This window comes from Amycolatopsis sp. WAC 04182 (genome assembly GCF_003947465.1).
Lineage (GTDB): Bacteria > Actinomycetota > Actinomycetes > Mycobacteriales > Pseudonocardiaceae > Amycolatopsis.
On the sequence record NZ_QHJJ01000003.1, the window covers coordinates 1,083,098 to 1,313,783 of the forward strand.

Here is a 230,686-nt window from a genome sequence, read left to right on the forward strand (position 1 = left end):
AAGCCGAAGTCCTGGATCGGGCCGCATTCCACGCCGCGACCCGCGAGGTCGCCGACGGTCTCGTCGATGTCCTCGACGACGAGGACCACGGTGCTCTTACCCGCGGCTTCCGGGGCGTGGGCCACCTGGATACCGGCGTTCCCGGTTATCCGCCATTCCGCGACGCCTTCCATGGGTTCGGTGTCGGGTCGCCGCCCGATCCACTGCTCGTACCAGGCGACGGCGGCGGCATGGTCGGAGACCGGCAGGACCGCGTAGACATCCTTGAATCTCGGCAAGGGGTTGTCCTTCCACTCGGATCGCCGACCACTGTAGGCCGGTTTGTCCGAGTTCGCCCCGGCTTCACAAGGTCACCTCTATCCTGCACCGCGTGACCGGCGGACGGACAGTGAGGATGACAGCGCGGCTTTTCGCCGTGCTGGCCGTGCTCACCGCTGTCGCCCTCCTGCAGGGCGCCTTGTGCAGTGACGGAGCGGCGGCGGCCGGCTCGCCCTGTGCTCCCCTGTTCGCCGCCGAAGCCACCCACCCCACGATCCCGGCCGGCGAATGCGAGCCGGCGGCGCCCCGGCTGAGCCCGGTGGATCAGCCTCTTCCGGACAACCACCTCGACGACGTCGCGGGCATCGGCGTGGCACTGCTGGCCGCGTTCGTCCTGCTCGTCCGGCATCACCGCCCCGGCGGGACGGGAGTACCGCCGTCCTCGCCGGCAAAACGCTCGACAACCACTCCACCGCTCGTCCAGCTCTGCGTTTCCCGTACCTGATCCGGCCCGCCCCTGCCGCTTTCAGTTGCCGGAACCGAGCCAAGGACACAACAGAATGACCAAGAACACCAAGGTTTCCCTGACGGTCGTGGCCGTCGTCGTCGCGGTCGTGGCCGCGTTGCTCGTGGTCACCAATCTGGGTGAGGACGCCCCGAGCGGGCAGGCGATCGACGCGCCCCCGGTGGTGCCCGCGTCGATCCTCGTCCGGCCGGACAGCCATCGGCTCTCCGACCCGGCGGGCAGCAAGGTGACCGTCGTGGAGTTCCTCGACCTCGAATGCGAGGCGTGCGGCGCCGCGTTTCCCGGCGTCGAACGCCTCCGCGCCGAGTACGGCGACCGGGTCACCTTCGTGCTGCGCTACTTCCCCATCCCGAGCCATCAGAACGCCGAACTCGCCGCGCGGGCCGTGGAGGCGGCGGGTAAGCAGGGCAAACTCGAACCGATGTACCGCCTGATGTTCGAGAAGCAGCCGGAGTGGGGCGATCAGCAGGTCTCCCACCGCGGGACCTTCCTCGGGTTCGCCCGCGAACTGGGCCTCGACCTGCAGGCCTTCGAAACGGCGCTGGACGACCCGGTCACACTCGGCCGGGTGCTGGCCGACCGCACCGACGGCGCGAACATCGGCGTCGAGGGCACGCCGACGTTCTTCGTCAACGGCGTCAAGTTCCCGGGCTCACCGTCCTATCAGGGTCTCAAGGCCGTCATCGACCGGGAGCTGACGAAATGACGCCGTTCGCCGTCCGGGTGACGCCGTGGGTGCTGCTGTCCGGCGGAGCGATCGGCCTGGTGGCTTCGTTCGTGCTCACCGTCGAGAAGATCGCGCTGCTCAAGGACTTCTCCTACATCCCGACCTGCAGTGTCAACCCGGTGCTCAGCTGCGGGTCGATCATGAAGACGCCGCAGGCCGAACTGCTCGGATTCCCCAATCCGTTGCTGGGGATCGCCGGGTTCGGCGTGGTCGTGACGACCGGGGTCGCGTTGCTCGGTGGCGCGAAGCTCCCTCGCTGGTACTGGCTGGGCCTGCAAGCCGGCGCGGCGTTCGGTGTCGTCTTCGTGCACTGGCTGATGCTGCAGAGCCTGTACGTCATCGGCGCGCTGTGCCCGTACTGCATGGTCGTCTGGGCGGTCACCATCGCCGTCTTCTGGTACACGACCCTGCACAACCTCCACAAAGGACCGGAGGTGAAGGCGGCGATCCGGTACCACAGCGTGGTCCTCGTGGTCTGGTACGCCGCCATCACCGTCGCGGTCCTTCAGGCTTTCTGGAGTTACTGGACGACGCTCGTCTGAAGCCGGCTCCGGTCGAGACCACGCAATCCCCAAGCACAGGCGGCGCCGATCAGCGTCAGGGCCAGCCACGGGAATTCCGGGAAGCCCGCCCGGCGCGCGAGGTCGAAGACGGTGCCGGTGAAGAGGTTGCCGAGGAGGATGCCCACGCCGACGATCGTGTTGTAGAAGCCGTAGTGCGTGGCGACCAGCCGGTCGCCGGAAAGCCGCACGACGGTGTCCATTTCGAACGGGAAGACGACGACCGTGCCGACGGCCAGCAACGCGGCGGAGAGCAGCAGTCCGGCGCCGGCCGCGGCCGGTCCCGCCCGGGCGACCGTCAGCGGCGCGACGAAGGCCGCGGCCATGAACACCATGCCCACGGCCAGGCAGGTGCCGGGCGGCCACCGGTCCTTGAACCAGGCCGTGATCTTGAGCTGCCCGGCGATCGCGAGGCCGCCCGAAATCACGAACAGCCCGGCGATGAGCACGGTCGCCGACGTCTCCGAGCCGGTGATCCGGCGGGCCTCCATCGGGAGGGCGAGGTAGGTCTGGAAGGACAGCACGTACGTGCCGATCATGACCAGCGCGAAGAGCAGGAAGGACCGGTTCGCCGCGACGATCCGCCAGTCCGACCAGATCGACGAGGTGCCGCCTTCGCTTTCGTGCGCGGGCAGCGCCCGTATCTGCACCACGGTCAGTACTCCGAAGACCGCGGCGGCGACCAGGCAGGTCAGCCGGAAGTCGACGGCCGTCAGCGCCAGCCCGACCACCGGCCCGGCGAGGATCCCGCCCTGGTAGAACACGTTGAACACCGAGAACGCCTCCAGCCGCCGCTCCCCCGCGTCCGCCGCCAGGTAGGCGCGGACCGCCGGGTTGAACAGCGCCCCGGCGAATCCCGTGGCCGCGGACGCGACGATGAGCGACGGCAACGACGACGTCACGCTCAACAGGGCGAATCCCGCCGTCCGCAGCACACATCCGGCGACGATGAGCGGTTTGTAGCCGAACCGGTCGGCCAGCGTGCCACCGACCAGGAACATGCCCTGCTGCGAGAAGTTGCGGATCCCCAGCACCAGGCCCACCGCCCAGCCCGCCAGCCCCAGCGGGCCCGAAAGGTAGCCTGCGAGATACGGCATCAGCATGTAGAAGCCGACGTTGATGGTGAACTGGTTGACCATCAACACCTTGCTGGGCCGGTCGAAGGAGCGGAACCGCTCGGCGAACCCGGTCACAGCGCGGGGTCCACGATCGTGCGGCACCGGGTCCAGCGTTCCACCACGCGCTCACCGGGATGCGCGATGACGTCCGGTTCCCGTGCCGGGACGACGTCGAGCAGGCCGTGTCCCGCGCAGTACTCGTCGTTGTAGACGGTGTCGAAGTAACGCTGGGGGCCGTCCGGGAAGATCGCCGCGATCCGGACGTCCGGATCGTGCGTGCGGGCCAGCCAGGCGGCCACGAGCGCGACCGCGCCGACACTCCAGCCGCCTGTCGCGTACTGGGCGGCGGCGAGACGGCGGCAGGTCCACACCGCTTCGGCGGGCGCGACCCAGTGCACCTCCTCGAACGCGGCGTAGTCGACGTTGCGCGGATGGATACTCGACCCGAGCCCGCGCATCAGCCGCGAGGTGGCGGGCTGCCCGAAGATCGTCGACCCGACCGTGTCCACGCCGATCAGGCGCAGATGCGGGAAGTACCGCCGCAGCGCGCGGAAGGTCCCGGCCGAATGCCCGCCGGTGCCGACCGAGCACACCAGCACGTCGATCCGGCCGAGCTGTGCGGCCAGTTCGTCGGCCAGACTCGTGTACGCGGCCACGTTGTCCGGGTTGTGGTACTGGTCAGGGCACCAGGAGCCGGGCTGCTCCTCCAGCACCCGCTGGACCCTGTCCCGGCGCGCCTGCTGCCAGCCGCCCACCGGATGCGGCTCGGTGACGAGGTCGACGCGGGTGCCGTGCGCGATGAGCATCCGCCGGACGATGGGCTCCATACCGGGATCGGTGACCAGCGTGACCGGATGCCCGTGGACGATCCCCGCCAGCGCGAGCCCGAGCCCGAGCGTCCCGCTGGTCGATTCGACGATCGTCGCGCCGTCGGCGAGGTCGCCGCGGGCTTTGGCCGCTTCCACCATGTGCAGCGCCGGGCGATCCTTCATGCCGCCGGGGTTGAAGCCCTCCAGTTTGGCCCAGAAACCCCGGCCGGAACCAGTGAGCTGCTCGTCGATCCAGAGCACGGGCGTGTTGCCGACGGCAAGCGCCGTGTGCCGAGGCAGGACTGCGTTCATAGGATTCGTCTTTCTGTGCTTCGTGCGGACAGGACCGGGACGACACAGGACCGGTCAGGTCCGCGACACGCACAGCTCGACGAGTATCCGGGTACCACTTCTGTCGACCGGAAGCAGCCGAGTGTTCCCTTGCACCACAGGCGAATCGACGGGTGCCGACCGGGGCGGGAGATCCGGCACGGGCGAAGATTCGTCACCTCGGACCACGACGGCGGTGAGCGGGCGGGCGTGCACGTGTCCCTCGCGCGGCGGACATGACGAGTCATGCGAGACCGACGTGACGGCGAGGGCATCGCCGTGCCCGTCCAGGCAGCCACCGGCCCCGGAGCCCGCCACGACCAGCAACAACAAGACCGCGACCAGTCGACGAAGAGTAGCCGGGAAGACACTCACGGTTCCCACCGTAGCAAAGATCGGCTTTCTCTCCCATGAGGCCTAGTACTAGCCGTCTTAGTAGGATTTCACCGCGCACTCACATCCGTCCCCGTACTACTAACCTCGATAGTTGACCCTGTGCGACAGGAGATTCGGCACCCGTGACCCCACACCGGCGCTCACCGCGGCACCCCCTCGCCGCCACCGCCGCCCTCATGATCCTCGGCTTCGGCACGCTCCCCGCCAGCGCGCAACCGGCGCCGGACGGCCAGGATCCGATGCGGCGTTACCAGGAACTCGGCGCCCAAGCGGCCAAGGCCGACGAGGATCTGCAGGAATCCCAGAACCGGCTGAAGACCCGCGAGAGCGAACGCGACCAGGCCACGGCCGCCGTCGGCCGGGCCGACGGCGACCTCACGCAGGCGCGGTCGGCGATCGATCGCTTCCGGCCGCAGGTCGAGGCGATCGCGCGGTCCGCGATGAGCGGCGAGCGACTCGGCAACGCCGTCCTGCTGCTCGACAGCGGCAGCAGGCAGGAGTTCCTCGACCGCTCCTCCGCGCTGTCGGTCCTGGCCGAAGAGAAGGCCAAGGCGTTGAACGGGCTGCGCGACGCGCTCGCGAAGGCACAGACCGCGCGCACGACGGCGGAGGACGCGCGGGAAACGGCCCAGCTCGCCGCGAACGACGCGACCTTGGCGCTGGACCAGGTCCGCACCCGCAAGGCGGACCTCGACGATCAGATTGCCAAGGTGCGGCAGGCACTCGGGCAACTGCCCGCCGCCGACAAGGCGAAACTCGGCAAGGTCCAGGACAAGGGCTCGTACCTCGGCCCGCCCGGCGCCGCGAACGACGCGCTGCAGGCGGCGTTGTCCAAACGGGGCTCGCAGTACGAATGGGGCGCCACCGGGCCGAGCGAATTCGACTGCTCGGGCCTGACGTCGTGGGCGTACAAGCAGGCGGGGATCTCGCTTCCGCGCACCAGCCGCCAGCAGTACACCGTGGGGAAGGCCGTCCCGTTGGACGCGCTCGTCCCCGGCGATCTCGTCTTCTACGACGACGGCACCGGCAACCCCGGAGCCATCCACCACGTCGGCATGTACGTCGGCGGCGGCAAGATGGTCGACGCGCCCACCGAAGGCCAGCTGGTCGACGTCCGCTCGGTCAAGGGCGACGGGCATCTGATGGGCGCGCGGCGCATCGTCGGCTGAGCGGGAACGGCACAGTATCCTTCCCGGCGGAGGTGTCATGCAACGGCTGGGCGAGCTCGAAGCGTCGGTGATGGACGTGCTCTGGGACGCGGCGGAACCCTTGCGGGTGCGCCAGGTGCTCGAGGCGATCAACCGGGATCGCGACCTCGCCTACACCACGGTGATGACGGTGCTGGACAACCTGCACCGCAAGGAATGGGTCGAGCGCGAAATGGAGAATCGCGCGTACCGCTATCGCGCCGTGGCGACCCGTGAGGAGGCCACCGCGCAAAGCCTGCGCGAACTTCTCGACGCCTCGGAGGACCGGGAATCGGTGCTGCTGCATTTCGCGCGCTCGGTCACCGAAGAGGAGTCGGACATCCTGCGGCGGGCCCTGCGACGGAAGCCCGGCAAGCGATGATCCTGGCGGCGGTGCTCCTGTTCGGTGTGGTGGTGATCGGCTGGTGGTCACCCCGGCTGCTCGGCAGGCTGACCGCCGGCGGGATCAGCCCCGGCACGGCGCTCGCGTGGTGGCTGCTGACCGCGCTCGGCGTCCTCGTCGGCACCCTCGGCGCCGTCCTGCTCCTCGTCCTGCCGGACCACGGGCCCGCCGGGGCCATCACCCGGCTCCTTCACGAGTGCTGGGCGGCCGTCGGCCACAGCGGTCTTCCCGGTCTCGATCCGCTCGCCGGCACTTTCGCGGGCACCGCCGTCGCGATCGCGTCTGCCCGGCTCGCCGTGTCCATCGCCCGGCGCCGGAAACGCAGCTCGCTGCTGCACCGGCGCCATCTCGACGTACTCCGGTTGTCCGGCGCCCGCCCGGGGCCGACGCTGTGGCTGCCCGACGACCGTCCGATCGCCTACAGCCTCGGCGGCCGCGACGGCCTCATCGTCGCGAGCCACGGCCTGGCAGGCAGGCTCTCGCCCCGCGAACTCGACGCGGTGCTGGCCCACGAACGTGCCCATCTGCGCGGCAGGCACCACCTTCTGGCCGGATGCGCCGAAACCCTCGGCCGCGTACTGCGGTTCGTCCCGCTCATGCGCGAACTCCCCGGCGCGGTCCGGCTGCTCGTCGAACTGGCCGCCGACCGGGCGGCCGCGACCGGGCACGGGCCGGAGACCGTGCGCTCGGCTCTGCTGTCGATCCAGACGGCCGGCGGTGACGACACCGCGCTCCGGTTGCGCTGGCTGGCCCGGCACGCGAGCGAGCCGGCGCGATTCCCGGAACGGGTGCGCGCAGTCGCGGGCGGAGCGCTGGCGCTGTTCGCCGCGCCCGTGCTCACCGTCGGCCTGATGTTCACGGCGGGCCTCGTTTCCTGCTGGTGAAAGAAACGCGTTCGTCACCGATGCGGGCGAACGGGTTCAGCGCGGACACCATCAGGTGATCTACCGTTTCAGGGCACGGAAGCCCGTTTCCCGAACGGGCGTACGAACGTCGCTAAGCGTCGTTCGCCGGTCGACGGATCAGGGACGGTAAATCGTGCAATCCCCACTCACACGAGTGAGAGGCCGCCATTCCACTGAGCCGTAAAGGCGAATTCCCGGCGCTACTCAAATGGCGGCATTCGGCGGCTGTCGCCCTGTCGTAACGTCGATCAAGGAGCGCTTCTCCCGCAACGATTTCCGTGAACCCTTGGAGGTTTTCGTGATCCGACGTCCTCTGCGCACCTTGACCGTCCTGATCGGCGCCGCCGCAGCCGTAACCGCTTTCGCGGCACCCGCTTCCGCCGCGCCATCGGTGCTGAACGAAGCGGCGGGCCCGGCCACGGTGGCCGCCGCCCAGCAGAAACTCGGCACTTCGCTCGGCGCCGCGTTCGCCGGTTCCTGGCTGGACGCCACGACCGGCGAACTGATCGTCGGCACCACCGACGCGAGCCGGTCTTCCCGAATCCGCGCCGCGGGCGCGATCCCGAAAGTGCTCAGGCACAGCGCCGCCGATCTGAAGCAGATCCAGTCCACTTTGGACAACAGAACCGCGGGCCTGCCCGGCTCGGTCGCCGGCTGGTACGTGGACGTGCCGTCGAACGACGTCGTGGTCAGTGTGGTGGGCGGCGATCCCGCCGGTCTGGCGTGGGCCACCTCCGCCGGGGTCCCGGTCCGGGTGGAACACGTGAAGAGCGCGCCGCGGCCGTTGTGGAGCGTGATCGGCGGGCAAGGCCTGTACTTCAGCGGCGGTGCCTGTTCGGTCGGGTTCAACGCCTATGACGACGACGATCATTACGTGATCACCGCCGGCCACTGCACCGAACTCGGCGGCACCGTGCGCGGCACCGGCGGCACGATCGGCAAGGTCGCGAGATCTTCCTTCCCCGGCAACGACTACGGGACGGTCAAGGTGACGCACTCCGACGTCTCGACCCCGCCCCGCGTCGACCGGTACGAGGACGGCTCCGACGTGCGGATCGAGGGTGCCGACGTGGTCGGCGTCGGCGGCCGGATCTGCCGTTCCGGGATCACCACCCACTGGCACTGCGGGCGGGTCGAGGCACTGGACCAGACGGTGAACTACGGCAACGGGAACATCGTGCGGGGCCTCACCCAGACCGACGCCTGCGCCGAACCCGGCGACTCCGGTGGCTCGTTCGTCAGCCGGCCCTCGTCGGGCTCCGGCACGAAACTCGTGCAGGCACAGGGCATGACCTCGGGCGGTTCCGGTGACTGCGACGAAGGTGGCACCACGTTCTTCCAGCCGGTCAAGGAGGTGCTCGACCGCTACGACCTGACGCTCGAAAAGGACTGATCTCCCGCGGCGAGGGGCGGCCGGCCCACCGGCCGCCCCTGGATCAGGACGGCGAGTTCGCCCGCCTCGGCGGCCAGGGTCTCGACCTCGGCCCAGCGGCGGCGGACCCGCTCGTGATCGGGTACCAGCGTGCCGGAAACCATGCCCAGCAACAGATTCGCGTCCGTCCCGACCTCCGCCAGCCGTAGGAAGGGACGGCGGTCTTCTTCGGTTCCCGCGCCGTGCTCCGCGGCCCATTCCCGGGCTCGCATCCCGGCGTCGTGGCAGGCGTCGACGAGGAGGGTCCGGATCTCCTCCGGCCGGTTCCCCGGACGGGCGGGAGGTTTCCCCATCAGCGGAAAGATGTTCCAGGCCACCGACAGCAGGCAGTCGGCCACTTCGTCCATCGTCTCCACGTCCACCGGGCGAGTGTTGCGGCCCGTGCGTCCTGCCAGGCGCAATGACGCGCGGGACGGGCAGGGTCGACCCGATCGGGTGGGACCGGGCGTCGCGAGTGGCTCGGTACATGAAGGACCCCTTCCTGTACCCAGGCGCAAGGAAGGGGTCCTTCATGTACTCGGTGTCCTGCTGGGTGCGATGCCTGGCCGAACGGGTTGCGAAAGTGGCTTTCGCAACCCAGCCCCCTCCCAACCTCAGCCCGTCGCGCGCGTGAAGGTCCCCTTGAGGGACTCTGGGTCCCCCAAGGAGGCCTTCACGGAATCGAGCCGGGGATCTAGCCGTCCACGAGGGTCGGTTCGGCCGAGTCGTCGAGTTCGCGCACGTCGGCCATCCGCAGACCGGCGATCAGCCCGGACAGTCCCTGGTGACCTTCGGGCCGGAAGGCGAGGATCCCGCTGGCGAAGAACAACAGGTTCGCCAGCGGCTCGAACCCGCCGTTGGCCACCGACGCCAAGGTGAGCAGCGTGAAATAGCCGCCGGAACCGGCCAGGAACCGCACGGCCATCCGCCACAGCGCGGGCTTCCCGCCGTCCGGACCGGCGGGGCGCAGCAACACGACCCGCTGGCCGAAGCTGGCGCCGTTTCCCGCGACGGGAACGACGAACAACAGGAGCAGCGCCGGCAGGAAAGTGCCGATCAGCGCGGTCACCACGGTGTTCGGTTCGCCGGCGAGCAGGGTCGTCACGATGCCGACGGTGGTGCCGAGCAGGACGACCGACACGACGTCGACGGCCATCCCGAGCAGGCGGCGGCGCGCGGTGACCGGCCGCGGCGTTCCCGGCGGCGCGGACGGCTCGTTCCCCGGCAGCAGCCGCAACAACGGGGCGAGGCCGAAACCGAGGGCGGCACCGAGGGTGTTCGTCAGCAGGTCGTCGACGTCTGCCAGCCGGTACGGGCACTCGAACAGGAACCAGACCCCGGTCAGCTGCGTGCACTCGATGAACAGCGAGACCGCGAAGCCGATCGCGACGGTGGCCGCGAAACCACGCCGGAAGAGGTGCCGCGCGAACATCCCCAGTGGCACGAACAAGGCGACGTTGAACACCGCCTGCTGGACGGCGGGATTGCGCAGGAACGCCCGCAACCCCGACCCTGCCTGCTCGCGGCGGATGTCGGCGACGAACTGGAACGGGCGCAGCTGCAAGTGACCGGCGGCGTGCCCGGCGCACGTGGTCGTCTCCGGGATGGGGAGCAACGTGTACGTCCACAGCGACATGGCGTAGACCAGGAACCCGAACACCAGCAGGACCCGCCAGAGCCCGAGCTCCCCGCGGCGCCGGTAACTCGCGGCGATGTACGGGACGGCCAGGAGGCCCGCGAGCACGAAACCCGCGAACACCGCGATGACCGCGGAGATGGTCGGATCAGTCACTCGCGGAAGTTAACAACGCGCGCTCCGGCGCACCCGTCACGCCACCTGGGCGGGTGATGGAGTCGGCCGGAGCAAGGGTCCGCTGATGCGCGAGCGCGGCGATGGCGAAGGTCAGATGGACGACGACCCAGTTGCGGTCTTCGCGATGAACGCGCTGCAGCAGGTCGAGAGAAGCGTCGCCCGGCGTACGTCCCTGACGGCAGGCGTCGATGAACGCCTGGGTCAGTTCGTCGACGTTCCTCCGGAACTCCGCGAAGGTGTCGGAGGGCTGGGCGTTGGTGCAGAAATCCACGGTCACGTCACAGAGCGTTTCATAGCGCGACACAAAGTTACGAATTGGCGGAGCCCGAATCACTCACGTGAGGTAGGCCCGGCGCGAATCTGTGCTCTGCGTCACGCCGAAGCGAGTCCGGCGGGCATCCGGCGTTCCCGTTCGGCCACCTTCGCCCGGCGGGTGACCGGGAACCGCTGATCGAGTTCGACCAGCAGCGGCGTCGCCGCCATCAGCGCCAGCAGGGCGAGCCCGGCGTATGCGCCCAGAGTCGCGATGATCGTCATTTCGGCCTCCTCGGTCCCCGTGCCACCTGGTCCGGCGGCCTGGAACCAGGATCGCCTCCCGGCAGGGGGCGGCGGATCGGTCATCCGGCGGAGACGCCTCGACCGGTCGGCCTTTTCGGCACTGTCCGATCGGCCGATCCCGGGCGGCGGTGCAGCAGGTCGAACCGCGACCACATGGCCTCGGCCGCCTCGATGGACTCGCCGGTGCGGACGGGATCGACTGCGGCGAGTTGCGCGACGATCGCCTGCACCAGGCTCATCCCCGCGGTCAGCGACGGGAAGAAGGTCACGCCCTCGGCGGGCACCATCAGCACCTGTTCGACCGCGGCCGCCAGCGCGGGGCTGGCCGCGTCGGTGATGGCGAAGGCACGCGCTCCCCTGGCCTTGGCCTCGTTCGCGGCGAGCACCGTGCTTTCGTACAGGCGCCAGAAACTGATCGCGATGAGCACGTCTTCGGACGTCAGTTTCGCCGTGGCGTTGGCGAGTTCGGCGTCGCCCGCCGTGATCGCGTGGACGTCGTACCCGGCGAGCCGGGCGTTGTGCGCGAACGCGATCCCGACCGCGGCGTAGCTGCCGTCGGCGATCACGACCGTGCGGCGCGCCCCGGCGACGGCCTCCGCGACGTTGCGGATCTCGTCCTCGGCGACGCGCCGGTTGAGCAGAGCAAGGCTGTCGAGGTCTCGGCGCAGCGACGCCGAACCCGGCGAGTCGACGTCCCGGTGTTCCTCGGCCACCTGCGGCGCGCTCAGCGACGACATGTACCGCGCCCGCAACTCCTGTTGCAGCGCCGGCCATCCGGCGAAACCCAGCGCCTGCGCCGTCCGGGTGACGGTGGCGACGTTGACCCCGGCGAGCTGGGCGAGCTCGGCCGTCGAGCCGAACGACGCCCGGCGCGGTTGCGAGACCAGCACTTCGAGCACGGCGGCCGCCTTCGGCCGCAGGCCGCGCTCCGGTGTGCGATCCCGAAGCCACGCCTCGAAACCGTCGTCGGTTCCCGTCCCTGTCACGCGCACCCTCCCTCGACGGCGTCACGGTAACGCATCGTGCCCGGCGAACCACTTGCAACAACCATTGCAGTTGTGCCGAAACGCAGTATACGTTGTCCGCACTCTCGTCTCTCCTCGTCGCCCGAACCACGGAAGGCGTTCCCCATGACGCTTCTGGCACGACTGGACCGGCTCCCGCTGAGCCGTCCCCATTACAAACTCCTGCTCATCGGCGGGCTCGGTTACACCTTCGACGGGATGGACTCCGCCGTCGTCGCCTTCCTCCTGCCGAGCGCGAAAGCCGCCTGGGGCCTGGACAACGGCCAGCTCGGGCTGATCGGTTCGGCGACGCCGTTCGGCTTCCTCTTCGGCGCGATCGCCGCCGGACTGCTGGGCGACCGCATCGGCCGCAAGAAGGTCATGATGTACGCGCTGGCCTTCTACGCGGTGTTCTCGGTGGTCGCCGCCTTCTCCCCCAACTACGAGGTCTTCTTGGGCGCGCGGGTGCTGGCCGGGGCCGGCGCGGGAGCCGAAAGCGCCATCATCGCGCCGTTCCTGTCGGAGTTCGTCCCCGCCAAGCGGCGCGGCTGGTTCGTCGGCGCGCTGGCCGGATTCTTCTCGTTCGGGTTCGTCATGGCCGCGCTTATCGGGCGGTTCGTCGTCCCGACGGTGCCGGAGGGCTGGCGGGTGGCGCAGCTGATCACCGCGCTGCCGATCGTCATGCTGCTGTGGTGGCGCCGCTCGCTGCCGGAATCACCGAGGTTCCTGGTCGCGAACGGGCGTCATGCCGAGGCGGAGAAGATCGTCACGAAACTGGAGCGGGACGTCGAAAAGGCGACGGGGCAAGCACTTCCCGCCGTCCCGGAGGCCGAGGCCCAGCCCGCGACGGAGACCCCCAAGGTCAATCTCCTCAGCGCGCTGAGATTCTTGTGGAGCCCGGCGATGGCGCGCCGCACGGCGGTGATCTGGACCGTGTGGTTCGTGATCACGTTCTCCTACTACGGCTTCTTCTCCTGGATCCCGACGCTGCTCGTCGAGCGCGGCATCACGGTGACCAAGAGCTTCGAGTTCTCCATCATCATCTACCTGGCGCAGATCCCCGGATACTTCTCCGCCGCGTGGCTGTCGGAACGGCTCGACCGCAAGCACACCATCGCGTTGTACCTCGCGGGCTCGGCGGTGAGCGCGTTCTGGCTGAGCCAGATGGACGCGCCGTGGTCGATCACCCTCGCCGGGGCGGTCCTGTCGTTCTTCCTCAACGGCACCTACGCCGGCGTGTACTCCTACACCCCCGAGGTGTTCCCGACCTGGATCCGCGCCAGCGGGACCGGGCTGTCCAGCGCGTTCGGGCGGGTCGGCAGCATCCTCGCCCCGACGATCATCGGCCTGTCCGCGGCGAGCCTCGGCTTCGCCGGCGTCTTCGGCCTCACCACCGCCGTCCTGGCGGCCGGGGTGGTGTGCGTGGTCATGTTCGGCCTGTCCACCGCCGGCCGTTCCCTGGAAGAACTGACCGAACACGGCGCGCCCGTGAAGACCGCGAAGGAGATGACCAAGTGACCGTGTCGCTGTCCACTGTGGAGGACAAGACCCGTGCCACGATCGGCGTCCGGCTGTTCACCGTGCTGGCCTGGGTGCCCGAACGGCGGGCACTGCGACGGGTGCACAGCAGCCACCCCGTCGAGTATCCGGTCGGCGGTGAGAAGACCGTCGAGGTGGCCGCCGGGTGGCTGGAGCGGTGCATCACGGGACAGGAGCCCTTCTTCGGGCCGGACAGCGCGGCGGTGCGGGAGATCTTCGCCGACCACGACCTCATCGACCGGCTCGGCTGCGGAGCGGTGATCAACGTGCCGGTGGTGGACGACGGCCGCACGCTCGGCGTCCTCAACCTCCTCGACGCCGAAGGCAGCTACGACGACGATTCCGTCACCGCGGCCCGTTCACTGGCACCGTTGGCGGTCCCGGCCCTGCGCGAACTCCTGGAGGAGAACCGATGAACGGATCGCTGCTGCTGCGTAATGCCCGTCTCCTCGACCCGGTCAAGGGCGAGTACACCGAGGGAGACCTCCGATGCGCCGACGGCCGGATCGTCGAGATCGGCGACGGGCTCACCGCGGCTGACGCGCGAACCGAGGACCTGCGCGGCGCGTTCGTGCTGCCCGGACTGATCGACGCCCACGTGCACGTCACCGCGTCGACCGCGGATCTGGGGTCACTGCCCGCGTCGTCACCGTCCTACGTGGCCGCGCACAGTGCCCGCACCATGAGCCGCATGCTGGACCGGGGCTTCACGACGGTCCGCGACGCTTCCGGTGCCGACTACGGTCTCGCCGACGCGCAGGCCGAGGGCCTGTTTAGCGGCCCGCGGCTGCTGTTCTGCGGACGCGCGCTGAGCCAGACCGGCGGGCACGGCGACAGCCGGACACGCGGCGCCAACGCCAGCGACGATCACCCGTGCTGCGCCGGCCTCGGCCGCGTCGCCGACGGGGTCGACGCGGTCCGCGCCGCGGCGCGCGACGAACTGCGCAAGGGAGCGCACCACATCAAGGTGATGGCCTCCGGCGGCGTCGCCTCCCCCACCGACCGGATCGACTCGACGCAGTACTCCGCCGAGGAGCTGCGCGCCATCGTCGAGGAGGCTGAAGCGGCCAACCGCTACGTCGTCGCGCACGCCTACACCGCCCGCGCGGTGAACCGGGCGCTGGAACTGGGCGTGCGGTCGATCGAGCACGGCAACCTGATCGACGATCTCAGTGTCGAGCTGTTCCTCCGGCACGACGCGTATCTCGTGCCCACCCTGGTCACGTACTGGGCGCTGAAGGAGGAAGGGCGCGAGCACGGGCTGCCGGAATCCAGCTGGCGCAAGGTCGACGAGGTGCTCGGGGCGGGGATGGCCGCCCTCGAGAAGGCCGCCAGGGGCGGCGTGAAACTCGTGTACGGCAGCGATCTGCTCGGCGGGATGCACCGGCACCAGAACCACGAGTTCCGGCTGCGCGGCGAGGTCCAGTCCGCGCTGGAGGTGATCCGCTCGGCGACGTCGACGGCGGCCGACCTGCTGAACCTGACCGGCGAGATCGGCACGCTCGCGCCCGGCGCGCACGCGGACCTGGTGATCGTCGACCGGGATCCGCTGGAGGACATCGGCGTCCTGGCCGAGCCGGAGAAGTTCCGGCACATCGTGCAGGGCGGGGCCGTGGTCTCCCCCTGACGCGTTTCGTCCTCTGCCTGCGGTAACGACGGCATCGCAAGTGGGTGCCGACCGGTTCCCGTCAGGGTTGATGGGAGATGGCAGGTTGCGAAAGCCACTTTCGCAACGTTGAAGGTTGCGAAAGTGGCTTTCGCAACCTCAGCCGAGGCGGGAAGTGCGAGTGGCCGGTCGCGGATCAGGAGATGCGCTGCGGGACGTCCCACGGGTTGTCGTCCCGCAGCGGTTCCGGCAGCAGGTGCGACGGCCAGTCCTGATAGGACACCGGCCGCAGGAAACGGTCCACCGCCGCGGTCCCGACCGAGGTCGACGCCGGTGACGTCGTCGCCGGGAACGGTCCACCGTGCTGCATCGCGGCGGTCACCGCGACCCCGGTCGGCCAGCCTCCCCACAGGATCCGCCCGCTGCGGTCGGCCAGTACCGGGCGCAGCGCCTCGACGTCGGGGGCCTCTTCGGGGAGGGCGTGCACGGTCGTCGTGAGCTGACCGGGCAGGGCCGCCAGCACTGGCAGGACGTCGGAAACGCGCGTGTACCGCACCACCACGCCCAGCGGGCCGAAGCACTCTTCAGCCGCTTCCGGCACGAAGTCCTCCAGGGTGACTTCGAGGAGTTGGGCGCCGGCTCCCCGGACGACCTCGCGCATGCCGGGGATCGCGGCCAGCCGTGCCGCGCCGGTCTGGAAACCTGACGCGATGCGGTCGTTCAGGAACGGCGCGGCCGGGACCTCGCGTAACCGGTCGGCCACGAGATCCACGAACGGGCTTTCCGACGGCACGAACACCAGACCGGGATTCGTGCAGAACTGGCCGTTGCCCAGCGTCAGCGAACCGGCGTAGCCCGCCGCCAGTTCCTCCGCCTGCGTCCGTGCCGCGCCGGGCAGGACGATCACCGGGTTGACGCTGCCGAGCTCTCCGTGGAATGGGATCGGGACCGGCCGCTCGGCCGCGATCCGCGCCAGCGCGAGCCCACCCGGCACCGATCCGGTGAACGCGGCGGCCGCGATCGCCGGATGACGCAGTGCCTCCACGCCTGCGGCTTCCCCTTCGACGAGGCCCAGGAGCGCGCCCCAGCGGCCGAGGGCTTCCACGACGACCGATGCCGTTCTGCGGGACAACTCCGGATGTCCGGGATGGGCCTTGACCACCACCGGGCATCCGGCCACCCACGCCGACGCGGTGTCCCCGCCCGCCACGCTGAACGCGAACGGGAAGTTGCTCGCGGCGAACACCAGGACCGGGCCGACCGCGGTGCGGTACCGGCGCAGCTCCGGCCGGGGGCCGGGCGGCCACGACGGATCGGGCCGGTCGATCCGGACGTCGTAGTACGAGCCGCTTTCGACCGCGAGCAGCCGCAGCTGGAACGTTGTGCGGGCCAGCTCGCCGGTCAGCCGCTTCGTCCCCAGCCGGGTCTCGGCGTCGGCGATCTCGATCAGGGACGGACCGGCCGCGTCGAGCGCGTCGGCCACGCCGGTGATCACCTCCGCGCGCGTCCGCGGCGAGACGGCGGCCCATGCACCGGCGATCTCCGCCGCACTCTCGATCTGCTTCATGCTTCCTTCCTCTCCGGGTTCTCCACCGAGTTCCGGAATCCGAACAGCGCGTACACCACCAAGCCGAGCACCATCCGGGCAGCGCCGGGCTGAAGGGGACTTTCCCCGCATGCCACGCGGTGAAGGGCGCTTTACCTGCGTCCTATGCGGGGAAAGCGTCCTTCAGCCTCGTCAGAGGACGAAGCCCGCGGGGAACGGATCGTCCGGGTCGAGCAGGTAGGTGGCGTTGCCGGTGATCCAGGCACGCCCGGAGAACTCCGGCACCACGGCGGGAACGCCTCCGACGGTGGTCTCGGCGACGAGTTCGCCGGTGAACGTGGTGCCGATGAACGAGCTGTTCTCGAACGGCGTGTGCAGCGGCAGCTCGCCGCGGGCGTGGAGCTGGGCCATCCGCGCCGAAGTACCGGTGCCGCAGGGCGACCGGTCGAACCAGCCCGGATGGATCGCCATCGCGTTCTGCGAAGCACGGGCATCCGACCCCGGAGCGAGGAACTGGACGTGCTTGCAGCCGCCGATCAGCGGATCGGCGGGATGCTTCGGCGGCCGCTGGTCGTTGATCGCCGCCATGATGTCCAGCCCCGCGGCGAGGATCCGGTCCTTCTCCGCCCGGTCGAACGGGATGTCCACTCGGGACAGTTCGAGGATGGCGTAGAAGTTTCCCCCGTACGCCAGGTCGTAACGCACCTCGCCGAGGCCGGGCACTTCGACGACGGCGTCCCGCTCGGCGAGGAAGGACGCGACGTTGCGGAGCTTGACGCGGACCGCGCGGCCGTCCCGGACCTCGACCTCGGCGTGCACGAGCCCGGCCGGGGTGTCCAGGCGTACGACGGTCTTCGGTTCGATCACCTCGACCATGCCGGTCTCCACCAGCACGGTCGCCACGCCGATCGTGCCGTGCCCGCACATCGGCAGGCAGCCGGACACCTCGATGTACACCACGCCCCAGTCTGCGTCCGGCCGGGCGGGCGGCTGCAGGATCGCGCCGCTCATCGCCGAGTGGCCGCGCGGCTCGTTCATCAGGAACTGCCGCAGGTGGTCCATGTGCTCCATGAAGTACCGGCGGCGTTCGGCCATCGTGTCGCCGGGGATGACGCCGATCCCACCGGTCACCACCCGGGTCGGCATGCCCTCGGTATGCGAGTCGACGGCGGTGATCGACCGGATCGACCGCACCTACTCCACCCCCAGCGAGGCGAGCGCGCGGCGCATGTCGGCGGTGACCTGCTCGCGGTGTTCCCCGGTCAGCTGCCCCCGCGGCGGACGGCACGGCCCGCCGTAGCGGCCGACGAGGTCCATCCCGAGCTTGATCGCCTGGACGAACTCGGTGCGCGAGTCCCAGCGGAACGCGGCCACCAGCGGTTCGTAGAGCGCCCTGGCTTCTTCGAGTTTGCCGGACCGCGCCAGGTCGAACAGGCGCACCGACTCGGCGGGGAACACGTTGGGGAAGCCCGCGAACCACCCTGTCGCGCCCATCAGCAGGCTTTCCAGCACGACGTCGTCGGCGCCGCTGATCACGTCCAGGCCCGGTGCCTGCTCGCGGATCTCCAGCACCCGCCGGACGTCGCCGGAGAACTCCTTGACCGCGACCACGTTGTCGATCCGCGCGATCTCGGCGAGCAGGGCGGGCGTGAGGTCGACCTTGGTGTCGATGGGGTTGTTGTAGACCATCACCGGCAGCCCGACCGACGCCACCGCTTCGAAATGCGCGAGCACCTCGCCGCGGTTCGCCCGGTACATAGTGGGTGGCAGGCACAGCAGGCCGTCGGCGCCGTCCTCGGCGGCGACCTCGGCCCAGTACTTGGCCTGGTGCGATCCGGGGCCGTGCACGCCGACGACCACGATCCCGTCGTCACCGACGGTTTCGATCGCGGTACGGGCGACGCGACGGCGTTCCTCGTCGGTCAGCGACGAGTATTCGCCGAGCGAACCGTTCGGGCCGACGCCCCGGCAGCCGTTGTCGACCAGCCACCGGCAGTGCGCGGCGTAGGCGTCGTAGTCCACGGCCAGCCCGGCGGGGGCCGTCGCGTCCGCCCGGTACGGGAGGGCGGTCGCGACGACGACGCCACCGAGGTCGGGGGTGCTCATTCAGGGTCTCCTTCGGTTCGGGCGGCGAGTTCGCCCAGCCGGATCGGCTGGACGATCGGGCGGTGGTGCCGTTCGGCGCCACCGCAGAGTTCGGACACGGTCGGACCGCAGATGCGGCCCTGGCACGGGCCGAGGCCGGCCCGGGTGCCGAGTTTCAGTGCGTGCGGGCCGGGACAGACCGTGTCCTCGGCCGCGCGCGTCAGTTCGCCGTACGTGGTTTCCTCGCAGCGGCAGACGATGGTGTCTTCGCGCAGCCAGCTTCGCCAGGCCGCGCCGATCGGGTGGGCCGTGGCGAGACGTTCGGCGAAAGTAAGCGCGCGATCTCGCGCACGGATCAGCGCCGGGGCGGGCTTTCCGCCCGCGGCGACGCATCCCGCCACCGCGCCCTCGGCCGCGGCGGTGACCGCGCCGCCGATCCCGGTGATCTCTCCCGCGGCGAAGACACCGTCCACTGTGGTCCGTTGCGCGGCGTCGACCCGCACGAAACCGCCGTCCAGGACGCAGCCCGCGGCGACGGCCAGCTCCGGCTGCGGGACGAAGCCGTGCCCGACACAGACCGCGTCGACCTCGTAGGTCCGCTCGGTGCCGGGGACGATCGACCAGTCGGCGCGGACCCGCGCGGTCACGACCTCGCGGACGCGGTCCGCCCCGCGTGCCTCGATCACGGCCTGTCCCAGCCGATACGGGACCCGGTGCCGGGCCAGCGTCGCGGCATATCGAGCCAACTCGCCGGCCTTCCCGGCGTGGGCGGCCAGGCGCCACGGACGCGACGACCATCCTTTCCGGACGGTCGATATGGGATTGGCCTCCAGGACCGCGACCACCTCGGCTCCGACGCCCAGCAACGATTCCGCGACCGGCAACAGGAACAGCCCGGCCCCGGCGACGAGGACCCGCTCGCCGATCGCGACCCGCTCCCCCTTCGCCAGCGCCTGTGCCGCGCCCGCGGTGTACACGCCGGGCAGTTCCCAGCCGGGGAACGGCAGGGTGCGGTCGTACGCGCCGGTCGCCAGGATCAGCGCGTCCGGGACGAGGGTCAGCCGTCGCCGTCCGGCTCCGTCGGCCTGTCCTCTCAGGACATGCACCGTCTTCTCCGCGCAGTCGAACGCCCACACGGTGGAGCCGGGCCACCACCGGCACCGCGGATGAGCGAGCACCCGGCGCCGCCGGTCGAACTCCGCCCGGCCGTGCTGGACCCGCTCCGGGCGCCGCGCCGCGTATGCCTCGGGAAGCATTCGGTGGTACTGGCCCCCGGGAGTGTCCGCCTGGTCCAGCACCGTGACCCGCGCACCGCCCCGCAGCGCGTGTTCGGCCGCCGCGAGCCCGGCGGGCCCGGCGCCGACGATCACCACGTTCACGCCGTCTCCTCCCGTGACTGGGTGCGGATTTCGTCCCCGTCGGCGGCCGGACGGCGGCACGCGCGGACGTCGGGCACGTCGTTCACCGTGAGCAGGCAGTCGAAACACGCGCCGATACCGCAGAACACGCCACGCGGCGCGCCGGACCGCGTGGTACGCCAGGAGGTCCGGCCTGCGGCGAGCAGGATTCCCGCCACGCTCTGCCCGGCGATCCCGGTCAGGGTCTCGCCGTCGACGGTGATCCGGATCGGCCGGTCGGTGCGGCCTGCCGGATCGCGATCGCGCGGCAGCAGCCATCCGCTCATGCGGCCACCTCCGCCAGGACGGCCGGACGGTCCACAGTGAACTCTTCGACCGGCATCGCGGGCTCCGTCCCGGTGAGCAGTTCGCGCAGCAACCGCGCGGTGCCGACGCTCAGCCCGATCCCGGCGCCCTCGTGCCCGGTGGCGTGCCAGAGATTCCGCAGCCGCGGATCCTCGCCGAGCACCGGGAGGTGATCATCGACGTACGGTCGGAAGCCGCCGTACGCTCGCATGATCGCGACGTCGGCGAGCGCCGGGAACAGCCGCAGTGCCTTGACCGCGATGGCGCTCAGCACGTCCGGGCGGATCGCGTCGTCGAAATCCACCCGGCGGCGTGACGAGCCGATCAGCACGGTGCCGCCCCAGGTCGACTCGACGACGGCGGAGGTCTGCAAGGCACTCGAATCGGCGCCGACCGCGCCGACGTAATCGGCGTCGTAGACCTTGTGCCGCACGACACCGGGCATCGGGGTGGTCACCAGTACCTCACCCCGGCGGGGGCGGACCGCGATCGGGGAGCCGAGACGCGCCGACACCTGACCGGCCCAAGGACCCGCGGCGTTCACGACGACGTCGGCCTCGATGACCTCACCGGGCACGCGGACGCCGGTGATCCGTCCGTTGTGGACGGTCGCGCCGACGACCTCGGCGTCGGAGCGCAATCGCGCACCGTGGCGCAGCGCGGAGCCCAGCAGGGCCAGCGCCGCGCCCGCGGGCTGGACTTGTGCGTCCTCCGGGTAGTGGAACGCCGCGGTCACCTCGCGGGTCAGCGCGGGTTCCGCTTCGGCGAGTTCCTTGGGGGACAACGGTTCCGCGCGGACACCGGTCTGCGACGCGGCGAACGTGGCGAGAGCGCGCGCTCCGTCGTCCGTGGTGGCGACGACGATGCCGCCCTTGGGGTCGTATTCGATCGCCGAAGCGGCACGGGCGTCCTCGTCGGCGATCTCGGCGACGACTTGGGGCCACAACGCGGTCGAAAGCTTCGCGAGTTCGAGTTCCGCGCCGGGCCCCTTGTCGGAAACGAGGATGTTGCCCTCGCCGTGCGACGTGGTTCCCCCAGCGGGACGGCCGCGATCCACGACCACGACGTCGAAGCCCGCCCGGCTCAGCTCACGGGCGCACGCGGCGCCGACGATGCCCGCGCCGAGAACGACCACGCGTGTTCGGTTCATCGACCCTCCAGCGTTCGGTAAAGCGAACGATCGGAGAGTAGGTTCCTCCCCGGAGAGGTGTCAATACCTCGGGCTCGGTCAGCCCTTCAGCACCGGATGCGGCCTGCCGTCGAGGCGTTCGTCGGCGCGGTACTGCAGCAGCAGGACCGAGTGCACCGGCCCCTCCGACGCGGTGTAGCAATGCGGCTCCCGAGCGTCGAAGGCGACGTAATCGCCCGGGCCGACCTCGACGCTGCGGCCCGCCACCTCGACCAGCAGCGATCCGGTCTGCACGATGGTGTGCTCGACCCCGACGTGCCCCTGCGAACGCTGTGGCGCGTCGCCGCGCACCACCTGGTCGTACACCTCGAAGACGCCGTCACCGGTCTCGATCCGCCGCAACGGGCGAAGATCCACTCCCTCGCCGCTGAGCACCTCGACGTCGGCGCCGCGCACCACGGTGAGCGCACCGCCCGCCCGATGATCGAGCAGGTCCGAGATCGCCACTTCCAGCACCCTGGACAGGCTGAAGACGGTCTCGATGGTCGGATTTCCGCCGCCGGACTCCAGTTGCGACAGCGTCGCCTTGCCGATGCCCGACCGCCGCGAGAGCTCCGACAGCGAGATACCCCTCGCCGCCCTGGCCGCGCGCAGGTTGACCGCCAGCATGTCCCGGATCGAGGGCGTCTCGTCCTCCACCGCTTCTCCCCTGTCGTTCGTCAAACCGTACGACCGGATGGGCGAATCGTTCGCTTTGCCGATCGAGTTCGCGGACATCATGACACGCCCCGCGACGGGGAGGGCATAGCCGCGACCGATGGGGCGGCGCGATGGTGGGCCGCGCGGACCGCGATGAAACTCCATCACCAACCGGTGTGTCACCGTCGACACAGGGTCACGGGCGCACCGTCGTTTCCTTCCAGCGAGGAGATTCCCGTGCAGCTGATCCGCAGATCCGCAGGCCGACGACTTCGGGCGTTCGGCGCGGTGCTCATCACGACCCTCGGGCTGACCGCGGCCGTGGCCACCACGCCGGCGACGGCGGCCGCGAACGCCTGTCTCACCGGCACACTCGTCTTCGACCACCTCGACGCCGAGGCCGGGACGAGCAAACCGCTGCGCACACAGGTGGCCCGGAACGCGAACTGGGAACTGTGGGGCCGAACCGGTTCCGGCGCGACGACCCGGCTCGCGGCGGGTATCACCGGCGCGTCCGACGGCCGGTTCGCCGCCTGCCACACCGTGTCACTCGCCGAGGCGTACGTGCGGTTCCGGTCGAGCAGCACCGCGATGTGGCGCGTCGTCAAGGCCGCGAACAACACCACCGACTACACGTTCGACTCGGCACGCCGCACCAACGTGTCCGGCACTCTCGACCTCGGCACGGTGAAGGTGCCGTCGACGCTGCAGCGGGCGTGGAAGGTCGTGGACACGCTCAACGTCCTCTACTGGAAGCGCGCCAACCCGGCTTCGTCGTGCTGGACGGCCAGGCAGACCGACGGGCGCTGCGACCAGATCACCTTCGTCTGGGATCCGAAGGTCGCCGACGGCGGCTACTGGGACTACCCGAACACGAACTACGTCTTCCTCGGCGCGACGATGCCCGACTCGAAGCACCTCATCCTCCACGAGGCCGGGCACTGGCTGCAGTGGCAGCTCTACGGCCGCGGGTTCCCCGTGGTCGACGGCTGCAACCCGCACTACATCGAGAAGCACAGCTCGAAATCGTGCGCGTGGACCGAAGGCTTCGCCGACGCCGTCGCCGCCTACGCACTCGGTGACTACCGCTACGTCTACGACAACGGCAGCTCGTACAGCTTCGAGAACGACGCTTCGACGCCCGGCTGGGACAAGGGCGACACCGTGCAGGGGCGGGTCGGCTCGTCGCTGCTGGACCTGTGGGCGCCGGACGGCCCGGACGGCGGGAACTGGAACCGCACGATCGCGCTGATGACCCGGCACTTCAGCCAGGACTTCCGCGAGTACTTCACCGTGGACCGGCCCGCCGCGGGCCTGTCCACGACCGGTGCCGCCGAGCGGATCCTCGACGGGCACACCATCTGGTACTGACGGGGCTGAAGGGGCCACCCAAGGTCCGTGAAGGCCTCCTTCACTACCTTGAGGGTAGGCAAAGAGGCCTTCACTACCTTCGGGGGGCCACGTTCGCCCCACATGCACCATCAGTCACAGCGATTGCGCGTGAAGGGCCCCTTTTATGGACCGGGTGAGCAAGGGGGCACCGGGTACCGAGCCCGGCACAGCGGGTCGTGAGTGGCGATGAGGGTTATCGAGGGGTAGCTCAAAGGTGGCGTGTTGCGAAAGCCACTTTCGCAACCTCTAGCGTTGCGAAAGTGGCTTTCGCAACGTCGGTGGCGTGAACGGTCGGGGGGCGATCGTGGCGGGAGGTGCCGGTGCTCTCGGGTGTGTCGCGAAAGCCACTTTCGCGACGTCTGACGTCCCGAAAGTGGCTTTCGCGACGCGAGCACCGGGGCACCGGCTTCGAGGGAGGTGCCGACCACGACACGTTTACCTTGCCCCTCAATAGAACGCGCTACCACACACGACCCCCGCGCAAAGTCCCCGAAATGGACACTACCGCCCGACGCGCGTCCCTTGTGGACGGTCAAGAGCGTACTTGGCGACCTACTCCACCACTGACAAGTCTCACGCCTGCCTTACCCCTCTCCGTCCTTCAGCCCCTGGCTGCCTGGACCCAGGCGGTGATCTCGTCGGCGGTCGAGGGAAAACCGCCGGAGAGCAGGTCGTACCCCGATCCGGTGACCACGACGTCGTCCTCGATCCGGACGCCGAGGCCGCGCAGCTCCGGCGGCACGGTGCGGTCGCCGGCGTGGAAGTACAGGCCCGGCTCCACCGCCAGCGCCATCCCCTCGGCGAGCGTGCCCTCGCGGTACGTGGACGGGTGGGCGGCGGCGCAGTCGTGGACGTCCAGCCCGAGAAAATGGCCGGTACCGCAGACGATGTACCGCCGATGCTGCTGCCCGTCCGGCGACAGCGCTTCGTCCACCGACACCGGGAGCAGGCCCCAATCGTGCAGCCCCTCCGCGAGCACACGCAGCGCCGTCGCCTGGAACGCGCCGTAGTCCTGGCCGGGACGGACTTCGCCCAGCGCCGCGACGTGCGCCTTGTGCACGAGATCGTAGACGTCGCGCTGCGCCTTCGTGAACTCCCCGCCGACCGGGAAGGTGCGGGTGATGTCCGCCGTGTACAAGGAATCCACCTCGACGCCGGCGTCCAGCAGCAGGAGGCTGTCCTCGGTCACCTGCCCGTCGCAGCGCGTCCAGTGCAGGATCGGCGCGTGCGGCCCGGCCGCCACGATCGAGGTGTAGCCGGGGCCGGTGCCCTCGGTGCGGGCACGGCGGTCGAAGGTGCCCTGAAGCCAGCGTTCCCCGCCACCGCGGACCGCCTCCGGAAGCGCGGCCAGCACGTCGGCGAACCCGAGGGCCGTGGCGTCGACGGCGTCACGCAACTGGCCGATCTCCCAGTCGTCCTTGATCCGGCGGAGCTCCGCGAGGACGGTCCGGAGCCGTTCGCTGTGGCCGAAGCCGTACGCGTCGAGCGCGGGATCGACCCCGGCACCGACCAGGAAGCTCGGATTCCGTCCGCGCAAGCCGTGCGGGAGGTCCTCCAGCGGACGGCACTCGATGCCGAGCGTGCGCTCGTACGCGGCCGGTCCGGCGGCGGAGCCGACCCACAGCGGGCTGGTGTCGGCGTCGCCCACGAAGTCGGGCTCGTGCGCCTCGGCCGGTCGCGGGACGTACAGCGTGGCGTGGTGACTGTCCCCCGTCGGGGTCATCACGAGGATCGCGCCCTCACGTTGGCACCCGGTGAGCCAGACGAAATCGCTGTCGGCGCGGAAGCCGTGGAAGGTGTCGTTGGACCGCACCACGGCGCGGCCCGCCGCGAGCGCGATCCGCTGGCCGGGCAGTTCCGCCGACAGCCTGCCTCGATGGGCGGCGGCCGCCTCGGCGGTGCCCGGCGGTACGTCGACGGTGTCGTCGGCGGGCTCCCAGCCGTCGCTGATCCAGTTCCGGAACCCTTTGGCGGCCAGCAGCGCGCGCAGATCCGGCCGGGTTCGGTCGCCGGTCATCGGCTCCCCTTTCAGGTAGTCACGGTTCTGGCCGCACCTTCGCACCGCGAAGGGCCGGACCGTAATGACCGGCGGCGATAGACTCCGCCTATGGCCCTGGAGATCCGGCACCTGCGGGCGATCTGCGCCATCGCCGAAGCGGGCAGCCTCTCGCAGGCGGCCGCCGCGCTGGGCATGTCCCAGCCGTCGCTGACCTCGCTGCTCCAGCGGCTCGAACGGCAGATCGGCGCGCCGCTGTTCGTCCGCAGCCACACCGGCGTGACCCCGACCCCGGTCGGCGAGCAGACGTTGCGCCGGGCGCTGACCCTGCTCGTGGAGTTCGACCGGTTCGAAAGCGATCTCCTCGGCGCGCTCGGCGACGGCCCGATCCGGCTCGGATCGTCCCAAATGGACTGTCTGCCCACCTTCGTCGAACGGCTGGACGACGCGCTGCCGGGACTGGACGTGACCGTCCACGTGGAACCCTCCAGCGCGGTGCTGGCGCAGGCGCTGGCCCGCGCGACCCTCGACATCGCCGTCATCGCCATGTCGGACGACCAGGAAGTGCCGCTGGCGAAGCACCTCGGGCACCGGGTGCTGTTCTCCTGGGTGCCCGTGTTCATCGGCCTCCCCGCCAAGCACCGGCTCGCCGGCGGGTTCGAGGTCGACCTCGCCGACCTCGCCGACGAAGCGTGGATCGGGCCGCCCGGCCCCGAGGACGGCTCGCTGACGTCTCTGCGCGCGGCGACGCACCGCGCCGGGTTCACGCCGCGGATCCGGTTCGAATGCCCCAACGGCGGCGGGCGGCACCTGATCGCCGCCGGTCAGGCGGTGCAGCTCGTCGAACCCACCGCACCCGAACTGCCCGGGATGGTCGTCCGGCCGCTGAAGGGCGACCCCATGCGGATGCGGCTCGTGCTGGCCTGGCGCAAGGAACGGCTGACGTGGGACCAGGCGGAAAACGTGTACCGCGCGGTGATGACGTCGTACACGCGGCACGCGATGGCGTCGACCCCGTTCCGGACCTGGTGGGAGCGGCGGCGGAGTTCCCAGTCGTGGGACGGGCTGGTGGACTTCTTCCGCGGTCCGTGAGTGCGTCTCTGTAACCCGATCCCGTCTCGCCGCGATTGACCCCGTACCGAGCGAACGGAGACGGGGGATGATGCCGCAACGCCTGTGGCTGGGTCTGGCGGTCGTCTACACGTGCACGGCCGTGGTCCAGCTCTACCTTCTCGCCAGCACCGGCGCCGTCTGGGCCGGGACACTCACCGCGGCCGGCTTCGCGGCGGCACTCCTGTGCCTTCTCGCCGCCTGGAGGTCATCGAAACGAGAACGGTGCGGCACAAAGGAAATCGACTCACACCGACCCTAACGGCCGGGGTAAGGGACGGCCCACGGCTCCTCATCGAGGGCGACGCCGTTGGCGACGGTGGCGATCGTCCGGTACCAGCCCGCCAGCACAAGGAACTCCAAGAGCTCCGGCGCCGGAAAGTGCTCAGCGAGCGCGGCCCACGTCACACCGGAAACCGTTGCGGTGTCGTGGAGTTCGTCGACGGCCCGGATCAGCGCGCGGTGCCGGTCGGACCAGACGGGATGCCGGGAGTCGCCGGACACGGTCGCTTCGAGCTGTTCCGGTGTCAGGCCGACCACCGGTGCGAAAACCGCGGCGTGGACACCCCATTCGTAGCGGCATCCGCAGCGAGCGGTCACCCGCGCGATCACGATTTCCCGGTCCAGTGCGGGCAGTTCGCCGTGCGCGAGCAGGCCGGCGCCCAGTACGCGCATCCGCGAAGCCAGCTCGGGATGAAGCTGCAGCAAGCGGAACAGCGCCAGCGGCTCGTGCGCCACACCCGGCGGCATCCATTTGCCAAGAGCCTTTTCGACGTCGGCCTCGTACGGCGGGGCGAGCGGCGCGATCCGTGCCATGACCATCTCCAGTGTGCTTCGATTTCAGAACCACTATGCTGCTTCGAAAGTCGAAGCACAAGGGGGTGGCATGCCGGACGATCCGATCCCGCGGCCGGGACGGCCGGTCCGCGGCTCCGAAACCGGGCGTCCGCTCATGGCCGCGCTCGATCTGCTGGGCCGCCGGTGGACCCTGCGGGTGATCTGGGAACTGCGCCAGGGCGACGTCGGCTTCCGCGAACTGCGGCGCCGCTGCGAACACATGTCGTCGAGCGTGCTCGCCACCCGCCTCGGCGAGCTCACCGAGGCCCGCATCGTCGAGACCGGCGGGGAAGGTTACCGCCTGACACCTTTGGGCGAACGACTCCTCGACGCCTTGCACCCGCTCGAAAAATGGGGCCTCGCCTGGGAAAAGGCGCTACGTGAGTGACCATTCACGATCAGGTATCCCACCGTTCACCGCATCCGGCCTTGCCAGCTGCGGTGAGCGGCGTACGGTGAGAAGTACGTGAGGTTGAGTCCACCAGCCCGCGCGAACGACCCGCATGTCCGCGGCCCCAGCACTTGTCACAGGGCGACGCGGCGGCGAGTTGACTTGCGCAGCCGTTGTGCAGGCTTACCCGTTGTCCGTCTCGTCCCGGCTATCCGGGAGACAGCACCATGACCGAACGTATTCCTTTCACGCGGAGCAGCCGCGACGGCCCCGTCTTCCGCGCCGTCGCCAGGCCCGCCGTTCCGCGGCAACGTCCCTCGGCCGAGAACCTGTTGCGGGTGAAGCGGATCCGGTGGCACGAAGACCTGCTCGTCGTCGCCGCGGCCGGGGAGATCGATCTCGCCACCGCGGGACGGCTGGAACGCGCGCTGCGAGGCAGGCTCCCGGCCGCGACGGTGCTCGACCTCACCGAGGTCGGCTTCCTCGGCGTCGCCGGGTTACGGGTCATCGAATCCGCCGCGGCCCGCGCCCGCTCGGAACGCCGCACGACCGGGGTGGTCGCGGACGCCCGGCCGGTACTGCGCCTGCTGCACCTGTTCGGTGTCGACAGCCATATCCCCGTGTACCGGCACCTCGACCACGCGATCCTCGAAGTGCCGAACCGCTGAGCCGCCGGCCGCTCAGGATCCGGCGAGCGGCAGGAGCGTGGACAGGCCCGTCTTCGAGGCCAGCCGCCGGATCGTGGGCGACGGCAGGAAACTCAGGTCGACCCCCTGGGTGCTGCACCGGTCGTTGATCCTGACCAGGGTCGCCAAACCGGTGGAATCGCAGAACTCCACGCCTTCGAGGTCGACGACGAGCCTGCCCGGCGCGGGCTCCAGCGCGTCCTCGAAGGACTCCTTGAGATCTTCGGAGGTCGTCAGATCGATCTCCCCCGCCACCGCGATGACGACCTCGGCGCCATCGGGTCTGGCGACGGTCACCGAGAACGGAACCTCCCGGTCTTCGCCGTCTCCGCTCGTCACCGTCATCCACCCCTCACGCTCGGTTCCCGACTGTCTCCGAACATATCGGATGACGGCGCCCGCTCGCCCGGTCCTCGTGTCCCGATCCCCGCGGTGCCTTAACCTTGTCGATGGATCCGGCGGTCGTGGACCGCGGCGGACGACGAGGAGACGCTTCGTGATGCCGATCGACGAGCCGGTGCGCGACGGCACCGACGAGCTGGTCCTCGAGGTCGCCGCCGTCGCCGCCCAGGCGGCCGCGTTGCGGGACGTCCTGGCGAAATGGGCCCTCCAACGGGGTCTTCCCCGTGAACTGGCCGAGGATCTCAAGCTCACCGCCTACGAAGCGATGACGAACGTCGTCAAGCACGCTTACCCGGACGGCACCGACGACAACGTCATGAAGGTGACCGCCGCCCACGACGACGGTCACGTCAGGATCAGCGTCGCCGACGAGGGCCGCTGGCGCGACGGACCCCGTCCGGACGGCGGACGCGGCTTGCCGATCATCCGCGCCTTCGCCCCGGAGGCCTCGGTGACGAGCACGCTGACCGGGACCGTCGTCCGGCTCGCCTGGCCCTGCCCGTCCGCCTGACGGCGAAGTCGCGCCCCCGGAGCAGTACCAGGCGTCTTTACGGCCGTCGCACCGCGTGCGCGGCCCAGCGCCCGTTGATGCGGTGGACCTCGACGTCCCGTTCGTAACAGGCGGAGAGCCCTTCGCCGGTGAGGACCTCGTCGATCGGCCCCGCTCCGGTGACCCTGCCGCGGCGCACCATCAGGGCGTGTGTGGCCGTCGCCGGGATCTCCTCCAGGTGGTGCGTCACGGTGACCGTCGCCAGCTCCGGCTGGGCCAACGTCAGGTTCTCCAGCGCCATCAGGAGATCCTCGCGGCCGGGCAGGTCGAGACCGGCGAACGGCTCGTCCAGCAGGAGCAGCAGCGGGTCGGCCATGAGCGCCCTGGCGAGCCGGACCCGGGCGCGCTCGCCCTGGGAGCAGACGCGCACCGGCCGGTCGCGCAGTTCGGCGCAGCCGACCAGTTCGAGCAGTTTCGACGCCCTGTCCCGGATCGCGTCGTCGTAGCGGTCCCACAGCGGCAGCACGCTTCCGCTGAACCCGGTGAGCACCACGGTGTGCGCGTCGTGGTTCTCCGCGTCCGGCAGCCGCTGGTTCGCCCCGACGAAACCGATGTGCGTCCGCACGTCACGCAGGTCGACCGCGCCCATGCGGTGACCGAGCACGACGGCCGTCCCCGCGCTGGGGAACCGCTGGGTCGAGGCCACCGAAAGGATGGTCGACTTCCCGGCCCCGTTGCGGCCGAGGACGACCCACCGCTGGCCGTAATCCACTCGCCAGCCGACGTCCGACACCAGCGGCACGCGACCGACGTGGACCTCGACCCCGGAAAGCTCCACCGCCGGTCCGTCGAGGTTCGGCTGCACGAAGACGGGCTTGTTCACGCGGTTCATGATCGCAGGACGCACGGCCCGGGCACGTCCGGGGTCCGATCATCGGATGACGTCGTAGACCAGCTTCTGGACACCGTTGCCGTAGGCCTCGCTCTCGACGAGCTTGAGGTTCTGCTTGTCCTTGTCGGTGTCGCCGAACAGCTTCTTGCCCGCGCCGAGCAGCACCGGGAACAGCAGCAGGTGGTAGCGATCGATCAGGCCGGCGTCGGCGAGGTTCCGGTTCAATTCCGCGCTGCCGTGGACGATGATCGGCCCGCCCTCGGTCTCCTTGAGCTTCGCGACGTCGTCGAGCGAACGCAGGATCGTGGTCTCGCCCCAGTTGCCGGCGAGGTCCTCGTCCCGCAGCGTGGTCGAGACGACGTACTTCGGCATCGCGTTGTACCCGGCGAATTCCTCGGTCATCCCGGGCCACACCGGCGCGAACGCCTGGTAGCTGACCCGGCCCATCAGCATCGCGGTCGCCTCGCCCTGCTCACGCCCCTTGAGCTCGTAGGCCGCTTCGTCGAACTCGATACCGTCGAAGGTCCAGCCGGAGTTGCGGTAGCCCGGTTCCCCGCCGGGCCCTTCGACGACGCCGTCGAGCGAGACGAACGCGGTGGTGATCAGGGTGCGCATCTGGTTTCTCCTTGGGTTGTTCGAACCGCTTTCGACACTGCGTCGACCGGGGGACGACGGATTCGACACCGCGCCGGAAAAAAGTTTCAGCCTTCCGCGTCGCGCACGAGCAAGGCGATCTGCACCCGGTTCTCGACGCCGAGTTTCGCGAGCATGCTGCTGGTGTGCGCCTTCACCGTGGCGACGGTGATGTCCAGCCTCCGCGCGACATCGGTGTTGGACAGTCCTTCGGCGATGGCGTTCGCGGTCTCGCGCTCGCGGTCGGTCAGCGTCGCCAGCAACCCGCGAGCGGTTTCCCGGGACTCCCGGCGCGCGTCGGACGAGTGCGGCCCGGTGGCCGCGGCGATCAGCCGGGACGTCGCGGCGGGCGAGAGCGCGGGTTCCCCGGTCGCGACCGTCCGGATCGCCGCGAGGATCCGGGGAGGCGGCGTGTCCTTGAGGAGGAACCCGAGCGCGCCGACGCGCAGCGCGCCCAGCACCATCTCGTCGGAGTCGAACGTCGTGAGCACCAGGACGCTGGGCGGTTCCGGGAGCCGGAGGATCTCCTCGGTCGCGCTGAGGCCGTCGCGCCCGGGCATCCGGACGTCCATCAGGACGACGTCGGGCCGCTGCTGCCCCACCACCTTCACCGCCGCGTCGCCGTCGGCGGCCTCCCCGACCACCACGAGGTCGGGTTCGCCGTCGACGATGAGCCGCAGCGCCATCCGCACCAGGTGCTCGTCGTCGACGAGGACGACCCGCACGTTGCCCATTCACTCGCTCCCTTCGCGGACCGGCCACGGCAGCCGCGCGGCGAGGACGAACCCGCCGCCCGGTTCCGCGTGGTGGTCCAGCTCGCCGCCTGCCAAGCCGACCCGCTCGGAGAGGCCGAGCAGCCCGAAACCCGAGGCGGGCGGCCCCGCGACCGCCCGCGCCGCACCGGAATCCCGGATCGTCGCCCGCACGCCGTCCCCCGCTTCCCCCTCGACGGTGACGGCCACTTTCGCACCCGGGGCGTGTTTGCCCGCGTTGGTCAGGCCTTCCTGAACGACCCGGTAGACGGTCCTCGCGATCGCGTCGGGCGGCTCGCCCGAGATCGTGGTCGTCAAGGTGACGTCCAGCCCCAGCGCCCGCGCGTCCGCGACCAGCGCCGGCAGGTCGGCGAGCGAAGGTTGCGGTGGTTCCAGCCCCTCCGGGCTCGCCCGCAGCACACCGAGGACGTCCCGTAACTCCTCAAGCGCCTGGTGGGAGCCGTCGGCGATCCCGCGGGCCAGCTCCGCGACCTGGTCGGCGGGCAGATCCGGACGATGCCCCAGCACCCCGGCCTGCATCGCGACCAGCGAGACCCGGTGCGCGAGGACGTCGTGCATCTCGCGGGCGATCCGGTGCCGCTCCATGATCCGCGCCTCGGCCGCCCGCGCGGCCTGCTCCCGCTCCGCGCTCTCCACCCGTTCCCGCAGGGAGCGGACCTCCTCCCGGCGCGCTCCGATCGCGGCGCCCACGGCCACCACGATGCCCACCATCAAGGTGGGGAGGCTGATCAGCAGCCAAAGCGGTCCGGGCGCCTCGCGCTGCGGGTAGAGGTCGGCGATCAGCACCGCCGTGACCACCGACAACACCGCCGCGACCGCCGTTTCGACCGGCCGCCGCCTGGTGGCCAGCGAACAGAGCGCCAGCAACGACGCACCGGCCGCCAGTACCGACGCCGTCGAGGCCAGGATCACCGCGATCGTGATCACGACCGGGAAGCGACGGCGCCACAGCAGGGCGATCAGACAGGCGAGCGCGAGCAGCGGATCGCCGGTGATCAGCCAGTCGGCCCTGGCGCCCACCGGCAGTTGCGCCGCCGTGACGAGCCAGAGCAGCACGCCCATTCCGGCCGCGGCGAGCAGGCGCCAGGCCTCACCCCACACGCGAAGGGGCGGCTGGGCGCCGGCGTCGGTGATCACCGGCCCATCATGGTCGACCCGCGCGCGGCGGCGCAGCCGGACACAGGACGACCCGGGGCTCGACTTTGGTCGGACGCGAAGCGCGACGCGCTGCCGATGTGCGCCCGGCCCGGCGGCGGCGATGCTGGGACCCGACCGTTGACCAGGAGGTAGGAAGCATGACCAAGGGCGGCTATCTGGGGCTGCAGATCGTCGGGATGGTGGCCGTCGCCGTCTTCGCGCAGGCCGCCATCCGCAGCCTCTTCGATCATTCCGCGACCCAGTTGTGGGGCGCGTTCGACTGGGTACCCGGCGACTGGGGCGGCAGGTTGCTCGTGTTCCTGCTGCTCGCGGCCACCGGAACGGTGCTGGCGGGCTGGGCGCATGATCGCGGGAAGCGAGTGTCCCGCTAGCAGGACGCCGGTCCGCTAGGATCCGCAGCCGGGCGATTTCCGTCTACATCGGACGGAACTCGCGGGTCTGGTCGATGGCGGGAGAATGCATGGCGGACGGAGTTGGCTCACTCGCGGGGTGGTCTGCCGATCCCACCGAAGTGACCAGCTACGTGGGCCGCGACGCCGAGACCGGAGAAGCGCGGCGCCTGCTGGAAGCGTCGTCGCTGGTCACGCTGACCGGGCCGGGCGGCGTGGGCAAGACGCGGCTGGCGTGGCGGGTCGCCGCGGCCCACCGTGAAGCCACCGCCGACGAGGTCGTGTTCGTGTCGCTGGCCGAGCTGCGTGAACCGGCGTTGCTCGTGCCGACCGTGGCGAACGTCCTCGGTTTCGGCGACCGCTCGGCGAAACCGGCCATCGAGGTGGTCGTCGAGGCGCTTCAGGCGAGCCGGTTGCTGCTGGTGCTGGACAACTGTGAGCATCTGGTCGACAGCTGTGCCTGGTTCGCCGACACCGTCGTCCGGGCCTGCCCCCAGGTGACCGTGCTGGCCACGAGCAGGCAGTCGCTCGGGGTGGCGGGCGAACGTGTCCTGCCGGTGCCGCCGCTGGCGATCCCGGACCAGGGCGACTCCTTCGAACGCGTGATGAACGACGAGTCCGTGCGGCTGTTCGTGGACCGGGCGACCGCGGTAGCGCCGTCGTTCCGGCTCACCGACGAGGACATCGAACCGCTGATCCGGCTGTGCCGCAGGCTGGACGGGCTGCCGCTGGCCATCGAACTGGCGGCCGTCCGCGCGCGGGCGTTGTCCCTGCGCCAGCTGGCCGACCGCCTCGACCGGCAGTTCTCCGTGCTCACGAAGGACCGGCGCGGACGGCCGGAACGGCACGAGACCATGCGGGCCCTGATCGACTGGAGCCACGATCTGTGCACCGGGCCCGAACGGCTGCTGTGGGCACGCGCGTCGGTGTTCTCCGGCAGCTTCGACCTCGACGCCGCCGAACAGGTCTGTTCCGGCGGCGAACTGCCGCGCGAACGGGTCCTCGAAGTCGTCGACGGACTGCTCGACAAGTCCATCCTGCTGCGCGAGGAATACCCCGGCGGTGTGCGGTACCGGATGCTGGAGTCGGTGCGCGAGTACGGCGTCGACCGGCTCACCGAGACGGGCGGGACGGCGGAGTTCCGGAAACGGCATCGGGACTGGTTCGCCGAACTCGCCGGCCGGTACGCCACCGAATGGCTGGAGACCGATCAGCTCGCCTGGATCGGACGGCTCCGTCGCGAACACCCGAACCTTCGTGTCGCCCTCGACTACTGCACCGGTGATCCCGAAGACGCGAGCATCGGGCTGCGGATGGTGCGCGACGTCAAGGAGTTCTGGATCGTCCGCGGGCTGAACACCGAAGCCCGGATGTGGGTCCGCCGTCTCGACGAAGCCGCGGCGCCCGGGGTACCGGAACGGGCACACGTGCTGTGGCTCTCCGGTTTCCTGGCGCTGGTGCAGGGGGACCTGCCCGCGCACCGCTGCATGCTGGAGAAGGCCGCCGCCGAAGCCGAGACCGGCGGCGACGAACTCGCCGCCGCGTACGTGCTCCACGTCCGCGCCTACGCCGCGCTGATCGGCAACGACATGGCCGAGGCGTCACGCCTGTTCGGCACGGCCATCGACCTGTTCCGCGCCCACGGCGACGACGGCGCGGACCTCTGGGCGAGCTACAACCACGGGCTGGCCATCTGGCTGAACGGCGACATCGACCGCGGCCGGGCGGTGCTCGCGGAAGCCGTCGAACGGTGTGAGCGGCAGGGCGAGGTCTTCTGGCGGGGCTGGGCGCTGTGGTCGCGTGCCGCCGCCGAGTACCTCCAAGGTGATCTCGCGGTGGCGAGCCGCTGCTGCGAGCAGGTCCTGCGCCTGCACGCCAGGGTGGACGACCGCGTGGTCGTCGGGTTCACGCTCACCGTGCTGGCGGGCTGCGCCGCCCGCACCGGACGGCCCAACCGGGCGGCGATCCTGCAGGGCGCCGCGATGAACGTCTGGCGCACGGTGGGCGCGTGGCCGACGCGGTACGAGGCGTTCACCGAGCCGTTGCAGGCCGACACCGAGGCCGTGACGGCCGCGCTGGGCTGGGAGGTCGCGATCAAGGAGTTCACCGACGGCGCCGCGATGCCCATCGCCGACGCCATCGCGTACGCCCTCGAAGAACGGTCCCCCGAGCCGCGGAAGCAGACCGCGGGGGTGCTCACGAAACGCGAGACCGAGATCGCGCACGTGATCGCCGAAGGGCTGACGAACCAGGAGATCGCCGACCGGCTCGGCATCGCCCGGCGGACGGTGGACACCCATATCGACCACATCCTCACCAAACTCGGCTACTCCAACCGCGTCCAGGTCGCCACGTGGGTGACCCGGACCGCGGAATCCGCCTGACGCTCAAGCCACCCTCATCGGGGTCGCCTGCCGTCCCGGTTCGGGCGTGAGGAGCTCCGCGCGCAGGGCGATCCTCAGGTCCAGCCGCGCCTCCGGGTCGTCGAGCCGGGCGCCGAACAGGACCCGGAGACGGCGCAGGCGGTTGCGGACCGTCTGCGGGTGGACGCCGAGATTGTCCGCGATCTCGGGTGCCCCGCCGCGGGCCGACAGCATGGCGTCGAGGGTTTCGGCGAGTTTGGCGCGCTCGTTCGCGGGCAGGCCGTCGATCGGGGCGAGGCTGCGCGTGACGAGCGCGGTGGTCAGCACCTCGTCGGCGAAAAGCCAGTGCGTGGTCAGGTGGTCCGACCAGCGCACGAGCGGGCCGTCCTCGATCACCTCACGCCGGACCAGCTCGAGGGTCCGGCGCGCCCACCGCAGGGACACCGCGGCTTCGGCCGGTGCCACCGCGGGCCCGACCGCCGCCCGCGTCCCCGCCAGTACGCCGCCGATCTCGACGTCGTCCGGCACGAGCAGGTGCGGGTACTCGCCGGTGAGGTCGGCCAGCACCTCCGGGCCGAACGAGGCGCGGACCGCGCCGGGCTCCGCGGCGACCGCGACCACCCTGGCGGGCGGTACCCAGCCCGCCTCCGCCGCGAGGCCCGCCCATTTCGACGGCGGGCGGCCGCTCAAGATCTCCTTCAGCAGGTCTTGCCGCACTTCGGCGATCGAAGGCGTGTGCGCCGCGCGGTAGGCGGTGGTGGACAGCCGGATCAGGACGTCCGCGCAGCGGAGCAGGGCCTCCACCCCGGTGTCCATCAGGGCCGACCCGGCCCCGGGCTGCCGCGACAGCGAGGCCAACGCGGGCAGGGCACAACGGCCCGCCGAGTGGTAGGCGCGCGAGAGCCGCTCCAGGTCCTTGCCCGCCGCGTACTCCGCGACGCCGACCTGGCGGAAGGCGTCCGCACCGGCCGCGATGCCCAGATTCATCCCGTCGTGTTCCAGTACCGAGGCGACGAACTCCGTGGCGCGCGCGTCGAACAGCGGCGCGTGCTCGGGCAAGGCGTGCCGGATCCCGTCGACGACCACGCGGGCGATCACGAGGGCGGCGGTGCGGGCTGGGGCGTGGGACGCGGTCAGGGTCATCATCGACCTCCGGAGCAGCGGGAATCGTCGGGGTCGCCGAGTCTGCTACTCCGGAGTAGCGGGGCACATCGGGTGAATTACGTACTCGCGCTTCTCCGGCCTACGCATCACCCGTTCGTGGTGGCTGAAGGGGACTTTCACCGCATGCGATGCGACGAAGGGGCCCTTCACCGCGTTGCATGCGGTGAAGGGCCCCTTCAGCCCCCGGGCAGGTGCCGGGCCTTACTCGCAAACGGCGCCGTGCGCGGCACTGCGGACGACCTTGGCGTACTTGCCGAGCACTCCGCGCGTGTACGCCGGCGGCTTGGGGGCCCAGCCCTCCTTGCGTGCCTCGATGTCGTCGATCTCGACTTCGAGGGTCCGGTTCGCGACGTCGAGGGTGATCGGGTCGCCGTCCCGCACGAACGCGATCGGCCCGGCGTCGACGGCTTCCGGGGCGATGTGCCCGACGCAGAGCCCGGTCGTGCCGCCGCTGAACCGGCCGTCGGTGATGAGCAGGACGTCCTTTCCGAGCCCGGCGCCCTTGATCGCGCCGGTGATGGCGAGCATCTCCCGCATCCCCGGCCCGCCCTTGGGGCCTTCGTACCGGATGACGACGACGTCGCCGGCGACGATCCGGCCTTCCGCGAGCGCGTCGAGGGCGGCTCGCTCGCCGTCGAACACCCGCGCGGTGCCGGTGAAGGTCGATTCGTCGAAGCCAGCCGACTTCACGACCGCGCCTTCGGGTGCCAGCGATCCTTTGAGGATGGTCAGCCCGCCGGTCTTGTGGATCGGGCGGTCGAGCGGGCGGATGATCTCGCCGTCGACCCCGGCGGGGGCGATGCCTTCGAGGTTCTCCGCCATGGTCTTGCCGGTCACCGTGAGCACGTCGCCGTGCATGAGCCCGGCGTCGAGCAGCGCCTTCATCACCACGGGGATGCCGCCGACCTTGTCGACGTCGTTCATCACGTACTTCCCGAACGGCTTGAGGTCGCCGAGGTGCGGGACCTTGTCCCCGATCCGGTTGAAGTCGTCGATGCGCAGGTCGACCTCCGCCTCGCGCGCGATCGCGAGCAGGTGGAGGACGGCGTTGGTCGAACCGCCCAGCGCCATCACGACGGCGATGGCGTTCTCGAACGCCTCCATGGTCATGATCTGGCGCGCGGTGATGCCCTGGCGGAGCATCCCGACGACGGCCTCCCCCGACCGGTGGGCGAACCCGTCACGGCGCCGGTCGACGGCGGGCGGAGCGGCCGACCCGGGCAGCGACATGCCGAGCGCCTCGGCGACCGACGCCATCGTGTTGGCGGTGTACATCCCGCCGCAGGCGCCTTCGCCGGGACAGATCGCGCGTTCGATCCTGTCCACTTCGGCGCGGGTGATCTTCCCCGCCAGGCAAGCGCCGACGGCCTCGAACGCGTCGATGATGGTGACGTCCTGGCCGTCCACCTGACCGGGCATGATCGAGCCCGCGTAAAGGAAAACGGAGGCGAGGTCGAGCCGCGCCGCCGCCATCAGCATGCCCGGCAGGGATTTGTCGCAGCCCGCCAGCAGCACGGAGCCGTCCAGCCGCTCGGCCATCATCACCGTTTCGACCGAATCGGCGATCACCTCGCGGGACACCAATGAGAAGTGCATTCCCTCGTGGCCCATGGAAATGCCGTCGGACACCGAGATCGTGCCGAACTCCAGCGGGTAGCCGCCGCCCGCGTGCACGCCGTTCTTGACCGCCTTGGCCAGCCGGTCGAGCGACAGGTTGCACGGCGTGATCTCGTTCCACGAGGACGCCACGCCGATCTGCGGTTTGGCGAAGTCGTCGTCGCCCATCCCGACCGCGCGGAGCATGCCGCGGGCCGCCGCACGCTCCAGGCCGTCGGTCACGTCGCGTGAACGAGGTTTCAAATCCGGCTGGTCTTGCGGCATCGGAACACCTTTCTTCGTGGCGGGACACCGCGCACGCTGCCAACCCGGCGCGCCCGGCGCAACTCACCGCTCCGCGTGCGGTCCACGGTGCAGCGCCACCCTCGTGATCGCGTGATGCTCCACGCCGAGCACTTCGATGGTCCACCCGGACACCGTCACCCGGTCGCCCGGCTTTTCCGGGATCCGGCCGAGGATCACGAGGATCAGTCCCGCGATCGTCGCGTACTCCCCCGGCGGCGCGTCGCGCAGTTCGACCCCGACGTCGACGAGGTCGTGCACCGGGAACGTGCCGTGCAGGACCAGGGAACCGTCCGTACCGTCGCGGACGGCCAGCACGTCGCGGTCCGTCTCGTCGTAGATCTCGCCGACGATCTCCTCCAGCAGGTCTTCCAGCGTGATCATGCCCGCGACGGCACCGTGTTCGTCGACGACGAGCGCCATCTGCTCCCGCTCGGCCTTGAAGCTCCGCAGCGCGTCCGACACCCGCAGCGAATCGGGGAACACGACCGCCGGCCGGACGGCCTCGGCCAGGTCTTCGTGGTCGCCGAGCAGATCACGCAGCTGCACGACACCGACGACGTCGTCCAGATGGCCGCCGCGGGCCACCGGCGCCCGGGAATGGCCGGACTCGGCCAGCTGCCGCCGCGCCGACTCGATGTCCTGCTCGGCCGCGAGCGTCAGCACCGCCCGGCGAGGGACGAGCACCTCCCGCAGCCGTCGCTCGTGGATCTCCAAGGCGCCGTTGATGATCATGCGCTGCTCGGCGTTCAGGCCGCGTTGCGCCGAGACCAGTTCCCGCAGTTCCTCGGGCGACATCTGATCCGGATCGGCTTCCGCCCGGCCGCCCAGCACCCGCGCGACGAAGTTCGTCGACACGCTCAGCGCCCACACCACGGGCCTCGAGATCGCCGACAACAGATTCAGCGGGCGCGCCACCAGCAACGCCCACCGCAACGCGTTCTGCATGGCGAGCCGTTTCGGCGCGAGTTCCCCGAGCACCAGGGTCAGGAAGGTGAGGACCACGGTCACCAGCGCGACGGCCACCGCCCCGGCCGCGTCGCCGAGGAAATCCAGCAACGGCACCAGGGGCTGCGCGAGCGACACCGCCGCCGTCGCCGAAGCGAGGAAACCGGCGAGCGTGATGCCGATCTGGATCGTCGCCAGGAAGCGATTGGGGTCGCGCGCCAGCCGCACCAGCGTGCGGGCGGCCGCGCGGCCGTCGCGCTCCAATGCCCGCAACTGCCCTTCGCGCAACGAGATCAGCGCCATCTCACTGCCCGCGAACACCGCGTTGAGCACCACCAGCACCGCGACCAGCGCGATGTCGAACCCGTAGCCGCCCACAAGCACTCCCCGGCCCGCCCGAAGTGCAGAACATTACCGAGCGGACAACGTGTCCGCAGAAATCGGAGCCGCTGGCTACTGACACGTCGTTCCGATACCTTCGAAGGGGAACCCGCACGGACGGAGCCCTGATGTTCGCACTCAAGACCGCTCCCGCACGGACCTTCCGGCACAAGGCGGAGGCGATCGCCAAACCGGTCACCCGCTGGAGCATCGGCCACGCCCTCCCCCGGGTCGCCCTCCGGGCCGCGGCACGCCAGGGCGACCTCCAGGGCAGGCTGTCCGTCGAGGCGAGCGGCGGAGCGGATCTGAGCGGGCTGTTCGACGAGATCCGCGCGCACGGCGCCATCGCCACCACCCGGGTCGGCCATGTCAGCACCCGGCATTCGGCGTGCAAGGAGGTGCTGACCAGCGACGCCTTCAAAACCGTGCGGTTCGTCCCGGACAACCCGCTGCTCAACAAGCTGGTCGCGTGGTCGTCGTCCGGCCTCATCCATCCGATCGAGCCGCCGTCGCTGCTCGCCAGCGAACCGCCCGACCACACGCGCTACCGGAAGCTGGTCACCCGCGTCTTCACCGCCCGCGCGGTCGAGCAGCTGCGCGAGCGCACCCAGGCGATCACCGACGAACTGCTCGACGGCCTCGACCCGGCGAACCCCGTCGACCTCATCGAGCAGTACTGCGGGCTCTTGCCGGTCACCGTGATCAGCCAGATCCTCGGCGTCCCGCCGGAGGAACGCGACAAGGTGCTCGCGCTGGGCGGCGCGGCGGCCCCGAGTCTCGACCTCGGCCTGCCGTGGCGGACCTTCCGCACGGTGGAGGCGACGCTGGCCGAGTTCGACTCCTGGCTCACGCTGCACCTGGAGAAACTGCGGAAGAACCCCGGCGACAACCTGCTCAGCAAGCTGATCGCCGCCCGCGAGGACGGGGTCGGCCTGACCGAGCGGGAACTCAAGGCCACCGCCGGACTGGTACTGGCGGCCGGCTTCGAAACGACCGTCAACCTCCTCGGCAACGGCATCGCCCTGCTCACCCGGCATCCGGGCGAACTCGCGAAACTGCGGGCGAATCCGGAGCTGTGGAGCAACGCCGTCGACGAGATCCTCCGCTACGACCCGCCGGTCCTGCTCACCGGCAGGCTGTCCGCGCGGGACACCGAGATCGGCGGAACCCGGATCGAGCGCGGCGCGATCGTCACCACCGTGCTCGCGGGGGCCAACCGGGACCCGGAGATCTTCGACGACCCCGCCACCTTCGACGTCGAGCGGGCGAACGCGCGGGATCACGTGTCGTTCGGCGCGGGGCGGCACTACTGTCTCGGCGCCTCGCTGGCGCGGATGGAAGGTGAGATCGGGCTGCGGTCGATCTTCGAGCGCTTCCCGGACCTGCGGCTGCTCGACGGGGCGCGACGACGGGAGACCCGGATCCTGCGCGGCTTCGAAACGCTCCCCGCGTCACTCGCCTGAGCACACTTTCGCGGGGCGTCGAACCCGGCACCGCCGGATTCGACGCCCCGTTCCGGTCAAATCATGCGTTGGAGTTGTAGTACGCGTTGCAGGTGTCGTTCCTGGAACCGATCACTTCGGCCTTGGCCCACTGCCCACGACTCACGACCTTCTTGTCTTGCCTGGAGCCAAGAATGGCGGTCGCGCTGTGGCGCCTGCTCGGGTGCAGATAGTGCGAGTAGCATTTCTTCTGGCCACTGCCCGCCGATTCGGTCCCGTAACACCACGTGCCGCCGCTGATGTTCTGGCAAGCGAACGGCACCGAGCCGCTCAGCACCACACCCTGGGCGCCAGAGGACGCCACTACCACGGAGACACCCTCCGCCGAGTCCGCGGAGGCCATCGGCGCCGCCGCGAACAGACTTGCCACCATCAAGCTCGATCCCAGTACCGCTCCCGTCAGAATTCTCATAATCATCCTCCACCATCGACATCAATTACCTGAGACAACAAATCCGGTAAGGCGATTTACCCCCAACCACGGGATTCGAAGCCGATACTATGACAGCCCGGCAAGAATGGGACAGTATCTTCATCCTGACGCAAACACACTGATCAGCGGCCGATTCCCGAAGTATCAAGCGCCGTCTTACCGAACTTCGGCACACCCCGCGACATGATCGATCACCGGCACGTTCCTGGCGATCGCGGTGGCAACGATCATGTTTTCCGCAGTAGCGTCGAAGGCGGGGGAGGAAGAGGGAATGCTGCGAATTCATTTCACACTCGCGGATCTGGCCCGTATCCGGATAGCGCGACACCCGGATCCGTTGTGGGAGGTCCTGATGAGTGTGTATCTACTGCGCAAACCCCGGACCGAGATCGCGCTGGGCGGATGGCGAAACCAAACCAGGCGGCGGTTGACGCCGTCCACGCGGCCATTGCTGGATCTGGTTCCCGCGTCAGGATCCTCGCCCGACTTCCTGACCCCGCCCGGCGGAGGCACCCTGGCCGAGGGCATCGACGCGATGTTGAGCACGCCACGTTCCCGGTTGGCGGCCGACTTCGCGCACCTGGCGCAGGAGCGGCCGCTCCCAGCCTGGACCGTCGATCTCGCGGAAGGACGGGCACCCGCGTTGCGCATGGTCACACACGCCCTGCGGGAATACTTCCACACCTGCCTCGCCCCGCACTGGGATGCGATCACCACCACCGTGCGACACGATCACACGCGCCGCGCCCAGCTCATGGCCGACCAAGGTATCGACGCCGTCTTGAGCACCCTGAGCCCCGCGGCGACGTGGCGCTTTCCCGTGCTGAGCATCGACTATCTCTTCGACCACGACGTCCGCCTCGACGGGCGAGGCCTGCTGCTGCAGCCTGTGGTCTTCGGCCGCGGCCCCAACCCCACCACCCTCATCGACCCGGCGCTTCCGCCCGTCCTGGTCTATTCGTTGCCGCTCGCCCCCGGCGTCATCACCCCGGCGGAACCGGCCCGTCGTCGCGCCGGTGATCCGATCGTCCCCCTGCTCGGGACCACCCGCACCCGCATCCTGCGCGCTCTCGACAACACCGACGCCACCACCACCGAACTGGCCCGCCGGGCCGCCACACCGTTACCGACCGCCAGCCGCCACGCCACCGCGCTCCGCGACGCCAACCTGATCACCAGCCGCCGCCACAAGAACATGATGATCCACGCGATCACCCCGCTCGGCACCGCGCTACTCCACGGACGACAACCGCGCCTGAACTGACGCGCCGGTCTCCGGGCATCCTTCACTCGCCGGCCGGACGTCTCATCGCGTGTTCGAACAGGTCGGCCAGCTCGCGCGCGTAGGCCGCCACATCGGTGTCCGGCCGGGACATCAGCTCGGCGGGGGCGGCCTCCATCGCGGCGATCACCGACACGGCCATGACCCGCGGCGAGAACCGCCGCAGCTCCCCCACCTGCTGCCCTCCCCGGAACATGTCCTCCAGCTCGGCCAGCGTCTTCGCGTTCTGCTCTTCGAACCAGCTCCGCGCGGCCTCGGCGTCCCTTGACGCCGCAGCTATCTGGCCGATCGCGATGATCTCCTTCGGCCGCTCGGCGTAGTAGAAGACGAAGCCTTCGATGAGGGCACGCAGCGCGGCGGTGTAGCTCTCGGCGCCCGCGGCCCGCGCGCTCAGCGCCCGGTCCATCGAGGTGTGCACGGTCAGCATGACCTGTTTCATCAGCTCTTCGCGTTTGGCGAAGTGATATGTGATCAGCCCGGGGCTGATCCCCGCCCGCCGCGCGATCTGCACGAACGACGCCTTCGCGTAACCGATCTCGGCGATGGTCTCGATGGTCGCCGAGACGATCTGTGCGCGCCGCGCCTCCTCGATGAACGAACGCCGCTCCTGGTCGCTCGGCTCGTTTTCTGGTTGCATGAACAGTAGCCTAGTTGAGCAACTAGCGAGGGGAAAGTCATGATCAGTCGCAAGACGTTCTTGAAATCCGTCGCGGGAGCGGTGGCGGTCACGAGTCTCGGCGGGGGTATGACCGAGGCGGCGGGCAGGCCTCGACCGCTGCGAGGCGGGGTCGCCTACGACACCGGCGTCCTGCACGCCGCGGGCGATCCGCTGAGCCGGGTGCGCTGGAGCAGAGGACAGCTCGAGCGCGAGATACGGGTGATCGCCGACGAGTTGCGCTGCCCGTCGATCACCGCGTTCGGCACCGAGATCGGCAGGCTCGCCGAGACGACGTCCGCCGCCCTGCGACAAGGAATGGAGGTGTACGTCCAGCCCCGGCTCTACGACCACCCCCAAGATCAGGTTCTCGAGCACCTGGCCGAATCCGCCCGGCTGGCCGAGCGCCTTCGCCACGGTGACGACGTCAAATTCGTCGCCGGCTGCGAACACTTCCTCTTCACTCCGGGAATCGTGCCGGGAGCGACGTTCCAGGAGCGGCTCGCGAACATGGCCACCATCCCACCGGAGGAATGGCCGAAGATCATGGGCCGGCTGGCCGATTTCCTCGCGCGGGCGGCCGACGTCGCGCGCCGGAACTTCCGCGGCCGGATCACCTACGCCTCGATCGGCGGAATGGAGCCGGTCGACTGGAACCTCTTCGACATCGTCGGAATCGACTACTACCCGTACTTCGCCACCGATGCCGAGTACACAAAGGACCTCGCACAGTACCGGCGCTGGAACAAACCGGTGATGGTGCTGGAGTTCGGCTCGTGCACGTTCACCGGCGCCGCGCGGGCAGGCGGGATGGGCTGGGACATCGTCGACTACGAACAGGTCCCGCCCAGGATCAAACCGGGTCACGTGCGGGACGAACGCGAACAGGCCGACCATCTCGCCCGCCTGCTGCGGGTGTTCGAGGCCGCGGACCTGCGGGGCGCGCACGTCTACACGTTCATCGCGCCGAACCTGCCGCATCATCCGGCCAGGCCGGAGTTCGATCTCGACATGGCGTCGTACAGCCTGGTGAAAACCCTGCGCGCACGGCAAGACGACGAGAATTCACCGTACCGGTTCGAGCGGAAACGATCCTTCGACGCGCTCGCCAGGCACAACCGCGGGCAAGCGGGCATTTTTACCGGACCACCGACCGAAACCGGTCAGTAACCTCACGCCCGTGAAGACGGACCGCGAAGGCAAGGAAGCTCCGGAACTGCCTGCCTTCACCGTCATCGGATGCCTTTTGGGCGTCTTCATGACCATCCTGGTCCTGATCGGCCCGGCGCTGCTCTGGATCAGCACCTGCTTCGAACCCGGCGACGACGACCGCCTGGTCGTCATCGCCATGGGCGCCGTCTTCACGATCGGCGGCCTGGGCACCGTCGGCTCGCACCTCCGGCAGAACGCCAAGGCCCGCGAGGCCCACCGTGGACTGGACCGGTCCGGGGTCCGTGCGAACGCCGAAGTCGTTTCCAGGAAACGGATCTGGGTCGGCGAAGTGAGCACACCCGCGGATGACGTCGATCTCGTCGTCACCGGCCCGGGGGGTGACTCCGTTCAGTGCACGCGTCCTCACCGAAGACGTCGGCCGTTACGAAACGGGCACGGTGGTACCCGTCGACGTGGACCCGAGGACCCTCCTGTTCCGCCTCGCCGACTGACCTCGCCGCGATCATTGCCCGGCAGCATCGTATCGCTTATCGTATATGAAATTCACCCCCCGATGCTGCGAGGTGACCCCCGTGACCACCGCCACCGCCGACCCGACCACCACCACGGTCGCGCGAGATTTCACCGATTTCCGCACGGTGGTGTCGCAATCCTTCGTGCCGCTGCACGTGACGAGCGAGCACCGGGACCACTTCCGCGGCCGCATCCGCTCATGCGGCGCGGACGACGTCCAGCTGACCGAGGTGACCGCGTCCGCGCACGTGGTCGAGCGGACGCCCGAGCTCATCGCCAGGGCGGACCGGCACTACTACAAGCTGAGCCTCATCCTGTCCGGGACCGGGCTCTTGGTGCAGGACAACCGCGAGGCGATGCTGCGTCCCGGAGACGTGGCGTTGTACGACACGCACCGGCCGTACACGTTGGCGTTCGAAGAGGATTTCCGCACGCTCGTGGTGATGTTCCCGCAGCGGCTCATCGATCTCCCCCGTGACCTGGTCGGCCAGCTGACCGCGGTGCCGATGTCGGGCAAGCGGGGCATGGGCAACGTGGTGGTGCCCTTCCTCGCGCAACTCGGCAGCAACCTCGACCAGCTCGGCGGGCCGGCGGGCGTCCGGCTCGCGCATACGGCGGTCGATCTGCTCGCCACGCTGTTCGCCAGCGAACTGGACCTCGCCCGTGCGACGGCCGGGCCGCACCACGAGCTGATGCGCCGCGTGCTCGCCTACATCGACTCCAACCTCTCCTCCACCGACCTCGGCCCGGCACAGATCGCCGCCGAGCACTACATCTCCACCCGGCATCTGCACGGCCTCTTCCACGAACAGGGCACGACCGTCTCGGGCTGGATCCGCACCCGGCGGCTCGAACACTGCCGCCGCGAATTGCTCGACCCCGTGCACCAATCGCGGCCCGTCGCGGCCATCGCGGCGAAGTGGGGTTTCGTCGACGCGCCGCATTTCAGCCGGGTGTTCAAGACGGAATTCGGCTGCTCGCCCAGCGAACTGCGCCGCGGCTTGACCGTGAGCGACCGGTTGTTGCCGCCCAGCGCGTGACAGCTGGCCCCGCCGGTGCGGTCGCCTCGACGATGACCGCATGCCCGAAGCACCCGAGGAACAGTGGCGCACCTATGACGAGTTCGCCGCCGGAATAGCCACCTACCGCCTGCCGAACGCGGACCTGTCGGGACGCGAGCTCACCGTCACGCTCGACGACGGAAAGACGCTCGCGCTGCGGTTCGAAGACGCTGAAACCGTCTCCTGCAACGGCATCAAGGATCCGTACGACGCGGTCGCCGTCCGGGAAGACGTTTTCTTCGTCAATCTCCCACACACCAGCGTGGAAGGTGAAGCGCTCACCGTCGTCTTCTCCACGACGACGCATCGCGCGCTCGCCGTGCGCTCGGTCATCGGCGCCGAGGACGTCGAAGGCGTTCCCCGTGTCTCGCAGACGTTCTGGTCCGGCACGACCGACGCGGGCACGCCGACCGGCGAGGTACCGGGTCCGTCGCGCGACCTGATCGGCAAGCGCAACATCTACCGCTACAGCCCCGAACACCTCTACGAGCACGTGTACGTGTCCTCGCAACGCTATGCCTGGCAATGCCTCGAAGGTGTGCAACGCGGCCACGGGGACATGGACCTGTCGACGGTGTGGAAGTTCCAGGACGGGCTCTACCTGTTCTGTTTCCGCGAATTCCGCATCGCCGTGGCCAGTGTGTGGTTGCACGACCTCGGCTACGCGCTGAAGACCACCGGCGTCTTCCTCGGCCTGACCGGCGACGGCCGGTCGGAACACTCCCGCGCGGGCGGGCACATCTACCCACTCGGCGCGGTCGCCTATCCCGACGCGCAACCGGTTTAAGGAGCTTCAGTGTCCAATTCAGACATCATCGCCGCGCACTACGCCGCGAGCGACCGGGGCGACCTGGCGGGCATGCTGGCCCCGCTCGGTCCCGAGACCACGTGGACGGAGGCAGCCGGTTTCCCTTACGCCGGCACCTACACCGGCCCGGAAGAAGTCCGGGACAACGTCTTCGGCGCGATCGCGAAGGACTGGGACGGCTACACCTTCACCCTCGGCGACCTTCTCGACGCCGGTGACACGGTGATCGGCATCGGGACCTACCAAGGCAAGCACCGCGAGACCGGTCGCTCGTTCACCGCCCGCGTCGCGCACGTGTGGAAGTTCGCCGACGGCAAGGTCACCTCGTTCGAGCAGATCGTCGACTCGGTCCCCGTGGTCGACGCCATGAACGCTGCGGAGAACCGGTGAAACCCGCGCGGCGCCTCGTCGCCCTCGCCGCCGCCGTCCTGCTCGCGACCGCGGGCTGCGCAGGCTCCGAAAGCGGTTCGAGCGGGCCGATCGTGGTCGGTTCGGTCAACGCGCTGAGCGGCGCGGCCACGTTCCCCGAGGCCTCCCAGGCGGCCAAGGCGGTCTTCGACGCGGCGAACGCGAGCGGCGGCGTGAACGGCAGACAGATCCAGTACAAGGCCCTCGACGACAAGGGCGACCCGGCGGCCGCGGCCGCCGCGGCCCGCGAGGTCGTCGGCCGTGACGAGGCGGTGGCGCTCGTCGGCTCGTCCAGCCTCATCGAGTGCGAGATCAACAACAAGTACTACGAACAGCAGAAGATCCTGTCCATGCAGGGCATCGGCGTCGACCCGGCCTGTTTCTCCAGCCCGAACATCGCCCCGGTCAACGTCGGCCCATACCACGACATGACGCTGACCCTGCTCTACGGCTCGGAAACGCTGAAGCTGAACGACATCTGCGCGCTGCTGGAGATCGCGGGCAACACGCTGCCGTCGTACCAGGCCGCGATCGACGAGTGGTCGGCCATCACCGGCAAGAAGCTCAAGTACCTCGACGCGACCGTGCCCTACGGCGGTTCGGACTACACCTCCTACATCGTCAAGGCCCGCAACGCCGGGTGCAAGGCGATCACGGTGAACCCGGTCGAACCGGACTCCATCGGGCAGCTCAAGGCCGCCGCGGCGCAGGGCTGGAACGACGTCACGTGGCTGCTGCTCACCAGCGTCTACAGCGAGAACTACGCCAAGGCCATCACCAACGCCGGCGCCGGGGTGTACGTGCCCGCCGAGTTCTACCCCTTCACCGACGCGACCAGCCCGCAGAACAAGGACTGGCGCGAGCTGATGACCAAGAACAACATCCCGCTGACCTCGTTCAGCCAGGGCGGTTACCTGGCGGCGAAGTACTTCCTCGACGTCATCCGCGGGATCCAAGGGGACATCACCCGCGAATCGGTGACCAAGGCACTGCGCGAGATGAAGCCGGTCACCGATCCGATGGTCGGTACGCCGTACGTCTTCGGCCCCGGCCAGGCGCACCACGACAACACCGCGGGCTGGCCGATCAAGCTCGCCTCCGGCACCAACAAATGGGAGCTCGTCGCCGACGACTGGCTGCGGATTCCCAAGAAGTAACGGGAGGATTCGATGCTGCAGGGAGCGCTGGCAGGCTTGGCCGCCGGCGGACTGTACGCGGTGTTGGCGGTGTGCCTGACGCTGATGTCGCGCCTGGTGCGGGTGGTGAACTTCGCCCAGTCGGCCACCGGGATGTTCGGCTGCTACGTGGCGGTGTTCCTGTCCGTCGATCTGGGACTGCCGATGTGGCTCGCCACCGTCGCCGGGATCCTGCTCGGCGGGCTGCTCAGCGCGTTGCTCGGCTGGATCGTGTCCACCTGGCTCGCCGAGGCGGACACCGGCACCCGATCGGCGGTCACCGTGGCGGTGCTGCTCCTGCTGATCTCGTTGTCGTTCATCCTGTTCGGCAACAAACCACAGCCGTTCCACCCGATCCTGGACGGGCCGGCGGTCACCGTCGGCGGCGTGGTGATCAGCCAGGTCACCGTGGTCACGGTCGCGCTGGCCGTCGTCGTGGCGGTGGCCAGCCGGATCGTGCTGAGCCGGACCCCGGCGGGCGTCCAGCTCAGGGCGCTGTCGGAACGTCCGACGACGGCGGAGCTGCTGGGCATCCCGGCGAAACGGCTCAGTGTCGCGGTCTGGGCGGTCACCGGGGTGGTCAGCACGCTGGTGATCTCGATCGTCGCGCCGTCGCAGTCCAACGACGCGACGTCGCTGGCGATGCTGGTGGTCCCCGCGGCCGCCGCCGCGCTGCTCGGCGGATTCCGCCGTCTCGACCTCGCGGTCGCGGGCGGACTGGGCCTCGGCCTGATCCAGGGCGCGGCCGCGCAGGTCGACGGCCTTTCGGTCGTGCGGTACTTCCTGCCGTTCGCAGTCATCGTCGCGCTGCTGCTCTGGTCGCAGCGCAAGGAGGTGTGGGATGCGGCTCGCTGAACGCGGGATTCCGTTCGCGGTCGCCATCGTGGCGATCGCCGTGGGTTACGGCCTGAGCGTCGGGCTCGACGGGTACTTCGTCTACCTCGGCATGAGCGCCGTCGTCGCCGGCATCTCCCTGCTCGGGCTCGGCGTGGTCACCGGCAGCGCGGGAATGATCTCCCTGTGCCAGCTGACCTTCGGCGCCGTCGGCGCCTGGACGGTGTCGGCCTTGAACGAGGCACAGGCGCCCGGCGGGTTCCTCACCTGGCTGGTGCTCGGCGGCCTCGCCGCCGGGGTGGTCGGAGTGCTCGTCGGGCTGCCGGCGCTGCGGCTGCGCGGGATCAACCTCGCCGTCGTCACGCTGGGGCTCGCCGCGGCGGCCGACCTCGCGCTGGTCCAGCTCCAGTTCCCCGGCGTCTCCGGCGGGATCTCGGTCGAACGGCCCGACGCCTTCTCCGACGACCGGGCCTATTTCCAGCTCGCCGTCGTGGTGCTGGTGCTGTGCTGCCTCGCCGTGTACTTCCTGCGCCGCGGGCGCTGGGGCAGCGCCTGGCAGGCGGTGGCGTTCTCCGAACGCGGCACGGCGGCCGCAGGCACGAGCGTGCGGACGTCGAAGCTGACCGCGTTCGCGGTGAGCGCCACCCTCGGCGGGATCAGCGGCGGCCTGCTCACCGGGCAGGTCGGGCTCGCCTTCCCGGCGAGTTTCACCGCGATCCAGTCGCTGGCGCTGTACGTGCTGGCGATCATGTCGGGCGCGCACCTGATCGACATGGCCGTGTTCGGCGCGGTGCTGTGGGTCGGCGTGCCGGAACTGCTGAAACGCTGGGGAATCCCGCAGGACTGGGCTTTCGTGGTGTTCGGCGTGCTCGGCGTCCAGGCGCTGACCAGCGGCGGGAACCTGGGCACCACGGTGCGCCAGGTGTGGTACCGGCGATCGAAGAAGGAACCCGCGAAACTCGACCTCGTGGCTGGGACGGGCACTGTCGAACCGGTCTCGCCTGGTCCACCGGTGCTCACCGTACGCGGGCTGAGCGTGAACTTCGGCCATGTGGCCGCACTGTCCTCAGTGGACATATCGGTCCCGGAACACGGAGTGCTCGGCGTCATCGGGCCGAACGGCGCGGGGAAGTCGACGCTGGTCGACGCGATCAGCGGCTTCCTCCCGAACGCCGAGGGCGAGGTGGAGCTCGGCGGCAGCCCGCTGACCGGGTCACCGTCGAACCGGGCCCGCGCCGGATTACGCCGGACGTTCCAGCAGGACCGCGTCCCGCCGGGGCTGACGGTCGGGGCGTACCTCAAATTCCTCGCCAGGCGGCGGCTCACCGCCGACGAGATCGGGGACGCCCTGGACTTCTTCGGCTGCCCCGCCGCCCGCACTCCACTGTCTCAAGTGGACGTCGGCGCGCGCAGGCTGGTCGAGGTCGTCGGACATCTGCTGGCGCGGCCGCGAGTCCTGCTGCTCGACGAACCGGCCGCGGGACTTCCGCACGAAGAACACGTCGCGTTCGGGGAACGGCTACGGCAGGTGCCCGCGCGGTTCGGGGTGTCGGTGCTGCTCATCGAGCACGACCTCGACCTGGTGCGCTCGGTCTGCGACACGATCACCGTCCTGGACTTCGGCCGCGTGCTGGCCTCCGGTCCGCAGGCCGAAGTGCTCGCCGACCCCGCCGTGCTCAAGGCGTACATGGGTGAAACGGAGCTGTTGTGAACGCTTTGCGGATAGCGGGACTGACGGTCACCCGCGGGGCCGGGCCGGTGATCTCCGGCGTCGACCTGACCCTGGAACCGGGCCGGATCACCGCGCTCGTCGGCCCGAACGGTGCCGGGAAGACCAGCCTGCTGGAGGCCGTCTCCGGCGTGGTGCCCGCCTCGGCCGGGACCGTCCACATCGGATCCGACGAGATCACGAAGCAGTCGCGGGTCTCCCGCGCGCGGCGGGGTCTGGCGCATATCGAGCAGGGCCGCGCGGTCTTCGGCGGCCTGACCGTGCTGGAGAACCTGATGCTGACCGCGCGCACCCGCGCGCGGGCCGACGAACTGTTCGAGTTGTTCCCGGAACTGGAGAAACGCCGCGACTCGCCGGCCGCGTTGCTCAGCGGCGGCGAACAGCAGATGGTGGTGCTGGCCCGCGCGTTCGCCGCGCGGCCGTCGTTCCTGCTGATCGACGAGATGTCGCTGGGGCTGGCGCCCGTGGTATTCACGCGGCTGCTGCCGATGGTCACCCGGTTCGCCGAGGAGGGCGCGGCGATCCTGCTGGTCGAGCAGTTCACGCACCTCGCCCTCGGCGTGGCGAGCGACGCGCTGGTGGTCTCGTCGGGGCGGGTCACCTATGCGGGTTCGGCGCAGGGGCTGCTGGACTCCCCCGGCACCCTGCACGCGGCCTACCTCGGCGAATCCTGACCGTTCGGAATTCCGTGAAGGCCTCCTTGAGGGACTCTGGGTCCCTCAAGGAGGCCTTCACGGACCGGCAGGCGCCCGTCGGGACGTCGGGCGTCTCAAAGGAGACCTTGGGGACACGCGGCTGAGCGACCTCGTAGCGAGGTGTCCGAAGTCCGGTGTGACGCCCCGGACCATGTCGCGAAAGCCACTTTGGGGACATCAGACGTCGCGAAAGTGGCTTTCGCGACGTCTGATGTCCTGGGCGGTGGTCGTTGAAGGTTGCGAAAGCCACTTTCGCAACCTTCAACGTTGCGAAAGTGGCTTTCGCGTCACCGCCCTAAGAACCCATCCCCGCCCGTTCGAAGGCCAAAGTCGGCAGATCGACGGCGTGCGCGCCGCCATCCGCCACGATCACCGCACCGGTGATGTACGAAGACTCCGAAGACCCCAGGAACCGCACGATCGACGCGATCTCCTCCGGTTCGGCGGGACGACGCAGCGGGACCTCGGCGGTGACGCGCCGATAGCCCTCGTCGTGTCCGCCGTCGAAGCCCGCCGCCTCGGCGAACTGGTCCATCTCGCCGTCCGCCATCGGCGTGCGCACCCAGCCGGGGCAGACCGCGTTGGCGCGCACACCCTTCGGCCCGTAATCACGGGCGATCGAGCGCGTCAGCCCGATCAGCGCGTGCTTCGCGACGGTGTAGCCGGCGACGTTCGGGCCGGCGAACAGCCCCGCCAGCGACGACACGATGACCACCTGACCGCCGGTTTCGACCAGCGTGGGCAGCGTGGCCCGGCAGAACACGAAGGCACTGGACAGGTTCGAACGCAGCGCCAGTTCCCATTCCTCGTCGCCGGTGTCGACCACCGAGGACAGACCGTGCCCGCCGGCGTTGGCCACCACGACGTCCAGCCTGCCGAACTTGCCGACGATCTCCGCCGTGGCGTTCTCGGCCGCTTCGCGGTCGCTGGCGTCGCAGGCGACGACGTGCGCGCCGGTTTCGGCGGCCACCTTCTCCAGCGGTTCGAGCCGCCGTCCGAGCACCACCACCTGGGCGCCCTCATCGGCATATCGGCGGGCCACCGCGGCACCGATACCGGTACCGCCACCCGTGATCGCGACAACCTTCTTCACTTGCGGAGTCCTTTCTAAGCGGGAAAACCGGAGCGGGCCGAGACGCCGAAGTCGGCGAGCACGGCCTGGCCGTTGACCGCCCGCGAACGCGCGGACGCGAGGTGGAGCACCTGCCAGGCGACCTCTTCGGGAGCCTGCACCGGGAAAGCGGGATCGTCGAGCACGTCGCCGAGATCGCCGCGCGCCATCGGGGTGTCGACCACCGACGGGCAGACGCAGTTCACCCGGACGCCGGGGAGATCGACCGCGAGGGCCCTGGTCATCGCGACCACGGCGCCCTTCGAAGCGCAGTACGGGACCATGCCGGGCGCGCTGGTGAACGCCGAGTCGCTGGCCAGCAGCACGACCGAGCCACCCGACGCGGTGAGCCACGGCGCGGCGTGTTTGACCAGCAGGAACTGGCCGGTGACGTTGACGGCCATGAGCGCGGCGAAGTCCGCCGCCGAGGTTTCGGTGACCGGTGTTCCCACCGGCCCGGAGACCCCGGCGCAGCCGACCACGACGTCGAGCCCACCGAAGCGGCTTGCCACGGCGTCGACCGCGTCGGCCACCGACCGCTCGTCGGTCACGTCGGCGTGCAGCGCCAGGAGTCCGTCGGCCAGCGTGGGCACGGGCGCCCGATCCAGGGCACCGACCCGCGCGCCCTCGGCGAGGAAGGCCTGGACGCAGGCAAGGCCGATACCGGACGCCGCGCCGGTCACCAGCACGGCCTTGCCCGCGAGATCCAGTCCCATGGCGTCATCCTCCGGTCCGGACCTTTCACGGAGGTTGGCCGTCAGTGCACCCTTCTTGTCGGCAGCCGCATGACGCCCTTTTCACCCGGGGATGGACCGGCAAGACTGCGAACCATGACCAGGCCGCATCCACTCGACCCGCTGACCGCCGACGAACTCACCGCAGGCCGCGAGATCCTGGCCGCCGAAGGCCTGCTCGCCGCGACCACGCGGTTCCCGGCCGTGCTGCCGGTGGAGCCCGAGAAAGGCGACGCCGCCCCCGACCGCCGTGTCCGGTACACGCTGCTGGACACCGCGACCGGCGAGGCACGCGACGCGGTCGTCTCGCTGGCGAAACGCGAAGTGGTCTCCAACGAGGACTGTGGCCCAGGCCAGCCCGCGTACCTGTTCGAGGAATACGACCTCGCCGCGTCGATCACCAAGGCCTCGCCGGAGTGGCAGGCCGCGATGGAGCGGCGCGGGCTCGGCGACCGGATCGAGCACGCCTTCTGCGCTCCCCTGGCCCCCGGCTTCTTCGGCAGGCCCGACGAGACCGGCCGGGTCATCCGCTCGCTGACGTTCCTGCGCGACGACGCGTCCGACAGCCCATGGGCGCATCCGGTCGAGGGCCTGATCGTGCACATCGATCTCACCGGGCAGCGTGTCATCCGGGTGGAGGACGAGGGCGACGTGCCCGTGCCGCCGGAGCACGGCCGCTACGGCGACGTCCCGGCCCGCACCACTCTCAAACCGATCGAGATCACCCAGCCGGAGGGTCCGAGCTTCCTCGTCGACGGCAACGAGGTCACGTGGGAGGGCTGGAAACTCCGGGTCGGCTTCAATGCCCGCGAGGGCCTGACATTGCATCAGATCAGCTTCCAGGACCGGTCGGTGCTGCACCGCGCGTCGGTACCGGAGATGGTGGTGCCCTACGGCGACACCGCGCCCGGCCGGTTCTGGATCAGCTACTTCGACGCGGGCGAGTACCTGCTCGGCAAGAACGGCAACGACCTGCGGCTGGGCTGCGACTGCCTCGGCGTCATCCACTACTTCCCCGCGTTCGTCGCCGACGACCACGGCCACCCGGTCGAGATCCCGCGCGCGATCTGCATGCACGAAGAGGACTACGGGATCCTCTGGAAGCACACGGATCTCGACGGCCGCGCCGAGGTCCGCCGGTCGCGGCGGCTGGTGATCTCGTCGATCTCCACCATCGGCAACTACGACTACGGCTTCTTCTGGTACCTCTACCTCGACGGCACCGTGGAGCTGGAGGCGAAGGCCACCGGCATTGTGTTCGCCGGCGCCGCGCATCCCGGCACGGACCACCCGCACGCCAACGAGATCGCGCCCGGCCTGTTCGCGCCGGTGCACCAGCACCTGTTCTGCGCGCGGCTGGACGTCGCGATCGACGGCGAACGCAACTCACTCGTCGAGGTCGACGTCGAACGGGTGCCGATGGGCGAACAGAACCCGTACGGGAACGCGTTCACCTGGAAGGAAACCCCGCTGCGGACCGAACAGGAGGCGCGGCGGTTCGCGGATCCGGCCAAGGCACGGGTCTGGGAGATCCGCAGTGCGGAGCGGACGAACCGGCTCGGCAGGCCCACGGCGTATCAGCTCGTGCCGCGGCCGTCCGCGACCCTGATGGCGCAGCCGGAGTCGACCGTCCACCAGCGGGCGACGTTCGCCACCCGTCACCTGTGGGCGACGCCGTACCGCGCGGACGAACGGTTCCCGGCGGGCGATCGCCCGAACGCCCATCCGGGCGGCGCGGGTCTGCCCGCCTGGACCGCCGCCGACCGCGACCTCACCGACACCGATCTCGTGCTGTGGCACGTGTTCGGCCCGACCCATATCCCGCGTCCGGAGGACTGGCCGGTCATGCCGGTCGACTACTCCGGTTTCTCCATGCGCCCCTATGGCTTCCTGGACCGAAACCCGGCCCTCGACCTGCCTTCCGGCGCCGCCGCTGATCACTGTTCCGCCCACGAGCACTAGGACTCATCGATGCCCGAACTGACCCTGTCCGACACGTCCACCTGGCTGCCGCTGGACGGTCTGGCCCCCGGTTTCGACGCGAACAAGGCCCCCACGGTCGGCGACCTGCACGGCCGCACCTTCGAACTCGCCTGTGAAGACGGAACCACGTTCACCGCGGCCTTCTCCGGCACCCGGATCGAATGGACCTACCACGGCACGGGCACCGACCGTTGTGAGACGTTCCTGGTCGACGACGACCTGTACTACGTCCAGTTCCACCCGCAGGCCCGGCAGGACGAGGCGTTCACCCTGCTGCTCGACCTGCGCCGCGGCCGCGCCCTCCTGGTGCTGAGCAAGATCGGCGACACCTCGCCCCGCGTCACGCAATCCTTCCTGGCCGCCACGATCGGCGGTATCGAGCCGACCGGCGAATCGCTCGCCCCGACCACGTCGCTGGTCGGGCGCCGGGTGCTGTGGGTGTACAGCACCGAGCACGCCTACGAGCACGTGTACCTCAGCCCGCACTGGTACACGTGGCAGTGCCTTGCCGGTCCGGAGCGGGGGCTCGCGGACACCGACGAGAACTCGGTCTACGAGCTGCGGCCGGGTATCTACGTCTTCGCTTGGCGGGAGAAGGTGATCCCGTGCGCCTCGGTGACCGTCGCCGACCACCGTGACGCGAAACGGCTGCGCTCGCACGGTGTCCTTTTCGGACTGGACGCCACCGGGAGCACTCCCACCCACTTCACCTTCGGCGCGCACGGCAAGCTGCTGAGCACCACCGTGCACCCCGAGGCCTACGATCCCGCCGGGAGCTGAGCCTTGACCGCCGATCTCATCCTCACCAACGCCACGGTGTACACAGTGGACGGTGGCAGACCCTGGGCATCGTCGCTGGCGATCAAGGACGGCAAGGTGCTGTCCCTGGAGGACATCGAACGCGGACCGAGCACCGAGGTCGTCGATCTCGAAGGCGCGTTCGTGATGCCCGGCCTGGTCGACGTGCACAACCACCACGCCCTCGCCGGGCGCTCGGCACTGTTCGAGCTGAACTTCGGTCTCGACGCCGGACTGGACGACATCCTGGCTGCCGTCCGCTCCCGGGCCGCCGGGCTCGGGCCGGACGAGTGGGTGGTCGGCGGTGCCTGGGCGTCCACATTGGTCAGTACCCTGTCGCGGACGTCGGCCCGGCACGCGCTCGACGAGGCCGCCGGCGGACGTCCGGTCATGCTGTCGGACGACAGCAGGCACAACCGCTGGGTGAGCAGCCGGGCGCTGGAACTGGCGGGCGTCACCGCCTCGACGCCCGATCCGGCCGGCGGGGAGATCGTCCGCGACCCTTCGACCGGGGAGCCGGTCGGCGTCCTGCTCGAAGCGGCGGGCGTCGCGGTCGAGCGGGCGCTCAGCGAGACCCGGACGCTCACGGTGGACCAGCACGTGGCGGCGTCGCGGCACGGGATCGGCACGCTGCACTCGTACGGCGTCACCGCGTTCCAGGACGCCGGTGTCTCCGCCGACATCCTGCGGGCGCTGAAGTCGCTCGACGACGCGGGCGAACTGCACGCCTGGGTCGTTTCGTCGCTGCTGATCAACGACCCGATCTTCGGTTTCGACCCGATCGGGGCACCGTTGCTGGAGGTCGCCGGGCAGTACCGGAGCGAGCACCACCGGCCGGACTTCGTGAAGATCTTCCTCGACGGTGTCCCGCCGACGCGGACCGCCGCGTTCCTGGAGCCGTACCTGCCGGACGCCGCGCACGGAGCCTGCCATCACGGCGCCACGACCATGCCGGGTGAAGAACTCGTCGGCTGGCTGCGCACGGCGGCAGCGGCGGGGCTCTCGGCCAAGGTCCATTGCACCGGGGACGCGTCGGTGCGCGCGACGCTGGACGCCGTCGAGAAGGTGCGCGCCGAGGGCTTCACCGAGGCGCGGTTCCAGATCGCGCACGGCCAATTCGTGCACCCCGACGACCTCCCCCGCTTCGCCGCACTGGGCGTCGCCGCGGACATCTCGCCGTTCCTGTGGGTCCCGGGTGTCATCCCGGCGGCCATCGCCGAGGTCCTGCCCGGCGAGCGGGCCGGGCGGATGCAGCCGAACCGTTCGCTGCTGGACGAGGGCGCGCTGGTAGCGGGCGGTTCGGACTGGCCGGTCAGCGAGTCCCCGAACGCGTGGGAGGGCATCCACGGCCTCGTCACCCGCCAGGATCCGACCGGCACGTTCCCCGGCGCGCTGTGGCCAGAACAGGCGATCACCCTGGACGAGGCGATCGAGGTCTTCACCCTGGCCGCCGCCCGCGCGATGGGGCTGGGTGACGTCACCGGCTCACTGGTCCCCGGGAAGTCGGCGGATTTCGTCGTCCTGGACCGCGATCCGTTCCGAACCGATCCGGCCGCGCTCGTCAAGACAAAGGTGACGCAAACGTGGTTCGCCGGGCACCGCGTGTATCACCGCGTCTGATCTCCTACACTGGTAGAAGAACCAGTGCGGGAGGTCTGCCGATGCCGAAGATCATCGATCACGACGAGCGGCGTAGCCATATCGTCGACGTCACCTGGGATTTGATCACCCAGGGCGGGATCGAGGCCGCCACCATGCGCGAGATCGCGGCGGCCGCCGGCTTCGCCAACGGCGCGCTCAAGCTGTACTTCCCGAGCAAGGAAGACATCATCCAGGCCACCTACGAGCGCGCGCTCGGCATGATGCGCGAGTACGTGGAGCTGGACGAGTTGCGCGGGCTGACCGCGCTCCGCGAGCTGTGCGTCTCGTCGATGCCCATCGACGAGGACCGCATCGCCGCGGGGCGCGTCCTGCTCACCTTCTGGCAGCTGTCGCTGACCAACCCGAAGCTGCAGGACAAGTACCTCGAGCACATCCGCTCGTGGCGGGGCCTGCTGCACCGATATCTCACCGAGGGCCGGGAAGACGGCGACATCGTCACCGAAACGCCCGACGAGCAGCTGGTCGACGAGGTCGTGCTGATCAACGCCGGGGCGAACGTGATGAGCCTGGTCGCCGGGGAGTTCTCGACGATCGCCCTGCAGCGGCAGCACCTAGAGTCGTTCTTCGAGCGCCTCACCCGCCCCTGACGCCACGTACTACCGCGTTCAGTCCTCTGAATGCGGTAGTACGTGGCGCCAACTACCGCATTCAGAGGACTGAACGCGGGGGGTCGAAGACCCGGGTCAGGAAGCTCGCCACGTGCCGGTGCGAGCGCGGCGAGGCCGGGAGATCCGTGTGGAGCCCATAGAACCCGTGGATCTGCCCCGAGTACCGCGTCATCTCGACCTGGGTCCCCGCGTCGGTCAGCCGCCGCGCGAACTCCTCCCCTTCGTCCCGCAGGACGTCGTACTCGGCCGTGAGCACCAGCGCCGGCGGGAGCCCGGTCAGGTCGTCGGCGCGCAGCGGCAGCAGGTACGGATCGTTCAGCTGCGCCGGATCCGACACGTACTGCTCGAAGAAGAACCGCATCGCCCCGGCGGTCATGCCGAAGCCCTCGGCGAAGTCCACATAGGACCGGAAGCCGTCGTCGGGGTGGCCGTACACCGGGCAGATCAGCACCTGCGCGGCCACCGGCGGGCCACCGCGGTCACGGGACATCATCGAGACCACCGTCGACAGGTTGCCGCCGGCGCTTTCCCCGCCGACCGCGATCCGCGACGCGTCGACCGCAGGTCCGGCGCCTCCCGCGGCGAGCCATTCGACGACGGCGTAGCAGTCGTCCGGGGCCGCCGGGTACGGATGCTCGGGCGCGAGCCGGTAGTCGACCGCGACGACGGCGACCTTCGCCGCGTTGCACACCGCCCGCGACGCGACCTCGTTCTCGTCGATCGAGCCGATCGTCCACCCGCCGCCGTGGATCCAGACGAACGCGGGCACCGGAGTCGCGACTTCGGGCAGGTAGACCCGCACCCGCACACCCGACGGCAGGACGTGGTCGGCCACCGAGCCGACCTCTTCGACCGAATCGGGGCGCCGCCACGAAGCGGCGAAAGCGGCACGCAACTCGGGAGCCGTCAACGGCCCGGCCGGCGCCTCCGAGGGAACGCTGCGGGCGAGCAGTTCTTTGACCGCGGGATCGAGGGTCACGGTCACACCGCTTCCGCGACCAGCACCCGAGGGCTGCCCGGCAGTGCGAGCCGGTCGGTGACCCGCCAGCCCGCCCCGCTCAGCCACTCGCGGACCTCGGCCTCCGGATAGACGACCGTCCCGTCGATCACCAGGTATTCCCCCGCATGCAGCGCGTCGATCGGCCGCTGGACCGCGTCGTCGTCGAGGAAGAAGTCGAGCAGCAGCAGCGTCGCTCCCGGCGCGGCGGCGGCGCGGGCGTTGCGCAGGATCTCCGCGTTCTGCTTCGCGTCGAACCGGTGGACGACGTGGTTGACCATCACCAGGTCGAACTCGCCTTCCGGCCGCGCGGTGGGCGTCTCCGCCCCGACGACGGTCGCGCGGTCCGCCAGGCCCGCCTCGGCCGCCGCGGTGGTGACCGACTCGGTGAAGCCCGGATCGAAGACGAACGTGGTGCGCAGTTCGTCGTTGGCCTTCATGGCTTCGACGGCGAACGCGCTGGAGAGCCCGCCGAGGTCCAGGGCGTTTCGATGCGAGCCGAAATCGTAAGCGCCGGCCAGCATCTTGGCGTGCAGGGCGTTATACGTCATGACGCCCGCCATGAACGTGCCCCAGCGCGCGTCGTCCATCTCCAGCTTCCCGGGCTCGCCGCTGTCGGCCGTGTGACCGAACTGAAGCCAGTGCGGGTAACTGATCGAGTCGAGGAACGTCAGGAACGGCGCCAGATCGAGGCCTCCACCGCCGAGGTACTCCGCCGCGTCGGCGGCGAGCTCGTACCGTCCGTCCACACGGGACAGCAGACCGAGTGATGACATGGCGTCACCGAGGATGCGGGTGATCTTCTCCGGTTTACCGGTCTTCTCCGCCAGTTCCGCGGCCGTCAGCGGCCCGTCGGCGAGCGCGGTGAACAGGCCGATCCGGCTCGCCGCGAAGAGTTGCTTTGCCGCCATGTAGCCCACGGCGATGTCCACGATCCGCTCGGGACCGGCAGTCTTGGTCGACCCGCTCACGGGTGCCCTCCTTAGCTCGTTTCCGCCGAGAGTCTACAGACGTAGACAAAAGAATCCAGTGCAAGTTTTCGCCCACTGCCAGGGAAAACTTGCCGGATATCAACTTCCTACATTCGTAGAATATACCCATTGACAGCGCACCCGCCCAGTGTCAACATGCGTAGAACTACCCCCGCCGGAGGCCCGTTCCCCGGCTGTGCGGTCCGCTTCGGGCGGGCTCGGGAAAGGGGATTCATGACCCTGCTCGAATTACGAGAACTCACCGTCGGCGTCATCGCCGACGAAACCGAACGCGAACTGGTGCGCGAACTCTCGTTCGACCTCGACCAAGGCCGGACACTCTGCGTGGTCGGCGAATCCGGCAGCGGTAAAACGGTGACGGCCTTGTCGATCATCCGGTTGCTGGAATTCGTCGCGCCGGTGTTCACCCGCGGCGGGATCGCCGTCGACGGCGTGGACGTCACGCGGCTTTCCGCCGACGAGATGCGCGCGTACCGCGGCCCGCGGATCGGCATGATCTTCCAGGAGGCCTTGGATTCACTCAACCCGAGTCAACGGGTCGGCAAGCAGCTGATCGAGGCCTACCGGAAGCCCGGCTCCCTGCCACGCCAGGCCGCGCGCAAGGGCACGCCGTTGCACCGCGAGGCCGAGGCGAAGGCTCGCGGCCTGCTGAAGGAGGTCGGCCTCACCGACACCGACCGCGTGCTTTCCCTGTACCCGCACCAGATGTCGGGCGGGATGCAGCAACGCGTGATGATCGCGCTGGCACTGATGGCCGATCCGAGCCTGCTGATCGCCGACGAGCCGACCACGGCCTTGGACGTGACCACGCAGGCGGAGATCCTCACCCTGTTCGACCGGGTCCGCCGCGACCACGGCACGGCGTGCGTCTTCATCACGCACGACATGGGCGTGGCCGCGCAGGTGGCGGACCGGATCGCGGTGATGTACCGCGGCGAACTCGTCGAGCTCGGGTCCACAGAGGACATTCTGCACGCGCCGAAGCATCCCTACACCAAGGCGTTGCTCGACTGCGTTCCGCAACTCGGGGTCAGCAGGCGCGACGGCTTCCCCACCATCTCCGAAGCGCTGCTCGCGGCCGCGATGAACGGCGATTCGGCGGTCGCGACCGAAACCAGGTCCTTGAGCCGCGCGAAGTCCGAGGACGCCGGCGAGGGCACCGCGCTCCGCATCGACTCCGTGTCCAAAGTGTACGGACGACGCGGCAGGTTCTCCCTGAGCCGCGAACCCGAGGTGCACGCGGTCAAGGACGTCTCGCTGGAGATCGCGCCCGGCGAGTTCTTCGGCCTGGTCGGGGAATCCGGTTCGGGCAAGACCACACTCGGCCGTCTGGTGAGCGCGCTGGAGCCGCCGACCTCGGGCACCATCGCCTTCGGTGAGCACCGGTGCACGCCGTCCGGCCTCGACGGCGACGAGCGCGCGTTCCGCCGCCGCGCGCAGCTCATCTTCCAGGACCCGCAGAGCTCGCTCGATCCCCGGCACACCGCCGCCCGGATCATCGCCGAACCGCTGCGAGAGCTCACCGGCCTCCGCGGCGCCGAACTCGACCGCCGCGTCATCGAACTGATCGACGAGGTCGGCCTCCCCTCGGACACCGCGAAGAAGCTGCCCTCGCAGCTCTCCGGCGGGCAGCGGCAGCGCGTCTCGATCGCCCGCGCGATCGCGGCCGAACCCGACCTCATCGTCGCCGACGAGCCCACCTCCGCGCTCGACGTCTCGGTGCAGGGCCAGGTGATGAACCTGCTGCTGGAACTGCGGCGCACCCGCGCGCTCAGCTTCCTGTTCATCACGCACAACCTCAGCCTGGTGCTCTCCGTCGCCGACCGCGTCGGCGTGATGTACCGGGGCGAACTGATCGAAATCGGCGAGCCGGACGAGATCCGGCTCCGCGCCCGGCACGAGTACACCCGCCGTCTCCTCGCGGCGAACCCCGAACTGCCCGCCCACCCCCACACTGGAGTGCGGAACCCATGAGACGAACCCTGACCAAGGCCGCGCTCGGCCTGGCGACCGTCCTGCTGCTCAGCTCGTGCATGGGAGGGCAGGCCGGCGGTGGGGCCGCCGACGGGCCGCCGAAGCCCGGCGGCAACCTGAACGTCGCCGTGCCCACCGATCCGCAGTCCCTCGACATGGTCGCGAACCCCGGCCAGGTGACCGCGCATATCGGCAACATGATGTACGAGAAGCTGTTCGAGGTGGACAAGGGCTTCACCGCCCGGCCCATGCTGGTCGAGGACTACACCACCAGCCCGGACCGGCTCACCTACACCTTCAAACTGCGCCAGGGCGTCACCTTCCACGACGGCAATCCGCTGACTTCCGAGGACGTCGTGGCGAGCCTGAAGCGATGGCAGCAGGTGCACCGCACCGGCCAGTTGGTCACCCCGGACATCGAGGCGATCACGCCTGCCGATCCGGCGACGGTGACCATCAAACTCAAGCAACCGCGCTATCCGCTGATCAACGAACTCGCCGGCGCGGGCACGGAGATCTACGAGGCGAAGAACCTCACCGGTGTCGCGCCGACCGGGTTCGCCCAGGACAAGGCGATCGGGACCGGCCCGTACAAGCTCAAGAGCTGGGACATCGGCCGTGAACTGGTGCTGGAGCGGTACTCCGGCTACAAGTCCCGGTCCGAAGAGGACTGGGGCGGCCAGGCGGGCGCCAAGCACGCGTACCTGGACACCGTGACCTACAAGGTGGTCTCCGACCAGGACGCGCTGATCAATGGCCTCCAGACCGGCCAGTGGGACCACATCATGCCCACGAACGACCAGTACGAGTCGCTGCGCAACAATCCGGCCGTGGTCGTGCACAACCTGCCGGGCGGCAACGACAACGTGGTGATCCCGAACTTCAACACCGGTTCGAAGTTCGCCGACCCCCGCGCCCGCGAGGCGCTGAACCTGCTGCTGGACAAGCCCGCGATCAACGCGGCCACCGGCGGCAGCAAGGACCTCACCCTCGAGACCGGCGCCTTCGCCTCGCCGGACAACAAGCAGTTCTATTCGACCGCGGGCGAAGAGGTCTACAAGGCGCACGATCCGGAGAAGGCCAAGCGGCTGCTGGCCGAGGTCGGGATCACGGCCGGCGCCACGATCCGGATCGTCACCACGAACTCGTACCCGGAGTTCGGCAAGTGGGCGGTGCTCATCCAGGACAGCCTGTCGAAGATCGGCATCAACACCAAGATCGACACGTTCGACTTCGCCACCATGCTCGGCACGCTGACCAAGGAACCGGGCGGCTGGGACATCACCACGCTGTTCTTCGACTCGGCGCTGACCTCGCCCGCGCAGATGCCCGCGCTCACCCTGGGCACGCTGAACGGTTCGTCCTCGCCCGAACTGGACGGCCTCATGGCCGAGTTCAACGCCTCGACGACACCTGAGCAGGCGAAGGCGGTGGTGGACAAGCTGCAGGCGTTCACCTGGAAGCAGTTGTCGGTGATCACCCTGAGCCAGTCGAAGCTGTACGCGGCCTACTCCCCCAAGCTCAAGGGTTACGGCGACTTCTACCGCGTCTTCTGGAACACCTGGCTGGCGTCATGACCGGTCTCCTGCTGCGCAGGCTGCGCGATCTGGTGATCATCCTGGTGATCGTCGGGACGATGATGTTCTTCGTCATCCGGCTGATCCCCGGCGACCCGGCACAGGCCATCCTCGGCCCGACCGCGCGACCGTCCGATGTGGACGCGTTGCGGGAGAGCATGGGACTGAACGGGACACTCTGGGAGCAGTACTTCAGCTGGGCCGGGAACGTGCTGCAGGGCGACTTCGGCACGTCGATCACCTATCACGCGCCGGTGCTCGGCGTGGTCGCCGACCACATCCTGCCGACGCTGACCCTGGCCGTGCTGTCGACGGTGATCAGCTTCTTCCTCTCGGTCGCGATCACCTCGTGGCAGGCGGTTTCGCCGCGCAATCCGGTGGCGCGGGCGCTGGACCGGCTCTCCGCGCTCGGGATGGCGATGCCGGACTTCTGGATCTCGCTGATGCTCGTGCTGGTGTTCTCGGTGACGCTGCGCTGGTTCCCCTCCAGCGGCTACGAGAACCTGTTCACCGACCCGGCGACGGCGGTGCCCGCGCTGGTGCTGCCGCTGACCGTGCTGGTCATCGGGCAGACCGCGTTGTTCGTGCTCACCCTGCGGGAAAGCCTCCTCGGTGAGCTGCCGCTGGCCTATCTGCGCACCGCGCGGGTCAAGGGCCTGTCCGAGCGGCAGGTGATGACCAAACATGTCCTCCCGAACGCGCTGATGCCGCTGATCACCCAGCTGGGCAGCAACTTCGCCATGCTCGTCGGCGGGATCGTGATCATCGAGTCCATCTTCGTCGTGCCGGGGTTGGGCCATCTGCTGATGGGCGCGGTGTCGACCCGCGACTTCCCGCTGATCCAGGGTGTGACGCTGTTCGTCGCGGTGCTGTTCGTGCTGGTCAACCTGCTGGTGGACCTCTCGTACGCGCTGCTCGACCCGAAGGTGCGTGTCTCGTGAGCGTGGCTCTCGTGGAAAAGACGTCGCCGGTACGCGAAACGCCGCCGTCCGGCCGGGCCGCCAGGGTGTTCCGGCGCAACCGGATGCTGGTGATCACCACCGCGGTGCTGGCGGTGATCGTGCTGACCGTGATCGTGCTGCCGTTCTTCCTGCCGAGCGTCAGCGCGACCGACCCGGTCAACCGGCTCCTGCCGCCGTCGGCCGCGCATCCCCTCGGCACGGACTCGTTCGGCCGTGACGTGCTCGCCCGGCTGGTCTCCGGCGGACGGGCGTCGCTCGGGCTGTCCGCGCTGATCACCCTTTGCGCGGCCTTCACCGGCCTGGTGATCGGCCTGATCAGCGGATTCTTCCGCGCCGCCGACGCGGTGCTGATGCGGGTGATGGACGCCTGGATGTCGTTCCCGGCGATCATCCTCGCGATGGCGCTGGCGATCTCGCTCGGCGCGAGCATCTGGACCGAGCTGATCGCACTGACCGTGATCTTCACGCCGTTCACCGCCCGAGTCATCCGCAGCCGGGTGCTCGGCATCGCCGGTCGCGCCTACATCGGCGCCGCCCGGGTCTCGGGCATGAGCCGGTGGAAGATCCTCGTCGTGCACGTGTTCCCGAACGTGCTGCCGCTCGCGCTGGTGCAGGTGGTGATCCTGTCCGCGGCGGCGATGCTCGTGGACGGGGCGATGAGCTTCCTCGGTCTCGGTATCGCTCCCCCGACCCCGACCTGGGGCAACATGATCGCCGAAGGCCGGTCATACCTGGTGCAGGCGCCCTGGCTGGTGATCGTGCCCGGCGTGACGATCATGGTCTGCGTGTTCCTCCTGAACCTCATCGGCTCGTCGCTGCGGATCGCCGTCGACGCCCGCGCGCGGACGTTGAGCGAAATGCAGCGCCTGCGCACCCGCCGCCCCTCCGGCAGCTGAGAAAGGATCCCGTTGTCCGCCACTACTTCCCTGGCCGTGCGCCGCTTCGCTCCCGAAACCGTCTCGGGACCGCCTGTACTGCTGGTGCACGGATTCGCCTCCGACGGCCACACCGACTGGATCACCACCGGGTGGCCGGCCGCGCTCACCGCCGCGGGCCGCGAGGTGCTCGTACCCGACCTGCCCGCGCACGGTTCCAGCCCGGCTCCCTCGGGATCGCTGGGCGCTGTCGCGATCACTTCGGAACTGACCCGGCTGGTCTCGGCTCTGTCCGAAGTGGACGTTGTCGGCTACTCGCTGGGCGCGCGGCTGGCCTGGGAACTGCCCGCCCAGGCTCCCGTCCGGCGGCTCGTGCTCGCCGGCGTGAGTCCCTTCGAACCGTTCGGCGCCGTTGACGTCGCGGCCGCGCTGGCTTTCGCCGGTGGCGGCAAGACGCCGTCGGATCCGCTGACCGGGATGATCGCGCAGATGATCACCGCGCCGGGGCGGAATCCGGTCGCGCTCGCTCGGTGCATCGAAGACCTCCGGGCGGAGCCTTTCGCGCCGGTTTACGGTGCGGTCTCGGTGCCTACCCGCTTTGTGGCGGGCGTGGAGGATCCGGTGAGCCAGGGCATCGAGACGTTGGTGGAGCTGGTGCCGGGAGCCTCGCTGGTGCGGGTGCCCGGGGACCACGGTGGGGCGCTGCGGAGCCCGGAGTTCAAGGCGGCCGTGCTGGAGTTCCTGGGCTGAGGTCTCTTCGGCTTCCATGACCTCCGGACGGCGACAGGCGGGCCCGCAGGCGCTGCGAAAGTGGCTTTCGCAACGTTTCCCGAGACACGGCCGATGCCATGAAAGGTCCTTTCATGGCGCTCTCGCCCGGCTCATACCGCCCAGATGCGGGTCCGGTGCTCTCACTGCTGCGATGAAGGACGCTTTCATAGCAAATTTTGCTATGAAAGCGTCCTTCATCGCAGTCGCGACGGGGGCTCAGAAAGTTCCGTCCGCGGCCACGTCCCGGTCCAGCCAGAGATCCTCGAGCGCGTCCCGCACCTCCGCACCCCGAGAAGCCGCCAACGCGACAGCGCCCAGGTTGTCCTCCAGTTGCGCAAGACGGCTCACGCCGAACAACAGGTTCGCCACCGGCGCGTAGGCGAGGCAGAACGCGATCGCCAGCTGCGAAGGACTCACCCCGAAGTCCCCGGCCACGGCAGCGACCCGCGCAGCGGCGGCACGGATCGACTCCCGGATCCCGCCTGGATCGGCGCCGATCTTCCGCGACGGCGTCTTGCCGAGCAGAACGCCACCCTCGAACACGTCGGAAGCCTGCAGCGTCAGCCGCCCCGCCTCGAAATGCGCGCCGTAGAAAGGACCTTCCGCCATCGAACGCCGCGCGACGCTGTACTTCAGCTGGGCGAAAGCAGGTGCCGGAAGCCCTTCGAGGGAAGCGAAGTCCAGTGCCCGGTCGAGGTCCGCGGCCTGCCAGTTGTTCACTCCCCAGACGTCGAACCGGCCGAGACGGATCTGTTCGGCCACCTCGGTGACGATCCGCGGGATGTCCGGGCGCTCGAAGTAATCGCCGACCACGACGGCTTCCGCACGCTCGACGCCGACCCGGTCGAACGAGGTCGCGAGCTGCTCGGCGAAACCGGTGTTCGGGTAGTCCCAGAGCCAGAGTTTCCCGCACAGCTGGTACTCGTCGCGCTTGACCCCGGCGGCGCGGACGGCCTCGCCGAAGAGGAGGTCCGTGCGCGACTGTTCGGAATGCGGCCCCATGTTGTAGTGGGCCACGTCGAAGAGCGTGATCCCGGAGTCGATCGCGTACCGGAGCAGACGCACCGCGTCGTCGAAGTCCATGCGGTCCCAGGTGTTCCACGATCCCAGGCTCAGCGCCGAAGTGGCGAAGCCCAGCCCGTTCTGCTTCTCGTCCACGAGATTTCCTTTCGCTGGCAACGGAAACAAGTTTTAGTCTACGATCGTAGAATGAACAAGAGACTAGTTGTGGTGACCGGCGGTGCCAGCGGCATCGGCCGCGGAGTCGCCGAAGCCTTCCAGTCCGCGGGCGACCGTGTGGTCATCGCCGACGTCGACGTCCGCGCGGCGCACGACCTGGCCGGCGAACTCGGCGCGGAGCACGTCGAACTCGACATCTCCGACCCCGGATCGGTCGACGCGGCGCTGGCGCTGGTCACCGATCGGTTCGGCCCGGTGGAGGTCCTCGTCAACAACGCGGGCCTGGCCGGGGGCGGCGGACCGTTGGTGGGCTTGGACATCGGCGTCTTCGACCTGTGCATGCGGGTGAACTTCCGCGGCACCTTCCTGATGACGCGCGCGGTCGGCGCGCACATGCTGGAAGCGGGCACCCGGGGCGCCATCGTGAACATCACCTCCATCGGCGCCAGGCAGCCGACCCCGGGACTCGGCCACTACGAGGCCACCAAGGCCGCGGTCGAGGCGCTCACCCGCTCGGCCGCGCTCGAACTGGCACCGCACGGCATCCGCGTCAACGCCGTCGCGCCGGGGCCGGTGCTCACCCCGATGACCGCCGGTTTCGCCTCGGACACCGCCGCCCGCGCGGCGTGGGAAGCGAGGATCCCGCTGGGAACCATCGCTTCCGTCGCCGACGTGGTGCCGTCAGTCCTGTTCCTCGCCTCCGCCGACGCCGGCCATCTCACCGGGGTGAGCCTCCAGGTCGACGGCGGGCAGCTGCTCACCTGAGTACACGACGCGGCCGCCGGACACGGTGAGTTCGACACCGACGTCCGGCAGGTCCGCGAACCCGACCTCGAGCGGATTCGCGGCCAGCACACAGAAGTCGGCGACGCGGCCCACGGTCAGCGAACCCTTCCAGTCCGCCGCACCGTCCTGCTCGGCGGCCGCAACCGTGTAGCAGCGCAGCAATCTGGCCATCAGCCCGGCGTCCACTTCGGACGCTTCCAGCATCCGCGCGGCCGCCGCGATGTGCACCCGCCAATCGGGGGTCACCACCGGCGCGTCACTGCTCAAGGTCAGCGGGACACCCGAGGCCAGCATCTCCGTCAGTGGCCAGGCACGGGCACCGACCTCGGCACCGAGCGCGTCCGTCAGCATTCCGCGCATGGCCACCGCGATCGCGGGCTGTGTGGTCAGGCCGACGCCCGCCGAAGCCATTCGCGCGAGCTGATCCGCCGTCACCAGATCACCGTGCACCAGGTGGTCACCACGGCGAAGCGAGCCGAGCGCGGCTTCGATACTGCGATCCCCCGTCGCGTGCACGGCCACCGTCATCCCGGCATCGTGGGCGAGACGGATCATCGCGGCCAGATTGCCCGCGCGCCCCGGATCGTCGTCGCCTTCGACGAGCAGCGCGCCGTGCGAACCGTCGGCGTAGCAGTGATGCGTCCACGCGGACCGCATCGGCGGAATGCCGTCGGCGAAGATCTTCACGCCGGGCACGGTGAGCCACAGCGGATTCGCGGCCGGCGCCGGAACCGCCAGCCCGCGCCGGAAGTCCGCCAGCGAACTGGCGCCGTCGAGCAGTCCGAACAACCTCAGCGCGGTCACCCTCGCGCGCAGGAGCCCGTCCTCGGCCAGCCTCGCGTACTCCTCCAGCACCTCGGCGCCGAAACACCCGGTCTCGCCGGGTCCCAGACCCGGTTCGGTGTAGCTCGTGATCCCCAGCGACGCGCACAGGTCACCCGCACGCAGGATGGCGGCTCGCCGTTCGGCCGCAGTGCGCACCGTTTTCTCCTCTCCCCCGGTGAATCCCGCACCGCCGATGAGCGTGTCCGGCCACCGCGCGCCGAGCCAGGTCGCGTGGAGGTGCGAATCGTTGATACCGGGGAGAACGGTTCTCCCCGCCAGGTCGATCACCTCGGTCCCGGGGCCGATGTGGTCCAGCGCGACATCGCCGAGGGCGACGATCCGGTCGTCACGCACCGCCATCGCCCGCACGACGGTGTCCGCCGGGTCGAAGGTGAGCACAGGACCGCCGCGAACCACGAGTGAAGCGGGGCGAATACGTTGCGACGGCATGGTTTCCTCCAGGATCTGGACTTTTTCTCCTACGACTGTAGACTAAAAAGATGGTCAAAAGAACCGAAGCGGCGGTGCTCACTGAACACGGCTCCGCGCTCACCTTGCGGGAACTACCGCTGCCCGAGGAGCCGGAACCGGGCGCCGCGCTGGTCCGGATCACCTGCACCACCCTGTGCGGCACCGACGTGCACCTCTGGTCCGGCCAGATGACCTTCCCCGGCATGCTCCCGATGGTGCTGGGGCACGAAATGGTCGGCGAAGTGGTGGCCGTCGGACCGGGCACGACCGACACGCTCGGCCGCGAGATCGCCGAGGGCGACCGTATCGGCTGGTCCGAGTCGACCTGCGGAAAGTGTTACGGATGCACGATCTTGCGCGAACCGGTCGCGTGCGAGAAGCGCGGATACGGTTTCCTTCAGCGCTCCGATGTCTTCCCGTACGCCACCGGCGGGCTCGTGCGCTACTGCTACGTGACTCCTGGCGCGGCGAAGCTTCTCCTGCCCGACGACGTCAAGGACACCTGGGCCTCGATGTCGGGCTGCGCGGGCAAAACCGTGCTGCGGGCCGTCTCGCGTTCGGGCGGGATCCGTCCCGGGGCGACCGTCGTGGTGCAGGGCGCGGGTGCGCTGGGCGTGTTCGCCACCGCGGTCGCGCGGATCTCCGGCGCGGGCGCCGTGATCACCATCGGCGGGCCCGCCGATCGGCTGAAGGTCGCCGAGCGTTTCGGGGCCACAGCGACGATCCCGGTCGACGGCACGGTCGAAGACCGCGTCGAACGGGTCAAGGAACTCACCGGCGGCCGGGGCGCCGACCACGTCTTCGACTTCGCCGGCGGTCCGACCATCGGTGAAGAGGCCGTCGCTTTCGCCGCCCAGCGCGGGACGATCGCGATCGTCGGCTCCACCGGCCCCGCGCCCTCCCCCGTGGCACTGGGCACCGTGATGGGCAAGGAACTCACGGTCGTCGGCTCGCTCAACGGTGACATCGCCGACTACCACCGTTCGGTGGACTTCTTCCGCACGTTCGCCGACCGGCTGCCGTGGGACGGGTTGTTCAGCGCGCCCGTCGGTCTTTCCCAAGCGTCCCAAAGCGTCGAGTCGATGTCGCGGCTCGGTGAACTCAAGGCCGTCATCGATCCCCGCCTCCCCTAGGAGACCCTCATGACCGTCATCCCCCAGCGCCGGATCGGCCGCGACGGCCCGCTCACCGGCGTGCTCTCGCTCGGTTCGTGGCACACCTACGACCGGATGGACTTCCGTGAGGCGGTGAACCTGGTCCGCACCGCCGTCGATTCCGGGATCACGCTCTTCGACGTCGGCGTCTACGGTTTCCCCGGCAGCACACCGGTCTTCACCGACGTCCTGTTCTCCGCGATGGTCCGCGCGGCCGGGCTCAAGCGCGAGGACTACCTGCTCTCGGCCAAGCTCTGGCTGGAGGGCTACCCGGAGCACAACCTCCGCGACCAGCTGGACAACGCGCTGTTCCGCGCGGGCGTCGAGCACGCCGACCTGGTGGTGCTGGGCGATCTCCGCCGCGACGACACCGATCTGCACCGGCTGGTGCTGGATCTGAACGAGCTGCGCGAAGCCGGGCTCATCCGGCAGTGGGGCGTCAACAACTGGTCCGCCACGACGATCCAGGCCCTGCACGATTTCGCCGCCGCCGAGAACGTGCCCGGTCCCGCGATCGCCCAGCTGAAGTACAGCGTCGCGCGAAGGTCCATTCCGGACGGTGAACCCTTCAAGAAGGTCTTCGGCGAACTCGGGGTCACGCTCCAGTCATCGGACATCTTCGAAGGCGGGATCCTGCTCGGCAAGAACAGCGGCGCGCGCCAGGTCGGCCGCGACCCCGGCGACATCCGCGAACGCATCGCCGCCTCCGCCCCGGAACTGGCGAAGATCGCGGCCGGTTTGGACGCGACACCCGCTCAGCTGTGTCTCGCGTTCACCCTCACGCATCCGGCCAACACGACCACGCTCTTCGGTGCGACGAGCACCCAGCAGCTCGAGGACAACCTCGGTGCCGTCGACCTCGTCGAGCGCGTGGGCGCGGAACAGCTCCGCGAACTCGTCGAGCCGTACTGGGCCGACCGGGGCGTCGTCGATCCGGAGGGACCGTGACGGCCTTCGACCCCGAACTCGCCGAAGCCCTGGCCGGGCTGCCCGCCGGACCACCTTTGGGTGCCGAATCGCTGGCGGAGGTCCGGCGGGCGATGGCCGACGGGAACCTCAGTTGTGCCGAGGCGATCGGCGACCGGGATCTTGTCTGGGAGGACCGGGAGGTACCCGGCACCGACGTGGTCGTCACGGTCGTCAAGCCGAGGGACACCAGGAACGCGCCGGGGTTCTACAACATCCACGGCGGCGGCATGGTGCTGGACGACCGGTTCGCCGACCTGCCCAGAATGGTCGCCCTCGTCGAGGAGTTCGGCTTCGTCGCGGTGACCGTGGACTACCGGCTCGCCCCCGAGCATCCGCATCCCGCGCCCATCGAGGACTGCTACGCGGGCCTGACCTGGATGGTCGAGCACGCGGAAGAACTCGGCCTCGACCCGGGTCGACTGATCGTGGGCGGCGGCAGCGCCGGAGGCGGGCTCACCGCGGGCATCGCCTTACTGGCCAGGGATCGCGGTGGACCGGCGCTGGCCGGTCAGCTCCTGTTGTGCCCGATGATCGACAGCCGCAACGACTCTGCGTCCACAGTGGAATTCGCGGAACGCGGAGTGTGGGGCCGGGCGGCGAACGAGTTCGGCTGGCGATCGCTCCTGAATGGACAGACCTCGCCGTACGCCGTTCCGGCCACCGCGACCGAGCTCGCCGGACTCCCGCCCGCCTTCATCGAGGTCGGCGCGGCCGAGATCTTCCGCGACGAGGACGTCGAGTACGCGCGACGGCTCTGGCAGGCGGGCGTGCCCACCGAACTGCACGTCTGGGCGGGCGCGTACCACGGCTTCGACCGGATCGCCCCGGACAGCGAGGTGACCCGGGCCGCGCTCGCCGCCCGGGCCTCCTGGCTGCGCCGCACTATCGGCCGAGGATGAACCGGGCGGCCTGCTCGCCGACCAGCACCGCCGGCGCGTTGGTGTTGCCCGTGGTCACCCGCGGCAGCACCGACGCGTCGGCGATCCGGAGCCCGCTGATCCCGTGCACGGCGAGCTCCGGGTCGACCACGGAGTCCGCGTCCGTGCCCATCCGGCAGGTGCCGACCTGATGGTGGTAGGTGATCGCGGTCCGCCGGACGTACTCGCGGACGTCGGCCTCCGGCCCCGGATACAGCTCACGGGCACCCCAGTCGTCGGCCAGCGCCGACGCGCGGCCGATCTCCCGGCACTGTTCCACCGACGCGACCAGGCTCTCGAAGTCGGCCGGATCCTCCAGCGCGGCGAGATCGATCAGCGGTTCGTCGAGCGGGCTCGGCCCCGAAAGCCGGAGACTGCCCCGGCTGCGCGGCGTGACCATGCCCGCCATCAGCGAGAACCCGGTCTCCGGACCGGTCATCCACGACTCGTACATCGGCACGCTGAAATGGATCGGCTGGGTGTCGGGCACTTCCAAGCCAGGGCGGCTGCGCCAGAACAGATGGGTCTGCGTGACCGAGCGGCCGGGCGCGGGCGGATCGACCTGACGGCGATCGGTCGCGAAGATGACCGGCGACAACAGGTGATCGTGCAGGTTCTTCCCGACGCCCGGCAGCTCCGCGACGACGTCGATACCGTGCACTTCCAGCTCGTCGACCGGCCCGACCCCGCTGCGCAACAGGATCGCCGGGGACGCCAGCGCGCCGGCGGCGAGCACGACCTCGTCGGCGAAGACCTTGCGCAGTTCGCCGTCGACCTCGGCCAGCACGCCGGTCACCTTGTCGCCCTCGATGAGCAGCCGGTGGACCAGAGCTCCCGTGTGGACGGTCATCCGCTCGACTGCGGGTTGCCCATAGGCGAGCCAGGTGTTGAGCCGTTTGCCGTCGCGCGTGGTGACACGCTGCACCGACATGCCGTCGAGCTCGTCGCCGTTGTAGTCCGGATTGAACGGCAGCCCGATCTGCACGGCCGCGTCCACAATGGACTGTTGGATCGGGTGCAACGGCTCGTTCGGCACGACGTCGAGCAGGTCCTTCTCGATCCGCTCGAACACCGGACGCACGTCGTCCCACCGCCATCCGGGCAGGTCCCAGCCGTCGTAGTCGGCCGGGGCGCCGCGCACCCAGATCATCGCGTTGAGCGAATGCGACCCGCCGAGCACCTTGCCGCGCGGCAGGTGCAGCCGCCGGTTCGCCGCGTGCGGCTGCGGCACGGTGTAGTAGTCCCAGTCCTCCGGGCCGTGCCACAGCTCTCCGGCCCGTGAAGGGTCGTGAATGGCCGGATTGGTGTCCGGCCCGCCCGCTTCGAGCAGGGTGACCCACGCCCCGGAATCGGCCAGTCTCCTGGCGACCACCGAACCGGCCGAACCCGCTCCCACCACGATGACGTCCATGTCCCCCACCCTCGCAAGGCGCGACGGCGTCCGGCGGATTCGGTTCGCTGGCCGACAATCGGCGTGCCCTGGCGGGCAAGACCGGAGACCGCGTGGCGCCCGATACTCGATCACACACCGGTCGAGGGGAGCTAGCCATGGCCACACGCCTGTTCATCGACGGACAGTGGACCGCCGCGGGAGGCGGGTCGCTGCCGACGTACGATCCGGCCACCGGCCAGGTGATCGAGGAGGTCGGCACCGCGTCGGCCGCCGACGTCGACGCCGCCGTCGGTGCCGCGCGGAAGGCACTGAACGACCCCGCCTGGGCGGGCTTGCTGCCGGTCCAACGCGCGGCACTGCTGTTCAAGCTGGCGTCCCTGGTCGACGAGCACCACGAGGAACTGGCCGCGCTCGAAACGCGCGACCAGGGCCAGCCGATCGGTATCTCGCGCCAGGTCAGCGTCACCGGCGCGGCCGAGCACCTCCGCTACTTCGCGGGCTGGGTGACCAAGATCCAGGGCACCACCAACCCGGTGTCCTTCCCGGACACGCTGCACTACACCCGCCGCGAGCCGGTCGGGGTGAACGCGCTGATCACGCCGTGGAACTTCCCGCTGATGATCCTGGTGTGGAAGCTCGCGCCCGCGTTGGCCACCGGCAACACCGTGGTGATCAAGCCCAGCGAGGTCACCCCGCTGACCAGCATCCGGCTGGTGGAGCTCGTGCACGAGGCCGGGTTCCCGCCGGGGGTGGTCAACCTGGTCACCGGTGACGGCGCCGTGGGCGCGCTCCTGAGCAGGCACGACGACGTCGACCACCTGTCCTACACCGGGTCCACAGCGGTCGGGAAACTGATCACGGCGGCCAGCGCGGAGTCGAACCTCAAGCGCCTCACGCTCGAACTCGGCGGCAAGGCGCCCAGCATCATTTCCGGCGACGCGGACATCGACGCCGCCGTCGCGGGCAACCTCGCGGGCGCGACGCTGAACAGCGGGCAGGTCTGTGCCGCGTACACCCGGTTCTTCGTGGACCGGAAGCGCGAGCAGGAGTTCGTCGCGAAACTCGCCGCCGGGTTGGAGGGCCTCAAGCTCGGTCCGGGCCTGGACGAGTCCACCCAGCTCGGCCCTCTCGTGTCCGCGAAGCACCGCGAGCACGTGGACTTCCTCGTCTCGACCGGGAACGAGCAGGGCGCGGAACTGGTCACCGGCGGCAAGCCCGTCGACCGCGACGGCTACTTCTACTCCCCGACGTTGTTCGCCGGCGTCGCCGACGACATGACGATCATGCGCGAGGAGATCTTCGGCCCGGTCCTCGCCGTCACTGCCTACGACGATCCGGACGAACTGCTCGCACGGGCGAACGACACCGAATACGGTCTCGCGGCCACCGTGTGGACCCGCGATCTGGGCGTCGCGCAGCGGTTCGCCAACGGCATCCGGGCGGGCGCGGTGTTCGTCAACATGCCGCCGATCCCCGACATGGCCGCGCCTTGGGGCGGCTACAAGGCCTCCGGCTGGGGCCGCGAAATGGGACCATGGGCGATCGACGCGTACACCGAGATCAAATCCGTCTGGCTGCACTACTCGTGACCGCGGGCGACGCGGTCAACTCGGCCGCGATGAGCAAGTCGCAGATCGCCTACCACTGGATCAAGGCGAGGATCGACGACGGCACCTTCTCCCCCGGCTACCGTCTCGTGTTCGGGCAGATCGCCCAGGAACTCGGGGTCAGCACCGTGCCCGTGCGCGAGGCGGTCCGGCGGCTGGAGGCCGAGGGCCTGGTGACCTACGAGCACAACATCGGCGCGCAGGTCGCCATGGCCGACGAGAGCGACTACCAGCACACCATGCAGACGCTCGCGCTGGTCGAGGGCTACGCCGCCGCGCTGGCGGCGCCGTCCCTGCCCGGCGAGGCGCTCGACCAGGCCAAGGCACTCAACGCGGAACTGACCGCCTGCCTGGACAACTTCGAGCCGTCGCGGTTCACCGCGCTGAACCGCGACTTCCACCGCGTCCTGTTCGGCACCTGCCCCAATCCGCAGGTACTCGACCTGGTCAACCGCGGCTGGAACCGGCTGGCCGGGCTGCGCACGTCGACGTTCAGTTTCGTCCCCGGCCGCGCGCACGAATCCGTGCAGGAGCACCAGAAGATCCTCGACCTGTTCGATCGGAACGCGCCTGCCGGGGAGATCGAACTGGCGGTGCGCGAACACCGGTTGACCACTTTGGAGACGTTCCTGGCTTGGCGGCACCCGTAGGGCGCACAGTTCGCGTGGAGGCGTCGTGAGTGGCGATTCAAGTCACAGCCAGGAGACACTTTCGGGCGACGAAATGTCTGCTTAGTGCCCAAATGCGCGATTTTCGACGGGGGTCGTGAGTGGTAATGACGGTTAGAACGCTCATTACCACTCACGACCCCCGCGCAAAGTACCCAAAAGGGACACCGTTGCCTGCTTGATGTTCCTTGTGGACGGTCAGGAGTACGCCGGCTTCCCCACCCAGAGGCTCGATCACGCCATCTTTGACTTACCCCTCAAGAGAACCCGAATCGCCAGTCACGACCACGATCATCGGTAGCCCAAGCCCCTAGGCCGGGGCGGTCTCCGGCGGAGGGAAGGCGTAGAAGCGCACGGAAAGTTCCTTTTCACCCGCCACCGGACGACGACGGCGCCGGCAGTACCGCGTGATCAGCTCGCGGTACTCCGCGTCCAGCTCACGGAACTCCTCCTCGGTCAGCCGCGCCGAGGTCCGCTGGGCCGTCGCCCACGGTCCGAACTCGTCGCGGTGCGCCGCGGCCCAGGACAGCAAGGCGACCTCGTCCGCGTACTTCGCGTCAAGGAACGCCGCGACCCGCTCCCGGTCCGCGCCGTCGTAGTCCTCCGGCCTCGGCTCACGCAGATCTTGCGGGATCGCGATCCAGTTCCCTTTCCGGTCACGGCGGACGAAGCCGTTCTCCCGCAACGTGTTCAGGCATTCGACGACTTCGGCCCGCTCCAGTCCAGTCCGGCGCGCGACCGCCTCCGTGTCGCCGGGAAGCTCGCGCGTCACCCATTGGTATCGCGGATCCTCCCGCATCTCGATATCCCTCAAGGTGACCGATCGCCGCGGCAGCGCGTCACTCAACAGCCTCCGCGCGGCGAAAGCCAGCACCACGGCGACCGGGATCTCGACGAAGACGGCGAGCGCGACACCGGTCCACCGCTCGGACGACGTCCAGCCGAGCATGACGTCGAACCACGCGTCGCAGCACAACATCGCGGCCGTGGCCGAAAGCAGTGGTACGGCAGCCCGGCGACGACGCATCCCCAGCCACGCACCGGCCGCGAAGCAGAGCAGGAGAGCGACGTCGAATCCGACCCAGGCCGCGCGCCACTGCCCGGTGTCGTACCGGTCGGGCAAGGTGTGCGCGAGGTAGACGGTCCAGGGCACGAGCAGGACCGCCGCGCCGGCGAGCACCGTCAGGAGTATCCGTCGGGTCATGATCACGACGCTAGAAGCGGGCGGCGGCCCGGGCATCCGGGATTCTCCCTGGTCCGGGCTCAGGGTCGTCACGCTAACGCGGAAGCGACGTGCCCCAGACAAGGAACCAGAAGGCCACGAACACCAAGAGCAACCAGGGCGGCGCGGCGCGGCTTCCCGCGAGTTTGGGCAGCCCGCGATCGGTGACCTCCTGTATCCGGTCGACGATCCTCATGACCACACCGCCGTAGTCGTAGACGACCTGCGGAGGGATATGGCCCGCCCGCCGGAAGGCGCGGCTGAGTGCCCAGTCGGGCACGAGCAGCACGAACCGCAAGCCTTCGGCGACCTTCCTGACGGGCCGGCGCAGGGCGTTGCCCGCCCAAGGCACGACGTACGTGACGACCAGCCACGCGACGAGGTAGCCGAAGGCGGCCGCGTAGACGAAGCCGAGGAGGATCCTGAACCACAGCGCGAACCCCAGCCGGTCCGCGGCCTCGTCGAGCAGACCGAAGAGATCGCCGATCAGCGGCAGGCCTGAAATCGGGTTCACGGGAACGTCACTAGGCATCGTCGTCTTCGTCGTCCTCGTCATCGTCGTCGTCCACGCGGCGGCTCGTGACGCGGGTCGGCGGCGGCTTTTCGTCCACCGCGGCCGGCTTGCGCGCGGCGAGCGGATTGACGTCGGCGATGTGGCCCGAGACCGACTCGACCGCGTCGTTCATGATCACCTTGACGTCGTGCCGGTTGACCAGCTTCTCCTTGATCAACATGTCCAGGACGTCGCGCGCCTTCTCCGAGTTCCTGTCCTTCTCCCGCAACACCAGTTCGATCACGGCCTTGGCGTCCTCGCCGTGTCCGGCGAGCACCAGGGCGAGCATGCTCATGTTGTCGGCGCGCAGCGCCTCGATGTACATGTCCATGCGCTGCTTCCTCAGCGCGAGATCGTTCTCTTCCCTGAGCATGGACAGTTGCCGATCGTGCGCGGTGACCCGCAGTTCCTCCACATGCCTGCGCTGCCCGGCTTCGGGATCGATCAGCACGGAGCAGCGGTCGATCACCAGCGCCGAAGACACGACGATCGGCTTGCCGTGGTAGATCGCGTTGATCTCGGCCTCCGCCATGGCGTTCTCGGTCAGCGAGAACTTGCGGGTCACCGGGCGCAACTGCCCCTCGAGTGCACGCTGCACCTGCCCGACCGGGTCGTTCAACCCGGTCCGCACCGCGATGATCGGGTCGGAAACCCGCCAGCTGACGTTCACGGTGGCGGGGAAGCGAAACGCTTCCTCCTTGGACGGCAGTTCGAGCGGGATCACGTCGTCGTGTGTGGTGAGGTCGACGGAGTACATCTCGCTCGGCGTGCCCAGCCAGACCTCGCCCATCGTCATCCTGTTGACCGCGAGTTCGTACGTACCGCGCCTGGTGAGGTAGACGATGGCCGTATGCCCCGACGAGACCGGATTGACCTTGCGCAAGCTCGCCCGGTTGACGTCCAGGGTGCGCACGATCTTGCCGTCGTCGGCGGGCTCCTCGGTCATTTCACGATCCTTTCGTCGAAGTGCAGCAACAACGTTCGTACGGTCCCGGCCAGGCTCCGCTTCATGGAAGCCAGGTATTCGAGGTGTTCGCGGATGCTTTCGAGCTCACCGGATTCCCTGCCCACGTCGTAGAGGAACCGGGCGAGCGGCGCACGAAGTGTCTGATCACGCCGCGCCCGCCGGACCCAGTTGTTGATCCGGGCATAGCCTCCGTGCATGAATCCCGCCGCGATCAGTACCCGGCCGAACAAAGTGAGAACCTGCTGCCGTTGGTCGGCGTCCTGATCGGCCACCCACAGGAAGATCGGCCACTCTTCGGCGCTCTCCACCACTTCCACGTCGTCCATGAAGCGCGAGATGTAGATCAAGGCCCTCAGACCGGTCTCGCGTCGTTGCGGGAACTTCTCGTCCGCCGTCCAGTTCAGCAACGCCCGCAGCACGGCCGGTCGCTGTTCCGGTTGCCGGAAGAGCCGGCAGATGCTCTCCGCGATCATGAAGGAGAGGACCAAATCGTCTTGCCTCGCCGCGTATTTCAGCAAGGACAGAACTTTCTCCGGGCTCATCGCCTCGGTGGTGCCCAGAGCCTGTGCCGCGGTTCTCCGCAATACCATCGGCATGGTCGGCTTCTTTATCCAGTCGGTGAGCAGCCGGCCGATCAACCGGCTGAGCGCCGGGTCCCTGCTGGGCAACTGCAAGGCCGCCGCGGCCGCCCAGCGCGGATCGTAGCTGTCGGTCGTCGCCCAGGCGCTGATGATCTTGCTGTAGATCGACGGGAAGTCGTAAACGCTCAGCAGGCCGACGGCCACCGCCGCGCGCATGCTCAATCGATCGTTGTTCTGCTCGCCGAGTTCGGTGAGCCATTCCCTGACGATCTCGAATTCCTCGCTGTACTGGGCGCAGATGTGATCCAGCAGCCACCGCGGGAATCGGTCGTCGTTGAAGCGGACCTTCCGGACCGCCACGTCGCCGTACTTCAGTTTCAGGGTGTCTTGGACCAGTTCGGCCTTGGCTGCCTCGAGTCGCTGCGTCAGCGAGGTTGTGAACAGCGGCTTGGCCCGGTCGAAGCGACGTGGGACCTCCACCGCCTTGATCCGCTTGGCGAGGATGGCCGCCGCGTCGGACACCAAGGTCACCGTCTCGTTGTTGAGCACCGCCAACGCGATCACGAACGCTCGCTGCTCCGGGTCGGACTGCTCGTCGAACCACTCCAGGAAACCGGTCTGGGTCACCCGGGAGTACCGCTCGCGGACCCGTTCGAGGTCGATGCGGTCGTGTGCCACCTCCACCAGCAGGGCGCCGAGTTCGGCGAGTTCACGCGGCGGAACGTCCTCAGTGATCTCGGCGATGATCTCCTTCACATCGGGGCGGGAGAGCAAAGCACCGGCCGTGCTCTCGATGGACGATCCACGGAGACCCCATTCGACATGCCTGGTCAGCAGGGTCCGCGGCTCGATGGTGCCGAGCTCGTCTATGACGAAGTCGTCCACCTCCCGCGGGGGAAGCGGCACGGTCTCGCCGACGATGACGATCATCATGCAGCCCTTGTCACGCATCAGCTGACTGAGCTTTTCCGCGTGGAACAGCCGGAGCCCGGCCGCTTGATCCGGGTCGAGTGACTCCAGCAGGTAGCCGTGGGAGTCCTCGAAATCGTCTGCTCCGAGCGCCTTCAGCCTGGTGTCCGGATCGAGTTTGCGTACCCCGGTACGGCAGGTCTGATCGAGCAGGCGCAGCGCGGTCGTCGTGCGCCCGGAGCCACTACGCGCCCTGACGAAGACGAGCTGCCGGGACTCCAGGGCGTCCTTCAGCCGTTGGTAGCCCGCAGGTTCCACAAAGGACGCGCGAATCCGGTCGAGCAGCGTGGACGAGACAGGTCCACTGCGTAAAGTCGCCTCGAAGCGGCCAGGGGCACCGGACGCGTGATTGTCCCCGAGAGTGGCGACCGAGGTGGTCCCGAAGAAGATGTTGTTCGTGCCGGGCCCGCCGAGTCGCAGCCCACCGTCGCCGAGCAACGCCCGCAGGGCCTCGTCGAAGTTCTGGTTCACCTCCCTCCACGTCGCCGGGTCGGTGTCCTGCTTTTCCTCTTCCGGCGCACTTTCCTTGGTATCGCCCGGAGGTGTCGGCTCCGTCGCCGGTGCCGGTTCCGGCGGAGCGTCCGGCTCTTGCGGCTCGGCGCCCGTCTCTTCGGGCTCGTCCGCCCCCTCCTCCGGGGTGACGTCTTCGTCGTCAGCCATTCGAAACCCCGTAGTTGTCGCCCAGGTGACCGACCGAGGTCTGACCGAAGAAGGTGTTGGTCGTCGTCTTGCCCTGGCTCTCGCGTTTCGGTTCCCCCGGAACCGGAGGCTTCGGGTAGCCGGGCACCCGCAGGAAGAGCGCGCTGCCGTCCGGCTGGGTCACCTGCCGGTAGCTCGCCGCGCCGGCGCGGCCCGTCCGGAGCACGTGGTCGTGGACGCGTTGTGAGGCGACGACCACGCAGTCCGCCTTGGGCGCGGCCGCCAGCGTCTCGTCCACGACGGCCGCGGTGACCGACGCTTCCGTCGCGGTGACGTCGAGGCACCGCAGGCCGTTGCCGGCGGGCACCTCGCCTTCGTGCACGCCGATCCTCAAGGTGGTGCCCGGCAAGCGGGCGAGCCGTTCCTCGGCGACCGATTCGAGTGCGGGAACCAGTTCGGCCATCACCTCGGACACCGTCCGCTCCGACAACGGGATCATCGTCGTGCTGCGGGTGGCCGTCGCCGACCGCAAGTCCGGCGGTACCTCGGCCCGGCACCGGGTGAGGGCGAGTTCGAGTATCCGGTCGAGGCCCAGGTCCGGGTTCTCGGTGGCCAGGACGAGAATGGTCCCTTTGACGGTCTTCAGGCCCGGTGTGCGTCCCATTTTCGCGACGAGCTTCCGCACGAGTTCAGCGGGCGAGGTGTCCCTCGCGTCGACGTAGCCGATGGTTTCCCGGAGTCCTGGGATCTTCGTGTCGTCGAACCTGACCGGCAGGATGTACGCCTCCGCGCTGCGAATGGCGCGTGCTTGCGCGGAAACGCGTTCGTGGTTCGGCCAGACCTTGCGCGCGAAATCGGCGGAGGCGAACAGCAGGCAGAACCGGGACTGGTAGTTGTACACCTCGTCGAGATGCGTGTAGGTGTCCTCGCCCCACATGTCCACGGTCTTGTACTCGTCGAAGAAGACCTTGACGCCGTCCGCCTCGAGCAGCTCGGCGACTTCCCTCGCGTAGTCGCGTTGCTGACCGGCGAAGGACAGGCAGACGTCGTACCGCTGCTCGGCGGATCGATGGTGGTCGGTCATGCACATGCTCCTTGGTGTCCGGATCAGCCGACGTCGCCGACGATCTCGGTGACGGGCGATTCCTCGGCGAGTGGCTCGCGGGCGAACAGGGCCAGGTCGGACCAGACGATCGGCGGGGTCGCGTCGAGTCGCGCGGAATGCGCGGTGACGGGCTCCTCGGCCAGATCCGGTGAGCCGATCGGCGTGGAGATGTCCGTGTGGTCCGGGCCCAGCGCTTCCGGCAACCAGACCCGCGTCGCGTTCGTGACGGCGCGGTAGCCGGACCCCGCGTTCCAGTACCGGCTGTTGAACGTCCCTTCGCCCGTCGCCCGAAGACCGGTGAAGAAGGCGACGGCCGACGTCGGTTCGCCGCCGACCGGCGAGACGGTCGGGAACAGCTCTTCGAGCCGTTGGCCGGGAAGCTCTTCGACGACGTGTGCGCGGATCTCCTCGACGAGGGTCTCCTCCGCCACGCCCTTGCGCAGGTCCGCCCACAGTGCCCGGCGGGCGGCGGGCTCGGTGTCCGGATCCGGCCGGGGATCCGCTTTCGCGAGGCCCCGGTCGAATTTGAGCGCGGACATCGATTTCGCGACGGTTTCGGCGTGCAGGCCGGAGAGCCAGCCGCCGGTGAACACCCGGCCGCCGACGATCGCCGTGAGCCGTGCCAGCGTCGGCGGGGCGATCTCGGCCGTCGCCACCCCGAACGCCCACGGCCGGGGCAGCGCCGCGAGGTCGACGGGCGCCCCCGTGGGTGCCGCCGCACCGTCGCAGCCGGAGTGCGTGAACATCGCGATGGTCATGGCCACCTCCTGGTATTCACCACAGGCGGTCGTGAGCCGGATCAGTTCCGCGGCCTCGTGTTCGGCCGCGCGGTGAGCTTCCTCGTATTCGGTCGTGAGCCGGATGAACCCGCGCGCGTCGGACAGCCACAGACGGAGCCCGTAGGTCATGACGAATACCGAACAAACGACGAAGCCCCCAACGGAGCAGCCGGCGAGTAGCGCGGCGTCAGACCAGTCGAGCCTTTCGGCGAAGCCTGCGATCAGGCCGCCGACGGACCCGGTCAAGGCCAGCACGCAGATCACGAGCCAGGCCCACCACAGCCGCGTCGTCAGCGTGAAACTCGCGGACAACGCGGGCGGTGCCGCACGCAAGCGCTTCAACGCGGCCAAGAAGGCGTTCTTCGCGGCGTTCGCGTCGTCGAGCAGACGGACGCCGATCCCGGACAGCAGCGAACCGGGCCGCTCGGCCTGCCATTCACGTAGCGCCTTCTCCGAGGCAGGCGGCGCCGGGCTGATCGATGCCGGGCCGAGAACCTCGCGCCGTGCGCCGGACAGCGGTTCCGCGCAGCCGTCGGGGAGTCGTCCCGCGTCGGCCAGGCCGAAGGCGAGCTGCCGCAAGCGCGTCCACTCGTCGATGAATCCGCCTGGCCTGGCATGCCTCGCGACGTCGGCGAGCAACGCCCGCGCCAGATCCACGGTGCCCTTGGTGATCTCCAGATCGGGCAGCTTCCCCGTGTCCAGGTCCCGGTCGTCGAGTCCCACCACCGCACCGGTCTCCGGTTCCACCCGGAGCCGCTGAGCGAACCGCTCGACCCGGTCATGGGCCCCGTCGGTGACCACCGAGCCGAGTTCTTCGCGCAGTTCGGGGAACCGGCCGAGGACGAACAGCCCCAGCAGCCGAAGCACCTGGCCCGGCGTGATCCGCAGAAGCCGCCGGCTTCGGCCGGCATACGGCGCACGGCGTACCCGGACACCCGGTCCGGCCAGGAACTCGACAGTGGCACGCTCGACGATTCCGTCCGGATCCGCGGCGGGCACGGCGTTCGCGCGGAGCGCCACCCATTCCGGATCACGGCGATGGGACAGAATCGCACGCACGAGTTCCGCGGCGATACCGTCGCCGCGTAGTGCCCGTGCGTGGGTGCGCACCAGCCGAACCCGTGGTTCCTGGTGCCCCGCACCCGCCACGTCGTCGTCGAACGGGGCACCGTCCATACCCGGCCAGATGCCCCCGATCGTGGCGACGGCGAGGGCGGCGTGGGCCGCCAGATCCTCGGCGGCATGGATTTCGCGGCTGGTGTGAAGAGGATCCACACCGTCCTGGTCCACCACGACCGCGGTGGTGTCCCATCGGTTGGAAAGCACCGATCTGGGCACCTTCGCCGCGCCTGTCGTCGGCACCAGAACGCCCACTGTGGACAGTCGCTGGCCGTGGCCGAGATGGCGCTCGATGAGTCCCTTGATCCGCAAGGAAAGCGCGACCGATGTGGAGTCGCTTTCGTTTCCGGTCAAGGTCTGCAGGCAGAGCAAGCGCACCCGGTCGTATTTGACCGCCGCCAGCGCGTCGAGCAGCGGGACCGGTTCGGTGTCCTGGTCACTGCGGCGCACCCAATGCCTGCCCTCCTTTTCCTCTTCCCACCACAGAAACGGCCGGACGAGACCTGCCGCTGCCCAGCTCAGCAGCACATCCCTGGCTTCCTCCGCTCCGATGACGACGGCGATGGTCCGCACCGGCTCACCCCACATCGGACGGATCGATGGTTTCACCGTTGACCACGGCATCGTGGAAGGTCGTGAGCGCACTCCAGATGTCTTCCCGGATCTCCCACGCGCGCGAGACCCCGAGGGCCGACGCGGCGTTCAGCGGGAGTTCGCGGAACTCGTCGTAGTGGTCCTGGTACTTCTGCACGTACTGGAGCGCGAACTTCACCCGATCCTCCGGTGAGTCGTGCCTGGTTCCCGCGACCTCCGGTTCGGGTGTGGGCGCGCCCGCGCCGGTGAGCCCGTCCGCCAGCCAGCGCGCGAGCTCACCCCGGTCACTGAGTTCGTCCTGGCGCTCCAGCGACTCGCCGAGCTGGATCAACCGTTCGTACGGCGCGGAATCGGCGACCCCCACGACGGTGAGCGCCACGGATTCGAGCACCGCGGGCAGCCACTCGTTCAACTTGCGGATCTTCTTGCCCAGCAACGGGAAGGGGAAGTTCGCGTAGCCGTCCGAGGTCCACACCGCGGTGGGTACGGTGCGCAGGTCTCCGCCCTCGCACTTGATCTGGTTCAGGAAACGCGCCAGGAACCAGCCCCGCACGATGGCGCGGCGGACGGCGGGAGGACACGGCACGAACCACGGCAGCCCCCTCGCCCGGCGCCAGGTCCAGAAGCCCCCCATGTTCGGCTGGTTCTTCTCCTGCTGCCACTGCGCGGCTATCGGTCGCGTGAGCGAGGAGATCACCGCGGGCTGGACCGGCGCGTCGAGGAAGGTGAAGATGTCGATCCGCTCGGTGTCCCGCGTCCCGAGCAGCTGCCCGAAGTCGGCGTCACTGTGCGAGGCGAAGACCTTTCGTGCGGCCTCCTGCCCCGGATGGCCGTTCGGGAACGGCAGCGGTGTCATCACCTCGCGGTAGCCGACGGACCGCTGGTGCACCCGCATCAGGGCAGGCGCGTCGATCGCGATCAGCGGACGCGACAGTTTCACCGCCTGTGCCAGCAGATTCCGGAAGTGCTCGAGCCGGAGCTCGTGCTCCTGGCGACGGTCGCTCCGCTCGGCCAGATACGTGCCGAGGGTCTGGCCGAGATACCGGGCCATCGGGGTGTCCGGACGCCGGATCCAGTCGCGTGCCCGGTCCCGCAGCGCGGGCAGGCCCAGCCCGGTCTTGAACTTGGCGGCGGACGGGCTCTGCGCCTGCCGCAACCGCGCGTCGCGAGGCACCCAGCGCTTCGTCGTTTCGATGGCTCGTTGATCCTGCCCGGCGATCACCGCACCGCGCGCCCGGACGAGCGCGTTGCCGTCGTTCTCCTCGTTCGACTGCGCACGCAACAGCCGGGTGAATTCCTCGGGGTACGAACCCACCCGCTCCAGCACGAGCTCGTTGCCCGCCGGGTAGTACGAGCCGGGGACCGGCGCGTCCTCGACCGGCCAGCCCGGCACGGGCGACGGCTGGACCGACGAACCCGCGCGATCCGCCTGCAACCCGTCGAGGCCGCCGACGAGCGCCGTCCGGAGCGGATCGAGCAGGTTGTCCCCGATGTCGCGGATGAGCTCGATCGCCAGTTCGTGCACCAGCACTTCGGTCCAGTTGTGGAAGCAGTCGATCGCCGCGTCGACCGCCAGTGTCACCTTGGGGTGGTCGGCGGGCAGTGTCGTCGTGCCGGCGAGCGCCGCGCTGACCCGGCTGTTCATCTCGGAGACCATGCGTTTCTGGCTGTTCAACTCGTCGACCAGCTCTTTGACGACGACTTCGGTGAGCTCGGTCTTGACCTGCCTGAGCACGTCGACCACCACCGGACCGCCTTCGGCCGCGAGCAGTTCCGCGGTCCGCGCTTGGACGATCTTCTGCAGATCGCGGATCCAGGCGGTCGTCGCCTCGAAGTAGCGCGCTTCGCAAGCGGCGAACTCCGCCGTCCACTGTTCGGTCATACGCTCGGTGACCCGCTTGGCCACCAGCCGCGCGTCGGCCTTCGGCGGCCATTGCGCGCGCACCTTGTCGAGCAGCTTCGGCCTGATCCGCGCGCGGACGTCGTCGCGGGCCTGGTCACTGCTCAGGCCGCCCCGGATCGCGTCGAGGATGTCGTTGCGGTGCGGTCCTTGTTCATCGAGGCCGCAACCGGAAAGGAAGCCCCGGACCGACACCTCCACCCGGTCTTGCCGGGCTTTCTCCTCATTGATCACCTTTTCGTCGGTGACACGCCAATGACCGGAGAGCACGTGTTCGATGGCCTCCCTGGTCAGCCGATCGGTGCTGTACCCGGCGAAGCGGTCCAGCCCGATGCCGACCGACGCGCAGCCGAAGGAGCTGAGCGGGATTTCGGTTTTGTCCCCGGTCAGTCCCGTCCGATCCGGCCCGTTGGCGCGCGACGCCCAGTTCCCGATCTCGTAGCTGGAGAACCTCGACTGGATCTCGGGGCTGGTGGCCCACACGGTCATCCCGCGGGCCACCGCCTCGTACACCTCGCCCTGGTCGGAGTAGTTCACCTGGCCGTTGGTACGGCCGATCAGGTAAGGGATCCGCGGTCCGCGCGTGGTGATCCGGTCGACCGCGGCCGCGCCCGCCGCGCGCAGGAACGAGAACTCGTCCTGCGACGACGCCTCCCCGTTCCACCGGCCGTTGAGCAGTTCGCAGACGGTCGCCAGCGCGTTGGGGTTGATCCCGGCGCGGTCCGCGGGCGACAGTTCGTCGAAGACCTCCGGCGTGTACATCACCGAGACCAGGCGGCCCCGCACACTCGGTTCGAGCTGCCCCAGCATGTCGCAGACGTCGAGGAACAGGCCGGAGCCCGAGCCGCCCGCGAGGGACGTGACCACCACGACCTGCGTCGGGTTCTGACTGGGCACACCGTCGCCGGTCAGCCGACGGCACACCTCGCTGAACTCTTCGTTCGCCTGTTCACTGTGGAGGGCGTTGACCGCGGTGCGAAGCCGTTCGTGTGCCGCGGCCATCCGCGCGCCGAGGATGACGCGCCCCACCGCGCGGAACCGGCCCCCGCCGGACTCCGGCGCGACGTTGCACTCGTCGGGATCCGGCCGCCAGCCCGCGGTGTGCCGGACCACGGAATCGCCGCGCGCACACAGCATTTCGTCGACGTCCCGGTAGGTCAGTCCCTCGACCGCCAGCCCGACGTAGTCGCTGGGCGGCAGCAACGGGATCCGTTCCGGCCTGCGGTCCTGTTCGAGCGGCACGTCGATGTGGACGAGCTGCCACGCGGCGGGCATACCTCCGTCGTGACCGCGTTCCGCGAGATACTCGAGCAGTCTGGCTCGCAGCATCCGCAGCGTCACCCCGCCCGATCCGCCGACGCCGACGACGAGGAACTTCTGCAACATCAGGTTCTCCTAGAAATCACTGGGGCGGGATGAACGGTTCGGGCTCCGGCGCCGAGGCCGGCACCGGACCGGTCTCCGTTGGCTTGATCCGGTCGGCCGAATTACGGACCTCGGCGGGCACTTCCGTTTCGACGGCTTCCAGCAACCGCGCGAGCTTCGCCCCGATGTGGAAATCGGTCACGAAAAGGTGCAAGGTCGCGCGGAGCGGGCCTTGGGTCTCGGGAGGCACCTGGTCGACGACGAGCACCCAGGTCTGACCGAGGTCGAAACCGACCCGGCCCCAGTCGGCCTTCTTCCGCCGTCCGCCCGCGGCGGTGAGGACGGCGGCACCGCCGGCGCGGACGGTTCCGTAGGGCAGGGTCCACGGCAGCACCGGGATCCGGCGTCCGAAACTCAGGACGCCGGAAGCGAAGCCTTTGCATTTCTCGCTGGGAGCACCGTCGAGGTAGCTGAACGACTCCACGTCCAGCACCTCGCGGAGTGGTCTCGCCGTCGCGGCGTCACGGACGTCGATGCTGGTGACCTCCACCTCGCATTCGGCGTGGCGGATCTGCCCCGGATCGAGGTACCGCGCGGCCCACCGATTCAGCAGCCAGAGCAGCACGAAGGGCAGGAGCACCCCACCCACGACGATCAGGAGGAACAACGCCCACTGCGTGACGGCGTCCGGCGCACGGTCCATCTGGAACCGCACCGGGACGGTCTGTTCGCGGGGGGATTCGCCGTCCGCGGTGAGCGTCGCGGTGAACTCACCCTGCGCTACCCCACTGCGCACGTTTTCCGGCGAGACCTCGACGGAGATCTGCGCGTTCTGCCCCGGTCCGACGCGCACACAGCGCTGCGGATCGGTGGCGTCGGGAGTGAACGTGGTGGTCATCGCCCCGCTGTTCGGCGGGGTCCGCGTGAACCTCGGCGTGAACCAGACACAGCCGTTGCCGCCACGTCCGCCGGTGATGGTCAGTGAGCCGGTCGTCGTACCGCTGTCGAGGATCGGCGGCAGCTCCAGTGCGCCGGTGACGGTGGGATAGGCCGACGGAGGTTTCACCGTCACCTGCCGCGTCACCGCGCGCGGTTGCAACCGCAGACCGGACGCAGTCACCACGTCGAGGGTCACCTTCAACGTGGCGACCGAGGAGACCGTGGTGTCGGGCATCGCGAACCCCGCGGTGTACGCACCCGCGGCTCCGGGGGTCACCGGAATGTCCGCCGACTTGCCCTGCGGATCGGTCAACGTCGCGGAGATCTTGGCGGAGCGCACGAAATCGGCCGGAGTGCGCGGCGATCCCGCCGTGTCGGTCACCCGGATCCGGAAATCGGTGCGCTTCCCCGCCTGGAACTCGGGCGCCTCCGGTTCGATCACGGGGACCAGGCCGCCGAACACGGTGAGCTGTGACTGCGCGATCGCCGCCGGATTGGTTCCGCCGGTGTCGACGAACCGGACGGTCCAGGTGCCCGCCCAGGCCGGTGCCGCCGCGGGCAGCCGCCCGTCGACGACCAGATCCGCCGCCGTCAGCGCGGATACGGTGAGTTCGGCGCCTCCGATGGTGAGCGGGCTTCGCTGATCGGCGGTCAGCCGGACGGTGTTCCCGGCGGGCGGGGTCAGATCCACCGCGATCCCGGGGCCGCCGAGTTTGAGCAGCAGGTGGAATTCGCGTAGGGACTGATCGAGGGTGAAGCGCTGAGCACAGCGTTCGTCCGCGGGGGACGCGAGCGCGCACACGGTGACCGGATGTGGCGGCGGGACCGGAGTGCCTCCGAGCGCCTGTGCGATCGCCGAGTCGAACGCGCTGCGCAACTCCTCGAGGCCGCCGACGGCCACGTAGTCGCCGGGCGGGCTGTTCGACTCCCCGCAGCGGGTTCCCGGCGCGTCCCGTTCGGCGATGGACTGCAGGAACCCTTGCTCGCGGGTCGCCAGCCCGAGCGCGACGATGGCCGTGCCCGCCGCACGAAGCTGATCGGTCAGCTGACCAGGCCCACAGAGGAAGTCCTTGCCACGAGCGATGATCGTGTCGAGGTCGGTGCGGCTCGCGCCGCGACTGTAGGGCCGATCGAGGTTTTTCGTGGTCAGCTCGTACATCCCGTCGGTGAACAACAGGAGAAGACGGCAGGGCGGCTGTGCCCCGCTCGCGGCGTCCTTGCGGACGAACTCGTTCTGCGCGCCGAGCAGCGCCGTGGCGAAGTCGGTGTCGTTGGCTTTGTCGCGTTCGGCGAACCCTTTGGCCTGGCCCTCGAGCTCACCGATCGTCGAAGGGTTCAGCTCACGCCACGGACCGGCCGCGAACGAGGTGCCGAATCCCGCGAGCTGCACTTCTATCGATTTCTTCGGCGTCGCTTCACCGGTCGAGCCGTACCTCGAAAGCGTCCGCAGCATGCTCACCAGCGCGTCGACCCGATTCGCGTCGGCGTCCGTGCTCTTGAGGCTTTTGGATTCGTCGACCAAGGCCAGTACGGCGAGTTTTCCCCGTGCGGTGAAACACGAGGCGACCTCGCTGTACGCGGTCGCCGGACCGTTCTGCGCGGAGGCACCGCCCACCGGTGAGAAGCTCGTCAGGACGACGACCAGCACCACCGTGATCAGCCGGGTGAACCGGGACATCAGCGCACCGCCAGTTCCGTGGCGATCGACCAGGCGTGTGCCCCGGAAGCGCCAATTCCGCCCAGCAGCACCGTTGACCAGCCGAACCTGGCCGAAGTGGACGCCAGGTACACCACATCCGGTGCGGTACGCCGATTCATGTCGACCTTCATGAATATCGCGATCAGTCCGGCGCAGACCACCGATCCCAGCAGGTAACCCGAGAGGTGGCTGCCGAAATCGCCGAAGAGGAGCAAGATGTACGAGCCTGCCACCGAAAGCACGGCCAGCAGCAGAATCGCCATGGGCGGCTTCTTCTCCTGCCATGAGTCGGCGTATTCATCGTTCATCGCGGACAACCATCCGTTTCCAGTCACCGGGCCGGGCCACCACATAGTCGATTACTCCGAACGCCACATCACGGTTTGGTCAGCCTTTGTCCAGAAGTTGTCCGATGTGACGCGGCGGCCCGATTTCTGGACGCCGCGCCGCGCGTTTGGTCAGAACTTGGACAAATATCCGTGCTTCTGGTGAATCCGATGGCCGAACAGGGCAGGGTGGGAATTCGTTCTCGATGGCTGCCACCGGCAGCGCCGAGCGCGGCACCAGTCGACGAGCAGGCACAAGCAGAGGAATCGAGCGCTGATGCACGAACACCGTCCCGGTGCGCCGATCGACGCCGACCTGCCCGCGAGGGTGCGGTGGTCCCCCGGTTTCGTCGGCAGGCGTCCGCAACTGCGGGCGATCCACGACATCCTGTGCGGCGACACGTCTCCCGCGGTGCTCGTGATCACGGGCGCGCCGTGGATCGGCAAGAGCAGCCTCGTCGCGGAGTACGCCCGCTTCCGCCGGAACACCTACCCGGGCGGGATTTTCTGGCTGGGCCCCTTCGGACAGCATCCCCCCGAGGATTTCCTCTCGCGGTTCCACCTCGACCTGGCACGCGTCGTGACGGAGAAGTTCGGCCTCGATGTTCGAGGAGTTCCGTTCACGAGGCTCCGGCAAGTCGCCGCGGACCGGTTGTCGGTGACGAGGGCGCTGGTGGTCATCGACGACCTGCCGGTGGACCTGCCGCCGAGCGTGCTCGACCAGTTGCCGATCCCCTCGGGACAGGTGGCGACCTTGTTGACCAGCCGGGCCGAGAAGCGGGCCTGGTGGGCACCGTCCATGGAACTCGAAGGGCTCACGCCACACGACAGCCTGGAGTTGTTCTCGGCGGCGAAGGCACCGGTGGACCGGGAGGACAGGGAAACCGTGCTCCGGTTCGCCGAACGCTGTTCCGGCCGCCCCGGCGTTCTCCACAGCGCGGCGAGGGCGATCGCCGACGGGCTCGAAGTGAAAGCGCTGGACGGTCGCCCGCACGATGTCGCGACGACCGTCCGGGACGAACTCGACCGGCTCGATCCGGCCGCGCTCGCCGTCCTTCACGTCGCCGCGGCACTCGCACCGGTGCCGGTGCCGACGCGGTTGATCTCCGAAGTGCTCGGCTCGGCGACCGAACCACCCATGCCGCCCTTCACCGATGTGGCCGACGGAGGCTGGCAAGTACACGACATCGCGCTCGCCGTACTTCGCGAGGATCCCGCACGGCTCGCGACATTCGCGTTCCGGGCGGAACCGTTCGTGCTCGACTGGCTGAAGCACGATCATGGTGATCGCCGGGACTTCCTGATCCAACACGCCGAAGCGGTGGCCGAATGGCCCGTGTCGCACCGGGTCCGGTTACTCAGGCCGACCGCGGACGCCCACGAGCGTCTGGGTGATCTTCCGGCGGCGGGCGAAATCCGCGCGAGGATACTGGCTATCCGGCCGGACAGCCCGGAGGACTTGGCAGCGGCGGCACGGGTGGAGCTCGGCTGCGGACTGCAGATCGAAGCGGTGAACCATGCCGGCAGGGCGGCCGCGCTCGCCGAAGCCGATGAACGAGTCCGTCTCCGGGCGAAACTGATCGCCGCACAGGCGTTGGACGAACTGGGGAGATACTCCGAAGCGGAACAAGGTTTCTGGAATGAACACGCTCCCTCGGCCGGTGAAGTCGTCGCCGACGAGGAAGGCTTTCGCTTGGTGCTGGCGACGGCCGTCGCGTATCGGCTGCGCGGCGAACCGGCTGACGCCGCCGCCTTGATCGAGACGGCACTGGGTGGCCCGTGCCGCGATTTCACGGAAGCCACGGTGAAAGCGAAGCTGGAATGGGCGCGGGCTTTGCACCTGGCCGGGCGACCGTCGAAAGCCAGAGCCGTCGCGGGCGAGGTCGTCGACGCCTACCGGACGACGGGGCGTGAGTGGCATCCGGAGTGCCGGGAAGCGCAAGCCGTCCACGCGGAAGCAGTACTCGAACTCGACTTGTCCGAGCTGAGACCCGCCGCGCAGTCCTGGGAGTGGTCCGCGAGCAGACTTCGCGAGGTCAAGGCCGGCTACGAAAAAGACCACGGTCGCGACCATCCGCTGACGCTGGCGGCGGCCGTCCGTGCGGACCGCGCGCTGCTCTCGCACGGACAACCGAGACGCGCGCTCGCCGCACTGACCGTCACCGAACGGAAGATCGCCCGTGTGCTGGAGAACGACCATCCGCTTCGCTGCCGGGCCCGGCACGGGATGGCGCTGGCGCACGGCGCGCTCCGAGAATTCGGGCGACAGGCGGACATCCTGGACTCGATACTGGAACCCCAGATCCGGCTGCTCGGGGTCGGTCATCCCGAAACCATCGAGACTCACCTCGACCTGGCCATCGCCTTGGCGTTGTCCGGCCGGGTGACCGGGGACCGTGAGGTCGCGCTGGTCGAGGCCGCCCAACGCGGCCTCGACGGCACGGCGAGATCGGTGGCGAAACTTTCGGCGAAGGCGATGACGGCGAACTGGGTCACCCGGCTGCCCAAACCGGTACTGTCGCACATCACCACCGTCGACCGGCTCCCCTGAAATCAGGAGAGCAACGGCTCCGGCCAATTCCATTTGACGCCATAGGCGAACCCCGGATCGAGGTTTTCGAAACGGACATGGACCTCGCCCGCTTCGTTCACCGGAATGCTCGTGCCTTCGGCGATCGGATCCCGGGCGTCGTCCTGGAGGGCCTTGTTCAACAGGACGACCTCGCGAGGTGCCCGCTCGCTGCCGAGCCGCACGTGGAGGTCGAAAAGATCGCAGGGATGCCGAGGGACGCACACGTAGTGCGGCTCGATCCTGGCGCGGAATCGCAAGGCGATCTCATGCCGGTCGCCATGGTTCAGCACGTTGGGCAGTTTGAGCGCCAGCCCGAATCGGTCGGAAGACTCCATCCTCCGGCCGGTGAGGATCCCGCCGTGGAAGACCTCGACGTCGAGATCTTCCTTGTGCGCCTTCGCCCTGGCCGAATCCGGTGCCGTCACGGTCAGCGCGAGATCGAGTTCGGTGAGGGCGTCGGTATCGGACACCACCCGGCGGAATTCGAAGGCTTCCGGCACCGGCCTGTCGACCGCGAGCGCGACCCGCAGTTCCTCGGTGTGCCATTGGTACGCGACACGTTTCGCCTCGGAAACCGGCCGCAGCATGCCGATCGCGAATTCCGCGAGCTGCGCTATTCCTTCATCGATCCGCCGACGCGCCGTACGGTCGTCACGCTCGATTCTGGTGGCCGCCCAATGCACCCGGTCCTGATAGAACGGCATCCGCGCGTCCGGAGCGAGCCCGAACGCCGCGAGCACGACCGTCCGCAGATCGTCGGGCAAGTGGGCACTCAGTGCCGTCAGCCGTGCGGAGATCTTTTGCCGGACTTCGGTGACTGCGTCCCCGCTTCCGAGCTCGCACACCATACGGAGAGCGGGGCCAACCCGCTCGGCCAGCTGTGGCATTGCCACTCCGCGACCTTTGCGCAATATCTTCAGCTCACTGATCAGGTCGCCTTTGCTGACGTCCACAGAACCTCCCCTGTCTGTCACGTGGCTGCACATCCTGGCGAGTCGAGGAGGCGGTTGTCCAGTCGATCTTGGCGGAGGTCCGGGAGCCGAGCCTCGCCGGCCGGTTTCCTGTTGACAGGCAACAGGAAACGCTTGTCGCGAACCCGCGGTGAGTGAAACCATTCAAGAGCGGCAACGGAAAAGGCGACCGATCGGTAAGGAGTCGGAATACTCGATTCACCTGATCGTACCGCCGTGAATTCCGGTGACCGCGGCCGGTTGGCGTGGGACAAGAGGGGGGCACGCCAACCGGCTCCGGTCGTCGACCCTCACCGGAATCCGCTACGCAATCCGATGCCCTCCGGGGTCGTCCGGCTCGGAATTCGTGGATCGCGACTTGAGTCTCCACCCACTGGAGCCTTTACCGTCGCTTTCATGACGATCACCGTTCTCGACACCTACCCCGCGATGCGAGCGATCCTGCGCGCGCCGCGCGCGGACCGCGCCGCGATGCTGAAGGCGATGGTCGAACCCGCCGCCGGGATGTACCGCTACTTCCCCGGCGAGGTGGACCTCGTCGCGATGCACGCGATGAGTTCCGGATTCCCGCTCGACCGCGACGAGGAACGCTGTCTGGAGGCGCTCGAAGCCCTGCACGAAGCGGACGCCTGGAACCGGATCCAGCGGGCGCTCGACGACGCCGTAGCCACACAGCTCGCGGCGACGCCCGGGCTGACGGTCCCGGACATCACCGTCCTCACCGTGCTGGGTGACCCCGGCGACCAGCACTACCTGGGCCCGAATCTGGGGATGACGGCGAACGGGAGCGTCTCCGGCTACATCCTCCTCAACTTCTGGCCGTATCCGGAGAATCTGGCGCGGCTCGAAGCCACAGCGGTCCACGAGCTGAACCACAACCTGCGCTACAGCCCCGGCGGGGTGATCTGGGATCCGGCGACGGTCACCGTCGGCGAGCAGATCGTGTCCGAGGGCCTGGCCGACGCGTTCGCCCGCCAGTTGTACGGCGACGAGCTCGGCTACGCCCGCATCGGTGTGCCGCATCTGCACGACGACGCCGTGTTCGCGAAGGTCGTCTCCGGACTGGAGATCACCGGCATGCGGAACTTCACGGCGTGGGTGCACGGCGACGAGACCGCCGCCCGCTACGGCGCCACCCCCGTCGGCCTGCCGACCGGCGCCGGGTACGCGGTCGGCAACCGGCTCGTCGACGCCTATCTGGCCGCGACGGGCCGGACCGCCGCGGAGGCCCTGCTGGCGGACCGCCGCGACGTCATCGACGCCGCCCTCGGCTAGGCCGCGTCCTGTTGGCGGGTCTCCGCACCCCGGTGTCGCGAAAGCCACTTTCGGGACATCAGGCGTCGCGAAAGTGGCTTTCGCGACACACTCCGGCGGCACGACCACGTGCGGGACGCCACCGCTGACCCCACTGTCCACCAAGGGCTCGACCCGAGAGGAAACCGTGAAGGCCTCCTTGCCTACCCTGACGGTAGGGAAGGAGGCCTTCACGGCCTGCCACCCCACATGACACGTTTGCCTTACCTCACGCCCTCAGTCGCCAAGAAGCGTCCTTTGTGGACTTTGAGAAAGGGCGCAAACTTACCGGACAGCGTCTAGGACTCGCGGCGCCGCGACCGGATCGTGAGTGCCACCAGCACGCCACCGGCGAGCAGCAGGAACAGACCGGCGACCAGCAGGCCCCTGACCTCACTGCCGGTCGAGGCCAGGGGGCCGCTGTCGGACGGCCCGCCGCCCGGCGCGGTCCCGCCCGGCTGCCCAGGCGTGGTGGTCACCGTGACCCCGGGTCCCGGGGTCGTGGTCGTGGTCGTGGTCGAAGTCCTGCTGCTGGTCGGCACGGTGCTGCTCGAGCTCGACGACGGCGTGGAGCTGCTGCTCGTCGGACTCGATGACGTCGCGCTGCTGGAGGAACTGCTCGACGTCGAGCTGGTGCTCGTCCGACTCGACGACGTGGTCGACGTCGGCGTCGTCGAGGTGGGCGCCGTCGACGTCGACGTGACCGACGTGGAAGTGGCCGAAGTCGGACTGGTCGACGTGGCGCTGGTCGTGGTCGAGCTGCTGGTCGTGGTGCTGCTCGTGGTGGTCGAGCTGCTGCTCGTCGGAGAACTGCTCGTCGTGGTGGAGCTGGACGAAGACGTGGAGCTGCTCGGCGTCGTGGTCGGCGTGCCGAGACATTCGGGCAGGTCGCCGTTGAACGGATAGGCGTGGAACTCCTGCCCGCCACCGCCGGTCGCCTCGGAGGTGTGCACCAGCGAGCCCGTGGTGAAGAAGCGGCCGTTCATCCCGGAGGCGGTGACGGTCGCGGTGCTCCCCGGCTCACCGATCAGCACACTCCCCTGGAACTGGGCGCCTCCGGCGATCTTCACCGCACTGGCGTCCGGGAAGTTCCACAGCAGCCGCTCGCGCAGCTTGTTCAGCGGGTCCTGGTCGTTGAGGTCGCCGGTGTAGGTGTTGATCGTCCGGGCGCCTCCCACCATGTTGACCAGGATCGTCGCCCCCGCCGGGATGCCTTCGAATTCGATCCCCTGCATGCCGCCGGTGGGGCCGGTCAGGTCGAAGTCCACGGTGAACACCTGCAGCGCGGATTTCCCGTCCCCGGTGAACAGGGTGCGGTATCCCTGGTTGACCGCCGTGCCCGTGGCCGGGCGCGGCGTGGTGCCTTCCCGTGCGTAGCACTTGCTCGCCACCCGAAGATCGTCGCGCAGGCCCAGATAGGGTTTCGCCGCGTCGGGGTCCTTTTCGAGCGTGCCGATCACCGTCCCGGTGACGGTTCCCGCGTGCCGGACGACGCCGCCTTCGGCGAGCAGCCGCTGGTCCGCCGCGACACTGACGTTCCCGCCGGTGGTCAGGAAGTCGGCGCCGTCCGGTGGTGGGACGCGCGATCCGACACCGGCGACGCCGACGTTGTAGATGGAGGACGCGCCCGCTCGTTTCGCCATGTCGAAATCACCGAGGACGACGACCCGCCCTTCGGCTTCCGCGGCGGCTTCCCGTACCTGGAACTCGCCGCCGACGTAGACGTTGATGCCGTTGTCCCGGCCCGCGTAGTCCTTGTTGTTCACCGGTGGGTACACATCGGGACAGGCCGGCCCGACGCACGGTCCCAGGCCGCCCGGCAGAGGGGCGGCGACCGCGCCGTCGGTGACCACGAGCGCCGCGACGCACACCGCGGCCGCTGCACCGGCAGAAAGAGAGGCGAACCGCCTTGCACGCATGCGGCGATTCTTGTGCCCGGAGACCGTCCGAACACAATCGGAATGCGGAAATACCCCCGACCGGGCGAGGCGGGTCACCCACCCCATTCGTGGCCGTCCAGCGTTGTCCAGACAAGGGAATTCCAGGTGGAACACGAAGTACCTGCCCCGGTGCGTGCCTCCGGCCTCGCGATCGTCCATACAGGACGAGCGGTCGCCCCGATGGCCGACCTGACGGCGGGGTTCGGCACCGTCCTTTCGCGAGGGTCGTTCGTCTGGTGGTCGGAGGGCGGGAACGAATCCCTGACCTGGCGGGTACTGGACCTGCGCACGATTGAAGCATCTGCTTGACTGCTGCCGTGCCGTCCGATCGTGAGACCTCCGTCGAAGCGGAGTTCTCACGGGTGGTCGGCCGGTTCGCCGGCCCGGCCAGGGGCGCCGGACTGCTGGTGATCAGCGTTTTCGGAGTGCTCGCGACGCCGTCCGGGGCACTCCCGCTCGCCTTCGGCCTGCTCGCGCTGGCCTTGGTCACCGCCGTGGCCGAGCATCTCATCGGAAAGACGGGCCGGGGCAGGCCGGTGGCCTTCGCGCTGACGCTGGTGCGCGCGGCGGCGATCTGCGGCACCCAGTTCCTGACCGCGCCCGAAGCCGCCGAGCTGAACCAGTGGGCGCTCAACGTCCTCACCATCACCGCGATCACCCTCCAATGGGAATGGCCGCCGAAGGTCACCGTGCCCGCCATCGCCTGCCTGCTGGCGATCGAAGTGGTGCCGCTCGGCTTCGAGGACGGTTTGTCGGTGGTCGTGCGAGTGCTGATCGAGGCCACCCTCGCCAGGGTCGCCTTCCTCCTGCTGTCGCACACGACGCGCCGGATCGACGATCTGCGAGAGCGCCAGGCCCGGCTGACCCGGGAGGAATCCCTTGCCGTGCAACGACGGCTGCGGGAACGCGAGTATCTGGCCGTCCTGCACGACACGGCCGCGGCCACCTTTCTCACGGTCGCCCAGCGCGGCGAAACGACGGAGCCGTCCGAAGTCGCCGGATACGCCCGCCGCGATCTCGCGATCCTCACCGGCGAATCCGGCCCCGGCAGCGTCGTCGACCTCGAGACCTCGTTGCGCGGCGTGCTCGCGCAAAGCCCGGTGAAGGTCGAGGCGCGCTGGTCGCCGATCGCGCCGATCCCGGCGTCGGCGGCGCTCGCGATGGTCCGTGCCGTACGCGAGGCGCTGGTGAACGTCGACCGCCACGCCGGCGTCGGCGAGGCCCGACTCACGGTGGAAGACGGGGTGCGCGTGACCATCCGGGACGAAGGCCGCGGTTTCGACCCGGCGAAGACCCCGGCCCAGCGGCGTGGTGTCCGGGGCTCGCTCGTCGAACGCATGGCCGCGGCGGGCGGCCGGGCCGAGGTGACCTCCGCACCCGGCGCGGGGACCACGGTGGACCTGGTGTGGCCGCATGAATGAGACCGCGGACCGGGTGCTCGGCGGCTGCCGGATCGCGGTACTGCTCGCGACGGCGGCGATCCAGCTCGGGCTCAGCCTGACCCGGCTGGACGGCACCCCTGGCCGGATCGCGTTCGCCGCGCTCGCCGTCGTGCTCGTCGTCGCGGCGTGGTGGGTGCTGCGCTGGAAGCCGGTCCCCTGGCCGGTCGCGCTCGCGGGAGCGATCGTGGTCCTCGCCGCCTCCGCGGTCGCCATCTGGAGCCTGCCCGCGGACCGGCTCCTCGGCGACGAGGACTGGGCGTCCGGCCTCGCGGGGTGGCATCTGCTGGTGCTGCTGCTGGACCGCCCCGCGGTCGCGATGGCCGCGCTCGTCCTCCAGATGACGCTCACCTTCGTCCGGCAGATCGGCGCCGCGCCCACCGATCGCGGCGAGATCGGCAGCGTGGTGATCGCCGGGCTCAGCGTGCTCACCTTCCAGGCCGCGACGCTGGCGCTGATCAGGGTCGTCAACCGGCGGGCGGGCGAAGCCGCGGAGGCTTCGGCCGAACGCGACCGGCAGGCCCACCGCAAAGCGCTCGCGGAGGAACGGGAGGCCGACCAGCGGAGCCGGTTCGCCGGGCAGCTCGGCGCCACCCTGCCGCTGCTGGCCGGGCTGGCCGACCACACCCTGGACCCGCGTGACGACGCGGTCCGGCAGCGCTGCGCGCTCGCCGCCACGCAACTGCGGCGGCTGTTCGCGGAGAACGACGACGTCCCCGACCCGCTGCTGCACGAGGTCTCGGCCTGCGTCGATCTCGCCGAGCGGCGGGGCTTGACCGTGACACTGGCGGTCAGCGGCGAAGCGGCGCCCGTCCCCACCGCCGTCCGCCGCGAACTGACCGGTCCGCTGATGACCGCGCTGGCCGCCGCCCGGACCCAGGCCAGGGTCAGTGTCCTGCGCGCCGACGACGAGATCCGCGTCGCGGCGATCACGGACGGTGAACCCGGGCGGACGGCGAACGGATCGGGCGTCGTCGACGTCGAATGGCACGCACTGGGAGAACGATCGTGGATGGAGGCGAAATGGCGTTCGCGACCGAACTGACCGCGGTGGTCGTCGACGATCATCCGGCCGTACGGGCCGGGGTCGTGCACTGGCTGTCGTCGGGCACACCGCCGGTCACCGTCGTGGCCGAGGGCGAAGACGTGCGGGCCGCGTGGATCGGCGAGGGCGCCCGGGCCGACGTCGTCATCCTCGACCTGCACCTGAACAGCACCACCCCGGCGATGGGCGATCTGCGGCGGCTCACCGAGGCGGGCCGCCGTGTCGTCGTCTACTCGATGCGGTCCGACGACGAGACGGTCCTGCAGTGTCTCGAACTCGGCGCGCTCAGCTACATCACCAAGTCCGAAGGCGCGGAACACATCCTGGAAGCCGTGCGCGCGGCGGCGGCCGACCGGTCGTACACGCCGCCGTCGCTGGCGGGCGCGATGGCCGGGGACCGTTCGGAGCGGCGTCCCGCCCTTTCCGCGCGCGAGACGGAAGTGCTCATCGAGTGGTTCCAGTCCGAGTCGAAGGACTTCGTCGCCCATCGGCTGGGGATCTCGCCGAACACGGTCAACTCGCATCTCGAGCGGATCAGGGTCAAGTACGCCCAGATCGGCAGGGAGGCCCCGACCAAGGCCGCGCTCGTCGCGCGGGCGATCCAAGACGGGCTGATCGGCGTAAGCGATTTGTGATCAGGTGTGGTGTGAACGGCCCACAGTCGCGGCCTCCGGTTGCGGCTACGGTGCGTGACGAGCACGCCGGTACAGGTTCGGCGGAAGTCCGAGGAGATCCATGAAGTCCGCCCGTACCGCCTTGATCGCCACCGGCTGCGCCGCCGCCCTGCTGCTTTCCGCCTGTGGCGGGGAAGCGGCAGGGAAGACCGTCCGAGCCGACGGCACCATGGCCCCCGGCAGTGAACTCAAGGTCGGCGAACGCGCCGTCGTCCCGTTCAGCGACGCGGGCAAGTCGGGCACGATCGCGATCACCGTCAAGTCGGTCGAGATCGGCCCCAAGGAGGATCTCGCCAAGTTCAAGGACAAGGGCGAAGGGTCGCTCCCGGTCTACGTCCGGATGGTGATCGAGAACGTCGGCGGCACGGACCTCGCCGACACTTCGGTGTCCGTGCGCGCGGTGGACCCGAACGGCAAGGGCACCAAGGTGATCATGGCCGGCGGCACCCCGGCCTGTAAGGGGGAGACGGCGCCGGAGACGTTCACCACGCCGGGCGCGACCTACGAGACCTGCGACACCGAGGGCGTCAAGGACGGCAGCGAGGTCGGCGGCGTGTCGTTCGTCGACGGCGACGGCTACCGGGACGACCCCGTCACCTGGAAGAAGTGAACACCTCCCCATTAGGCCGAACAGCGTAACCGTTTTGTGACCATTCGTGGTGCGAATGGCCCACACCGACTTGCTCCCTCATCGACTACGGTGCGTGGCGAGAACGCCGGAGCAGGATTCGGCGGGGAGTCCGAGGAGATCCATGAAGTTCGACCGCATCGCCCTGTCCGCCACCGGCTGCGCCGCCGCGCTGCTGCTTTCCGCCTGCGGCGGCAAAGAGGACGGGGGCAGCCCCGCTCCCGCCCCGTCGCCCGCGCCGACGTCGGCCGCGGCGTCCTCGCCCGCGACCAGCGGTACGGTCCCGGTCTCGAACGCGGACGCCACGGCGCCCGGCACCGAACTGAAGGTCGGCGAGCGCGCCGTCGTCCCGTTCAAGTACGGCAACGACAAGTCCGGCACCATCGCGATCACCGTCAAGGCGATCGAGCTCGGCCCGAAGGAAGACCTCGCCTCTTACGGCGAGAAGGCCAAGGGCATGACCCCGGTGTACATCCGGATGACGGTGGAGAACGTCGGCGGCACGGACCTCACCTACAGCACGGTGCGCCTGCGCGCGGTCGGCCCGAACAACAAGAGCACCGGCGTGATCATCACCGGCGAGACCACGAACTGCCAGTCCGAGTCCGCGAAGAAGGACTTCAAGACCGCCGGCGCGACCTTCGAGACCTGTGAACTCCAGGCCATCCGGGACGGTGGCGAGGTCGGCGGCGCGACGTTCAACGACGGTGACGGGTACAAGGACGACCCGATCATCTGGAAGAAGTAAGCCTCATCAGCGCGTGAAGGCCCCCTTCCCTCGGCTGAGCCGAGGGAAGGGGGCCTTCACGCGCTTCAAGCAATCTCTTGAGGGATGAGCCCGAAGGCGTAACTCGCGTGATTGAAGGCGTAACTCACGTGCTTGGAGGCGCGACTCGGGTGTGCGGCGCCTGACCACGCGGGTTGCTCAGCCGCCGCACCGCGTTCGCACAGGCGAGGGATTCCAGCAGCGGAAGGGTCCGCTCCCAGCCCAGGCACGCGTCGGTGATGCTCAGGTCGGGCCGGGGCGGAGCGGAACTGACGTCCTGCCTGCCGTCGGACAGGTACGACTCGATCATCACCCCGGCCAGCGCGTCGTTGCCCGCCGAGATCTGGTCCGCCAGGTCGGCGACGACCACGGGCTGCCGGTTGTGGTCCTTCCCGCTGTTGCCGTGCGAGGCGTCGACGACGAGCCGGTGCGGCAAGCCCGCGGCGGTCAGCGCGTCGAGAGCGTCCGCGACGGCGTGGGCGTGGTGGTTGGGTTTCGGGCCACCGCGCAGGACGAGGTGCGCGTCCGGATTCCCGGCGCTGCGCTGGATCCGCGGGCGCCCGTCGGCCGCGGCTCCCGGGAACACGTGGGGCAGCGCGGCCGCCCGGACCGCGGCGACGGCCGTGTCCAGCCGTCCCGACACGCAGTTCTTCATGCCGATCGGCATCGGCAGCCAGGACGCCAGATGCCGGTGCGGCTGGCTGGCGACGGTCCGCGCGCCGATCGCGCCCCAGCTGATGGTGTCCGCGAAATAGGGCGCGAGGAACGGGTCGACGAACTCGTACGCGAGCGGCAGCCCGGTCGCGGCGGCGTCGTCGAGGAACTTCCGTCCGATGCGGACACCGGACGCGAGATCGCCCTTGCCGTCCAGGGTGGGATCGGGCACCAGCCCGGTCCAGCCCGCGATCGTCCGCGGTTTCTCCAGGTAGGCGCGCAGGACCACGACGAGGTCGTCGGCGAACCGGCGGGACGCCTCGGCGAGCCGGTGCGCGTACTCGAGCGCGCCGTCGGTGTCGTGCACGGAACACGGGCCCACGACGACGAGCAGCCGGGAGTCTCGGCGGGCGAGGACGTTCGCGACGGTTTCGCGGTGCCGGACGATCTCGTCCGGCACGACGCCGCTCGTGGCCACATCGGCCGGGCTGGGCAGCGTGTCCTGGTCAAGCATCCGCATGACCTCTCTTCTTGTCGGGGGCGGCCGCCCCGGCCCGGGGCAGCCGCGTCGCACCGGCCACCGCCACGACGGCGAGGCCGAGAACACACCAGAAGGCGTCGGCGAAGGCCGCGGCGACGTCCGGGCCGCGGGCGGCCAGCCGGGCCTGCAGCACCACGGCCAGCACCGCGGTGCCGATCGAGCCGCCGAGCGTGTTGAGCAGGTTCAGCGCCCCGGCGGCGCGGGGCAGCCGGGCGGGTTCGACCCGGCGGTAGACGATCGCCATCACCGGCGCGCCGATCATCGCCGCGCCGAAACCGCGCAGCAGCAACGAAAGCACGATCACCCAGTCCGGAAGGCCGGGACCGAGCTGAGTGAAGGGCGCGGTGCCGAGGGCGACCAGGCCGATCCCACTCAGCACCAGGGTGCGTGGCGAGATCCGGTCGACGAGGCGGTTCACCAGTACGGAACCGGCCGCCGCGCCGATGCCCTGGGGCACCAGCAGCAGCCCGGTGTCCCAAGCGGACAGTCCGGGGCCGCGTTGAAGGTAGAGCGGGAGCAGGAACATCGTGCCGAACACCGACGCGCCGAGCAGGACCAGCGCCAGCGCGGCGACCCCGAACGGTGGCCGGGTGAACAAACGTGGATCCAGCAAGGGCGCTTCGGCGCGAAGACCGTGCCGCACGAACGCCGCGAGCATCACGACACCGAGCGCGACGGCGATCCCGGCGACCACCGGCGTCCCCTGATCGAACCAGGTGAGCCCGAAGACCAGGACGGCGAGCCCCGGCGAAAGCAGCAGCGCGCCCCGGAAATCGAACCGTGCGCCCTTGCCGCCGGGTTCACTCTCCGGAACCCAGCGCCGCGCCAGGATCACCGCCACCACACCGACCGGGAGGTTGACGTAGAACAGCCACGGCCAGTCCGCGACCGCGAGGATCGAGCCGCTCGCCATCGGGCCGAGCACCGGCGACAACAGCGGTACGAGCCCGACGACGCTGATCACGCGCCCGATCCGGTCCGGTCCGGCCGCGCGGGCCAGGAGCGCTTGGCCGGTCGGCGGCAGCAGGCCGCCCGCGAGCCCTTGCAGGACACGGAAGGCGATGAGCGCGGGCAACGTCGGCGCCAGCGCGCACAGCAGCGACGCCAGCAGGAACACGACGACGGCGGTGAGCCAGACCCGCCTGCCGCCGAACCGGTCGGCGAGCCAGCCCGACGCCGGTACCGCCGTGACCACGGCCAGCAGGTACGCCGTCGTCACCCATTGGACGCCGGTGACCGGCGCGCCGAACTCGTCGGCGAGGGTGTCGACGCCGACCGAGACGATCGTGCTGTCCAAGGTCGCCATGAACGTGCCGAGCACCAGCACCGCGGCCGTGCGCCACAGCGCGGCGTCGATCGGGCGCGCGGTCACCGCTCCCCCACGAAGCCCGCGGCGTCGCCGTCGAGCCAGGACGGCAGTTTCCGCAGGAACCCGACCAGATCGTCGGCGAGCGACCTGGCGTCCGCCTCCCTCGCGTACAGAACGCCTTCCCAGCCGCGCTCGCCGGGGACGACGGTGACGCTCACCGGGTGGTGCGTGCGTTCCCGGAACCTCGTCCCGGTGACGGTCAGGCCGGGCGCGGGTTCGCGCAGCTTCGCCGGGTCCACCGGGTAGTTCTCGAACACGAGCAGGCTGTCGAACAGCCGCTCGCGGCCGGCCAGCGACGCGAGCTCCGGCAGGCCGATCCGGTGGTGCCCGGACATCGCCTGCTGCCGTGCCTGCAAGTCGGCGAGCGCCTCGGCGACCGTCCCGGTGAACCGGGCGCGGACCGGGACGCTGTTCGCCAGCAGGCCGATGATGTCCTCGACACCGTCCACATCGGACATCCGGTTCGAGGTCATCACCCCGAAGCTGACGTCCCGGCGCCCGGCGTGGTTCGCCAGGACGGCCGCCCACGCACCCTGCAACAGGGTGTTGACGGTCAGCCCGCGTGCCGCCCCCAGCCTGGTCAGCTCCGCGACCAGCTGACTGTCCACAGTGAACAGAGCGGGCTCGGCGGACCCACCGGTACGCGGCAGGTGGTCGCCTTCGGGCAGACCGGCGAGTTCCGCCCGCCAGGCCCGGACGTCGGCCGAGTGATCGGCCGCGGCGAGCAGGCGGGTGTACCGGGTCGGCGGCACCGGATCCGGCAACGGCTTCCCCGCGTACAGGGCGAACAGCTCGCCGAGGATCCGTGGCGCGGACCAGCCGTCCGACAGCAGATGGTGACTGGTCAGCACGAGGGTCTGACGGCCGGGCCCGTGGCGCAGCACGGTGACCCGCCACAACGGACCCTGGGCCAGGTCGAACGGTTCCGCCAGCTCCTCGTCCAGCGCGCTGTCCACATCGGACACTTCGTGGACACGGAACCCGGCCCGTGGCTCGGCAGGGATCACCTGGACCTCGTGCGACGCCGGGAACACCGCGCCCAGGTTCGGCTGCCGTCGCACCAGCGCCGCCGCCGCGGCCCGCAGCGCATCGACGTCGAGGTCGCCGGAGAGCGTGAACGCGGCCTGCACCGGATATGGATCCTCCTCCGCCGCCCGGGATTCGCGCAGGATCACCTCCTGCAACGGGGTCAGCGGCATGATCTCGCCGGGCCCCGGCACGTCGGCGGCGAGCGCGTCCAGCTCACGGCGGAAATGCTCGCCCAGCACGACGATCTCGTCTTCGGTGAACAACGCGGACGGCCACGTGAAGCGGACTCCGAGCGTGCCGCCGTCGGGGACCATCGCGTTCACCGTCAACGCGTACGGCAGCGGCATCTCCGCGCCACCGCCGGAACCGAGCGGATCGGCGTCCGGCGGACGCTGCCACAGGGTCTCCTCGACCGGCGCCTCGGGGAACCGGCCGAGATAGTTCCAGGCGATCTCGGGCCGCGGCCCGTCGACGCCGAGGATTCCGTGCCCGAGGCCGTCCCCCGCCGCGCGCAGATGGTCACGTACCGCCCGCAGCGCGTCCGGCAACGGTCCGTCCGGTGGGGTGATCCGCGCCGGATGCACGGCGGTGAACCAGCCGGCGGTCTGCGCCAGGTCGACCGTGCCCGCGAAATCCGGGGTGTGTCCCGGCCTTCCGTGGCTTTCGACGGCGACGACCAGATCGGCGGCGGTCCCGCGCCAGGCGGCGACAGCACGGGCGAGCGCGGTCAGCAGCACGGTGTCCGGCCCGGTGCGGTACGCCGTGGGCAACGCGGTGAGCACGGCGTGGGTCGTGCCCTCGCCGACGTCGAGCCGGTGGTGCCGCGCGGTCGCCACGGTGTCGCGCGCCGGATCGAGCCGGGTGCGGCCGAGCGTGGCCTCCGGCGCGGCGGCGATCCCTCGCCAGTACGGCACTTCGTCCTCTCGATGCGGGGCGGCCGCGCGCAGCGACCGCGCCCAGCCCAGGAACGACTGCCCGCGCCGGTGCAGCGTGTTGCCGTGGAAGGCCTGTTCGACGTCGTCGAGCAGGACACGCCAGGTCACCGCGTCGGCGACCAGATGGTGCGCGACCAGCAGCAATCGTCCCGGTCGCTCCTCGCCCGCGTCCGCCAGGACCGCCCGCACCAGCGGGCCGGTGCGCGGGTCCATCCGCGCCACGATCTGCTCGACCTGCGTGTCCAGCGCCGCACGCGGATCACCGGTCACGCGGACGGCGGTGAGCACGTCGGCACCGGTCACGGCGCCGACGTCCGGGACGCGGAGCGCGTCCTCGACCAGATGCGCACGCAGGACATCGTGACGGGCGAGAACGGCGTCGAGCACCGAGCGCCAGCGAGGAATGTCGTCCGCCGAAGGCACGCAGATCTCGACCCACTGGCAGAACCCGTCGGCCGCCTTTCCCGCGCGCCGCAGCAGATCACGCATGATCGGCGTGAGCGGGGCATCGCCGACGGCGTGGGCTTCCTCAGCCTGCTCGGGTTCTCCACAGCGCGCGGCGATCCCCGCGACCGTGCCGCCTTCGAGGACGTCGCGCGCGGTCAGGTGCAGCCCTTCACGCCGGGCACGGGAGACGACCCGCAGCGAGGCGATGCTGTCGCCGCCCGCGTCCAGGAAGCCGTCGTCCAGTCCGACGTCGGGCCCGAGCAGCTCGCGGACCACCCGCAGCAGCACGGCTTCCGCGGGAGTGGCGGGTTCGCGCCCGCCGTCGGAGCGGGCTTCCGGAGCGGGCAGCGCGGCGCGGTCCAGCTTGCCGCTCGGTCCGAGCGGAAGCCGCTCCAGCGCGACGAACGCGGTCGGCACCATGTACGCGGGCAGTTCCGCGGCGAGGTACTCGCGCAACGCGGCCGGGTCGGGTTCGGCGCCGTCCACGGGGACGACGTAGGCGACCAACCGGTCCTCGCGGACGATCACCGCGGCGGCGCGCACGTCGTCGTGCGCGGTCAGCGCGGTCTCGATCTCGCCGAGTTCGATCCGGAACCCGCGCAGTTTGACCTGGTGGTCGGCGCGGCCGAGGAAGACGATCTGCCCGTCCGGCCGCCAGCGGACCAGGTCACCGGTGCGGTACATGCGCTCCCCCGGCGGACCGAACGGGTCGGCGACGAAGCGTTCGGCGGTCAGCGCCGCCCGGCCGACGTAACCCTGCGCGAGCTTCGGCCCGGCCAGGTACAGCTCGCCGGTGACGTTCGTCCCGACCGGGAGCAGCCCGCCGTCGAGCACGTACGCGCGGACCTCCGGGTCCGGGCGGCCGATCGGGAGCGGGCCGGGGTCGGCCGGGTCGTAGTGCCAGGTGACCGAGTTGATGGTGACCTCGGTCGGCCCGTAGGCGTTGAACAGCGCGCGCCGGTTCCCCCAGCGCCGCGCCAGTTCCGGGTCGAGCCGTTCGGCGCCGACGACGAAGAACACGTCCGGGTCGACGGTCGCGTCGTCGGGCATCGCGGAAAGGAACGAGGGCAGCAGGTTGAGGCCGGTGACGCGGTGTTCGGCGGCGTAGGCCAGCAGATCGTCGCCGGAGACCCGCACCTCCTCGGGCGCGATCACCGACGTGCCGCCGGACAGCAGCGGAAGCATGAACTGCCAGAAGGCGACGTCGAAACTCGTCGAGGCGAAATGCAGGTACCGCTCGGCGGTTCCGATCCCGACGACGTCCTCCTGCAGCGCGATCAGGCTCGGGACGCCGCGATGCGGCACCGCCACACCCTTCGGTTTCCCGGTGGTGCCGGAGGTGTAGATGACGTAGGCGATCGCGTCCTCGCTGAGCCGGATCCCCGGGTCGGTGTCCTCAGTGGACAGTTCGGCCGGGTCGATCACCGGAAGGCCGTCGACGTCCGAAGTGGACACGACAGCGGCGGGCTCGATGTCACCGAGCATGTACGCCAGCCGGTCGGCCGGATAGTCCGGGTCCATCGGCACGTGCACCGCACCCGCCTTGATCACGCCGAACAGCGCGACCACGAGGTCGACGTCGCGGCGCAACAGGACCGCGACCGGGTCCTGCGGTTTCACCCCGGCGTCGATCAGGGTGTTCGCGAGCCGGTTGGCGCGACGGTCCAGTTCGGCGTAGGTCAGGCTCCGGTCCCGGCACACGACGGCTTCCGCGTCCGGGGTCTCCCGGACCCAGCGGCCGAACTCCTCCAGCATGCCGCCGCGTTCGCGCTTCGGTTCCGGTCCTTCGCCGAGGCGCAGCATCGCGCGTTCTTCCTCGGCGTCGAGCGCGCGCAGCCGGGAGACCGGCTGCACCGGGTCGGCCACGATCTCGTGCAGAACCGCCCGGAGCCAGCGGCCGTAGGACTCGGCCTCCTCGCGGGTGAACGCCTGCGGCTGGTACCCGAGGCCGACGGTGAACTCGTCGCCGGGCAGCACGATCACTGTGAGCGGATAGTGCGTGGCGTCGGTGATGTCGACGCCGACGAGGTCGAGGCCGGGCGCCAGCGTGGTGCGGGCGCGGCTGGAGAGCGGGAAGTTCTCCATCACCAGCATCGTGTCGAACAGGTCGCCGACACCGGCCGCGCGCTGGATGTCCGGCAGCCCGGCGTGATGGTGGTCGGTGAGCCGGACACTTTCGGTGTGCACGCGCTCCAGCACGGTGACCGCGGTGTCGGCGGCGTCGAACCGCACGCGTACCGGGATCGTGCTGCCGAGCTGGCCGATCATGCGCTCGACGCCGGGGACGTCGGCCGGGCGGCCGGAGACCGGGCAGCCGAAGACCACGTCGCGGCGGCCGGTCAGCCTGGCGAGCAGCACTCCCCAGGCGGTCTGGAACACCGTCGTCGGGGTGATCCCGCGTTCGCGGGCGAAGGCGCGCAGCCGTTCGCTGAACTCGCCGCCCAGTTCCACGATGACGCGTTCCGGACGATCCACAGTGGACTCGACGCTCGCCGGAGCGAGCCGGGTTCCTTCGTCGAGTCCGGCCAACGCCTCGCGCCACGCTTCGAGCGCCGCGTCCGGGTCGCGTTCGCCGAGCACCCGGTGGTACTCCGAAAGCGGCGGGGCGACCGGGGCCGCCGGGCCGCCGCCGAGTTCGGCGTAGGTGGCCAGCAGGGTGCGGCCGACCAGCGGCATCGACCAGCCGTCGAGCAGCGCGTGATGATTCGTGAGCACCAGGCGGTGCTCGTCCGGGGCGAGGGTCAGCAGCAGGAACCGGATCAGCGGCGGGGTCGCCGGATCGAAGGGGCGGGCGAGTTCGGTGCGGCACTCGGCCTCGACCTGATCCGGCGAGACCTGCGCGAACCGCCAGTCCAGCGTGACCTCGGCGGGCACGACCTGGACGACCTCGCCCGCGTCGGTGGTGTGCAGGTGGACGCGCAGCGCGGGATGCCGCAGCAGCACCTCCGCCGCGGCCTCACGCATACGGTCGGCGTCGAGCGCGCCGCTGAGCAGGGTGACGGCCTGCACCACGTAGACGTCGGTGTCCTCGGTGCCGCGCGCGAGGGTGTGGAACGAAAGCCCCGTCTGCAACGGGGTCGCGGGCAGCACGTCTTCGAGCCGACCGCGGCGTTCGAGAGCGTCGATGTCGGCCTGGTCGAGGCCGACCAGCGGCAGATCCGACGGCGTGAGCCCGCCACCGTCCGGGCCGATCCGGGTGGCGTGCGCGGTCAGGGCGTCCAGCGCCCGCGACCACGCTTCCTGAAGTGCCGCGACGCTTTCCTCCGGCAGGACCTTGCCCGCCGCGGTCCATTCGACGGCAAGCCGGGGGCCGCCGTCCTCGCGGACGAAGCAGTTCAGCGCCAGCACCTGTTCCAGCGACTTGGCGTCCGGTTCGGTGACCGCGAACGGATCCTCTTCAGGCAACCGCCAGCCGGTGCCGGGCAGAGCGGCGAATCGGCCGAGGTAGTTCAGGACGACGTCCGGCGGCGGGACGGCGGCGAGTTCGTCCCGGGTCAGCGGATCGAGATACCGCAGCACGCCGAAGCCGACGCCGTTGTCCGGAACGGCGCGTTTGGCCTCCTTGGCGGCCCGCAGCAGCTGCCCGGCCGCGTCGCCGCCGGACAGCGCGCTTTCGAAGTCCGTGGTCGCCGCCACCGCGGTGGCGGGCACCCGCAGCGGATGTTCGGCGGTGAACCAGCCGACGGTACGCGAGAGGTCCAGGCCGTCTTGGTCCCGGCCGTGTCCTTCGAGGGACACGGTTTCGGCCTCGACCGGAGCACCGCGCCACGTCCGGAGGGCGAGCACGAGCGCGGCGAGCAGGACGTCGTCGGGGCCGGCGCGGTAGGCCGCGGGCAGCGCGGTGAGCACGACGTCGGTCTGCTCCGGGGTGGCGAGGGTGACCGAACGCCGCGCGGTCGCGACCGTGTCGATGGCCCGGTCGAGCGGCCGGTGGCCGAGGCGCGGACCTTCGAGCGCGTCACGCCAGTGTTCGAGTTCGCCGCGCCGGGCACCCGAAGTCCCCTGCTCGGCAAGGAGAAGCGCGTGTCGCCGCCAAGAAGTCCCGACCGGTTCGAGCTGCTCACCGGCGCAGGCGGCGCGCAGGTCCGGCAGGAGGACCCGCCAAGAGACCCCGTCGACCGCCAGGTGGTGAAGCACGATGACGAGGTGATCCGGCAGCAGCGCGACCTTGAGCACTCCGGCCCGGAGATCAAGGGACTCCGCGAGTTCCGCCGCGACCTCGGCCGGGTCCCCGGTCGTCTCGATGACGACGTCGGACGCCTTCACCGCGCCGCGTTCCCGAACCCGCATTTCGTCCTCTAAATGCAGCCGGAGGACGTCGTGGTGGTCCAGGAGTGTTTGGACGCCTTCGGTCAGCTGGGCGGGAGGAAGATCCTCGTCGAGCCGGAGCGCGGTCCATTGCGTGTACCCGGCGATCGTCGCGACGTCCGGATGCGGGTCGAGCAGGGCGCGGACGATCGGCGGGGCGGGTACTACTCCGATGGGCTCGTCCGGCGGTGCGGCCGGGCCGCCGATCTCCGCGCTCGCCGCGGCCAGCGCCTCGAAGCTGCGGCGGGCGAGCAGATCGCGCGGCCGCAGGTCGAGGCCGTGCGCGCGCAGCCTGCTGCTGACGCTGATCGCGGTGATGCTGTCGCCGCCCAGTGCGAAGAAGTCGTCGTCGACGGCGACTTCCGCGACGCCGATCACCTCGGCGATGGTGGCGCACAGCAGCCGTTCGCGCTCGGTGGCGGCCGTCCTTCCGGCCGCAGCGCGCGGGGCGGGCAGCGCGGCCCGGTCGATCTTCCCGTTGGGAGTCAACGGAAGCGTGTCGAGGACGACGACCGCGGCGGGCACGAGGTGCTCGGGCACCCGCCCGGCGAGGTCCGCGCGGACCTCTTCCGGGACGACCTCGCCGACGACGTAACCGATGAGCCGGGGTCCGCGCACCGCCGCGGCGGCCGCCCGCACTCCGGGAACGGCGGCCAACGCGGCCTCGACCTCGCCGAGTTCGACACGGTGGCCGCGCACCTTCACCTGGCCGTCGCGGCGGCCCAGGTACTCCAGACCACGGCCGGGCACCCAGCGGGCGAGGTCCCCGGTGCGGTACATCCGGTCGCCGGGCGCGCCGAACGGGTCGGCGACGAACCGTTCGGCGGTCGCGCCGGGGCGCCCGAGATAGCCGCGCGCCAGATGCGGTCCCGCGAGGTACAGCTCGCCCGGCGTTCCCGCGGGCGCCGGGCGCAGCGCGGCGTCGAGCACCCGGACCGCCGTACCGGGCACCGCGGTGCCGATCGTCGGTTCCCCGTCGTCCAGCCAGGATCCGGCACCGTCCACAGTGGCCTCGGTCGGGCCGTACATGTTGCGGGCGCGGACACCCGACTCCGCGACCTTGCGCCACAGCGCGGGCGGAGTCGCCTCGCCGCCGAGGACGAGGAGCGCGGGCGGGTTCGGGCCGTCGAGCAGCCCGGCGTCGACGAGCGGCGCGGCCATCGACGGCGTGGTGTCGACGACGTCGATCCGGTCGCGGGCGAACGCGGCCAGCAGTTCGTCGGCGTCCCGGGCGACGTCGGTGCCGTAGACGTGCAGTTCGTGCCCGAACAGCAGCCACATCAGCTGATCGAGCGCGGAGTCGAAGGCGAACGAGTAGGTGTGCGCGACACGCAGCCGCCTGCCCGCGGCACGTTCGGTCTCGGCGACCGTGGTCGCGCGGTGATGGCGCAGCAGCGTCGCGAGTCCACCGGCCCGGCCCAGGACACCCTTGGGCCGCCCGGTCGAGCCGGAGGTGAAGATGACGTACGCGAGATGTTCCGGATGACGCGGCACATCCAACGGCGAGGAGTCCAGAGTGGACAGATCAGTCTCGCCGAGCAGCAGCTGTGGTCCCGGCACGATTCCCGGGTCGTGAGCGACAGTGAGCACCGCGCCCGCTTCGGCGGCGAGCTCCCGCAGCCGCTCGACGGGATGGGCGAGATCCAGCGGCAGGAAGGCGGCTCCCGCGTCGAGCACCGCCAGCAGGGCGACGACGAGATCCGCGGACCGCGGCAGCGCCAGCGCGACGACGTCGTCGGTCCCGACACCTCGGGCCCGCAAGGCTCGGGCGAGACGGTGCACCCGCGTGACGAGTTCGCCGGCGCTCAGCCGTTCTTCACCGAAGACCAAGGCGGTCTGTTCGGGATCGAGTCGGGCGAGAAGTTCAGGTACGCCAAGGAGTTCGCCGTCCGGGGCGGGCGTGGACCACGCCGCCAGCAGGGTGTCCCGCTCCCCCGCCGGAACCAGATCCGCACCGGCGACCGCCGGTCCGTCCGGTTCGGTCAGTGCGGTGATCAGGCACCGCAGCGCGGTCAGTTTGGCGTCGACGGCGGCCTGGTCGTGGGTCCGCGCGTCGACCTCGAAACCGAGTAGCAGCCCGCCCTCGGCGGTCGGGAGCACGGACAGGCCCATGTCTTCCGGCGGTCCACCGGCGACGTTACGCATCGTGCCGTGCGAGCCCGCGAAGTCGAGCTTCAGGTCGAACGCCTTGAGGTTGATGCCGCGGCCGTGCAGCAGCGCCCCGGCACCGGGCACCGCCAGGTCCTGGGGCAGATCCTCGCCGCGATACCGCTGGTGCGTGCGCATCTCCTTCAGCGCGCCCGCGACCCGCGCGGTCAGCTCGGCCGCGGAATCCTCCGGCAGCACCGTGACCCGCAGCGGCAGCACGTTGACCGCCATCGCCGGGGTCCGCAGCGCGGCCCCTTCACGGCACATCAACGGCATCGCGAACACGACGTCCGTCCAGCCGAGGACGCGATGCAGGAAGGCGGCGTAGCAGGCGATCAGCGCGTCGCCCCAGGTCGTCCCGGCACGTTTGCCCAGTTCACGCAGCCGGGCCACGTCCGAAGCGGGCAGGACCGCCCGCGCGGTCACGGTGTGCTCGGGCGGACCCGACGCGCTGCCTCCGTCGTCGAGGTCCGGCAACGGCGTGAACCGCTCGCGCCAGTACTCGCGGTCTTGGGTGAACCGTTCGCTCTCGCGGTAAGCCTGGTCAGCCTCGACGAGATCGGCGAACCGCGCGAACGTCGACGGTGGCACATCCTTGCCCAGGACCGAAGCGGTGTAGCGAGCGGCCGTCCGGCGGGCGAGCATCGCCGCGGTGTAGCCGTCGAACACGAGGTGGTGCCCGAGCTGGGTGAACCACACATGCGAGCCGGAAAGCCGCAGCACGAGATGGGCGAACAGCGGCCGGTCCACCATGCCGCGGCAAGCCTCGGCGACGCGGCGGCGTTCGGCGTCCACCCGAGCGTGCGCAGCGGCCACCGGATCGGCCTCGCCGCGCAAATCCACCACCTCGGGCGACGGCACCGCGTCGCCCGAAACCACCTGCCGTGGCCCTTCCTCCGTCTCGAAGACACGCAGCCGCAGGCTGTCGGCCTCCTCCGCGGTCGCGCGGATCGCCTCGGTCAGCGCGTCGAGGTCGACCGGCTTTTCACCGACGATTTCGATGACGTCACCGACGACGTAGTAAGGCGAGTCGGGCTCCAGCCGCTGCGCGGTCCAGATGCCCAGCTGGGCACCAGTCAGGTTCAGCATGTGGGCACCACCATCGGGGTTCCGGTCACCGGGTCGGGCACGACGACGCTGGGGAGATCGAAGACCTCCTTCATCAGCTCGGCGTCGACGATGTCCGAGGGCGCGCCCTCGGCGACGATCCGGCCGTCCCGCAGCGCGACGAGGTGATCCGCGTACCGGCAGGCCTGGTTGATGTCGTGCAGAACGGCGATCACCGTGCGGCCTTCGTCGCGCAGGCGCGCCAGCAAGCTCAGCAACTGGTACTGGTGCGCGATGTCGAGGAACGACGTCGGCTCGTCGAGCAGCAGGTACGGCGTCTTCTGCGCCAGCACCAGCGCCACCCACACGCGCTGGCGCTGCCCGCCCGAAAGCTCCTGCACCGGCCGGTCGGCCAGTCCCGCCACCCCCGCCGCGGTCATCGCCTCGATCACCGCGCGTTCGTCCTCTTCGGACCATGACGCGAACAGCGACTGGTGCGGGAACCGGCCGCGCGCGACCAGCTGCCGGACGCGGACGTCCTCCGGCGCCACCGGATCCTGCGGCAGGAACCCGAGTTCCCGCGCCAAACCCTTGCCGTGGAAGGAACCGACGTCCTTGCCGTCGAGAAGGACCTCACCGTCGGCCGGACGCAGCAGCCGGACGAACGCGCGCAGCAACGTCGACTTGCCACACGCGTTCGGTCCGACGACGGCGGTGAACGCGCGGTCCGGCACGTCGAGGCTCAGCCGGGTCGACACGACCCGGTCGCCATAGCGCAGGGTCAGGTCCCGGGCGGTCAAGCGGGCACTCATGTGCGCCGCACCTCCTTGGTGAGCAGCCAGATCAGGTAGCCGCCGCCGATCACGGTGCTGATCACACCGACCGGCAGCGCTTCCGGCGCGAGCAGCATTTGGGCGGCCAGGTCGGCGCTGGTCAGCAGCACGGCGCCGGTGAGGGCGGCGGGCAGCAGGGAAATACCGGGCGAGCGGGCCAGCCGCCGCCCGATCTGCGGGGCGGCCAGCGCGATGAACGCGATCGGCCCGGCGACGGCGGTGACCGTGGCCGTGCAGCCGACCCCGAGCAGCACCAGCACCAGCCGCAGCCGGTCCCAGCGGACGCCGGTGGTGACCGCCAGCGCGCCGCCGAGCGCGGCCTGGTGCAACGCCGGCGCCCTGGTGAACAGGACGACGAACAGCACCGCGAGCACGGCGAACGGGATCGCGACATCGTCCCAGCCGATCCCGTTGAGCGAACCGGCGTTCCAGCCGACGGCCGCGATCGCGATCTCGAGTTCGGCGCGAAGCACGATCCACGAGTTCAACGCCGTCAGCATCGCGTTGATCGCGATCCCGATGACGATCAGCCGTAAGCCGGACAGCCCGCCGCCGAGCGACAGCGCGTACACGATCGCCGCCGTGATCACGCCGCCGAGCACCGAACCGACGGTCAACTGCGTGGACGTCCCCGAGAGCACGGTGATCGCGAACAGCGCGCCGGTGTAGGCGCCGGCGTCGAGGCCGATCACGTCCGGGCTGCCGAGCGGGTTGCGGGTGATGTTCTGGAAGATCGCGCCCGCCAGGCCGAGCGCGGCGCCGAACACCAGCCCCGCCAGCACCCGCGGCAGGCGCCATTCGCGGATGACCACGCCGGGGCCGCCGCCGGACCCGGTGAGCGCGGCGAACACGCGGGCGGGACTCGCCCACGCCGCGCCGTAGCAGAGCCCGAGCAGCGTCAAACCGGCGATGACCACGATCATCGCCACGAGGAAGACGAGGGTGCGGCGTTCGATCCGGGCGGAGAACCTCCCGCGCCGCAGGACGAGTGCGTTCACAGTGTTCACAGGGTTCACAGCGGTGCCGCCCCGTATTTGCGGACGGCCCAGATCAGCACCGGGCCGCCGAGGAACGCGGTCACGATCGCGACCGGGACCTCGCCGGTCGGCAACAGGACCCGGGATCCGACGTCCGCGGCCAGCATGAGCACCGGGCCGAGCAGCGCGGCGAACGCGATCAGCCACGGGATCGACGCGCCGGCTACCCGCCGGGCCAGATGCGGCACGATCAGCCCGACGAACAGGATCGGCCCGGCCAGCGCGGTCGCCGCGCCCGCCATCAGCGTGATCAGCAGCAGGGTGATCGTCCGGACCCTGGCGACGTTCGCGCCGAGGGTGTGCGCGACCGTCTCGCCGAGCGCGATCGCGTTCAGCTGACGGCTCACCGCGAACGCGCCCAGCAGGGACAGGCCGATGATGATCAGCGGGACCGTCGTCGGCGCCTGTTCGCGTCCGGCCAGCGAACCCACCGACCAGAACCGGTAGACGTCGAAGGTGTCCGGGAACAGCAGCCGCAGGCCGAGGGTGAGCCCCAGCAGCACGGCGCTCAACGCGGTCCCGGCGAGCACCAGCCGCAGCGGCGACTTGCTGCCGACCGCGTACACCAGCGCCGAAGCGCCGAGCGCGCCCAGCACCGCCAGGCCCAGCTCGACGGGCGCCGACGCGGCGAGCCCGAACGAGGACCCCACCGCGATGGCGAACCCGGCCCCGGCGGTCACGCCGAGCACACCGGGTTCGGCCAAGGCGTTGCGCGACAAGGCCTGCACGAGCACGCCGCCGACGGCGAGCGCCGCGCCGACCCCGATCGCCAGCACCGCCCTCGGCATCCGGATGTCCAGGACCACCGCCCGGTCACTCGGATTCCCTTCGCCCAGCAGGGCGCGCACGACCTCGCCGGGGGCGAGGGCGTGCGCGCCGATGCCGACGCTCAGCACGGCGACCACGACGAGCCCGAGCAGTGCGGCGCCGAGCAGCGCGGACCGCCCGCTGGTGGTCACTTCTTGAGCAGCGGCGCGAACGCCTGGTCGACGGCGTCCAAAGTGGACGTCGCGGCCCGGTAGGTGGCGGCCTCGGTGTAACGGAACGCGTAGACCTTGCCCGCCTTCACCGCGGGGAGTTCCTTCCACAGCGGCGAGTCGAGGACGTACTTGACCGGCGCCGGCACGGACCCGTCCGGGCCGACCGAGTAGCTGATCGCGTCGGCCTCGGCGAACGCCGTCGGCAGCTCTTCGATCGACGGGTACTCGCTGACGTCCTTGGAGCCGCCGCCCTTGACCTTGACCTGGCCGTAGTAGGTGGCGCCGATGTCCTGTGCGGCGTTGGTGCCCCACGAACCGTTGAACTCGCGCTGGAAGTTGCCCTTGGCGACCTCACCGTAGGCACCGACGTGCCCCAGCTTCAGCTGCGGCAGCACGGCCTTGTACTTCTCGGCCAGCCCCTTGGCCTTGGTCTCGTACGCGGTCTTGACGGCGTCGAACCCGGCGGCCGCACCCGCGGCGTCGGCCTGCTTGCGGGACAGCTCACGCCACATCGACGGCACCGACGGGCCGATGGCCACGACCGGCGCGATCGCTTCGAGCCGCTTGATGTCGATGTCGGCGAGCACCGGCTTCGGCACGCCGATGACGATGAGGTCCGGATCCGCCTGCGCGATCGCCTCGTAGTTCGTCTCCGCCGCCGACTCGCCCGCGACCTTGGCCAGCTCGTCGTACTTCTTGCGCTCCTGCTCGTTGAACAGCGGGATGCCGCGCTTCCAGCTGGACACCCCGACCAGCGGCGCGTTCGCTTCGAGCAGGGCGGGCACGGCGTAGCCGGTGGCGATGACCCGCTTCGGCGAGACCGGGATGGTGATCTGGCCGTTGTCGGCGGCGAACACCCTGGTCTGACCGCCGTCGGCGGCCTTGCCGTCTTCGCCGGAACCGCAGGCGGTGGCCGCGGTCACGACCGTCAAAGCGAGCGCGAGCGCTCCGGCGAGGCGTCGGGTTCTGGTGGTGCGCATGGGTTTTCCTCGTTATTTCAGTGGGTGGGGATCAGTGGTCGTGCTCGTCGTCGAAGTCCGCGACGCCGCGTTTCCAGTAGCCGGTCACGTCGTGGTCGTCCTTGCCGAGCCCGAGGTCGTTCTTGAGCCAGCGGCGCAACGGCTTGATCTGCCCTGCTTCACCGGCGACCCAGGCGTAAAGCCGTTCACCGGCGGGGACCTCGATCGTCATGACCGCGCGGGCGAGCATGTCCGAAGCACCCGGCGCGACGTCGCCCCGGTGCAGCCAGTGCACCTCGACGTCTTCGGGCGCGGACAGCTCGATCTCCTCGCTCGCGTCGGTGACCTCGATGAACGCCCAGCCCGCGGCGGTGCGCGGCAGCTCTTCGAGCCAGCGCGCGATCGCGGGCAGCGCGGTGAGATCACCGGCGAGCAGGTAGCGGTCGTAGGTATGCGGCACGATCAGCCCGCCGGGCGGACCGGCGACGTGCACCGGCGTGCCGGGGGCGACCTTCTCGGCCCAGCCGGAGCCGAGCCCGCCTTCGTGCAGCGCGACGTCGAGGTCGAGTTCCCCGGAAGCCGGGTCGTACCGGCGGACCGTGTACTCGCGCGACGTCGGCGAGGGCTTCGGCCAGCGCAGCATGTCGCCGTCCTGGACCGGCAGCTTCGGCTCCGGATCCAGTTCGGGGAACAGGACTTTCACGTGCTCGTCGGGCGAATGCGCCTCGAAACCCGCGGTTCCCGGCCCGCCGAGGGTGACGCGGAGCAGTCCGGAACCGATCATCGTGGTGCGCACGACCTCGGCCTGCCGGACGCGGATCGGGTACGGGACCTTCTCCGCGTGCGCTCCCCCGCGCACCTCGGCGATGCGTTCGAGGTGCCGGTGGCGATGGTCGGCGCGGCTCACGCGGTGCTCCCGGTGAGGACCTGGGTCCAGTGGCCGAGGGTCGGTTGTTCGGCGAGGTCGGCGAACTCCAGGTTGTCGGCGCCTTCGGTGCGCCACTGCTCGACCAGGCCCATGATCCGCATCGAGTCGAGACCGAGATCGGTCAGATCGGTCTCCGGCTTCAGCTCGGCCGGGTCGCAGCCGAGCAGTTCGGCGACGTCGGCGTGGATCTTCGCTGTGGTCAGGCTCATTACCGCTCTCCGGCGTGCATCGGGGCCAGCGCGGCGAGCGCGGCGGCCGTGGTGGTCAGTGCGCCGCAGCGCTGGGCGACGTATTCACAGGCCTGGTCGTGACGCTCGCGGGAGAAGTCCGCGACCGCGTCGCCGACGAGGAACGGCTGGATGTCCCGCATGAACGCCTCGACGGCGGTGGCCTGGCAGCCGATATGCGCGTAGACGCCGGTGATCAGCAGCTGGTCCCGGCCCACCTCGGCGAGTTGTTCGGTGAACGTGCTGCGCTGGAACGCGCTGTAGCGCCATTTCGTCAGGACGGTGTCACCCGGTTTCGGCGCGAGTTCGGCCACCACGTCGGCGGCGGCGGGGTCTTCGTCGATGACCGCGCCGATGCCGTCACCCCAGAACTCGGTGAGCAGGCCACGATCCTCCGCGGCCTGGTGACCGGGCTGCGCGGTGTAGAACACCGGGACACCCGCGGCGCGGGCGGCGTCGGCGAGCGCGGCGATGTTCGCGACCATCTCCGGCACCGGGGATCCTTCGTACGGCGCGAGGAAGTACCGCTGCGCGTCGTGCACCAGCAGCGCGGCGCGGGCGGGGTCGGGTTTCCAGCCGACCCGCCCGGCGGGCAGCTCGGCCTCCGTCGGCAGGGCGTACGGCTGGATCTTGGGCAGTGACACCGTTCACTTCTCCTTCGCCAGGGCGGCCAACGCCGCCCGCAGCTCGCGTTTGCTGGTCTTGCCGACGCCGGTCACCGGGAACTCCGGCACGACCTGGACCAGATCGGGCACCTTGAACGCCGCCACCCCGCGTTCGCGGACGAACCGGCGCAGTTCCGCCGCGGCGGGTTCGGCACCGGCGGCGGGGACGACGTAGGCGCAGGTGCGCTCGCCCAGGTACGGGTCCGGTACCGCGACGACGGCGGCGTCGAGCACGCCGGGGTGGGCCATCAGGTGGTTCTCGACCTCTTCCGCGGCCACCTTTTCGCCGCCGCGGTTGATCTGTTCCTTGGCCCTGCCGACGACTTCGAGGTGTCCCGACGGGTGCTGCCGCACGAGATCCCCGGTGCGGTAGAAGCCGTCCTCGGTGAACGCGGTCTTGTTGTGCTCGGCGGCGCGGTAGTAGCCGCGGATCGTGTACGGGCCGCGCGTCAGCAACGCGCCGATCTCGCCCGGCGCGACGATATCGTCCGAAGTGGACAGTGGGTCGTCCGGGTTCACGACGCGGATCTCGTCGTCCGGCGAGATCGGCCGTCCCTGTGTGGCGAGGACGTACTCGTCCGGATCGTCGAGCCGGGTGTAGCAGACGAGTCCCTCGGCCATGCCGAACACCTGCTGCAGACGGCAGCCGAGCGCGGGCCCGATCTTCTCCGCCAGCTCGCGGGCGCATTTGGCGCCGCCGACCAGCAGGACGTCCAAAGAGGACAGATCGCGGGTGGTCCGCGCGGCCGCCTGCGCCCACGCGGCGGCCAGCGGCGGCACGAGCCCGGTGATCGTCACGCCCTCGGCCTCGATCAGCCGGAACGCGGTGTCGGCGTCGGGGCGCGGCGCGAACACCGTGGCCGCGCCCGCGTGCAGGGCACCGAGCAGACCGGGCGAGCTGAGCGGGAAGTTGTGCGCGACCGGCAACGCGGCCAGGTACACGCTTTCCGGGCGCAGACCGCAGATCCTGGCGCTTTCCCGGACGCTGTAGAGGTAGTCGTCGTGCGTGCGCGGGATCAGTTTCGGCAGTCCGGTGCTGCCGCCGGACAGCTGGAGGAACGCGACACCGGCGGGGTCCGGATCCGGCAGTGCGCGCGGAGTCGCCGCTTCCAGCACGGCGAATTCCTCCGTGCCGACGACGAAGACGTTCCGCACCGAGGGGATTTCGGCCGCGACCGCGTGCGCCATGGCCGCGTGGTCGAACCGTTCGTGCTCGCCGACGGTCAGGATCGCCGCGGCCTCGCTCTGTTCGGCGAAATGCCGCAGCTCGCTCGCCCGGTGCGCGGGCAGCGCGAACACCGGCAACGCACCCGCGCGCCACAGTCCGAACACGACGGACGCGAACTCCGGCACGTTCGGCAGCTGCACGACGACCCGGTCGCCCGCTTGGATCCCGGCCCCGGCGAACCCGGCGGCGAGCCGGTGCGCCCGCTCGTCGAGTTCGGCGAAGGTCCAGCGCGCGTTCTCGCCGATCACGGCGGGCCGCTCGGCGTAGGCCTCGGCGAGGCTGGTCAGCAATTTGCCGAAGGTCTGGCCGCGCCAATATCCGGAAGCCCGGTAGCGCGCCGCGGTTTCCGGCGGCCAGGGCACGTGGTCGACGGTCATTCCGCTCCCTCCAGACCGAGGGCCCGCAGCATGGTGCCGAACTTCGCGCCGGTCTCGGCGAGTTCGGCCGCCGGATCGGAACCCGCCACCACTCCCGCGCCGGCGAACAGCCGCACGGTGCGGTCGCGGACCTCGGCGCAGCGGATGGTGACGACCCATTCACCGTCACCGTCCTGGTCGGTCCAGCCGACGAGACCCGCGTAATAGCCGCGATCCTCGGGTTCGAGCGCGGCGATCGTTCCGCGGGCGAGCGCGGTCGGGACGCCGCAGACGGCGGGTGTCGGATGCAGCGCTTCCGCCAGCCCGAGCGCGGAAGAACCGGCGTCGCCCGGGTCGGCGAGCCGTCCGCTGATCCTGGTCGAGAGGTGCCACATCGTGGGCGTGCCGATCACCTCGGGTTCGGCGGGGACGTCGAGGTCGACGCAGAACCGGCCCAGCACTTCGGCCACCTGGGCGGCGACGTGGGCGTGTTCGGCACGGTCCTTTTCGGACGTCAGCAGATCGTCGATCCGGCGGGCGTTTTCGGCGTCGTCGGCCACCCTCTTCCGCGATCCGGCCAGCGGGTTGGCCGTCACGACCCGGCCGCGACGGGAAACCAGCAGTTCCGGGCTCGCACCGATGAGGGTGCGCGGGGCGGGATCCCCCGGCGCGCTGACGTCGACCGCGAAAGCGTGGGCCCCGGGGTCCGCGTGGACGAGACGGGCCAGCAGCCGCGGCACGGCGATGGGGTCGCCACCGGTGACGTCGAGGCAGCGGGCCAGCACGATCTTGCGCAGGTCACCGTCGCGGATCTCGTCCAGCGCCTTGGCGACGGCAGTGGTGTAGACCTCCGGCGCGGGCCGTGGCGACACCGACCAGCTCCCGCCGCCGAGCGGGGCGACCGGACCACTCGCCGTCGGTGGTCCGGCCCGGCGCACCACGGCGGGTACCACCAGGCTGCTCGGCGCGTCGGGCCGGAAGCCGATGGCCCCGGCGACCACGGGTTCGGTCACTCCCGCCACGAGGGCGGCGTCGAGGACTTCGGCGGCGGCACGGGCGCGTTTGCCCGGCACCGCGTGGACCGGGGAATACACCCCGTCGGCGAGAAGCGATCCTCGAGCGGACGAGTAGTAGAACGATCCGGGCAGGTACGCCGCCAGCAGATCGGCCGCCTGGTGGACCGGCCTTGGTCGGGCCGGTGCAGGTGAGGACACGACTGGATTCCCTTTCGCGAATACTACTGACCAGGTCGACACCTTGTGGTGCTGCGGTGCCCTATGCGGCGCGGAACGCCATCCCCCGGACGCGCCTTTCGGTTAGCCTAACCTAATCATACGGACCCGAAAAGTCTTCGTTGCGTCATCGAGATCACGCGCGGAGCGTGGCCCCGCCGTCGACGTAGAGGTTCTGCATCGTGATGTGCCGCGCGCGGTCGGAGGCCAAAAACAGGACGGCGTCGGCGATGTCGGCCGGTTCGGCTATCCGGCCCAGTGGTATGCCGACACGGTATTGCTCCGGATTCCCCGCGATGACACGGTCCGCGCCGTTCTCGTCCGTCCACAGTAGACGTTGCATCTCGGTGTCGGTCGAGCCGGGAGAGACGATGTTGCAGCGGATGCCGGCGCCGGCGAGTTCGAGTCCGAGACAGCGGGTCAGCATCGTCGCGGCCGCCTTCGACGCGGCGTAGGCGGCCATCCCGCTGCGTGGGACTCCCGCCGCGTTCGACCCGACGGTCACCAGTACCCCGCTCCGGCGGGGAACCATCCGGCGGGAAATCTCGCGGAGCACGGTGAAGACACCGGTGGAGTTGACCGCGAAGGTCGCCGCCCAGTCTTCGTCGCTCGTGTCGCAAACGGACCCCGGCTTCAGGACACCCGCGACGGACGCCCCGATCCCGATCGGCCCGAGTTCGCGTTCGACCTCGTCGACGACCCGCGCGACGGCGGCGGGATCCCCGACATCCGCGACGAACGACGTCACCCCGTCCCGGGGAGCGGTTTCCGCCAGATCCACCGCCGCCACGACCGCGCCGGCCCCGGCGAGCGCGTCCACGACGGCCGCCCCGATCCCGCGCGCGCCCCCGGTGACGAGCGCGACCTTGCCCTCGATCCCCTCCACGCCACAACCACCCTACGTTCCATTTGCTTAGCCTTGCCTAAGCTAGCGGGCCGATCCGGACAAAGCGAGGGACCGACACCGGTGATTCGGGACACTTCCGGGCTGGACGGGAGGGGTAAAAATGCCGTGGTGCTTGCTGTCCGGGTGTGCTTGGTCCCGCTCCGTGAAGGCCTCCTTCACCCCACCGCCCGGCACCGCCCACGAACACGACCCCTAACCGGGCAAGGGACACGACAGCGGACCGCGGACGGATCCTTCGCCCCGCAACGTGATCTGCGCGCTCCCGCCGAGAGAATCCCTGGCGGTGCACACGATCTGGTCGACCGCCCTCGCCGACAACCCGGCGACGCCGACCGACAGGGTCACCGTGACCCCGTTCGGCGCGGGCGTCTGGTCCAGAACCGCGGTGCCGGGCGGGACTTCCGTGGTGTAGTCCCGTTCCCGCTCGCTCTCGTCCGGTCCGGCGGCGAGCAGGTCGACGGGACTCGCCGGAGGCAGTTCCTGGGCCAGTGGACGCAACACGCGGACCGGCTGCCCGCCGGACAGGAAGTAGAGCACCGCGCCGTTCGCGGGGCCGGTCGGCGCGGGCGCCCCGGTGATCACGGCACTGGGCCGGACACCGCAGCCCGCGACCAGTAAAACGACCAGGAGCGCCGAAAGCCGGTTCCTCTTCACGCCGTCACTCCCTGCCGGGGCAGGCACAGCGTGAACACCGCGCCGCCGTCGGCGCCGTTGGCCGCGCTCAAGGTGCCGCCGTGCAGCCGGGCGTTCTCCCAGGCGATCGCCAGCCCGAGTCCGCTGCCGCCGGACCTCGCCCTGGCCGAATCCGCCTTGTAGAACCGGTCGAACACGTGCGGGAGCACCTCGGGCGCCAGCCCGGGACCGCGATCCGAGACCTCCAGCGTGATCCGGTCCCCCGCTTCGGAAAGCCGGAGCGCGACCGGCTTTTCCCCGTGCCGCAACGCGTTCCCGACCAGATTCGCCACGATGACGTCCACCCGCCTCGGATCCCATTCGGCGAAGATCCCGGACGGCAAGTCGCCCTCCACCTCACCCGTCCAGCCTCGGATGCGCAGGCGCGCCGTGATCACCTCGGCAACGTCGACTTCCTCCCGCGCCAACGCGGCTGCCCCGGCGTCGAAGCGGGAGACCTCGATGAGGTCGTTGACCAGCCGCGTCAGGTTGTGCGTCTCCTCGATGCTCATCTTCGCCGCGCGACCGGCGTCCCCCGGCAGCTTCGACGCCTCCTGCTCCAGCACGTCCGCGACCGCGGTCATCGCGGCGAGCGGGGTGCGCAGTTCGTGGGAGACGTCGGCGACGAACCGCCGTGCGTCGGCTTCCATCCGTTCCAGCTCACCGACGTGCCGCTCCAGCGCTTCGGCCGTTTCGTTGAACGTGCGCGCCACCCCGGCCAGTTCGTCCGAGCCGCGAACGCTGATCCGCGCCTGCAGGTCTCCCTTTCCCAACCGCCGCGCCGCGTCGCCCAGTTCCCGCACCGGCCGCAGGACACCGCGGGCGGCCAGCAACGCCAGCCCGATGGCGAAGACGAGCGCCACCCCGCCGATCAGCCAGGCCCGGGTGGCGAGGTCGTCGATGCTCTTCGCCTCCGGCGCCATGCTGCGCGCGACGTACGCCTCGATACCCGAATCCCGTTGCTGCCCGCCGGGAAGCAGGACGGTGAACCTGGTGCCCACCACCAGCATCGGCGTGCCGCGGGAGTCGACTCGTTGCCAGGCGACGTTTCCCGACCGGACCCGCTCGCGAAGCTCGGGCGAGATCAGCGTCCGCATCTGCTCGTTCCCGCTCGACTTGTCCTCGTACAGGACCAGAGAGCTCAAGGCACGGTCGGACAGTTCGCCGCTGATCCGGCTCAGCGTCCCGTCCCCCGGCGGCAGCGGGCCGAGCGGGAACAGCGCGGCGGCCTTGTCGACCAGGACGCGCGCGGTGGCGTCCTGCGCCTGCTGGAGGATCACGGTGCGGGACTGGACGTAGGCGCCGCCGGCGACCGTCGCCGCGGTGATCACGACCAGCAGGCTGAACGCCAGCAGTAGCCGGGTGCGCAGGCCACCGAGCTTCACAGTGGCCCGAAGCGATAGCCGAACCCGCGGACCGTCTGCACGTAGACCGGCGCGGACGAGTCGTCCTCGATCTTCGCGCGCAGCCGCTGCACACAGGCGTCGACGACCCGGGAGTCGCCGAAGTAGCCGTGCTCCCACACGCTTTCCAACAGGTACTGCCTGCTGAGCACCCGGCCCGGCACCTGCGTGAGTTCGAGCAGGAGCCGCAGTTCGGTCGGGGCGAGGGCGACGGGCTTGTCCCCTTTGGTCACGGTCAGCCCGGCACGGTCGATGCCGAGGTCGCCGTGCCGCTCGATCCCGGCCGTCGTGGGCACCGACGGCGCGGGTTGCCCGCTGCGGCGCAGCACCGCGCGGATCCGGGCCTCCAGCACCTGGGCCCTGGCGGGTTTGACCACGTAGTCGTCCGCGCCGGCGGCGAGCCCGGCCACCACGTCGATGTCCTCGTTGCGCGCGGTGAGCATGATGATCGGCAGATCCCCCGCCGCCCGGATCCGGCGGCAGACCTCGAAACCGTCCAGTCCGGGCAGCATCAGGTCCAGTACCACGATGTCCGGCGGCCGGGACGCGAGCCGGGCGAGGCCTTCCTCGCCGGTGGCCACCGCGTCGACCGCGTGGCCACGGCCGCCCAGCGCCATGCTGAGCCCGTCACGCACGGCTTGGTCGTCCTCGATGAGCAGCACCCTGGGCATGCCGACGACTATCGCAGCGCCGGACGGAATCCGCTCGTCCATGACACGCCATGGTGCCCGTCCCGTTTCCGCGGAACGTCCACGGAATGTCATCGTTGCGTCACGGCGTGCTCCGTGCGGAACGGTGACCTTTTCGTCGGCGTCCGCGCACGTCGCCGCGATCGGGTTCGCACAGGCGTCGGCGAGTGTCGACGGCATGAAAGAACTCGTGCTCGCGGCGATCACCCGCGTCCTCGCGGTCCTGCTGCTGATCCCGGCGTGGCTGCGATCCCCAGGCCAGGCACGGCGGCTCGCCTGCGGCTGGGCGCTGTCGCTGCGGTTCCCCGCCGAAAACCTCGCCGGGCTGACCGCCGGGACGCTCGCCGCGTTCACCGCCGCCAGGACCGAGGCGTTCTGGCGGCACCGCACACTGCTCGGCGTCACCTCGGGGCACCGGGACGCCGCCGAGCAGCACCGGCTGTACCTCGCCGAGGCCGGACGGAAGCGTGTCCTGCCGCCGCAGGATTCCGCGCACGTCAGCGGTACGGCGCTGGACGTCCGGCCGCGCGAGGGGGCGCAGTGGCTGGAGGACCACGGCGCCCGCTTCGCCCTCTACCGGATCTACGACAACGAGTGGTGGCATTTCGAGTACCGGCCCGGCGAGGTCGCACCCGCGCGGCTGCCGCATCCTGGCTGGCGCGAAGGTGTCACCCGGTGACGGTGATCCGCGGCGCCAGTGCCGCCAGGAAGTCGGCCGCGTCGAAGACCTCGCCCGCCGAGACGACCCCGGTCGCCTTCGTCCGGCCGTCGAGCACGCGCTGGACGGCCTCCACCACCAGCGGTGCCGTGATCGCGTAGATGTCCTGCCCCCGCGCGACGATCCGTCGTTCTTCGCCGCCGGACCGCACGACGACGTCGACCACGAACTCCTGCGAGGAAGGGCCGTCGGCGGGAGGCGCGGGCGTCTCGGGCGTCACGACCTCGCGGGCCGCGTTCACGGTCATGTACGTGGTCACTTCGGGAATGGCGAGATGACTCGGAACGGTGACGACGTCGGCCATCGTGAACTCGCCGAGCACGGCGCGGGTGCCGAACGGTGCGGGGAAGTCCCAGTCCAGCTCCGGCAGCGCATCGTCACGGCGCTCGATCCGGCCGCCGGAGAAGCGGATCCGCTTTCCGTCCCGCCGCTCCCGCGAGACCCTGCCCGCCGCGCGAGTCCCTTCCGTCGGATGCCAGCTGCTCAGTGCGTACGCGACGTGCGCTTCGTCGGCGGACGTCCAGTCGCCCATCGCGGCGGTGACCATCAGGTCGCCGAGGCCGCCGAAGAACGCCATCGCCGGGATCACCGTCGCCCCCGCGGCCCGGTCGCTGAACTGCGCGAAGGTGTCGATGTTCGCTTCGAGCTCCGCGGCCACGTCCAGATACGGGACGCCCGCCCGCAGCGCCGCTTCGATCACCGGAGCGGCGGTGTCGGCGAAGGGCCCGGCGGCGTTGATCACCGCGTCCGCGCCGGCGAACGCGCGGTCGAGCGAAGCCGGGTCGTCGACCGACGCCTGCCGGACGTCGAGATCAGGCCACGGCAGGCCGCGCAGTTTCGCCTCGTCGCGTCCGACGGCCAGCACGCCGAATCCGCGTTCGCGCAACTCCGCCACCACGAACCGCCCGGTGTGCCCGTAAGCCCCGAACACCGCGACGTCGTACGTACCCATGGTTTCTCCTGCCCTCGGTCGATCCACTGTGGACCATCCTGTCGAGGGATCCCGGCGTTCGACAGTGTCCGGAACGCCATCATGCGTACACTTTCGGACATGAGTACGGTCGCCCTCGCCGCCACGGACGGAATGCTGCAGTTCGAGCTGTCCATCGCCCACGAGGTCTTCGACACGGGCCTGTACGAATTCGGCGTCTACGGCTCGAAGCCGGTGAGGGTCGGCCGATTCCTGCTCGAACCGGAGCACGGGCTCGACGAGCTGAAGCGCGCCGGCACCGTCATCGTCCCCGGCTGGGCCGACATCGACGTCGATCCGCCGTCGGAGCTGATCGAGGCCGTGCGCGCCGCCCACGAAGCGGGCGCGCGGGTGGCGTCCCTGTGCACGGGCGCGTTCGTGCTGGCGGCCGCCGGACTGCTCGACGGCCGCCGGGCGACGACGCACTGGGCGCACACCGACGTCCTCGCCGCCCGGTTCCCCTCGGTGGAGGTCGATCCGGACGTCCTCTACGTGGACAACGGCAGCGTGCTCACCTCGGCGGGCAAGGCCGCCGCGATGGACCTGTGCCTGCACCTGGTCCGGTCCGACCACGGTTCGGCGGTCGCGAACACCATCGCCCGCCGCCTGGTCGTCCCGCCGCACCGCGCGGGCGGGCAGGCCCAGTTCGTCACCGCCCCGGTGCCCGACCAGGACGACCATCCGCTCGGCGGTCTGCTCCCCTGGGTCACCGAACGGCTCGACCGGCCGCTGACCGTCGAGGACCTCGCCCGGCACGCGAACATGAGTTCACGCAACCTGGCCCGGCACTTCCGGTCGGCGACCGGGACGACCCCGCTGCGCTGGCTGCTGAACCAGCGCATCCGCCGCGCGCAGGAACTCCTGGAACGCACCGACGACAGCGTCGACCTGATCGCCGAGGCCACCGGGATGGGTACCGCCGCCACGCTGCGGCGGCACTTCAACCGCACGGTCGGGGTGCCGCCGGACAGCTACCGCCGGACTTTCCGCGCTAAGGCAGCCGTGCCGTGACCAGATCCGCGACGGCCGCCATCCCGGCCTCGTTCGGGTGGTACGGCACGCGTCCCGGCGCGGCCGCGTACCGCTCCATCCACGGGACGGCGGCACAGGCGTCGTGGTCCGCGCTGACCGCGGCCGCCGGGATCAGGGTGGCCCGTTCGGCGCGGGCCGCCCGGCGGGTCGCCGCCGCGAGCCGGTCCGCGACCTCGCGTTCGAAGGCCAGCTGCTCCGGGGTGAGCGGAACGCCGTCGCAGGCGGGCGCGGTGCGCGGCACGATCGTCAGATAGTCGACGACCAGCACACGCGCCCGCGGCGCGCGCCGATGGACCGCCGCGATGACGGCGCCGATCTTCTCGTGCACCGTGGTCAGCGCCGTCCGGACGGCGTTCTGGTCGACCTGCCCGCAGTTCGCGCCGCCGGTGTTCTGGCAGCCGTACGTGAACAAGCTACCGACGTAGCCGACGTCGTTACCGCCGATGGTGATGGTCACCAGCCGGGTTTCCCGGGTGACGGCCTCGATCTGCGGCGGCTGCCCGGCCTGTCCGGTGGTGAGGACGTTCGCCGTGGTCGCTCCGCTGCACGTGACATCCGTGAGGGCGAATCTGCGTTCCCCGGCCACGAGACTCGCGTAGTTCTTCGTCGAACGTCCGCACGCCGCCGGGGTTCCGGGCTGCTGCGGCGGGATTCCGGGCCCCGCGGCGAAGGAACTGCCCATGGCGACGTAGCGGGCGGCCCCGGCGGCTTGGCCCGGCGGCGTGACCAGGAGACCGAGCGTGACCGCGGCGAGCACCGCGACGGACATCCGTTTGACCATGTCGAACCCCTATCTCAGGAAGGTGACCGGTTCCGGTCCCGCGATGCCGTCGATGACACCGAGGGCGAGCAGATCTTCGGGACGTGGCTTCAGCGCGTCGGCGAGCGCGGGGATCTCTTCAGGATCCCGTTTCAGGATCCCGGCCGCCAGTTCCGGGGCGATGACGGAGAAACAGGCGTCCGGGGTGAGCCAGATCCGGTCCGCCGAGCAGAAGGCGAGCGCGCCGCCCGACCCGCCTTCGCCGATCACCAGGGTCGTGATCGGCACGTTCGCCGCCGCGATCGCGGCGAACAGTCCGGCGATGGCGTTCCCGGCCCCGGCCGTCTCCGCGGCCGGATCGGCGGCCGCGCCCGGGGTGTCGACGAGGGTCAGCACCGGCAGCCCCAGCCGGTCGGCGAGGCGGATCAGCCGGGTCGCCGTCCGGAAACCGCCGGGTGTGGTCGCCGTCCCGGTCTGCGCCGCGAAGGCGACCGGCCGCCCTCCCCTGCTGCCGAGTCCACAAAGGACACCGTCGTCGGCGCCGCCCCGGAGGGTGACGCGGGTGTCGAAGTAGTCGTCGAGGTAGGCGCCCGCGCGAGGCCGGTTCGCCGACCGGGCGCGGAGAACGGCCTGCCAGCCGTCCGGAGCGGGATCGAGGGCGCCGAGCGCGCGGGGCAGATCCGCCGGACGGTTCCGGGAAGCACCGGTCAGGAGACCGAGCCAGACCTCCAGCCGGTCCGTGATCGCCTCTTCGGCCACGAGTTCGTCGACGTATCCGGCCGCGTACTGGTTTTCCGCCGTGTACGCGGGATCGTCGATGTACCGTTCCGGCCGCACCCGGCGTCCGGCGAACCCCACTTGAGCGCCGGGGACGGCGAGCACGACATCGGCGTCGGCGCCGAGGGACGCCCACACCCCGCCGGTGGTGGGGTGCCGCGCGACGGTGATGTGCGGCAGCCGCGCTTGCCGCAGCAGCGCCAGACCGCGTGCGATCCGCTGCAGTTGCCGCAGCGCGGGAACGCCCTCCTGCATCCGGGTGCCGCCCGTGGACGACAGCGAGACGACGGGCAGGCGGTGCGAGCGCGCCTCGTCGAGCGCCTGCTCGATGAGCGCGCCGGTGCCGGTCCCGACCGAACCGCCGAGGAAGCCGAACTCGAAGCGGATCACCACGACCTCGTGGTCGCCGATCTTCGCGCGCTCCCAGACCACCGACTCGTCCGTACCCGTGCGTTCCCTGGCGCGTGCCAGTGAAGCGGCGTACCCGTCCCAGCCGAGCGGGTCAGTCATGGAGCGCCCGCTTGAGGACCTTGCCCATCTCGTTGCGGGGCAACGCTTCCAGGTAATGCACCACCCGCGGCCGCTTGTGCGGGGACAGCAATCCGGCGACGTGGTCGGCGAGTTCGCCCGCCGTCGGCTTGTCCCCGGCCGGGACGATCCAGGCCACGATGCGCTCGCCGAGGTCGTCGTCCGGCTCCCCGGTGACGGCCGCCTCCGCGACCCCCGGATGCTCCAGGAGGGCGTTCTCGATCTCGCCCGCGCCGATCTTGTAGCCGCCGCTTTTGATGAGGTCGGTGGCGCGGCGGCCCACGATCCGCACGTAGCCGTCCGGATCGCGCACCGCCATGTCGCCGGTCTTGAACCAGCCGTCCCGCATCGCGGTTTCCGTGGCGTCCGGCCGGTTCAGGTAGCCGAGGAACAGGTTCGGGCCGCGGACCTCGATCTCGCCGACGGACTCGCCGGTGAGCGGTTCCCCGGCGTCGTCCACCAGCCGCAGTTCGACGCCGGGCACCGGCGGGCCGACCGCACCCGGCCGCCGGTCCCCTGTGGCGCGGACACCGCAGTTCATCAGCGTTTCGGTCATGCCATAGCGTTCGACGACCCGCTGCCCGGTCGCGGCGGTGATCCGCTCGTGGTCGGTCGCGGGCAGGGCAGCCGAGCCCGAAACCAGCAGCCGCGCCGCGCCCACTCCGGCGGCCAGCGCGGGATCGGCCTCGCAGTCGGCCGCGAGCCGGTGGTACATCGTCGGGACGCCGAAGAGCATCGTGCCCGCACCGGCGAGTTCCTTCGCGGCCGCTTCGGTCGAGAACCGGCCGAGGTGATGCAGCGAACCGCCCCGACGCAGCGGGCCGACCACGCCGAGGATCAGGCCGTGTACATGGAACAACGGCAGGGCGTGCACGAGGACGTCGGCGTCGGTCCAACCCCAGATCTCCGCGAGCGCGTCGAGATTCGACACCACCGCCCGTCGCGGGAGGACGACGCCCTTCGGCGGGCCGGTGGTGCCCGAGGTGTAGATGACGAACGCCGGGGTTTCCGGATCCGGTTCCTCGCCTTGCCAGGGTGTGCCCGAGGTGTCCGGCTCGACCGGAACCCGCGGCAGGACATCGAGTTCCGGCGGCAGGTCCGCGTCCGGTGCGGCCAGCACCAGGTCCGGCACACTGTCGGCGACGATATGCGCCAGTTCGCGGGAGCCTGCCTTCGGATTGATCGGCACCACCGGGACTCCGGCGGTCAGCGCGGCGACGATCGCGACACAGGTCCGCAGCGTCGGTGTCGCCCACACCGCGACCCGCGTGCGGCCGGCCAGCGTGGCGGCGAGCGCGCCCGCGACGGACGCGAGTTCGCCGTAGGTCAGGGACTCGGCCCCGAACCGCAGGGCGACGCGGTCACTCTTCCCGGCAACCAGCATGGATCTCCTCCTCAGCCCCAGTTGGGCACGACGAACACGAGCCAGGCGATCAGCGGCACGACGGCCACCACGAGCGCCCCGTAGACCAGAAGTTGTTTGAAGAACTTGTCGCGATCGACGTCCTTCGCGTTGGCGAGGACGAGCGCGCCGTTGGTGGAGAAGGGACTGACGTCCACCATCGTCGCCGAGACCGCGAGGGCGGCGATCATGCCGACCGGCCCGATCGTTCCCTGCGCCAGAAACGGAACGGCGAGCGGGATGAGCGCGCCCATCAGCCCGACCGACGACGCGAAGGCGGAGACGACACCGCCGATGTAGCAGAGCAGAAGCGCCGCGAGCAGCGGGATCCCGACGGTGGTGACCGCGTTGCCGACGTAGTCGATGGTGCCGATCTCCTTCAGCACCGCCACGTAGGTCAGCACACCGCAGATCAGCAGCACGGTCGGCCAGGTGATCTCGGAGACGGCGGAACGGCTGGTCTTGGGCCACGCGACGCTCAGCAGGACGGCGACGGTGATGGCGGTCAGGCCCGGGTCGAGGTCGAACACGAGGGTGCCCACCACGAGCGCGATCAGACCGGTCAAAGTCACGATCTTGGGGCCGTCCAAGGGAATGCGCTGTTCGTGCGGCAGCGGTTCTTCGTCGGTCCCCACTCCCCCGGCACCTGCCGTCACGAGCGCGCGGCGCCGCAGTTTGGTCCCGCCGAGGACGACGAAAAGGACGCCCGCGATGGCGAGGTTCATGCCGAGGCTCGCGAAGAACAGCACCACGGGGCTGCCCGCGATGTGGTTGCGCTCGACGATCCCGTTGACGATCGAGCCGTAGACGCTGATTGGCGAGAATCCGCCGCCCTGCGCGCCGTGCACCACCATCGCGCCCATGAGCAGCGGGCTGATCTGGTAGCGGGCGGCGAAACCGAGTGCGATCGGCGCGACGATCGCGCAGGCCGCCGGGCTCACCGCGCCGATCGCGGTCAGGGCTCCGGTGACCACGAACATCACCCACGGGATGAGCGCGATCCGGCCGCCGACCAGGCGGACGGCCGCGGCGACCAGCCAGTCGGTGGTGCCGTTGGCCCTGGCGATGGCGAACAGATACGTGACCCCCACCAGGACCACGAAAATGTCGCCGGGGAAGCCGGCGAAGATGCCGTCGGTGTCCAGGCCACCGGCGAGGGTGCCGACGAGGAACGCGCCGGCGAAGGCGAGCGCCCCCATGTTGATCGAGCGGGTCGTGGCGAGGGCGAAGATCACCACGAGAACGAGGATCGAGATCAGCTGGGCGGACATGACCGTCCTCCTTGACGGCGGGAGCCCCCTGGCGAGTGGCCGAGTGGACTAGTGGCTGAGCCACTTTCCCTGTGACGGCGACCACCTGTCAACCCATGAGTGGTAAATTGGCTAAGCCACTTGACCAGCCGAGGGAGGGACCGAGTGCCGGAGGCGCTGAGCCGGTTGAACCGGGCGAAGCTCTACGAGCAGGTCGTCGAGCGGATCAAGGCGCACGTCGAGGAGTCCGGCCTGCACGCGGGCGACAAACTCCCCAGCGAACGCGACCTCGCCGAGCGGCTCGGGGTCAGCCGCGCGTCGATCAAGCAGGCGATCGTCGTGCTCGAGGTGCAGGGTCTGCTCGAGTCCCGGCACGGCGGGGGCACCTACCTGCGCAACGATCATCTCGACGTCGAACCGGTCGACGAACTCGTCGCCCGCCGCAAGCGGCTTCCGGAAGTGCTCGAAGCCCGCGAGGCGATGGAGACCAAGCTCGCGGAACTGGCCGCGTCGCGACGATCCGACGCGGATCTCGCCGCCATCGACGCGGCGCTGGAGTACATGAAGACCGAGATCGAGGACGGCGGGCACGGCGCCGAAGGAGATCGCCGGTTCCACGAAGCGATCACCGCCGCCGCGAACAACGCCCTCCTGGCCGAGTTCATGCGCTCGATCGACACGCAGATCGCGGAAAGCCGCAACGAGTCCCTGCGGCAGCCCGGCAGGCCGTGGCGCTCACTGAGCCAGCATCACAACATCGCGGAGGCCATCCGGAACGGCGACCCGAAGGCGGCCGCGAACGCGATGCGACGGCACGTCCAGACCGTCAGCAAGGTCCGGCTGCTGACCTGGGATCCGCAGGCCGACTAGCGCTTCACCAAGCCGTTCGCCGGCCCGAGGGGCTTGAGCGCCGGTCTCGCGTCCTGTGCCGGCTACCGCGTCGCGAAAGCCACTTTCGAAACATCACACGTCCCGAAAGTGGCTTTCGCGACACATCTGGGCGGCTCGTCTCTACGGCATCTTCACCTTGACCCCTCACCGCGACAGGGCTTTGCCCAGCCTCCGCAAACCCTCGGCGATCGTCTCCGGCGCGTGCGTGGCGAACGACAGCCGTAACGCCGACCGGTCCGGCTCCCCCACCTGGAACGCCGAGCCGGGCACGAAAGCGACGTCCTGCCGCAGCGCCTCGGGAAGCAGCCGGTCCGTGTCCGCGCCGCCGGGAAGGGTGACCCAGACGAACATCCCGCCGTCCGGGTCCGTCCACTTCGTACCGGGCGGGGTGATCGCGGGCAGTTCGGCCAGCATCGCGTCACGGCGCAAGCTGTATGTCGCGCACAGCCTCCGCACGTGCGCGTCGAGATCCGCGACGGCCAGATACTCGGCCGCGGCCGACTGGTCGACGGTCGAGGTGTGCAGATCCGTCGCCTGCTTGAGGATCGTGACGCGGCGCAGCAGTTCCCTCGGCGCCCGGAACCAGCCCAGCCTCATCCCGGGCGCGATCACCTTCGAAAAGCTGCCGAGGTAGATCGTGCGCCCGGCGAGCTCGGGGCGGGCCGACAGCGGTTCCTCGCGTTCGCCGCGATACCGCAGTTCGTGGTACGGATCGTCCTCGACGAGCCAGAATCCGTGACGCGCGATCACTTCCGCGATCGCGCGGCGTCGCTCCGAGCCGATCGTGCGCCCGGAAGGATTCGAGAACGTCGGAACGAGATACAGCAGTGCCGGCCGTTCCCTGGCCGCGATCTCGTCCAGCGCGGCCGGGTCGATCCCTTCCGCGTCACCGGGAACGGGCACGACGCGTGCCTCGGCGAGCTGGAAGCATTGCAGCGCCGACAGGTACACCGGTTCTTCCACCAGCACGGTGGCGCCGGGGTCGAGCAACGCCGTGCTCAGCAGTTGCAGGCCCTGCTGCGAACCCGTGGTGATCAGCAGATCGTCCACAGTGGTCGTGACCCCGCGTCCGGACAGCCGCCGCGCGAGCAGCTCTCGCAGCCGTGGATTCCCCTCGGTGGGCGAATACTGCAACGCGGACCTGTCGGCGAGTGCCCGGTCGAAGGCGGCGCGAAGGCCGTCCACATCGAACAGTTCCGGCGCGGGCATCCCGCCGGCGAACGAGATCACGCCCGGGCGGGCGGTGAGCGCGAGCAGGTCGCGCACGGGAGAACCGGTGACGCCGTCCATACGACGGGCGAGGGGAAGAGACATAGAGGCTCCTCGGGAGAAACGTGCGGCTCCAGTGCAGCAGCCGGGGGTCTCCCGCGCGAGCAAGCAACTGCCGCCACGATAGCAGTTTCGCCTGCCCTAGGCTTGTGCCGTGCCTCTCGTGGAAATCACCTACGCGCCCCATCTTCCCGAAGCCAAGCTGCGCGAACTCGGCTCGGTCCTGCCGCATCTCGTGTCCGTCGCGGTGGAATGCCCCGAGGAGCCCTACGACGGTGACCTCCAGCCCGGCGACGTGGAACTGCGTTTCCGCACACCCGGTCCGTTCGACCGCTTCGGCCTCGACCTCCTGGTGGAGGTCCGGTCGAAGTGGTTCCCGAGCCGGGCGGACAACCGCCAGGAACGAGTGGACATGCTGCGGACGAGCATCGAATCCGCGACCGGGATCGACGACGTCGGCGTGTATCTCTCACTGCCGGTCGCGGCTTGGTCGCAGTCGGACTAGCGCTCCCCGAACACGTGCCGCCGGACGAACGGGTTCCGGAACTTGCCGTCCGGGTCCAGTTCGCCGGCGAGTGCCCGGAAATCGGCCAGCTTCGGGTAGTTCGCCGCACGGTGGAAGAGCTTTCCCCAATGCGGCCGGACGTCGAACGGTGCCAGCCGCTCCTCCATCACGGGCAGCAGTTCGCGGACCGCCTTCTCGTCCGGCAGCCACGTGAAGTGCAGCGCCAGCCGGTCGCCGCCGTGGAACGGGCTGAGCCACAGGTCGTCACCCGCGACAGTGCGGATCTCGGACGTCAGCAGGACGGGTGCCAGCCGGTGCCCGAGTTCGCGCATCGCCTCCATCGCCTCGACGGCGTGCCGGATGGGCACGAAGTACTCGGTCTGGAGTTCGTTCCCGATGCTGGGCGTGAAGTCCAGGCGGAAATGCGGGATCCGTTCGTGCCACGGGCCGGTGACGCCGAGCTGTCGCGTGCAGTTGTCCGCCGGGATGCCGGCCGCGTGGGCCGGATGCCGGGGCCCGTCCGCCGCCGTCGCACCGAAGAAGTCCGCGCCCGGCAGACCCGGTCCTTTGACCCAGACCTGGTCGACCTCGTCGCGAGCCCAGTTCGTGAACAGGCTGACGCTGTACCCGGCGTCCTGGATCTCGTCGAAGTGCTCGTACACCGATTCCCAGGGCAGACCGTCGAAGACGTCCTGGCGGAGGTCGAACGACGGCACCAGGTCGAGGGTCAGCCGGGTCACCACACCCAGGGCGCCGAGGCCGACGACCACGCCGTCGTGCCGGGAGAACGTCTTCAGCTCACCGTCGGCGGTCACCAGCTCCAAACCGGACACCGCCGACGCCAGGCTCTGGTTACGCCGCCCGGAGCCGTGAGTCGCCGTCGCGACGGTGCCCGCCACCGTGCAATGAGGCAGCGAAGCGAGGTTCGCCAGCGCGAACCCGGCGGCGTGCACCTGGACGGCGATGTCGCCGTAGCGGGCCGCAGCGGGCACCGAGACCGTCGCTGACTTCGCGTCGAGGACGACGTCCATGTCGAGCGCGGACAGGTCGAGCTGGACACCACCCGGGCAGTCCGCGATGTCGTTGAAACAGTGCCCGCTGCCGAGCGCCTTGACCGCGGCCGCACCGGCCACGGCGTCCTGGATCTGCTCGATGGTGCGCGGGCGGAAGATCCGTTCCGCGGTGAAGGTCTGATTTCCCGCCCAGTTCGTCTCGCGCACCAGGCCCAGACTACCCACGCTAGATTGCCGAAGTCGGCTTCACGCGGAGGAGGTTCGCACTGACTGGCATTCCGGGCGAGATGCTGTCCATCACGCTCTTGCTGGTGGTACTGGCCTTCGCGGTGATCCGGCCACGAGGACTCCCGGAAGCGGTCGCCGCCGTCCCCGCGGCGGCGATCGTCCTGGTGGCCGGAGCGATCTCGTTCTCCGACGCTCTCGACGAGGTGACCAGGCTCGCCCCGGTCGTCGGCTTCCTCGCCGCCGTACTCGTCCTGGCCAAATTGTGCGACGACGAAGGACTGTTCCAGGCGGCCGGGACGCTCATGGCCCGCTTCAGCCGGGGACGGCCGCAACGGCTGCTTCCCGCGGTGTTCGTCGTCGCCGCGGCCGTCACCGTGGTGCTCAGCCTGGACGCCACCGTCGTCCTGCTGACCCCGGTCGTGTTCGCCACCGCCGCGCGGATGGGCGCGCGGGCGAAACCGCACGCCTACGCCTGTACGCATCTGGCGAACTCGGCCTCGCTGCTGCTGCCGGTGTCCAATCTGACCAATCTGCTCGCCGTCGCGGCGACCGGGATCTCGTTCCTGCGCTTCACCGCGCTGATGACCCTGCCCTGGCTCGCGGCGGTGCTCACCGAATACCTGGTGTTCCGCCGGTTCTTCGCCGCCGACCTGGCGGCCCGGCCACGAGGCGGCAAAGCGGTCCCGGCCGGGAAGGTCCCGGCGTTCGTCCTCGTCGTGCTCGTCCTGACGCTGGCCGGGTTCGTGATCACGTCGCTGCTGGACGTCAGCCCCGCGTGGGCCGCGTTCGCCGGTGCCGCCGTCCTGGCGTGCCGCGCCCTCGTGCGGCGGCGGACCTCGCCCGCCGCGATCGTCCGATCGGCGAGCATCCCCTTCGTCGCTTTCGTGCTCGCGCTGGCGATCGTGGTCCGCGCCGTCGTCGACAACGGACTGGACGAGGCGCTCAGCCACCTGGTGCCGACTTCCACTTCGTTCCCCGCCTTGCTCGGCGCGGCCGCGGTGGCCGCCGTCCTGGCCAACCTGATCAACAATCTGCCCGCCGTGCTCGTGCTGCTGCCGCTCGCCACCGCCGGCGGGACTCCGGTGGTGCTGGCCGTGCTGATCGGGGTCAACCTCGGGCCGAACCTGACCTACGTCGGCTCGCTGGCGACGCTGTTGTGGCGGCGGATCCTGCACCGGCACGACACCCGCGCCGACCTGGGCGAGTTCACCCGGCTCGGGCTGCTCACCGTCCCGTCGTCCATCGTGCTGGCCGTCGGCGGGCTGTGGCTCGGGCTCGTCCTGACTTCCACTCAGTGAGAAGATGGGCGCATGCCCGGGAACCTCTCGACACCCGGCGCCAGCGTCACGTCGCGGGCGTTCGCGCTGCTCGGCGCCTTCGACGTCGATCATCGTGAGCTGTCGCTGACCGAACTCGCGCACCGAGCCGGGCTGCCGCTGCCCACCGCGCACCGGCTCGCCCGCGAACTCGTGGGCCTGGGCGCACTGGAGCGGCGCGAGGACCGGTACGCCGTCGGCAGGCGCCTGTGGGATCTCGGACTACTCGCGCCCGTCCAGTTCGAACTGCGGCAGGTCGCCGCCCCCTTCCTCCAGGATCTCTACGGCGCGACCGGCGCCACCGTGCACCTCGGCGAACGTGACGGTGACCAGGTGCTCTACCTCGACCGGCTCTCCGGGAACGCGTCCGTGCCGGTGGTCAGCCGGATCGGCGGACGGCTGCCACTGCACGCCACCGGGATCGGGAAGGTCCTGCTGGCCTGGGCGCCGGAGGACGTCCAGCGGCAAGTGCTCGCTTCGCTGACCCGCGTCACGCCGTACACCATCACGCAGCCCGGCCGCCTGCGCGAACAGTTGCGCCGGGTCCGGCGAGAGGGCTATGCGCAGACCGTCGAGGAGATGAGCCGGGGCGCCTGCTCGGTCGCCGTCCCGATCCGGCCGTCGGGCGGCGACGTCGTCGCGGCGCTCGGCCTGGTCGTCCCCGATCTGAGCCGCGGCCGGGCCCGGCTGATCTCCGCGCTCCAGGTCGCGGCCGCCGGGATCGGCCGGAGCCTGCGGTTTTCACTGAGTGGAAGCGACCGCTAGCGGTTCCACGGCCGCGCGATCAGACTCCGGTCATGCATACCCCAGTCGCCATCGTCGGCGCCGGCCCGGCCGGACTGCTCCTGTCGCATCTGCTCGATCGGGCAGGGGTCGAATCCGTGATCGTGGAGACCCGCTCGCGCGAGTACGTCGAGGCGCGGATCCGGGCGGGCATCCTCGAACAGTCCACAGTGGACCTCCTTCGCGAGACGGGACTCGGCGACCGGCTCGACCGCGAAGGCGACGAGCACCGCGGGATCTACCTGCAATGGCCCGAGGAACGGCACCACCTCGACTTCGTGGACCTGGTGGGCCGAAGCGTCACCGTGTACGGCCAGACCGAGGTGACGAAGGACCTCGGCAAGGCGCGTGCGGCGGCCGGGCAGCAAATCCACTACGAAGTCACCGACACCGCCGTACACGACATCGAGACCGAGCGGCCCTACGTCACTTTCACCGACGCGGACGGTGCACAACAGCGGCTGGACGCGGACGTCGTCGTCGGCTGCGACGGCTCCTTCGGCCCCTGCCGCACCGCGATCCCCGACGCCGCGAAGCAGACCTGGGAACGCACCTACCCGTACTCGTGGCTCGGCGTGCTCGCCGACGTCGCCCCTTCGACCGACGAGCTCATCTACGCGTGGCATCCCGACGGTTTCGCCATGCACTCGATGCGTTCGGCCACCGTCAGCAGGCTCTACCTGCAAGTGCCCAACGGCACCGACATCGGCGCCTGGTCCGACGACCGGATCTGGGATGCGCTCGCGACCCGGCTCGGCCACGGCCAGCACGGCTGGACACTCACGCCGGGGCCGATCACCGACAAGAGCGTGCTGCCCATGCGCAGTTTCGTGCAGCAGCCCATGCGGCACGGCCGCCTGTTCCTCGCCGGTGACGCCGCCCATATCGTGCCGCCCACCGGCGCGAAGGGCCTCAACCTCGCCGTCGCCGACGTCGCCCTCCTCGCCCCCGCCCTGGCCGCTTTGGTGCGGGACAAGGACTTCGCGCTCGCCGACGCCTACTCCGACACCGCGCTGCGCCGGGTCTGGCGGTGTACGCACTTCTCGTGGTGGATGACGACGATGCTGCACCAATCCGGTGACCCGTTCGACCGGCAGTTGCAGCTATCGCAGTTGCAGTGGCTGGCGCGGAGCGAGGCAGGACGAGCGGGACTGGCGGAGAACTACGCGGGACTGCCCATCGGGTTCTGATTCGCCGTTTCGCGGCAACAGGCACGGCCTGCCGTCGATCGTCACACAAGCGGACTGCGGCCGCTTTCCGGACCACCGCGGACGTCCCAGGGATCCCCGACCAGGGCATTTACCCGGGACGGCCGCGGTCGCCGTTTTTTGGCAACGATGAAAGTCTCGCGGCGTTTCGGGCGCCTTTTCGGCAGACGTCGACATCTTGATCGTCCTGTAGCATGGAGCCGACACCGCGACGAGGGGTTGATCGCATGGTCTATTCCAGGCAGCCCGGGCACCGGATATTGCTACTCCTCGACGTGGAAGGATTCGGCAGCGCCGAACGTCGGCGAAACCCCGTCCAGGAAGCCGTTCGCGACGGATTGTATCAGGTTTTGCGCTGGGCTCTCAATGCGGCGAATATTTCCTGGGAAGACTGTTACCATGAAGATCGCGGCGACGGTGTCCTCGTCTTGATAGCACCCCAGGTACCCAAGGCGCCGTTCGTCGAATCGCTGCCGCAGATGCTCATCAAGGCCCTACTGCAATACAACGAAAGCGCCGCACGGCCAGAGGAACGCATCAGGCTGCGCATGGCTCTGCACGCAGGCGAGATCAAACACGACACCCAGGGCGTCACCGGACCGTCGATCATTCGCGCATTCAGACTGATCGAAGCACCCGCGTTGAAAACGTCGCTCGCCCAGTCGCCAGGCGTGCTGGCCTTCATCGTATCCGACTGGTTTTTCGAGGAAGTCGTTCAGAACAGTTCGATTGACGATCCCAGCCGCTATCAGCCGGTGACGGTGAAGGTAAAGGAAACGAACACCCGCGCCTGGATCTGCCTTCCCGACCACCCGTACCAACGCGAAACCGAACAATTAACGGAGATTTCCGCACCGAGGCAGTTGCCCGCCAGGTCGGGACTGTTCACCGGTCGCATCCGTGAGCTTGCCGAACTGACCGCTTCGTCGATTGTCGACGCCGAGTTCAAGGGCACCACGCCCATCATGGTGGTCAGCGGCATGGGTGGAATCGGCAAGACCTGGCTGGCGTTGGAATGGGCACACGAGAACATCGACCGGTTCCCGGACGGACAGCTCTACGTGAACCTGCGCGGTTACGACCCGTCCGGTGCACCGGTGGCTGGCGAAGTCGCCATCCGCGGTTTCCTGGATGCCCTGTGCTCCTCACAACGGGAGATCCCGGTCGGTACCGCCGCACAGGCCGCGCTGTATCGACGCAAGGTCGCTGACCGGCGCATGCTGATCCTGTTGGACAACGCCCGCGGCGGCGCTCAGGTGGTACCCCTGCTTCCCCAGAGTTCCAGCTGCACCGTGCTGATCACGACGCGGCACCAACCCACCGAACTGATCGTCGCCCACGGCGCACGACCGCTGAGCCTGGGCACCCTGAATGACACCGAAGCCCGTGAACTGCTGACCAAACGCCTCGGCCCGCACCGCGTCGAGGCCGAGCCCGCCGCGGTGAAGGACCTGGTGGGCTACTGCGCCGGGCTGCCGCTAGCGCTGAGTATCGTCGCCGCCCACGCGGCCGCTCACCACGACTTCCCGCTCGCGGCGCTCGCCACCGACCTGGGTGACGCCTCTGCTCGGCTGGACGCTCTGGACGGCGGTGGGCTCTCCGCGAACCTACGCACCGTCTTGTCCTGGTCCTATCAAACGCTCGACGCGCAGACGGCCGAGGTATTCCGAATGCTCGGCCTGGCCCCTGGCCCGGATATCGGCGAGGTCGCCGCAGGGGTGCTCACGAATTTGAAGACCGACCAGGCACGCAACCTGCTGCGTCGGCTGGAGGAAGCACACCTGTTGCAGCGGTACTTGCCGACCAGGTATCGCATGCACGACCTGGTCCGCCTTTACGCCGCCGAATGGGCGAGGCAGGACGATCAGGCACTGGGCAAGCTGAACAGGCTGATCTCGTACTACATCCATGCCGGTTACGCGGGTGAACGGATGCTCTATCCGGACCGGAAGAAGGTCGAGATCGGCGACGCTCCGGTCGAGTTCGAGCTACCTTCCTTCACCGACGACAGCTCCATTCTGGCTTGGTTCGACCAGGAACATCCGTGTCTCATCGCCGCGCAGACGACCGCCGAAAGACTTGGCTGGCAGACTCAGGTGTGGCAGCTGGCGTGGATCCTGCACGGATATCTGTGGCGACGCGGCCACCTCCACGAACAGCGGACCACCTGGGAAGCCGGCCTCGCTGCCGCGCGCGAACTGGACGACGCCACGATCGAAGGACTGGCCCACCGACTACTGGGTCAGGCATATGCACGGTCGCAACGGCTCACCGAAGCGTTGGAACACCTGTACCGGGGGCGCGAACTGGCCAAGGAGACCGGTGACACGCACGGCGAGGCTCGTTCGTACTACGACCTGATCATGGTGTGGCGGCAACAGAACAACGACCAGCTCGCGCTCAACCACGCGAAGGAGGCCTTCCGGTTGTTCGAGCCCCTGGACAACCTCGTGTGGAAGGCGGAAGCACTCGATCGAATGGGGTGGCACCAAGCGCGGCTGGGTCTGTACGACGAGGCCCGCTCTTCATGCGAACAGGCACTGGCCTTGTTCCGAGATGCCCGCAATCGGCAGGGCCAAGCAGTCACCCTGGACACACTCGGCTACATCGCCCATCATTGCGGCGAATACGATCTGGCGCTGGATCACTTCCACGAATCACTGGAACTGTGCCGCGACCTGGGAGCGACGTACTACGAAGCCGATACCCTCGAACATCTCGGCCAATCCTTGGCAGCGCTTCGGCGCCGAGCCGAGGCTCGCCTGGTGTGGCAACAGGCTCTGCGACTCAACCGGACCCAGGAACGCACAGCTGATGCCGACCGCGTCGCACAGCAGCTCGCCGCACTCGACGACGAGTCCGTCAGCTGACGCAGCTTGATCGCCAGAGTCGACCTTGGCCCCCACCGCAGACCCGGCCGACCGAGCTTCAGCGGGCCATGCTGAGCCGCCGTTCCCGATGCGCGGTCATGGACACCGGCGTGTTCACCACCCCGTACCCGCGATACCCGCCGATCCGTTGCACGAACTCGAAGAACACCTGCGATCCGACCAGTTCCGTACAGAAATGCAGGAACTCGCCGGACGAGTCCCGGTCGTACAGCACCGAATTCTCCCGCAACGAGCCCGAAAACGGCAGATCGAATCGCGCGTCGAGGTCGTCGTAGTAGTTGCCGGGGATCGAAAGCAGTGGCGCGCCCGCTTCCCGCATGGCCCGCGCGACGGCGATCGCGTCGTCGCAAGTGAGAGCGATGTGTTGGGGCGACGGCACTCCCGGCGCCCACTCCCCTCGCCGCACCAGCGCACTGTCCAAGGTCAGGCGGACGTCCCGGTTCCCGACCGCCCGGCTGCGCACGAGCCCGAACGGCGCCGCGAATTCGGACACCGGCTCGGGCTCCAGGCCGAGCACCGAACGGTAGAACAGGGTCGCCTCGTCGAAGTGGTCGAAAGGCTGGGTCAGGGCGACGTGGTCGATGCCGGTGATCCCCATGCCCGCCTGGGCCGCTCCGGTGGGAACGAAGTCGCGAAGCCACTCGTCGTTGCCACAGAAGAAGATCTCGGTCCCGTCCGGTGCCGCGACGGCGGAAAGGTCCGCCTCGTCCGGGCCGTGCTCGCGGGGCAGTACGGGTGCGAGCAGGGTCTCCGCGCGCCGCGCCGACCCGCCCGGGTTCGCGCTGGTCAGACCGAGCGCGCTGATCGTGCCCTCCGCGGCGGCTTCGTTCACCAACAGCCGCGCCGATCCCTGTTGCCACAACTGAACCGGCTTCGAACGATGGGTTCCGACGTGCGTGAAGCCGAGATCCGCAAGCACAGTGCCTGGAACGGCCAGCTCCGCGAAGGCGTGCCCATCCAGTCGAGGAGCCTCGGGAACCTCAAGGGCGCCCACGGATTCGCGCAGGGCCACCAGCGATCGCATCGCGTCGACGGCGGCCGGCCGCGGGTCCGTCTGCCGGAAGACGTCGTTGAACACCTCCAGCGAAAGCGGCCCTCGGTAACCCGCCGCCAGGACATGCCCGGTGAACGTGGCCAGGTCGAACGCGCCCTGGCCGGGGAAGAGCCGGTGATGCCTGCTCCAGTGCAGCACGTCCATGTCCAGCAACGGCGCGTCGGCCAGTTGCAGGAAGAAGATCTTCTCCCCCGGAATCGTCCGGATCGCCCGGGGATCGCTGCGACGCGACAGGATGTGAAAACTGTCGAGGCAGACACCCAGCGCCGGATGGTCGGCTCGCCGCACGATGCGCCATGCGTGCTCGTAGGTGTTCACGAACCGGCCCCACGCGAGCGCTTCATAGGCGACGCGGATTCCGCGCGATGCGGCCAGCGAAGCGAGCTCGTGCAGCTGGTCGGCGGCGAGATCGTCGTCGTCGACGGCGTCGGGCGAGACCGACGAACAGACCAGGACGGTGTCCGCCCCGAGTTCGGCCATGAGGTCGAACTTCCGCCGCGCCCGGCGGAGGTTCGCGCGGAGCACGTCCGGCGGCACCGCCTCGAAATCGCGGAACGGCTGGTAGAGATCGATCGTGAGGCCGAGATCTGCGCAGAGCCGCCGGATCTCCGACGGCGACCGCCGCGACGCGATCAGGTCGTTCTCGAAGATCTCGACGCCGTGGAAGCCGGCCGCGGCGGCCGCCGCGAGTTTGTCCTCGAGCGTGCCGGACAGGCAGACGGTCGCGATGGCGGTGTCACCGGACATGGGCGGGTTTCCCTTCCAGCGCTTCGAAATGCCGGAGCATCCGGTCGGCGTCCGGCTCCGCGCCGGTGAACAGGCGGAAGGAGTCCGCGGCCTGGAAGACCACCATCCCGCCGCCGTGCAGCGTCCGGCATCCGCGCTCCCGCGCCTGTTTGAGCAGTGTGGTCTCCAACGGCCGGTAGACGATGTCGGCCACCCACATCCCCGGGCGCAGCGACTCGGCGGGAACGGGCGACCCCGGATACGCGGCCATCCCGGTCGGCGTGGCGTGGACGAGGCCGTCGGCGACGTGGACGTCGTCGAGGGAACCGGTCAGGGCCCGGCCTTCACCGAAACGCCGTCGCAGCGCGGTGACCAGGGTGCCGGCGCGCGCGGCGTCGACGTCGTGGACGATCAGCCGCCCGGCTCCCAGGGAGAGCAGGGCATGGGCCACGGCCGCGCCGGCCCCGCCAGCGCCGAGGAGGACGACCGTGTCCATGTCGGCGTCCGGAAGGCCCTGGATGAGGTTGCGGGCGAAACCGGTCGCGTCCGTGTTGTGCCCCGTGGCGAGTCCTTCGCGGAACACCACCGTGTTCACTGCGCCGAGCGCCGCGGCGTCCGGCGCGACCTCGTCGAGGTACGGCAGCACCTGTTGTTTCACCGGATGGGTGATGTTGAGACCGTCGAAGCCCGCGGTCCGCGCGGCGGCCAGCACCTCGCCGATCGGCAGCCTCAGCACGTCGAGGTCGAGCCGCCGGTAGAGATAGCGCAGCCCGAGCTCGTCGGCCTCCCGTTCGTGCAGCGCCGGGCTCAGAGACGGCCCGATACCGGTACCGACCAGGCCGATGAGGTAACTGGTCACCAAGATCCTCCGTTAATGTACGAACTAGTGAGTTCACTGTAGCGCGGACCGGTCGGCACGAGAAGGGCTGCGCTAGAGTGGGGCCTCCACCAGCGGTTCGGAGGGAGTCAGGTGGCCGCACCGTCGTCCGAGGTCGAGCGCCAGCGCGACAAGGAACGCACCCGCGCCGAAATCCTCGCGGTGGCCACCAGGGAGTTCGCCGACAAGGGGTACGCCGGCGCCAGGGTGGACGAGATCGCCGCTCGCACGAGCACCACGAAGCGGATGATCTATTACTACTTCGGCGGCAAGGAGCAGCTCTACGTCGCCGCGCTCGAACGGGCGTACGCGACCATCCGCGCCCTCGAACAGGATCTCGACGTCGACCACCTCGAACCCGAGGACGCGATCCGCCAGCTCGCCGAGCTCACCTTCGACCATCACGAGGCGAACCCGGACTTCATCCGGCTCGTGAGCATCGAGAACATCCACCACGGCGAGCACATCGCCCGCTCCGAAGCCTTGTCCGGCATGGCGAACCCGGCTCTCGACGTGCTCACCCGCATCCTCGGCCGCGGCCGCGAAACAGGCCGGTTCCGCGACGACGTCGACGCGCTCGACGTGCACATGGTGATCAGCTCGTTCTGCGTGTTCCGCGTCGCGAACCGGCACACCTTCTCGGCGATCTTCGGCCGCGACATGCTCGATCCCGCGCGCCGCGATCACTATCGCCTGATGCTGGGCGATCTGGTGATCGAGTACCTGACGGCCTGAAATCCCGGCTCTTGACAACCCGGGCATCGTCTCGCACGCTGTATTAACTAACTAGATCGTACATTGCTCGATCGTACCTTGGAGCGTCGACGTGGCCTCTCCCTCCCCTGTCACGCAAGGCATGCCCCGCAAGGCCGCATTGGCGGCCTGGATCGGCAGCGCCTTGGAGTACTACGACTTCTTCATCTACGGAACCGCCGCCGCACTGGTGTTCAACAAGGTCTTCTTCCCCGCCTCCTCCCCCGCCACCGGAACGCTGCTCGCGCTGGCCACCTTCGGCGTCGGCTACCTCGCCCGCCCGGTCGGCGCGTTCGTGCTCGGGCACGTCGGCGACCGGCTGGGCCGCAAGAAGGTCCTGGTGTTCACGCTGGTGCTGATGGGCGTCACGACTTTCCTCGTCGGCTGCCTGCCGACGTACGCCTCCGTCGGCGTGCTCGCGCCGGTCCTGCTGGTGATACTTCGCCTCCTGCAAGGGCTTTCGGCCGCCGGCGAGCAGGCGGGCGCCAATTCGATGTCGCTGGAGCACGCGCCGTCCCACCGGCGCGGTTACTACACGAGCTTCACCCTCAGCGGCACCCAAGCCGGCCAGATCCTGGCCACCGCGGTGTTCCTGCCGATCGCCGCGCTCCCCCAGGAGCAGTTGCTCACCTGGGGCTGGCGGATCCCGTTCTGGTGCAGCGCCATCGTGGTGGTGGTCGGCTTCGTGATCCGCCGCAAGATCGACGAGACCCCGGTGTTCCGACAGAACCGGGCCGACGTCGCCAAACTGCCGGTCGCCGTGCTGTTCCGGACGCACTGGAAGGATGTGCTCCGCGTCGTCGTCGCGGCCACCATCGCTTCGGTCAGCACGATCTTCACGGTCTACGCGCTGAGCTACGCGGTCAACACGGTCGGGCTGGAACGCGGGCCGATCCTGTGGGTCGGCGTACTGGCCAACGTCGCCGCGCTGCTCGCGATCCCTTTCCTGGCCGGGCTCTCCGACCGGATTGGCCGCAAACCAGTGTTCATCGCGGGCTGTCTCGCCTGCGCGGTACTGATCTTCCCGTACCTGTGGTCCATTTCGGACGGCTCGCACCCGCTGATCTTCGCGCTCGGCATCCTGCTGTTCGGTGTCGCCTACAGCGCCGTCAACGGGGTGTGGCCGTCGTTCTACGGTGAGATGTTCAGCGCGAAGGTCCGCCTTTCGGGGATGGCGATCGGCACGCAGATCGGGTTCGCCATCGCCGGATTCGCCCCGAGCGTGGTCTCGGCGATCGGTTCGGGGAAGGACGACTGGCTCGGCGTCGCCGTCTTCACCGCCGCCGTTTGCCTGCTCAGCGCCGCGGCCGCGCTCACCGCGCGCGAAACGCACGACGTGCCGACCGAGGATCTCGGGATGGACGGTCAGAACCCCGGCCAGCCGCGCCGCAGGAAGACGAAAGCGGCGTCCAGCGCCGCGGCCGGATCCGCCTCGACCCCGGCCAGGTCCGGAACCTCCAGGACATAACGCGCCAGCAACCGCACGGAGAAGTCGTCCTGGCCCGATTCCTCGGCGATGACCTTCGTCAGCGCGTCCTCGCAGCCCGTCCACAGTGTCCTGGCGTAGGCGCGCAGCGCCGGGGTGGCGACCACCAGATCCGCGACCCGGCGCGCCTGCGGGTCCCGATTCGGATCGAACGGGCCGCGGGTCGCGAGGAAGTCCCGCAACGCCTCGAGGATCGACGTGCCCTCGGCCCGGTCACGCACCGCGGCGGCCAAGGCCGCTTCGCGTTCGTCACCGTGGCCGAGGATCAGCGCCTCCTTGCCGCCAGGGAAGTGCGCGAACAGCGTCGACACCGCCGTGTCCGCGGCGTCCGCGATCTCGGCGACGGTGACGTTGTCGAAGCCCCGTTCCAGGAACAGCTCTCGCGCCGCGCTCGACAGGGCTTGGCGTGTCGCCGCCTTCTTGCGTTCACGTCTGCCGGGCTCGGTCCGTTCCATGCGCCCAGCCTACATCGAAGTCACTCCGAAATCATAATGAGTGTATCTTCGGAGTGACTTCGACTTTAAGGAGACCGTCATGGGCCAGTGGGACGTCCACCACCTGCCTCGCGCCGACGGCAAGACCTTCCTGGTCACCGGTGGCAACGCGGGGATCGGCTACTTCGTCGCCGAACAGCTCGCCGGCTCCGGGGCCACCGTGCTTCTGGGCAGCCGGAACGCCGCCAAAGCGGAAGCCGCGATGTCCTCGATCCGCTCCCGGGTACCGGACGCGGAACTCGGGCACCTGCGGCTCGACCTTTCCGATCTCTCGTCCATCGAGTCCTCAGTGGACACTCTGGGGATCGAACGGCTCGACGCCGTCGTCTGCAACGCGGGCGTGCTCCTGGAGGACCAGCCGAGACAGGAGACAGCCGATGGCCTCGAACTGACCTTCGCCACCAACCATCTCGGACATTTCGTGCTGACGCACCGGCTGATGCCCTTGCTCGAAGCGGCGGAGGCCGGTCGCGTCGTCACCACGGGCAGTTTCGTGGGCAAGTCCGCGGAACTCGACCTGGACGACCTCCAGAGCAAACGCGACTACCAGCCCAAACGCACTTATGCGCGCTCGAAGCTGGCGCAGATGCTGTTCGCCTTCGAGCTCGACAGGCGGCTGCGCGCGACCGGGAGCACGGTACTGAGCGTCGTCGACCATCCTGGTGGCGCGCTCGATTCCCTGACCCCGCCGCGGCCCGTGCACGCGGCACCGGCCGGACGGAAGTTCCCGGCCGGGCTTCTGTTGCAGGGCAAGGAAGCCGGGGCTTGGCCCGCGGTGCGCGCCGTCCTCGATCCCACCGTGCGCGGCGGCGAGATGTTCGGCCCCCGGGTGTTCGGCCTGCGCGGCGAACCCCGCCGGGAACCGGTCCGCGGGAAACTCGCCGACACCGCGCTCGCCGCCCGGTTGTGGGCGGCGAGCGCGGAACTCACCCGGTGACGTCGGCCGAGTCCGGTTCGGAGCGGCCACGGGACCGCAGGCCCAGCAGCAGATCGATGACCAGGAACGCCAGCAGGCTGATGCCGAGCAGCGGCACGAACCAGCCGATCGCGGCGGCGGCGGCGAGAAGCCCCACCAGCAGCGCGGGCGGTGCCTTGCGCCACTGACCACGCGGGATGGGCCGCCCGAAGGTCAGCCCGGTGGCGCGGGTCGGACGGCGCCGCCACCACATGCGGTAGCCGAGCACGACCAGCGTCACCAGACCCGCGCCCAGCAGGAGCAGCACGATCTGGTTGGGCCAGCCGAAGAGCACGCCCATATGCGCGTCGATCCCCCAGCGGGCGAGCTTCGCCATCAGCGGATAGTCGTCGAACCGCACTTCGCTGAGGATCTGCCCGGTGGTCCCGTCGACCGCGACGGCGTCGACCTGCGTCGGCCAGCCGCGCTCGATCTCCGCCACCTGCCAAGGAGCGCCGGGTTCGGCGGGCAGCCCGATCTCCACCGAGGGTGCGTCGATCCCGGCGGCGCGGGCCGACGCGAGCATCGCGTCCACGCTCTCGGGTTTCGCGGCGGGCGTTTCACCGTGACCCGCGTGTCCGTTGTGTCCGGCGTGCTCGTCGGCGCCGGTCACCTTCAACGCCGGAGTGGCCCAGCCGAGGGATTCACGCAGCGCCGAGACGTTCTCTCCCGCGTACGTCGACCACGTCAGCCCTGTCGCGGAAAGGAACAACGCGCCGAGCAGCACCCACAGACCGACGGATCCGTGACGGCGCACCGACTTCCCGCGCGCGGACTCGGCCTTCTCGGTCCGGCGGGCGCGGCGGCGGCTCACCCACAGCACGAGACCGCCCAGCGCGACCACCCACAACCAGGACGCGGCCAGTTCGCTGTAGAGCCGTCCGGGTTCACCGAGCAGCAGGTTGCGGTGCAACTGGTCGAGCGTGGTCCGGAACGGCAAGGCGCCGCTGGAGCCGTACGCGACGAGATCCCCGCGCACCTGCGCGGTGGCGGGGTCGACGAAGATCGCGCGTCGTTCGGACTCGCCGAGCCCGTCCTCGGCGAACAGCACGCGCGTGGTGTCGCCCGGTTCGGGGGCGGGACGGATGGCGACCAGCTGCCCGCCGGGGTTGGCGGTTTGAGCCGCTTCGACCTGGTCGGCCAGTGAGACCTGGTTCAGCCCGACGGGTGCCCGGAGCTGATCGGAGTAGATCCAGGACTCCATCTGCGGAGTCGCCGCGTACAGAACGCCGGTGAGCGCGGCGATGAGGACGAACGGTCCGACGAGAACGCCGGCGTAGAAGTGGAGACGGAGGAACAGTCCGCGCCAGCCGGAGGCACGCGGCGGGCTCGTGGTCGATTCGATTCGTGTTGCCATGGGGGAACTCCTGAGGCGTCGGTGGGGAGGCGTGCGCCTGCGCCGCGCGCCGGGGTGGTCACGGCACGCGTGCGGAGCCCTGCCGCGACAGGGGGTCTCGGCAGGGTTTCGGGAACCAGAGCGCGTTTCATATCGAGGCGTAAGCCGAAGGTGGCGTGTCGCGAAAGCCACTTTCGAGACGTCTGGTGTCCCCAAAGTGGCTTTCGCGACACGAGCACCGGAGCGCCGGCTTCGAGCGGAACGTGCCCGCGGAAGTGCCGACCACTCCACCTTTGCCTTGGCTTATGAAACGCGGCCTAGGCGAACGTCACCGGCGGGCCGCGCCGCGAGAGCACGTCTCGCAGGAGCGCCTCGGTCGAGGGGAACTTCACCACGAGCGGGACGCGGATCCGCAGCGGCGCCGTCGCCGGCCGCGGTGACAGGCGGCGAGGGAGGACCGAAGCGATCAACGCCGTGAGCGCGAACAGGACGCGCTCGGCGCCCGCGAGCACCATCGCCACCACGAGGGTCGCGGCGGCGTGCCCGGCCGCCATGGCCAGGCCGTTGCCGGGGGTCTCTTCATGGTGGGCGTGCGACTGCCAGGTCAGGAACGTCAAACAGGCGTGCATCGCCAGCTGCCCGCCCGCCACCAGGCAGAGGATGGCGAGCGGACCGCGACGGCGGCCCGCGAACGCGTACGCCACCCAGCTCAGCAAGACGACGAGCAGCACGACCACGCCCAAGTCGGGGACACGTCCGCTGGTCCCGGCGTGCGCACCGGTCGCCAAAGTGCCGGTCAGGACCCCCACGGCCCCGCCGCGGAGGCGCCTGGCCGGGCCTCGGGCCGAGGTCGGCGTGCGCACGGGAGGCAGAGTAGAGCGCGAGAGGGCCTGCTGTCTCTCCTTGCTATCGTCACCCCGGTGTTCCGCAGCCTGTCGTTCCTCCGGCTCTGGACCGGGAACACCGCCTCCGGGCTGGCGACCTGGGCCCTGCCGTTCATCCTCGGACTCGCGGTGCTCGAACGGTCGCTTTCGGCTGTGGACCTCGGCATCGTGCTCGCCGCACGGACCGCGGGATTCCTCGTGGCCGTACCGGTGGCGGGCGTACTGGCCGACCGGTACTCGCGGCGCGGGGTCGTGCTCTGGGCCGGTCTCGTCGCGGGTGTCGCCACTCCCCTGATCGCGGTCGGTATGGGCCGTTCGGTCCTGGTGATGGCCCTCGCGGCCGCCGTCGTCGGCATCGGGCAGGGCGCGTGCCGCCCGGCCTTCCAAGCGCTGACCGCCGAAGTGATCACCGAAGACCGTCGTCAGCAGGCCAACGCCGCGATGACGCTCGCCGTCCGGGTCACGACCCTGGTCGCGCCCGGGCTCACCGCCTTGCTCTCGCAGTTCGCCTCGACGTCGGCCCTGGTGATCGGGACCGGCGTGCTGTGGCTGGGCGCGGCACTGATCCCGCCGCGAGGCACTTACGCGCCCGCCCCGGCCACGACCAGGGTCCGCTTCTTCGGCGAATTCGCCGACGGCCTCCGCGAGGCCCGCCGTCACCCGTGGTTCCTGGCCGGGCTCGGCGCGCTGACCGCCGTGATCGCGACCGGCTATTCCGCCACCGGTGTCGTGCTGCCACTGGTCAGCCGCGACCGCTACGACACCGAAGCCGTCCTGGCCGCCGGGCTCACCGCGTACACCCTCGGCGCGCTCGCGGGTGCCGTCGTCATCGCGCGCCGGCGCCCGAAACGGCAGGGCTGGGCGGCGCTGATCGGGCTCGGCTGCTACGGCTTCGCGCCACTGAGCCTGCTGTTCCCGGTGCACCCCGTTTTCGTCGTCGCCGCCTACGCGGTCGCGGGGCTGGGCATCGAACTGTTCAACGTCCCGTGGTTCACCGCGACCCAGCGGGAGGTCGAGCCGGGGAAGCTCGCGCGAGTGTCCTCTTTGGACTTCCTGTTCTCCTACGGACTGGCGCCCGCCGGGCTCGCGCTCATCGCCCCCGCGATCGACCGGTTCGGGGCGGCACCGGTGCTGGCGGCGTGCGCGGTCGTCTGCTTCGCCGCGCCCGCGGCCGCCGCTCTCGTTCCCTCTTCGCGCGACTTCCGCGTCTTGCGGGAAACCGGCACCGCACCGATCAAGAGTGTCTAGGTTTTGCGCTCACTTGCGGTAAAGTTTCAGCCATGACGCGTCGTCTTGCCGAAGTCGCCCGCAAGGTCGGGGTCAGTGAAGCCACGGTCAGCCGGGTGCTCAACGGCCGGTCCGGGGTCTCCGCCGGCACCCGGGCCGCCGTCCTCACCGCGCTGGACGTGATGGGCTACGAACGGCCGACCCAGCTGCGCGGGGATCGCGCCCGCCTGGTCGGACTGGTCCTTCCCGAACTCCAGAACCCCATCTTCCCCGCACTGGCCGAGATCATGGGCAACGCACTCGCCCAGCAGGGCTTCACCCCCGTGTTGTGCACCCGCACCGCGGGCGGCGTCTCCGAAGCGGAGTACGTCGAACTGCTGCTGCAGCAGCAGGTCTCCGGGGTCGTGTTCGCCGGCGGGCTCTACGCCCAGGCCGACGCGGTGCACTCCCACTACCACCACCTCGCCGAGCGCCGCCTGCCGACGGTGCTGATCAACGCCGCCGTCGACCACCTCGGGCTGCCGCAGATCTCGTGCGACGACGCGGTCGCCGTCGAGCAGGTCGTCGGGCATCTGAGCTCGCTCGGCCACGAGAAGATCGGCCTCGTCCTCGGCCCGAACGACCACGTGCCGTCGCAGCGCAAACTCGAGGCGTTCCGCGCTTACGCGGCGAAACTCGGGCTCCCGGTGCTGGACGAACTCGTCGAGCACGGCATGTTCTCCATCGAAGGCGGCCACGCGGCCGCGGCCAGGCTGTACCCGCGCGGCGCGACGGCCGTCCTGTGCGCGAGCGACCTCCTGGCATTGGGCGCGATCCGCGCGGCCCGGCGGCAGGGTTTGTCGGTCCCCGAAGACATCTCCGTGGTCGGCTACGACGATTCGGCCCTGATGAACTGCACCGATCCGCCGCTGACCACGACCCGCCAGCCGATCGAGGCGATGGGCCGCGCCGTGGTGGAACTGCTGGTCAAGCGCATAAACGGCGGCGAGGTGGCGGCCGAGGAACTGCTGTTCGCCCCCGAACTCGTCGTCCGGGGCTCCACCGCCCGCCGCATTTAGCCGGCTGACTGCGGGATCCCCCAGCGCGTGAAGGCCCCCTTCCCTCGGCTGAGCCGAGGGAAGGGGGCCTTCACGCGCTTGAGGCACCTCCGGACAGTTCCTGTCGAAAAGTTGCAAGTTCTCATCCAGTTATTGCGTTGATCCGGGGCTTCACTTTAGAGTGACCGCAATCACGTGACAGCCGTCGCGATCCCGAGATGAGGCTTGAAGATGAGCAGCACTTGGTCCCCCACCGTGCGCCGCCGGATGTTCTGCCTGCTCCTCGCGGGTGGACTCACCCTGGGGGTGGCCGCCTGCGGTTCCGGTTCCGGTGAAGGCACCGGGGGCAAGGTCAAGATCACCGTGACCGGCCAGCCCCCGACCAGTCAGCCGTTCGAGCGTGGCGTGTTCGACGCCGACGTCAAGGAGTTCGAGGAGTCCCACCCGGACATCGACATCGAGCCCCACGAAGGGTTCATGGATCCGAAGACGTTCTCCGCCAAGCTCGCCGGCGGCCAGCTCGAAGACGTCTACTACGTCTACTTCACCGACCCGGCGCAGATCATCGCGCGCCGCCAGGCCGCGGACATCACCGAGGCGGCCAAGGGCCTGAAGAACTTCGGCGACATCAAACCGGAATTGCTGGACAACTTCCGGGACGCCGACGGCAAGCTCTACGGCCTGCCGACGATGAACTACAGCATGGGCCTGGTCTACAGCCGCCCGCTGTTCCAGAAGGCCGGGCTGGACCCGAACAAACCGCCGCAGACCTGGGACGAGGTCCGCGAAGCCGCGAAGAAGATCGCCGCGCTGGGCAACGGCACGGTCGGATACGCCGACTACAGCAAGAACAACCAGGGCGGCTGGCATCTGACCGCCTGGCTCTACTCGATGGGCAGCGAGGTCGCCCGCAAGGACGGCGACAAATGGGTCGCCGCGTTCGACAACGACAAGGCCAAGGCCGCCCTGAACCAGTTGCGCGCCATGCGGTGGGAAGACGACACCATGGGCAGCAAGCAACTCCTCGAAGCACAGGACGTCCAGCGTATGATGGGCGCGGGCCAGCTCGGCATGTACATGGCCGCCCCGGACAACGTCCCGGTACTGGTCAAGCAGTTCAACGGCAAGTACGAGGACTACGGCGTCGCCGGGATGCCGGGCGGGCAAGGCACGCTGCTCGGCGGCGAGGGCTACATGATCAACCCCAAGGCCTCGCCCGAGAAGATCAAGGCAGGCCTGGAATGGGTCCGCTGGAAGTACCTCAACCCGGAGCGTTTCGAGAAGCACGTCCAGCAGTACGTCGACGGCAAACAGCCGGTGGGGCTGCCCGCCGAACCGACCCCGGACGTCTGGCTGGGCGCCGTCCGCGACCAGCAGCTCGCGATCAAGGCCAAGCACGCCAACGTTCCCGCCGAGAACTATCAGTCCTATGTGGACTCCAGCTCGCGGATCAAGGGCAGTATCGAACCGCCGAACGCGCAGCAGGTCTACGCCGTTCTCGACAGTGTGATGCAGGCGGTGCTCACCGATCGGAACGCGAATGTCGATCAGCAGCTGTCGTCGGCCGTGTCGAAGGTCAACAGTGTCCTCGCCCAGGTCAAGTAGCGTCCTCGACTGGCCCGCGACACCGTCGTCGCGGGCCGGTCGCCCGGTCGCTTCGGCCGCCGAACGCCGCCGGAACCGGTTGCGCCGCAAGCTCAAGGAGAATCTCACCGCGTACGGCCTGTTGTGCGCCGCGCTCGTGGTGTTCGCGCTGTTCTCCTGGTATCCGATCGTGCGCGGGGTCCTGCTGAGCTTCCAGCAGGTGGACTTCGTCAACCCGCCGGCGTGGGTCGGCTTCGACAACTTCACCCGGCTGTTCGAAGACCCGCTGTTCGGCATCGCCTGGCGCAACACGCTGTTGTTCACCGTGCTCGCCCTGGTCTTCGGGTTCGTGGTGCCGTTCGTGACCGCGGTGCTGCTCAACGAACTGCGGCACGCCAAGGCGTTCTTCCGGCTCGCGGTCTACCTGCCGGTGATGCTGCCGCCGGTGGTCACCGCCCTGATGTGGAAGTGGTTCTACGACCCGGGTGCCGGTCTGTTCAACTCCGCGCTCGGCGCCGTGGGCCTGCCCGGCGGCCAGTGGCTCGACTCGAGCGACACATCGATGTTGTCGCTGGTGTTCGTGTCGACGTGGGCGAACATGGGCAGCACCACGCTGATCTACCTCGCCGCGCTCGGCACCATCCCCGGTGAGCTCTACGAAGCCGCCGAGCTGGACGGCGCCGGGCTGTGGAAACGCCTGATCCATGTCACGCTGCCGCAGACCCGGTTCGTGTTGCTGGTGCTGCTGTTGCTGCAGGTCGTCGCGACCATGCAAGTGTTCACCGAGCCGTACGTGATGACCGGCGGCGGGCCGGACGACTCGACCGTCACCGTGCTCCTGCTGCTGTACCGCTACGCCTTCGTCTACAACGACTTCGGCTCGGCCAGCGCGTTGAGCCTGCTGCTGTTCGTCGCGCTCGGTGTGTTCTCCGCGTTGTACGTGCGCCTGACCCGGAAGGCGGATCAGTCATGAGAACGCTCGTCTCCCCCAGCACGCTCCGAAGCCCGGGCGGCAAGATCGGGTACGCCGTGATCTTCGGCTGCACGCTGCTCCTGTTCGTCATCGCGTTCCTGTTCCCGCTGTACTGGGCGGTGACCGGCGCGATGAAGTCACCGCAGGAGCTGGCGCAGACGCCGGCGACATTCGTCCCGAACGAGTGGCATCCGGAGACCTTCGCCGACGCGTGGGACCAGCTGAGCCTCGGCAAGTACTTCGTCAACACCGTCATCGTCGCGGGCGGCGCCTGGCTGGCCCAGCTGGCCATCGACGTTCCCGCGGCGTTCGCGTTGTCGAAGCTGCGGCCGAAGTTCGGCAACGTCGTGCTCGGGCTGATGCTCGTGACGTTGATGCTCCCGGCGGCGGCGCTGCTGGTCCCCACCTACGTGACGATCACCGATCTGCCGCTGCTGGACATCAACCTGATCAACTCGCCGGCCGCGGTCTGGCTGCCCGCCGCCGCGAACGCGTTCAACATCTACCTGCTGAAACGGTTCTTCGACCAGATCCCGGACGAGCTGATCGAGGCCGCGCGGCTCGACGGCGCCGGGCCGGTGCGCACGCTGTGGCGCATCATCCTGCCGATCTCCCGGCCGATCCTGGCCGTGGTCTCGATCCTCGCGGTGGTGGCCGCGTGGAAGGACTTCATCTGGCCGCTGCTGGTGTTCCCGGACACCGAGAAGCAGACGCTGTCGGTGATGCTGCAGCGGGTGGCCATCGACATGCCGCTGAACGTGCTGGTCGCGGGCATGGTGCTGGCCAGTCTGCCGATGGTGGCGCTGTTCCTGGCGTTCCAGCGGCATATTCTCGCCGGGCTCACCGCCGGCAGTGTCAAAGGCTGAATTCTTCGCCGCATTCGGGGTATCCACGAACGACTGAGGAGGGCACTTCCGTGACCGCATTGGGGCAGTCCGCCGGATGGTGGCGGAGCGCGGCGATCTACCAGGTCTACATCCGCAGTTTCGCCGATGGGAACGGCGACGGCGTCGGCGATCTCGCCGGGGTCCGCGCACGGCTGGACTACCTGGCCGAACTGGGGATCGACGCGATCTGGTTCACCCCGTGGTATCCGTCGCCGATGGACGACGGCGGCTACGACGTCGCCGACTTCCGGGAGATCGACCCGCTCTTCGGCACGCTCGCCGAAGCGGAGGACCTGATCGCCGCGGCCCACGCCAAGGGGATCCGCGTGATCATCGACATCGTCCCGAACCACTGCTCCGACGAGCACCGCTGGTTCTCCGACGCACTCGCGGCGGCGCCGGGATCACCGGAGCGGCAACGCTTCTGGTTCCGGCCGGGTCGCGGGCCGGACGGCTCCGAGCCGCCGAACAACTGGCAGTCGCGCTTCGGCGGCTCCGCGTGGACCCGGGTCCCGGACGGCGAGTGGTACCTGCATCTGTACAGCTCGCGCCAGCCGGATTTCAACTGGGACAACCAGGACATCCGCGCAGATTTCGAGGACGTGCTGCGGTTCTGGTTCGACCGCGGGGTCGACGGGTTCCGCATCGACGTCGCCGACGGGCTGGTGAAGGACCCGCGGCTGCCCGACGTCGACCCCGGCGACGAGACGCCGTTCTCCGATCAGGAGGGGCTGCACGAGATCTACCGGTCGTGGCGCAAGATCGCCGACAGCTACCCGGGCGACCGGGTGATGGTCGGCGAGATGTGGCTGCCGGACATGTCGCGGGCCGCGCGGTACCTCCGCCGCGACGAACTGCACGCGGCGTTCAACTTCGATTTCCTGGTGTGCCCGTGGGATTCCACGCGGTTCCGGGACGTCATCGAGCGGACACTGGCGGCGCACGAGGAGGTCGGCGCGCCCGCGGCCTGGGTGCTGTCGAACCACGACGTCACCCGGCACGTGACCCGGTACGGCCGTGCGGGCGACACCGGTTTCGCGTTCGCCGACCGGCTGCACGGGACTCCGGTGGACCGCGAACTCGGGACCCGGCGGGCGCGGGCGGCGGCGTTGCTGACCATGGCGCTACCCGGTGGTCTGTACGTCTACCAAGGGGAGGAACTCGGCCTGTGGGAGATCGAGGACATCCCGGACGGACTGCGCCAGGATCCGGTGTGGACCCGGACGAACGGCGCCGATCCCGGCCGGGACGGCTGCCGGGTCCCGCTCCCCTGGTCCGGTGACGCGCCGCCGTTCGGTTTCGGCGCCGGTGGGACGTGGCTGCCCCAGCCCGAGGAATGGCGCTCCAGTACCGCGGAGGCGCAGGCGGCCGATCCGGCGTCGATGCTCCGGCTCTACCGCGCCGGTCTGCGCCTGCGGAGCGAACTTCCCGCGCTCGGCCCCGGCGATCTGGAGTGGCTGGCACTGGGCGACGGCGTGCTCGCCTTCACCCGGGAGCCGGGTTTCACCTTCGTGCTGAACTTCTCGGACCAGCCGGTGGCACTGCCGCCGCACCGCGAAGTGCTCATGGCCAGTGGCCCCGTCGAGGGTGAACTCCCCACGGACACGGCGGTGTGGCTGCGCACCTGATCAACGGCCGGTCGTGACCCGGCTGATCCGGCCGCGCATCCGTGCGCGGCCTGCCGGGTCACGCCACCGGAGGTGCCTGTCGAGCACCTCGCGGAGCACACCGCCGAGGACGAGGCCGTCGGTGTCGGTCTCGACGCAGGGGTGGTCGCGGAGCCAGTCGAACAGCTCCGAAGACCGCCCTCCCGGCAGCACGGACCGGAGGAGGTCTTCGGTGGTGTGATCAGCTTGCGCGCACACGTACAACGCCCACCGATGTGCTTCCGTCGGCGGGTCACCGGCCAGATGCGCGTAAACGGCGTCCACCACGTAGCGCGCCGCATCGGGCCGCGGTGACCTGCCGACCTCGGCGGCCAACGAGAGCGCGAACGGGTTTCCCGCCGCGAAGTCCACAATGGACCCACCTAACGCCGGGTCGACACCGCGTGCTTCGAGCAGCGCCACGGATTCGTTCTCGCTCAACGCTTCGAGCTTCCGGATCCGGATCCTCCCGGACCACGCCGGATCGACCAGCAAGGTGGCTTCCGGCCCCGTCCGGCTCGCGATCACGACCGTGGCGTCGTCGGGCAGGCGGCACAGGACAGCCGCCGGATCGTCGAGCCCGTCGAACAACCGCACCGGCTTGCCCATGACGGCCGCGTCGTCGGCGAACTTCCGCAGCAGGGTCGACTTCCCGATGCCGGGCGGTCCGGTGACGAACAGGACCTCGACACCGTCGGCCGGATCTTTCGCGAGCAGCCGCCGGAATTCCGCGCGTTCGCGCTCGCGACCGATGAACAACGGGGCCGAGTCACGGAGCCGGGGCGCCGGATCGTCCTCGGCGCGAAGCACCTTCTCGTGCAGCGCCCGCAGTTTCGGCCCCGGCCGGACCCCGAGTTCTTCGTCGAACAGCTCGTGGATCGAGCGGTAGAGTTCGAGCGCCTCGGCCCGGCGCCCGCCGCGATGCAGGGCGAGGAGATAGATCTCGTACAGCGGTTCCTCGAGGCGGTTCCGCTCGATCAGCACGGGTACTTCGGCCATCACCTCGTCGTGTTCCCCGAGTTCGAGGCGCAGCCGGAGCAGTTCCTGGGTGGCCGTCAGTTTCAGTCGCTCAAGGCGCGAGCGCTCCTGTTCGGCCGCTTCGCCGGGGACGCCGGCCAGCGCCGTTCCGGTCCAGAGACCGAGTGCGCGTTCCAGCAGCTTCGCCGCCGTATCCACGTTGTGCGCCTGACGCGCGCTCTCGATCAGCCCGGCGAATTCGACGGCGTCCACCTCGAAGCGATCCGGATCCAGCCGGTAGCCGCCGGACCGCGAGACGATCGCCGAACCCAAGCCCTGCAAGGAAAGCAGCCGCCGGAGACGGGAGATGTAAGTACGGATGACAGCCTCGCCGGTGGCCGGCGCCCGCTCGCCCCAGAGCCCGTCGATCAGCTCGGCGGTCCGGACGAAACTGCCCGCGTTGGCCAGCAGCAGCATCAAGACCGCCTGCTGCTGCGGCGAGCCGAGGTCCAGGCGGGTGCCGCCGCTGGTGAAACCGGGCGGGCCGAGCACGGTGAAGCGATACCGGACTTCCTGCGGCAGGCTGGACATGAGCGGAAAGTAGGCGAGCCCGCGCGACGGCCGCGAGCGTCGGACGACGTCATCGGCGTACGTCGTCCACCCATGACGTACAGGGATGACGTCGTCCGACGGTCGCCGCCGTCAGGGCGGGATTCCTACGGTTGCGGCATGTCTGAAACCACGTACACCGCCGTCGCCACTTCGACCGCGGAAGGCCGCAACGGCGGCCGGGCGACCTCCGACGACGGCGTGCTCGACGTCGGCCTCGCCGTCCCCAAGGCCTTCGGCGGCTCCGGCGACGGCACGAACCCCGAGCAGCTGTTCGCCGCTGGCTGGGCGTCGTGCTTCGTCGGCGCTGTCCGCCGCGTCGCGGGCGTCAAGAAGGTCAAGCTCGACGACCTCGCCGTCGTCGCCGAGGTGACGCTGCACCACGACACCGAAGCGGGCGAGTTCCACCTGAGCGCGGTGCTGCACCTGGAGGCCACCGGAATCGACCAGGCCACCGCCGACGAGCTGGTCCAGGGCGCGCACCAGGTGTGCCCGTACTCCAAGGCGACGCGGGGGAACATCGAGGTCACGTTGGACGCGACGGTCGCGTAGCAGAGATGTCGTGAGTGATTCGGGCCGTTCTAACGGCCCAGATCATTCACGACATCTTTCAGCTCGGCCCGGGACTTCACCCCGAGCTTGGGGAAGATCCGGTGCAGGTGCGTGCCGACCGTCCGGTGTGACAGGTAGAGCCGCTGCCCGATCTCCCGGTTCGTCAGGCCCTCCGCGGCCAGCTGCACGATGCTCAGCTCGTGCGGGGTGAGCTTCTCCCGCGCGTCGGGGCCGCGGTGGGGGCTGGACTCCCCCGCGCTCCGCAGTTCACGGCGCGCGCGTTCGGCCCACGCGGTCATGCCGAGCGCGTCGAACGTCTCCCGCGCGGTGCGCAGATGCGCCCGCGAGTCCACGACGCGCCGCTGCCGCCGTAGCCATTCGCCGTAGGCCAGGTGCAGCCGCCCGCGTTCGGCGGGCCAGCCGTCCAGCTCCGCCCGGAGTGCGGTCTCGAACAGTTCGTCGCTCGGTTCGAGCACGGCGCGGGCGAAGCGCAAGCCGATGTGCAACGCGGGCGACGGCGTCTTCAGCGCGAGCCGTTCCATCTCCGCGACGATCTCGCGCAGGGCCTCGACCTGCCCCGCCCGGACCGCGACCTCGGTGAGTTCCGCGACGAAATAGACGCGCAGCGCCTGCTGGAAGGCGGGATCGGCGGGGTCGAACAGGCGCCGCAGATCGGCGAACGCGTCGTCGAAACGGCCTTCGCTCGACGCGGTGATCCCCCTGGCCAGCTGCACGGTCGCCAGCACCGGACGGGCGCCGGCGGCGAGCGCGGTCCGCTCCGCCTCGTCGGCCAGCGCCTTGGCCTGTTTGTGGTCACCCCGCAGCGCGGCGATCTCGGCCTGTACCGCGGTGGCGAGGCCGTACATGAACGGTTGCCCGGTCTCCTTGGCGAATTTGGCCGCTTCCGCCGCAATGGGCACGGCCGCGGCGAGGTCACCGAGCCGGACCCGGCTCCACGCCTGGACCGCCAGCGCTCGCGGCAGCAGGCCGAGCCTGCCTTGTGCCCGCAGCCCCGGCGCCGCGGCCGCCGAGAACCGGGCCGCCAGATCGACCGCGCCGACCTGCAGCGACGCGCTGCCGAGAAACCGGTCGACCTCGGGGTCGGCACCGGTGGCGGCGGCCAGTCCACGCAGCTCGCCGAGCACGGATCCGGCCCGGTCGAACGGCGCCACGTAGGCGGCGACGGCGACCAGGCGCGGGTCCGAGTTCTCGACCGGGAGGCGGTCCGCGACGGCCAGCAGCGTTCGCCGCGTCTCCTCGCCGGGTTCGGCCCAGAAACAGCGCATGGCGGCACCCCACAGGACGCGCATCGCCGGATCCGGCTGCCCGTCCTCCGCGACCGATTCGGCCAGCCGCGCCAGTTCCGCGATCCGCGACAGGTCTTCGCGGACGCCGTCCTCGAACCCGCTGAGCAGCCAGCTCGCCGTCGCTCCCTGCCGTGGCGTGAGATCTCCCGCGCGGGCGTCCCGGACGAGCCGTTCCGCCGTCTCGCGGCCGCCGGAATCGACGGCCAGCTCGGCCGCGCGCAGCAACCGGTCCGCCCGCCGTTCCGGGTCGGCGCTCAGCAGCGCCGCTTGCTCCAGCGCGGCGACGGCGGCCGTCGCTCCGCCTCGGTGCCGGGCGCGATCGGCGGCGTGCTCCAGTTCCCGGGCCACGTCCTCGTCGGCGCCGGTCGCGGCGGCCGCCCGATGCCAGGCGCTCCGATCCGGCTGCCCGCGGAAGACGTCGGCAAGGCTCAGATGCGCGCGGCGCCGCTCCTCGAACGGCGCCGAAGCCGGGATCGCCGAACGCATCAACGGATGCCGGAACGAGACCGCACGGGCTTCGAGGTCGATCAACCGGGCATCGGCGGCCGGCGCCAGCGCCGACGGCTCGATGTCCTCGCCCAGCAACGCGCCCGCCGCCGCGAGGGTCTCGGCGAGCGAGCACGTCTCGTTGAGCGCGGCGACCAGCAACGTCGTCCGGGCCGGCTCCGGCAGCGTGGTGAACCGGGCGCCGAACGTCCGCTCGAGCCGTTCGGTCAGCGGCAGCACGGGCTCGGGCACTTCGGTCACGGCCGACGGCAACTCGGTCAGGGCCAGCGGATTCCCGGCGGCCTCGGCGAGCACCCGTGCCCGGACCGGCGAGGAGAGCCCGGGGGCGACGGAGTCGAGCAACTCGGCGGCCACGTCGCCGGGAAGGCGCTCCAGGTCCATTGAGGACAGTCCCGCGTCGCGCAGCGGCGACGGCTCCCCGTCCCGGACGGTCGCGATCAGCACGATCGGCTCCGTCTCGATCCGCCTGGCGACGAACGCGAGCGCGTCGGCGCTCTCGCGGTCCATCCAGTGGACATCCTCGGCGACGATCAGCAATGGCTTGGCCGCCGCCTCGTCCGACAGCAGTGTCAACGCGGCGAGCCCGACCAGATACGGGTTGGGCTCCGCCCCTTCGGCGAGCCCCAGCGCCGCCCAGAGCGCGGACCGCTGCGGCGCGGGCAGGCTGTCCGCACCCGCCCGGTTCGGATGGAGCAGCTGGTGCAGGGCGGCGTACGCGAAGTTCCGTTCGGCCTCGACGCCGGTCGTGCGCACCACCCGCAGGCCCCCGACCGTCGCGGCGGCCACCGCCTCCGCCACTACAGCGGACTTGCCGACGCCCGGCTCGCCCTGGACGAGGACACCGCCGCAGCCCGCGGCCGGCCCGTCGACGAGCTCGGCCAGGTCCTTCAGCTCGGCTTCCCGTCCGAAAAGCGGCATGGTGCGGCATTCCTCCCGTCGGCCGTGGGCGGCCGCCCGTCCGACGATACCCAAACCGTCCGGTTAGGACTCCCCGGCGGCGTCCACAGGATGTAGACGGCGTGTCGACACGGTCGGCCTAGCTTCGGGAAAGTGATGAGACGCAAGAAGTTGTTCCTGGCGGCGGCACCGCTGGCCGCCCTGCTGCCGCTGGTGCTGACCTCGGTCACGCAGACGGCGCCCGCCGAAGCGACGGCGACGGCGTGCGCGGCGGTCCCCGTTTCGGCGCCCGAAGGCGCGCGTATCCAGTCCGTCCGGGCCGAACAGAAGCCCGGCGGGACCGTCACGTTCCCGCCCACCCCGTTCTCGGCCCCCGCCGCGATCACGGACGTGCCCGCGTACTGCGAAATCACCGTCACGCTGACCCACGGCACGGCGGGCGACCACGTCAAGGTCGCCGTCGCGCTGCCCCGGACCGGGTGGACTGGCAGGCTCCAGGCGGTCGGCGGCAGCGCCTACACCGCCGGTGACTTCGGTGCCCCGCTGGTCCAGGCCGTCAAGGACGGCTACAGCGGCGTGACGACCGACGCCGGTGTCCCGCTGACGTTCCTCGACACTTCGTGGGCGCTCACTCCCCAGGGCGAGATCGACAAGCCGCTGGTGACGAACTTCGCGACCCGTTCCGTGCACGAAGCGGCCCTCGTCGGAAAGGACGTGACGCGGAAGTTCTACCAGCGGGAAGTCGCCTACTCGTACTGGAACGGCTGCTCGACGGGAGGCCGTCAGGGCTACTCCGAAGCGCAGCGGTACCCGGGAGACTTCGACGGCGTCCTCGCGAACGCGCCCGCCGTGCACTGGGCGGAGTTCGCGGTCGCGACCCTCTGGCCGCGGGTCGTGATGAACCAGGAGAAGACCTTCCCGGCGCCCTGCGTCTTCACCGCCTTCCAGCAGGCGGCGATCAAGGCCTGCGACGGCCGCGACGGCGTCACCAACGGCATCGTGGACCGGCCGGACGAATGCGGTTATGACCCCAGATCGCTGATCGGCACGAAGGTGCTCTGCAACGGCAGGGAGGTCACCGTCACTGCGGCGGACGCCGAAGTCGTCCGCAAGATCTGGGCCGGGCCGTCCGACGAGCGCGGACGACGGCTTTGGGCAGGCCTCCCCCAGGGTGCCGACTTCGGCCCGGTGACGACCGCTCCCGGGTTCCCGGTGGCCACCGGCTGGGTGCGGACGTTCCTGAAGAAGCAGCCCGAATTCGACACCGAAACGCTCACCTATCGCCAGTTCGCCGACCTGTTCCGCCAGTCGGTGCGGGAGTACGACGACGTCATCGGGACCTCGGACCCCGATCTGTCGGCGTTCCGCCGGGCGGGCGGCAAGCTGATCACCTTCGTCGGCACCGACGACCAGCTGATCCCGCCGGGCGGCACGCTGCGGTACCGCCACGAGGTCGAGCGCGAGATGGGCGGCCCGAAGCGGGTCAACGACTTCTACCGGCTGTTCCTCGCGCCGGGTGTCGCGCACTGCTCCGGCGGCGCGGGTGCCGCACCGACGAACGCGCTGGGCGCGCTCGTCGACTGGGTCGAACACGGCAAGGCGCCGTCGACCCTGCCCGCGGCGAACGCCGACAAGACCGTCACCCGCGATCTCTGCCCGTATCCGCAGGTCTCGCGCTACCGCGGCCATGGTGATCCCGCGGTGGCCACGAGCTATCGCTGCGCCGGCCGCTGAGGCCCCGCACACCAGTGCCCGTCGTGCCGTCGCCCCCTCCGGCACGACGGGCACTTCCCCACACTGTGAGAAGTTCCGGCGTTCCCTTTGCCAGACCCCTCAAAAGTACGGTATTGACGACAGTGGACACCGGGTCGAAGCACCTCGAGCACCGGTGCCACATTTCTCCCGGTAGCGGCTGAACCGTTGCACCGCAACGAAAACGCCACCCGGATCCGCACGGATCACCGCCATATCACCCCGCGTTCCGGCCGGGCGATATGACCCAAATGGTATGTACCAGTTGCGTGATCCGCCTCGTACGGTCGGGGACGAATCCCCCTCCCCCGCCCGTTTCGAGGAAAGCGTTGAAATGAACAGAAAGATCTTAGCCGCCACAGCCGCGGCCATAGCCGGGGCAGGCCTGGTCACGGCCATCGCCCTCACCCCCAACGCGAGCGCCGGTCAGCAGGCCACCACCGGTGACCAGGTCCAGTCCGAAATGCTGGCCGCGATGGCCCGCGACCTGAAGATCAGCCCGGAGCAGGCCAAACTCCGGCTCGCGAGCGAACAGCGCGCCGCGGTCGCCGACAACACGCTGAAGAAGCAGCTCGGCATGTCGTACGCCGGATCTTGGCTCGACGGCTCCGGGACCACGCTGACCGTCGCGGTCACCGACGCCGCCGTGGGCGACCTGGTCCGTGCCGCGGGCGCCACCCCGAAGACGGTCGCCCGCAGTGCCGCGGATCTCGACGCGGCGAAACTCCGGCTCGACGCCAAGTCCGCCAAGGCACCGAAGACCGTGCCGGGCTGGTTCACCGACGTCACCACCAACTCGATCGTCGTCCTCGCCAATGCCGGTGGCGAAGGCGCCGCGAAGGCGTGGGCCGCCGAGGCCGGTGTGCCGTCCGACCTGGTCCGAGTCGAGGCCAGCGCCGAACAGCCGCGCGCGCTGATCGACATCATCGGCGGCAACGCCTACACCTTCGGCTCGGGCCGCTGCTCCATCGGTTTCGCGGTCGACGGCGGCTTCGTGACCGCCGGGCACTGCGGCACCACCGGCACCCGCACCTCGAACCCGAGCGGGACCGTCGCCGGCTCCAGCTTCCCCGGCAACGACTACGCCTGGGTCCGCGCCGACGCGGGCAACACCCCGCGCCCGCTGGTGAACCGCTACCCCGGCACCGTGCCGGTCGCCGGTTCGACCGAGGCCCCGGTCAACTCCTCGGTGTGCCGCTCCGGCTCCACCACCGGCTGGCGCTGCGGCACCATCCTGCAGAAGAACACCTCGGTCACCTACCCCGAGGGCACCATCACCGGCCTGACCCGGACCAACGCCTGCGCCGAGCCCGGCGACTCCGGCGGTTCGTGGCTCACCGGCGACCAGGCGCAGGGCGTCACCTCCGGTGGCTCCGGCAACTGCACCTCCGGCGGCACCATCTACTTCCAGCCGGTCTCGGAGATCCTGAGCGTCTACAACCTGCGTCTGACGGTCAGCGGCAACCCGCCGTCCAGCACCACCACGACGCCGACCACGCCCACCACCCCGACCAGCCCGACGACGTCGAACCCGCCGGGCGGCACCTGGGCGCCGTACACGTACTACGGCTCCGGCGCGACCGCCAGCTACGGCGGCAGCAACTACCGGGTCATCCAGCCGCACACCTCCATGCCCGGCTGGGAACCGCCGAACGTGCCCGCGCTTTGGGAACTCGCCTGACCTGGACCGCCCCCGGCGACCTCACCTCGCCGGGGGCGGCTCCTCCCCCTGACGACGGCGCGCTGACGGCGGATCTCGAATCCCTCGTCCCCCGCGCCCGCCGCGGCGACCCCGCGGCGACGAACGAGTTGATGACCATCGTCCAGCCGGTGGTCGCGGACTACTGCCGGAGCCGGGTGGACGGAACGGACGCGGACGACGTCGCGCAGGAGACCTGTCTCGCCGTGCTCACCGCGTTGCCCACCGCGCGGACCACCGGCGGTTCCTTCCTCACCGCCGTGCTCGGGATCGCCGCCAGGAAAGTCGCCGCCGCTTTCCGGCGGCGGGCAAAGGACAGGTCGGAGCCCACACCCGATCCGCCCGAACACGCGACACCCGAACCCAACGAACCGGAACGGCAGGCACTCGCCGCCGACGGCCACGACCGGTTGACGCGGCTGATGAGCACCCTGCCCGGTATCCAGCCGGAAATCCTCCGGCTGCGGATCACGGTCGGCATGACGGCGCCCGAGGCAGGCGCGGTCCTGCGGGTGAGCCCCGGACTGGTCCGGGTCGCCCAGCATCGCGCCCTGCACAAACTCCGCACGATCATCAGCGAGGACGACCTGTGATCAGCCCCCTGATCGGTCCCGGGGACGGCCACACCTGGCCGGTGGAGATCGACGTCCGGCATCTGCGCCTCCTCGACGCCATCGCGTCGGCGGGCAGCATCGCGAAGGCCGCGACCGCGCTCGGGCTCTCCCAGCCCGCGTTGAGCGCGCAACTCCACCGCGTCGAGCGGGCACTGGAACGGACGGTGTTCGAACGCGACCGGCACGGCGTGCGGCCCACCGCGCTCGGCGAGGTGCTGCTGAACCACGCGCGCCGGGTACTGGCCGCGGCGGACGACCTCGAACGGGCGATCCGCCGGTTCCACAGCGCGCCTTCCGAGGGACTGCTCCGGATCGGCGCGCTTCCGACCGTCTTCGCCGAGACACTGAGCGGCGTGGTCGCCGCGGCGACCCCCGACCGTCCGGTCGAACTGCTCACGGTGACCAGCCGGACGGCGCTGTTCTCGGCGCTCCTCGACGGCACCGTGGAATTGGCGCTGTACGTGGATCACCCCGGGCAGGAGATCGTTCCGCCCGACGGTGTCCACCTGCTTCCCGTCGGCACGGAGCCGGTCTTCGTGGTCGTATCGCCGGACCATCCCGCCGCAGGACGCGGCGAAGTGTCCCTGTCCGAGCTCGGCGGCTCGGTCTGGCTGGTTCCGTCGGGCGAGGACGACGAGTTCCCCGAGCACCTGGCCGACCAGTGCGCCCGCGCCGGCCTCGGCGCGATCACCGTGCGGAAGCTGGAGCCGACGGTGTTGCGGCAGACCGTCCGGCGCGAACCCCGCGCGGTGGTGCCTGCCCGCTCCCTCGACTCGGGCACGATCCCGGACTCGGTGGTCGCGCTGCGGGGTGTACCGCTGCGGACGCGGCATCTCCTGCTGTGGCGGGACGGCTCGTCCGTCGACGTCCCCGCTGTCCGAAGTGGACTGATGCACGCGATCACCGAGCCCGGCGCGATCCGGCATCGGCTTCCCGAATGGGCGGCGGCCAACCCCGGCTGGCTCGGCACCTGACCGGATTCAGCGCTGGATGCAGTCGAGTCCGAGACCGAAAGCCGTGAGCACGTACTGACAGATATGCGTCGCGTGCGCTTCGTCGGTCTCGAGGCAGCCCACCGGCACGCCCAGCAGATCGACCGCGCACGACGCGTAGAATTGATTCGGGCTGCCGGGCACCGGATCCGCCATGGCGGGCGAGGCGGTGACGGCGCCCAAGAACGTGACCGCGGCCGCCAGTGCGGCGATTCGAGTCTTCATCGTGTCCTCCCTTTCCGTCGATGCCCCCGAGTTCCCCGGATCCGGCCGGTTCACCTGGCGATCACCGGAAAGTGTCACGGTGACTTACACCGATGACGTCGTCCGACGGGCGCCGCGGCCCCTTCGGCCGTCCTAGCGTGAACGCATGCCCGCACTGGGAAAAACCGCCCTCGTCGCCGCCGTTCTGCTCACCGCCGCCTGCGCTGCCCCCGCGCCCGCTCCCCCGGTGACCGCTCCCCCCGCCGGCTGGTCGCCCGCTCCCGTGGCGCCTCTGCCGTCCCAGCCGCCGCCGTCGCTGGTCGTGGACGAGCCGTTGCCCGAACAGCTGGCGATGGGCCTGGTCGTGCTGCGCTATCGGGCGGAAAACCTCCGGATCGTCCCGGTGTACGGCCCCGCCGCCCTGGACGTCTCGCCCCGGATCGGCCATCTCCACGTGACCGTCGACGACGCGGCGTGGCACTGGGCGGACGGCAGCGGGGAACCGCTGATCATCCAGTCACTGCCCGCGGGACCGCACAAGGTGTGGATCGGTCTCGCCGACCCGACGCACAAGATCCTCGACCAGAAGACGGTGAACTTCGTCGTTCCCGCCCACGCCGGACACCACTGAGGAGACGTTTTCATGACACTGGACCAGTACTATCTGCTCGGCCGTTCCGGACTGCGCGTCAGCCGGATCGCACTCGGAACGATGAACTTCGGCACCGGCGGTTTCCACGCCGCGTACGGGAAGTCCGAGGACGAGGTCCGCCCGATCTTCCGCAAGTACCTGGAGGCGGGCGGGAACTTCATCGACACCGCGGACTTCTACACCGCGGGTGAAAGCGAGACCATCCTCGGCCGTCTCATCGCCGAAGCGAAGGTGCGCGACCGCGTCGTGCTCACCACCAAGTACACCAACAGCGTCGACCCCGGCGACCCGAACGCGGGCGGCAACGGCCGCAAGCATCTGATCCGGGCGCTGGAAGCGTCGTTGCGACGGCTGGGCACCGACCACGTCGACCTCTTCCTGTTGCACACCTGGGACCGCGTCACCCCGGTGGAAGAGGTGATGCGCACGTTCGACGACCTGGTGCGCGCGGGAAAGATCCGCTACGCCGGGCTCTCCGACGTACCTGCCTGGTACGCCGCCCGGGCGCAGAGCTTCGCCGAGGCGAACGCGCTCACCCCGGCCGTCAACCTCCAGCTGCCCTACTCGCTCGTGGAACGGACGATCGAGACCGAACACGTGCCGATGGGCCGGCACCTCGGACTCGGCATCACCGCGTGGAGCCCGCTGGCGGGCGGATTCCTCACCGGCAAGTACCGCCAGACCGGCGAGACCACCTCCGGCGACGGCAGGCTGAGCGACCCGGGGAACGCCGGGAAGTCGTGGACCGACCGCGACTGGGCACTGCTGAAACCGCTGGAGAAGGTCGCGGACGAACTCGGCGTCACGATGGCCCAGGTCGCGATCAACTGGGTCGCGACCCAGCCGGGCGTCGCGGCCGCGATCGTCGGGGCGAGCAGCGCGGACCAGCTGGGCAAGAGCATGGCCGCGCTGGACTTCACCCTGCCGCCGGACCTGCGGGCACTCCTCGACGAGGCCGGCGCCGTGCCGCCGGAATCGGTGTACCGGATGTTCACGCCCGCGTACCAGAACTGGGTGATCAGCCCCGGGGTGAAGGTCGGGGACAAGCCGGCGGGATACGCGCCCGCGGTGCGGAACTGGTGATCTGACCGCTGGTGTGGCCTGGGTCTGTTGCCGTTTCGCGGCAATGGGTCGTGGGGCCGCTCGGCGTTGCCGGCGTGTGGCGACGGACGCCGGTGACCATGTCGCGAAGCCGGCCGATCTCGCCGCCGTCCGTGGGTCGTCGCCGATTCGCGGCGACGACCCACGGCTGGTCCCCGGCGCGTCCCGACCCCACGCCTCCTCGACACTTCCGGCTCGTCGCCGTTTAGCGGCGACGACCCCCACCGAGTCTGTCGCCGACTGCCGGCAAACCACAGGCAGACAGTATAGATCGTTATACAGTCAGCTCCGCGAGACCGGCCCATGGGGCTGCGCTCACCCGGTCGTAGATCGCCCGCAGCCACGGCTGCCGAACGGCCGGAAGCCGCGCCAAGGTATACAGGAATACATCCGGAGTGGGACGAAAACGGTTACGCGGGCGCTTCGGCAGCGGATCGTCTCGCAGGACGCCCGTCGGCATCACCCCGGAGACCGGGACCGTCACCGGGTCGTGGCCGAAAGCCAGCCACGTCCACACCTCGGCGGCGACCGGCACCACGTCGGCCGCGCCGGAGTGCGGCCACGACCGTCCGGTCACCGGATGCCGTGGCACGAGCGCGATGTCGTCGGTTTCCGGCAATCCGGGGCCGGCGAGCGCCAGGTTCCGGCGCGGCGGTCCGGGAGGAAGCAACAGGGCGAGCGCGGGGCCGAACACCTCGGCGACAAGGCCGTCCTCGAGGGCGATCGCCCTGCCGCCGGAAACCGCGAGCAGATGCGCCAGCGCCTCGGCGATCGCCGCCTCCCAATACAGACTCCATGCGCCCTCGGGCCCGACCGGCGGCACACCTTCGACGGTCTCATCGAAGATTTCAGGAGTTTCCTCGCATCGCACGGCATCCGGAAGGAGCCGCACGGCCTGCCAGAGTGAGCAGTCGTCGATCCGGGTCCCCACCTCCAGTCCACAACGGGCGCAGGCGAGATTGGGACCGTCGCGACCGTCGACTCCGTAGCAGTCGCCGTCGCACTTCTCCGGGATCAGCACGGTTCCCCGGGTGTCCCCCGGGGCGACCACGATCGTCCCGGCGAGCCCGCACGAAAGCGAGGCGACGGGAGCGAACAGCCCACGGGCTTCGGCTTCGGCCTCGTCCCACGGCCGCCAAGGCGGGCCGAACGGCTCGGGATCGATGGCATGAGTTCCCGCCCGCATGAGCGGCGGAAGCAGGACGTGTCCAGCGCGGCTATGGGCATGCACCGGGAGAGCGACCCGGCAAACCGGCACGGTCAGGTCAGCGGCACACCCCGCACAGGTGAACACGGCCACCGGTCCTCCCCCAAGCCAGGACACTCAGATTACGCCGGCCCGAGGAACTCCCCCGCCACCGCCGCGAACTCCTCCGGCCTGGTGCGATGCACCCGATGCCCCGCGTCCTCGATGGTCACCAGGCGGCAGTCCGGGATCAGACCGCACATCCGCTCCAGCGACTGCCGGGTGACATGACTGGACGGCCCGCCGCTGACCAACAGGGTCGGCGCGGTGATCGCGGCGAGCCGATCCCACCAGGCCGGATCAGGCGTGCGGAGTTCGGCCATGATCGGGTCGATCAGCCGCCAGTCGAACGGTAACGGCTCGGGCGGCTCCTGCGCGGGAGCCAACGGCTCCAAGGACTCCAGAGGTGGCGGCGGAGTGTCCTCGACGACCAGCCGCCGGACGCGTCCCGGTAGGCGCTGGGCGAGCAACACGGCGACCCGGCCGCCCAGCGAATGGCCGACCAGATCCGCCCGCTCGCCCAGCAGATCGGCCACTCCGTCGGCCATCGCCGCGAGCGAATACCTCTCGGCGTGGGCGCTGTCGCCGTGTCCCGGCAGATCGACGGCCAGCACACGACGGCCGGCCAGCCGGGCGCCGAAATCGGCCCAAGTACCCGATCCGCTGCCCAAGGCGTGCAGCAGGACCACGGGCACACCGGCCCCCGGCCCCGTCTCCCGAACGGCGAGCGTCACGCCCGCAAGTGTGCCCGGTCCGGCGCGACGGCGTGCTGGAGCGGCTCCCCGAGCACGAACCGCCGCAGCTCAGCAGCCACCAGCTCGCCCATCCGGGCGCGTTCGGCGCCCAGCGCGCCCGCCAGGTGCGGGGTGAGCACCACGTTCGGCAACGTGTACAGCGGCGAGTCCGGCTCGGGCGGTTCGGGCCAGGTGACGTCGAGGATCGCCGTGATATCGGGACGCTCGCGCAGCACGGGGACGACCGACGGCTCGTCGACGACGGCGCCACGGGCGGTATTGATCAAGGTCGCGCCGATGCCCATCCTGGCCACCAGTTCCCCGTCGACCAGCCCTTCGGTCTCCGGGAGCAGCGGCGCGTGCAGGCTGACCACGGGACACGTGGCGAACAGTTCGTCCAGGCCCACCAGCCGCACGCCGAGACTTTCCGCCGTCGCCGGGTCGACGACGGGGTCGCTGGCGAGCACGTCCACGTCGAAACCGCGCAAATGGGACGCGACGAGAGCGCCGATCTCGCCGAGGCCGAGCAGGCCGACCCGCGACCGGTAGGCACCCGCGACCCTCGGGTCCGGCGGATAGGCCCGGCGCTCCCGGATCTCCCGGGAGATCCGGTGCACCTGCTTGAGTCCTAAGAGGACCTGGGCGAGGGTGAACTCGGCGACCGGCACGGCGTTCGCGGCCGCGGCCGACACGATCGGCAGCTCGCGCGCCCAGAACTCGGGCGTGGTCAGCGGCCGGACCGAGCCGGCGGCGACGAGCACGGCCCGCAGGTCCCGCGCGTGTCCCAAGAGGACGGAGTCCAGTACCGGGGCACCCCAGCCGGACAGCAGGATCTCGACGCCTTCCAGTGCCGCCGGGTCCTCCGCCAGCCGCTCACGGGTGAGCGGCTCACGCAGGTCCACCAGCGTTTCGATCTCCTTCAGCACCGTCTCGGGATAAACGTCGTCGCGGCGGCGTTCCTCCATCACGAGAAGTGCCGTCGGCCGGTGTCGCAGCTCGGTCATTCCTACCTCCGCGGCGACCATACATCGGATGCTTACCCCGGTCCACGCGCGGCGAGTCCCGCGCAAAGGCAAACACGGGCGATTGGAATTCGTAATGATCGGACCATTGACCGGAGACCGGGAAAGCGCTTACCGTCCCCTCCGAGGTAGACAGCGTGGTCCACAGTGAACAGGAGAAGCGATGCGGAAATCGCGGTGGATCGGCGTGGGACTCACTGTCTCAGCGCTGGTCCTTTCGGGCTGCTCGGCAGGCCCCGCCGGAACGAACGTCGCGCAGGACACCAAGGCACCCTTGGAACTGTGGACCCGGACGACCCCCGGCGGCGCCGGTGAGCAGGCCACCAAACGGCTCGCGGAAGCCTTCGAGAAGGCCACGGGGTTCAAGGTGCAGGTCACCGCGATCTTCGACGACTTCGAGACGAAACTGGCCCAGCGCGCCGCCCAGCGCGACCTGCCGGACATCGTGATGAACGACGTCACGCAGCTGGGCACGCTGAAGAGCCAGGGCCTGGTCCGCGAGGTCGAACCGGGCAAGATCAAGCACGCCTCGGAGCTCACCGAGCAGGCGCTGAAGTCGAACCAGACCGCGGACGGCAAGCTGTACGGCCTGCCCTACAGCGCCCAGGCCTCGGCGCTGCTCATCCGCAAGGACTGGCGGGAGAAGCTCGGCAAGGGCGTCCCGCAGAGCTGGGCCGAGCTGGCGGACCTCGCCAAGGCCTTCACCACCGGCGACCCCGACGGCAACGGCAAGGCCGACACCGCGGGCCTGAACGCGACGCTGTCGACCAAGCGGGGCTACGCCTCCTGGTACTTCTCGAACTTCCTCTGGGCCGCCGGCGGCGACTTCATCTCCGAGACCGGGGGTGGCAAGTACAAGCCGGCGATGAGCACGCCCGAATCCGTGGCCGCGGTGCAGTGGTTCCGCGACCTCGGTTGCAAGGACAACGTCATCCAGCCCGGTTCGGTCACCATGCCGACCCCCGCGACCAACGAGACCTTCGAAGCGGGCAAGGCCGGCATGTACGTCGTCGGCCCGTACCTGCTGCCGCGGTTCGACAAGTCGCTCGGCAAGGACAAGTACGAGGTCGTCCCGATGCCGAAGGGCGCCAAGAACGCCGACGTCCTCGCGGAGGGCCTGTCGATCTACATGATGGCCGGTTCGCCGAACCAGGCCGGGCAGGACGCCTTCGGTGACTTCGCGATCTCGGTCGACGGCCAGAAGATCGGCATGGAGGGCGAATCGGCCTTCATCGTGCAGCTTCCGGTGAACAAGAACGTCGACATCACCCAGGTCCGTTCCGACCCGCGCTGGAAGACCTACGCCGAGATCTACACCAAGTCCGGCCACTACGCGCCGTCCATCCCGAACTGGACGCCGGTCCGCCAGGACACCGCCGACACGATCAGCGCGCTCGTCGCCGACTGCAAGCTCGACCTCAAGGCGGAACTGTCCAAACTCGACACCAAGCTCACCGCGACCTTGCAGCAACAGGGGATCAGCGCCTCATGACCGTAGATCACGCCAAGCCGGCGGCCGTCGGCGCGGACCGTCCCGCCGTCAAGCGGACGCCCGCGCCGAAGGCCCGCAGGCGCAGCGACCGCGACGGGAAGTGGTGGACGCCGTGGCTGTTCCTGGCCCCCGCCCTGATCCTGTTCGTGTACTTCAAGTTCATCCCGATGTTCACCGCGGTGACGATGTCCTTCCAGGACGTCCAGCCGTACCTGGGCAACACGTGGGTCGGCGGGCAGAACTACGGCACCGTCCTCGGCGATGAGGCGTTCCACTCCGCGATCTGGCACACCATCGTGATCGCGGTCGGGCAAACCGCTGGGTCGATGATCATCGGCCTCGCGCTCGCCCTGCTGATGGAGGGCCAGAGCAAGCGGCTGAAGTTCCTGCGGTCGGCGGCGTTCCTGCCGGTGGTCGTGCCGATCGCGGTGGTCGCCGAACTGTGGCGCATCATGTACCACCCGACCGAGGACGGGATGCTGAACTCCATCCTCGGCCTGGTCGGGATGGGCCCGTCGGGCTTCATCAACGATCCCGACAGCTCGATGATCTCGGTCATCATCACCGGGATCTGGCGCGGCGCCCCGTACGACATGATGATCTTCCTCGCGGGCCTCGCCGGAATCGACCGGGGCCTCTACGAAGCGGCCACTGTGGACGGTGCCTCGCGCTGGCGCAAGATCCTCCACGTGACGCTGCCGGGCCTGCGGTCGGTGTTCTCGATCCTGTTCGTCCTCGCGGCGATCCGCGGCCTGCGGGTGTTCACCGAGGTGTTCCTGCTGACCAACGGCGGGCCGAACGGCTCGACCGAGGTGGCGATGACCCTGATCTACAAACTCGGCCTGGAACAGAACCGGCTGGGCGTCGGCGCGGCGGGCGCGGTCCTGCTGTTCCTCGCGACGCTCGTGCTGACCTTGTTCGTCCAGGTGCTCCGACGGAGGCGAGACGCATGACCGCGGCCAACGATTCCGCACTCGGCCTCGACGCCGTCAAATCGCCGGGCGGACGGATCCTGAAGTTCGTCCTGTACGCCCTGCTGCTCCTGGTGTTCGCCGGACCGCTGCTGGCACTGCTGGTCAGCGCGTTCAACAACGTCTCCGATCCGACGGCGCTGAGCGTGATCCCGTCCAGCCCGACCCTGGACAACTTCGGCATCGCCTTCGACCTTGGCGTGGGGATGTATCTCCTCAACTCGTTCCTGGTGGTCGGCTTCGGCCTGCTGCTGCAGGTCGTCATCTCGGTGCTGGCCGGATACGCGCTGGCGCGCAAGAAGTTCCGGTTCATGACCTTCGTGCTGGTCGCGATCCTGGCGACGCTGATGCTGCCGGAGGAGATCCTCGCGATCCCTCTGTCGCTGATCCTGTCGGATCTGCCGGTGGTGCATCTGAACCTGATCGGCAGCCTCGCCGGGATGATCGTGCCGCTGGGCGCGTGGGCCTTCTCGATCCTGGTGATGACCGAGTTCATGAAGGACGTCCCGCGCGAACTCGAAGAGGCGGCGCGGATCGACGGGGCCGGCGACCTGCGGATCTTCGCGCAGATCATCCTCCCGATGTGCAAGCCCGCGCTCGGCGTGATCGGTGTCTTCGGCTTCACGATGATCTGGGACCAGTATCTGCTGCCGTTGCTGGTGTCGACCGACTCCTCGACCTACACCTTGCCGCTGGCCCTGCGGACCCTGCGGATCGACACGGACGTCACGCCCGGCGTGATCATGGCCGCGTCGCTGCTGGCACTGCTCCCGTCGGTCGCCGCGTTCCTGTTCTTCCAGCGTTCGTTCGTCCGCGGCCTCGCCTCGGGCGCGCTCAAGGGCTGACCCACCATCACCACAAGGAGCGATCCTGCAGTGAGTTCCACCGCCTGGTTCACCCACGACCGGTTCGGGATGTTCGTCCACTGGGGACTGTATTCCCTCGCCGCCCGGCACGAATGGGTGCAGAACCGTGAGAAGCTGACCGACGAGCAGTACCGGGTGTACTTCGACCACTTCGAGCCGGACAAGTACGACCCGCGTTCCTGGGCGCGCGCCGCGAAGGCCGCGGGAATGACCTACGTCGTGCTGACCACCAAGCACCACGACGGTTTCTGCCTGTGGGACAGCGACCTCACCGACTTCAAGGTGACGAACACGCCGTACGGCAAGGATCTGCTCGGCCCGTTCGTCGAGGCCTGTCGTGAAGAAGGGCTGAAGGTCGGCTTCTACCACTCGCTGATCGACTGGCACCACCCGGCTTTCCCCGTCGACGGCACCCATCCCCGCCGTGACGACGCGGAGTACATCGCGGCGCACCAGTACGCCGACATCGCCGAGTACCAGCTCTATCTGCACGGCCAGGTGCGCGAACTGCTGACCCGTTTCGGCACGATCGACTATCTGTTCTTCGACTTCTCCTACAAGGGCCGCAAGGAATGGTGGGGTGGCAAGGGTCCGGACGACTGGGACTCCCCCGGCCTGCTCGCGCTCGTCCGCGAACTCCAGCCCGGCATCCTGGTCAACGACCGCACCGGGATCCCGGGGGACTTCATCACCCCGGAGCAGTACCAGCCGTCCGGCCCGATGACCCGCGACGGCGTCCCCGTGGTGTGGGAGGCGTGCCAGACGCTGAACGGCAGCTGGGGCTACGACCGCGACAACCTCGACTACAAGAGCCCGGAACTGCTCATCCGGATGCTGATCGACGGCGTGTCCAAGGACGGCAACCTGCTGCTCAACGTCGGCCCGAACGGCCGGGGCGAGATCGACCCGCGGGCGCTCGAGGTGCTGGCCGAACTCGGGCGCTGGATGGACCGGCACGAACGTTCCATCCGCGGTTGCGGGCCCGCCGAGTTCACCGCGCCCGCCGACGGCCGCTACACCCAGCGTGCTGACCGGCTGTACCTGCACCTGTTCAGCTGGCCGATGAACCACGTCCACCTGCCAGGGCTCGCCGGGCGGGTGCGCTACGCCCAGCTGCTCGACGACGCTTCGGAAATCCGGCAGGTGCACACGGATCCCGGCCAGACCGCGCAGAACACCCAGATGGGCGGGCAGCCGGAAGGCACGCTCACCCTCAAGCTCCCCATCCGGAAACCGGACACCCCGGTGCCGGTGATCGAACTGTTCCTGACCGAACAAAGCCCCGCCGCCGAAACCCTCCCCACCGATTGAGCACGGAGGCATCATGGATCGCAGAAGGTTCCTCAGCGGCGCCACCCTCGGCGCCGCGCTGATCACCGTCCCCTGGGTCACCGCGGGCACGGCGTCGGCCAAACCGACGGGACTGTGCGCGCTGAACGTCAGTTCGCTGACCGAACTGCAGAACGCGATCAACAAGGCGGGTCCGGGTGCCGTCATCACCGTGAACAACGGCACCTACACCGTGCCCACGGGCAAGCCGATCAGCATCAAGGGCAGGCGCGGCACGAAGGACCAGCCGATCACCATCGTCGCGCAGTCCCGCGGCGGCGTGACGCTGAACGGTGAGCAGAGCTTCGTCTTCGACGACTCCACCGGCGTCACGATCAGCGGGTTCAAGTTCCGCCAGAGCACCACGCTGGAGATCCCGCCGAACTGCTCGCGGATCCGGCTGACCCGCAACGATCTCCAGTTCGCCGACATCGCGGGCCTGCACTGGGTGATGGTCCGCGCGGACAACAGCAAGATCGACCGCAACCACTTCCACCACAAGACCACGCTCGGCGTCATGCTCTGCATCGAGGGCGCGGACGAGGACAAGATGGCGGCGGACGTCGAGGTCTTCCGGAACTACTTCTCCGACCACACCTTCGCCGGCGACAACGGCGGTGAGCCGATCCGGCTCGGCGTCAGCCCACGCGCGCTCACCACTGCCGGCGCCAAGATCGAGTTCAACCTCTTCGAACGCGCGAACGGCGACCCGGAGGCGATCTCGGTCAAGTCGTCGGGCAACTTCATCCGCAACAACACCATCCGGAACAGCCTGGGCGGCATCGTGCTGCGCCACGGGAACAAGTCCGTCGTCGAAGCCAACTTCATCCTCGGCGGCAAGGAAGGCATCCGGATCTACGGCAACGACCACAAGATCGTCAACAACTACATCGCCGGAGTGTCCAGCAACGCGCTGGTCGTCGGCAGCGGCAGCGTCCGGGACCACTTCCCGGGTGAATCCAAGGAATCACGGCGCGGAAACGACGCGGCGGACCGCGTGCTCATCGCGCACAACACGCTCCTGAACAACAGCAGCACACTCTCCGGCGAGACCAAACGGACGATCGAACCGCGCGACTGCACGATCTCCGACAACATCTTCGTCGGCAGCAACGGCGACCTGGTCGCGATGAGCACCACGGGCAACTTCACCTGGTCCGGCAACATCCTGTGGGGTTCGGGCGGGGACGGGAACATCCCGGCCGGCACCTTCCGCCGGGTCGACCCGAAGCTCGTCCAGGGCAGCGACGGCGTCTCGCGGCTCGCCGCGGGCAGCCCCGCGATCGACGCGGCGACCCTGGGAGGCGCGCCGGTCACGCTGGACATCGACGGTCAGGCTCGCGGCAGCCTGCGTGACGTCGGCGCCGACGAGTACTCGACGGCCGCCATCGCCAACCGGCCGCTCACCCCCGCGGACGTCGGCCCCGGCGCTCCGTAGCCGGGCGGTCGACATCAGAGCCGGGCTCACGCCGGTGTCAGCCCACACCGGCGTGAGCCCACCGCACCACCGAGGAGGAAGCATGGCGCAGCGCGCCGCGGGTTCGGCCACCCTGGCCGACGTCGCCCGCGAGGCCGGAGTGTCGCTCGCGACGGCGTCGAGGGCGCTCAACGGCGGGACCAGACAGGTCAGCGTGACACTGCGCGAATCGGTGCTTCGGGCCGCGGAACGGCTGCAGTACACGGCGAACGTGCCCGCGCAGGCGATGGCCCGCGGCCGCGGCAACGTCGTCGGGCTGCTGGTGCACGACATCGTCGACCCGTATTTCTCCTCGATCGCGTCCGGCGTCATGCGCGTGGCGGCCCGGCACGGGCTCACGGTGACCATCGCGAGCACCGAGAACCATCCGGAGAAGGAACTCGAGTACGTGACCACGTTGCGCGGGCAACGGGCGCGAGCGGTCATCCTCGCCGGGTCGCGTAACGAAGACAGTGCCCTGCAACGGAATCTGACCAAGGAACTCAAGGCGTTCGAGGCCGCCGACGGTCAGGTCGTGGTGATCGGGCAGCGGAAACTGCCGTTCGACACCGTCATGCTGGAGAACCGGGCCGGAGCGGCGGATCTGGCGGAGAACCTCGCCGCGCTCGGGCATCGGGACTTCCTCGTGCTCGCCGGGCCGCCCGGTCTGCTGACGTCGCGGGATCGTGTCCTCGGCTTCCGTGACGGACTCGCCCGGCACGATATCCCGCTGCCCGAGAACCACGTGCTGCGCGCGGAATTCACCCGCGACGGCGGCTACGCGGCGATGGTGCGGGCGATCGAGAACGGTTTCCGCGGCTGTGTGTTCGCGGTCAACGACGTGATGGCCGTCGGCGCGATGGCCGCCTGCCGCGACCACGGGTTGCTGGTCCCCGCGCAGATCGCGATCGCCGGGTTCGACGACATCATCACCTTGCGGGACATCAGGCCTTCGCTGTCCACCGTGCGCGTGCCGATCGAGCGTATGGGCGAACAGGCACTCGATTTCATCCTCGACGCCCGCGCGGCCGTTCCCCGGGTCAAGCCGATCACCGGTGAGGTCGTGCTGCGCGAAAGTACTCGACCGTTGGAGGGAAAATGATCCGCCCGGGACTGTGTTCGGTGACGCTGCGGCGGCTGGACGCCGACGAAGTCGCCAGCCGCGCCGGAAAGGCGGGCCTGCAAGTGATCGAGTGGGGCGCCGACGTCCATGTGCGCCCCGGCGACGACTGGGCGGCCGAGCGCGCGTTCGAGGCCATGACACGGCACGGGCTGACCTGCGACTCCTACGGTTCGTACTTCCGCGCCACCCCGGTGGAGGCCGGGAAGTTCGGCGACATCGCCGCCACCGCGGTGCGGCTCGGCGCCTCGCGGATCCGGGTGTGGGCGGGCAAGGCGGGCTCGGCGGACGTCGACCCCGACGAACGTGAACAGGTCGTCGCCGGTCTCCGCGAGGCCGCCGATATCGCGAACGAGCACGGTCTGGAGGTCGCGCTGGAATTCCACGGCGGGACGCTGACCGACACCGCGGAATCGACCGTCCGGCTGCTCGAAGAGGTCGGCCGCGACAATCTCGGCACCTACTGGCAACCGCCCCAGGACCTGCCGGACGACCAGGCGCTCGCCGGGCTGGAACTGGTGCTCGACCACGTGCGCGCGGTGCACGTCTTCTCGTGGTGGCCCAGCAACGAGCGGCATCCGCTGACCTTCCGGACGGACCTGTGGACGCGGGCGTTCGGCCTGCTCGCGAAGACCGGGCGGCCGCTCGACGCGCTGCTGGAGTTCGTCCCGGACAACGATCCGGACCTGATCCCCGGCGAGGCCGACTCGCTGCGGAAGCTGATCGAGGCGGGCGCGTGAGGTTCACCGAAGCCGACAGGCTGCTCTTCGCCGGCGACTCCATCACCGACTCCAGCCGCGACCGTACCGATCCCGCGTCGCTGGGCAAGGGTTACGTCCGGCAGATCGCGGATCTTCTCGGTGACGGGCCGGAGGTGCTCAACCGGGGCCTCAACGGCAACCGGATCTACGACCTCGAAGCCCGGTGGGCCACCGACGTCCTCGCGGCACGCCCCACGGTGCTGACGGTGAAGATCGGCATCAACGACACCTGGCGGACCTTCGATCGCGGCCTGTCGAGCCCGATCGCGAAGTTCCGTGCCGCCTACTCCCGGCTGCTGGCCGGTGCGCGGGAGCACCTCCCCGCCGAGTTGTACGTGATCACGCCGTTCCTGCTGCCGGTGGAGCCGGAACAACAAGAATGGCTCGGCGATCTGGCGCCCCGCGTCGAAGCGGCGATCGACGTGGCGACCGAGTTCGGCGCTCGGCTGGTGCGCGCGGACCTGTTCATGCCGCGCGCGGCGGCCGAGCACGGGGCGGCGACGCTGGCCCCGGACGGCGTCCACCCCAGCCCGCTGGGTCACCGGCTGCTCGCCGAAGCCTGGCTCGCCGCCGCCGGTGCGCCGGTCGAGGAGGCCACGCTCCCGTAGCGGATACAGTTGCCCCGTGAACCGGAACGCCATCATCGCCGGTCGTTACCGGCTGGAGCACAAGGTCGGCCGGGGCGCGATGGGCGTGGTGTGGCAGGCGCGGGACGAGCGGCTCGACCGCACGGTCGCGGTCAAACAGCTGCTGCCGGACAACTCGCCGGGTGACGCGCCGTTCCGGTCGATCGTGCGCGCGATGCGGGAGGCCCGGGTCGCCGCGCGGCTCAAGCATCCGCACGCCGTCACCGTCTACGACGTCGTCGAACAGCACGGAACCCCGTACCTGATCATGGAGTTCCTGTCGTCACGGCCGCTGACGGAGCTCCTCGCCGACGACGGCCCGCTCCCCGCCGGCCGTGTCGCGGAGCTCGGCGCGCAGATCGCCTCCGCGCTGGCCGCCGCCCACGAGGACTGCATCCTGCACCGGGACGTCACGCCCAACAACATCCTGATCACCGAGGACGGGCAAGCGAAGATCGCCGACTTCGGCCTGTCCCACGTCACCGGCGAAGGGACGATGACCGGCGACGGTCTCGTGGTCGGCACACCGGCGTACCTCTCCCCCGAGGTCGCCGACGGCGAGGAACCCGGCTACCCGTCGGACGTGTTCTCGCTCGGCTCCACGCTCTACACCGTGCTGGAGGGCGCTCCGCCGTTCGGCACCGACGGCAATCAGATCGCGCTTCTCAAACGGGTCGCCCGCGGCGAGATCATCGCGCCGCGGTCCACCGGCCCGCTCACGGACGTCCTGCTGCGGTTGCTCCGGCGCGATCCGCGGGAACGGCCGGACATGGCCGAGGCCGAGCGGATGCTCGCCGCCGTCGCCGACGGTCGCCCAGCGATCCTGTCCGGCACGAAACGGCTTCCCGCGCCCACCCGCCGTTCGCGGTTGCCGTTCGCCATCGCGGGCGGCGTGGTCGTGGCGGGTGGTGTCCTGGCGGGGATCCTGCTGTCCGACGGCGACCCGCCCGGCGCCGCCGCTCCGGTCGCGGCGCCGTTGCCTTCGGCCGCGAAACCGGTGTGCGAAGCGCGGTACGAGGTCGCCAACCGCTGGCCCGGCGGCTCGGAGATCCGTGTATCCGTGCGGAACGCCCAGGACACCCGGCTCACCGGCTGGGAGGTCAGCTGGACGCTGCCTCCCGGCACCCGCATCGCCAATCTGTGGAACGGTTCCCTGACACAGGACGGCGACCGCGTGCGGGTGTCCGAAGTGGACTGGAACGCGGTCCTTCCTGTTGGCGGGACGACCACCTTCGGGTTCATCGCGACCACCGAGGACGACGGCGGGGCCGCGCCGGTCGCGACGTGCCGGAGTTCCTGAGCCGGGCTGAAGGGGACTTTCCCCGCATCTCACGCGGTGAAGGGCGCTTTCGTCGCGTCGCATGCGGTGAAAGCGCCCTTCAGCTAGCGAGCGGTCGATTCCCGCGGGTTCAGCCGCACCGGAACCTCGATCCGGTGCGGCTGCTCCCCCGCCACACCTTCGACGAGATCCATCAACGCCGTGGCCGCTCGGCCTCCCACATCGCGGGGATGCACGAACATCCCGGTCACCTGCGGCGAAACGAGCCGGAGCGAACCGCTGTCCACCGCGCTGCAGATCCCGAGCACGCCGGGCACCTCGAGCCGTCGGCGGCGTGCCTCGTGGAGGACGCCGAGGGCGAGGTTCTCCGATGTCGTGAAGACGGCGTCCGGGCACACCTGCCGATCGAGCAGCCTGCCCAGCGCCGCCGCCGTGCCTTCGGTGGTGGGCGGCTCGTCGATCTCGACCACCACCGGCTCCAAGCCCCGGTCTTCCATCCAGCCGCTGTACCCCGCGACCAGATCGGCCGCGTACGAGCGGGCGGTGTCGGTGGTGATCATCGACGGCCGCTCGTAACCGTTGTCCGCCAAGTGATCCAGCATCAGCCGGGCGGCCGCGACCAGATCGTTGTCGACGACGACCGGCACCGGGCACGGCGCCGCCATCGGACGTCCGACGGTCACCAGCGGCCGGTCCTGGCACCAGCCGCTCGCGAAGAATGGCTCGTCTCCGCGGGGATCCACCAGGATCGCGCCGTCGACGGCGAAGGCGTTCAGCCGGTCGAGGTCGGCGTCCATCGGGGTGAGGAGCAGGGCGTACGAACGTTTCGACGCGGCCTCGGCCGCGCCGTTGAGGACTTCGAGGAAGTAATCCGAATTGGGCACGAGCGCGCAGGCACTGCTCGCGTCGACCGAGTTCGCGAGCTGGATCGCCAAGGTACGGCTGCGCCGGGTGACCAGCTGCTGCGCGTGCACACTGGCCTGGTAACCGAGTTCGGCCGCCGCCCTCGCGACGCGCTGCCGGGTCTCCTCGGAGATCCGGCCTTGCCCGCTGAGCACATGGGAAACAGTGGTGATCGAAACCCCCGCGGCGGCGGCGACGTCACGGATGGTCGGCGACACTCAGGCCTCCACGGGCGGTCCCCAAACGCGGTTCGGCCGGTCGGTGTCCAGCCGATAGTCGGTGACATGGGCGTCGCCCAGCCTACGGCCGAGGTCCGCCGCCGCCTCCAGCGGCCGCGCGGGATCGCACTCCACCTCGCCCCGGCTGTTGCCGACGCCGACCACGATCCCGGCGAGATCCTGACGCAGATACCGCGTGAGTTCCTGGAACTGGGCCTCCAGGCCGAGTGTCGCGCCGCGGTAGCTCTCCTCACACGAGATCAGCACCGCGGCGCGTTTGCGCATCAGCCCCGGCACGACCTCCGAGGTGTGCGGCGAACTGCCGGAGGTGTAACAGAAAAGCCGGTCGAAGAAGGACTTGAGGCGCCCGGTCATGCCGTACCAGTGCAGCGGCGTCGCGTAGACGATCGCGTCCGCCGGGAGCACGTGGTCGAACAGCAGGCGTTCGTAGCCGTCCCCGATTCCGCAGGACCGGTCGCTCAACCGGCATTCGCGGCAGTCGCCCAGCGGCGACTCGACGAAATCGGAGAGGCGGACGAAGCCCACCGTGTGCCCGGCTTCTTGCGCTCCCTTGGCCAGCGCCTGCGCGAGCGCCCAGGAGTTGCCTTCACGGCGCGGGCTCGAATCGAGCACCAAGACCTTCATGCGGTTCTCCCCCGGAGAGACTGCCAAAACGTTTTAGCAGTCTCTCCGGGGAGGGTTTCCCCTGTCAAGCGACCTTGGCCGCCGCCGCGAGAACGACCTCCGCGACGACGTCCGGCCGCGAGACCGAGACAGCGTGCGAAGCATCGACCCTGGTGACGTCCGAACCGGCACGCTCGGCCATGAACACCTGCGCGGCGGCGGGGATCGCGTGGTCCTGCTCAGCGACCAGCGCCCACGACGGCAGGTTCTTCCACGCCGGCTCGCCGTCGAACGGCGTGGCGAGCGCGCGCTCGGTGACCGGACGCTGGGTGACCGCCATGACGTCGGCGGTCTCCGCGGGGACGTCGGCCGCGAACACGTCCGAGAAGTTCTCGGGCTTGATCGACAGCTCACCCTGAGGGGCCAGGACGTTCGTGGTGTCCGGGCCGAGCTTGCCGCCTTCGAACCGGCCGGACAGCTCGAACACACTCTCCCCCGACTCCGGCTGGAAAGCGGCGATGTAGACGAGCGCCTTGACGTTCGGCGCGGTGGTGGCCGCGCGGCTGATCACCACGCCGCCGTAGGAATGCCCGGCCAGCACCACGGGGCCATCCACGCCGTTGACGACGTCGGCGACGTAGTCCGCGTCGGACTCGATCCCCCGCAGCGGGTTCGCAGCGGCGAGCACGCGATAGCCCTGCTCACGCAGCTTCGGCACGACGCCGTTCCAGCTGGACGAGTCGGCGAAAGCGCCGTGGACCAGGACGATGGTGGGCTTCTGGGTGCTCATGGTGGCTCCTTCAGACTTAGGGAGAACGATCGGTCTTTCTCCATGAACAATGCTCGCCGCAGAGGTCTTCCGCAACGTGACGAAGCCGACCTGGTGGAATGACCGTTCTTTCTCTAAGGTTGGGGAATGCCGACTGTCGACCGGGACGTCCACCCGAAGATCCGACTGCTCGAAACAGCGTCACGGCTCTTCTACGCCGAGGGCATCCATGCCGTCGGCGTCGAGCGCCTGGTCTCCGAAGCGGCCGTGACCAGGGCGACGTTCTACCGTCACTACCCCACCAAGGACGACCTCGTCGCCGCCTACCTGAGCACCACGAGCGAGCGGATCCGCGCGGGCGTCGACGCGGTGACGCAAGGGAAACCCGCCCGCGAAGCACTGCTCGCCACACTGGGCATCATCGGCGACCGGACACTCGACGACGACTTCCGCGGCTGCCAGTTCCTCAACGCGGCGGCCGAATACCCCGATCCCGCACACCAAGTACGCCAGGTCATCGACGACCACCGGGACTGGTTCTTCGGCGTGCTTCGCGACTTGGCGCGCGACGCGGGCCATGCCGACCCCAAGCACGCCGCCCGCACCCTCGTCCTTCTCCGCGACGGCGCGCTTCACGGCGGGAACCTCGACGACGCCGAGACCGTGCGCGCCACTTTGCACCGAGCCGTGGCCGAACTCGTCCCCTGAGCTTCATCGCGTCTTCTCGACGGTCGTAACAAGTGCTACCTTCGCGGAAGGGGGCACGGCCGGACCGAGGAGCGGCGACGATGAGGCTTTCTCCCAGCGCGCACGTCGACCCGTTCTGCCGCGACCGGCTGCCGCCCGCCGATCAGTGGCCTGAGTTCGTGTTCGACCTGCCGGAACTCCGATATCCCGACAGGCTGAACGCCGCGACCGCACTGCTCGACGACACCGCCGCGCGACTCGGCCACGACAGGCCGTGCCTGCTCTCCCCCGCCGAAACGTGGACATACGGCGAAGTCCTGGCCCGTGCGAACCGCGTCGCCCACGTCCTGGTCACCGATTTCGGCGTGGTACCAGGCGATCGCGTGCTGTTGCGGGGCACCAACACACCTTGGCTCGCAACGGCATGGCTGGCCGTGCTCAAAGCGGGCGCGGTGGCCGTCACGACCATGCCGATGCTGCGGCGCGCCGAACTCGACAAGATCGTCGCCCGCGCGAAGCCCGCGGTCGCGATCTGCGACGAACGACTGCTGGACGAACTCCCGCCCGATCTCCCCGTCGTGTCTTACGGAACCGACCTCGCCGCACGCGCGGACCGGCATCCAGCGACGTTCGCCGACATCCCGACCGCGGCCGACGACGTCGCCCTGCTGGCCTTCACCTCCGGCACGACGGGATCCCCGAAGGCGACCATGCATTTCCATCGCGACCTGCTCGCGATCGCCGACACGTTCTCCCGTTACGTCGTGCGCCCGACGTCCGACGACCTCTTCTGCGGTACGCCGCCCCTGGCGTTCACCTTCGGCCTCGGCGGCCTGCTGGTGTTCCCCTTGCGCGCGGGTGCTGCGACGCTGCTCGTCGAGCGCGCCACTCCGGAGGAACTCGCCGCCATCGTCGCCGAAAAGAGCGTCACCGTCCTCTTCACCGCTCCGACCGCGTACCGGGCGATCCTGAACGCCGGCGACGGACGACTATTGGCCGGAGTACGCCGGGCCGTCTCGGCGGGCGAGTCGCTTCCCGCCCCCGTGGCCGAGCAGTACCGGGAGACCGTCGGACGGCCGCTCATCGACGGGCTCGGCAGCACCGAAATGCTGCACGTGTTCATCTCCGCCGCCGACGGCGACGCGCGTCCCGGCGCCACCGGCAAGGTCGTGCCCGGCTATCAGGCGGCCGTCCTCGATGTCGACGGTTCGCCGGTTCCCGACGGCACTCCCGGTTTCCTGGCGGTGCGAGGGCCCACCGGTTGCCGCTACCTCGAAGACCCGCGCCAGCGGGATTACGTCCGCGGCGGCTGGAACTTCACCGGCGACACCTATGTCCGCGACGCCGACGGCTACTTCCGATTCGTCGCGCGCAGCGACGACATGATCATCTCGTCGGGGTACAACATCGCCGCTCCCGAGGTCGAAGAGGTCCTGCTCACCCATCCGGACGTGGACGAATGCGCCGTGATCGGCACACCGGATCCCGATCGCGGCTCGGTCGTGACGGCGTTCGTCGTTCCCCGGCCCGGGATCGAGCCGGGCGCGGATCTGGTGCGGGCGCTACAGGAACACGCCAAGACGACCGCGGCGCCGTACAAGTACCCGCGGCGCGTGCGGTTCATCGAGGCGTTGCCGCGCAATGCGAGCGGGAAGCTGCAGCGATATCTGTTACGGGAATTGTGAGTTCTGCCGGCGCCGTCCCCGGCCTTCAGCGAATCCCGCGTCGCCGATTCGCCGCGACCAGCGCGACAATACTCAGCGAGGCCGTCGCCAAAAGATAGTAACCAGGCGAAACAGGTGATCCGGTGGCCGCGATCATCGCGGTCGCGATGGTCGGCGTGAACCCACCGAAGATCCCGACAGTGGCGTTGTAGGCGAACGAAAGTCCTGTCGCCCTGGTGTGCGCCGGGAACACGTCCGCCATCACCGACGGCAGCGCGCCGAAGTAGGTGGCCTTCAGCAGCCCCAGGATCGTCATCGTGATCGTGAGGGTCAGGAACGACGGCGAGGTGGTGACCCACAGGTACAGCGGCACCACGCCGGCCCCGATCACCGCCGCGGCGCCGATCATGATCCTGATGCGGCCGTGCCGGTCGGTGAGCAGCCCGACGATCGGTGTCACGACGGTCAGGATGGCGGCGGTGATCATCAGCGCGACGAACGAAAGCGAGTCGTCCAGGCCGAGGTTCTTGATCGCGAACGTCGGCAGCGACTGAAGGATGAAGTTCAGCGAGGTCGAGACGACCAGCGCTCCCCCGGCGATCAGCAGGCCGCCCCATTGGAAGCGGAACAGCGTCCGGACCGGCGTGGACTTCGGCTGATCCTCTTTCGTGGCCTCGGGTTCGTCGACGTGGCGCCGGATGTAGTAGCCGATCGGGCCGACGAGCAGCCCGAAGACGAACGGGATCCGCCAGCCCCAGGACGTCATCGCGTCGGCGCTGAGCGAAGCGGTCAGCCCGGCGGCGAACCCGGCGGACATCAATGTCGCGAAACCCTGGCTGGCGAACTGGAAACTCCCGAGGAAGCCTTTGCGGCGATCGTCCTGTTCGATCAGGAACGACGTGGCCGCCCCGAATTCCCCGCCCGCGGCGAAGCCCTGGATCAGCCTCGCGACGATCACGCCGACCGGCGCGAGGAAACCGATCGTCGCGTAGCTCGGCATCACCGCCAGCAGGAAAGTCCCGGCGACCATCAGCCAGATGGTCAGCACCAGCGCCTTCTTGCGGCCGAACCGGTCGGCGTAGGCGCCGAGCACGAGACCGCCGAGCGGACGCACGAGGAACGTGATGCCGAAGACCGCGTACGCCTGCACGAGCTGGACGGCGGCGTTCCCGCCGGGGAAGAAGGTCTTGCCGATGTAGGCCGCCATGAGCGCGTACACGCCGAGGTCGAACCATTCGAGCGCGTTGCCGATGGTCGCGGCGGCGATCGCGCGCCGCGTGGACGACGGCGTGCGCGGCCTCGCCACCGTCCGCTCGCTCATCATGCCTCCCCGCCGCGCCGTCCGAGCGCGTGGAACAGTGCCGCGGCGAGGACGATTCCCTCGCGGGCGATCGGCGCGAGCAGGTGTTCGTCGGGCGCGTGTTGCAGGCATCCGGGATAGGAGTGCGGCAGCCACAGCGTCGGGAGGCCGAGGAGGTCGGTGAACACATGGTTCGGCAGTCCCCCGCCGAAGCTCGGCAGGATCGCCACGCGCCGATCGGAAACGTCGTCGAGGACGCTCTTCGCCCAGCCGACCCACGGGTCGTCGACCGGGGTGCGGCTGGCACGGAAACTACCCTCGGCGGTGACGCCGACCATGGAGAACCCCCGCGCGGCAAGATGTTTCGTGATCGCCTCGCCTACTCCGTCGACATCGGTGCCCGCGACGTAGCGGAGTTGCAGCATCGCCCGTGCGCGGCCGGGGATCGCGTTGACCGGCCGGTCGATGTCCGCGGCGCCGAGCGAGAGGACTTCGAGGGTGTTCCAGCCGTACAGCCGCTCCGCCGCGGTCAGCCCGGTGTCGCCCCAGCCCGCGTCCAGCGCCGGATCGCCCGGCTTGTTCCCGATCTCGAGTTCGGCGAGCGCCGCGCGGACGCTGTCCGGGAGTTCGGGCGGCAGAAGCTCCGGCACCTGGACGCGGCCGTGCCCGTCGACGAGGCAGGCGATCGCCCCGGCGAGGGTGGTGGCGGGGTTGCGCAGTACGCCACCCCAGTTCCCCGAGTGGTAGGCGTCGGGGCGGAGGTCGACGTCGAGGGCGATCCGGACACTGCCTCGCGCGCCGAGGAACAGCGTCGGCGTCGCCGCGTCCAGGCGCGGGCCGTCGGACGCGATGAGGACGTCGGCGCTCAGTGCCTCCCGGTGCGCCGAGACGAACTCGTCCAGCCCCGGCGAGCCGATCTCCTCCCCGGTCTCGAACAGGAACTTGAGGTTGAACCCGAGCGAACCCGTCTCGGCGAGGAGAAGCCTGAGCGCGGTCAGATTGACCAGGTGCTGCCCCTTGTTGTCCGCCGAACCGCGGCCGTACCAACGTTCACCGTCGGCGGTCAGCGTCCACGGGTCCCGGCCGTCGCTCCACCGGCCTTCGTGCCCGTCGACGACGTCCGCATGGCCGTAGCACAGGAGGGTCGGCAGCTCGGGCGACTCGATCCGGGTGCCGATCAGGAACGGGCCGCCGCCGGGCTCCGGATTGGGATGGATCGCCACGGAACAGCCGAGCGCGGTGAGCGCCGGGGCGAGCGCCTCGTCCAGGTATGCCTTGATGGCAACGCGACCGCTCGGATGATCACTCACGGTCGGATACCGGACGAGCTCGGCGAGTTCGGCGAAGAACGCTCCCGAGTCGACGTGCTCGTGGGCCTTCGCGACCAGTTCCGCAGGGATCACCGTGTTGTCTCCCGATTCGCTCGTCCAGTGTCGCAGAGGAGCGTAATTCGGTTTGCGGATCCGGACCATTGCCGTTTACCGTGCTCCGCGTTCTCATTGCGGCAAACCTGCGGAGACCTGATGCGACTACTGCCGATCGCGTTGACGTACTTCCTCGAAGTCGCCCGCACCGGCTCGGTGTCCGAGGCGGCGACGGAACTGACGGTGGCGCCCTCGGCGATCAGCCGCCAGATCGCCAAACTCGAAGCTGGTCTCGGCGTGCCGTTGTTCGTCCGGCATCCGCGCGGCATGGTGCCGACCGAGGCCGGGACCCGGCTGCTCGACCACGTCCGGCGCAGCGAGGCCGAATCGGCCGTGCTCGTCGACGAACTCCGCACCGGCCGCGGCTTGCAGGCCCGGTCCCTGACGGTCGCCTGTTCCGAGGGGTTCGCCCGCCGCGTGGTCCCGCAGGCGATCGCAGCCTTCCGGCGCGAGCACGACGTCACGTTCCACATCGACGTCGTCACCAGGGAAGAAGCGACTCGGCGGGTGCTCGAAGGCGCGGCGGACGTCGCCGTCACGTTCGCGACCGGACCGCAGCACGGGGTACGGGTCGAAAGCGCGGTCGTCGTCCCGGTGTACGCGATCGTCCCGCTCGATCATCCGCTGACCAGCCGCGACTCCGTCGATCTCGCCGAACTGTGCCGTCATCCGCTCGCGCTCCCGGCGCCCGGACAGAGTCTGCGCGACCTGTTCGACATCGCCGCCAGGGTCGAGAACCTCGCCACCCATCCGGTGCTGGAGTGCGACGAACTGAGCCCGAAGTACGAATTCGTCCGCTGCGGCGGCGGGATCGCGCTCGTCGGCGGGCTGGGTGACATCGAGCAGGACGCGGCCACCGAAGGCGTCGCCTACGTGCTGCTCGACAACGCCGTGTTCCGCAAACGCGAAGCCCAGGTGCAGACCATGGCGGGACGGACCTTGTCCTTGGCGGCCTTGCGGTTCACCGCGCTGCTGACCTCGTTCGTCCGCCCGCCGGTCAGCCGATCAGCACCCCTGGATTGAGGATCCCGGCCGGGTCGAGCGCGGACTTGGCGGCGGCGAGCGCGGTGGCGAACGGGTCTGGACGCTGCCGGTCGTACCAGGGCCGGTGATCCCGGCCGACGGCGTGGTGATGGGTGATCGTGCCGCCGTGGCCCGCGATCGCCTCGGAGACCGCGGCCTTGATCTCGTCCCACTGGGCGACCGTGCTCCCCCAGCGCCCGGCGGCGTAGATCCCGTAGTAGGGCGCGGGGCCGTCGGGGTACACGTGGCTGAAGCGGCACGTGACGACACCGGCGCCGCCGCACACTTCGTCGATCGCGGTGCGCGCCGCCGAGGTGATCGCGTCGTGGAACTCCGGGAAACCGTCCCAGGTGCACGCGGTCTCGAACGTCTCCACGATCAGCGAGCGGCGGGCGAGCGCGTCGCGTTGATAGGGCATCCGCAGGAACGACGACCGCCACGTCGAAGCGCTGTCCTGACCGGCGGAATCCTTGCTGCGCCTCGCTTTCACGACACCGCCGTGGCCCGCGGCCACTTCGAGCGCGCGGTCGAGCCAGGTGTCGACCGGGTGATCGGCGGATTCGAACGCGACCAGCAGGAGCCCTCCGCCCACACTCGCGCCCGCGTTGATGAACGCCTCCGCCGGGTCGAGGAGGCGGCAGTTCGACGGATGGAGCCCGGACTGCGCGATCGCGCGAGTGGCGGCGACCGCCTCCTCCTGCCGTTCGAAGGCGACGGACGCGGTCACCTGCCACACCGGCCGGTCCTGCAGGCGCATCCAGGCTTCGGTGATCACACCGAGCGTGCCCTCGGAGCCGAGGAACATCCGGTCCGGCGAGGGACCGGCGCCCGAGCCCGGCAGGCGTCGCGATTCACTGATCCCGGCGGGCGTGACGACGCGCAGCGCTTCGGTGAGATCGTCGATATGCGTGGCGAGCGTGGCGAAATGCCCGCCCGCGCGGGTGGCGAGCCAGCCGCCGAGCGTCGAATGGGCGAACGACTGCGGGAAATGCCGCAGGGTCAGCCCCAGCGGACGAAGACGGTCTTCCAGCGCCGGCCCGAAGACCCCGGCCTGGATCCGCGCCGCGCGGCTGACCGTGTCCACTTCGAGCACTTCGCCGAGGCCGGCCAGGTCCATCGAGATCGCCGGGCCGTCGAACCGGGGTTCGACCCCGCCGACCACGGAACTGCCACCACCGTAGGGAATCAGCGGAATACCGGAAGCGGCGCACCAGTCGAGGAGGTCGACGACGTCCTGTTCCGTACGCGGGCGGGCGACCAGATCCGGGACATGATCGACCTGCCCGAGCAGATTGCGGACGACGTCGCGGAACGCCTTGCCGCGGGCGTGGGACAACCGGTCGGCCGGTATGTCACTGCACAACGCGGCGAGCGTCGCGGGCGGGCGGATCCGCGATGCCGGGACGCCGAGCTCCGCCGGGTCGGGCGGGGCGTGGTCGGTGAAGTCGTGGCCGGGCAGCACACCCGCGGTGCGGGCGACCAGCGCGTCGGACTCCTCTCGGGACAGTTCGCCGTCGAGGGTGCCCCAGCCCCACCAAGACCGCTCTTCGGTCGGCATCGGCGCCTCCGTTCGATCTGACTCACCAGTAAGTTACTCATCAGTCAGTTACCGTGTCAACGCGTGGAGCCCCGCGGCGAAGGGGACTTTCCTCGCATCGGACGCGACGAAGGTCCCCTTCATCCCACCCGGCACACCCAAAGCCTCCTGACACACAGGACAGCTCTCCCGCCCAGGACCGATTCGAGGCCTTCGACGCTTTACAACGTTGTATCAACGATGTAAAAACATCCTGACGGCCAGCCGTGGCCCGGCTCACACCGGTTCCCCCGGCCACGGGGTCGTGGTTTCACGCCTGCACAGGTCCAGTGGGAGGCGCACCTCCGCCGAGGCGGCCGCCCCCGGAGAAGGGTGTCGAGCAGATGTTGCCAACGTTGTCACAACGTCCCCGGAGGCCGAGACGCTTCCGGAAGCCCCTGACCGCCGCGGTGGTCGCCATAACCGCCCTGGCGTTGACGTCGGGGGCCGCGACGGCCGCGGAGAGCGGCTGGAAGATGGGCAAGCCCCGCCTGACCACCCCGTGGACGAACCATGTGTCGCCCACCAACGCGTTGCCCGAGTACCCCCGGCCGCAACTGGTCCGCGAGAACTGGCAGAACCTCAACGGAGTCTGGGAGTTCGCCGGCGCCGCACCCGGCGAGGTCCCGCCCTTCGGCGAGAAACTCGCCGAGAAGATCCTGGTCCCCTACCCCACCGAATCGGCGCTTTCCGGGATCCAGCGGCACGAGGACTTCATGTGGTACCGGCGGACGTTCACCGTGCCGAGGCACTGGAACGTCGGCAGGGACAACACGCTGCGGATCAACTTCGGCGCCGTCGACTACAAGGCGAAGGTCTACGTCAACGGCAAGGAGGTGGCCGCGCACCAAGGCGGCTACGGCGCGTTCTCCGCGGACGTGACCTCGGCGCTGAACCCCAAGGGAGAGCAGGAGATCATCGTCGGCGTCGAGGATCGCGCCGACGCGACCTGGCAGCCCGTCGGCAAGCAGCGGCTGGTCCCCGATCGCGGGATCTTCTACGAGGGCGCCTCGGGCATCTGGCAGACGGTCTGGATGGAACCGGTCGCGGCGAAGCACATCGGCACGCTCGGCATGGTCCCCGACCTCAAGTCCTCCACGCTCAAGCTCACCGTGGACACCGGCGGGAACTCCGGGCTCACCGTCGAGGCCGTCGTCCGCGACGGCCGGAAGGTGGTCAGCCGCAGCAAGGCGTCCTCCTCCGGGACGATCGCCCTGCCGGTGCCCAAGGCGAAGCTCTGGTCGCCGGATTCGCCGTTCCTCTACGACCTCGACGTCGAACTGAAGGACGGCCGCCGCACCGTGGACAAGGTGTCGTCCTACTTCGGCATGCGCGAATTCGGCACCGCCAAGGGCGCCGACGGCAAACTCCGGTTCACCCTCAACGGAAAGATCCTCTTCCTTCAGTCCACTTTGGACCAGGGCTACTGGCCGGACGGCATCTACACCGCGCCGACCGACCAGGCGCTGCGCTTCGACCTCGAACAGCACAAGGTCCTCGGCTTCAACACGGTCCGCAAGCACATCAAGACCGAACCCGACCGTTGGTATCACCACGCCGACAAACTCGGCCTGCTCGTCTGGCAGGACATGCCGTCGATGCGCACCGGCGGACGCCCGCCCGCCGACGCGCAGCGGCAGTTCCAGGTCGAGCTGAAGGAATTGGTGGAGCAGAAGAAGAACTGGACCTCGATCGTCGGCTACGTGCCGTTCAACGAGGGCTGGGGCGAGTGGTCGCGCGAGACCACCGGCAGGATCGCCGACGACGTCAAGGCCCAGGACCCGACCCGGCTGGTCAACGCACACAGCGGTGTCAACTGCTGTGACTCCCTCGGTGACTCCGGCAAGGGCGACGTCATCGACTGGCACGCCTACCCTGGCCCGGCGAAGCCGATGCCCGACGGCAAGCGGATCTCGATCGACGGCGAACACGGCGGCTACGGCCTCGAGGTCGAGAACCACATGTGGTTCGGCGAAGGCCACGCCTACGAGATGGTGAAGGACCAAGCGACCTTGAACAGCCGTTACGTCCAGAACCAGCGCGACGTGCTCGCGTCGGCGCAGAGCTGCGGCATCAGTGGCTCGATCTACACGCAGATCACCGACGTCGAACACGAGGTCAACGGCTTCTTCACCTACGACAGGCAGGTGAAGAAGATGGACTTCGCCCAGGTGCGGGCGGTCAACCAGGCGATCATCCGCAACGCCGACGGCAGCGGCTCCGGCGCTCCCGACCCGGGCCCCGGCACTCCCGGGATCGACGGCGTGCACGCCTACAAGTTCGACGAGGGCACCGGATCCAGCGCCAAGGACTCGGTCGGCACCGCGCACGCCACGCTGACCAACGCGCAGTGGGCGGGCGGTGTCCAGGCCGGTGCGCTGGCCTTCGCGGGCAACGGGCAGGCCGACACCGGGGCGAACCTCGTCAACACGGCCGGCAGCTATTCGGTTTCGGCGTGGGCCAAGCTGGATGAGGCGAGCGGCGCGTTCCAGACCGTCGTCAGCCAGGACACCGGCCGTGACAGCGCGTTCTTCCTGCAGTACTCCGGACAGGACCAGCGATGGGCGATGAGCTTCGTCGGCCTCCGTGCCCTGTCGCCGGAGAAGCCGGAAGTCGGTCGCTGGTACCACCTGACCGGAGTCCGCGACGCCAAGGCGGGCACGTTGTCGCTCTACGTCGACGGCAAGAAGGTCGCCGCGCAGAACGCCTGCTCCGCCGCACCGAGCACCGGGCACACGGTGATCGGCCGCGGGCAGTACGGCGGTCAGCAGGTCGACTTCCTGCGCGGCGCGGTGGACGACGTCCGGCTCTACGACCGGCCGCTGACCGACGCCGAAGTCGCGACGCTCGCGAAACGCGACTGAGCCCGGACACGCGGCGCCGGGGTCACTCCCGGCGCCGCGTGCCGGCCACCCACTCCCGCACGATGTCGCCGAGCACGGGCAGCGGCACCTGCCCGTTCCTCAGTACGACGTCGTGGAAATCCCGGATGTCGAAGGCCTCGCCCAGCCGCTCCTCGGCGAAGGCCCGTAATCGCTGGATTTCCAGCCTGCCCGTCATGTACGACAGCGCCTGACCGGGCCATTCGATGTACCGGTCGGTCTCGGACTGCACTTCGACGTCGCTCAGCACGCAATGCTCGGCGAGGTAGTCCACGCATTGCCGCCGGGTCCAGCCGAACGCGTGCAGCCCGGTGTCGACGACGAGCCGCGCCGCGCGCAACGAGTCCTCGGCGACCATGCCCAGCCGCATGACGTCGTCGGAGTACAGGCCCATCTCGTCGGCGAGCCGCTCGGTGTAGAGCGCCCAGCCTTCGTCGAACGCCGAGAGCGGGACGAGCTTGCGCAGCCGGGGCACGTCCTCCAGTTCGAAGGAAACGCAAGCCTGGAAATGGTGCCCTGGAACGGCTTCGTGGAAAGCGACCGACTCGGCGATGAACCGGAACCGTTCGGTCACCCGGTAGGTGTTGGTGGAGTAGACGCCCGGACGACCGCCGTCGGCCGACGGCGGCATGTAGTACGCCTGCGCGGCGGAGGGCCCGTCGGCTTCCGGCACGGCGCGCACCACGCATTCGGCCGACGGCACCCGGCGGAACCAGTCCGGTGCCGCGGCCGCGGCCCGCGCGACCGCTTCCGTCGCGGTCGTGATCATCTCGTCCGCGTCCCGCCAGCGCAGCGACGGATCGGTGCGCATCCGCCGCCGGACCGCGACGGGGTCGTCCTCGCCGAACACGGCCGCACCGAGCCGCCGGTACTCCTCGTCCAGTGCCCGGCCGATCGCGAGGCCGGTCTCGTGCAGTTCCTCCGGCGAGATCCCGGTGGTGGTGTGCGTCTTGACCAGGCCCGCGTAGCTCTCCTTGCCGCCGTCCAGCCAGGAGAGGCCCGGGCGATCGTCGGATCGGCCACGTCCGGCGATCTCGCGGGCGAGAACCTCGCGATAGGCGACGAGCGCCGGGCGCACCTTCTCGGTGAACAGCCGCCGCCGTCGTTCCGCGCGGTCACCGGTCAGTGGCGGGACGAGCAGCGGGTTGGGTTCGACGGCCAGGAACCGGTCGACGTGGTCGATCGCGCCGCGCACCGCCCGTTCCACCGGGGTCCGGCCCGCCGCGACCCCGGTGCGGTGACGATCGGCCAGCGCCGCGAAGAACTCCGGGAACGCCGCCAGCCTGGCCAGATAGTCCTCTTCCGCCTGCTCCCCCGACGGCTCGAGCTGCGGGAGCCAGGACAGCACCCCGGTGCCCTCGGCCGCCATCTGATCGGCGAGGGTGAACTCGAGACTCCGCGAGTCGAGCCTGCTCAGCAGCGATTCCGCGTGATGGGAAACGACACCGAGGGTGATCCGGTCCGGATCCGTGGAGCGGGCGGCGTGCCCGGCGATACGGACGGCGCGCTCCCTGAGCCATTCGTCACCGGCCTCCGAGACGTCCCGCAATTCGTGGTCGTGCCCCGGGACGTTGTCGAAGGTCGCCATCAAGGGCATCTCGGTCGCGAGGACGTCGAGGAGTTCGTCGGCAAGCTCCGCCGCCGTCGGCTGTTCGCTCATATCCGATGACTACCAGAATCCACACGGCGTCCGCTGGCAGATATTCGCGTTCGCGAATGCGGGTTCGGCATCGAGAGCGTCACGACATCTCATCGTTCGCGTATCCGGGTAACCCCTTCTCCGGAATCGCCGACCTCCGCACAGGGAGGCAGCGATGACCACCACGAATTCTTCCGCCCGTCCGCATGATCTCCGCCTGGCTCTGTGCATGCGTGGCGGGGTCAGCCTCGCCGTGTGGATGGGCGGCGCCTGCCGGGAAATCACGGCACTCCGGTCCGCCGACAGTTCCCAGGCGGCACCGGACGCGGTGACGGCACGGGACATCACCCAACGCGCCATTTACCGGAAAATCCTCGCTGTCGCCGGATACGAGCACGTCGATGTCGACGTCATCGCCGGGACCAGCGCAGGCGGGCTCAACGGTGCCCTGCTCGCCAGTCACCTCGTCTACGGAATGCGTTTCGACGACGGGATCCGCGACATCTGGCTCAAACTGGGCGACCTCGAGTTGCTCACCCGGCATCCCGGGCACGGGATCCCGCCGTCTCTGCTCGACGGCGACGGCGGTTTCTACGCGAGGCTCTCGGAACAACTGAAACAATTGCTCGAAACCTCGTCGTGCCGCCGCTTGCGGACCGATGACTCTCCCCGCCTCGTCCGCCTGATCCTCACCGCCACGAGACTGTTCCCCCGCAATGAATACCTGCGTCCTTCCGTCGGGCAGGCCTTGCTCGCGAGTTGGTCACAGGCCCACCTCGCCTTTCGCCATTACCGGACCGAATGCGGCGTCGCGCACCCGATCTTCAGCGATTTCCCCGCCGGTTCGACGGCGCATCTCGACCGGCTCGCCTATGCCGCGCGGACGACGTCGTCGTTCCCCGGCGCCTTCGAACCGGCGAGGCTGACGGTGACCGGGCCCGAGATCGTCGACGACAAGCCGTGGCTCGACGCCGTCGGCACATGCAGCGAGACCGGCGTACCGGACGCGGGCAGTACTCAGGCACAGCTGATGGACGGCGGAGTTCTCGACAACATCCCACTCTCGTGGGCCATCCGCGCCGTCGCCGGCGCGCCCGCGCAAGCGCCCGTCGACCGCTGGCTGCTCTATCTTCAGCCGGTTCCCCCGACACCGGCCAAACTGCCGGCCAACAGCACGGAACAGGGTTCGCTCGCCCGGCTGGCGCGAGTGGTCAAAGCCTTGATCCGCACCAAGATGAACAGTGAGACCTTGCTGGACGACGCGGCCGAACTGAGCGACGCCTGGACGTCCGCGCAACGGCTGCACGGCACCGCCGGGGGTCTTCCCGGAGACCCGGGCCTGGCGAACCTTCCCGGCAAGAGGGCACGCCGGAAGCTGATGCCCCGCTATGCCGAGGCCGTGGCGTCGGTGGAGGCCGACCGCCTGGCGAGACTGGTCGACGATCCGATCTCCCTGACCGGTCCCGATCCCCTGCCGATTCCCGACAGCCGCACGTTCACCGCCGGGCAGGCCGCGGCCCCGATCCTCGAACTCCTGCGGGGTCCCGCCGTCGCCGACCTCGCCTGCGCGCCCGGCGCGAACAGGCTCACCATCTCGTGGTTCCGTTCCCTGCTGGCGCCCGCCCGCGCCGTCGCGCTCGTCCTGGACTGGGTCCAGGCCATCGAAGCCGGGCAAAGCCTGGACGAGGATCAGAAAGGCGCGCTCGGTTCGATCCGCGACAAACTCTATGAGACCCGCTTCGCCTGCGAAGTCCTCCTCGCCTGCCGGGATCGGCTGCTCCTGCGAGGCGGCTCGCCGGACTTCGAGGTCCTGCCCTGGGTCATGGCCGCTTGCCGTCGGCTCTCCTGTTTCATCGACGCCGCCGGCGGGCTCCTCCCCGGCGAAAACTGGTGCTGCGTCATCGCCGACGTCGCCGAACACGCCGTCCAAGCGGACCTGCTGCCCGTCGAGCCGGACTTCCCGGAGCCGTTCCTCACCCCGATCTGGAACCGGGTGGGCGAGCTGGCCGGCGCTCTGGTCGCCGAACTGGGCGAACGCGCGAAGGTTCCAGGATTCACCGCGCTCCACGAGGCGGCGTGCATCGACCTGGCGAGGACGCTCGACGTCTTCGCCGTGGCCGAGATCCTGATCGGCCCGCTCCGTCCCGATCCGCTTTCCGAGCCGAGCCGGATCCGGGTGCACGCCATGTCGGCGATCGCCAAGAGCCCACTGGAGAAGATCCTGCTGGCCGAGGAGCCGGTCGACGACGTCCAACGGGTCGAGCGCAAGCTCAGCGGCAACCAGCTGATGAACTTCGCGAGCTTCCTGTCCTCGCGCTGGCGGCTCAACGACTGGACCTGGGGCCGTCTCGATGCGGCCTGCTCGCTGGTCGATGTCGTCGCCAGGAGCGAGCGTCTCCAGGCGAAAGAGGAAACCGAACTCGTCGACTGGCTCCGAGACCTCTACGCCGAGCACTACGTCCATGTCTTCGGCAAGACGTCGGACGATCTCGACGCGCGTCCCGAACTGGCGGGTCTCATCGGCCCCTGGGAAGCACTCGGCGTGACCCCGGCGAACGTCCGGCACAAACTCCCGATCCTGCTCACCACCTGGCTGCACTGGAACATCCTGCAGCAGGAGATCCCCCTGCTCACCGGCCTGGCCGAACTGCGGCACAACGGCGATGTCCCACCCACCGACGAGCAGCTCAAGGAGGCGACCGGGACATCGGTCGCCCGGCTCTCGGACAAGGCCCAGGTCCTGGGGAAGGTCGGCGCGGAAACGGTGCGCGTGCTCTTCAAACGCCCTCATCTCCGGCGGGCGGGTCTCCGCCTCGGCCTGGTCACCTGGCGCGCCATCCAGCCGGCGGGCACGAGCAAGGGCGCCAAACTGGGGCGGACCCTGTTCGCGGTGACCAAGCCCATGGTCGTGCCGCCGCTGCTGATCGGCTTCCTCGCTCCCTTGTTGAGCGTCGCCGCCGGGTTGCTGGCGTGGGGTGCGGTGTCCGTCGCCACGGACGAGTGGTTCAGCCTGCCAGGGCACCTCTTCCTGGCGATCGGGATCGGCTTCGCGGGCGGGTATTCCTGCTGGCACTACCTTCCTGACAGAGGCGGCGCGACCCCGTTCCGCAGAGTGGTCGTGTTCGCGGCGGGCTCGCTCCTGTACCTGCTCGGGCTCGGCCTGCTCCTGCGGGAGACCGCGTTGCCGTGGGAATTCGGGCCTTGGGCGCGTGCCGTCTGGGTCGGCGTGCTGAGCGCTTCGAGCGTCCTCGTCTCGTTGTGGGGTGTCACCGCCATCGGTATCCGGAGCGGACGCGGACGGCGGCTCACCTTCGTCGGGCTCACCGTGCTCATCCCGGCGCTCCTCGCCGCGACGCTGACCGCATTGGCGTCCGTGCTGTTCTGGCCTGGAGATCCGCTCACCGGCTGGGCGGCCGCCGGCATCCTCTACTGCACGATCGCGTGGGAGACGATCATGCTGACCAGGTACTTCCCCGATCCGCCGTCCGCGCAGTCGCCCAAGGCCCGAACGACGCGCTGAGGCGTGCGCCACAAGCGCCACATGGTCGGACGTCCTACTTTTAGGGTGGCTTCGTGAACGACGTCCAGTTCCTCGTCGAGAGCGGAATCGGCCGGATCACGCTGAACCGGCCGCGTGCGCTGAACTCGCTGAACCACGGCATGGTCCTCGCCATGCTCGACCATCTCGAAGCGTGGCGCGCCGACCCGGGTGTCCGCGCCGTGCTGATCGACGGCGCCGGTGATCGCGGGCTCTGCGCGGGCGGCGACATCCGCGCCATCTACGAGGACGCCCGCGGCGGAGGCACCGCGTCCCTGCGGTTCTGGGCCGACGAGTATCGCCTCAACACCGTGATCTCGCGCTATCCCAAGCCCTACCTCGCGCTGATGGACGGGCTCGTCATGGGCGGCGGGGTCGGCGTCTCCGCGCACGGCAGCCACCGGATCGTCACCGAACGCTCCCGGGTCGGCATGCCCGAGACCGGGATCGGCTTCGTCCCGGACGTCGGCGGCACGTACCTGCTGTCCCGCACGCCCGGCGAACTCGGGACGCATATCGCGCTCACCGCCGGGGCGATCTCGGGGCCCGACGCGATCCACTGTGGACTCGCCGACCATTTCGTGCCCAGCGAACGGATCCCGGACCTGCTTGACGCGCTGGCGGCCCGCACACCGGACGACGCGCTGGAGCTGATCGCCGAACCCGCGCCGCCGAGCACACTGGCCGGGGACGCCGGCTGGATCGACCGGTGCTACGCGGCGGACACCGTCGAGGAGATCCTGGCCAGGCTCCACGCCGAGGGCGACGCCGCGGCCACCACGGCCAAGGAGATCGAGGCGAAGTCGCCGACCGCGCTGAAGGTGACCCTGCGGGCACTCCGGTCGGCCGCCGCGATGCCAGATCTGGAAACCGCGCTGGCGCAGGAGCTCCGGATCTCGACCCACGCGTTCTCGACCGCCGAGTTCGCCGAGGGGATCCGCGCGCAGATCATCGACAAGGACCGCTCCCCGAAGTGGTCCCCCGGCACACTGTCCGAAGTGGACGAAGAGCTCGTCGACGCCTACTTCGCCTGACCGGTGATCGCCCGGTAGAGCGGCCGCAGCAGGGCGGTGACCGAGGTTCCGTCCACTGTGGCCGTGAGGGGCGGGACCTCGTCGAGCAGTCCCAACGGGTCCCCGGCCCGCGACCGCCGCGTGCTCGTGACGTCGCCGGCCGGACCCCAGCCGAAGAAGTCGTCCATCACCTCGTCGAGGCCGGGCGTCTCGGCGTCCGCGGACGGGGCGGTGACCCGGGCGCCCGCCTGCCGCCCGATCTCGTCGAGCAAGGCCGTGCGGTCGCGGCCGCGGAGCGTGAAGATCGCGAACGGGTCCTCCTCGCCTTCGAGCGCGATCAGCGCGGCGACGAGGTGATCGCAGGGAACACGGGTGCCGGGGCACGTGCAGTCCAGCGACAGTTCCCACGCCGCCTCGGGGAACAGCGGCACCTGCTCGGCGGCGAAGAAGCGAGCGATGTCGTCCGGGACCCGGCCGTCGAGCAAGGCCGTCCTCGCGGTCTCGTCCGCCGCGACGGCGGCGATGACCGCCGTCCACACCTGCTTGCCGAACGTCGGCAGGCCGATGCGGACCTCGTAGAACCGCTGCCGGGTCACCCGGACGCCGGCGACCGCGGCGCCGGGCCCGATCGTGAGCGTGTCGACCCGGCAGGGCGGCACGAGTCCTTTGTGGACACCCAATTCGTCGAGTGCCCGGCGGAATCCGTCAGTCATCGCCCGCCTCCCGCCCGAGCGCGAAGACCTCGCGCAGTGAAGCGGTGGACAGCTCGGTGAGCCAGTCCTCCCCGTCGGTGACGACGAGATCGGCCAGCGCCTCCTTCTTGGTGATGACGGCGTCGATCCGCTCCTCGATGGTGCCGGGGCAGACGAACTTCCGCACCTGGACGCTGTGCCGCTGGCCGATGCGGAAGGCGCGGTCGGTGGCCTGTTCCTCGACCGCCGGATTCCACCACCGGTCGAGATGCAGGACGTGGGTGGCGGCGGTGAGCGTCAGCCCCGCTCCCCCGGTCTTCAGTGACGCGAGCAGGATCGGCGGCCCCTCACCGGACTGGAAGTGCTCGACGATCGAGTCCCGGCGCCGCTGCGACAGGCCGCCGTGCAGGAAGGCGATCTTCGCGTTCAGCCGATGCGAAAGATGCGGGACGAGCAGGTGCCCGAATTCGGCGAACTGGGTGAAGCACAACGCGCGATCACCGGCGTCCAGGATCTCCGCCAGGAGCTCCTCGAGCCGGTTGACCTTGCCGGAGCGGTGGCCGATCGGCGAGCCGTCGTGCAGCAGATGCGCGGGGTGGTTGCAGATCTGCTTGAGCTTGGTGATCGCGGCGAGGATGTTGCCCCGCCGTTTGACCCCGGCGCTGTCGGCGATCTTGGTCATCATCTCGTCCACGGTGGCGCGATACAGCGTCACCTGTTCGCGGGTGAGGCGGTACTCCTGGAGGATCTCGATCTTCTCGGGAAGGTCGGCGAGCACGGTGGGATCGGTTTTGAGGCGCCGCAACAGGAACGGCCGGGTCAGCCGCCGCAGCTCGGTGGCCGCGGGAAGATCGCCCCGGCGCTCGATGGGCACCTCGAACCGCTCACGGAACTCCTGCCTGCCGCCGAGCACGCCGGGATTGAGCAGATCCGAAAGCGACCACAGGTCGGCGAGCCGGTTCTCCACCGGCGTCCCGGTCAGCGCGATCCGGTGCCCGGCGGAAATCCGGCGCAGTGCCTGCGCGGGCCCGGTGTTCTGGTTCTTGACCGCCTGCGCCTCGTCGAGCACGAGCCGGTGCCAGCGGATGGCCGCGAGCTCGTCGGCGTCGCGGGCGGCGGTCGAGTAGGTGGTGACGACCAGGTCCGCGCCCTCGGTCCGGACGCGGCCGCGATCGGCGCCGTGATGGAGGTGAACGCGCAGTTCCGGCGCGAATTTGGCCGTTTCCCGTTGCCATGTCCCGAGCAGCGACATCGGGCAGACCAGAAGGGTCGGCCGCCTGTCGCCCTGAGCCCGCTCGATCGCTTCGAGCGCGAGCAGCTGGACGGTCTTGCCCAGTCCCATGTCGTCGGCGAGGCAGGCCCCGAGCCCGATCGACGCCATGAACGAAAGCCACGCGACACCGCGGCTCTGGTAAGGCCGGAGGGTCGCCTGGAACGTCGGCGGCGGCTCGACCGGCTCGATCGTGCGCTGGACCCGGCCGGCCAGGAAGTCGTCGATCCAGCCGTCGGTCGTGACCTCGGTGACCGGGAGTGGCGTGTCGTCGAACCCGTGGAGCAGGGCCAGCAGGTCCGCCGGGGTGGGCAGCGGAGGTTTCTCGCGGTCCGGGTCGCGGCGGAGGTACTCCAGACCGGCGCGCAGCAGTTCGGGGTCCACGCTCACCCAGCGGCCGCGCAGCCGGACCAGTGACGACTTCGCGGCCGCGAGCCCGGCGAGTTCTTCGTCGGTCAGCGCTTCCTCACCGACGGCGAGCGCCCAGCGGTAGGAGGCGAGCTGGTGACGGCCGAGCCGGTGCACGGCGGCCTGGTCGACCGGCGCGCCGCGGACGGACAGCTTGAGCGCCAGCTTGCGCCTGCCGCCCCAGCTCGCCGGGAGCTGGACGTCGAATCCGGCCGCCGCCAGCCGTTCCGCGCCGCCGTCGAGGAACTCCACGGTTTCGGCGACGGTCAGGTCGTAGCTGCCGGGCTTCTCGGCGTCGACCGCGGGGCCGAGCAACGGCAACACACCGGCGGCGCGTTCCAGCTCGGCGGCGAACAGGCCCTCGGGGTCGGTGAATTTGGCGCCCGCCTTGCCGGACCAGACGTCTTCCGCCGGGAGCAAGAGGCTCGGATCGGCCGTGGAGCGCAGAAGGAACCGCAACTGCCACTTGGTCCCGTCGCCGGTCTGGTCGTCAGGGTCGTCGGCCGGGCCGTGCAGCGTGGGGACCTCGTCGAGCCGGAAGCAGACGGTGCCCTCGGTCAGGTCGGTGTCGCCGACCGCGTCCCAGGCGGCGATACCCTCGGCGACGATCCCCATGCGTCCCGGCGCCTGGCCGATCCGGTCGTCGGCGCTCTTCAGCGCGTGGAGCCACGACCCGAACGGGCCCTCGCGGCCATCGCTTTCCGTGGCATGTCCGGCGGCGGCCAGGCGATCGCGGACCGCCGCGTCGACCAGGGTGTGGAGCGCGTCGGTGACGAGCGCCGCCGGATCCGGCCCGGGATGTTCGGCCCGGCCGACCGGCGGGGTGGCCGCGATCAGCGCCCGGACCGCGACCGCGTCACCGCCCCGGGCCACGGGCCGCCAGCGCGCCCGGGCCACGATCTCGTTCCGCACGAGCGTGGGCAGCACGCGACCGCGGCGCACCAGATCGTCCGCCAGCCGGACGACGGCGCGGAGATGGCGGACCGAGGTGCCGTAGCTGACCGTCTCGGCCAGGTCCTCCAGCTCCGAGGGGTCGATCAGGAGCGCGGGCACCGACCAGGGTTCCAGCGTCAGTTCCTGCTGCGGGCGGCCGCGGGAGCCCAGTTCGGGCGAGGCGACCGGACCGCCGCGACGCGACGGAAGCAAAAGAACGGCCGATGCCGGTTTGCCGGGGTGCAGGGCGGTCAGATCCGCGACCGAGGCGGCGAACGGATGCGGCCGGGCCGCGCTCGACGGCCGCATCGACGTCGTCGCCGGGCGGTCGCCGTGTTCACCCCAGAGCACGATCCCGCGGCCACGGGACCACAAGCCGTGCACGACGAGTGGCGACATGGTCCTCCCTTCCGCGGTCTGGTCCCTCAAGCATGCCCGGGACCGATCAGCGTCCGGTCAGCGAGGCGCTTTAGGGTTCGCGGGTGACCGTTCTGAACGCGATCGAACCGCGCGACAGCCTGATCGTCCTCGGTCCCTCGAAGGCCAAGAACCGAGGCAGCGACGCCTCCGCGGGGGCCGACGCGCTTTGGCCCGAGCCGATGCTTCGCGCGCGGGCCGAGGTCCTGACGCGGTCCAAGGTCGACGGCGGCGGACTGCGACCCGCGTGGCTCCGCTACAACGGGAACTTCTACCGGAACGTCGGCGGCGCCCTCGGCGAGGCCGCCGCGTCCGGGCGGCTGCTGATCCTCAGCGGTGGCTACGGAATCCTGCGCGCCGGCGAGCCGATCGCCTACTACGACCGGAAACTCAAGCTCGGCGACTGGCCGCCGGGAGTGCTCGAAGACGCCGTGCTCGGTGAGGCCCGCCGGCTCGGGGCGGCGAACGTGGTCACGTTCGTGTCCGCCAGCGCCGACTACGCGAAACTGATCCGGCGAATCCCCTGGGACACCTCGGAAATCGGCGGTGTGCTGGTCACGATCGACTTCCACGGCGGCGGCGCACAGGTCGAGGTGCCACGGCGGCTGGCTCAGGCCTTCGGCGCGTGGTGGCGCCGGTCGCCGTCGGACTACCCGCCGGGCATGGTCACCGAAGAACTCGGGTGAACCCGCTCACGGCCACTCGGCTTCGGACAACAGGCGCGCGGCGCGAAGGAACGCCGCCCGGTCACCGGCGGGAAGCCGTCCGAGCAACCGTTCCTCCTGCTCCTGGATCTTCGACTGGGCCGACCGTCGCGCGGCGCGGCCGGCTTCGGTGATCCCCAGCAGCCGGACCCGGCGGTCCTTCGGGTCCGGTTCGCGGGTGATCAGCCCGTCCTCTTGAAGGTTGTCGAGGGTACCGATGATCCGCGTCTTGTCCGCGCCGATGGCCTTCGCGAGGGCGGCCTGCGTGCGGACGGGCCCGTCGTCGAGCGCGCTCAGCACCACGTAGCCCCACATGGTCAACCCGTGCTCGGCCAGCACCGGCGTCTCGGCGTTCATCAGCCGTCGCATCAGCCCGCCGAGCATCGCCGCGAGATCCGGCCTCCCCTGCTCCGCCATGCGCAGACCATACCGACCCGGTCGGTGGAACCCGTTGACGAACTCGTACGCGTGTGTAGATGATATGCGTATGCCTATCGATGAGCTCCGCTTCCTCGACGCCCTCGTGACCCGGACCAGCCTCGACCTCGTCAGCAAGATCACCCCCGCGGATCTGGTCAAGCCGACCCCATGCAGCGCCTGGACCTTGCACGGCCTGCTGGCGCATATGACCACCCAGCACCACGGGTTCGCCGCCGCGGCCGAGGGCGAGAGCCACCTCGGCCATTGGCGGCTGCTCCCGCTGGGCGACGACCCCATCGCCACCTACCGCGCGTCGGTGAACCGGGTCCTGAACGCGTTCGTCCCCCACGACCTCGCCGACCGGAGGTTCGCCCTTCCCGAGTTCTCCACCGAAATCACCTTCACCGCGGAGCAGGCGCTGGGCTTCCATTTCGTCGACTACCTGGTGCACTCCTGGGACGTGGCCAAAACCCTCGGCCTGCCGCTCAAGTTTCAGCGGGAGGTACTCGACGCCGGACTGCGGTTCGCCAAGGCGATCCCGGACGGGAAGAACCGGACGGCCCCTGGCGCCGCCTTCGGCCCGGCCGTCGACGAGACGGGTCCGTCCGATTTGGACACGATCGTCGCCCTGCTCGGCCGTTCGCCGTCGTGGCCGGATCAGGTGGCCGCGGCGTGACGCGCGGCCTCGATGATCCGGGCGGTGACCAGCTCCGGCTTCTCCAGGGACAACCCATGGGTCGCTTTGGGCACGACCTCGACCTCGATGTGCGGGTTCAGTGAGGCGAGCCGGTCCGCCACCTCGCGGGCACGGTGGATGACACTGCGTTCGGCGACGATGATCCGGGTGGGTACGTCGATCCCGGACAACTCGTCGTCGCCGAACAGGTGCATCTCGGGGAGACGCTGCTTGTACTTGAGCGCGGCGAACAACAGGGGCCGCACGGTGTGCCGCACGTCCGGATCCCCGGAGGCCACCAGCCGGAGAAACCACTTGGGCAGGAACCAGAGGAAGATCTCCCGGAAGCTCCACCAGATGAAACTCCGGTCGATCACGCCGAACCCCGCGGCTTCGATGGCGATGACACCGGCGATCCGGTCGGTCGAGCGGGTCGCGAGGTTCAAGGCGAGCCAGCCACCTCGCGAAACACCGGCGAGGTGGACCTTCTCGTGGCCGGTTCCCGCGAGCACCCCGTCGACGACCTCGGTGAGCCAGTCCGCGCAGTCCTCTGTGGACTCGATGGGCATGGTCTGGATCGACCGTCCCGGCTCGCCGATCGAGTCGACGGCGTGGATCCGGTGCCGGGCGGCGAGTTCGGCGATATGCGGGTACCAGGACAGCGACGTGCCCATTCCCCCGGAAAGCAGCACGATCGGCGGACCGTCTTCCGGCCCGCAACTCCGGACCCGGGTCGGGCCGAATCTCGTCTCGATGTCCCGTTCCTCGGCGGGAACCGGCCACTTCCGCAAGATCGCGTCGTAAGTCGCGAAGAAGCGCTCCTCGGCCTTCTTGTCGGTGAACTCCCCCAGCATCGGACCTCCTCGAAGTTTTTATAGTGCACTTGCACCATAACAGTGGGTGGCCGTTCCGGCCAGCCCTCGCCGACATGGCAGAGTGATCGCGTGCCGAAACGTGTCGACCACCAAGAGCGCAGGCGCGAAATCGCGGAAGCCCTCTTCCGGATCGCCGCCGCCCAAGGGCTGCAGGCGGTCACCCTGCGTGCGGTGGCCGCGGAGGCAGGCATCTCGATGAACCTGGTCCAGTACTACTTCCCGACCAAGGAGGAGATGCTGCGATTCGCCTGGCAGCGGGTCGTCGAACTGACCGGCGAGATCGCCGGAAAGAGCATCGGCGAGGCGATGAAGACGGAGGACGAACGCACCATCGTGCGCGCCTACCTGACCGCCGTCCTGCCGGACGGCGAGCGCCGCCGCATGCTGGCCGCGGTCCAGATCTCGTATTTCGCCGTCGACGTCACGCGCGGAAGCCAGGATCCCGACCAGGAACCCCTTCTGCCCCACCTGGTCCACGCGATCGCCGGCCTGCTCCGGACGGCACAGGAGAAAGGTGCCGTCCCCACCCGCCTCGACCCCCTGCTCGAGGCGGACGCGCTCGCGACGATGTCCGCCGGCCTGGTCACCGGGATCATGGTCGACGCCTACACGGCCGAGCGCGCGTCGGAGATCGTCGACTACCGGCTCGACGGAGTGTTCACCGGCGCTCGATGAGCGCCTCGATGCCGTCCAGGATGCGACCGAGGCCGAACTCGACGTCGGCTTCCTCCATGCCCTCCTCGCCATACGCCTCACCGGAAATCACGGCGGCGACGCGCGTGTAGCCCCGCCCTTCGAGCCGCGGGCCGAGGAACGCGCTCAGCGCCCGGACCTGATCAGGCGGGCTCGCGTTGACGTCCCGGAGCAAGGAAGCCGTACTGCGAACCCATCCGTCGACCAGTACGGCGCAGCCGGTCACGTCCTGGACGCTCAGACCCGAATCCGCCATCCCCGCGAGGAAGTTCTCCAGCCACCCCAGCAGATTCGGCGTACTCGGCGCCCTCCGCACCGGAAGGTCGATCAGCCACGGATGGCGGCGGCAGCGTTCGAGGAGCGTGCGCGCCCAGACGGTGACCGCGGCGCGCCAATCGCCGGACACCGGGTCCGGCGGCGGCCCCCACGCCGCCTCGGCCACCAGGACGAGCAGTTCCTCTTTGGAGCTCAGATACCGGTAGAGGGCGTTCGCGGTGATGCCGAGACGTTTGGCGATCGACGGCATGGACAGCGCCGCGTAGCCCTCCGCGTCCGCCTGCGCGATGGCCGCGTCGACGATCTGTTCGAGGCTGTATCCCGGCTTGGGCCCACGCCGGGGTGCCGGGGCGTGACCCCACGCAAGCGCGGTACCCGGCGGCAGCGACTCGATCTCCACGTCGTCCATGGCCGCATTGTTGCACCCAAAACAGGTAAAGGCATACACTGTTCATGGCATACACAGTTACTTCACGAGTTGGGGGATCGACCATGACCGAACCGACGAGGCGGAACGTGCTCCGCGGGGCGGCCGCGCTGGCCATCGGCGGAGTCGCCGCGACTGCCGGCAGCGGCGGAACCGCGTTCGCCTCACCGAATCCGGCGACACCGCGCTACCCGTTCGTCGAAGGTGCGTTCGCGCCGGTGAAGGAGGAGGTGACCGCGTTCGGCCTCCCGGTCACCGGCCGCATTCCGCAGGATCTCTGCGGGCGATACCTGCGCACCGGGCCGAATGTGCTCGGGCTCGAAGATCCACGCGCCCACCACTGGATGCTGGGTGAGGGCATGGTGCACGGCGTCCGGCTGCGCGACGGAAAGGCCGAGTGGTACCGCAATCGGTGGGTGCGTTCGTCCGGCGTCGCGGCGAAACTCGGCGAACGGTACCCGTGGCCGGTACCCGCCGAGGACTTCGCGCCGAACACCCACGTGATCAGCCACCACGGCCGCATCCTCACCCTGCAGGAGTCCGGCGCGCCGCCGTACGAGCTCGACGGTGAGCTGAACACGTTGGGGCCGTTCGACTTCGGCGGTTCGCTGGAAGGCTCCTACACCGCGCACACGAAGTTCGACGCCCGCGCCGACGAACTCCACGCGGTGACCTATCACCCGACGTGGGATCACGTACGGCATCTGATGGTCGACCGGACCGGCCGCGTCGTGCGGACCACCCGGATCCCGGTCACCGACAGTCCGATGATGCACGACTTCGGGCTCACCGAGAACTACGTGGTCGTCTTCGACGTGCCGGTCACCTTCGATCCACAGCCGGGCAAAGTCGTGCCCTACAAGTGGAACACGGACCATCCGGCCAGGGTCGGGGTGATGAACCGCGACGGCGGCCCGGTCCGCTGGTTCGGGGTGGATCCGGTGTTCTATTCGCATACGCTCAACGCCTACGAACAGGGCTCCACGGTCGTGGTCGACCTGACCACGATGCCGGCTCCGTTCGAGGTGGCGGGCAAGCAGGGCTTCGGCGGCCCGTCGGCGTCGGGCCCGCCGGTGCTGGAGCGCTGGACGATCGATCTCGCGCGAGGGCGGGTCCATCGCCGAGTCCTCGACGACCGGCCGCAGGAATTCCCGCGGGTCAACGAAAGCCTGGTGTCACGGCGGCACAGGTACGGCTACTCGGCCTCGCCCGGCGAACTGTTCGACGTCTACCTGGACAAGCCCTCCGGATCCTTCGGCAACGCGCTGATCAAGCACGATCTGCGGAACGGGCGTTCGGAGGTGCACCGCTTCGGGCGGGGCGCCGACGCGAGTGAAGCGGTGTTCGTACCGTCGTCCCGCAGCAAGTCCGAAGACGACGGTTACGCCCTCGCCTACGTGAACAACCCCGACCGCAACGCCTCGGACCTGGTGATCCTCGCGGCACAGGACTTCACCGCGAAGCCCTTGGCCCGTATCCACCTGCCGAGGCCGGTGCCACTGGGCTTCCACGGAAGCTGGGTCGCCGACTGACGGATCGGGCGGTCGCCGGCCATGCGGCGACCGCCCTCGGGTTCACCCGCCGGTGAGCACCTCCTCCAACGCGGCGGCGGAGTCCGGATACCGCTCGAGCAGCGCCAAGCCGGCGGGCGCGGTGCTCCCCCACGGCTCCTCGCAGCCCAGCAGGCCCGCCACGGCGTCGCAGGCCGCCGGGTGCGCCGCCAGCAACGCGAGGCCGCCGCCTCCGGTCTTCCTCGTCACCGCACGGGGTTCCGGCTGGTCCTTCCAGGGCGGGACCCATTCGTCGAGCGCCGCGAGCCTGCCGGGGAAGATCCGCCCTGCCTCACGTACGAGCAGCGGCACCAGCTCCGCGCCGCGAGACCGCAGCGTGGTGATCAACGTCGGCAACCACGGCAGCAGCAGCCTGTCCGGTAGCTCGGCGAAAGCGTTCGACACCGCCTCGACGACGAAGTCTGCCAATCCCGGCGCCGGCTCCAACGCGTGGACGAAACCGCTCAGGTAACGCGGATAAGCGGGCAGCACCATCGGGTTCGCCAGCAGTCCGGCGCACCGCTCACGCAGTTCCGCACGCGAGAGACGGCCGAGCTGGACCTGCGCCGCCCACAGCAGCGCCACCTTCGACGGTTCCTCCGGATGCGATCCGGCCATCGCCAGCTCCAGCTGCGTACGGTCGCATCCCAGGGACAGGGCGAGCGCCTCCATGCTGAACAGGAAGCCCAGCATCGCGGCGACCTGCTCGACACCGGCCTCCTCGTCGACGAAGGCCGCCGGGAGCAGCGTGCAGTAGTGCGCGTACCCCGTCCGGACGAAGTCCTCGATCCACCGGGGCAGCACCGGCTCGCTGGTGCGGTAGTGCGCCAGCAGCCTCCGCACCCGCCGCAGCAGTTCCGGGGCGCCGTCGACGGTGCGTTCGGTGGCCAGCACCTCCAGGGCACGCGTGCCCAGCTCCCCCGCCAGCCGGGCGCTGCGAAGGTAGAGCGTCGCGTCTTCGACCGCTCCGAGCACCTTCGCCGCGGTGGCCTGCGGATGATAGGCGGCACGCCGAAGCCGTTGCTCCAGCACCTGTTCGACACTGACGCCCTCGTAGCCCAGCTCGATGAGGGCCCGCTGGTGGGTGCCCAGCGCCAGATCCCACGATTCCTGGATCGGCCGTTCGCCGAGCCGCCGCTCCCCCATGATCGGCCGCGCGGCACCGTGCGGCATCAGGTAGCGCAGCATCCAGAGCAGATCGGAACAGGGCTCCAGTTCCGACCTCGACGCGATGTCGAGCAGCGCCCGTTGCACACCTCGTTGCTGCAGCTTGAGGTTCAGGGGTTCGAGCCGGTCGTGCACGTCACGTGCCAGCGGCGGCAACGCGTCGTAGCCGACCTGGCCGATCCGGTCCCCGCCCATCATGATCTCGACGAGGCGGCGCACGTCGCGCCTGCCGGGCACGACGTCCTTTTCGATACAGGTGACCGCCGCGTCCTGGAAGTCGTACGGCGTCGGCTTGGCCCGGTCGCGCAGGCCCGCCAGCAGGATCGAGGTCTCGAACACCGCGATGGCGTCGGCCGTCGAGGCCAGGTACCCGTTGCGCCGCGCCGCGCGGACGATCTCGACCGACCACCCCAGCAGCTCCGCCTCGTCCAGCCGGTCGAGCACCGGAGGTCGTTGCAGGAAACCCGAAAGCTGGTCCGATGGGTCCACTGCCACCGGATCCGGTGTCGGCGCGGGAAGCTCCGCGGCTTTCTTCCGCTTCGGCCCTCCTACCTGTCCTTCCAGCTGGAACTGCTTCACCTTGGTGCGCTTCAGGTTCTTCGCCCACTCGGTCGCGGCGATCGACACCGATCCCCCGGCGAGCCCGAACTGCGCCTCGATCGAGGCGTGGCTCGACGGGATCAGGCCGTACTGCCACGTGCTCTCGCTGCGCGGGCTGATCACGAACCCGTCCGTACCCTCGACGCCGAACTCCGCGACCCGGCTGGCCGCGTGGAAGGCACCGCAGATGTAGAGACAGTCCGCGGGATCCGCGCCCGAGGCGGCGAGGTGCTCGCGCATGCGGGTCCACATGTAGCGCTCGCGGTCTTCGTCCACCCGGACGCGCTTGGTGTCGCCCGGCGCGAGACGGCGGAACAGGCTGCCGATCAGGAACATGACCTGGCGGTAGGTGTCGTGGTCGCTGTCGCCGAGCGGCAGCTCGACGTACTGGTGCCACCACTCCGACCAGTGCCGCACCCGCCCGTGCCGCAGGAGGTGTTCCTCGAGTTCGGCGAACCGGGGCCTGAGATCACCGATCTCGACGCCGACCGCGTCACCGTGCAGCGCCGCCTCCTCCTCAGCGGGCGGCGCGTCCGGCTCCGGGGACGGTTCGCCTTCGTTCCACTGGAAGACGTGGTCCGAAGACCGGTCGACGAGGACGAGCTCGACGCCCGGGGTGTCGAGGGCGTACGCGATCGCCTGGTACTCGGCCGAAGCCTCGGTGATCGGCGCGACCACCGACAGCGGCGCCCACTCCGCGGGGAATCCCTTCACCTCCGTCGCGAAGGCCTGAACCGCGACGGGGAGACGGCAGTTGCGCAGCTCGGTCAGCAACGGGGCCATGTCCTCGCACAGTTCGAGGTAGACCACCTTCGGCTGCTTCTCCCGCAGCCGCCGTGCCATCGCCACGGCCGAAGCCGGGGAATGGTGGCAGACCGGGAAGATCTCCAAAGGCTCGCGCACCGCGCGGTCGACGTCGTCGACGAGCCCGAGCAGGATGCCCTCCAGTGCGCCGGGCCCGTCGGCGAAGGCGGCCGCGGCCTCCTGCAACTGGCCGCGCAACGCCTCGAAGGCGCCGCTCACGAGAGGGAGGCGATCGCGTCGCGGCCACCGTCGAGGAACTCGGGCCAGTCCCCGCCCTCGTCCTTGCTGCGCGGCTCGACGACACCGTGCAGGTACTTGTTGAGGATCGCCAGATCCTCGGGCTCACGACGGGCGAGCGAACCGACCAGCGAGGACGCCAGCGCGCGGGCGGTCAGCTCGCGTTCGCCGAAGAAGTTGCTGTGCAGCACCGCGTCTTCGAGCACGCCGATCTGTTCGGCGGTGGACAACGCGGACTCCAGCTTCTCGTCGTCGCTGCCCGCCGACGCCGCGGCGGCACGCAGGTCGCCGAAGCTGCGCAGCAGCACGTCGAGCAGCGTGGGCGGAACGTCCAGCTCGATCTGGTGACGGCGCAGGAGTTCCTCGGTGCGGAAGCGGACGATCTCCGCCTCGCTCTTCTTGTTGGTCACCACCGGGATGCGGACGAAGTTGAAGCGGCGCTTCAGCGCGGACGACAGGTCGTTGACGCCGCGGTCGCGGCTGTTGGCGGTGGCGATCACGGAGAAACCGGGTTTGGCGAAGACGATGCCGTCGCTGTCCAGTTCCGGTACCGAGATGTACTTCTCCGACAGGATCGAGATCAGCGCGTCCTGCACGTCGCTGGTGGAGCGGGTCAGCTCCTCGAAACGGCCGATCGAGCCCGCCTCCATCGCGGTCATGATCGGCGACGGGATCATCGACTCGCGGGACTGGCCCTTGGCGATGACCATGGAGACGTTCCACGAGTACTTGATGTGGTCCTCGGTGGTGCCGGCGGTGCCCTGCACGACGAGCGTGGAGTTGCGGGAGATGGCCGCGGCCAGCAGTTCGGCGAGCCAGCTCTTGCCGGTGCCGGGGTCGCCGATCAGCAGGAGCCCGCGGTCCGAGGCGAGCGTGACGATGGCCCGCTCGACGATGTTCCGGTCGCCGAACCATTTCTGCGCGATCTCGCGGTCGAGGCCGTCGGCGCGCTCGGAACCGAGGATGAACAGGCGCAACATCTTCGGGGACAGACGCCAGGCGAACGGCTTGGGGTTGTCGTCGACCGACTCCAGCCAGTCCAGCTCTTCGGCGTACTTGATCTCGGCGGGGGCGCGCAACAGGTCGGACATGTCTTGCCTTTCGGGAAGGTTCAGGAGGTGAGGAAAGTCTTGAGTTCGTGGACGAGCTTGGTGATGTGGCCGGAGATCACCGGCGTGCCGAGATCCTTGAAGCGCTCGCGGAACCAGGGGTTCACACTGCCCCGGCCGGCGCTGGTGACCGAGCCGACCGGGATGAACTTCGCCCCGGACCGGTGGATCGCGGCCATGCTCTCGAAGAGCTGCTCGACGCGGGTCTCGTAGAAGTCGGAGATCCACACCACCACGGTGTTCGCGGGTTCGGCGATCTTCGGCTGGGTCAGCGCCATCGCGACCATGCCGTCGTTGCCGCCGCCCAGATTGGTGCGCAGCAGCGTTTCGAAGGGATCGTGCACCCACGGCGTGAGGTCGAGCGCCTGCGTGTCGTAGGCGATCAGGTGGACGTCCACTTTGGGCAGTCCGGCGAAGATCGAGGCCAGCACCGCGCAGTTGACCATCGAGTCCACCATGGAGCCCGACTGGTCGACGACCGCGATGAGCCGCTGCGGCGTGGTCTTCTTCGCGGTCTGCTTGTAGTAGAGGCGATCGACGTAGAGCCGTTCCTCGTCGGGGCTCCAGTTGGTGAGGTTCTTCCAGATGGTGCGATCGAGGTCGAGGTTGCGGAACACGCGTTTCGGCGGGACCGAACGGTCCACCTTGCCCGTCGAGGCCTTCTCGACCTGGGTCCGCAGGACTTCCGCGATCTCGTCGACGTAGCGGCGGATGAGCGATTTGGCGTTGGCCAACGCCACTCCGGACAGGTTGTCCTTGTCCCGCAGCAACTGTTCGATGAGCGACATGCTCGGGCTCAGCTTCGCCGCGAGCGCCGGGTCGGCGAGGACCTCACGCAGCTGCATCCGTTTGACCAGGTCCGCCTCGATGCCACCGAGCTCCGGGCCGATCGCCGGGAGCAAGGTGCTCAAGTCGGGCGCGCCGCCACCGCCGGTGCCGCCGAGGCCGGTCGGGGCGCCGCCGCGACGACCCCCTCGCAATTCGCCCGGACGGCAGCCCAGCGCGCGCTCCAGCCAGCCCGCGTCGGCCTGCCAGCGGGACAACTGCTCCGCCGTCACCGTGGGCGGCGCCGGAGCGAAGACGTTGAGCAGCACCTTCGACACGAGCGCCGCGCGCCGCACTTCCGCGGCCTTGTCCCGGCTGTCCTCGGCTTCGGGAACCATCAGCCGGTCGAACTCGGCCGCCAGCTCCGGATGACGCTGGACGACCGAGTCGACCGCGACGTTCGGATCCAGCACGGCGGACGGCAGGCCGATGTCCTCGACCACGGCCACACTCGCCGATTCGAGCGCGGCCTGCTCCTCGCTGTCGAAGAGCCGGGCGAGCAGCCGCCAGTACAGGACCTGGCGGCGGTTGTCCTCGGATTCGGTCATTTCCGCAGCAGCCTTCCGGCGCGCTCGCGCAGTACGGCCGCGGCGTCGGTGGCCGCCTTCTCGGCTTTCACCCCGGCCTTGTCCGTGGTGCCGCCGGCCCAGGCTCCGGCGTGCACGGCGGTGGTCTTCTTGCGCACGGTCGTCTCGACCGCGAGCGGCTGGAGCCGGAATCCGCCGTCCCACCGGATCAGGCCGATGCACGCGCTGGAACCCGCGACCGCCTTCGGGGTCAGCGGACCGGCCGCCGGAATGCGGTCGGTCTCGACGGAGAGCCGATTCCCGGCGAAGGTGAACGTGAGCGCGTCTTCGTCGCCCTCGATGCCATAGCCCTCAAGGAAGACGGGAACGGCGAGCCGCACCGGGTGCCGATCCAGCGGCGCGACCGTCGGCGTGACGGCCTTCGGCAGAGCGACGCGCGCCGTGGAGAACGCGTCCGCGGGCTCTCCGAGACGAGCATGGTCGTCTCGCCAGAGGAGGTCGCCCTCCGCCGTGACCGGCATGTCGGCGACGTCCATCGAGCGGCCTTCGCTGATCGCCGTGAGCAGGGAAAGATGCGGGCGCAGCAACTGCCAGATCCCGGCGCCGATGATCGTGTCCGGCTTCGGCGCGGTCACGTTCGCGCGCACGAGCCGCGGAGCGGTGCCGTCTTCGGGTTCGAAGACGGCGTGGACCTGGGCCTGCGCGGCCGTCGCATGTTCCAGCAGGTCGACCCCGAGGGGCAGCAGGCGGCCGGTGACCGTGCCGATCGACGGCGCCGCCGCCCCGGGCAGGGTCAGCAGCATTCCGCGCGACCACAGGTCGCCCCAGCGCCGAGCGGGGATCCGCTCCAGCGCCGCGCCAGGACAGGACGCCGCGAGTTCCGCGGCGAAGCCGTCGAGCAGGACGGCCAGCCGACGCAGGCTCGGCTCAGCGAGCAACGCCGAGATCACCTGCGCCGAGGCCGAGATCAGGTCGTGGTCGATACCCTGCCAGCCCGCGCGGGCCAGATCGGACAGCCAGGACCTCGCGGCGATCAGCAGATTGGGCAACTCCGGCTCGGCTGCTTGCCCGGCGGAATCGTCGCCCAGTGGCCGGCCGGTCGCTTCGACAAGCCGGGCGAGGACCGCGTCGTGCACGGAACCAAAGACCGCGATCCTTGCCGCGGCAAGGGAAACGAAGTGTTCTTCCCCCGCGGCACCGGCCGCGGTCTTCTCCGCTGCCTCCGCGACCCGAGCCGCGAGCGGCGACCCCGCGACGGCGTCAGCCAGCTCGATCAAGCCGGCGGTCTTCTGGGGACGGAGCAAGCCGGCGACGAGCACGTCGTCGAAGGCGTCGACAACCGCCAGCGCCTCGTCGAGACCGGCGATGGGATCGGTGAGCAGATCGACGCGCATCACACCACCGTCCTCGTCGGCGGGAACCACTGCAGCTCCGGTACCGGCGCCGTCGACGGCTCGAATTCGAGGTAGGCCAAGTGCCGCAAGAACTGGCTGAACACGGAAGCGGCGGCGGTGTTGTCGCCTTGCGACGGCCGCGTGGCGCTCATGGTCTGCGAAATGGCCTGTGCGGTCGGCTCCGGAACCTCGACGCGCAAGTACCGCGCGACCCGCTCGGCACCGTACTGCAGGGTGGATTCGTTGATCAGGGCGAGAATGTGGTTGCAGAACATGCCCCGAGCCCCGCCGCAGGGCCGGTTGTTGTTGGTACTGCAGGCGAATTCGTAGGTGCTCGCCGCGACCGACGAGACGTACACGCGGCCGATGTCCGATCCGCTGGACACCACGCCCTGCACCCGTCCGTCGGCCAATTCGACGAACGGGACCTTCGCGAGCTTGCGCGGGCGAGCGGGTGGCAACACCCTGGCCGTGCTCGCTCTTTCCCAGTCTGACAACGCATCTTCTCCTTGCGGGGGTGCCTCGGTGGGGACTGGGATGAACCTAGCGGGAGGCACCGACAGTTTTGATCACAACCGCCTTTTCGCGAGCTGAGCCGCCAGATCGGCGAGGCCGTCGGCATGGAGGTCGAAGCGATCCGTGGCCGTCGGCGGGTCCCCGACGGGCCTGGCGACGTAGGCGGTCCGGAGACCGACGCTCTGTGCTCCCCTCAGGTCCCACGCGTGGGTCGCGACCATCAGCAGCCGCTCCGGCGGGACACCCGAGGCCTCGACGGCCAGTTCGTAGACAGCCGGGTCCGGTTTGTAGGTCTGCGCCTCCTCGGCGGAGAGCGCTAGATGCCACCGGAGGCCCGCATGGGCGTTGAGGCGAAGCAGGCTCGTCCGGCTGGCGTTGGAGAGCCCGATCAGCGGGTATCGCTCCGCGAGGAGAGCCAGCCCGTCGAGAGTGTCAGGCCATGGCGGGAGCTTCGGCACCACGTCCGTCTTGGTGACCGACTGGGCCGCTTCACGGTCGAGAACGTCGCTCGGGGCGTACGGCCTCTCCCCCGCGACGATGCGCCGCTGCTCGGTCTCGACGTGGCTCAGCCACTGGTCGACCAGGCCATCGGCATCCGGCACGGCTCGCCGGACGGCCTCGCGGATCCCGGCCGGTTCGTCGACGAGCGTGCCGAGTATGTCGAACACCAACGCGTCGATCTCCACGGACAACCTCCCAGTAAGGGTTAAAGTAGCGGTTAACCGTGAACGTACGAGAGGTCGGTAAGGGATGCAAGTGGCATTAGACGATTACGTCCGGTCAGCGGGCGTCGCCACCGACCTGGTCAACACCGCCCCGGAGGTCTGGCACGGCGAAGACAAGCTTCCCGACCTGGAGTCTCTCGCCGCTTTCGCCGAGCTTCACTCACTGCCCGAACCATCCCGGCCTGGCGATCTGCGCGCCGTTCACCGGCTACGCGCCACGGTGCGGGATCTGGTCGACCACCCGGACCGGGCGCGCCTCATCACCGGCGCCACCGCGCTCACCTCTTCGATCGGTGGCGTCACCCTTCTGACCGACAGCGCACAATGGGCCGTTTCGGTCCGGCCTGGCGCGACGGCCGCGGACTCCCTAGCCCTGGTCTGCGGCGTCGGAATACTCGGCGTCGTCCAGTCTCTCGGCGTGGAACGGTTCCGGGCCTGTGGCGCACCGACCTGCCGAGGTGCGTTCATCGACACGACGCGCCCCGGTCGGCGCCGCTATTGCATGCCAGGACTGTGCGGGAATCGCGTCAACGTCGCGAACCATCGGGCACGTCGAGCCTCAGCGCGCGACGCGACATGATCTCGGCCGGCCCGCCCCCTCATGGGGCCGGACCGGCCGACTCACCCGCCTTTGGGCATCACCGATGGCGCCGACGCGCCTCGACCAACGACACTCGAAGCGGGATCGCGCCTGTCGCCCTCGGCCGGAAATCGAACTCCGCCATCACCCGAACACGCTTACTACAGGTGCGCCACCATGGACGGCAGCAGGTCCCGGAAGGTCTGGCCGGACGCCGGCGAACCGATCGCGGTCATGGACCAGCCGTCGCCCTCGCGAGCCAACTTCGCCATCACCTGGGCCGTATGCGTACCAGAGCCACTCAGATCATAACGCGCGATCTCAGCCCCTTCCACCTCGTCGATCAACCGGCAGAAAGCATTCTCGATCTGCGAGAAATCCTGCCCCGTGAAGGAGTTGACAGTGAAGACGATCGAGGAGACGGCAGCAGGAACCCGCTTCAGGTCGACCTTGATCGACTCGTCGTCACCCTCGCCGTCACCGGTCAGGTTGTCTCCCGTGTGCTGAACCGAGCCGTCGTCGCTTCTGAGTTGCTTGAACCAGACCTGGTCGACGACGTTGCCCGCGGCATCGAACAGAACCGCCGAAGCGTCCAGATCGATCGTCTGCTTCTTACTGCCGAAAATACCCTTCTTCTTCATGGCATCCCAGCCGAGCCCCATCCGGACCCGGGTCAGAGATCCACCTGTCCGTTTGGAGAGCGAAACCTTTTGACCTTTGACCAAGCTCATCGTCATCTTGTTTCTCCTTTACTCGTGAACGACCCGCTTTGCGGAACCCGGTCAGACCGCCGCCGATTCAGCACCGGGAACGATGACATCAGGACTCTCCTTCCCCTTGCGCCTGTTCCGGATGATCGACGACAAGAAGGCCACTCCGATGAATCCGACGCCGACCGTTCCGGTGAGCAGCTGAGGCACTTCGTACTTGATCGAGGCGAGGAGCAAGACGGCCAGCGCGCCGATCGCCCACTGCGCCCCGTGTTCCAGATAGACATACTCGTTCAGTGTCCCCTTCCTCACCAGGAACACGGTCATGGAGCGGATGTACATCGCTCCGATCCCGAGACCGATTCCGATCACCACAGGATCGGAACTGATGGCAAACGCGCCGATCACTCCGTCGAAACTGAAAGTCGCATCCAAAACCTCAAGGTAGAGGAACAGCATGAATGCAGCCTTGCCCGCGACCTTGACCAAGCCTCCGTCATTGCGGTCTCCGCCGGAGGAGAACATCTGACCGGCGCCATCGACGAGAATGAAGACGATCAGCCCGAGCGCTCCGGAAACCATCACGCTGATCGGCTTTCCGACAGGAGCGAGGAAGTTCGCCGCGAGCAGCAACGCACCCCCGGCGACCACCACCGGCAATTGATCGAGTTTGCCCGCCCTTGCCAACGGCCGCTCCAACCAGGACAGCCACGTGATCTCGCGCTCCTCGAAGATGTAGCTCAGGAAGAGCATGAGCAAGAACACGCCACCGAAGGCCGCGATCGCCGGGTGCGCTTCATGAAGCACATGAGCGTAACTTCCCGGCGTGTCGACACCACCGCCGTCCATTGCGAGCAGGTAGGCCTGCACCGGTGAGAGCTTCGCCGTCACACAGACGATGATCACCGGGAAGAGCAGGCGCATCCCGAACACGGCGATGAGCACGCCGACCGTGAGGAACAGTCGTTGCCACTTTTCGTTCATACGATCCAACACCGTGGCGTTGACGACCGAATTGTCGAAGGAAAGTGATATCTCCAGTACCGCTAGAACGACAACGACAGACAGACCGACAACGCCACCGTACAGGAAAGCCAAGATCAGGCCGACAACGGTGATCCCGAGCGCCGTTCCGAACGTTTTCAGAAACATCTCTTCCCTACCATTTCACCGGTCAGCGACTCGTTCAGCCGACGTTGACGCCGAAATCCTTGGCGATACCGGCAAGACCGGTCACGTAGCCCTGGCCCACCGCCCTGAACTTCCAGTCGTCGCCGCTGCGGTACAGCTCGCCGAAGACCATGGCGGTCTCGTTCGAAGCGTCCTCGGAAAGGTCGTACCGGGTCAGTTCACGCCCATCGGCCTGGTTCACGACCCGGATGAACGCGTTGCGGACCTGACCGAACGTCTGCCCACGACCGGCCGCATCGTAGATCGAAACCGGGAACAGGATCTTGTCGACCTCCGCGGGAACACCCGCCAGATCGACCTTGATCTGCTCGTCGTCACCGTCACCGTCGCCGGTCAGGTTGTCACCAGTGTGTTCGACCGAACCGTCAGGGCTGCGCAGGTTGTTGAAGAAGACGAAGTGCTTGTCGGAAAGGGCATTGCCGTCGGCGCCGGCAATGATGGCGCTCGCGTCGAGATCGAAGGGTTCACCGCTCGTCGTACGCTCATCCCAGCCGAGACCGACAGTGACCGCGGACAACCCAGGCGCCTCCTTCGTCAAAGAAACGTTTCCGCCCTTGGCAAGACTGACTCCCATGATCTTCCTCCAATGTTGTGATACTTTCGGTAAGTCACGAACAATCCACTATCGGGCGAACACTCCCGAACGGCTCGCTCCGACATGGCGAGTTTTAGTGAGTCCGTGTTGCCCTTCATCGTCGAGCCCACGACTGAACATGTTTCCGACAAAAGGCGTTTGTCACTGATTTGTCCAGTTATATCCGACCGGACAAGACCTGTTGCCGGAACAGAATTTTCCGGGAACAGGCCAGATTCATGACATTTCTTTTTCGTCACCTGAAACGAGTAGCGAAATTGCCCTAGCCTGCGACCAAGTGGTCATATCCAAGAAGTAAGGGGACCCATCATGCGCATCGTCACCATGGTCACCTTGGCGGCTGTCGTGGGGCTGACCACTGTTTCAGGCTGCGGCCCTACCGGTCCCAGCACGCGAACCGAGGTCTGCACCACGTTCGACCAGCTGGGCGAGAAACTCCTCGGCGCGAACGGACTGTATGACAACGCGCTGTTCAGCAAGGCCGAAGACCTCGCAGACGCGGCGGGCCGATATCCGGGAGCCCCTGGTCTGACCATGGATTCCGCGGCGCTGACCAAGATCGCCGACTCGAACTCCACCACCGGCCACGCACTCGTGCAGGCCACCTCGACGATCGCCGACCTGTGCGGTCATCCCTTGGGGTTCGGCGGCATGTTCGGCGGGAAAGGACCAACAGGGCGACCGGGGCAGTGAATCCGACCAATGCCGATAGTGCGCCGAACCCCTACCAGAAAGGCCATCGATGCACGGATTCGACCCGTTCAGGCTGAGCCGGACAAACCCGGTCCACCAATTCGACGTGTTCATCAGCTTCACCAGGGCGGACCCGGCCGGATCGGCTGTCGTACGGTTCATCAAAGGCTCACTGGAATCGGCGGGCCTCCGCGTCTTCTGGGATGAGGACATCGAAGAATTCGACGGCATCACACAGGATCTGGTCGACGCACTGGCCTCGACAAAGGTCCTGCTCGCGTACTTCTCGGAACAGTTCCCGACTCGTTACGCCTGCCAATGGGAACTCACCGCGGCGTTGATCGCGGCGCGACGGCACGGGAATCCGGCAGATCGAGTACTCGTGGTCAACCCCGAAGGCCCGTTGAAGGATTCTCATCTGAAGCCGATCGAGCTCGCGGACGCCCGTTTCTTCGCGGGCCCGGTCACCCAGGACACGATCGGCACACTCGTCGACCGTGTCGTGAAGAAGGTGAGAGCCGCAGACTGCTCCTTGGGTACTCCCCGCGCACCGGCCGATCCTGCCGTGATGCCGGCTCGGATTCTGCGTCCTCGCCGGTTCATCGGTCGATACCCCGACATGTGGGATGTCCATAGTGGACTCCATGCTTCGGATTTCCCCGCCGTACGCCTGCCCGAATCCCGACCGGCGGTGATGATCCAGGGTATCGCCGGCCAAGGCAAGACCAGCCTCGCCGAGCAGTACGCCTACCTCTACCGCGACGCCTTTCCAGGCGGCGTCTTCTGGCTTGAACCTTTCGGCGCGCTCCCGTCGCACACCAACCATGAGAGTGTCCTTTCGCGCTATCACGCGGCCCTGCGCGACGTGGCCGACAGCAGTCACGGACTCCGCGCCCAAGGGGTCGACCCCACTCGGCTGGGCAAAATGATCGCGGACCACCTCACCGGCCGACGCGAACGCGTCCTCTGGGTGATCGATGACGTGCCTGCCGGCATTCCGCCGGATGTACTCGATCAGCTCCTCATCCCGTCGCCGGTGGTGCGCACGATCTTGACCGGACGGGGCGGCGCTCCCGGCTGGGACGTCCGGAGCGTACGGCTGCAGGGATTGAGTCACACCGACGGCCGTTTGCTGTTCGCGACCGGCCGCGAACCCGCGAGCGATGCCGAGCGAGCCGCTGTCGACGACTTCGTCCGGCGTTGTGATGGCCACCCGATGGCCATTCGAGGCGCGGCGAACGCGGCGCGCAATCGGCCGGACCTGATCACCAGCCAAAAGTTCATCGACCACCTCGACCGGACGTCACCCTCCGTCATCCGGGCCATTCGGGACGACCTCGAGAACATCAGTGCCCTGGCTCGCCGCATCCTGCGAGTCGCGGCGGTGCTCGCGCCGGTTCCCTTCCCGGCGACACTGGCCGGTCGAATCCTCGGGTGCGCCGAAGGTCCGGCTCAAGAGCGCCTCGGTTCCGCGGCGGACGAGTTGGCCGCCAGCAGCTTCCTCAGCGTCATCGACGGCGGGTGGCAGGTGCACCGCCTCGTCACCGAGGCGGTCGGTGCCGACGAGTCGATCACCTCGGTCGCGGCGCCCGCGGTACTCGCGTTCCTCGGAGGATCGGCTGAAGGCAACCTCGTTCAACACGCCGAGACACTGGGCAGGAATGAGGCCGTCGCCGCGTCACACCGGGTATCCCTGCTGCGTCTTGCCGGAACCTTCTACGAGCGCCAAGGCAACCTGGTCGCGGCGGCAGAGGTATTCGGCGAGCTACTGGCGGTCGACGACGCTGTCATCGATCTGCTCACCGCGGCGAGAGCGGAAATCGGCTGCGGTCACTATGACAAGGCCGTGGACCATGCGCGACACGCCGCGGCGAACACTGACGACCATCAGGTGAAGTACCGAGCGAAACTGCTGGCAGCACGGGCTCTGGACGCGCGAGGCGATTATCGGGAAGCGGACCGTGAGTTCTGGGATCACCACGGCCGGCAACCTCCTGTTTGGATGAGTGACGAAGAACGTTTGTGGACGACGCTCGCGATCTCCGTCAGACAGCGCCAGCGGGGTAGACCCAAGGACGCGGTGGCATCGCTTCAGTCCGCGGTGACCGAGTTACGAGCCGCGCCACCCGGCCCGCTCCGCGACGACATCGAGCCGTCCGTCAAGTTGGAACTCGCCCGAGTCCTCCAGTTGACCGGCAAGGCTCGCCAGGCACGCGTGCTCGCCAGGGAAGTCGCCGACGGATACACCGAGGCGGGTATGCCCCGGCACGGACGGCGCCTCGAAGCTCTCGTCATTCAGGCGGAAGCGACTCTGACCCTCGACTTCACGGAACTCGGCGCCGATCCGGAAAGCTGGCGCCACTCCGCCACCGGACTCGGAGAACTCAAAACCCACTACGCGAAGCTACTGGGCCCGGAGAATCCCCTGACCTTGGAAATATGGGTCAAGGCCGACCGCGCGTTGCTGGCATTGGGTCAGCCTGAGGCGGCTTTGGCCGCACTCGCCGCCACCGACGACGAGATCGCTCGGCGACTCGGCGCGAACCATTTGCTGCGGCTGCGCGCGAGGCACGGGATGGCGCTGGCGCACGGACAGCTCAGGGAGTTCCACCGTCAAGCAGCGATGCTGGAAGACCTCTTGCCGCAACAGATCGACACTCTCGGAAGCCATCACCCCGAGACTGTCGAGACTCAGCTCGATCTCGGGATCGCCCTGGTCATGGGCGACTGCGGGCAACGAAAACGAGCTGTCGATCTGGTCGACGCGGCGGCCAAGACCCTCCGTAGCGTACTTGGTCCGAACGTCGACCTGTCGGCCAAAGCGACCACGGCCCAGTGGGTGCTGCGACTACCCCACTGGATGGTGGGCTCTTACCTCGTCTTCGAGCGGATCCTCGGCACCAAGAAGGAGAACTAGTCATGGATCGTGCGTTGGGCAGCCGGTATCGGGTGGGTGATCTCCTGGGCAGCGGCGCCATGGGGCAGGTATTCGCGGGAACGGACCAGGATGGACAAGAGTTCGCGTTCAAGATATTGCGCAGCGACCTGACCGGTGATCCAAGCGTGGTCGCACGCTTTCTGCAGGAGCGGTCGATCCTCGTCGGGCTACGGCACCCGAATCTCGTCCCGGTCTACGATCTCGTGGTCGAGGGCGAGACCGTCGCGATCGTCATGGAGTCGGTGCATGGTGGCGATCTGCGAACGTGGCTGGCCGGCACCGGCACCGTGCTCCCGTCGGAGGTCGCGAGGATCGGCGCCGGGATAGCGTCGGCCTTGGCCGAAGTGCACCGCGCAGGTGTCGTGCATCGGGATGTCAAGCCGGAGAACGTCTTGATGGACGACTCAGGCGCGGCCAGGGTTCCTCGTCTCACCGACTTCGGTATCTCCAGGATCGCCCACTCCAGCGACGTCGGGCGGAGTTCCCTCTTGGCCGGGACTCCGCAGTACGTCGCTCCAGAGCTCGCGGAAGGCGACGAGGCCACCACCGCGGTGGATCTCTACTCGCTGGGCATCGTTCTCTACGAGCTGTGCTGCGGCGTGACTCCCTTCGCCGGCAAATCGATGCTCCAGGTAGTACGGCAGCACGCCGAATACGAGCCGGGGAGACCGGACGGAATCCCCGACCAGCTCTGGGACATGATCAGCTGGCTTCTGGCGAAAGGGCCACGCGCCAGGCCTCAGTCCGCGCAGCAAGTGGCCACCGTGCTCGAGGCAATGATCCCGGAGCTCACCGGAATCCCGGTGGCACTCCCCCTGTCGGCTCCGCCCGCAGCCACGCCGATCGCGCACACGCAGGAAACGGTTGGCGCCATACCGCTGACTCCACAGATCCAAGTCGGTCCGCCCGACGTCATGCACGGCCCTGGTGGCGGAGTTCCCGTGCCCAAGCGCAAACGCACGAAGAAGATCGCCTTGACACTACTGATCTTCGCCCTCGTCGGCGGAGGTGCGGCCGTGTGGAACTCGGCACGGCAATCACCCGAAGCCGCACCAAGCGGACAGACCACGACACCGGGAACTTCGCGCACCGT

Annotated in this window: 199 protein-coding genes (2 of these 199 cut by a window edge); 98 read left to right on the forward strand and 101 right to left on the reverse strand. The window is 69.5% G+C overall.

What is annotated here, in order from left to right; all coding sequences use genetic code 11:
* Positions 1-278: the 5' portion of a VOC family protein gene (locus tag DMH01_RS18760; protein WP_125678429.1), read on the reverse strand. Its footprint begins 76 nt before the window's first position; 278 of the gene's 354 nt are visible here — the first part of the coding sequence; the start codon lies at positions 276-278; its stop codon lies beyond the left edge, outside the window.
* A gap of 116 nt (positions 279-394) precedes the next feature.
* Between DMH01_RS18760 and DMH01_RS18765 the strand changes: the two genes are divergently transcribed.
* From DMH01_RS18765 to DMH01_RS18775, 3 genes are read left to right on the forward strand one after another with little or no spacing between them, the layout of a single operon-like run.
* Positions 395-763 (forward strand): hypothetical protein, encoded by a 369-nt coding sequence (locus DMH01_RS18765; RefSeq protein WP_125678431.1) that lies wholly within the window; start codon positions 395-397, stop codon positions 761-763.
* A 55-nt stretch (positions 764-818) separates the two neighbouring features.
* The gene (locus DMH01_RS18770; protein WP_125678433.1) at positions 819-1,490 is read left to right on the forward strand and encodes a thioredoxin domain-containing protein; all 672 of its coding nucleotides are present in this window, start codon (positions 819-821) and stop codon (positions 1,488-1,490) included.
* The gene (locus DMH01_RS18775) at positions 1,487-2,053 is read left to right on the forward strand and encodes a vitamin K epoxide reductase family protein (protein WP_125678435.1); all 567 of its coding nucleotides are present in this window, start codon (positions 1,487-1,489) and stop codon (positions 2,051-2,053) included. Before DMH01_RS18770 ends, DMH01_RS18775 begins: the two co-directional genes overlap by 4 nt.
* On the opposite strand, the gene DMH01_RS18780 is transcribed toward DMH01_RS18775, so the two are convergent.
* Positions 2,032-3,264, reverse strand: a complete 1,233-nt coding sequence (locus DMH01_RS18780; RefSeq protein WP_199745532.1) for an MFS transporter — start codon at positions 3,262-3,264, stop codon at positions 2,032-2,034. The genes DMH01_RS18775 and DMH01_RS18780 overlap by 22 nt on opposite strands.
* Complete coding sequence (locus DMH01_RS18785) at positions 3,261-4,310, reverse strand: PLP-dependent cysteine synthase family protein (RefSeq protein WP_125678437.1); 1,050 nt, start codon at positions 4,308-4,310, stop codon at positions 3,261-3,263. The genes DMH01_RS18780 and DMH01_RS18785 overlap by 4 nt, the downstream gene beginning before the upstream one ends.
* Before the next feature lie 536 nt (positions 4,311-4,846).
* Between DMH01_RS18785 and DMH01_RS18795 the strand changes: the two genes are divergently transcribed.
* The 4 genes from DMH01_RS18795 (at position 4,847) to DMH01_RS18810 (ending at position 8,612) form a co-directional block, all read left to right on the forward strand.
* Positions 4,847-5,893 carry a C40 family peptidase gene (locus DMH01_RS18795; protein WP_125678439.1) on the forward strand — a complete coding sequence of 349 codons (1,047 nt, stop codon included), beginning with the start codon at positions 4,847-4,849 and terminating at the stop codon, positions 5,891-5,893.
* Positions 5,894-5,930: 37 nt separating this feature from the next.
* Positions 5,931-6,293 (forward strand): BlaI/MecI/CopY family transcriptional regulator, encoded by a 363-nt coding sequence (locus tag DMH01_RS18800; RefSeq protein ID WP_034306262.1) that lies wholly within the window; start codon positions 5,931-5,933, stop codon positions 6,291-6,293.
* Positions 6,290-7,198, forward strand: a complete 909-nt coding sequence (locus DMH01_RS18805) for a M56 family metallopeptidase (protein ID WP_125678441.1) — start codon at positions 6,290-6,292, stop codon at positions 7,196-7,198. The genes DMH01_RS18800 and DMH01_RS18805 overlap by 4 nt, the downstream gene beginning before the upstream one ends.
* Before the next feature lie 319 nt (positions 7,199-7,517).
* Entirely contained in the window at positions 7,518-8,612 is a 1,095-nt protein-coding gene (locus DMH01_RS18810) for a S1 family peptidase (RefSeq protein ID WP_125678443.1), read from the forward strand.
* Here DMH01_RS18810 and DMH01_RS18815 read toward each other — a convergent pair.
* The 5 genes from DMH01_RS18815 to DMH01_RS18830 all read right to left on the reverse strand — a co-directional run bounded on the left by DMH01_RS18815 (position 8,585) and on the right by DMH01_RS18830 (position 11,987).
* Positions 8,585-9,013, reverse strand: a complete 429-nt coding sequence (locus DMH01_RS18815) for a hypothetical protein (protein ID WP_125678445.1) — start codon at positions 9,011-9,013, stop codon at positions 8,585-8,587. The two genes, DMH01_RS18810 and DMH01_RS18815, sit on opposite strands and share 28 nt — an antisense overlap.
* A 311-nt stretch (positions 9,014-9,324) precedes the next feature.
* Positions 9,325-10,422 (reverse strand): VanZ family protein, encoded by a 1,098-nt coding sequence (locus tag DMH01_RS18820; protein WP_125678447.1) that lies wholly within the window; start codon positions 10,420-10,422, stop codon positions 9,325-9,327.
* The gene (locus tag DMH01_RS18825; protein WP_125678449.1) at positions 10,415-10,720 is read right to left on the reverse strand and encodes a hypothetical protein; all 306 of its coding nucleotides are present in this window, start codon (positions 10,718-10,720) and stop codon (positions 10,415-10,417) included. The genes DMH01_RS18820 and DMH01_RS18825 overlap by 8 nt, the downstream gene beginning before the upstream one ends.
* 95 nt (positions 10,721-10,815) lie before the next feature.
* Positions 10,816-10,980 carry a hypothetical protein gene (locus DMH01_RS42740; RefSeq protein ID WP_158633239.1) on the reverse strand — a complete coding sequence of 55 codons (165 nt, stop codon included), beginning with the start codon at positions 10,978-10,980 and terminating at the stop codon, positions 10,816-10,818.
* A gap of 80 nt (positions 10,981-11,060) precedes the next feature.
* Positions 11,061-11,987 (reverse strand): MurR/RpiR family transcriptional regulator, encoded by a 927-nt coding sequence (locus DMH01_RS18830; RefSeq protein WP_125678451.1) that lies wholly within the window; start codon positions 11,985-11,987, stop codon positions 11,061-11,063.
* A 144-nt stretch (positions 11,988-12,131) separates the two neighbouring features.
* Here DMH01_RS18830 and DMH01_RS18835 point away from each other — a divergent pair, with 144 nt between their 5' ends.
* The 3 genes from DMH01_RS18835 to DMH01_RS18845 are packed head-to-tail and all read left to right on the forward strand — an operon-like array spanning position 12,132 to position 15,171.
* The gene (locus DMH01_RS18835) at positions 12,132-13,523 is read left to right on the forward strand and encodes an MFS transporter (protein WP_125678453.1); all 1,392 of its coding nucleotides are present in this window, start codon (positions 12,132-12,134) and stop codon (positions 13,521-13,523) included.
* The gene (locus DMH01_RS18840) at positions 13,520-13,960 is read left to right on the forward strand and encodes a GAF domain-containing protein (RefSeq protein ID WP_125678455.1); all 441 of its coding nucleotides are present in this window, start codon (positions 13,520-13,522) and stop codon (positions 13,958-13,960) included. Before DMH01_RS18835 ends, DMH01_RS18840 begins: the two co-directional genes overlap by 4 nt.
* Positions 13,957-15,171, forward strand: a complete 1,215-nt coding sequence (locus tag DMH01_RS18845; protein WP_125678457.1) for an amidohydrolase family protein — start codon at positions 13,957-13,959, stop codon at positions 15,169-15,171. Before DMH01_RS18840 ends, DMH01_RS18845 begins: the two co-directional genes overlap by 4 nt.
* A 175-nt stretch (positions 15,172-15,346) precedes the next feature.
* On the opposite strand, the gene DMH01_RS18850 is transcribed toward DMH01_RS18845, so the two are convergent.
* The 7 genes from DMH01_RS18850 to DMH01_RS18880 form a co-directional block, all read right to left on the reverse strand.
* Entirely contained in the window at positions 15,347-16,717 is a 1,371-nt protein-coding gene (locus DMH01_RS18850; protein WP_125678458.1) for an aldehyde dehydrogenase (NADP(+)), read from the reverse strand.
* A 171-nt stretch (positions 16,718-16,888) separates the two neighbouring features.
* The gene (locus DMH01_RS18855; RefSeq protein WP_125678460.1) at positions 16,889-17,890 is read right to left on the reverse strand and encodes a proline racemase family protein; all 1,002 of its coding nucleotides are present in this window, start codon (positions 17,888-17,890) and stop codon (positions 16,889-16,891) included.
* A complete protein-coding gene (locus DMH01_RS18860; protein WP_125678462.1) occupies positions 17,891-18,802 on the reverse strand; it encodes a dihydrodipicolinate synthase family protein in 912 nt (303 codons plus the stop codon).
* Positions 18,799-20,160, reverse strand: a complete 1,362-nt coding sequence (locus DMH01_RS18865) for an NAD(P)/FAD-dependent oxidoreductase (RefSeq protein ID WP_125678464.1) — start codon at positions 20,158-20,160, stop codon at positions 18,799-18,801. Before DMH01_RS18865 ends, DMH01_RS18860 begins: the two co-directional genes overlap by 4 nt.
* Complete coding sequence (locus tag DMH01_RS18870; RefSeq protein ID WP_125678466.1) at positions 20,157-20,465, reverse strand: (2Fe-2S)-binding protein; 309 nt, start codon at positions 20,463-20,465, stop codon at positions 20,157-20,159. The genes DMH01_RS18865 and DMH01_RS18870 overlap by 4 nt, the downstream gene beginning before the upstream one ends.
* Positions 20,462-21,634, reverse strand: a complete 1,173-nt coding sequence (locus DMH01_RS18875) for an FAD-binding oxidoreductase (RefSeq protein ID WP_125678468.1) — start codon at positions 21,632-21,634, stop codon at positions 20,462-20,464. The genes DMH01_RS18870 and DMH01_RS18875 overlap by 4 nt, the downstream gene beginning before the upstream one ends.
* Before the next feature lie 78 nt (positions 21,635-21,712).
* On the reverse strand, positions 21,713-22,312 hold the full coding sequence (locus tag DMH01_RS18880) for an XRE family transcriptional regulator (protein WP_199745533.1): 600 nt from the start codon (positions 22,310-22,312) through the stop codon (positions 21,713-21,715).
* Positions 22,313-22,549: 237 nt separating this feature from the next.
* On the opposite strand from DMH01_RS18880, the gene DMH01_RS18885 reads away from it, so the two are divergent.
* Positions 22,550-23,683 carry a metalloprotease gene (locus tag DMH01_RS18885; RefSeq protein WP_125678470.1) on the forward strand — a complete coding sequence of 378 codons (1,134 nt, stop codon included), beginning with the start codon at positions 22,550-22,552 and terminating at the stop codon, positions 23,681-23,683.
* A gap of 622 nt (positions 23,684-24,305) precedes the next feature.
* On the opposite strand, the gene DMH01_RS18890 is transcribed toward DMH01_RS18885, so the two are convergent.
* Complete coding sequence (locus tag DMH01_RS18890) at positions 24,306-25,721, reverse strand: aminopeptidase P family protein (protein WP_125678472.1); 1,416 nt, start codon at positions 25,719-25,721, stop codon at positions 24,306-24,308.
* A gap of 90 nt (positions 25,722-25,811) precedes the next feature.
* Here DMH01_RS18890 and DMH01_RS18895 point away from each other — a divergent pair, with 90 nt between their 5' ends.
* Positions 25,812-26,792: a LysR family transcriptional regulator gene (locus tag DMH01_RS18895; protein ID WP_125678474.1), complete on the forward strand. Its 981-nt coding sequence runs from the start codon at positions 25,812-25,814 to the stop codon at positions 26,790-26,792.
* Positions 26,793-27,068: 276 nt separating this feature from the next.
* Here DMH01_RS18895 and DMH01_RS18905 read toward each other — a convergent pair whose 3' ends face one another.
* Positions 27,069-27,626: a carboxymuconolactone decarboxylase family protein gene (locus tag DMH01_RS18905; RefSeq protein ID WP_125678478.1), complete on the reverse strand. Its 558-nt coding sequence runs from the start codon at positions 27,624-27,626 to the stop codon at positions 27,069-27,071.
* A gap of 70 nt (positions 27,627-27,696) precedes the next feature.
* On the opposite strand from DMH01_RS18905, the gene DMH01_RS18910 reads away from it, so the two are divergent.
* Positions 27,697-28,035: a helix-turn-helix domain-containing protein gene (locus DMH01_RS18910; protein ID WP_125678480.1), complete on the forward strand. Its 339-nt coding sequence runs from the start codon at positions 27,697-27,699 to the stop codon at positions 28,033-28,035.
* 230 nt (positions 28,036-28,265) lie between these two features.
* Positions 28,266-28,706 (forward strand): STAS domain-containing protein, encoded by a 441-nt coding sequence (locus tag DMH01_RS18915; protein WP_125678482.1) that lies wholly within the window; start codon positions 28,266-28,268, stop codon positions 28,704-28,706.
* Between the two features lie 12 nt (positions 28,707-28,718).
* Here DMH01_RS18915 and DMH01_RS18920 read toward each other — a convergent pair whose 3' ends face one another.
* Entirely contained in the window at positions 28,719-29,069 is a 351-nt protein-coding gene (locus DMH01_RS18920) for an STAS domain-containing protein (RefSeq protein WP_125678484.1), read from the reverse strand.
* Between the two features lie 154 nt (positions 29,070-29,223).
* Between DMH01_RS18920 and DMH01_RS18925 the strand changes: the two genes are divergently transcribed.
* On the forward strand, positions 29,224-29,637 hold the full coding sequence (locus DMH01_RS18925) for an ATP-binding protein (RefSeq protein WP_125678486.1): 414 nt from the start codon (positions 29,224-29,226) through the stop codon (positions 29,635-29,637).
* 37 nt (positions 29,638-29,674) lie between these two features.
* Here the strand turns inward: DMH01_RS18925 and DMH01_RS18930 are convergent, their stop codons facing one another.
* From DMH01_RS18930 to DMH01_RS18945, 4 genes are all read right to left on the reverse strand, one after another.
* Positions 29,675-30,508: an ABC transporter ATP-binding protein gene (locus DMH01_RS18930; protein WP_125678488.1), complete on the reverse strand. Its 834-nt coding sequence runs from the start codon at positions 30,506-30,508 to the stop codon at positions 29,675-29,677.
* Between the two features lie 39 nt (positions 30,509-30,547).
* On the reverse strand, positions 30,548-31,123 hold the full coding sequence (locus DMH01_RS18935; RefSeq protein ID WP_125678490.1) for a dihydrofolate reductase family protein: 576 nt from the start codon (positions 31,121-31,123) through the stop codon (positions 30,548-30,550).
* An 86-nt stretch (positions 31,124-31,209) separates the two neighbouring features.
* Entirely contained in the window at positions 31,210-31,875 is a 666-nt protein-coding gene (locus DMH01_RS18940; RefSeq protein WP_125678492.1) for a response regulator transcription factor, read from the reverse strand.
* The gene (locus DMH01_RS18945) at positions 31,876-33,051 is read right to left on the reverse strand and encodes a sensor histidine kinase (protein ID WP_199745535.1); all 1,176 of its coding nucleotides are present in this window, start codon (positions 33,049-33,051) and stop codon (positions 31,876-31,878) included.
* Between the two features lie 158 nt (positions 33,052-33,209).
* On the opposite strand from DMH01_RS18945, the gene DMH01_RS18950 reads away from it, so the two are divergent.
* Complete coding sequence (locus DMH01_RS18950; RefSeq protein ID WP_125678494.1) at positions 33,210-33,443, forward strand: hypothetical protein; 234 nt, start codon at positions 33,210-33,212, stop codon at positions 33,441-33,443.
* Positions 33,444-33,532: 89 nt separating this feature from the next.
* On the forward strand, positions 33,533-35,845 hold the full coding sequence (locus tag DMH01_RS18955) for a LuxR C-terminal-related transcriptional regulator (protein WP_125678496.1): 2,313 nt from the start codon (positions 33,533-33,535) through the stop codon (positions 35,843-35,845).
* Positions 35,846-35,848: 3 nt separating this feature from the next.
* Here DMH01_RS18955 and DMH01_RS18960 read toward each other — a convergent pair whose 3' ends face one another.
* The 3 genes from DMH01_RS18960 to DMH01_RS18970 all read right to left on the reverse strand — a co-directional run bounded on the left by DMH01_RS18960 (position 35,849) and on the right by DMH01_RS18970 (position 40,213).
* Entirely contained in the window at positions 35,849-36,970 is a 1,122-nt protein-coding gene (locus DMH01_RS18960; RefSeq protein ID WP_233621589.1) for a helix-turn-helix domain-containing protein, read from the reverse strand.
* Positions 36,971-37,189: 219 nt separating this feature from the next.
* Positions 37,190-38,869 (reverse strand): dihydroxy-acid dehydratase, encoded by a 1,680-nt coding sequence (gene ilvD / locus DMH01_RS18965; RefSeq protein WP_125678498.1) that lies wholly within the window; start codon positions 38,867-38,869, stop codon positions 37,190-37,192.
* A gap of 63 nt (positions 38,870-38,932) precedes the next feature.
* Entirely contained in the window at positions 38,933-40,213 is a 1,281-nt protein-coding gene (locus tag DMH01_RS18970; RefSeq protein ID WP_125678500.1) for a hemolysin family protein, read from the reverse strand.
* A gap of 131 nt (positions 40,214-40,344) precedes the next feature.
* Between DMH01_RS18970 and DMH01_RS18975 the strand changes: the two genes are divergently transcribed.
* Positions 40,345-41,679: a cytochrome P450 gene (locus DMH01_RS18975; RefSeq protein ID WP_125678502.1), complete on the forward strand. Its 1,335-nt coding sequence runs from the start codon at positions 40,345-40,347 to the stop codon at positions 41,677-41,679.
* A gap of 61 nt (positions 41,680-41,740) precedes the next feature.
* Here the strand turns inward: DMH01_RS18975 and DMH01_RS18980 are convergent, their stop codons facing one another.
* Positions 41,741-42,091 carry a lactococcin 972 family bacteriocin gene (locus DMH01_RS18980; RefSeq protein WP_199745536.1) on the reverse strand — a complete coding sequence of 117 codons (351 nt, stop codon included), beginning with the start codon at positions 42,089-42,091 and terminating at the stop codon, positions 41,741-41,743.
* 412 nt (positions 42,092-42,503) lie between these two features.
* Between DMH01_RS18980 and DMH01_RS18985 the strand changes: the two genes are divergently transcribed.
* A complete protein-coding gene (locus tag DMH01_RS18985) occupies positions 42,504-43,415 on the forward strand; it encodes a winged helix-turn-helix domain-containing protein (protein WP_158633240.1) in 912 nt (303 codons plus the stop codon).
* Positions 43,416-43,437: 22 nt separating this feature from the next.
* Here the strand turns inward: DMH01_RS18985 and DMH01_RS42745 are convergent, their stop codons facing one another.
* Complete coding sequence (locus tag DMH01_RS42745; protein WP_158633241.1) at positions 43,438-44,070, reverse strand: TetR/AcrR family transcriptional regulator; 633 nt, start codon at positions 44,068-44,070, stop codon at positions 43,438-43,440.
* 39 nt (positions 44,071-44,109) lie between these two features.
* Between DMH01_RS42745 and DMH01_RS42750 the strand changes: the two genes are divergently transcribed.
* The gene (locus DMH01_RS42750; RefSeq protein WP_158633242.1) at positions 44,110-45,258 is read left to right on the forward strand and encodes an abortive phage infection protein; all 1,149 of its coding nucleotides are present in this window, start codon (positions 44,110-44,112) and stop codon (positions 45,256-45,258) included.
* Here the strand turns inward: DMH01_RS42750 and DMH01_RS43035 are convergent.
* Complete coding sequence (locus DMH01_RS43035) at positions 45,227-45,667, reverse strand: hypothetical protein (RefSeq protein WP_199745537.1); 441 nt, start codon at positions 45,665-45,667, stop codon at positions 45,227-45,229. The two genes, DMH01_RS42750 and DMH01_RS43035, sit on opposite strands and share 32 nt — an antisense overlap.
* A gap of 166 nt (positions 45,668-45,833) precedes the next feature.
* On the opposite strand from DMH01_RS43035, the gene DMH01_RS19000 reads away from it, so the two are divergent.
* From DMH01_RS19000 to DMH01_RS19030, 7 genes are read left to right on the forward strand one after another with little or no spacing between them, the layout of a single operon-like run.
* Positions 45,834-46,814 (forward strand): helix-turn-helix domain-containing protein, encoded by a 981-nt coding sequence (locus DMH01_RS19000; protein ID WP_125678508.1) that lies wholly within the window; start codon positions 45,834-45,836, stop codon positions 46,812-46,814.
* A gap of 40 nt (positions 46,815-46,854) precedes the next feature.
* Positions 46,855-47,622: a MoaF C-terminal domain-containing protein gene (locus DMH01_RS19005; RefSeq protein WP_125678510.1), complete on the forward strand. Its 768-nt coding sequence runs from the start codon at positions 46,855-46,857 to the stop codon at positions 47,620-47,622.
* A gap of 9 nt (positions 47,623-47,631) precedes the next feature.
* Positions 47,632-48,033: a nuclear transport factor 2 family protein gene (locus tag DMH01_RS19010; protein WP_125678512.1), complete on the forward strand. Its 402-nt coding sequence runs from the start codon at positions 47,632-47,634 to the stop codon at positions 48,031-48,033.
* Positions 48,030-49,208, forward strand: a complete 1,179-nt coding sequence (locus tag DMH01_RS19015; protein ID WP_125678514.1) for an ABC transporter substrate-binding protein — start codon at positions 48,030-48,032, stop codon at positions 49,206-49,208. Before DMH01_RS19010 ends, DMH01_RS19015 begins: the two co-directional genes overlap by 4 nt.
* 12 nt (positions 49,209-49,220) lie before the next feature.
* Positions 49,221-50,081, forward strand: a complete 861-nt coding sequence (locus DMH01_RS19020; protein ID WP_125678516.1) for a branched-chain amino acid ABC transporter permease — start codon at positions 49,221-49,223, stop codon at positions 50,079-50,081.
* Positions 50,068-51,771, forward strand: a complete 1,704-nt coding sequence (locus DMH01_RS19025; protein WP_125678518.1) for an ATP-binding cassette domain-containing protein — start codon at positions 50,068-50,070, stop codon at positions 51,769-51,771. The genes DMH01_RS19020 and DMH01_RS19025 overlap by 14 nt, the downstream gene beginning before the upstream one ends.
* Positions 51,768-52,463, forward strand: a complete 696-nt coding sequence (locus DMH01_RS19030; protein ID WP_125678520.1) for an ABC transporter ATP-binding protein — start codon at positions 51,768-51,770, stop codon at positions 52,461-52,463. The genes DMH01_RS19025 and DMH01_RS19030 overlap by 4 nt, the downstream gene beginning before the upstream one ends.
* Positions 52,464-52,779: 316 nt before the next feature.
* On the opposite strand, the gene DMH01_RS19040 is transcribed toward DMH01_RS19030, so the two are convergent.
* Positions 52,780-53,577, reverse strand: coding sequence for an SDR family NAD(P)-dependent oxidoreductase (locus tag DMH01_RS19040; protein ID WP_125678524.1), 798 nt, complete (start codon positions 53,575-53,577; stop codon positions 52,780-52,782).
* A gap of 14 nt (positions 53,578-53,591) precedes the next feature.
* Positions 53,592-54,311: an SDR family NAD(P)-dependent oxidoreductase gene (locus DMH01_RS19045; protein ID WP_125678525.1), complete on the reverse strand. Its 720-nt coding sequence runs from the start codon at positions 54,309-54,311 to the stop codon at positions 53,592-53,594.
* A gap of 114 nt (positions 54,312-54,425) precedes the next feature.
* On the opposite strand from DMH01_RS19045, the gene DMH01_RS19050 reads away from it, so the two are divergent.
* The 4 genes from DMH01_RS19050 to DMH01_RS19065 are packed head-to-tail and all read left to right on the forward strand — an operon-like array spanning position 54,426 to position 59,359.
* On the forward strand, positions 54,426-56,291 hold the full coding sequence (locus DMH01_RS19050) for a primary-amine oxidase (RefSeq protein WP_125678527.1): 1,866 nt from the start codon (positions 54,426-54,428) through the stop codon (positions 56,289-56,291).
* A gap of 9 nt (positions 56,292-56,300) precedes the next feature.
* Positions 56,301-57,092 carry a molybdenum cofactor biosynthesis F family protein gene (locus DMH01_RS19055; protein ID WP_125678529.1) on the forward strand — a complete coding sequence of 264 codons (792 nt, stop codon included), beginning with the start codon at positions 56,301-56,303 and terminating at the stop codon, positions 57,090-57,092.
* A gap of 3 nt (positions 57,093-57,095) precedes the next feature.
* Positions 57,096-58,730, forward strand: a complete 1,635-nt coding sequence (locus tag DMH01_RS19060) for an amidohydrolase (RefSeq protein WP_125678531.1) — start codon at positions 57,096-57,098, stop codon at positions 58,728-58,730.
* A gap of 41 nt (positions 58,731-58,771) precedes the next feature.
* Positions 58,772-59,359 carry a TetR/AcrR family transcriptional regulator gene (locus DMH01_RS19065; protein ID WP_034306161.1) on the forward strand — a complete coding sequence of 196 codons (588 nt, stop codon included), beginning with the start codon at positions 58,772-58,774 and terminating at the stop codon, positions 59,357-59,359.
* A gap of 61 nt (positions 59,360-59,420) precedes the next feature.
* On the opposite strand, the gene DMH01_RS19070 is transcribed toward DMH01_RS19065, so the two are convergent.
* Positions 59,421-60,365 carry an alpha/beta hydrolase gene (locus tag DMH01_RS19070; protein ID WP_125678533.1) on the reverse strand — a complete coding sequence of 315 codons (945 nt, stop codon included), beginning with the start codon at positions 60,363-60,365 and terminating at the stop codon, positions 59,421-59,423.
* Entirely contained in the window at positions 60,362-61,348 is a 987-nt protein-coding gene (locus DMH01_RS19075; RefSeq protein ID WP_125678535.1) for a methyltransferase dimerization domain-containing protein, read from the reverse strand. Before DMH01_RS19075 ends, DMH01_RS19070 begins: the two co-directional genes overlap by 4 nt.
* Positions 61,349-61,582: 234 nt before the next feature.
* Here DMH01_RS19075 and DMH01_RS19080 point away from each other — a divergent pair, with 234 nt between their 5' ends.
* Genes DMH01_RS19080 through DMH01_RS19100 form a run of 5 tightly spaced genes read left to right on the forward strand, consistent with a single transcriptional unit; the run spans position 61,583 to position 67,507 of the window.
* Positions 61,583-63,343, forward strand: a complete 1,761-nt coding sequence (locus DMH01_RS19080) for an ABC transporter ATP-binding protein (protein ID WP_125678537.1) — start codon at positions 61,583-61,585, stop codon at positions 63,341-63,343.
* Positions 63,340-64,920 (forward strand): ABC transporter substrate-binding protein, encoded by a 1,581-nt coding sequence (locus DMH01_RS19085; protein WP_125678539.1) that lies wholly within the window; start codon positions 63,340-63,342, stop codon positions 64,918-64,920. The genes DMH01_RS19080 and DMH01_RS19085 overlap by 4 nt, the downstream gene beginning before the upstream one ends.
* The gene (locus DMH01_RS19090; RefSeq protein ID WP_125678541.1) at positions 64,917-65,861 is read left to right on the forward strand and encodes an ABC transporter permease; all 945 of its coding nucleotides are present in this window, start codon (positions 64,917-64,919) and stop codon (positions 65,859-65,861) included. Before DMH01_RS19085 ends, DMH01_RS19090 begins: the two co-directional genes overlap by 4 nt.
* Entirely contained in the window at positions 65,858-66,778 is a 921-nt protein-coding gene (locus tag DMH01_RS19095) for an ABC transporter permease (RefSeq protein WP_125678549.1), read from the forward strand. The genes DMH01_RS19090 and DMH01_RS19095 overlap by 4 nt, the downstream gene beginning before the upstream one ends.
* Positions 66,779-66,808: 30 nt before the next feature.
* Positions 66,809-67,507, forward strand: coding sequence for an alpha/beta fold hydrolase (locus DMH01_RS19100; RefSeq protein WP_125678826.1), 699 nt, complete (start codon positions 66,809-66,811; stop codon positions 67,505-67,507).
* Positions 67,508-67,744: 237 nt separating this feature from the next.
* On the opposite strand, the gene DMH01_RS19105 is transcribed toward DMH01_RS19100, so the two are convergent.
* Positions 67,745-68,686 carry an aldo/keto reductase gene (locus DMH01_RS19105; RefSeq protein ID WP_125678551.1) on the reverse strand — a complete coding sequence of 314 codons (942 nt, stop codon included), beginning with the start codon at positions 68,684-68,686 and terminating at the stop codon, positions 67,745-67,747.
* A gap of 69 nt (positions 68,687-68,755) precedes the next feature.
* Here DMH01_RS19105 and DMH01_RS19110 point away from each other — a divergent pair, with 69 nt between their 5' ends.
* Positions 68,756-69,472: an SDR family NAD(P)-dependent oxidoreductase gene (locus DMH01_RS19110; protein WP_125678827.1), complete on the forward strand. Its 717-nt coding sequence runs from the start codon at positions 68,756-68,758 to the stop codon at positions 69,470-69,472.
* On the opposite strand, the gene DMH01_RS19115 is transcribed toward DMH01_RS19110, so the two are convergent.
* Entirely contained in the window at positions 69,389-70,768 is a 1,380-nt protein-coding gene (locus tag DMH01_RS19115; protein WP_199745538.1) for an amidohydrolase, read from the reverse strand. The genes DMH01_RS19110 and DMH01_RS19115 overlap by 84 nt on opposite strands.
* A gap of 50 nt (positions 70,769-70,818) precedes the next feature.
* Here DMH01_RS19115 and DMH01_RS19120 point away from each other — a divergent pair, with 50 nt between their 5' ends.
* From DMH01_RS19120 to DMH01_RS19130, 3 genes are read left to right on the forward strand one after another with little or no spacing between them, the layout of a single operon-like run.
* A complete protein-coding gene (locus DMH01_RS19120) occupies positions 70,819-71,922 on the forward strand; it encodes a zinc-binding dehydrogenase (RefSeq protein WP_125678553.1) in 1,104 nt (367 codons plus the stop codon).
* 9 nt (positions 71,923-71,931) lie between these two features.
* Positions 71,932-72,891 carry an aldo/keto reductase gene (locus DMH01_RS19125; protein WP_125678555.1) on the forward strand — a complete coding sequence of 320 codons (960 nt, stop codon included), beginning with the start codon at positions 71,932-71,934 and terminating at the stop codon, positions 72,889-72,891.
* Positions 72,888-73,811, forward strand: a complete 924-nt coding sequence (locus tag DMH01_RS19130) for an alpha/beta hydrolase (RefSeq protein ID WP_125678557.1) — start codon at positions 72,888-72,890, stop codon at positions 73,809-73,811. Before DMH01_RS19125 ends, DMH01_RS19130 begins: the two co-directional genes overlap by 4 nt.
* Here DMH01_RS19130 and DMH01_RS19135 read toward each other — a convergent pair.
* Positions 73,795-75,240, reverse strand: a complete 1,446-nt coding sequence (locus tag DMH01_RS19135; RefSeq protein ID WP_125678559.1) for a GMC family oxidoreductase — start codon at positions 75,238-75,240, stop codon at positions 73,795-73,797. The genes DMH01_RS19130 and DMH01_RS19135 overlap by 17 nt on opposite strands.
* Positions 75,241-75,377: 137 nt before the next feature.
* Between DMH01_RS19135 and DMH01_RS19140 the strand changes: the two genes are divergently transcribed.
* Entirely contained in the window at positions 75,378-76,811 is a 1,434-nt protein-coding gene (locus DMH01_RS19140; protein WP_125678561.1) for an aldehyde dehydrogenase, read from the forward strand.
* Complete coding sequence (locus DMH01_RS19145; protein WP_125678563.1) at positions 76,808-77,479, forward strand: GntR family transcriptional regulator; 672 nt, start codon at positions 76,808-76,810, stop codon at positions 77,477-77,479. Before DMH01_RS19140 ends, DMH01_RS19145 begins: the two co-directional genes overlap by 4 nt.
* Positions 77,480-77,807: 328 nt before the next feature.
* On the opposite strand, the gene DMH01_RS19150 is transcribed toward DMH01_RS19145, so the two are convergent.
* The 9 genes from DMH01_RS19150 to DMH01_RS19190 form a co-directional block, all read right to left on the reverse strand.
* Positions 77,808-78,701 carry a helix-turn-helix domain-containing protein gene (locus tag DMH01_RS19150; RefSeq protein WP_125678565.1) on the reverse strand — a complete coding sequence of 298 codons (894 nt, stop codon included), beginning with the start codon at positions 78,699-78,701 and terminating at the stop codon, positions 77,808-77,810.
* Positions 78,702-78,774: 73 nt separating this feature from the next.
* On the reverse strand, positions 78,775-79,233 hold the full coding sequence (locus DMH01_RS19155; protein WP_125678567.1) for a hypothetical protein: 459 nt from the start codon (positions 79,231-79,233) through the stop codon (positions 78,775-78,777).
* 10 nt (positions 79,234-79,243) lie between these two features.
* Positions 79,244-80,218, reverse strand: a complete 975-nt coding sequence (locus DMH01_RS19160; RefSeq protein WP_125678569.1) for a hypothetical protein — start codon at positions 80,216-80,218, stop codon at positions 79,244-79,246.
* A complete protein-coding gene (locus DMH01_RS19165) occupies positions 80,215-82,449 on the reverse strand; it encodes a hypothetical protein (RefSeq protein ID WP_125678570.1) in 2,235 nt (744 codons plus the stop codon). Before DMH01_RS19165 ends, DMH01_RS19160 begins: the two co-directional genes overlap by 4 nt.
* Positions 82,442-83,512 (reverse strand): toll/interleukin-1 receptor domain-containing protein, encoded by a 1,071-nt coding sequence (locus tag DMH01_RS19170; RefSeq protein WP_158633243.1) that lies wholly within the window; start codon positions 83,510-83,512, stop codon positions 82,442-82,444. The genes DMH01_RS19165 and DMH01_RS19170 overlap by 8 nt, the downstream gene beginning before the upstream one ends.
* A gap of 23 nt (positions 83,513-83,535) precedes the next feature.
* On the reverse strand, positions 83,536-86,004 hold the full coding sequence (locus DMH01_RS19175) for a hypothetical protein (protein WP_125678574.1): 2,469 nt from the start codon (positions 86,002-86,004) through the stop codon (positions 83,536-83,538).
* Positions 86,005-86,008: 4 nt separating this feature from the next.
* Positions 86,009-89,311, reverse strand: coding sequence for a tubulin-like doman-containing protein (locus DMH01_RS19180; protein WP_125678576.1), 3,303 nt, complete (start codon positions 89,309-89,311; stop codon positions 86,009-86,011).
* A gap of 16 nt (positions 89,312-89,327) precedes the next feature.
* Positions 89,328-91,907, reverse strand: coding sequence for a hypothetical protein (locus DMH01_RS19185; protein WP_125678578.1), 2,580 nt, complete (start codon positions 91,905-91,907; stop codon positions 89,328-89,330).
* Positions 91,907-92,191 carry a hypothetical protein gene (locus tag DMH01_RS19190; protein WP_125678579.1) on the reverse strand — a complete coding sequence of 95 codons (285 nt, stop codon included), beginning with the start codon at positions 92,189-92,191 and terminating at the stop codon, positions 91,907-91,909. The genes DMH01_RS19185 and DMH01_RS19190 overlap by 1 nt, the downstream gene beginning before the upstream one ends.
* On the opposite strand from DMH01_RS19190, the gene DMH01_RS19195 reads away from it, so the two are divergent.
* Together DMH01_RS19195 and DMH01_RS19200 are read left to right on the forward strand one after the other, a co-directional pair.
* The gene (locus DMH01_RS19195; protein ID WP_125678581.1) at positions 92,190-92,420 is read left to right on the forward strand and encodes a hypothetical protein; all 231 of its coding nucleotides are present in this window, start codon (positions 92,190-92,192) and stop codon (positions 92,418-92,420) included. The genes DMH01_RS19190 and DMH01_RS19195 overlap by 2 nt on opposite strands.
* A 111-nt stretch (positions 92,421-92,531) precedes the next feature.
* Positions 92,532-94,805, forward strand: a complete 2,274-nt coding sequence (locus tag DMH01_RS19200; RefSeq protein ID WP_125678583.1) for an ATP-binding protein — start codon at positions 92,532-92,534, stop codon at positions 94,803-94,805.
* A 2-nt stretch (positions 94,806-94,807) separates the two neighbouring features.
* On the opposite strand, the gene DMH01_RS19205 is transcribed toward DMH01_RS19200, so the two are convergent.
* A complete protein-coding gene (locus DMH01_RS19205) occupies positions 94,808-95,590 on the reverse strand; it encodes a hypothetical protein (protein ID WP_233621590.1) in 783 nt (260 codons plus the stop codon).
* A 603-nt stretch (positions 95,591-96,193) separates the two neighbouring features.
* Here DMH01_RS19205 and DMH01_RS19210 point away from each other — a divergent pair.
* Positions 96,194-97,072, forward strand: a complete 879-nt coding sequence (locus DMH01_RS19210) for a DUF2268 domain-containing protein (RefSeq protein ID WP_125678586.1) — start codon at positions 96,194-96,196, stop codon at positions 97,070-97,072.
* Between the two features lie 317 nt (positions 97,073-97,389).
* Here DMH01_RS19210 and DMH01_RS19215 read toward each other — a convergent pair whose 3' ends face one another.
* Positions 97,390-99,009, reverse strand: coding sequence for a choice-of-anchor A family protein (locus DMH01_RS19215; protein ID WP_125678587.1), 1,620 nt, complete (start codon positions 99,007-99,009; stop codon positions 97,390-97,392).
* 126 nt (positions 99,010-99,135) lie between these two features.
* Here DMH01_RS19215 and DMH01_RS19220 point away from each other — a divergent pair, with 126 nt between their 5' ends.
* From DMH01_RS19220 to DMH01_RS19245, 6 genes are all read left to right on the forward strand, one after another.
* Positions 99,136-99,339 (forward strand): hypothetical protein, encoded by a 204-nt coding sequence (locus DMH01_RS19220; protein ID WP_125678588.1) that lies wholly within the window; start codon positions 99,136-99,138, stop codon positions 99,337-99,339.
* Positions 99,340-99,347: 8 nt separating this feature from the next.
* A complete protein-coding gene (locus DMH01_RS19225; RefSeq protein ID WP_125678589.1) occupies positions 99,348-100,451 on the forward strand; it encodes a sensor histidine kinase in 1,104 nt (367 codons plus the stop codon).
* A complete protein-coding gene (locus DMH01_RS19230; RefSeq protein WP_125678590.1) occupies positions 100,444-101,514 on the forward strand; it encodes a histidine kinase in 1,071 nt (356 codons plus the stop codon). The genes DMH01_RS19225 and DMH01_RS19230 overlap by 8 nt, the downstream gene beginning before the upstream one ends.
* Positions 101,493-102,149 (forward strand): response regulator transcription factor, encoded by a 657-nt coding sequence (locus tag DMH01_RS19235; protein ID WP_125678591.1) that lies wholly within the window; start codon positions 101,493-101,495, stop codon positions 102,147-102,149. The genes DMH01_RS19230 and DMH01_RS19235 overlap by 22 nt, the downstream gene beginning before the upstream one ends.
* Before the next feature lie 100 nt (positions 102,150-102,249).
* The gene (locus tag DMH01_RS19240; RefSeq protein WP_125678592.1) at positions 102,250-102,798 is read left to right on the forward strand and encodes a hypothetical protein; all 549 of its coding nucleotides are present in this window, start codon (positions 102,250-102,252) and stop codon (positions 102,796-102,798) included.
* A 142-nt stretch (positions 102,799-102,940) separates the two neighbouring features.
* Positions 102,941-103,564 carry a hypothetical protein gene (locus DMH01_RS19245; protein ID WP_125678593.1) on the forward strand — a complete coding sequence of 208 codons (624 nt, stop codon included), beginning with the start codon at positions 102,941-102,943 and terminating at the stop codon, positions 103,562-103,564.
* A gap of 124 nt (positions 103,565-103,688) precedes the next feature.
* Here DMH01_RS19245 and DMH01_RS19250 read toward each other — a convergent pair whose 3' ends face one another.
* The 16 genes from DMH01_RS19250 to DMH01_RS19325 all read right to left on the reverse strand — a co-directional run bounded on the left by DMH01_RS19250 (position 103,689) and on the right by DMH01_RS19325 (position 128,200).
* Positions 103,689-104,756 carry a 3-deoxy-7-phosphoheptulonate synthase gene (locus DMH01_RS19250; RefSeq protein ID WP_125678594.1) on the reverse strand — a complete coding sequence of 356 codons (1,068 nt, stop codon included), beginning with the start codon at positions 104,754-104,756 and terminating at the stop codon, positions 103,689-103,691.
* On the reverse strand, positions 104,743-106,149 hold the full coding sequence (locus DMH01_RS19255) for a DHA2 family efflux MFS transporter permease subunit (RefSeq protein WP_125678595.1): 1,407 nt from the start codon (positions 106,147-106,149) through the stop codon (positions 104,743-104,745). Before DMH01_RS19255 ends, DMH01_RS19250 begins: the two co-directional genes overlap by 14 nt.
* Positions 106,146-116,102 (reverse strand): non-ribosomal peptide synthetase, encoded by a 9,957-nt coding sequence (locus DMH01_RS19260; RefSeq protein WP_125678596.1) that lies wholly within the window; start codon positions 116,100-116,102, stop codon positions 106,146-106,148. The genes DMH01_RS19255 and DMH01_RS19260 overlap by 4 nt, the downstream gene beginning before the upstream one ends.
* Entirely contained in the window at positions 116,096-116,872 is a 777-nt protein-coding gene (locus tag DMH01_RS19265) for an ABC transporter ATP-binding protein (RefSeq protein WP_125678597.1), read from the reverse strand. Before DMH01_RS19265 ends, DMH01_RS19260 begins: the two co-directional genes overlap by 7 nt.
* Complete coding sequence (locus DMH01_RS19270) at positions 116,869-117,909, reverse strand: iron chelate uptake ABC transporter family permease subunit (protein ID WP_125678598.1); 1,041 nt, start codon at positions 117,907-117,909, stop codon at positions 116,869-116,871. The genes DMH01_RS19265 and DMH01_RS19270 overlap by 4 nt, the downstream gene beginning before the upstream one ends.
* A complete protein-coding gene (locus DMH01_RS19275) occupies positions 117,906-118,889 on the reverse strand; it encodes an iron ABC transporter permease (protein ID WP_125678599.1) in 984 nt (327 codons plus the stop codon). Before DMH01_RS19275 ends, DMH01_RS19270 begins: the two co-directional genes overlap by 4 nt.
* Entirely contained in the window at positions 118,886-119,890 is a 1,005-nt protein-coding gene (locus tag DMH01_RS19280) for an ABC transporter substrate-binding protein (RefSeq protein WP_125678600.1), read from the reverse strand. Before DMH01_RS19280 ends, DMH01_RS19275 begins: the two co-directional genes overlap by 4 nt.
* A gap of 31 nt (positions 119,891-119,921) precedes the next feature.
* Entirely contained in the window at positions 119,922-120,776 is an 855-nt protein-coding gene (locus DMH01_RS19285; protein ID WP_125678601.1) for a siderophore-interacting protein, read from the reverse strand.
* A complete protein-coding gene (locus DMH01_RS19290; RefSeq protein ID WP_125678602.1) occupies positions 120,773-121,006 on the reverse strand; it encodes a phosphopantetheine-binding protein in 234 nt (77 codons plus the stop codon). The genes DMH01_RS19285 and DMH01_RS19290 overlap by 4 nt, the downstream gene beginning before the upstream one ends.
* Complete coding sequence (locus tag DMH01_RS19295; RefSeq protein WP_125678603.1) at positions 121,006-121,668, reverse strand: isochorismatase family protein; 663 nt, start codon at positions 121,666-121,668, stop codon at positions 121,006-121,008. Before DMH01_RS19295 ends, DMH01_RS19290 begins: the two co-directional genes overlap by 1 nt.
* Before the next feature lie 3 nt (positions 121,669-121,671).
* Positions 121,672-123,294 (reverse strand): (2,3-dihydroxybenzoyl)adenylate synthase, encoded by a 1,623-nt coding sequence (locus DMH01_RS19300; protein ID WP_125678604.1) that lies wholly within the window; start codon positions 123,292-123,294, stop codon positions 121,672-121,674.
* Positions 123,291-124,487 (reverse strand): isochorismate synthase, encoded by a 1,197-nt coding sequence (locus DMH01_RS19305; RefSeq protein ID WP_125678605.1) that lies wholly within the window; start codon positions 124,485-124,487, stop codon positions 123,291-123,293. The genes DMH01_RS19300 and DMH01_RS19305 overlap by 4 nt, the downstream gene beginning before the upstream one ends.
* A gap of 154 nt (positions 124,488-124,641) precedes the next feature.
* On the reverse strand, positions 124,642-125,391 hold the full coding sequence (dhbA, locus tag DMH01_RS19310; RefSeq protein WP_125678606.1) for a 2,3-dihydro-2,3-dihydroxybenzoate dehydrogenase: 750 nt from the start codon (positions 125,389-125,391) through the stop codon (positions 124,642-124,644).
* Positions 125,392-125,604: 213 nt separating this feature from the next.
* A complete protein-coding gene (locus DMH01_RS19315; protein WP_125678607.1) occupies positions 125,605-126,066 on the reverse strand; it encodes a GerMN domain-containing protein in 462 nt (153 codons plus the stop codon).
* Positions 126,063-127,469 (reverse strand): ATP-binding protein, encoded by a 1,407-nt coding sequence (locus tag DMH01_RS19320; RefSeq protein WP_125678608.1) that lies wholly within the window; start codon positions 127,467-127,469, stop codon positions 126,063-126,065. Before DMH01_RS19320 ends, DMH01_RS19315 begins: the two co-directional genes overlap by 4 nt.
* Complete coding sequence (locus tag DMH01_RS19325) at positions 127,466-128,200, reverse strand: response regulator transcription factor (protein WP_125678609.1); 735 nt, start codon at positions 128,198-128,200, stop codon at positions 127,466-127,468. Before DMH01_RS19325 ends, DMH01_RS19320 begins: the two co-directional genes overlap by 4 nt.
* Positions 128,201-128,354: 154 nt before the next feature.
* Here DMH01_RS19325 and DMH01_RS19330 point away from each other — a divergent pair, with 154 nt between their 5' ends.
* Positions 128,355-128,855, forward strand: a complete 501-nt coding sequence (locus DMH01_RS19330) for a D-alanyl-D-alanine carboxypeptidase (RefSeq protein WP_125678829.1) — start codon at positions 128,355-128,357, stop codon at positions 128,853-128,855.
* On the opposite strand, the gene DMH01_RS19335 is transcribed toward DMH01_RS19330, so the two are convergent.
* Positions 128,845-129,846 carry a trans-acting enoyl reductase family protein gene (locus DMH01_RS19335; RefSeq protein WP_125678610.1) on the reverse strand — a complete coding sequence of 334 codons (1,002 nt, stop codon included), beginning with the start codon at positions 129,844-129,846 and terminating at the stop codon, positions 128,845-128,847. The two genes, DMH01_RS19330 and DMH01_RS19335, sit on opposite strands and share 11 nt — an antisense overlap.
* 99 nt (positions 129,847-129,945) lie before the next feature.
* Between DMH01_RS19335 and DMH01_RS19340 the strand changes: the two genes are divergently transcribed.
* A complete protein-coding gene (locus DMH01_RS19340) occupies positions 129,946-130,875 on the forward strand; it encodes a helix-turn-helix domain-containing protein (protein ID WP_199745539.1) in 930 nt (309 codons plus the stop codon).
* Here the strand turns inward: DMH01_RS19340 and DMH01_RS19345 are convergent.
* From DMH01_RS19345 to DMH01_RS19360, 4 genes are read right to left on the reverse strand one after another with little or no spacing between them, the layout of a single operon-like run.
* Positions 130,856-131,677, reverse strand: a complete 822-nt coding sequence (locus DMH01_RS19345; protein ID WP_125678611.1) for an SGNH/GDSL hydrolase family protein — start codon at positions 131,675-131,677, stop codon at positions 130,856-130,858. The two genes, DMH01_RS19340 and DMH01_RS19345, sit on opposite strands and share 20 nt — an antisense overlap.
* Before the next feature lie 9 nt (positions 131,678-131,686).
* Entirely contained in the window at positions 131,687-132,943 is a 1,257-nt protein-coding gene (locus DMH01_RS19350; RefSeq protein ID WP_125678612.1) for a carboxyl transferase domain-containing protein, read from the reverse strand.
* A complete protein-coding gene (locus DMH01_RS19355; RefSeq protein ID WP_125678613.1) occupies positions 132,936-134,345 on the reverse strand; it encodes an acyl-CoA synthetase in 1,410 nt (469 codons plus the stop codon). The genes DMH01_RS19350 and DMH01_RS19355 overlap by 8 nt, the downstream gene beginning before the upstream one ends.
* A gap of 11 nt (positions 134,346-134,356) precedes the next feature.
* Complete coding sequence (locus DMH01_RS19360; protein WP_125678614.1) at positions 134,357-135,634, reverse strand: SLC13 family permease; 1,278 nt, start codon at positions 135,632-135,634, stop codon at positions 134,357-134,359.
* 144 nt (positions 135,635-135,778) lie between these two features.
* Here DMH01_RS19360 and DMH01_RS19365 point away from each other — a divergent pair, with 144 nt between their 5' ends.
* On the forward strand, positions 135,779-136,483 hold the full coding sequence (locus DMH01_RS19365) for a FadR/GntR family transcriptional regulator (RefSeq protein ID WP_125678615.1): 705 nt from the start codon (positions 135,779-135,781) through the stop codon (positions 136,481-136,483).
* Positions 136,484-136,648: 165 nt separating this feature from the next.
* Here the strand turns inward: DMH01_RS19365 and DMH01_RS19370 are convergent, their stop codons facing one another.
* Positions 136,649-137,818 carry a PLP-dependent aminotransferase family protein gene (locus tag DMH01_RS19370; protein ID WP_233621591.1) on the reverse strand — a complete coding sequence of 390 codons (1,170 nt, stop codon included), beginning with the start codon at positions 137,816-137,818 and terminating at the stop codon, positions 136,649-136,651.
* Between the two features lie 109 nt (positions 137,819-137,927).
* Between DMH01_RS19370 and DMH01_RS19375 the strand changes: the two genes are divergently transcribed.
* Positions 137,928-138,278 (forward strand): hypothetical protein, encoded by a 351-nt coding sequence (locus DMH01_RS19375; protein ID WP_125678616.1) that lies wholly within the window; start codon positions 137,928-137,930, stop codon positions 138,276-138,278.
* Here DMH01_RS19375 and DMH01_RS19380 read toward each other — a convergent pair.
* The gene (locus DMH01_RS19380; protein WP_125678617.1) at positions 138,275-139,498 is read right to left on the reverse strand and encodes an FAD-binding protein; all 1,224 of its coding nucleotides are present in this window, start codon (positions 139,496-139,498) and stop codon (positions 138,275-138,277) included. The two genes, DMH01_RS19375 and DMH01_RS19380, sit on opposite strands and share 4 nt — an antisense overlap.
* Positions 139,499-139,578: 80 nt before the next feature.
* Here DMH01_RS19380 and DMH01_RS19385 point away from each other — a divergent pair, with 80 nt between their 5' ends.
* The 4 genes from DMH01_RS19385 to DMH01_RS19400 all read left to right on the forward strand — a co-directional run bounded on the left by DMH01_RS19385 (position 139,579) and on the right by DMH01_RS19400 (position 145,696).
* Positions 139,579-140,817, forward strand: a complete 1,239-nt coding sequence (locus tag DMH01_RS19385) for an ArsB/NhaD family transporter (protein ID WP_125678618.1) — start codon at positions 139,579-139,581, stop codon at positions 140,815-140,817.
* A gap of 12 nt (positions 140,818-140,829) precedes the next feature.
* The gene (locus DMH01_RS19390) at positions 140,830-141,600 is read left to right on the forward strand and encodes an IclR family transcriptional regulator (protein ID WP_125678619.1); all 771 of its coding nucleotides are present in this window, start codon (positions 140,830-140,832) and stop codon (positions 141,598-141,600) included.
* A gap of 32 nt (positions 141,601-141,632) precedes the next feature.
* Entirely contained in the window at positions 141,633-142,808 is a 1,176-nt protein-coding gene (locus tag DMH01_RS19395) for a 4-hydroxybenzoate 3-monooxygenase (RefSeq protein ID WP_125678620.1), read from the forward strand.
* A gap of 245 nt (positions 142,809-143,053) precedes the next feature.
* Positions 143,054-145,696 (forward strand): tetratricopeptide repeat protein, encoded by a 2,643-nt coding sequence (locus DMH01_RS19400; protein ID WP_158633244.1) that lies wholly within the window; start codon positions 143,054-143,056, stop codon positions 145,694-145,696.
* A gap of 58 nt (positions 145,697-145,754) precedes the next feature.
* Here DMH01_RS19400 and DMH01_RS19405 read toward each other — a convergent pair whose 3' ends face one another.
* Both DMH01_RS19405 and DMH01_RS19410 read right to left on the reverse strand, forming a co-directional pair.
* Positions 145,755-147,518, reverse strand: coding sequence for a bifunctional sugar phosphate isomerase/epimerase/4-hydroxyphenylpyruvate dioxygenase family protein (locus DMH01_RS19405; protein WP_125678622.1), 1,764 nt, complete (start codon positions 147,516-147,518; stop codon positions 145,755-145,757).
* Positions 147,508-148,356 (reverse strand): shikimate dehydrogenase, encoded by an 849-nt coding sequence (locus DMH01_RS19410; RefSeq protein ID WP_125678623.1) that lies wholly within the window; start codon positions 148,354-148,356, stop codon positions 147,508-147,510. The genes DMH01_RS19405 and DMH01_RS19410 overlap by 11 nt, the downstream gene beginning before the upstream one ends.
* Before the next feature lie 111 nt (positions 148,357-148,467).
* Here DMH01_RS19410 and DMH01_RS19415 point away from each other — a divergent pair, with 111 nt between their 5' ends.
* Together DMH01_RS19415 and DMH01_RS19420 are read left to right on the forward strand one after the other, a co-directional pair.
* Entirely contained in the window at positions 148,468-149,109 is a 642-nt protein-coding gene (locus tag DMH01_RS19415) for a TetR/AcrR family transcriptional regulator (RefSeq protein WP_125678624.1), read from the forward strand.
* Between the two features lie 121 nt (positions 149,110-149,230).
* Positions 149,231-150,595 (forward strand): MFS transporter, encoded by a 1,365-nt coding sequence (locus DMH01_RS19420; RefSeq protein WP_125678832.1) that lies wholly within the window; start codon positions 149,231-149,233, stop codon positions 150,593-150,595.
* On the opposite strand, the gene DMH01_RS19425 is transcribed toward DMH01_RS19420, so the two are convergent.
* Positions 150,493-151,068: a TetR/AcrR family transcriptional regulator gene (locus DMH01_RS19425; protein ID WP_125678625.1), complete on the reverse strand. Its 576-nt coding sequence runs from the start codon at positions 151,066-151,068 to the stop codon at positions 150,493-150,495. The genes DMH01_RS19420 and DMH01_RS19425 overlap by 103 nt on opposite strands.
* Positions 151,069-151,147: 79 nt before the next feature.
* Between DMH01_RS19425 and DMH01_RS19430 the strand changes: the two genes are divergently transcribed.
* On the forward strand, positions 151,148-152,044 hold the full coding sequence (locus DMH01_RS19430) for an SDR family NAD(P)-dependent oxidoreductase (RefSeq protein WP_125678626.1): 897 nt from the start codon (positions 151,148-151,150) through the stop codon (positions 152,042-152,044).
* Here the strand turns inward: DMH01_RS19430 and DMH01_RS19435 are convergent.
* Positions 152,034-153,419, reverse strand: a complete 1,386-nt coding sequence (locus DMH01_RS19435) for a PepSY domain-containing protein (protein WP_125678627.1) — start codon at positions 153,417-153,419, stop codon at positions 152,034-152,036. The two genes, DMH01_RS19430 and DMH01_RS19435, sit on opposite strands and share 11 nt — an antisense overlap.
* A gap of 296 nt (positions 153,420-153,715) precedes the next feature.
* Positions 153,716-154,261, reverse strand: a complete 546-nt coding sequence (locus DMH01_RS19440) for a hypothetical protein (protein WP_233621592.1) — start codon at positions 154,259-154,261, stop codon at positions 153,716-153,718.
* A 57-nt stretch (positions 154,262-154,318) separates the two neighbouring features.
* Between DMH01_RS19440 and DMH01_RS19445 the strand changes: the two genes are divergently transcribed.
* The 6 genes from DMH01_RS19445 (at position 154,319) to DMH01_RS19470 (ending at position 161,618) form a co-directional block, all read left to right on the forward strand.
* Positions 154,319-155,530, forward strand: coding sequence for an MFS transporter (locus tag DMH01_RS19445; RefSeq protein WP_125678628.1), 1,212 nt, complete (start codon positions 154,319-154,321; stop codon positions 155,528-155,530).
* 32 nt (positions 155,531-155,562) lie between these two features.
* Entirely contained in the window at positions 155,563-156,567 is a 1,005-nt protein-coding gene (locus tag DMH01_RS19450; RefSeq protein WP_125678629.1) for a LacI family DNA-binding transcriptional regulator, read from the forward strand.
* A 210-nt stretch (positions 156,568-156,777) separates the two neighbouring features.
* On the forward strand, positions 156,778-158,151 hold the full coding sequence (locus DMH01_RS19455) for an ABC transporter substrate-binding protein (RefSeq protein ID WP_125678630.1): 1,374 nt from the start codon (positions 156,778-156,780) through the stop codon (positions 158,149-158,151).
* A complete protein-coding gene (locus DMH01_RS19460) occupies positions 158,129-159,103 on the forward strand; it encodes a carbohydrate ABC transporter permease (protein ID WP_125678631.1) in 975 nt (324 codons plus the stop codon). Before DMH01_RS19455 ends, DMH01_RS19460 begins: the two co-directional genes overlap by 23 nt.
* Complete coding sequence (locus DMH01_RS19465) at positions 159,100-159,969, forward strand: carbohydrate ABC transporter permease (RefSeq protein ID WP_125678632.1); 870 nt, start codon at positions 159,100-159,102, stop codon at positions 159,967-159,969. The genes DMH01_RS19460 and DMH01_RS19465 overlap by 4 nt, the downstream gene beginning before the upstream one ends.
* A 50-nt stretch (positions 159,970-160,019) precedes the next feature.
* Positions 160,020-161,618: a glycoside hydrolase family 13 protein gene (locus DMH01_RS19470; RefSeq protein WP_199745540.1), complete on the forward strand. Its 1,599-nt coding sequence runs from the start codon at positions 160,020-160,022 to the stop codon at positions 161,616-161,618.
* On the opposite strand, the gene DMH01_RS19475 is transcribed toward DMH01_RS19470, so the two are convergent.
* The gene (locus tag DMH01_RS19475; RefSeq protein WP_125678633.1) at positions 161,619-163,184 is read right to left on the reverse strand and encodes a BTAD domain-containing putative transcriptional regulator; all 1,566 of its coding nucleotides are present in this window, start codon (positions 163,182-163,184) and stop codon (positions 161,619-161,621) included.
* Positions 163,185-163,322: 138 nt separating this feature from the next.
* On the opposite strand from DMH01_RS19475, the gene DMH01_RS19480 reads away from it, so the two are divergent.
* The gene (locus DMH01_RS19480; RefSeq protein WP_125678634.1) at positions 163,323-163,754 is read left to right on the forward strand and encodes an organic hydroperoxide resistance protein; all 432 of its coding nucleotides are present in this window, start codon (positions 163,323-163,325) and stop codon (positions 163,752-163,754) included.
* A 29-nt stretch (positions 163,755-163,783) separates the two neighbouring features.
* Here the strand turns inward: DMH01_RS19480 and DMH01_RS19485 are convergent, their stop codons facing one another.
* On the reverse strand, positions 163,784-166,486 hold the full coding sequence (locus DMH01_RS19485) for a LuxR family transcriptional regulator (protein WP_125678635.1): 2,703 nt from the start codon (positions 166,484-166,486) through the stop codon (positions 163,784-163,786).
* Between the two features lie 135 nt (positions 166,487-166,621).
* Here DMH01_RS19485 and DMH01_RS19490 point away from each other — a divergent pair, with 135 nt between their 5' ends.
* From DMH01_RS19490 to DMH01_RS19505, 4 genes are all read left to right on the forward strand, one after another.
* The gene (locus DMH01_RS19490; RefSeq protein WP_125678636.1) at positions 166,622-168,199 is read left to right on the forward strand and encodes a tannase/feruloyl esterase family alpha/beta hydrolase; all 1,578 of its coding nucleotides are present in this window, start codon (positions 166,622-166,624) and stop codon (positions 168,197-168,199) included.
* Positions 168,200-168,551: 352 nt separating this feature from the next.
* Positions 168,552-169,898, forward strand: a complete 1,347-nt coding sequence (locus DMH01_RS19495) for an alpha-lytic protease prodomain-containing protein (protein ID WP_125678637.1) — start codon at positions 168,552-168,554, stop codon at positions 169,896-169,898.
* Positions 169,883-170,509, forward strand: coding sequence for a sigma-70 family RNA polymerase sigma factor (locus tag DMH01_RS19500; RefSeq protein WP_233621593.1), 627 nt, complete (start codon positions 169,883-169,885; stop codon positions 170,507-170,509). Before DMH01_RS19495 ends, DMH01_RS19500 begins: the two co-directional genes overlap by 16 nt.
* The gene (locus tag DMH01_RS19505) at positions 170,506-171,504 is read left to right on the forward strand and encodes a LysR family transcriptional regulator (protein WP_125678638.1); all 999 of its coding nucleotides are present in this window, start codon (positions 170,506-170,508) and stop codon (positions 171,502-171,504) included. The genes DMH01_RS19500 and DMH01_RS19505 overlap by 4 nt, the downstream gene beginning before the upstream one ends.
* A 6-nt stretch (positions 171,505-171,510) precedes the next feature.
* On the opposite strand, the gene DMH01_RS19510 is transcribed toward DMH01_RS19505, so the two are convergent.
* A complete protein-coding gene (locus DMH01_RS19510; protein WP_125678639.1) occupies positions 171,511-171,747 on the reverse strand; it encodes a hypothetical protein in 237 nt (78 codons plus the stop codon).
* 145 nt (positions 171,748-171,892) lie between these two features.
* Between DMH01_RS19510 and DMH01_RS19515 the strand changes: the two genes are divergently transcribed.
* A complete protein-coding gene (locus DMH01_RS19515; RefSeq protein WP_233621594.1) occupies positions 171,893-172,357 on the forward strand; it encodes a DUF6130 family protein in 465 nt (154 codons plus the stop codon).
* Positions 172,358-172,369: 12 nt separating this feature from the next.
* On the forward strand, positions 172,370-173,461 hold the full coding sequence (locus DMH01_RS19520) for an aldo/keto reductase (protein WP_125678640.1): 1,092 nt from the start codon (positions 172,370-172,372) through the stop codon (positions 173,459-173,461).
* A 292-nt stretch (positions 173,462-173,753) separates the two neighbouring features.
* Here DMH01_RS19520 and DMH01_RS19525 read toward each other — a convergent pair whose 3' ends face one another.
* The 3 genes from DMH01_RS19525 to DMH01_RS19535 form a co-directional block, all read right to left on the reverse strand.
* Positions 173,754-174,710: a hypothetical protein gene (locus DMH01_RS19525; protein ID WP_233621595.1), complete on the reverse strand. Its 957-nt coding sequence runs from the start codon at positions 174,708-174,710 to the stop codon at positions 173,754-173,756.
* A gap of 98 nt (positions 174,711-174,808) precedes the next feature.
* A complete protein-coding gene (locus DMH01_RS19530; RefSeq protein ID WP_233621596.1) occupies positions 174,809-175,459 on the reverse strand; it encodes an alpha/beta fold hydrolase in 651 nt (216 codons plus the stop codon).
* Positions 175,456-176,463 carry a hydroxyacid dehydrogenase gene (locus tag DMH01_RS19535; protein ID WP_125678642.1) on the reverse strand — a complete coding sequence of 336 codons (1,008 nt, stop codon included), beginning with the start codon at positions 176,461-176,463 and terminating at the stop codon, positions 175,456-175,458. The genes DMH01_RS19530 and DMH01_RS19535 overlap by 4 nt, the downstream gene beginning before the upstream one ends.
* A gap of 181 nt (positions 176,464-176,644) precedes the next feature.
* On the opposite strand from DMH01_RS19535, the gene DMH01_RS19540 reads away from it, so the two are divergent.
* The 9 genes from DMH01_RS19540 to DMH01_RS19580 all read left to right on the forward strand — a co-directional run bounded on the left by DMH01_RS19540 (position 176,645) and on the right by DMH01_RS19580 (position 186,402).
* A complete protein-coding gene (locus tag DMH01_RS19540) occupies positions 176,645-177,973 on the forward strand; it encodes a sugar ABC transporter substrate-binding protein (protein ID WP_125678643.1) in 1,329 nt (442 codons plus the stop codon).
* Complete coding sequence (locus DMH01_RS19545) at positions 177,970-178,926, forward strand: carbohydrate ABC transporter permease (RefSeq protein ID WP_125678644.1); 957 nt, start codon at positions 177,970-177,972, stop codon at positions 178,924-178,926. Before DMH01_RS19540 ends, DMH01_RS19545 begins: the two co-directional genes overlap by 4 nt.
* Positions 178,923-179,789, forward strand: coding sequence for a carbohydrate ABC transporter permease (locus DMH01_RS19550; protein ID WP_125678645.1), 867 nt, complete (start codon positions 178,923-178,925; stop codon positions 179,787-179,789). Before DMH01_RS19545 ends, DMH01_RS19550 begins: the two co-directional genes overlap by 4 nt.
* A 30-nt stretch (positions 179,790-179,819) precedes the next feature.
* The gene (locus tag DMH01_RS19555) at positions 179,820-181,121 is read left to right on the forward strand and encodes an alpha-L-fucosidase (protein ID WP_125678646.1); all 1,302 of its coding nucleotides are present in this window, start codon (positions 179,820-179,822) and stop codon (positions 181,119-181,121) included.
* Between the two features lie 13 nt (positions 181,122-181,134).
* Positions 181,135-182,577 (forward strand): polysaccharide lyase 6 family protein, encoded by a 1,443-nt coding sequence (locus DMH01_RS19560; RefSeq protein WP_125678647.1) that lies wholly within the window; start codon positions 181,135-181,137, stop codon positions 182,575-182,577.
* 82 nt (positions 182,578-182,659) lie between these two features.
* Positions 182,660-183,697, forward strand: coding sequence for a LacI family DNA-binding transcriptional regulator (locus DMH01_RS19565; protein ID WP_125678648.1), 1,038 nt, complete (start codon positions 182,660-182,662; stop codon positions 183,695-183,697).
* On the forward strand, positions 183,694-184,455 hold the full coding sequence (locus tag DMH01_RS19570) for a sugar phosphate isomerase/epimerase (protein ID WP_199745541.1): 762 nt from the start codon (positions 183,694-183,696) through the stop codon (positions 184,453-184,455). Before DMH01_RS19565 ends, DMH01_RS19570 begins: the two co-directional genes overlap by 4 nt.
* Positions 184,452-185,084 carry a GDSL-type esterase/lipase family protein gene (locus DMH01_RS19575; RefSeq protein ID WP_125678649.1) on the forward strand — a complete coding sequence of 211 codons (633 nt, stop codon included), beginning with the start codon at positions 184,452-184,454 and terminating at the stop codon, positions 185,082-185,084. Before DMH01_RS19570 ends, DMH01_RS19575 begins: the two co-directional genes overlap by 4 nt.
* Before the next feature lie 16 nt (positions 185,085-185,100).
* The gene (locus DMH01_RS19580) at positions 185,101-186,402 is read left to right on the forward strand and encodes a serine/threonine-protein kinase (protein ID WP_125678650.1); all 1,302 of its coding nucleotides are present in this window, start codon (positions 185,101-185,103) and stop codon (positions 186,400-186,402) included.
* A gap of 83 nt (positions 186,403-186,485) precedes the next feature.
* On the opposite strand, the gene DMH01_RS19585 is transcribed toward DMH01_RS19580, so the two are convergent.
* From DMH01_RS19585 to DMH01_RS19595, 3 genes are all read right to left on the reverse strand, one after another.
* Entirely contained in the window at positions 186,486-187,502 is a 1,017-nt protein-coding gene (locus DMH01_RS19585) for a LacI family DNA-binding transcriptional regulator (RefSeq protein WP_125678651.1), read from the reverse strand.
* Positions 187,503-188,147 carry a flavodoxin family protein gene (locus DMH01_RS19590; RefSeq protein ID WP_125678652.1) on the reverse strand — a complete coding sequence of 215 codons (645 nt, stop codon included), beginning with the start codon at positions 188,145-188,147 and terminating at the stop codon, positions 187,503-187,505. It lies immediately after the preceding gene.
* Positions 188,148-188,211: 64 nt separating this feature from the next.
* Positions 188,212-188,916 carry an alpha/beta fold hydrolase gene (locus DMH01_RS19595; protein ID WP_125678653.1) on the reverse strand — a complete coding sequence of 235 codons (705 nt, stop codon included), beginning with the start codon at positions 188,914-188,916 and terminating at the stop codon, positions 188,212-188,214.
* 126 nt (positions 188,917-189,042) lie between these two features.
* Between DMH01_RS19595 and DMH01_RS19600 the strand changes: the two genes are divergently transcribed.
* On the forward strand, positions 189,043-189,603 hold the full coding sequence (locus DMH01_RS19600; protein WP_125678654.1) for a TetR/AcrR family transcriptional regulator: 561 nt from the start codon (positions 189,043-189,045) through the stop codon (positions 189,601-189,603).
* 80 nt (positions 189,604-189,683) lie between these two features.
* Entirely contained in the window at positions 189,684-191,267 is a 1,584-nt protein-coding gene (locus DMH01_RS19605) for an AMP-binding protein (RefSeq protein ID WP_125678655.1), read from the forward strand.
* 25 nt (positions 191,268-191,292) lie between these two features.
* Here the strand turns inward: DMH01_RS19605 and DMH01_RS19610 are convergent, their stop codons facing one another.
* On the reverse strand, positions 191,293-192,567 hold the full coding sequence (locus DMH01_RS19610; RefSeq protein WP_233621597.1) for an MFS transporter: 1,275 nt from the start codon (positions 192,565-192,567) through the stop codon (positions 191,293-191,295).
* Complete coding sequence (locus DMH01_RS19615) at positions 192,567-193,949, reverse strand: M20 family metallopeptidase (protein ID WP_199745542.1); 1,383 nt, start codon at positions 193,947-193,949, stop codon at positions 192,567-192,569. Before DMH01_RS19615 ends, DMH01_RS19610 begins: the two co-directional genes overlap by 1 nt.
* A 120-nt stretch (positions 193,950-194,069) precedes the next feature.
* On the opposite strand from DMH01_RS19615, the gene DMH01_RS19620 reads away from it, so the two are divergent.
* Positions 194,070-194,993 (forward strand): LysR family transcriptional regulator, encoded by a 924-nt coding sequence (locus tag DMH01_RS19620; protein ID WP_125678657.1) that lies wholly within the window; start codon positions 194,070-194,072, stop codon positions 194,991-194,993.
* Here DMH01_RS19620 and DMH01_RS19625 read toward each other — a convergent pair.
* Positions 194,968-196,551 carry an FAD-binding oxidoreductase gene (locus DMH01_RS19625; RefSeq protein WP_125678658.1) on the reverse strand — a complete coding sequence of 528 codons (1,584 nt, stop codon included), beginning with the start codon at positions 196,549-196,551 and terminating at the stop codon, positions 194,968-194,970. The two genes, DMH01_RS19620 and DMH01_RS19625, sit on opposite strands and share 26 nt — an antisense overlap.
* 428 nt (positions 196,552-196,979) lie before the next feature.
* Between DMH01_RS19625 and DMH01_RS19630 the strand changes: the two genes are divergently transcribed.
* On the forward strand, positions 196,980-199,433 hold the full coding sequence (locus tag DMH01_RS19630; RefSeq protein ID WP_125678840.1) for a LamG-like jellyroll fold domain-containing protein: 2,454 nt from the start codon (positions 196,980-196,982) through the stop codon (positions 199,431-199,433).
* Positions 199,434-199,455: 22 nt separating this feature from the next.
* Here the strand turns inward: DMH01_RS19630 and DMH01_RS19635 are convergent, their stop codons facing one another.
* Positions 199,456-201,111, reverse strand: a complete 1,656-nt coding sequence (locus tag DMH01_RS19635; protein WP_125678659.1) for a DUF885 family protein — start codon at positions 201,109-201,111, stop codon at positions 199,456-199,458.
* Between the two features lie 154 nt (positions 201,112-201,265).
* Between DMH01_RS19635 and DMH01_RS19640 the strand changes: the two genes are divergently transcribed.
* A complete protein-coding gene (locus tag DMH01_RS19640) occupies positions 201,266-204,610 on the forward strand; it encodes a DUF3376 domain-containing protein (RefSeq protein ID WP_125678660.1) in 3,345 nt (1,114 codons plus the stop codon).
* A 53-nt stretch (positions 204,611-204,663) separates the two neighbouring features.
* Entirely contained in the window at positions 204,664-205,662 is a 999-nt protein-coding gene (locus tag DMH01_RS19645; protein WP_125678661.1) for an enoyl-CoA hydratase/isomerase family protein, read from the forward strand.
* On the opposite strand, the gene DMH01_RS19650 is transcribed toward DMH01_RS19645, so the two are convergent.
* Both DMH01_RS19650 and DMH01_RS19655 read right to left on the reverse strand, forming a co-directional pair.
* Positions 205,650-206,354 carry an SWIM zinc finger family protein gene (locus tag DMH01_RS19650; RefSeq protein WP_125678662.1) on the reverse strand — a complete coding sequence of 235 codons (705 nt, stop codon included), beginning with the start codon at positions 206,352-206,354 and terminating at the stop codon, positions 205,650-205,652. The two genes, DMH01_RS19645 and DMH01_RS19650, sit on opposite strands and share 13 nt — an antisense overlap.
* Entirely contained in the window at positions 206,347-209,343 is a 2,997-nt protein-coding gene (locus DMH01_RS19655) for a DEAD/DEAH box helicase (RefSeq protein WP_125678663.1), read from the reverse strand. Before DMH01_RS19655 ends, DMH01_RS19650 begins: the two co-directional genes overlap by 8 nt.
* 83 nt (positions 209,344-209,426) lie before the next feature.
* Between DMH01_RS19655 and DMH01_RS19660 the strand changes: the two genes are divergently transcribed.
* Positions 209,427-210,047, forward strand: coding sequence for a hypothetical protein (locus DMH01_RS19660; protein WP_125678664.1), 621 nt, complete (start codon positions 209,427-209,429; stop codon positions 210,045-210,047).
* Positions 210,048-210,053: 6 nt separating this feature from the next.
* Here DMH01_RS19660 and DMH01_RS19665 read toward each other — a convergent pair whose 3' ends face one another.
* Positions 210,054-210,482, reverse strand: coding sequence for a MarR family winged helix-turn-helix transcriptional regulator (locus DMH01_RS19665; protein WP_125678665.1), 429 nt, complete (start codon positions 210,480-210,482; stop codon positions 210,054-210,056).
* Positions 210,483-210,552: 70 nt separating this feature from the next.
* On the opposite strand from DMH01_RS19665, the gene DMH01_RS19670 reads away from it, so the two are divergent.
* Entirely contained in the window at positions 210,553-211,161 is a 609-nt protein-coding gene (locus tag DMH01_RS19670; protein WP_125678666.1) for a TIGR03086 family metal-binding protein, read from the forward strand.
* Here the strand turns inward: DMH01_RS19670 and DMH01_RS19675 are convergent.
* Positions 211,143-212,015 carry an alpha/beta fold hydrolase gene (locus DMH01_RS19675; RefSeq protein WP_125678667.1) on the reverse strand — a complete coding sequence of 291 codons (873 nt, stop codon included), beginning with the start codon at positions 212,013-212,015 and terminating at the stop codon, positions 211,143-211,145. The two genes, DMH01_RS19670 and DMH01_RS19675, sit on opposite strands and share 19 nt — an antisense overlap.
* A gap of 90 nt (positions 212,016-212,105) precedes the next feature.
* On the opposite strand from DMH01_RS19675, the gene DMH01_RS19680 reads away from it, so the two are divergent.
* Positions 212,106-212,711 carry a TetR/AcrR family transcriptional regulator gene (locus DMH01_RS19680; protein WP_125678668.1) on the forward strand — a complete coding sequence of 202 codons (606 nt, stop codon included), beginning with the start codon at positions 212,106-212,108 and terminating at the stop codon, positions 212,709-212,711.
* Here DMH01_RS19680 and DMH01_RS19685 read toward each other — a convergent pair.
* A complete protein-coding gene (locus DMH01_RS19685; protein WP_125678669.1) occupies positions 212,695-213,414 on the reverse strand; it encodes a TetR/AcrR family transcriptional regulator in 720 nt (239 codons plus the stop codon). The genes DMH01_RS19680 and DMH01_RS19685 overlap by 17 nt on opposite strands.
* An 83-nt stretch (positions 213,415-213,497) precedes the next feature.
* Between DMH01_RS19685 and DMH01_RS19690 the strand changes: the two genes are divergently transcribed.
* Positions 213,498-214,964 carry a carotenoid oxygenase family protein gene (locus DMH01_RS19690; protein WP_125678670.1) on the forward strand — a complete coding sequence of 489 codons (1,467 nt, stop codon included), beginning with the start codon at positions 213,498-213,500 and terminating at the stop codon, positions 214,962-214,964.
* A 42-nt stretch (positions 214,965-215,006) separates the two neighbouring features.
* Here DMH01_RS19690 and DMH01_RS19695 read toward each other — a convergent pair whose 3' ends face one another.
* From DMH01_RS19695 to DMH01_RS19720, 6 genes are all read right to left on the reverse strand, one after another.
* Entirely contained in the window at positions 215,007-217,772 is a 2,766-nt protein-coding gene (locus DMH01_RS19695) for a DUF5682 family protein (RefSeq protein ID WP_125678671.1), read from the reverse strand.
* Positions 217,769-218,881: an AAA family ATPase gene (locus DMH01_RS19700; RefSeq protein WP_125678672.1), complete on the reverse strand. Its 1,113-nt coding sequence runs from the start codon at positions 218,879-218,881 to the stop codon at positions 217,769-217,771. The genes DMH01_RS19695 and DMH01_RS19700 overlap by 4 nt, the downstream gene beginning before the upstream one ends.
* A 20-nt stretch (positions 218,882-218,901) precedes the next feature.
* Complete coding sequence (locus DMH01_RS19705) at positions 218,902-220,272, reverse strand: VWA domain-containing protein (protein ID WP_125678673.1); 1,371 nt, start codon at positions 220,270-220,272, stop codon at positions 218,902-218,904.
* Positions 220,269-221,645 (reverse strand): hypothetical protein, encoded by a 1,377-nt coding sequence (locus tag DMH01_RS19710; protein ID WP_233621598.1) that lies wholly within the window; start codon positions 221,643-221,645, stop codon positions 220,269-220,271. Before DMH01_RS19710 ends, DMH01_RS19705 begins: the two co-directional genes overlap by 4 nt.
* Complete coding sequence (locus DMH01_RS19715; protein ID WP_233621599.1) at positions 221,645-222,142, reverse strand: hypothetical protein; 498 nt, start codon at positions 222,140-222,142, stop codon at positions 221,645-221,647. The genes DMH01_RS19710 and DMH01_RS19715 overlap by 1 nt, the downstream gene beginning before the upstream one ends.
* A 72-nt stretch (positions 222,143-222,214) precedes the next feature.
* Positions 222,215-222,847 carry a haloacid dehalogenase type II gene (locus DMH01_RS19720; protein ID WP_125678675.1) on the reverse strand — a complete coding sequence of 211 codons (633 nt, stop codon included), beginning with the start codon at positions 222,845-222,847 and terminating at the stop codon, positions 222,215-222,217.
* Positions 222,848-222,911: 64 nt separating this feature from the next.
* Here DMH01_RS19720 and DMH01_RS19725 point away from each other — a divergent pair, with 64 nt between their 5' ends.
* Positions 222,912-223,466 (forward strand): CGNR zinc finger domain-containing protein, encoded by a 555-nt coding sequence (locus tag DMH01_RS19725; protein ID WP_370323445.1) that lies wholly within the window; start codon positions 222,912-222,914, stop codon positions 223,464-223,466.
* A gap of 161 nt (positions 223,467-223,627) precedes the next feature.
* Here the strand turns inward: DMH01_RS19725 and DMH01_RS19730 are convergent, their stop codons facing one another.
* Genes DMH01_RS19730 through DMH01_RS19740 form a run of 3 tightly spaced genes read right to left on the reverse strand, consistent with a single transcriptional unit; the run spans position 223,628 to position 225,941 of the window.
* Positions 223,628-224,203, reverse strand: coding sequence for a TerD family protein (locus DMH01_RS19730; RefSeq protein ID WP_125678677.1), 576 nt, complete (start codon positions 224,201-224,203; stop codon positions 223,628-223,630).
* A 45-nt stretch (positions 224,204-224,248) separates the two neighbouring features.
* A complete protein-coding gene (locus tag DMH01_RS19735) occupies positions 224,249-225,328 on the reverse strand; it encodes a DUF475 domain-containing protein (RefSeq protein WP_125678678.1) in 1,080 nt (359 codons plus the stop codon).
* 34 nt (positions 225,329-225,362) lie between these two features.
* Entirely contained in the window at positions 225,363-225,941 is a 579-nt protein-coding gene (locus DMH01_RS19740; RefSeq protein WP_125678679.1) for a TerD family protein, read from the reverse strand.
* Between the two features lie 330 nt (positions 225,942-226,271).
* Here DMH01_RS19740 and DMH01_RS19745 point away from each other — a divergent pair, with 330 nt between their 5' ends.
* The 3 genes in view from DMH01_RS19745 to DMH01_RS19755 are tightly spaced (at most 49 nt apart) and all read left to right on the forward strand, a layout consistent with a single transcriptional unit that may run on beyond the window.
* Positions 226,272-226,655, forward strand: coding sequence for a molybdenum ABC transporter substrate-binding protein (locus DMH01_RS19745; RefSeq protein WP_125678680.1), 384 nt, complete (start codon positions 226,272-226,274; stop codon positions 226,653-226,655).
* 49 nt (positions 226,656-226,704) lie between these two features.
* Positions 226,705-229,572 carry a toll/interleukin-1 receptor domain-containing protein gene (locus DMH01_RS19750; RefSeq protein ID WP_125678681.1) on the forward strand — a complete coding sequence of 956 codons (2,868 nt, stop codon included), beginning with the start codon at positions 226,705-226,707 and terminating at the stop codon, positions 229,570-229,572.
* 2 nt (positions 229,573-229,574) lie between these two features.
* A protein-coding gene (locus DMH01_RS19755) for a serine/threonine-protein kinase (protein ID WP_125678682.1) crosses the window boundary here: on the forward strand, positions 229,575-230,686 show its 5' portion. The gene runs 682 nt beyond the window's last position; the window shows 1,112 of its 1,794 coding nt (coding positions 1-1,112); its start codon is at positions 229,575-229,577; the stop codon falls past the right edge of the window.

Excerpts from the sequence above, each read along its gene's own strand:
- DMH01_RS19185 (WP_125678578.1), bottom strand. The coding sequence starts at position 91,907 with ATGTCCCGGTTCACCCGGCTGATCACGGTGGTGCTGGTCGTCGTCCTG.
- DMH01_RS18875 (WP_125678468.1), bottom strand. The coding sequence starts at position 21,634 with ATGAACCGAACACGCGTGGTCGTTCTCGGCGCGGGCATCGTCGGCGCC.
- DMH01_RS19520 (WP_125678640.1), top strand. The coding sequence starts at position 172,370 with ATGACACTGGACCAGTACTATCTGCTCGGCCGTTCCGGACTGCGCGTC.
- DMH01_RS19590 (WP_125678652.1), bottom strand. The coding sequence starts at position 188,147 with ATGAAGGTCTTGGTGCTCGATTCGAGCCCGCGCCGTGAAGGCAACTCC.
- DMH01_RS19560 (WP_125678647.1), top strand. The coding sequence starts at position 181,135 with ATGGATCGCAGAAGGTTCCTCAGCGGCGCCACCCTCGGCGCCGCGCTG.
- DMH01_RS19235 (WP_125678591.1), top strand. The coding sequence starts at position 101,493 with ATGGCGTTCGCGACCGAACTGACCGCGGTGGTCGTCGACGATCATCCG.
- DMH01_RS19215 (WP_125678587.1), bottom strand. The coding sequence starts at position 99,009 with ATGCGTGCAAGGCGGTTCGCCTCTCTTTCTGCCGGTGCAGCGGCCGCG.
- DMH01_RS19250 (WP_125678594.1), bottom strand. The coding sequence starts at position 104,756 with ATGCGGATGCTTGACCAGGACACGCTGCCCAGCCCGGCCGATGTGGCC.
- DMH01_RS19230 (WP_125678590.1), top strand. The coding sequence starts at position 100,444 with ATGAATGAGACCGCGGACCGGGTGCTCGGCGGCTGCCGGATCGCGGTA.
- DMH01_RS19420 (WP_125678832.1), top strand. The coding sequence starts at position 149,231 with ATGCCCCGCAAGGCCGCATTGGCGGCCTGGATCGGCAGCGCCTTGGAG.
- DMH01_RS18845 (WP_125678457.1), top strand. The coding sequence starts at position 13,957 with ATGAACGGATCGCTGCTGCTGCGTAATGCCCGTCTCCTCGACCCGGTC.
- DMH01_RS19540 (WP_125678643.1), top strand. The coding sequence starts at position 176,645 with ATGCGGAAATCGCGGTGGATCGGCGTGGGACTCACTGTCTCAGCGCTG.
- DMH01_RS18935 (WP_125678490.1), bottom strand. The coding sequence starts at position 31,123 with ATGCGCACCCTGATCACCACCGCGTTCGTCTCGCTCGACGGCGTCGTC.
- DMH01_RS19140 (WP_125678561.1), top strand. The coding sequence starts at position 75,378 with ATGGCCACACGCCTGTTCATCGACGGACAGTGGACCGCCGCGGGAGGC.
- DMH01_RS19670 (WP_125678666.1), top strand. The coding sequence starts at position 210,553 with ATGCCTATCGATGAGCTCCGCTTCCTCGACGCCCTCGTGACCCGGACC.
- DMH01_RS19565 (WP_125678648.1), top strand. The coding sequence starts at position 182,660 with ATGGCGCAGCGCGCCGCGGGTTCGGCCACCCTGGCCGACGTCGCCCGC.
- DMH01_RS19210 (WP_125678586.1), top strand. The coding sequence starts at position 96,194 with ATGACGATCACCGTTCTCGACACCTACCCCGCGATGCGAGCGATCCTG.
- DMH01_RS19745 (WP_125678680.1), top strand. The coding sequence starts at position 226,272 with ATGCGCATCGTCACCATGGTCACCTTGGCGGCTGTCGTGGGGCTGACC.
- DMH01_RS19495 (WP_125678637.1), top strand. The coding sequence starts at position 168,552 with ATGAACAGAAAGATCTTAGCCGCCACAGCCGCGGCCATAGCCGGGGCA.
- DMH01_RS19350 (WP_125678612.1), bottom strand. The coding sequence starts at position 132,943 with ATGACTGACCCGCTCGGCTGGGACGGGTACGCCGCTTCACTGGCACGC.
- DMH01_RS19475 (WP_125678633.1), bottom strand. The coding sequence starts at position 163,184 with ATGTCCAGCCTGCCGCAGGAAGTCCGGTATCGCTTCACCGTGCTCGGC.
- DMH01_RS19515 (WP_233621594.1), top strand. The coding sequence starts at position 171,893 with ATGCCCGCACTGGGAAAAACCGCCCTCGTCGCCGCCGTTCTGCTCACC.
- DMH01_RS19260 (WP_125678596.1), bottom strand. The coding sequence starts at position 116,102 with ATGCTGAACCTGACTGGTGCCCAGCTGGGCATCTGGACCGCGCAGCGG.
- DMH01_RS18805 (WP_125678441.1), top strand. The coding sequence starts at position 6,290 with ATGATCCTGGCGGCGGTGCTCCTGTTCGGTGTGGTGGTGATCGGCTGG.
- DMH01_RS19370 (WP_233621591.1), bottom strand. The coding sequence starts at position 137,818 with ATGTCTCTTCCCCTCGCCCGTCGTATGGACGGCGTCACCGGTTCTCCC.
- DMH01_RS19065 (WP_034306161.1), top strand. The coding sequence starts at position 58,772 with ATGCCGAAGATCATCGATCACGACGAGCGGCGTAGCCATATCGTCGAC.
- DMH01_RS19325 (WP_125678609.1), bottom strand. The coding sequence starts at position 128,200 with ATGGACGAGCGGATTCCGTCCGGCGCTGCGATAGTCGTCGGCATGCCC.
- DMH01_RS18890 (WP_125678472.1), bottom strand. The coding sequence starts at position 25,721 with ATGACCGGCGACCGAACCCGGCCGGATCTGCGCGCGCTGCTGGCCGCC.
- DMH01_RS19675 (WP_125678667.1), bottom strand. The coding sequence starts at position 212,015 with ATGCTGGGGGAGTTCACCGACAAGAAGGCCGAGGAGCGCTTCTTCGCG.
- DMH01_RS19345 (WP_125678611.1), bottom strand. The coding sequence starts at position 131,677 with ATGGTCAAACGGATGTCCGTCGCGGTGCTCGCCGCGGTCACGCTCGGT.
- DMH01_RS19455 (WP_125678630.1), top strand. The coding sequence starts at position 156,778 with ATGAGCAGCACTTGGTCCCCCACCGTGCGCCGCCGGATGTTCTGCCTG.
- DMH01_RS19570 (WP_199745541.1), top strand. The coding sequence starts at position 183,694 with ATGATCCGCCCGGGACTGTGTTCGGTGACGCTGCGGCGGCTGGACGCC.
- DMH01_RS19490 (WP_125678636.1), top strand. The coding sequence starts at position 166,622 with ATGAGACGCAAGAAGTTGTTCCTGGCGGCGGCACCGCTGGCCGCCCTG.
- DMH01_RS18980 (WP_199745536.1), bottom strand. The coding sequence starts at position 42,091 with ATGGTGGCAAGTCTGTTCGCGGCGGCGCCGATGGCCTCCGCGGACTCG.
- DMH01_RS19115 (WP_199745538.1), bottom strand. The coding sequence starts at position 70,768 with ATGCCGTCGCAACGTATTCGCCCCGCTTCACTCGTGGTTCGCGGCGGT.
- DMH01_RS19700 (WP_125678672.1), bottom strand. The coding sequence starts at position 218,881 with ATGTCCGACCTGTTGCGCGCCCCCGCCGAGATCAAGTACGCCGAAGAG.
- DMH01_RS19535 (WP_125678642.1), bottom strand. The coding sequence starts at position 176,463 with ATGACCGAGCTGCGACACCGGCCGACGGCACTTCTCGTGATGGAGGAA.
- DMH01_RS19395 (WP_125678620.1), top strand. The coding sequence starts at position 141,633 with ATGCATACCCCAGTCGCCATCGTCGGCGCCGGCCCGGCCGGACTGCTC.
- DMH01_RS19405 (WP_125678622.1), bottom strand. The coding sequence starts at position 147,518 with ATGTCCGGTGACACCGCCATCGCGACCGTCTGCCTGTCCGGCACGCTC.
- DMH01_RS19080 (WP_125678537.1), top strand. The coding sequence starts at position 61,583 with ATGACCCTGCTCGAATTACGAGAACTCACCGTCGGCGTCATCGCCGAC.
- DMH01_RS19655 (WP_125678663.1), bottom strand. The coding sequence starts at position 209,343 with ATGTCGCCACTCGTCGTGCACGGCTTGTGGTCCCGTGGCCGCGGGATC.
- DMH01_RS19240 (WP_125678592.1), top strand. The coding sequence starts at position 102,250 with ATGAAGTCCGCCCGTACCGCCTTGATCGCCACCGGCTGCGCCGCCGCC.
- DMH01_RS18860 (WP_125678462.1), bottom strand. The coding sequence starts at position 18,802 with ATGAGCACCCCCGACCTCGGTGGCGTCGTCGTCGCGACCGCCCTCCCG.
- DMH01_RS19740 (WP_125678679.1), bottom strand. The coding sequence starts at position 225,941 with ATGGGAGTCAGTCTTGCCAAGGGCGGAAACGTTTCTTTGACGAAGGAG.
- DMH01_RS19280 (WP_125678600.1), bottom strand. The coding sequence starts at position 119,890 with ATGCGCACCACCAGAACCCGACGCCTCGCCGGAGCGCTCGCGCTCGCT.
- DMH01_RS18870 (WP_125678466.1), bottom strand. The coding sequence starts at position 20,465 with ATGAGCGGATGGCTGCTGCCGCGCGATCGCGATCCGGCAGGCCGCACC.
- DMH01_RS19725 (WP_370323445.1), top strand. The coding sequence starts at position 222,912 with ATGCAAGTGGCATTAGACGATTACGTCCGGTCAGCGGGCGTCGCCACC.
- DMH01_RS18915 (WP_125678482.1), top strand. The coding sequence starts at position 28,266 with ATGACCGAACGTATTCCTTTCACGCGGAGCAGCCGCGACGGCCCCGTC.
- DMH01_RS19335 (WP_125678610.1), bottom strand. The coding sequence starts at position 129,846 with ATGGGTACGTACGACGTCGCGGTGTTCGGGGCTTACGGGCACACCGGG.
- DMH01_RS19190 (WP_125678579.1), bottom strand. The coding sequence starts at position 92,191 with ATGGCGATTCTGCTGCTGGCCGTGCTTTCGGTGGCAGGCTCGTACATC.
- DMH01_RS19200 (WP_125678583.1), top strand. The coding sequence starts at position 92,532 with ATGCACGAACACCGTCCCGGTGCGCCGATCGACGCCGACCTGCCCGCG.
- DMH01_RS18920 (WP_125678484.1), bottom strand. The coding sequence starts at position 29,069 with ATGACGGTGACGAGCGGAGACGGCGAAGACCGGGAGGTTCCGTTCTCG.
- DMH01_RS19390 (WP_125678619.1), top strand. The coding sequence starts at position 140,830 with ATGCCCGGGAACCTCTCGACACCCGGCGCCAGCGTCACGTCGCGGGCG.
- DMH01_RS19025 (WP_125678518.1), top strand. The coding sequence starts at position 50,068 with ATGCGGCTCGCTGAACGCGGGATTCCGTTCGCGGTCGCCATCGTGGCG.
- DMH01_RS19685 (WP_125678669.1), bottom strand. The coding sequence starts at position 213,414 with ATGGACGACGTGGAGATCGAGTCGCTGCCGCCGGGTACCGCGCTTGCG.
- DMH01_RS19195 (WP_125678581.1), top strand. The coding sequence starts at position 92,190 with ATGGGCGGCTTCTTCTCCTGCCATGAGTCGGCGTATTCATCGTTCATC.
- DMH01_RS19430 (WP_125678626.1), top strand. The coding sequence starts at position 151,148 with ATGGGCCAGTGGGACGTCCACCACCTGCCTCGCGCCGACGGCAAGACC.
- DMH01_RS19290 (WP_125678602.1), bottom strand. The coding sequence starts at position 121,006 with ATGAGCCTGACCACAGCGAAGATCCACGCCGACGTCGCCGAACTGCTC.
- DMH01_RS19120 (WP_125678553.1), top strand. The coding sequence starts at position 70,819 with ATGGTCAAAAGAACCGAAGCGGCGGTGCTCACTGAACACGGCTCCGCG.
- DMH01_RS42740 (WP_158633239.1), bottom strand. The coding sequence starts at position 10,980 with ATGACGATCATCGCGACTCTGGGCGCATACGCCGGGCTCGCCCTGCTG.
- DMH01_RS19705 (WP_125678673.1), bottom strand. The coding sequence starts at position 220,272 with ATGACCGAATCCGAGGACAACCGCCGCCAGGTCCTGTACTGGCGGCTG.
- DMH01_RS18775 (WP_125678435.1), top strand. The coding sequence starts at position 1,487 with ATGACGCCGTTCGCCGTCCGGGTGACGCCGTGGGTGCTGCTGTCCGGC.
- DMH01_RS19045 (WP_125678525.1), bottom strand. The coding sequence starts at position 54,311 with ATGGGACTGGATCTCGCGGGCAAGGCCGTGCTGGTGACCGGCGCGGCG.
- DMH01_RS19055 (WP_125678529.1), top strand. The coding sequence starts at position 56,301 with ATGCCCGAACTGACCCTGTCCGACACGTCCACCTGGCTGCCGCTGGAC.
- DMH01_RS19360 (WP_125678614.1), bottom strand. The coding sequence starts at position 135,634 with ATGTCCGCCCAGCTGATCTCGATCCTCGTTCTCGTGGTGATCTTCGCC.
- DMH01_RS19265 (WP_125678597.1), bottom strand. The coding sequence starts at position 116,872 with ATGAGTGCCCGCTTGACCGCCCGGGACCTGACCCTGCGCTATGGCGAC.
- DMH01_RS19750 (WP_125678681.1), top strand. The coding sequence starts at position 226,705 with ATGCACGGATTCGACCCGTTCAGGCTGAGCCGGACAAACCCGGTCCAC.
- DMH01_RS19385 (WP_125678618.1), top strand. The coding sequence starts at position 139,579 with ATGCTGTCCATCACGCTCTTGCTGGTGGTACTGGCCTTCGCGGTGATC.
- DMH01_RS19005 (WP_125678510.1), top strand. The coding sequence starts at position 46,855 with ATGCCCGAAGCACCCGAGGAACAGTGGCGCACCTATGACGAGTTCGCC.
- DMH01_RS18910 (WP_125678480.1), top strand. The coding sequence starts at position 27,697 with ATGCCGGACGATCCGATCCCGCGGCCGGGACGGCCGGTCCGCGGCTCC.
- DMH01_RS18975 (WP_125678502.1), top strand. The coding sequence starts at position 40,345 with ATGTTCGCACTCAAGACCGCTCCCGCACGGACCTTCCGGCACAAGGCG.
- DMH01_RS19135 (WP_125678559.1), bottom strand. The coding sequence starts at position 75,240 with ATGGACGTCATCGTGGTGGGAGCGGGTTCGGCCGGTTCGGTGGTCGCC.
- DMH01_RS19355 (WP_125678613.1), bottom strand. The coding sequence starts at position 134,345 with ATGCTGGTTGCCGGGAAGAGTGACCGCGTCGCCCTGCGGTTCGGGGCC.
- DMH01_RS19245 (WP_125678593.1), top strand. The coding sequence starts at position 102,941 with ATGAAGTTCGACCGCATCGCCCTGTCCGCCACCGGCTGCGCCGCCGCG.
- DMH01_RS19050 (WP_125678527.1), top strand. The coding sequence starts at position 54,426 with ATGACCAGGCCGCATCCACTCGACCCGCTGACCGCCGACGAACTCACC.
- ilvD (WP_125678498.1), bottom strand. The coding sequence starts at position 38,869 with ATGCCGCAAGACCAGCCGGATTTGAAACCTCGTTCACGCGACGTGACC.
- DMH01_RS18950 (WP_125678494.1), top strand. The coding sequence starts at position 33,210 with ATGACCAAGGGCGGCTATCTGGGGCTGCAGATCGTCGGGATGGTGGCC.
- DMH01_RS18955 (WP_125678496.1), top strand. The coding sequence starts at position 33,533 with ATGGCGGACGGAGTTGGCTCACTCGCGGGGTGGTCTGCCGATCCCACC.
- DMH01_RS19640 (WP_125678660.1), top strand. The coding sequence starts at position 201,266 with ATGACCACCACGAATTCTTCCGCCCGTCCGCATGATCTCCGCCTGGCT.
- DMH01_RS19610 (WP_233621597.1), bottom strand. The coding sequence starts at position 192,567 with ATGAGCGAGCGGACGGTGGCGAGGCCGCGCACGCCGTCGTCCACGCGG.
- DMH01_RS19450 (WP_125678629.1), top strand. The coding sequence starts at position 155,563 with ATGACGCGTCGTCTTGCCGAAGTCGCCCGCAAGGTCGGGGTCAGTGAA.
- DMH01_RS19605 (WP_125678655.1), top strand. The coding sequence starts at position 189,684 with ATGAGGCTTTCTCCCAGCGCGCACGTCGACCCGTTCTGCCGCGACCGG.
- DMH01_RS18765 (WP_125678431.1), top strand. The coding sequence starts at position 395 with ATGACAGCGCGGCTTTTCGCCGTGCTGGCCGTGCTCACCGCTGTCGCC.
- DMH01_RS19300 (WP_125678604.1), bottom strand. The coding sequence starts at position 123,294 with ATGACCGTCGACCACGTGCCCTGGCCGCCGGAAACCGCGGCGCGCTAC.
- DMH01_RS19425 (WP_125678625.1), bottom strand. The coding sequence starts at position 151,068 with ATGGAACGGACCGAGCCCGGCAGACGTGAACGCAAGAAGGCGGCGACA.
- DMH01_RS18785 (WP_125678437.1), bottom strand. The coding sequence starts at position 4,310 with ATGAACGCAGTCCTGCCTCGGCACACGGCGCTTGCCGTCGGCAACACG.
- DMH01_RS18940 (WP_125678492.1), bottom strand. The coding sequence starts at position 31,875 with ATGGGCAACGTGCGGGTCGTCCTCGTCGACGACGAGCACCTGGTGCGG.
- DMH01_RS19650 (WP_125678662.1), bottom strand. The coding sequence starts at position 206,354 with ATGACTGACGGATTCCGCCGGGCACTCGACGAATTGGGTGTCCACAAA.
- DMH01_RS19085 (WP_125678539.1), top strand. The coding sequence starts at position 63,340 with ATGAGACGAACCCTGACCAAGGCCGCGCTCGGCCTGGCGACCGTCCTG.
- DMH01_RS19485 (WP_125678635.1), bottom strand. The coding sequence starts at position 166,486 with ATGCCGCTTTTCGGACGGGAAGCCGAGCTGAAGGACCTGGCCGAGCTC.
- DMH01_RS19595 (WP_125678653.1), bottom strand. The coding sequence starts at position 188,916 with ATGAGCACCCAGAAGCCCACCATCGTCCTGGTCCACGGCGCTTTCGCC.
- DMH01_RS19625 (WP_125678658.1), bottom strand. The coding sequence starts at position 196,551 with ATGCCGACCGAAGAGCGGTCTTGGTGGGGCTGGGGCACCCTCGACGGC.
- DMH01_RS19340 (WP_199745539.1), top strand. The coding sequence starts at position 129,946 with ATGAGTACGGTCGCCCTCGCCGCCACGGACGGAATGCTGCAGTTCGAG.
- DMH01_RS18895 (WP_125678474.1), top strand. The coding sequence starts at position 25,812 with ATGGCCCTGGAGATCCGGCACCTGCGGGCGATCTGCGCCATCGCCGAA.
- DMH01_RS19730 (WP_125678677.1), bottom strand. The coding sequence starts at position 224,203 with ATGACGATGAGCTTGGTCAAAGGTCAAAAGGTTTCGCTCTCCAAACGG.
- DMH01_RS19160 (WP_125678569.1), bottom strand. The coding sequence starts at position 80,218 with ATGACCGAGGAGCCCGCCGACGACGGCAAGATCGTGCGCACCCTGGAC.
- DMH01_RS19180 (WP_125678576.1), bottom strand. The coding sequence starts at position 89,311 with ATGTTGCAGAAGTTCCTCGTCGTCGGCGTCGGCGGATCGGGCGGGGTG.
- DMH01_RS19465 (WP_125678632.1), top strand. The coding sequence starts at position 159,100 with ATGAGAACGCTCGTCTCCCCCAGCACGCTCCGAAGCCCGGGCGGCAAG.
- DMH01_RS18835 (WP_125678453.1), top strand. The coding sequence starts at position 12,132 with ATGACGCTTCTGGCACGACTGGACCGGCTCCCGCTGAGCCGTCCCCAT.
- DMH01_RS19710 (WP_233621598.1), bottom strand. The coding sequence starts at position 221,645 with ATGCGCGTCGATCTGCTCACCGATCCCATCGCCGGTCTCGACGAGGCG.
- DMH01_RS19620 (WP_125678657.1), top strand. The coding sequence starts at position 194,070 with ATGCGACTACTGCCGATCGCGTTGACGTACTTCCTCGAAGTCGCCCGC.
- DMH01_RS18925 (WP_125678486.1), top strand. The coding sequence starts at position 29,224 with ATGCCGATCGACGAGCCGGTGCGCGACGGCACCGACGAGCTGGTCCTC.
- DMH01_RS19510 (WP_125678639.1), bottom strand. The coding sequence starts at position 171,747 with ATGAAGACTCGAATCGCCGCACTGGCGGCCGCGGTCACGTTCTTGGGC.
- DMH01_RS19480 (WP_125678634.1), top strand. The coding sequence starts at position 163,323 with ATGTCTGAAACCACGTACACCGCCGTCGCCACTTCGACCGCGGAAGGC.
- DMH01_RS19665 (WP_125678665.1), bottom strand. The coding sequence starts at position 210,482 with ATGGCGGAGCAGGGGAGGCCGGATCTCGCGGCGATGCTCGGCGGGCTG.
- DMH01_RS42750 (WP_158633242.1), top strand. The coding sequence starts at position 44,110 with ATGATCAGTCGCAAGACGTTCTTGAAATCCGTCGCGGGAGCGGTGGCG.
- DMH01_RS18985 (WP_158633240.1), top strand. The coding sequence starts at position 42,504 with ATGAGTGTGTATCTACTGCGCAAACCCCGGACCGAGATCGCGCTGGGC.
- DMH01_RS18930 (WP_125678488.1), bottom strand. The coding sequence starts at position 30,508 with ATGAACCGCGTGAACAAGCCCGTCTTCGTGCAGCCGAACCTCGACGGA.
- DMH01_RS19125 (WP_125678555.1), top strand. The coding sequence starts at position 71,932 with ATGACCGTCATCCCCCAGCGCCGGATCGGCCGCGACGGCCCGCTCACC.
- DMH01_RS19435 (WP_125678627.1), bottom strand. The coding sequence starts at position 153,419 with ATGGCAACACGAATCGAATCGACCACGAGCCCGCCGCGTGCCTCCGGC.
- DMH01_RS19690 (WP_125678670.1), top strand. The coding sequence starts at position 213,498 with ATGACCGAACCGACGAGGCGGAACGTGCTCCGCGGGGCGGCCGCGCTG.
- DMH01_RS19020 (WP_125678516.1), top strand. The coding sequence starts at position 49,221 with ATGCTGCAGGGAGCGCTGGCAGGCTTGGCCGCCGGCGGACTGTACGCG.
- DMH01_RS19600 (WP_125678654.1), top strand. The coding sequence starts at position 189,043 with ATGCCGACTGTCGACCGGGACGTCCACCCGAAGATCCGACTGCTCGAA.
- DMH01_RS18850 (WP_125678458.1), bottom strand. The coding sequence starts at position 16,717 with ATGAAGCAGATCGAGAGTGCGGCGGAGATCGCCGGTGCATGGGCCGCC.
- DMH01_RS19550 (WP_125678645.1), top strand. The coding sequence starts at position 178,923 with ATGACCGCGGCCAACGATTCCGCACTCGGCCTCGACGCCGTCAAATCG.
- DMH01_RS19635 (WP_125678659.1), bottom strand. The coding sequence starts at position 201,111 with ATGAGCGAACAGCCGACGGCGGCGGAGCTTGCCGACGAACTCCTCGAC.
- DMH01_RS19735 (WP_125678678.1), bottom strand. The coding sequence starts at position 225,328 with ATGTTTCTGAAAACGTTCGGAACGGCGCTCGGGATCACCGTTGTCGGC.
- DMH01_RS19545 (WP_125678644.1), top strand. The coding sequence starts at position 177,970 with ATGACCGTAGATCACGCCAAGCCGGCGGCCGTCGGCGCGGACCGTCCC.
- DMH01_RS19330 (WP_125678829.1), top strand. The coding sequence starts at position 128,355 with ATGAAAGAACTCGTGCTCGCGGCGATCACCCGCGTCCTCGCGGTCCTG.
- DMH01_RS19400 (WP_158633244.1), top strand. The coding sequence starts at position 143,054 with ATGGTCTATTCCAGGCAGCCCGGGCACCGGATATTGCTACTCCTCGAC.
- DMH01_RS19170 (WP_158633243.1), bottom strand. The coding sequence starts at position 83,512 with ATGACCGACCACCATCGATCCGCCGAGCAGCGGTACGACGTCTGCCTG.
- DMH01_RS18960 (WP_233621589.1), bottom strand. The coding sequence starts at position 36,970 with ATGATGACCCTGACCGCGTCCCACGCCCCAGCCCGCACCGCCGCCCTC.
- DMH01_RS18800 (WP_034306262.1), top strand. The coding sequence starts at position 5,931 with ATGCAACGGCTGGGCGAGCTCGAAGCGTCGGTGATGGACGTGCTCTGG.
- DMH01_RS19090 (WP_125678541.1), top strand. The coding sequence starts at position 64,917 with ATGACCGGTCTCCTGCTGCGCAGGCTGCGCGATCTGGTGATCATCCTG.
- DMH01_RS19165 (WP_125678570.1), bottom strand. The coding sequence starts at position 82,449 with ATGGCTGACGACGAAGACGTCACCCCGGAGGAGGGGGCGGACGAGCCC.
- DMH01_RS18905 (WP_125678478.1), bottom strand. The coding sequence starts at position 27,626 with ATGGCACGGATCGCGCCGCTCGCCCCGCCGTACGAGGCCGACGTCGAA.
- DMH01_RS18770 (WP_125678433.1), top strand. The coding sequence starts at position 819 with ATGACCAAGAACACCAAGGTTTCCCTGACGGTCGTGGCCGTCGTCGTC.
- DMH01_RS19150 (WP_125678565.1), bottom strand. The coding sequence starts at position 78,701 with ATGACCCGACGGATACTCCTGACGGTGCTCGCCGGCGCGGCGGTCCTG.
- DMH01_RS42745 (WP_158633241.1), bottom strand. The coding sequence starts at position 44,070 with ATGCAACCAGAAAACGAGCCGAGCGACCAGGAGCGGCGTTCGTTCATC.